This window comes from Streptomyces sp. MNU89 (assembly GCF_020982505.1).
In the GTDB taxonomy this organism is placed as follows: Bacteria; Actinomycetota; Actinomycetes; order Streptomycetales; family Streptomycetaceae; genus Streptomyces; species Streptomyces xinghaiensis.
The window spans coordinates 4,079,968-4,310,029 of the sequence record NZ_JAJKLL010000001.1 but is presented as its reverse complement, the minus strand read 5'-3'; the positions used below and the strand labels follow the sequence as shown (position 1 = coordinate 4,310,029).

General features: G+C 73.9%; 181 protein-coding genes, 1 tRNA gene, 8 pseudogenes and 1 riboswitch (1 of these 191 cut by a window edge). Of the genes and pseudogenes, 87 read left to right on the top strand and 103 right to left on the bottom strand.

Annotation, left to right across the window (positions count from 1 at the left end; genetic code table 11):
* Nucleotides 1-1,100, bottom strand: the 5' portion of a protein-coding gene (locus E4N63_RS18520) for a helix-turn-helix transcriptional regulator (RefSeq protein ID WP_230241204.1). The gene continues 430 nt to the left of window position 1, outside the view; only the first 1,100 of its 1,530 coding nucleotides appear in the window; it begins with the start codon at nt 1,098-1,100; its stop codon lies off the left edge, out of view.
* A gap of 180 nt (nt 1,101-1,280) precedes the next feature.
* Between E4N63_RS18520 and E4N63_RS18515 the strand changes: the two genes are divergently transcribed.
* Complete coding sequence (locus E4N63_RS18515) at nt 1,281-2,039, top strand: DUF4232 domain-containing protein (protein WP_230241203.1); 759 nt, start codon at nt 1,281-1,283, stop codon at nt 2,037-2,039.
* 107 nt (nt 2,040-2,146) lie between these two features.
* Here the strand turns inward: E4N63_RS18515 and E4N63_RS18510 are convergent, their stop codons facing one another.
* The 5 genes and pseudogenes from E4N63_RS18510 to E4N63_RS18490 all read right to left on the bottom strand — a co-directional run bounded on the left by E4N63_RS18510 (nt 2,147) and on the right by E4N63_RS18490 (nt 10,659).
* The gene (locus tag E4N63_RS18510; protein WP_230241202.1) at nt 2,147-3,598 is read right to left on the bottom strand and encodes an extracellular solute-binding protein; all 1,452 of its coding nucleotides are present in this window, start codon (nt 3,596-3,598) and stop codon (nt 2,147-2,149) included.
* A 116-nt stretch (nt 3,599-3,714) separates the two neighbouring features.
* On the bottom strand, nt 3,715-5,781 hold the full coding sequence (locus E4N63_RS18505; protein ID WP_308188712.1) for a substrate-binding domain-containing protein: 2,067 nt from the start codon (nt 5,779-5,781) through the stop codon (nt 3,715-3,717).
* A 373-nt stretch (nt 5,782-6,154) separates the two neighbouring features.
* Nucleotides 6,155-6,817 (bottom strand): annotated as a pseudogene (locus tag E4N63_RS31195) (caspase family protein); the annotation flags it as partial.
* Nucleotides 6,818-6,820: 3 nt separating this feature from the next.
* Nucleotides 6,821-7,210 (bottom strand): hypothetical protein, encoded by a 390-nt coding sequence (locus E4N63_RS18495; protein WP_125625672.1) that lies wholly within the window; start codon nt 7,208-7,210, stop codon nt 6,821-6,823.
* 293 nt (nt 7,211-7,503) lie between these two features.
* Nucleotides 7,504-10,659, bottom strand: a complete 3,156-nt coding sequence (locus E4N63_RS18490; RefSeq protein WP_230241200.1) for a D-alanyl-D-alanine carboxypeptidase — start codon at nt 10,657-10,659, stop codon at nt 7,504-7,506.
* A 282-nt stretch (nt 10,660-10,941) separates the two neighbouring features.
* Between E4N63_RS18490 and E4N63_RS18485 the strand changes: the two genes are divergently transcribed.
* The 3 genes from E4N63_RS18485 to E4N63_RS18475 all read left to right on the top strand — a co-directional run bounded on the left by E4N63_RS18485 (nt 10,942) and on the right by E4N63_RS18475 (nt 13,482).
* Complete coding sequence (locus tag E4N63_RS18485) at nt 10,942-11,670, top strand: GPP34 family phosphoprotein (RefSeq protein ID WP_039824511.1); 729 nt, start codon at nt 10,942-10,944, stop codon at nt 11,668-11,670.
* Between the two features lie 386 nt (nt 11,671-12,056).
* Complete coding sequence (locus tag E4N63_RS18480) at nt 12,057-12,914, top strand: helix-turn-helix transcriptional regulator (protein ID WP_125625670.1); 858 nt, start codon at nt 12,057-12,059, stop codon at nt 12,912-12,914.
* Between the two features lie 334 nt (nt 12,915-13,248).
* A complete protein-coding gene (locus E4N63_RS18475; protein ID WP_125625669.1) occupies nt 13,249-13,482 on the top strand; it encodes a DUF397 domain-containing protein in 234 nt (77 codons plus the stop codon).
* Nucleotides 13,483-13,606: 124 nt separating this feature from the next.
* On the opposite strand, the gene E4N63_RS18470 is transcribed toward E4N63_RS18475, so the two are convergent.
* Both E4N63_RS18470 and E4N63_RS18465 read right to left on the bottom strand, forming a co-directional pair.
* Complete coding sequence (locus tag E4N63_RS18470; protein WP_230241199.1) at nt 13,607-14,722, bottom strand: ADP-ribosylglycohydrolase family protein; 1,116 nt, start codon at nt 14,720-14,722, stop codon at nt 13,607-13,609.
* 313 nt (nt 14,723-15,035) lie between these two features.
* Entirely contained in the window at nt 15,036-17,657 is a 2,622-nt protein-coding gene (locus E4N63_RS18465) for a bifunctional FO biosynthesis protein CofGH (protein ID WP_268271023.1), read from the bottom strand.
* Between the two features lie 710 nt (nt 17,658-18,367).
* On the opposite strand from E4N63_RS18465, the gene E4N63_RS18460 reads away from it, so the two are divergent.
* Together E4N63_RS18460 and E4N63_RS18455 are read left to right on the top strand one after the other, a co-directional pair.
* Nucleotides 18,368-20,032 (top strand): CehA/McbA family metallohydrolase, encoded by a 1,665-nt coding sequence (locus E4N63_RS18460; RefSeq protein ID WP_230241198.1) that lies wholly within the window; start codon nt 18,368-18,370, stop codon nt 20,030-20,032.
* 196 nt (nt 20,033-20,228) lie between these two features.
* Nucleotides 20,229-21,344 carry a DoxX family protein gene (locus E4N63_RS18455; protein ID WP_230241197.1) on the top strand — a complete coding sequence of 372 codons (1,116 nt, stop codon included), beginning with the start codon at nt 20,229-20,231 and terminating at the stop codon, nt 21,342-21,344.
* Nucleotides 21,345-21,477: 133 nt separating this feature from the next.
* Here E4N63_RS18455 and E4N63_RS18450 read toward each other — a convergent pair whose 3' ends face one another.
* Nucleotides 21,478-22,194: a bifunctional 2-polyprenyl-6-hydroxyphenol methylase/3-demethylubiquinol 3-O-methyltransferase UbiG gene (locus tag E4N63_RS18450; protein ID WP_230241196.1), complete on the bottom strand. Its 717-nt coding sequence runs from the start codon at nt 22,192-22,194 to the stop codon at nt 21,478-21,480.
* A 350-nt stretch (nt 22,195-22,544) separates the two neighbouring features.
* Between E4N63_RS18450 and E4N63_RS18445 the strand changes: the two genes are divergently transcribed.
* From E4N63_RS18445 to E4N63_RS18435, 3 genes are all read left to right on the top strand, one after another.
* Nucleotides 22,545-25,478: a BTAD domain-containing putative transcriptional regulator gene (locus E4N63_RS18445; protein WP_125626389.1), complete on the top strand. Its 2,934-nt coding sequence runs from the start codon at nt 22,545-22,547 to the stop codon at nt 25,476-25,478.
* A 218-nt stretch (nt 25,479-25,696) separates the two neighbouring features.
* The gene (locus E4N63_RS18440; protein ID WP_125626388.1) at nt 25,697-25,855 is read left to right on the top strand and encodes a sigma-like protein; all 159 of its coding nucleotides are present in this window, start codon (nt 25,697-25,699) and stop codon (nt 25,853-25,855) included.
* 216 nt (nt 25,856-26,071) lie between these two features.
* The gene (locus tag E4N63_RS18435; RefSeq protein ID WP_185831360.1) at nt 26,072-26,221 is read left to right on the top strand and encodes a hypothetical protein; all 150 of its coding nucleotides are present in this window, start codon (nt 26,072-26,074) and stop codon (nt 26,219-26,221) included.
* Nucleotides 26,222-26,295: 74 nt separating this feature from the next.
* On the opposite strand, the gene E4N63_RS18430 is transcribed toward E4N63_RS18435, so the two are convergent.
* From E4N63_RS18430 to E4N63_RS18420, 3 genes are all read right to left on the bottom strand, one after another.
* On the bottom strand, nt 26,296-26,802 hold the full coding sequence (locus E4N63_RS18430) for a hypothetical protein (RefSeq protein ID WP_230241195.1): 507 nt from the start codon (nt 26,800-26,802) through the stop codon (nt 26,296-26,298).
* 323 nt (nt 26,803-27,125) lie between these two features.
* Nucleotides 27,126-29,744, bottom strand: a complete 2,619-nt coding sequence (locus tag E4N63_RS18425; protein ID WP_230241194.1) for a PQQ-binding-like beta-propeller repeat protein — start codon at nt 29,742-29,744, stop codon at nt 27,126-27,128.
* A 397-nt stretch (nt 29,745-30,141) separates the two neighbouring features.
* Complete coding sequence (locus tag E4N63_RS18420; protein ID WP_125626553.1) at nt 30,142-30,942, bottom strand: VOC family protein; 801 nt, start codon at nt 30,940-30,942, stop codon at nt 30,142-30,144.
* 304 nt (nt 30,943-31,246) lie between these two features.
* On the opposite strand from E4N63_RS18420, the gene E4N63_RS18415 reads away from it, so the two are divergent.
* Nucleotides 31,247-31,897, top strand: a complete 651-nt coding sequence (locus tag E4N63_RS18415; protein WP_125626552.1) for a TetR family transcriptional regulator — start codon at nt 31,247-31,249, stop codon at nt 31,895-31,897.
* 500 nt (nt 31,898-32,397) lie between these two features.
* Nucleotides 32,398-33,543 carry an NAD(P)/FAD-dependent oxidoreductase gene (locus E4N63_RS18410; RefSeq protein ID WP_230241193.1) on the top strand — a complete coding sequence of 382 codons (1,146 nt, stop codon included), beginning with the start codon at nt 32,398-32,400 and terminating at the stop codon, nt 33,541-33,543.
* A gap of 155 nt (nt 33,544-33,698) precedes the next feature.
* Here E4N63_RS18410 and E4N63_RS18405 read toward each other — a convergent pair whose 3' ends face one another.
* The 6 genes and pseudogenes from E4N63_RS18405 to E4N63_RS18385 all read right to left on the bottom strand — a co-directional run bounded on the left by E4N63_RS18405 (nt 33,699) and on the right by E4N63_RS18385 (nt 37,822).
* Nucleotides 33,699-34,436, bottom strand: coding sequence for a hypothetical protein (locus E4N63_RS18405; protein WP_125626550.1), 738 nt, complete (start codon nt 34,434-34,436; stop codon nt 33,699-33,701).
* The gene (locus E4N63_RS18400; RefSeq protein ID WP_228429489.1) at nt 34,433-34,984 is read right to left on the bottom strand and encodes an RNA polymerase sigma factor; all 552 of its coding nucleotides are present in this window, start codon (nt 34,982-34,984) and stop codon (nt 34,433-34,435) included. Before E4N63_RS18400 ends, E4N63_RS18405 begins: the two co-directional genes overlap by 4 nt.
* 535 nt (nt 34,985-35,519) lie before the next feature.
* A pseudogene (locus E4N63_RS31540) lies at nt 35,520-35,766 on the bottom strand (ATP-binding protein); the annotation flags it as partial.
* Nucleotides 35,767-35,976: 210 nt separating this feature from the next.
* Nucleotides 35,977-36,180: pseudogene (locus E4N63_RS31535) on the bottom strand (ATP-binding protein); the annotation flags it as partial.
* A gap of 387 nt (nt 36,181-36,567) precedes the next feature.
* Nucleotides 36,568-37,149: an EF-hand domain-containing protein gene (locus tag E4N63_RS18390; RefSeq protein WP_125626452.1), complete on the bottom strand. Its 582-nt coding sequence runs from the start codon at nt 37,147-37,149 to the stop codon at nt 36,568-36,570.
* A gap of 298 nt (nt 37,150-37,447) precedes the next feature.
* A complete protein-coding gene (locus E4N63_RS18385; protein ID WP_043471690.1) occupies nt 37,448-37,822 on the bottom strand; it encodes an STAS domain-containing protein in 375 nt (124 codons plus the stop codon).
* A gap of 309 nt (nt 37,823-38,131) precedes the next feature.
* On the opposite strand from E4N63_RS18385, the gene E4N63_RS18380 reads away from it, so the two are divergent.
* Both E4N63_RS18380 and E4N63_RS18375 read left to right on the top strand, forming a co-directional pair.
* Nucleotides 38,132-38,722 (top strand): sigma-70 family RNA polymerase sigma factor, encoded by a 591-nt coding sequence (locus E4N63_RS18380; protein WP_125626451.1) that lies wholly within the window; start codon nt 38,132-38,134, stop codon nt 38,720-38,722.
* Nucleotides 38,719-39,948 carry a zf-HC2 domain-containing protein gene (locus E4N63_RS18375; protein ID WP_230241191.1) on the top strand — a complete coding sequence of 410 codons (1,230 nt, stop codon included), beginning with the start codon at nt 38,719-38,721 and terminating at the stop codon, nt 39,946-39,948. Before E4N63_RS18380 ends, E4N63_RS18375 begins: the two co-directional genes overlap by 4 nt.
* 115 nt (nt 39,949-40,063) lie before the next feature.
* Here E4N63_RS18375 and purU read toward each other — a convergent pair whose 3' ends face one another.
* Nucleotides 40,064-41,005, bottom strand: a complete 942-nt coding sequence (gene purU, locus E4N63_RS18370) for a formyltetrahydrofolate deformylase (RefSeq protein ID WP_125626450.1) — start codon at nt 41,003-41,005, stop codon at nt 40,064-40,066.
* A 110-nt stretch (nt 41,006-41,115) separates the two neighbouring features.
* Entirely contained in the window at nt 41,116-41,562 is a 447-nt protein-coding gene (locus E4N63_RS18365; protein WP_019711901.1) for a hypothetical protein, read from the bottom strand.
* A 172-nt stretch (nt 41,563-41,734) separates the two neighbouring features.
* Between E4N63_RS18365 and E4N63_RS18360 the strand changes: the two genes are divergently transcribed.
* Nucleotides 41,735-43,057 carry an ABC transporter substrate-binding protein gene (locus tag E4N63_RS18360; RefSeq protein WP_230241190.1) on the top strand — a complete coding sequence of 441 codons (1,323 nt, stop codon included), beginning with the start codon at nt 41,735-41,737 and terminating at the stop codon, nt 43,055-43,057.
* 109 nt (nt 43,058-43,166) lie between these two features.
* On the opposite strand, the gene E4N63_RS18355 is transcribed toward E4N63_RS18360, so the two are convergent.
* Entirely contained in the window at nt 43,167-43,937 is a 771-nt protein-coding gene (locus E4N63_RS18355) for a hypothetical protein (protein ID WP_230241189.1), read from the bottom strand.
* Between the two features lie 272 nt (nt 43,938-44,209).
* Here E4N63_RS18355 and E4N63_RS18350 point away from each other — a divergent pair, with 272 nt between their 5' ends.
* Nucleotides 44,210-44,542, top strand: a complete 333-nt coding sequence (locus tag E4N63_RS18350) for a hypothetical protein (RefSeq protein WP_230241188.1) — start codon at nt 44,210-44,212, stop codon at nt 44,540-44,542.
* A gap of 465 nt (nt 44,543-45,007) precedes the next feature.
* Here E4N63_RS18350 and E4N63_RS18345 read toward each other — a convergent pair whose 3' ends face one another.
* On the bottom strand, nt 45,008-46,387 hold the full coding sequence (locus E4N63_RS18345; protein WP_230241187.1) for a transcriptional regulator: 1,380 nt from the start codon (nt 46,385-46,387) through the stop codon (nt 45,008-45,010).
* Between the two features lie 748 nt (nt 46,388-47,135).
* Between E4N63_RS18345 and E4N63_RS18340 the strand changes: the two genes are divergently transcribed.
* Nucleotides 47,136-48,059, top strand: a complete 924-nt coding sequence (locus tag E4N63_RS18340) for an ABC transporter ATP-binding protein (RefSeq protein ID WP_308188711.1) — start codon at nt 47,136-47,138, stop codon at nt 48,057-48,059.
* A complete protein-coding gene (locus E4N63_RS18335; protein ID WP_374112796.1) occupies nt 48,056-49,738 on the top strand; it encodes a transporter in 1,683 nt (560 codons plus the stop codon). Before E4N63_RS18340 ends, E4N63_RS18335 begins: the two co-directional genes overlap by 4 nt.
* Nucleotides 49,739-49,813: 75 nt before the next feature.
* On the opposite strand, the gene E4N63_RS18330 is transcribed toward E4N63_RS18335, so the two are convergent.
* Together E4N63_RS18330 and E4N63_RS18325 are read right to left on the bottom strand one after the other, a co-directional pair.
* The gene (locus E4N63_RS18330) at nt 49,814-50,677 is read right to left on the bottom strand and encodes an alpha/beta fold hydrolase (RefSeq protein ID WP_125626503.1); all 864 of its coding nucleotides are present in this window, start codon (nt 50,675-50,677) and stop codon (nt 49,814-49,816) included.
* Nucleotides 50,678-51,859: 1,182 nt separating this feature from the next.
* On the bottom strand, nt 51,860-52,552 hold the full coding sequence (locus E4N63_RS18325; protein ID WP_019711208.1) for a metal-dependent transcriptional regulator: 693 nt from the start codon (nt 52,550-52,552) through the stop codon (nt 51,860-51,862).
* Nucleotides 52,553-52,873: 321 nt separating this feature from the next.
* On the opposite strand from E4N63_RS18325, the gene E4N63_RS18320 reads away from it, so the two are divergent.
* Nucleotides 52,874-53,695 carry an SIS domain-containing protein gene (locus E4N63_RS18320; RefSeq protein ID WP_125624720.1) on the top strand — a complete coding sequence of 274 codons (822 nt, stop codon included), beginning with the start codon at nt 52,874-52,876 and terminating at the stop codon, nt 53,693-53,695.
* A 34-nt stretch (nt 53,696-53,729) separates the two neighbouring features.
* Here E4N63_RS18320 and E4N63_RS18315 read toward each other — a convergent pair whose 3' ends face one another.
* Together E4N63_RS18315 and pdxH are read right to left on the bottom strand one after the other, a co-directional pair.
* Nucleotides 53,730-55,193, bottom strand: a complete 1,464-nt coding sequence (locus E4N63_RS18315) for a PAS domain-containing protein (RefSeq protein WP_228429487.1) — start codon at nt 55,191-55,193, stop codon at nt 53,730-53,732.
* A 620-nt stretch (nt 55,194-55,813) separates the two neighbouring features.
* A complete protein-coding gene (gene pdxH, locus E4N63_RS18310) occupies nt 55,814-56,443 on the bottom strand; it encodes a pyridoxamine 5'-phosphate oxidase (protein WP_125624723.1) in 630 nt (209 codons plus the stop codon).
* A gap of 504 nt (nt 56,444-56,947) precedes the next feature.
* On the opposite strand from pdxH, the gene E4N63_RS18305 reads away from it, so the two are divergent.
* The gene (locus tag E4N63_RS18305) at nt 56,948-58,048 is read left to right on the top strand and encodes a citrate synthase 2 (RefSeq protein ID WP_125624718.1); all 1,101 of its coding nucleotides are present in this window, start codon (nt 56,948-56,950) and stop codon (nt 58,046-58,048) included.
* Nucleotides 58,049-58,145: 97 nt separating this feature from the next.
* Here E4N63_RS18305 and E4N63_RS18300 read toward each other — a convergent pair whose 3' ends face one another.
* The 8 genes from E4N63_RS18300 to E4N63_RS18265 form a co-directional block, all read right to left on the bottom strand.
* Complete coding sequence (locus E4N63_RS18300) at nt 58,146-58,808, bottom strand: TetR/AcrR family transcriptional regulator (RefSeq protein ID WP_125624717.1); 663 nt, start codon at nt 58,806-58,808, stop codon at nt 58,146-58,148.
* Entirely contained in the window at nt 58,796-59,596 is an 801-nt protein-coding gene (locus E4N63_RS18295; protein ID WP_230241186.1) for an enoyl-CoA hydratase family protein, read from the bottom strand. The genes E4N63_RS18300 and E4N63_RS18295 overlap by 13 nt, the downstream gene beginning before the upstream one ends.
* A complete protein-coding gene (locus E4N63_RS18290) occupies nt 59,593-61,194 on the bottom strand; it encodes a 4-coumarate--CoA ligase family protein (RefSeq protein ID WP_230241185.1) in 1,602 nt (533 codons plus the stop codon). Before E4N63_RS18290 ends, E4N63_RS18295 begins: the two co-directional genes overlap by 4 nt.
* Before the next feature lie 242 nt (nt 61,195-61,436).
* Nucleotides 61,437-62,654 (bottom strand): acyl-CoA dehydrogenase family protein, encoded by a 1,218-nt coding sequence (locus E4N63_RS18285; protein WP_230242548.1) that lies wholly within the window; start codon nt 62,652-62,654, stop codon nt 61,437-61,439.
* A 341-nt stretch (nt 62,655-62,995) separates the two neighbouring features.
* Nucleotides 62,996-64,960 carry a biotin carboxylase N-terminal domain-containing protein gene (locus tag E4N63_RS18280; RefSeq protein WP_230242547.1) on the bottom strand — a complete coding sequence of 655 codons (1,965 nt, stop codon included), beginning with the start codon at nt 64,958-64,960 and terminating at the stop codon, nt 62,996-62,998.
* A 199-nt stretch (nt 64,961-65,159) separates the two neighbouring features.
* Nucleotides 65,160-66,755, bottom strand: coding sequence for an acyl-CoA carboxylase subunit beta (locus E4N63_RS18275; protein ID WP_125624713.1), 1,596 nt, complete (start codon nt 66,753-66,755; stop codon nt 65,160-65,162).
* Nucleotides 66,756-66,828: 73 nt separating this feature from the next.
* Entirely contained in the window at nt 66,829-68,535 is a 1,707-nt protein-coding gene (locus E4N63_RS18270; RefSeq protein ID WP_308188784.1) for an acyclic terpene utilization AtuA family protein, read from the bottom strand.
* 228 nt (nt 68,536-68,763) lie between these two features.
* Nucleotides 68,764-69,654: a TIGR03084 family metal-binding protein gene (locus E4N63_RS18265; RefSeq protein WP_230241183.1), complete on the bottom strand. Its 891-nt coding sequence runs from the start codon at nt 69,652-69,654 to the stop codon at nt 68,764-68,766.
* Nucleotides 69,655-70,370: 716 nt separating this feature from the next.
* Between E4N63_RS18265 and E4N63_RS18260 the strand changes: the two genes are divergently transcribed.
* The gene (locus E4N63_RS18260) at nt 70,371-71,612 is read left to right on the top strand and encodes a PP2C family protein-serine/threonine phosphatase (RefSeq protein WP_230241182.1); all 1,242 of its coding nucleotides are present in this window, start codon (nt 70,371-70,373) and stop codon (nt 71,610-71,612) included.
* Nucleotides 71,613-71,770: 158 nt separating this feature from the next.
* Here the strand turns inward: E4N63_RS18260 and E4N63_RS18255 are convergent, their stop codons facing one another.
* From E4N63_RS18255 to E4N63_RS18245, 3 genes are all read right to left on the bottom strand, one after another.
* Entirely contained in the window at nt 71,771-72,259 is a 489-nt protein-coding gene (locus E4N63_RS18255) for an N-acetyltransferase (RefSeq protein ID WP_125624710.1), read from the bottom strand.
* Nucleotides 72,260-73,103: 844 nt separating this feature from the next.
* Nucleotides 73,104-74,441 carry an HNH endonuclease signature motif containing protein gene (locus tag E4N63_RS18250; protein ID WP_230241181.1) on the bottom strand — a complete coding sequence of 446 codons (1,338 nt, stop codon included), beginning with the start codon at nt 74,439-74,441 and terminating at the stop codon, nt 73,104-73,106.
* A gap of 789 nt (nt 74,442-75,230) precedes the next feature.
* Nucleotides 75,231-75,971 (bottom strand): ATP-binding protein, encoded by a 741-nt coding sequence (locus E4N63_RS18245; protein WP_230241180.1) that lies wholly within the window; start codon nt 75,969-75,971, stop codon nt 75,231-75,233.
* Nucleotides 75,972-76,134: 163 nt separating this feature from the next.
* On the opposite strand from E4N63_RS18245, the gene E4N63_RS18240 reads away from it, so the two are divergent.
* On the top strand, nt 76,135-76,923 hold the full coding sequence (locus tag E4N63_RS18240; RefSeq protein WP_230242545.1) for a helix-turn-helix transcriptional regulator: 789 nt from the start codon (nt 76,135-76,137) through the stop codon (nt 76,921-76,923).
* Complete coding sequence (locus tag E4N63_RS18235) at nt 76,920-77,171, top strand: DUF397 domain-containing protein (protein ID WP_230241179.1); 252 nt, start codon at nt 76,920-76,922, stop codon at nt 77,169-77,171. Before E4N63_RS18240 ends, E4N63_RS18235 begins: the two co-directional genes overlap by 4 nt.
* 62 nt (nt 77,172-77,233) lie before the next feature.
* Here the strand turns inward: E4N63_RS18235 and E4N63_RS18230 are convergent, their stop codons facing one another.
* The gene (locus E4N63_RS18230) at nt 77,234-80,626 is read right to left on the bottom strand and encodes an FAD-binding and (Fe-S)-binding domain-containing protein (protein ID WP_374112795.1); all 3,393 of its coding nucleotides are present in this window, start codon (nt 80,624-80,626) and stop codon (nt 77,234-77,236) included.
* 447 nt (nt 80,627-81,073) lie between these two features.
* Between E4N63_RS18230 and serC the strand changes: the two genes are divergently transcribed.
* Entirely contained in the window at nt 81,074-82,192 is a 1,119-nt protein-coding gene (gene serC / locus E4N63_RS18225; protein WP_230241178.1) for a phosphoserine transaminase, read from the top strand.
* A gap of 102 nt (nt 82,193-82,294) precedes the next feature.
* Here the strand turns inward: serC and E4N63_RS18220 are convergent, their stop codons facing one another.
* Together E4N63_RS18220 and E4N63_RS18215 are read right to left on the bottom strand one after the other, a co-directional pair.
* Entirely contained in the window at nt 82,295-83,233 is a 939-nt protein-coding gene (locus tag E4N63_RS18220; RefSeq protein WP_230241177.1) for an ABC transporter permease, read from the bottom strand.
* 107 nt (nt 83,234-83,340) lie between these two features.
* Entirely contained in the window at nt 83,341-84,348 is a 1,008-nt protein-coding gene (locus E4N63_RS18215; protein WP_125625530.1) for an ATP-binding cassette domain-containing protein, read from the bottom strand.
* A 300-nt stretch (nt 84,349-84,648) separates the two neighbouring features.
* Here E4N63_RS18215 and E4N63_RS18210 point away from each other — a divergent pair, with 300 nt between their 5' ends.
* A complete protein-coding gene (locus E4N63_RS18210) occupies nt 84,649-85,497 on the top strand; it encodes a TetR/AcrR family transcriptional regulator (RefSeq protein WP_230241176.1) in 849 nt (282 codons plus the stop codon).
* A gap of 91 nt (nt 85,498-85,588) precedes the next feature.
* Here E4N63_RS18210 and E4N63_RS18205 read toward each other — a convergent pair whose 3' ends face one another.
* A complete protein-coding gene (locus tag E4N63_RS18205; protein ID WP_228429482.1) occupies nt 85,589-86,620 on the bottom strand; it encodes a hypothetical protein in 1,032 nt (343 codons plus the stop codon).
* Between the two features lie 217 nt (nt 86,621-86,837).
* On the opposite strand from E4N63_RS18205, the gene E4N63_RS18200 reads away from it, so the two are divergent.
* The 3 genes from E4N63_RS18200 (at nt 86,838) to E4N63_RS30665 (ending at nt 88,806) form a co-directional block, all read left to right on the top strand.
* Nucleotides 86,838-87,533, top strand: coding sequence for an SGNH/GDSL hydrolase family protein (locus tag E4N63_RS18200; protein WP_125625524.1), 696 nt, complete (start codon nt 86,838-86,840; stop codon nt 87,531-87,533).
* Between the two features lie 114 nt (nt 87,534-87,647).
* The gene (locus tag E4N63_RS18195) at nt 87,648-88,643 is read left to right on the top strand and encodes an aldo/keto reductase (protein WP_125625523.1); all 996 of its coding nucleotides are present in this window, start codon (nt 87,648-87,650) and stop codon (nt 88,641-88,643) included.
* Between the two features lie 37 nt (nt 88,644-88,680).
* A complete protein-coding gene (locus tag E4N63_RS30665) occupies nt 88,681-88,806 on the top strand; it encodes a hypothetical protein (protein ID WP_268271021.1) in 126 nt (41 codons plus the stop codon).
* Here E4N63_RS30665 and thpR read toward each other — a convergent pair.
* The 4 genes from thpR to E4N63_RS18175 form a co-directional block, all read right to left on the bottom strand.
* Nucleotides 88,803-89,564, bottom strand: coding sequence for an RNA 2',3'-cyclic phosphodiesterase (thpR, locus tag E4N63_RS18190; protein ID WP_374112794.1), 762 nt, complete (start codon nt 89,562-89,564; stop codon nt 88,803-88,805). The genes E4N63_RS30665 and thpR overlap by 4 nt on opposite strands.
* 70 nt (nt 89,565-89,634) lie before the next feature.
* Nucleotides 89,635-91,089, bottom strand: coding sequence for an MFS transporter (locus tag E4N63_RS18185; RefSeq protein ID WP_230242541.1), 1,455 nt, complete (start codon nt 91,087-91,089; stop codon nt 89,635-89,637).
* 145 nt (nt 91,090-91,234) lie between these two features.
* Complete coding sequence (locus E4N63_RS18180) at nt 91,235-91,672, bottom strand: MarR family winged helix-turn-helix transcriptional regulator (protein WP_125627005.1); 438 nt, start codon at nt 91,670-91,672, stop codon at nt 91,235-91,237.
* Between the two features lie 229 nt (nt 91,673-91,901).
* Entirely contained in the window at nt 91,902-93,362 is a 1,461-nt protein-coding gene (locus E4N63_RS18175) for an NCS2 family permease (protein WP_125627004.1), read from the bottom strand.
* 373 nt (nt 93,363-93,735) lie between these two features.
* Between E4N63_RS18175 and E4N63_RS30660 the strand changes: the two are divergent.
* Nucleotides 93,736-93,957 (top strand): annotated as a pseudogene (locus tag E4N63_RS30660) (DUF2530 domain-containing protein); the annotation flags it as partial.
* 510 nt (nt 93,958-94,467) lie between these two features.
* Nucleotides 94,468-96,816 carry a cation-translocating P-type ATPase gene (locus tag E4N63_RS18165; RefSeq protein ID WP_230242539.1) on the top strand — a complete coding sequence of 783 codons (2,349 nt, stop codon included), beginning with the start codon at nt 94,468-94,470 and terminating at the stop codon, nt 96,814-96,816.
* Between the two features lie 110 nt (nt 96,817-96,926).
* Here E4N63_RS18165 and E4N63_RS18160 read toward each other — a convergent pair whose 3' ends face one another.
* The 3 genes from E4N63_RS18160 to E4N63_RS18150 form a co-directional block, all read right to left on the bottom strand.
* Nucleotides 96,927-97,400 carry a GNAT family N-acetyltransferase gene (locus E4N63_RS18160; RefSeq protein WP_125626851.1) on the bottom strand — a complete coding sequence of 158 codons (474 nt, stop codon included), beginning with the start codon at nt 97,398-97,400 and terminating at the stop codon, nt 96,927-96,929.
* 1,553 nt (nt 97,401-98,953) lie between these two features.
* Entirely contained in the window at nt 98,954-101,092 is a 2,139-nt protein-coding gene (locus tag E4N63_RS31530; RefSeq protein ID WP_374112877.1) for a sacsin N-terminal ATP-binding-like domain-containing protein, read from the bottom strand.
* A 671-nt stretch (nt 101,093-101,763) separates the two neighbouring features.
* Nucleotides 101,764-102,708 (bottom strand): DUF3027 domain-containing protein, encoded by a 945-nt coding sequence (locus tag E4N63_RS18150; protein ID WP_230241175.1) that lies wholly within the window; start codon nt 102,706-102,708, stop codon nt 101,764-101,766.
* 481 nt (nt 102,709-103,189) lie between these two features.
* Between E4N63_RS18150 and E4N63_RS18145 the strand changes: the two genes are divergently transcribed.
* The 4 genes and pseudogenes from E4N63_RS18145 to E4N63_RS18130 all read left to right on the top strand — a co-directional run bounded on the left by E4N63_RS18145 (nt 103,190) and on the right by E4N63_RS18130 (nt 107,626).
* Nucleotides 103,190-104,977, top strand: coding sequence for a hypothetical protein (locus E4N63_RS18145; protein WP_230241174.1), 1,788 nt, complete (start codon nt 103,190-103,192; stop codon nt 104,975-104,977).
* Nucleotides 104,978-105,003: 26 nt separating this feature from the next.
* Nucleotides 105,004-105,522, top strand: coding sequence for a hypothetical protein (locus E4N63_RS18140; protein WP_228429480.1), 519 nt, complete (start codon nt 105,004-105,006; stop codon nt 105,520-105,522).
* Nucleotides 105,523-105,592: 70 nt separating this feature from the next.
* Nucleotides 105,593-106,366 (top strand): annotated as a pseudogene (locus tag E4N63_RS18135) (futalosine hydrolase); the annotation flags it as partial.
* Nucleotides 106,367-106,687: 321 nt separating this feature from the next.
* Nucleotides 106,688-107,626, top strand: a complete 939-nt coding sequence (locus E4N63_RS18130; protein ID WP_230242537.1) for a 1,4-dihydroxy-6-naphthoate synthase — start codon at nt 106,688-106,690, stop codon at nt 107,624-107,626.
* A gap of 66 nt (nt 107,627-107,692) precedes the next feature.
* On the opposite strand, the gene E4N63_RS31190 is transcribed toward E4N63_RS18130, so the two are convergent.
* The gene (locus tag E4N63_RS31190) at nt 107,693-108,076 is read right to left on the bottom strand and encodes a cold-shock protein (RefSeq protein ID WP_019711245.1); all 384 of its coding nucleotides are present in this window, start codon (nt 108,074-108,076) and stop codon (nt 107,693-107,695) included.
* Between the two features lie 214 nt (nt 108,077-108,290).
* On the opposite strand from E4N63_RS31190, the gene E4N63_RS18120 reads away from it, so the two are divergent.
* Nucleotides 108,291-108,545 (top strand): hypothetical protein, encoded by a 255-nt coding sequence (locus E4N63_RS18120; protein WP_043462936.1) that lies wholly within the window; start codon nt 108,291-108,293, stop codon nt 108,543-108,545.
* On the opposite strand, the gene E4N63_RS18115 is transcribed toward E4N63_RS18120, so the two are convergent.
* Both E4N63_RS18115 and E4N63_RS18110 read right to left on the bottom strand, forming a co-directional pair.
* Nucleotides 108,518-109,207 (bottom strand): HAD family hydrolase, encoded by a 690-nt coding sequence (locus E4N63_RS18115; protein ID WP_230241173.1) that lies wholly within the window; start codon nt 109,205-109,207, stop codon nt 108,518-108,520. The genes E4N63_RS18120 and E4N63_RS18115 overlap by 28 nt on opposite strands.
* A 314-nt stretch (nt 109,208-109,521) precedes the next feature.
* Nucleotides 109,522-110,235 (bottom strand): hypothetical protein, encoded by a 714-nt coding sequence (locus E4N63_RS18110; protein WP_230242729.1) that lies wholly within the window; start codon nt 110,233-110,235, stop codon nt 109,522-109,524.
* Between the two features lie 837 nt (nt 110,236-111,072).
* Here E4N63_RS18110 and E4N63_RS18105 point away from each other — a divergent pair.
* Together E4N63_RS18105 and E4N63_RS18100 are read left to right on the top strand one after the other, a co-directional pair.
* A complete protein-coding gene (locus E4N63_RS18105) occupies nt 111,073-114,024 on the top strand; it encodes a helicase-associated domain-containing protein (RefSeq protein WP_230241172.1) in 2,952 nt (983 codons plus the stop codon).
* A gap of 442 nt (nt 114,025-114,466) precedes the next feature.
* Complete coding sequence (locus tag E4N63_RS18100) at nt 114,467-116,137, top strand: DNA repair helicase XPB (protein WP_125624892.1); 1,671 nt, start codon at nt 114,467-114,469, stop codon at nt 116,135-116,137.
* Here E4N63_RS18100 and E4N63_RS18095 read toward each other — a convergent pair.
* A complete protein-coding gene (locus E4N63_RS18095; RefSeq protein WP_230242535.1) occupies nt 116,089-117,348 on the bottom strand; it encodes a glycosyltransferase 87 family protein in 1,260 nt (419 codons plus the stop codon). The genes E4N63_RS18100 and E4N63_RS18095 overlap by 49 nt on opposite strands.
* Nucleotides 117,349-117,569: 221 nt before the next feature.
* Nucleotides 117,570-117,869 (bottom strand): hypothetical protein, encoded by a 300-nt coding sequence (locus tag E4N63_RS18090; protein WP_230241171.1) that lies wholly within the window; start codon nt 117,867-117,869, stop codon nt 117,570-117,572.
* Nucleotides 117,870-118,310: 441 nt separating this feature from the next.
* On the opposite strand from E4N63_RS18090, the gene E4N63_RS18085 reads away from it, so the two are divergent.
* A complete protein-coding gene (locus E4N63_RS18085) occupies nt 118,311-120,617 on the top strand; it encodes an AAA family ATPase (RefSeq protein WP_374112876.1) in 2,307 nt (768 codons plus the stop codon).
* A 90-nt stretch (nt 120,618-120,707) separates the two neighbouring features.
* Here E4N63_RS18085 and E4N63_RS18080 read toward each other — a convergent pair whose 3' ends face one another.
* The 4 genes and pseudogenes from E4N63_RS18080 to E4N63_RS31185 all read right to left on the bottom strand — a co-directional run.
* Complete coding sequence (locus tag E4N63_RS18080; protein ID WP_230241170.1) at nt 120,708-123,110, bottom strand: xanthine dehydrogenase family protein molybdopterin-binding subunit; 2,403 nt, start codon at nt 123,108-123,110, stop codon at nt 120,708-120,710.
* A gap of 3 nt (nt 123,111-123,113) precedes the next feature.
* Complete coding sequence (locus tag E4N63_RS18075; RefSeq protein WP_230241169.1) at nt 123,114-124,169, bottom strand: xanthine dehydrogenase family protein subunit M; 1,056 nt, start codon at nt 124,167-124,169, stop codon at nt 123,114-123,116.
* Nucleotides 124,166-124,681: a (2Fe-2S)-binding protein gene (locus tag E4N63_RS18070; RefSeq protein ID WP_228429600.1), complete on the bottom strand. Its 516-nt coding sequence runs from the start codon at nt 124,679-124,681 to the stop codon at nt 124,166-124,168. Before E4N63_RS18070 ends, E4N63_RS18075 begins: the two co-directional genes overlap by 4 nt.
* A gap of 63 nt (nt 124,682-124,744) precedes the next feature.
* Nucleotides 124,745-124,804, bottom strand: a pseudogene (locus E4N63_RS31185) (hypothetical protein); the annotation flags it as partial.
* Nucleotides 124,805-125,479: 675 nt separating this feature from the next.
* Between E4N63_RS31185 and E4N63_RS18060 the strand changes: the two are divergent.
* Nucleotides 125,480-126,118, top strand: coding sequence for a hypothetical protein (locus tag E4N63_RS18060; protein WP_230241168.1), 639 nt, complete (start codon nt 125,480-125,482; stop codon nt 126,116-126,118).
* A 283-nt stretch (nt 126,119-126,401) separates the two neighbouring features.
* Nucleotides 126,402-127,607, top strand: coding sequence for a Cmx/CmrA family chloramphenicol efflux MFS transporter (locus E4N63_RS18055; protein WP_125626135.1), 1,206 nt, complete (start codon nt 126,402-126,404; stop codon nt 127,605-127,607).
* Between the two features lie 74 nt (nt 127,608-127,681).
* Here the strand turns inward: E4N63_RS18055 and E4N63_RS18050 are convergent, their stop codons facing one another.
* Together E4N63_RS18050 and E4N63_RS18045 are read right to left on the bottom strand one after the other, a co-directional pair.
* On the bottom strand, nt 127,682-127,987 hold the full coding sequence (locus tag E4N63_RS18050) for a DUF4031 domain-containing protein (protein ID WP_230241167.1): 306 nt from the start codon (nt 127,985-127,987) through the stop codon (nt 127,682-127,684).
* A gap of 252 nt (nt 127,988-128,239) precedes the next feature.
* Complete coding sequence (locus tag E4N63_RS18045; protein ID WP_230241166.1) at nt 128,240-128,602, bottom strand: hypothetical protein; 363 nt, start codon at nt 128,600-128,602, stop codon at nt 128,240-128,242.
* A 359-nt stretch (nt 128,603-128,961) separates the two neighbouring features.
* On the opposite strand from E4N63_RS18045, the gene E4N63_RS18040 reads away from it, so the two are divergent.
* Together E4N63_RS18040 and murQ are read left to right on the top strand one after the other, a co-directional pair.
* Nucleotides 128,962-129,837 (top strand): MurR/RpiR family transcriptional regulator, encoded by an 876-nt coding sequence (locus tag E4N63_RS18040; RefSeq protein ID WP_230242531.1) that lies wholly within the window; start codon nt 128,962-128,964, stop codon nt 129,835-129,837.
* A gap of 186 nt (nt 129,838-130,023) precedes the next feature.
* Nucleotides 130,024-131,070, top strand: coding sequence for an N-acetylmuramic acid 6-phosphate etherase (murQ, locus tag E4N63_RS18035; RefSeq protein ID WP_230241165.1), 1,047 nt, complete (start codon nt 130,024-130,026; stop codon nt 131,068-131,070).
* 144 nt (nt 131,071-131,214) lie between these two features.
* Here murQ and groL read toward each other — a convergent pair whose 3' ends face one another.
* From groL to thrC, 4 genes are all read right to left on the bottom strand, one after another.
* Nucleotides 131,215-132,837 (bottom strand): chaperonin GroEL, encoded by a 1,623-nt coding sequence (gene groL / locus E4N63_RS18030; protein ID WP_019711253.1) that lies wholly within the window; start codon nt 132,835-132,837, stop codon nt 131,215-131,217.
* A gap of 396 nt (nt 132,838-133,233) precedes the next feature.
* A complete protein-coding gene (locus E4N63_RS18025; protein ID WP_003986833.1) occupies nt 133,234-133,437 on the bottom strand; it encodes a cold-shock protein in 204 nt (67 codons plus the stop codon).
* A 469-nt stretch (nt 133,438-133,906) separates the two neighbouring features.
* Nucleotides 133,907-134,182, bottom strand: coding sequence for a MoaD/ThiS family protein (locus tag E4N63_RS18020; RefSeq protein WP_043462920.1), 276 nt, complete (start codon nt 134,180-134,182; stop codon nt 133,907-133,909).
* Nucleotides 134,179-135,525: a threonine synthase gene (gene thrC, locus E4N63_RS18015; RefSeq protein WP_374112793.1), complete on the bottom strand. Its 1,347-nt coding sequence runs from the start codon at nt 135,523-135,525 to the stop codon at nt 134,179-134,181. The genes E4N63_RS18020 and thrC overlap by 4 nt, the downstream gene beginning before the upstream one ends.
* 17 nt (nt 135,526-135,542) lie before the next feature.
* A riboswitch (SAM riboswitch) is annotated at nt 135,543-135,698 on the bottom strand.
* Nucleotides 135,699-135,876: 178 nt separating this feature from the next.
* Here thrC and E4N63_RS18010 point away from each other — a divergent pair.
* Both E4N63_RS18010 and E4N63_RS18005 read left to right on the top strand, forming a co-directional pair.
* A complete protein-coding gene (locus tag E4N63_RS18010; RefSeq protein WP_125626332.1) occupies nt 135,877-136,842 on the top strand; it encodes a glucosyl-3-phosphoglycerate synthase in 966 nt (321 codons plus the stop codon).
* Between the two features lie 478 nt (nt 136,843-137,320).
* Entirely contained in the window at nt 137,321-138,766 is a 1,446-nt protein-coding gene (locus tag E4N63_RS18005; protein ID WP_125626330.1) for a trehalose-6-phosphate synthase, read from the top strand.
* 597 nt (nt 138,767-139,363) lie between these two features.
* Here the strand turns inward: E4N63_RS18005 and otsB are convergent.
* From otsB to E4N63_RS17990, 3 genes are all read right to left on the bottom strand, one after another.
* Nucleotides 139,364-140,230 carry a trehalose-phosphatase gene (gene otsB / locus E4N63_RS18000; RefSeq protein WP_230241164.1) on the bottom strand — a complete coding sequence of 289 codons (867 nt, stop codon included), beginning with the start codon at nt 140,228-140,230 and terminating at the stop codon, nt 139,364-139,366.
* A 344-nt stretch (nt 140,231-140,574) separates the two neighbouring features.
* Entirely contained in the window at nt 140,575-140,859 is a 285-nt protein-coding gene (locus tag E4N63_RS17995; RefSeq protein WP_374112792.1) for a DUF3263 domain-containing protein, read from the bottom strand.
* Between the two features lie 143 nt (nt 140,860-141,002).
* Complete coding sequence (locus tag E4N63_RS17990; protein ID WP_230241163.1) at nt 141,003-142,220, bottom strand: extracellular solute-binding protein; 1,218 nt, start codon at nt 142,218-142,220, stop codon at nt 141,003-141,005.
* Between the two features lie 819 nt (nt 142,221-143,039).
* Between E4N63_RS17990 and nagA the strand changes: the two genes are divergently transcribed.
* Complete coding sequence (nagA, locus tag E4N63_RS17985; protein ID WP_230241162.1) at nt 143,040-144,287, top strand: N-acetylglucosamine-6-phosphate deacetylase; 1,248 nt, start codon at nt 143,040-143,042, stop codon at nt 144,285-144,287.
* 181 nt (nt 144,288-144,468) lie between these two features.
* A complete protein-coding gene (locus E4N63_RS17980) occupies nt 144,469-145,515 on the top strand; it encodes a PfkB family carbohydrate kinase (RefSeq protein WP_230241161.1) in 1,047 nt (348 codons plus the stop codon).
* A 130-nt stretch (nt 145,516-145,645) separates the two neighbouring features.
* Here E4N63_RS17980 and E4N63_RS17975 read toward each other — a convergent pair whose 3' ends face one another.
* Nucleotides 145,646-146,668, bottom strand: coding sequence for a carbohydrate-binding protein (locus tag E4N63_RS17975; protein WP_230241160.1), 1,023 nt, complete (start codon nt 146,666-146,668; stop codon nt 145,646-145,648).
* 392 nt (nt 146,669-147,060) lie between these two features.
* Nucleotides 147,061-148,731, bottom strand: coding sequence for a diguanylate cyclase CdgB (cdgB, locus tag E4N63_RS17970; protein ID WP_125625791.1), 1,671 nt, complete (start codon nt 148,729-148,731; stop codon nt 147,061-147,063).
* Nucleotides 148,732-149,027: 296 nt separating this feature from the next.
* Between cdgB and E4N63_RS17965 the strand changes: the two genes are divergently transcribed.
* Nucleotides 149,028-149,579 carry a flavin reductase family protein gene (locus E4N63_RS17965; RefSeq protein WP_228429477.1) on the top strand — a complete coding sequence of 184 codons (552 nt, stop codon included), beginning with the start codon at nt 149,028-149,030 and terminating at the stop codon, nt 149,577-149,579.
* A gap of 273 nt (nt 149,580-149,852) precedes the next feature.
* Here the strand turns inward: E4N63_RS17965 and E4N63_RS17960 are convergent, their stop codons facing one another.
* Nucleotides 149,853-150,203, bottom strand: a complete 351-nt coding sequence (locus E4N63_RS17960; protein ID WP_230241159.1) for a hypothetical protein — start codon at nt 150,201-150,203, stop codon at nt 149,853-149,855.
* A 403-nt stretch (nt 150,204-150,606) separates the two neighbouring features.
* Complete coding sequence (gene arfB, locus E4N63_RS17955; RefSeq protein WP_230241158.1) at nt 150,607-151,044, bottom strand: alternative ribosome rescue aminoacyl-tRNA hydrolase ArfB; 438 nt, start codon at nt 151,042-151,044, stop codon at nt 150,607-150,609.
* A gap of 197 nt (nt 151,045-151,241) precedes the next feature.
* Here arfB and E4N63_RS17950 point away from each other — a divergent pair, with 197 nt between their 5' ends.
* The 4 genes from E4N63_RS17950 (at nt 151,242) to E4N63_RS17935 (ending at nt 154,525) form a co-directional block, all read left to right on the top strand.
* Nucleotides 151,242-151,817 carry a TerD family protein gene (locus tag E4N63_RS17950; protein ID WP_019711265.1) on the top strand — a complete coding sequence of 192 codons (576 nt, stop codon included), beginning with the start codon at nt 151,242-151,244 and terminating at the stop codon, nt 151,815-151,817.
* A gap of 240 nt (nt 151,818-152,057) precedes the next feature.
* Nucleotides 152,058-153,143 (top strand): S-(hydroxymethyl)mycothiol dehydrogenase, encoded by a 1,086-nt coding sequence (locus E4N63_RS17945; RefSeq protein ID WP_230241157.1) that lies wholly within the window; start codon nt 152,058-152,060, stop codon nt 153,141-153,143.
* Complete coding sequence (locus E4N63_RS17940) at nt 153,143-153,847, top strand: MBL fold metallo-hydrolase (protein ID WP_230241156.1); 705 nt, start codon at nt 153,143-153,145, stop codon at nt 153,845-153,847. Before E4N63_RS17945 ends, E4N63_RS17940 begins: the two co-directional genes overlap by 1 nt.
* A gap of 180 nt (nt 153,848-154,027) precedes the next feature.
* Nucleotides 154,028-154,525 carry a hypothetical protein gene (locus E4N63_RS17935; RefSeq protein WP_230241155.1) on the top strand — a complete coding sequence of 166 codons (498 nt, stop codon included), beginning with the start codon at nt 154,028-154,030 and terminating at the stop codon, nt 154,523-154,525.
* 75 nt (nt 154,526-154,600) lie between these two features.
* On the opposite strand, the gene E4N63_RS17930 is transcribed toward E4N63_RS17935, so the two are convergent.
* Both E4N63_RS17930 and E4N63_RS17925 read right to left on the bottom strand, forming a co-directional pair.
* Nucleotides 154,601-155,422: an intradiol ring-cleavage dioxygenase gene (locus tag E4N63_RS17930; RefSeq protein ID WP_230241154.1), complete on the bottom strand. Its 822-nt coding sequence runs from the start codon at nt 155,420-155,422 to the stop codon at nt 154,601-154,603.
* Between the two features lie 441 nt (nt 155,423-155,863).
* A complete protein-coding gene (locus tag E4N63_RS17925; RefSeq protein ID WP_230241153.1) occupies nt 155,864-157,171 on the bottom strand; it encodes a triphosphoribosyl-dephospho-CoA synthase in 1,308 nt (435 codons plus the stop codon).
* Between the two features lie 280 nt (nt 157,172-157,451).
* Here E4N63_RS17925 and E4N63_RS17920 point away from each other — a divergent pair, with 280 nt between their 5' ends.
* Nucleotides 157,452-158,468 (top strand): zinc-binding dehydrogenase, encoded by a 1,017-nt coding sequence (locus E4N63_RS17920; RefSeq protein ID WP_230241152.1) that lies wholly within the window; start codon nt 157,452-157,454, stop codon nt 158,466-158,468.
* A 563-nt stretch (nt 158,469-159,031) separates the two neighbouring features.
* Here the strand turns inward: E4N63_RS17920 and E4N63_RS17915 are convergent.
* On the bottom strand, nt 159,032-159,559 hold the full coding sequence (locus E4N63_RS17915) for a GNAT family N-acetyltransferase (RefSeq protein WP_230241151.1): 528 nt from the start codon (nt 159,557-159,559) through the stop codon (nt 159,032-159,034).
* Between the two features lie 192 nt (nt 159,560-159,751).
* Here E4N63_RS17915 and E4N63_RS17910 point away from each other — a divergent pair, with 192 nt between their 5' ends.
* Nucleotides 159,752-161,602, top strand: coding sequence for a glycosyltransferase family 39 protein (locus E4N63_RS17910; RefSeq protein WP_230241150.1), 1,851 nt, complete (start codon nt 159,752-159,754; stop codon nt 161,600-161,602).
* Between the two features lie 143 nt (nt 161,603-161,745).
* On the opposite strand, the gene E4N63_RS17905 is transcribed toward E4N63_RS17910, so the two are convergent.
* A complete protein-coding gene (locus E4N63_RS17905) occupies nt 161,746-162,243 on the bottom strand; it encodes a lamin tail domain-containing protein (protein ID WP_230241149.1) in 498 nt (165 codons plus the stop codon).
* A gap of 1,256 nt (nt 162,244-163,499) precedes the next feature.
* Nucleotides 163,500-164,009: a lactococcin 972 family bacteriocin gene (locus E4N63_RS31180; RefSeq protein ID WP_230241148.1), complete on the bottom strand. Its 510-nt coding sequence runs from the start codon at nt 164,007-164,009 to the stop codon at nt 163,500-163,502.
* A gap of 584 nt (nt 164,010-164,593) precedes the next feature.
* Here E4N63_RS31180 and E4N63_RS17895 point away from each other — a divergent pair.
* Together E4N63_RS17895 and E4N63_RS17890 are read left to right on the top strand one after the other, a co-directional pair.
* Nucleotides 164,594-164,986 (top strand): annotated as a pseudogene (locus E4N63_RS17895) (tyrosine-type recombinase/integrase); the annotation flags it as partial.
* A 95-nt stretch (nt 164,987-165,081) separates the two neighbouring features.
* Entirely contained in the window at nt 165,082-165,423 is a 342-nt protein-coding gene (locus E4N63_RS17890; protein WP_230241147.1) for a hypothetical protein, read from the top strand.
* Nucleotides 165,424-165,503: 80 nt separating this feature from the next.
* Here E4N63_RS17890 and E4N63_RS17885 read toward each other — a convergent pair.
* Nucleotides 165,504-165,579 (bottom strand) — tRNA-Thr (locus E4N63_RS17885).
* A 360-nt stretch (nt 165,580-165,939) separates the two neighbouring features.
* Between E4N63_RS17885 and E4N63_RS17880 the strand changes: the two genes are divergently transcribed.
* The 3 genes from E4N63_RS17880 (at nt 165,940) to E4N63_RS17870 (ending at nt 168,742) form a co-directional block, all read left to right on the top strand.
* Nucleotides 165,940-167,076 carry an ABC transporter ATP-binding protein gene (locus tag E4N63_RS17880; RefSeq protein WP_125626028.1) on the top strand — a complete coding sequence of 379 codons (1,137 nt, stop codon included), beginning with the start codon at nt 165,940-165,942 and terminating at the stop codon, nt 167,074-167,076.
* A 281-nt stretch (nt 167,077-167,357) separates the two neighbouring features.
* The gene (locus E4N63_RS17875; RefSeq protein WP_230241146.1) at nt 167,358-167,780 is read left to right on the top strand and encodes a hypothetical protein; all 423 of its coding nucleotides are present in this window, start codon (nt 167,358-167,360) and stop codon (nt 167,778-167,780) included.
* A 218-nt stretch (nt 167,781-167,998) separates the two neighbouring features.
* Nucleotides 167,999-168,742, top strand: coding sequence for a nucleotidyltransferase family protein (locus E4N63_RS17870; protein ID WP_125626030.1), 744 nt, complete (start codon nt 167,999-168,001; stop codon nt 168,740-168,742).
* Between the two features lie 317 nt (nt 168,743-169,059).
* Here E4N63_RS17870 and E4N63_RS17865 read toward each other — a convergent pair whose 3' ends face one another.
* The 7 genes and pseudogenes from E4N63_RS17865 to E4N63_RS17835 form a co-directional block, all read right to left on the bottom strand.
* A complete protein-coding gene (locus E4N63_RS17865) occupies nt 169,060-170,643 on the bottom strand; it encodes a DoxX family membrane protein (protein ID WP_230241145.1) in 1,584 nt (527 codons plus the stop codon).
* A gap of 578 nt (nt 170,644-171,221) precedes the next feature.
* Nucleotides 171,222-172,172, bottom strand: coding sequence for a 23S rRNA (guanosine(2251)-2'-O)-methyltransferase RlmB (gene rlmB / locus E4N63_RS17860; protein WP_230241144.1), 951 nt, complete (start codon nt 172,170-172,172; stop codon nt 171,222-171,224).
* Nucleotides 172,173-172,527: 355 nt separating this feature from the next.
* On the bottom strand, nt 172,528-173,943 hold the full coding sequence (gene cysS, locus E4N63_RS17855; protein WP_230241143.1) for a cysteine--tRNA ligase: 1,416 nt from the start codon (nt 173,941-173,943) through the stop codon (nt 172,528-172,530).
* Nucleotides 173,944-174,099: 156 nt separating this feature from the next.
* Nucleotides 174,100-174,504 carry a PPOX class F420-dependent oxidoreductase gene (locus tag E4N63_RS17850; RefSeq protein ID WP_125626810.1) on the bottom strand — a complete coding sequence of 135 codons (405 nt, stop codon included), beginning with the start codon at nt 174,502-174,504 and terminating at the stop codon, nt 174,100-174,102.
* Between the two features lie 356 nt (nt 174,505-174,860).
* Entirely contained in the window at nt 174,861-175,361 is a 501-nt protein-coding gene (gene ispF, locus E4N63_RS17845) for a 2-C-methyl-D-erythritol 2,4-cyclodiphosphate synthase (protein WP_125626813.1), read from the bottom strand.
* A 61-nt stretch (nt 175,362-175,422) separates the two neighbouring features.
* Nucleotides 175,423-176,129, bottom strand: a pseudogene (gene ispD / locus E4N63_RS17840) (2-C-methyl-D-erythritol 4-phosphate cytidylyltransferase).
* Between the two features lie 532 nt (nt 176,130-176,661).
* Nucleotides 176,662-177,144 carry a CarD family transcriptional regulator gene (locus E4N63_RS17835; RefSeq protein WP_003953493.1) on the bottom strand — a complete coding sequence of 161 codons (483 nt, stop codon included), beginning with the start codon at nt 177,142-177,144 and terminating at the stop codon, nt 176,662-176,664.
* 606 nt (nt 177,145-177,750) lie between these two features.
* Here E4N63_RS17835 and E4N63_RS17830 point away from each other — a divergent pair.
* On the top strand, nt 177,751-178,428 hold the full coding sequence (locus E4N63_RS17830) for a DUF461 domain-containing protein (RefSeq protein ID WP_230241142.1): 678 nt from the start codon (nt 177,751-177,753) through the stop codon (nt 178,426-178,428).
* Nucleotides 178,429-178,690: 262 nt separating this feature from the next.
* Here E4N63_RS17830 and E4N63_RS17825 read toward each other — a convergent pair whose 3' ends face one another.
* Together E4N63_RS17825 and E4N63_RS17820 are read right to left on the bottom strand one after the other, a co-directional pair.
* On the bottom strand, nt 178,691-179,371 hold the full coding sequence (locus tag E4N63_RS17825) for a response regulator transcription factor (RefSeq protein WP_030546079.1): 681 nt from the start codon (nt 179,369-179,371) through the stop codon (nt 178,691-178,693).
* A gap of 205 nt (nt 179,372-179,576) precedes the next feature.
* On the bottom strand, nt 179,577-180,926 hold the full coding sequence (locus E4N63_RS17820) for a cell wall metabolism sensor histidine kinase WalK (RefSeq protein ID WP_125626823.1): 1,350 nt from the start codon (nt 180,924-180,926) through the stop codon (nt 179,577-179,579).
* Between the two features lie 440 nt (nt 180,927-181,366).
* Here E4N63_RS17820 and phoU point away from each other — a divergent pair, with 440 nt between their 5' ends.
* Both phoU and E4N63_RS17810 read left to right on the top strand, forming a co-directional pair.
* Nucleotides 181,367-182,044, top strand: a complete 678-nt coding sequence (gene phoU / locus E4N63_RS17815) for a phosphate signaling complex protein PhoU (RefSeq protein ID WP_019711284.1) — start codon at nt 181,367-181,369, stop codon at nt 182,042-182,044.
* Nucleotides 182,045-182,449: 405 nt separating this feature from the next.
* Nucleotides 182,450-182,611, top strand: a complete 162-nt coding sequence (locus E4N63_RS17810; protein WP_185831369.1) for a hypothetical protein — start codon at nt 182,450-182,452, stop codon at nt 182,609-182,611.
* Nucleotides 182,612-183,195: 584 nt separating this feature from the next.
* Here E4N63_RS17810 and E4N63_RS17805 read toward each other — a convergent pair.
* The 3 genes from E4N63_RS17805 to mshA all read right to left on the bottom strand — a co-directional run bounded on the left by E4N63_RS17805 (nt 183,196) and on the right by mshA (nt 186,013).
* Nucleotides 183,196-183,954: a phosphoglyceromutase gene (locus E4N63_RS17805; protein WP_125626533.1), complete on the bottom strand. Its 759-nt coding sequence runs from the start codon at nt 183,952-183,954 to the stop codon at nt 183,196-183,198.
* Nucleotides 183,955-184,227: 273 nt separating this feature from the next.
* Entirely contained in the window at nt 184,228-184,764 is a 537-nt protein-coding gene (locus E4N63_RS17800; protein WP_125626534.1) for a YbjN domain-containing protein, read from the bottom strand.
* Nucleotides 184,751-186,013, bottom strand: coding sequence for a D-inositol-3-phosphate glycosyltransferase (gene mshA, locus E4N63_RS17795; RefSeq protein ID WP_125626538.1), 1,263 nt, complete (start codon nt 186,011-186,013; stop codon nt 184,751-184,753). The genes E4N63_RS17800 and mshA overlap by 14 nt, the downstream gene beginning before the upstream one ends.
* A gap of 318 nt (nt 186,014-186,331) precedes the next feature.
* Between mshA and E4N63_RS17790 the strand changes: the two genes are divergently transcribed.
* From E4N63_RS17790 to E4N63_RS17765, 6 genes are all read left to right on the top strand, one after another.
* Nucleotides 186,332-187,141: a class I SAM-dependent methyltransferase gene (locus tag E4N63_RS17790; RefSeq protein ID WP_230241141.1), complete on the top strand. Its 810-nt coding sequence runs from the start codon at nt 186,332-186,334 to the stop codon at nt 187,139-187,141.
* Nucleotides 187,142-187,626: 485 nt separating this feature from the next.
* Nucleotides 187,627-188,016, top strand: a complete 390-nt coding sequence (locus E4N63_RS17785; RefSeq protein ID WP_125626536.1) for a DUF6507 family protein — start codon at nt 187,627-187,629, stop codon at nt 188,014-188,016.
* 5 nt (nt 188,017-188,021) lie between these two features.
* On the top strand, nt 188,022-189,887 hold the full coding sequence (locus E4N63_RS17780) for a hypothetical protein (RefSeq protein ID WP_230241140.1): 1,866 nt from the start codon (nt 188,022-188,024) through the stop codon (nt 189,885-189,887).
* Entirely contained in the window at nt 189,848-190,495 is a 648-nt protein-coding gene (locus E4N63_RS17775; protein WP_230241139.1) for a hypothetical protein, read from the top strand. Before E4N63_RS17780 ends, E4N63_RS17775 begins: the two co-directional genes overlap by 40 nt.
* A gap of 8 nt (nt 190,496-190,503) precedes the next feature.
* Nucleotides 190,504-191,148: a hypothetical protein gene (locus tag E4N63_RS17770; RefSeq protein ID WP_230241138.1), complete on the top strand. Its 645-nt coding sequence runs from the start codon at nt 190,504-190,506 to the stop codon at nt 191,146-191,148.
* A gap of 112 nt (nt 191,149-191,260) precedes the next feature.
* A complete protein-coding gene (locus tag E4N63_RS17765; protein ID WP_308188710.1) occupies nt 191,261-192,781 on the top strand; it encodes a DUF6177 family protein in 1,521 nt (506 codons plus the stop codon).
* A gap of 77 nt (nt 192,782-192,858) precedes the next feature.
* On the opposite strand, the gene E4N63_RS17760 is transcribed toward E4N63_RS17765, so the two are convergent.
* The 4 genes from E4N63_RS17760 to mshD form a co-directional block, all read right to left on the bottom strand.
* Nucleotides 192,859-193,257: an NUDIX hydrolase gene (locus tag E4N63_RS17760; protein ID WP_228429598.1), complete on the bottom strand. Its 399-nt coding sequence runs from the start codon at nt 193,255-193,257 to the stop codon at nt 192,859-192,861.
* Between the two features lie 161 nt (nt 193,258-193,418).
* Nucleotides 193,419-194,912: a CHAD domain-containing protein gene (locus tag E4N63_RS17755; protein WP_230241137.1), complete on the bottom strand. Its 1,494-nt coding sequence runs from the start codon at nt 194,910-194,912 to the stop codon at nt 193,419-193,421.
* An 82-nt stretch (nt 194,913-194,994) separates the two neighbouring features.
* Nucleotides 194,995-197,289, bottom strand: a complete 2,295-nt coding sequence (locus E4N63_RS17750) for an RNA degradosome polyphosphate kinase (protein WP_230241136.1) — start codon at nt 197,287-197,289, stop codon at nt 194,995-194,997.
* A gap of 346 nt (nt 197,290-197,635) precedes the next feature.
* The gene (mshD, locus tag E4N63_RS17745; RefSeq protein WP_019711301.1) at nt 197,636-198,565 is read right to left on the bottom strand and encodes a mycothiol synthase; all 930 of its coding nucleotides are present in this window, start codon (nt 198,563-198,565) and stop codon (nt 197,636-197,638) included.
* Nucleotides 198,566-198,794: 229 nt separating this feature from the next.
* On the opposite strand from mshD, the gene E4N63_RS17740 reads away from it, so the two are divergent.
* Nucleotides 198,795-200,603 (top strand): bifunctional UDP-sugar hydrolase/5'-nucleotidase, encoded by a 1,809-nt coding sequence (locus tag E4N63_RS17740; protein WP_230241135.1) that lies wholly within the window; start codon nt 198,795-198,797, stop codon nt 200,601-200,603.
* A 126-nt stretch (nt 200,604-200,729) separates the two neighbouring features.
* Here the strand turns inward: E4N63_RS17740 and E4N63_RS17735 are convergent, their stop codons facing one another.
* The 5 genes from E4N63_RS17735 to E4N63_RS17715 all read right to left on the bottom strand — a co-directional run bounded on the left by E4N63_RS17735 (nt 200,730) and on the right by E4N63_RS17715 (nt 206,309).
* Nucleotides 200,730-202,079 carry an ATP-binding protein gene (locus E4N63_RS17735; RefSeq protein ID WP_374112791.1) on the bottom strand — a complete coding sequence of 450 codons (1,350 nt, stop codon included), beginning with the start codon at nt 202,077-202,079 and terminating at the stop codon, nt 200,730-200,732.
* A 223-nt stretch (nt 202,080-202,302) separates the two neighbouring features.
* Complete coding sequence (locus E4N63_RS17730; protein WP_230241134.1) at nt 202,303-203,034, bottom strand: response regulator transcription factor; 732 nt, start codon at nt 203,032-203,034, stop codon at nt 202,303-202,305.
* Between the two features lie 150 nt (nt 203,035-203,184).
* Nucleotides 203,185-204,318 (bottom strand): S1C family serine protease, encoded by a 1,134-nt coding sequence (locus tag E4N63_RS17725; RefSeq protein ID WP_230241133.1) that lies wholly within the window; start codon nt 204,316-204,318, stop codon nt 203,185-203,187.
* Nucleotides 204,319-204,446: 128 nt separating this feature from the next.
* Nucleotides 204,447-205,472, bottom strand: a complete 1,026-nt coding sequence (locus E4N63_RS17720; RefSeq protein WP_230241132.1) for a LacI family DNA-binding transcriptional regulator — start codon at nt 205,470-205,472, stop codon at nt 204,447-204,449.
* Between the two features lie 24 nt (nt 205,473-205,496).
* Nucleotides 205,497-206,309 carry a response regulator transcription factor gene (locus E4N63_RS17715; protein ID WP_125626682.1) on the bottom strand — a complete coding sequence of 271 codons (813 nt, stop codon included), beginning with the start codon at nt 206,307-206,309 and terminating at the stop codon, nt 205,497-205,499.
* Between the two features lie 388 nt (nt 206,310-206,697).
* Between E4N63_RS17715 and E4N63_RS17710 the strand changes: the two genes are divergently transcribed.
* From E4N63_RS17710 to E4N63_RS17680, 8 genes are all read left to right on the top strand, one after another.
* Entirely contained in the window at nt 206,698-207,801 is a 1,104-nt protein-coding gene (locus E4N63_RS17710) for an alpha/beta hydrolase (protein WP_308188709.1), read from the top strand.
* A 168-nt stretch (nt 207,802-207,969) separates the two neighbouring features.
* The gene (locus E4N63_RS17705) at nt 207,970-208,233 is read left to right on the top strand and encodes a MoaD/ThiS family protein (protein ID WP_043462777.1); all 264 of its coding nucleotides are present in this window, start codon (nt 207,970-207,972) and stop codon (nt 208,231-208,233) included.
* A gap of 801 nt (nt 208,234-209,034) precedes the next feature.
* Nucleotides 209,035-209,607 (top strand): hypothetical protein, encoded by a 573-nt coding sequence (locus E4N63_RS17700; protein WP_230241131.1) that lies wholly within the window; start codon nt 209,035-209,037, stop codon nt 209,605-209,607.
* Between the two features lie 63 nt (nt 209,608-209,670).
* Nucleotides 209,671-210,378, top strand: coding sequence for a DUF2993 domain-containing protein (locus tag E4N63_RS17695; RefSeq protein WP_125626780.1), 708 nt, complete (start codon nt 209,671-209,673; stop codon nt 210,376-210,378).
* Nucleotides 210,379-210,657: 279 nt separating this feature from the next.
* The gene (locus tag E4N63_RS31525) at nt 210,658-210,738 is read left to right on the top strand and encodes a putative leader peptide (RefSeq protein ID WP_362475060.1); all 81 of its coding nucleotides are present in this window, start codon (nt 210,658-210,660) and stop codon (nt 210,736-210,738) included.
* Nucleotides 210,739-210,973: 235 nt separating this feature from the next.
* Nucleotides 210,974-211,813 (top strand): sulfurtransferase, encoded by an 840-nt coding sequence (locus E4N63_RS17690; RefSeq protein ID WP_019707087.1) that lies wholly within the window; start codon nt 210,974-210,976, stop codon nt 211,811-211,813.
* Between the two features lie 63 nt (nt 211,814-211,876).
* Nucleotides 211,877-212,164 carry a DUF1416 domain-containing protein gene (locus E4N63_RS17685; protein WP_125626779.1) on the top strand — a complete coding sequence of 96 codons (288 nt, stop codon included), beginning with the start codon at nt 211,877-211,879 and terminating at the stop codon, nt 212,162-212,164.
* Between the two features lie 222 nt (nt 212,165-212,386).
* On the top strand, nt 212,387-212,641 hold the full coding sequence (locus E4N63_RS17680; RefSeq protein ID WP_043466493.1) for a DUF3099 domain-containing protein: 255 nt from the start codon (nt 212,387-212,389) through the stop codon (nt 212,639-212,641).
* 49 nt (nt 212,642-212,690) lie between these two features.
* Here E4N63_RS17680 and E4N63_RS17675 read toward each other — a convergent pair whose 3' ends face one another.
* Nucleotides 212,691-213,053, bottom strand: coding sequence for a DsrE family protein (locus E4N63_RS17675; RefSeq protein ID WP_230241130.1), 363 nt, complete (start codon nt 213,051-213,053; stop codon nt 212,691-212,693).
* 345 nt (nt 213,054-213,398) lie between these two features.
* Here E4N63_RS17675 and E4N63_RS17670 point away from each other — a divergent pair, with 345 nt between their 5' ends.
* The 4 genes from E4N63_RS17670 (at nt 213,399) to E4N63_RS17655 (ending at nt 216,879) form a co-directional block, all read left to right on the top strand.
* Entirely contained in the window at nt 213,399-214,070 is a 672-nt protein-coding gene (locus tag E4N63_RS17670; protein ID WP_230241129.1) for a hypothetical protein, read from the top strand.
* Nucleotides 214,071-214,260: 190 nt separating this feature from the next.
* Nucleotides 214,261-214,956 (top strand): hypothetical protein, encoded by a 696-nt coding sequence (locus E4N63_RS17665; protein ID WP_230241128.1) that lies wholly within the window; start codon nt 214,261-214,263, stop codon nt 214,954-214,956.
* Complete coding sequence (locus tag E4N63_RS17660) at nt 214,953-215,996, top strand: procyclic acidic repetitive family protein (protein WP_230241127.1); 1,044 nt, start codon at nt 214,953-214,955, stop codon at nt 215,994-215,996. The genes E4N63_RS17665 and E4N63_RS17660 overlap by 4 nt, the downstream gene beginning before the upstream one ends.
* Before the next feature lie 319 nt (nt 215,997-216,315).
* Nucleotides 216,316-216,879: an FABP family protein gene (locus E4N63_RS17655; protein ID WP_019707093.1), complete on the top strand. Its 564-nt coding sequence runs from the start codon at nt 216,316-216,318 to the stop codon at nt 216,877-216,879.
* 41 nt (nt 216,880-216,920) lie between these two features.
* Here the strand turns inward: E4N63_RS17655 and E4N63_RS17650 are convergent, their stop codons facing one another.
* Nucleotides 216,921-217,358 (bottom strand): ATP-binding protein, encoded by a 438-nt coding sequence (locus E4N63_RS17650; RefSeq protein ID WP_125626303.1) that lies wholly within the window; start codon nt 217,356-217,358, stop codon nt 216,921-216,923.
* Nucleotides 217,359-217,707: 349 nt separating this feature from the next.
* Here E4N63_RS17650 and E4N63_RS17645 point away from each other — a divergent pair, with 349 nt between their 5' ends.
* The 3 genes from E4N63_RS17645 (at nt 217,708) to E4N63_RS17635 (ending at nt 221,557) form a co-directional block, all read left to right on the top strand.
* On the top strand, nt 217,708-218,262 hold the full coding sequence (locus E4N63_RS17645) for a Fur family transcriptional regulator (protein WP_230241126.1): 555 nt from the start codon (nt 217,708-217,710) through the stop codon (nt 218,260-218,262).
* 9 nt (nt 218,263-218,271) lie between these two features.
* Nucleotides 218,272-219,255: a folate-binding protein YgfZ gene (locus E4N63_RS17640; protein ID WP_125626304.1), complete on the top strand. Its 984-nt coding sequence runs from the start codon at nt 218,272-218,274 to the stop codon at nt 219,253-219,255.
* A gap of 178 nt (nt 219,256-219,433) precedes the next feature.
* On the top strand, nt 219,434-221,557 hold the full coding sequence (locus E4N63_RS17635; RefSeq protein WP_230241125.1) for a SpoIIE family protein phosphatase: 2,124 nt from the start codon (nt 219,434-219,436) through the stop codon (nt 221,555-221,557).
* 69 nt (nt 221,558-221,626) lie between these two features.
* Here E4N63_RS17635 and dtd read toward each other — a convergent pair whose 3' ends face one another.
* Nucleotides 221,627-222,109: a D-aminoacyl-tRNA deacylase gene (dtd, locus tag E4N63_RS17630; RefSeq protein WP_125626306.1), complete on the bottom strand. Its 483-nt coding sequence runs from the start codon at nt 222,107-222,109 to the stop codon at nt 221,627-221,629.
* 141 nt (nt 222,110-222,250) lie between these two features.
* Between dtd and E4N63_RS17625 the strand changes: the two genes are divergently transcribed.
* From E4N63_RS17625 to E4N63_RS17615, 3 genes are all read left to right on the top strand, one after another.
* Complete coding sequence (locus tag E4N63_RS17625) at nt 222,251-222,952, top strand: hypothetical protein (protein WP_125626307.1); 702 nt, start codon at nt 222,251-222,253, stop codon at nt 222,950-222,952.
* A 562-nt stretch (nt 222,953-223,514) separates the two neighbouring features.
* Nucleotides 223,515-224,444 (top strand): asparaginase, encoded by a 930-nt coding sequence (locus E4N63_RS17620; protein WP_125625908.1) that lies wholly within the window; start codon nt 223,515-223,517, stop codon nt 224,442-224,444.
* Nucleotides 224,445-224,467: 23 nt separating this feature from the next.
* The gene (locus E4N63_RS17615; protein ID WP_230241124.1) at nt 224,468-225,730 is read left to right on the top strand and encodes a GNAT family N-acetyltransferase; all 1,263 of its coding nucleotides are present in this window, start codon (nt 224,468-224,470) and stop codon (nt 225,728-225,730) included.
* A gap of 63 nt (nt 225,731-225,793) precedes the next feature.
* Here the strand turns inward: E4N63_RS17615 and E4N63_RS17610 are convergent, their stop codons facing one another.
* Nucleotides 225,794-225,973: a hypothetical protein gene (locus E4N63_RS17610; protein WP_125625897.1), complete on the bottom strand. Its 180-nt coding sequence runs from the start codon at nt 225,971-225,973 to the stop codon at nt 225,794-225,796.
* A 232-nt stretch (nt 225,974-226,205) separates the two neighbouring features.
* On the opposite strand from E4N63_RS17610, the gene E4N63_RS17605 reads away from it, so the two are divergent.
* Together E4N63_RS17605 and E4N63_RS17600 are read left to right on the top strand one after the other, a co-directional pair.
* Nucleotides 226,206-227,105, top strand: a complete 900-nt coding sequence (locus tag E4N63_RS17605; RefSeq protein ID WP_230241123.1) for a GntR family transcriptional regulator — start codon at nt 226,206-226,208, stop codon at nt 227,103-227,105.
* Between the two features lie 232 nt (nt 227,106-227,337).
* On the top strand, nt 227,338-228,222 hold the full coding sequence (locus E4N63_RS17600; RefSeq protein ID WP_230241122.1) for an HAD family hydrolase: 885 nt from the start codon (nt 227,338-227,340) through the stop codon (nt 228,220-228,222).
* Nucleotides 228,223-228,309: 87 nt separating this feature from the next.
* On the opposite strand, the gene E4N63_RS17595 is transcribed toward E4N63_RS17600, so the two are convergent.
* Nucleotides 228,310-228,843 (bottom strand): TetR/AcrR family transcriptional regulator, encoded by a 534-nt coding sequence (locus tag E4N63_RS17595; RefSeq protein WP_125625909.1) that lies wholly within the window; start codon nt 228,841-228,843, stop codon nt 228,310-228,312.
* A gap of 22 nt (nt 228,844-228,865) precedes the next feature.
* Nucleotides 228,866-229,702, bottom strand: a complete 837-nt coding sequence (locus E4N63_RS17590) for an alpha/beta fold hydrolase (RefSeq protein WP_230241121.1) — start codon at nt 229,700-229,702, stop codon at nt 228,866-228,868.
* Between the last annotated feature and the right edge of the window lie 360 nt (nt 229,703-230,062).

Genomic DNA, 230,062 nt, shown 5'->3' with positions numbered 1-230,062 from the left:
TCGACCCGGTGTTCGTCCGCCGCGACAGCCCCCAGCGCGTTCACCCAGCCCGGGGCTTCCTGCACCGCGGGCGGCGGCGAGACCTTCTCCGGCGGGCGATTGATCAAGTACCTCGCGGAACAGGGGTGTTCCCAGGCATGCGCACGGGCGGTCACCGCGAGCGGGGCGGCGCCCGTCTGCCCACGCGCCGCGTTCCGGCCGGGGTTTCCGCCCGGAGAGGGGTCCCCGGATTCATCGGGCTTCGGCCTTCCGCGAGCGGGGGCCGACGGGCTCGCGCCACCGTCGGAGGAGGAGACAGAAGGCGAAGGGGAGGGCGACGTGCCGTTCTTGTCCTCCGCCGCGGTCCCGCCGGCGGCGCTGTCGGCGGCGGATGCCGAGCCCGACCGCCGCTCGCCCCACTGTCCGTCAGGCACCAGGCTCACCAGCGCGGCCGTCGCGGCGAGAGCCAGGGCGGCGGCGGAAGCACCGAGCACGGCCTTGCGCCCGAAGCGCCGGGTGCGGCTGCGGGCACGGGAAGCGGGATGGGGACGGGGACGGAGAGGGCCGGCCGAGTCCGGGTCCGCGGTGCCGCATTCGTCGGTGGGCGCGGCGTCGTCACCGGGTGCGGTAGGTGAGGTGGCCCCACCAGACCCCGCGTCCTGAGCGGTTCCGGCGTCCCGGGCGGATCCCGCAGGCGCCGCAGACCCCGTGGCTCCGGCGGCTCCCGCCCGGGCCCCGGGGCGGGGCAGACCGTCGGCGGGGGCGTTCGGCGTCTCGCGGCCCGGTGCGGCCGTGCCGTCGGACTGGGCCGTACCCGCCGCCGCTGCCGCCGCCCTGCGTTCGCGGTCGCGGGCGGCGCCCGCCACCACCCACCGGCGGTGCACCTCGACCAGCTCGTCCGGCGTGGCCTTGCACAGCCGTGCGAGGCGTTCCACCGGTGCGTAATCCGCCGGCACGGCGTCGCCGTTGCAGTAGCGGTGCAGTGTCGACGCGCTCATGTGCAGACGCTTCGCCAGCGTGCCGTAGCTGAGCCCCGAGCGGTCCTTCAGCCCCCGTAACAGCTCGGCGAACCCGGCCTTCTCCTCCGCCGTCCCCACTTGGTCTCCATCCCATTCACGCATTCGAGGGGAGGGTCATTTCCCCTGGTCAGCACCGCTCCGAACGTTCCAGCCCTCCAGAACCCCCGTCATGACTACCGGCTGGAACGGATCGCGGCACAAGCTGAGGACATCCAAGCACGGGGCTCCCGCCCGCCGGTCGAGCCCGTGCTCCGCACCGCGTGTCCTGTTAGGGGAATCACCATGTCCGCAGTCATCCACCGCTCCCGCACACGCCTCGTCTCCACGGCGGCCTCCGCGGCTCTCGCTGCGCTCTCGCTGACCGCCTGTGCCGACGGCGGGGGCGTGCAGAGCGAGGGCCCGGCCTCGTCGAGTGCGGCCGGGGAGCAGGGCGGCGGTACGCCGCAGGAGCCGGCGGGGAAGGGCAAGTCCGGCTCCGGGAACGGCAACGAGGACGGAAACGGGGTCGGGGACGGCAACGGGGACGGCATCAACGCGGTACCCGCCGGATCCGCCGCCGACAAGGACAGCGCGAAGGGGGCCGCCGCCTCCGGGTCCCGGTCCGGCAAGGCGGGCCGGAAGCCGGTGACCTGCTCCGCCGCCAACACCGAGGTCACCGTCAGCGAGGTGTCGCGCCCCATCAACCACCTGCTGCTGACCGCCACCAACACCGGTACCGCACCCTGCTTCGCGTACAGCGCCCCGCTCCTGCGGTTCGACGAGAGCGCGCAGTCGGCCCTCGCGATCGTGGAGGACAGCAAGCCGCAGGCCGTCGTCACCCTCGCACCGGGCGAGTCCGCCTACGCGGGCATCCTCACCTGGGTGCCGGACGGCGGGGAGGACCTCCGGTCCCGGCGGCTGGACGTCCTGTTCGCCGCCCGGAACGGTGGTTCGACGGGTTCCATGGTGAAGCTGCCGCTCCCGGGCGAGGGCGTCACCGTCAACGACGGGGCCGCCGTCACGTACTGGCAGACGGATGCGGCAACCGCGCTGACCTGGTGACCCGGCCCGGGCGCCGGCCGCCCGGCCACGTCCCGGCCGGGTACCGCCCGGTGCCACGATCCCGATCCCGGCACCGGGGGCCGCGGTCGCCGTCGCGGCCCCCGGTGTCAGCCGCCCTTCATGACCTGCCGGAGTTCCTTGTCGAGCCGTTCCGAGGCGACCGTGCCCTCGTCCGGGTTCTGCCGCAGGGACGGGTGGACCTCCGTCTGGATCAGCTCCGTGAACGCCGCGTAGTACGGGGTGACGGGGCGCGGGCGGGCGGTTCCCAGGGCCTCCTTGAGGGCGCGGGTGTACGGCGGGAGGCCGTCGGGGCCGGGGCCGGGCCCCGAGTCCGGCTCCGCGGCCTCCTCCCCCGGCTCTCCCGGCTCTCCGGGCTTCCCCGCTTCTCCCGACTTCCCCGCCTCCGCCGTCCGGTCCGTCTCACCGCCTTCGCCGTCCGCACCGCCGCCCGGTGCCGCGCTGCCCGTGAGGGAGCACTTCGGGCCCTCCGGCTCGTAGGACGCCTTCAGGACCGGCGCGAATCCCCCGTCCAGCAGGCAGCGTTGCTGCTCGGGCGCGGCCAGGTGGTCGAGCAGTTCCCGGGCCGGGCCGGCGTTCTCGCTGCCCGCCGTGATCGCGAGGTTCTGGCCGCCGAGCACGGAGGCGCCGCGCCCCTTCGGCCCGGGCAGCGGGACGACGCCGAACTTGCCCGCCATCTTCGCGTCCAGCACGTTGTAGACGTAGGGCCAGTTGCGCATGAAGGCCACCTCGCCCCGCTCGAACATGCGCAGGGTGTCGAGCTCCGTGGCGCGCCGGACCTCCGGGGGCATGATCCGCCGGTAGCGGTCGGCGAGGTTCCGCAGCCCGGCCTCGGTCCGCGGGGTGGCGGCGCGGACCTCGTACGCCGTCGCCGACCCGTCCTTCTTCACGACGAGTTCACCGCCGCTCGCCCAGACCGACTCCAGGGTGTTGACCGTCAGCCCCTCGTACTCGCCGAGCTGGGTGGCGTAGCCGTGCTCGAAGACCTCGGTGACCTGGGCCCCGTCCGTGGCCGCGGCCGCGGCCCGTTCGAGATCGCGCCACGTCCGCGGGGGCTTCCAGTCCCGGTCCCGCCAGACGTCCGTGCGGTAGTAGAGCAGCGCGGCGTCGGTGTTGAACGGGACGGCCCAGATGTCCTCGCCGTACCGGGCGGTGCTGGCGACCTGCTCCCACATGCCCTGCAGCGGGTCCCCGTCGAGGGGCCGGATCAGCTCGCCGGCCGCGAACTCGGCGGTCCAGGTCACGTCCATGTTGACGAGGTCGTAGGCGGCCTTGTCGCCCTGCAGGGTGGCGACGAGCTGGCTGCGGGCGTCGTCGGTGGCGGTGGGCAGATGGACGAACTCCACCTCCACGTCCGGCCGGGCGGCGTCCCACGCCCTGATGAGGTTCTGCCGCACCGGCTCCTGGGAGACGTCCGAGGCCGTGGCCAGCCGGAGTACCCGCTTCGCTCCGGACGGCTCCGGGCCGGGCCGGTCGTCCCCGCCGCTGCCGCAACCGGTCAGGGCGGCCAGCGCTGCCAGAGTGGCCAGGGCTGCCGTCAAGGCCACGGACGGTGCGCGTGGCGCCGGAGCCGCCGGCCCCGCGCCGCGCCGCACGCCCCTGCCGTCCGTCACTCCCCCGCACCGTGCCCGGCCGTTCCGCACCGGCCCCCGCTTCCTCACCGCGCCGCCCTGCCCCGCACCGCGCCGGCCACCTGCTCGGCCAGCTTCTTCGCGGCGTCCTCCCCGGCGAAGCACTCGGCGCGGTCCTGGGGGTTCTTGAACCCCTGGATCTCGGCGGTGCAGCCCTCCAGCCGGGTGGAGAGCACCAGCACGTCGGCGCTGCCCTCCCTGGTCCGTTCCTCCTCCATGGCCTTGAAGGCCACCGCGTCGGAGTCGTGCCGGGGCCGGTCGTCCCCGTCCGTGATGAGGACGATCAGCGGCCGGTCGTCGCCCCGGGTGTCGCGCAGGGCGCGCGTCAGGACCTCGTAGACCGCCGCCCCCTCCGGGACCACCCGCTGCCCGGGCAGGTCCCTGGCCCAGTTCTGGGCCCGCGCCTGGTCGTCGCCCGGGGTGTTCCGCCCGACGACCTCCTCCGCCTGGGCCGGTTCCGCCGCCGACTTCGGGTACGACCGGATGCCATAGCTGTCCTGGGGGCCGAGCCTGCGCAGCGCGCGCCGCAGCGCGTCGGCCGCCAGTTCCCGCTTGCCGCCCCCGGCCATGGAACCGGAGACGTCCACCAGGAAGAGCACCTGGCCGGGGTCGCGGGTGCGGGTGTAGTCCGCGACCACGGCGTCGGCGACGAGATGGCCGGGGACCTCGCGCACGAAGGGGACGTCCGGCAGCACGCCGCTCTCCCCGGGGTCCTTCCACGCCTCGCCGGACGGCGGCAACGGGAGGCCGCCGGAGTCGGAACCGCGGACCAGGCCGCCCAGCAGCCGCCCGCTGCCCTCCCCCGCGAGCCAGCGCTGGAACGCCCCGACCGCCGCCGACCGCCGCTCCGCGTCGCCCGCACCCTGCCACGCGACCTCGGCCACCTGGAAGTCCATCCAGGGCACCCCCTCCGGGTAGTACGCCAGCAACCGCGCCTCGTCGTCCGCGGGCCGGCTGTTGCCGCAGGACGAGTCGGCGCCGGGACGGTCCCCGAGGTTGAAGTCCGCGACGTGCTTCTCCGCGACGAGCGCCGCCGCGTGGCCGAGACCCGGGCCGTCGCGGTCCGCCGCCTCCCGGGTGAGGTCGCAGAGCAGGGTGTCCGCGTCGGCCGCCGGGACGGAGCGGCCGCCGAGCCGCTTCTCCATCTGCTCGGCGTCCCGGTTCGCGCCGCCCGCGAACCGGCCGTCGGGCGCCTCGTACAGGCCGACGGTGTGCTGGAGCCCGGTGCCGGAGGAGTCGGGGTCGGGACGGAGGAGCGGCAGGCCGGGTTCCACCTCCTCCAGGGCTGCGAGGAGTTCGTCCCAGCTGCTGCCGGTGCGGTGGGCCCCGGCCTCCCGCAGCCGCGGCTCCAGGGCGGCGGGGACGGCGAGGACCAGCGGCGAATGGCCCACCGTCCGGTAGGACTTGACGGCCGCGGGGCCCGGGGCCCGGCGCAGGCTGCCCTCGATCCGGCCGAGTTCCGTGCTGGAGCCGGCGAGGATGACGTCCGGCTGCGGGCCCACGTCGCGCAGCGGGTCGGGGCAGGCGGCGTCCATGTCCTCGCCGGTGCCGGCCTTCCGGCCCTCCGGGTCCTCCGCGGCCCGGCCGTCCTTCTTCCGGCCGTCCTTCTTCGGGCCGCCCTCGGCCTGCTCGTCCCCGTCCGCGCCGTCCGCCCCGGCCGGAGACGAGTTCCGTACGGAGGGCCGGCACGCTCCGGCGGGGATGCCGCCCGTGCCGGTGCCGGAACCCCGGTGGTCGGCGCCCTTGGCGCTGTCGTAGCCCTCCCAGAGGACGGAGGCCGCGAACGCCTCCGCCGTCTCGCCCGGCCCCGCCTCGTAGACGGTGAGGTTCACCCGGCGGCAGTGCGCCGGCTCCCCGTCGTCCGGGCCGAGCGGCTTGCGGTTGGCGTCACTGCGCATGTAGGCGTTGGCGGCCCGGGTCACGGCCGTCCGGGTCTCGGCGCCGGTCATGACGCGCAGTTCCGTCGGCGGGGCGCAGCCGGGACCGTCCGGCTCGTCCGTGCCCGCGTACGCGTACAGCGCGGCCGGCAGCAGCAGGGCGCCCAGCACCAGGGCCGCCGGTTTCCACCGCCGGGAGACGGCGCGGACGCTCACGACCGCGACGCCCCTGGCTCCACCCGCCTCCCTCAGCCGGCGTAACAGCCGGGCCGGCAGGGAGGGTTGCGGGTCCGGAAGCGGCGGGGGTACGACCGGCGGGCGGTGGGGCGGGCGGTCCCGGGCGGACGGCGCGCGAGATCAGCACCCCGGGTCCGTCGCCGCTGCTGCCGCTCCTGGGACCCCAGCCGTCCTCCAGCCCTTTGGGCCAGCGGCGGGTCTCCCGGCGGAGCCACTGGTAGAGGTCCTGCATGCTCAGTCCCGGGGATCCCGGTTCGCCGCCCTCCGCCATGGCGGTGATGACGGCGTGGGTGAAGCGGCTGCGCGGCGGTGTGCCGGCCACTCCGTCGACGGGCTGGGTCCTGGTCGGCTGCGAGGAGGCCAGCACGTAGTACCCCTCGCCCGTCAGCAGCGTGCCGCTGGTCGCCGCCGTGCCCGAGTAGCAGCAGTCGAGGACGAGGACGGCGTGCCGGAAGCTGCCGGGCGCGAGCCGTTCGAGCACGTCCGGCCAGAGAACCGCCGTGGCCGGCAGATCCCCGCGGACGTCCGAGTTCTCCGTCAGCAGATGGAGCACCTGCCTGCCGTGCGGGGCGCGGTAGCCGTGGCCCACGAAGTAGAAGAACAGCAGGTCCGTGGCGTCCCGGCCCGCCCGTTCGAGCGCGGCCAGCCACTCGGCGCGGCGCGGGGAGTGCAGCACCTCGACGCGGTCCGGACGGAGGATGCCGTGCGGCTCCTCGGAGAGCGCGGCCTTGAGGTCCTCCAGATCGCGCTTCACATAGCGCAGCGTCTCGAAGCCCGGCGCGGACGGCGCCCCGACGAGAAGGGCCCGGGAGCGGGCCGGGTCGGGGTAGGGGCGTCCGGGGCTGTGGCCGTGGCTGTGTCGGTGGCCATGGCTGTGGCCGGAGCTCTGGCCGGGGCCGGGACTGGGTTTCCGGTCATCGCCGTGTCCGGGTGTGTGGTCACGATCGTGGGCGTGCGGCTGTCCGGATGTGCCCGGGGAGGAGGGTGGAGGCGGGTCGGGCCGGAACCGGGTCATGGCCTAGGCCTCACCGGCCGTGCCGGCCTCCAGCTCCGCCCGGACGCGGTCGACGATTTCGGGGACGCCCAGTTCGTCCAGCTCGGCCGCCGTGAAACGCAGCGGGTCCCGGCCCTCCAGTTCGACCCGGACGACAATGTCGTCGCCGCCGGATCCGAGCCGTCGGCGGCTCCGCAGCCAGCCCGCCAACCCGCCGAAGAGGGCGTTCAGTTGTTCGTGCAGCGTGGCGGCCGCGATGTTCGAGACGACGGTGACCACGATGGCTTCCACCAGGCCGGCCCGGCCCGGTGCCGGCTCCTCCGTGAACCGCCAGTGGTCGGTGAAGGCCGTGTCGTCCCCGAGCCAGCCGGCGATGCCGTGCAGTTCTCTGCCGGTGTCCGCGACCCCGTCCACACCGATCCGGATTCTCACTGCCGCCAGCCCCCGCTCGGTCGACCTGTGCCCGGTGAACACGATACGTCTGTGTCCTGTGACACACAGCCAATCGGACTGACTTGGGTGTCAGTTGGCCGGATCCTGACCGGCGGGGCCGCGGATGGGGTAAGGGAGGGCAGGGCGCAGCCCCCGACCGCGGTCGCCTCCTCGTCCGCGAAGGCGACCGCCCGGACCGAGAGGCCGGTCCGGGCGGGCGGGCGGTCGGGCGGTCGGGCGTTCTGTCGTCCCGGCGTTCCGGGCCTCCGTGTCGCTCAGAGAATCCTGGTCAGCTTGCTGCCGAAGCCCGGTTCCTCCTTGGCCTTCCCCAGCGCCACCGGGACCTTCACCTGGCCCGGCCCGCTGCCGACCGTCAGGAGGCCGACCTCGGTGCCCGCCTCCGCCTCGTGCGGAACGGTCTTCCCGCCGTCGCTGAGGGCGAGTTCCACCGTGAGCCCCGGCCAGCCGACCGCCGTGACGTCCTCGGTGGCGACCACCGGCACCGTGCCGCCCAGACCGTCGTCGACATGGCCGACGACCTGGCCCTTCTCCACCACCTTGGCGTCCGTGAGCACCGCCTGCGCGGACTCGATCAGCTGCTTGCTGACCTCCGTCACCGAGTCGATGGCCGGCACCTTGTACTGGCCCAGCGCCGCGCCGACGATCAGCTGCTTCGTCCCGGCGATCTCCTGCTCCGCGGCGAAGAGCAGATTGCCGCCCGCGGCGGTGCTGGTGCCGGTCTTGATGCCGATGCCGGTGTAGGGGATCAGGCGGTTGTAGTTGAGCTGCTTGTCGTCATTGCTGTCGATGTAGAACGGCTTCGCGGAGATCTCCTTGAAGACCGGGATCGCCATCGCGGCCTTGCCCAGCTTCACCAGGTCCTTGGCCGTGCTCACCGTCGTCTTCTCCAGACCGCTGGGGTCGGTGAAGGTGGTGTTCTTCATGCCGAGGTCCTTGGCGGCGTCGTTCATCGCGGCGACGAAGTCCTCGCCGTTCTCCTTCTCGTACCAACGGGCCATCAGCCGGGCCACGTTGTTGGCGGAGGGGAGCATCAGCGCTTCCAGCGCCTCGTACTCCGAGAGCGTCTGGCCCTCCGTCAGCCGCACCACGGACTCGCTGTCAGCCTTGCCCGTCTCGTAGTCCTCCACGGCCTGGGCGTCGACCTTCATCTTCACGCCCTCGTCGCCCTTCTTCACCGGGTGCTCGCGCAGGAAGACATACGCGGTCATCACCTTGGCGACGCTGGCGATCGGGACGGGCTTCTCCTCGCCCGAGGAGCCGAGGCTGCCGAGGCCGTCGATCTCCACATACGCCTGGCCCTCGTCCGGCCAGGGCAGGGACGGCTTCTGGCCCTTGAAGGCGTACTCCGAGGCCGCCGTCAGCCGCAGCTCGGGCTCCGGCAGCGGACGGATGGACTGTGCGATCGCGAACACGATCAGGAGGAGCAGGACCAGCGGTGTCCAGATCTTGACCCGGCGCACCAGCGTGCGCAGCGGAGTCTCCGGCGGCGGCGGGGTGTTGGTGAGCTTGGCCAGCAGGTCGAGCGGGGGCAGCGGCTGCTGCTTGGTCCGCTCGACCTCGGACTCCCCGGCGGGGGCGGCTTCGGGGGCGGCGGTGGCCGCGGCCCCGGCCCCGGCCCCGGCCTCGGCCCGTGCGCCGGACGCGCCGCTGCCGCTCGCGGAGTCCGCCGGAGCCGCGTCCGGGCGCGCCGCCCAGGACGGCCCGGAGGACGGGGTCTTGGACGGCGCGGGCGTACGGGGCGCGCTGTCGGCGGACTGCAACGGCACGAACGTGCTGGTCCGCCCGACGGCCGGCTCGGCGGCCCCCGACTTGGCGGGCTCGGGCTTGCCGGGCTCGGGCTTGCCGTCGTCGGGTTTGCCGGATTCGGGCTTTCCGGGTTCTGACTTGGCGGTCTCCGGAGTCGCCGCCTCCGGCTTTGCGCTTCCGGACTTGTCGTCGCCGGACTTGCCGTCGCCGGACTTCCCGGATTCCGGCCGTCCGCCGACCGCCTTGTCCGCGACCGGCTTCGCGACTGCTCCAGCCGTACCCTTCCGGTCCCCATCACCGGCGGTGGGCTCGGTGTCACCGTCCCCGGGCCCGTCGGCGCCGGGCTCCGCGGTTCCGCCGGCCGGTCCGGAACCGTCCGGCTCGCCCGGCTTCCGCACGCGGAAGACCGCTGTCGGCTGGTCCACGGGCTTGCCCCCGGAGCCGCCACCGCCCGTCGCGGCTCCTGCCGCACCTCCGCCCGCGTCGGCGCTGCCGTGGTCCGGAGTGCCCTCGCTGCTCTCGGTCTTCTCGGCCGTCTCGGTCTTCTCCGTGCTCGGTGCGCTCCCGGCGCTCTCAGGCTTCTTCGGGCTCTCCGTGCCCGGGCTCTCCGTGCCCAGCGACGCGGCCGTGCCGCTCTCCCCGGGGCGGGCCTTGTCCGCGTCCTCCGAGGGCTTCCCGTCCTGCGCCGAGCCGGCGGGTGCCTCCTCGTCTCCGCCCTCCGGCGCGGCTGGCGTCGCCGCCGCCTTCGCCTTCGCCTTCGCCTTCGCAAGCGGTTCGGACCCGTCCCGGTCCTCGGTGGTTCCGTCCGGGTCCGGCCTCTCCTCGGCGTCCACCGTGCCCGCGTCGTCCGCGGTCTCCCCGGTGGAGGGGCCGGACGGGCCGGTGGCTTCGCGCTCCTCGTCGTCCGGGAGCGGCCTGCCGAAGACCATCGTCCCCCGGTCCCCGCCGCCTTCGGCCGAAGCCCCGGCGCCGGAGGGTCCGCCGCGGTCCGAGGACTCGGCGCGGGCGGCGCGGAGGCCGCCGAAGGCTGCCGTCACCAGGTCCGCGCGCCCTGCCGCGTCCTCCTCGACCGTGTCGGCGGCCGGTCCGGCGGGTGCGCCCGCCTTCCCCTCCGGGGCGGTGTCCCCTGCGGTGTCCTGTGCGGTGTCCTCCGCGGGCCGCTCGCCGTCGCTCGTGGCGACCCAGGCCGCGACCGCCTCCCGCAGCCGTTCGTCCCCCTGCTCCGCCGTCTCCCGCGCGTTCCCGGCCGTGCCGGTCCCGGCGCCGTCACTCTCCGTGCCGGCCTTCGGGGAGGCGGCTTCGTCCGCGTCGCCGTCCGCAGCCTCGCCGTCCGGCGTCTCGCCGTCCGCAGCCTCATCCCCCGGGGCTTCGTCCTCCGCGGCCGTGTCCTCCGGGGCGGCGCCGCCCTGCGAGGGGACCGCCTTCGCCGCGGCACCCCCCGTCGCCGGGACTTCCGCGCCGTCTCCGCCGTCTTTGCCGCCGGCGCCCTCGGGACTGTCCGCGCCGTCCGCGCCGTCCGCGCCGTCCCGGCCGTCCGCGCCCGCCTCCGCGCCGCCCGGCCGGGTTCCGAATACGGCGAGGCGCGGGTCTCGCCCGGCTTCCGCTTCCGCCGTCGCCCCCGATGACTTCCGCTGCTCCGACCTACCGGGGGACTCGCCCGCCACCGTGCCTCCTCCATACGTACTGCTGTCCAACGTGCCGCGGGGACCCCGTATGATCCGACGGCACCGCGCGCCACTGCTGATCCGCACCACCAGTGTCCAGCCCGGAGCCCTCCGCTCCGGTCATCGGACCGCCGCGATCCGGTTTCCGCCCCCCAGAGGCACCCGCCCGGTGGCTAGACGAGGACGACATACCTAACGGTTCCCTCACAAAGTCCCCAGGCACTCTCGACAGACCATTGTGAGAGGGGTCACCCTGTCAGACATCCACGCGGGGAGGCATGGATGGGCAGGAGCCGCAGAACAATTCCGGAGGAGCTTCTGCTGCTGGCCTTGGACCCGGCCACGGGAACCACGGCGCAGCCGCAGTCGCTCGACCTCGGTCTTGCCGGGGCACAGCTAGTGGAGCTGGCTCTGGCAGGACGGATAGCCCCTGACGGGGATCGTATCGCCGTGGTGCTGCCACGGCCGACAGGAGATCCGACACTGGACTCCGCGCTCGAACTGCTGCGCCGTCGCGGCAGCCCGGTGCGCGCCGTCCACTGGATCGGCGGGCCCCGGCTGGGGCTGCGCCAGACGTATCTCACGCATCTGGAGCGGTGCGGCATGGTGCATGCCGTGGCCGGACAGATGTGCGGGGTACTGCCGACGACTCGCTACCAGGCGACGGAGACGGCCATCAGCCGGGACATCAGGAACCGGCTCGACAACGCGATCCGCACCGGTGTACCGCCGGACCCGCGGACCGCGGCGCTGGCCGCGCTCGCCCACGCGGTGGGGCTCGGCAAGCACCTCTACCCGGGCAACGAGGGCAGGTCCTGCCGATCCAGGCTGCGGGATCTGATCCGGCACGACCCGATGGGCGGGCTCGTGGCACACGCCGTGATGGACGTGCAGAACGGTGTGGCCGTGCAGCCGCGGCGACCGGCGTCGGCCCGGGGAGGACCGGGCGACCCGGCGGGCGTACCGCCACAGGCCCGGCGCGGGAGCATGGCGCGCGCCGCGGCCCGTTAGTCCGGGCCCGTTCCGGCCACAGCGGGCTCGGAGCACCCCCGGCACCGGTGCGCCGGGGCGGCATCCGCACCCCGGTCCGTACCCGACACCCCAACCATCATCGAATCGGACAGCACCACCCACCCACCCACCCACCGACCGGACCGCCGTCTCCACGAGCCGGTCCGGGAGCCGCCGGAACGCGCGGGCGGTGGGCCGGAAGCCAGGAGAGGCGCCCGGTCCGCCGTCCGCGCGCGGCGTATCCGGGTATGTCCGCACTCGCGGCGGTGCGGCCATCGCCCGAGGTGTCCGGAGGGCGACCCTCTGTCGCCGTTTCCCAGCGCCGCCGCGGTCGGCAGTGGCAGGCTGCTGGAAAAACAGCGGTTTCGAGTCGGAGGTGCGGCCTCGTGGCGTCCCATGTCAATCCCACGGTCAGGCGTCGCCGGTTGGGCCAGGAGCTGCGCCGGCTCCGCGAGCTCAAGGGCATGACGGCGGAGGCCGTCGCGGAGCGGCTGCTGGTCTCCCAGTCCAAGATCAGCAGGCTGGAGAACGGCCGCCGCAGCATCAGCCAGCGCGATGTGCGGGACCTCTGCGGGGTCTACGAGGTCGAGGACCAGCGCGTCGTCGACTCCCTGATGCAGATGGCCAAGGAATCGCGGCAGCAGGGCTGGTGGCACGCCTTCGGCGACATCCCCTACAGCGTCTACATCGGCCTGGAGACGGACGCCGCGTCCGTCCGCAACTACGAGTCGCTGCTCGTCCCCGGGCTGCTCCAGACCCGCGAGTACGCCGAGGCCGTGATCGAGCGCATCGAGCCGGAGGCCGCCCCGGCCGACAAGGCGAAGCGGGTCGAGGTCCGGATGAAGCGCCAGGAGCGCATCCACGACCCCGTCTCGCCGCTGCGCTTCTGGGCGGTGGTGGACGAGTCGGCGCTGCACAGGGTCGTCGGCAGCCCGCGGATCATGCGGGAACAGCTGGAGCAGTTGATCGAGCTGAGCCACCGCCCGCATGTGACGGTGCAGGTGCTCCCGTACTCGGTGGGCGCGCACCCGGGCATGGTGGGCACCTTCTCGCTGCTGGAGTTCTCGGACGCGGCGGATTCCAGCGTGGTCTACCTGGAGGGCGTCACCAGCGACCTCTACCTGGAGAAGCACGCGGAGGTGCAGCACTACAGCGTGATGTACGAGCATCTGCGGGCGCAGGCCCACCACCCGGAGCGCACCCGGCAGTTCATGATCGAGCTGGCCAAGGAGTACGCCAGTTGAGCGGCGCGGCGCAGCGCGGCCCGTCCGACGTGGCGGGGAGGCCGGCCGGGAAAGGGCCGCGGGAGCGGCGTCTCCAGCTGTATCGGGCCCGGGTGTCGGCACGGTGACGTCCCGTCAACCACCGGACGTCCAAGGGGTGGCGGCGCCGGGGTAGGGTACACGCCCCTGTCCGGAGGGCGGCAGAGATAACCGCATATGCCATTCGATCGGGTGATGGGACTTCCGGTGGGGGTGGGGTGAGCCCGTAGCGTCGCTCACGCCCCGACTCCCGGATGCCGACTGCGGCCCGGGCGCCGCGGGCGTCACATCAACCCGCGAAGCCATCGGAGCAATCATGGCTGTACCACCCGTCACCTCCGCAACCCCCCGCGCACAGGGCCTCAGCGGCGCCTGGACGAAGTCGTCCTACTCCGGCAACGGCAACTGCGTCGAGGTCGCCGCCCGTGTCCCCAAAGCCGTCGCGGTCCGGGACTCCAAGGACCTCACCCGCCCGTCCCTGAGCTTCTCCGGAAGTTCCTGGCAGACCTTCCTCGCCGACCTCGGCCACCGGACCACCGGCCTGGGCTGACCACCCACCGCGGTGACCGCGCCGCGCTGAGCCCTCTCGACTGCGTCCGCCGTCCCGGCCGAGGGGCTCGGCCACCCTTCCCGCGCACCCGCGTTCCGCGTCCCGCCCCCTCCCGCGCCCGGTGCTACGCCCGCGGGTAGCGGGCCAGCCAGCCCGGGGAGGAGTTGGCCGGTCCGTGCAGGGCCGGGCCCTGCGTCATCTCCATCGCGAAGTCGTCCGCCAGTTCCAGGATCGTCTGCCGCCCCTCCACCTCGGCCAGCCAGCCCGGCGGCAGGGCCGTCTCGCCGTGCAGCACCCCGAGGAGGTTGCCGCAGACGGAGCCGGTGGCGTCGGAATCGCCGCCGTGGTTGACGGCGAGCAGCAGCCCGTTGCGCACGTCCTCGGCGACCAGCGCACAGTAGAGGCCGATCGCCAGCGCCTCCTCCGCCGTGCGGCCCTCGCCCAGCGACTCGACCCGCGCGGCCGACGGCAAACCCTGCCGTACGGCGCCGAGGGCCTGCCGGAGCGCGGCCGTCGTCTCCTCGTGGCCCGGCCGGGAGGCGATTTGCACCATGGACTGCTGCACGGCCTGGTCGAGGTTGTCGCCGCGCCCCAGCCCGTGCACGACGACCGCGAAGGCCCCGGCGGCCAGATAACCCGTCGGGTGGCCGTGCGTCTGCGCCGCGCACTCGACCGCGAGCTGGAAGACGAGCTGCGGATCCCAGCCGACCAGCAGGCCGAACGGCGCCGAGCGGGCCAGCGCCCCGCAGCCCTTCTCCTCGGGGTTCTTCGGCCGGTCGAGGGTGCCCATCCGGTCGTCGGCGAGTCCGAGGAGGCTGGCGCGGTCCGGGTCGCGACGCGTGTAGAGCCACTCCTCGCGGGCCAGCCAGCCGTCCTCCGTCCGCCGCTCGTCCGGACCCCACTCGTGCTGGGTGGCCGCCCAGCGGCGGTAGGCCCGGTGCAGATCGGTTGGCGGGTGCCAGGCCCCGGTGTCCCGGCGCACCTGGGCGCGTATCAGCCCGTCGACGGTGAACAGCGTCATCTGGGTCTCGTCGGTGACCGCGCCGCGCCGCCCGTACACCGGGACGAGGTCCGTCAGCCCCTGCTGGCCGTGCGCGGTGCGGATGTCCGGGAGCGAGTCGCCGGCGACCCCGGCGCCGAGCGCGTCGCCGATGGCGCCCCCGAGCAGGCAGCCGCGCACCCGGCTGCGGAAGTCCTGCTGTTCGGCGCGGCCCCAGACGGCCGTGCGCACTGCGGTCACTGCGTTCCCTCCCGACGATGTACGCGCCCCCCAGCGCGCTGTCCCCCCGCCATCTATCTCTTCGGCGCGCAGCACTGTAGTGGACTGGTCCACGCCTCCGGCCGGGCCGGACGCCGTTCCGCGGCACGGCCGCGGGGCAGTCGCGCGCCGGCTCGCCTCAGCTGCCGCCGGGTGCCCCGGAGACCACTTCAGCCCCACCGGAGCCGCCGCCGGGACCCTCGCCGGAGCCGTCGGACGGGGCCGAACCGGGCTGGACGGGCCGGACGGTCCCCGCGCCGCCCGCCCGTCCGCCCGGCCCGCCCGTCCGCCCCGCTCAGTCGCCGAGGACCGGCAGCAGCTCCGGCAGATGCCCGTCGGAGGCGGCCGCCGCGGCCTGCCGCTCCGCGGGCACCTCGCCGTAGGTCGTGGTGCGGGGACGGGCCGGGCGGCCGGCGGCCCCGGCGATGGCCGTCAGATCGCGCACCGAGCGGTACGAGCCGTAGGAGGAGCCCGCCATGCGGGAGATGGTCTCCTCCATCAGCGTGCCGCCGAGATCGTTGGCGCCGGAGCGGAGCATCTCGGCGGCGCCCTCCGCGCCGAGCTTCACCCAGCTCGTCTGGATGTTGGTGATGTACGGGTGGAGCAGCAGCCGGGCCATGGCGGTGACGGCCCGGTTGTCGCGCACGGTCGGGCCGGGGCGGGCGATGCCCGCGAGATAGACCGGGGCGTTGGTGTGGATGAACGGCAGGGTCACGAACTCGGTGAAGCCCTCGACGCCCTTCTCCAGCGCCTGCCGCTGCATCCCGGCGAGCAGCCGCAGATGGCCGAGCCAGTGGCGGGGCTGGTCCACGTGCCCGTACATCATCGTGGAGGAGGAGCGGATGCCCAGTTCGTGCGCGGTCCCGATCACCTCGACCCAGGTGGCGGCGGGCAGTTTGCCCTTGGTGAGCACCCAGCGGACCTCGTCGTCGAGGATCTCGGCCGCGGTGCCGGGAACGGAGTCGAGCCCGGCCTCCTTCGCGGCCGTCAGCCACTCGCGCACCGGCATTCCGGTGCGGGAGGCGCCGTTGACGACCTCCATCGGCGAGAAGGCGTGGACGTGCATACCGGGCACGCGCTCCTTCACGGCGCGGGCGATGTCGAAGTAGGCGGTGCCGGGCAGGTCCGGGTGGATGCCGCCCTGCATGCACACCTCGACGGCGCCCACGTCCCACGCCTGCGCGGCCCGGTCGGCGACCTGCTCCAGGGAGAGGGTGTAGGCGTCGGAGTCGGTGCGGCGCTGCGCGAAGGCGCAGAAGCGGCAGCCGGTGTAGCAAACGTTGGTGAAGTTGATGTTGCGGGTGACGATGTACGTCACCTCGTCGCCGACGACCGAGCGGCGCAGGTCGTCCGCGACGGAGCACAGGGCGTCCAGGGCGGGGCCGTCGGCGTGGAGGAGGGCCAGCGCCTCGGCGTCGGTGAGCCGGGTCGGGTCGTCGGCGGCGGTGGCCAGCGCGGAGCGCACGTCGGCGTCGATCCGGGACGGGGCCATGCCGGGGGCGGCCGCCTCGCGCAGCGCCTCCCAGTCGCCGTAGACCGCGTCGAAGTCCTCGCGGCGGTCGGTGGTGCGGCCCTCGGTGTCGATGGTGCGGTGCAGATCGGTGCGGCCGGTGGCGGTGAACTGCTCGTCCGGCTCCTGCCAGGGGAGGCCGGAGGGCCTGGTGTTCTCGCGGGCGAGGCCGGTCTCCGGATCGGCGAGGGCGGTGACGTGCGGCAGCAGGCGCGGGTCGAGCCAGGGTTCGCCGCGGCGGATGAACTCCGGGTAGACCGTGAGGCGTTCGCGGAGTACGAAGCCGGCGTCGGCGGTGCGCGCGGCCAGCTCGTCGATCTGCGGCCAGGGGCGCTCGGGGTTGACGTGGTCGGGGGTGAGCGGGGAGACGCCGCCCCAGTCGTCGATGCCCGCGCCGATCAGCAGGGCGTACTCGGCGTCGGCGAGGTTCGGCGGGGCCTGGATGCGAGCCGAGGGGCCGAGGATGTGCCGGGCCACGGCGACGGCGGCGGCCAGCTCCTCCAGCTCCGCGTCGGGCATGGCGCGCATCGCCGTGTCCGGCTTCGCGCGGAAGTTCTGGACGATGACCTCCTGGATGCCCTGGTAGGCGCGGGCGGTGCGGCGCAGCGCGAACAGCGACTCGGCGCGCTCCTCGTACGTCTCGCCGATGCCGATGAGGACGCCGGTGGTGAACGGCACGTTGGAGCGGCCCGCGTCCTCCAGCACCCGGAGCCGCACGGCCGGTTCCTTGTCGGGCGAGCCGTGGTGCGGGCCGCCGGGCTCGGACCAGAGGCGGGTGGCCGTCGTCTCCAGCATCATGCCCATGGAGGGGGCGACGGGCTTCAGCCGCTGGAGGTCCGTCCAGGACAGGACGCCGGGGTTGAGGTGCGGGAGGAGGCCGGTCTCCTCCAGGACGCGGATCGCCATGGCGCGGACGTAGGCGAGCGTGTCGTCGTAGCCGTGCGCCTCCAGCCACGCGCGGGCCTCGGGCCAGCGGTCCTCGGGGCGGTCGCCGAGCGTGAACAGCGCCTCCTTGCAGCCCAGTTCGGCGCCCCGGCGGGCGATGTCCAGCACCTCGTCCGGCGAGAGGAACATGCCCTCGCCCGCGCGGCGCAGCTTGCCGGGGACCGTGACGAAGGTGCAGTAGTGGCACGTGTCACGGCAGAGGCGGGTGAGGGGGATGAAGACCTTGCGGGAGTACGTGATGGTGCCGGGGCGGCCGGCCGCTTCCAGCCCGGCGTCCCGGACCCGGGCGGCCGAGGCGGCCAGACCTGCCAGGTCGGCGCCGCGGGCCCGGAGCAGGACGGCGGCCTCGGCGGTGTCCAGGGCCACGCCGTCGCGGGCCCGCCTGAGGGCTCGCCGCATGGCGTTGGCGGTGGGAGCGGCCTCCGCTCCGGGCGTCTCGGTGCCTTGCTCGCTCGTGGTCATCACCCGAGCGTATGCGGACCGCGGGCGGCCGCGGAGGGGCGGGGCGGCTCCGCCCGGGCAGACAGGGGCTGCCCCGGGCGGGCGCGGGGCACCGGTGGCGATGGTTCCGCAGGTATCGGCCCGGTGGGAGCGGGAGACGGGGCGCCGGGGCGCGGGCATCGAGGCCACCGGGGTCCCGGCCGGGACCCATCGGGACTCCACCGGGAGCCCACCCGGGGCCCACCGGGGCCTCGTCGGGACGTCATAGGAACCTCATCGGGACCTCACCGGAGGGAAACCGGCCACCGGCCTTCCGTTCGGCGGTTGTTCACGGCTCACCGCCAGGGTCGGGGATCGTGCCCCGGGGGTTCGCGGCCCCCGGGACCGGGGATCCCAGGTCCGTGGCGGGGGCCGGACGTCCGGGGGTGCCGGAACCTTCCCCGGGGCGGTCGGCCGGTCCCGGCCGGAAGCGCACACCGCCCGGCAGTTCACGGCACCACGCACCACAGGACGTCACGCCGCACCACCGCTCACCGTACGGCCACACGCCGCACCGCCTTTCGGCCCGCAGCCGCTCAACAGCTCCGCCGCTCGACCGTCCACCACCGGCCGGCCGCACCAGGCGCCACCCGCTCGTTCACCGCACCGCACAAGGCACACAGGCACACAGGCACACAGGCACACAGGCCGCACCGCACCACCCGACACCGCCGACTCCCCGGGAGCATCCGATGAAGGACCGGAACGTGCACAGCGACGGCGACGCCGAGGCCCTGGGGCGGCGCGGGCTGCTGCGGGCCTCCGCCGCGACGGGCGCCGCGGCCGCTCTGACCGCGACGGGCGCAGCACCCCCCGCCTCGGCGGCCGGCGGCGCGGGCGCCGGTGCGGCCGCCGAATCCGGGGACACCGGGCGGGACGGCGCGGAGACGAGAACCGTCCGGGGCCGGCTGGAGCCCGGGGCGCCCGACTACGTCTACGTCCCGGTGGAGGTCCCCGAGGGCATCCGCGAGCTCGCCGTCTCGTACCGCTACGACAAGCCGTCCGTGCCCGCCGGGACCCCCGGCAACGCCCTCGACATCGGCATCTTCGACGAGCGCGGCACCGCACCCGGCGGCCGCGGTTTCCGGGGCTGGTCGGGCGGTTTCCGCACGGAGTTCGCGATCAGCGCGGAGCGGGCCACCCCGGGCTATCTGCCGGGCCCGGTGCGCTCGGGCACCTGGCAGGTGGTGCTCGCCCCGTACACCGTCGCGCCGCAGGGCCTTGAGTACGAGGTCACCGTCACGCTGCGGCCGGGCCCGCGGGGCGAGACGCCTCGGCCGGTGTATCCCCCGGGGCGGGCGAAGGGCCGCGGGCGGGCCTGGTACCGGGGCGACTGCCATCTGCACACCGTGTACTCGGACGGCCGGCGCACCCCGGCGGAGGTGGCCGCCGCCGCGCGGGCCGCCGGGCTGGACTTCATCACGACCACCGAGCACAACACCCACTCCGGCCACGCCGCCTGGGAGGGGCTGTGGGGCGACGATCTGCTGATCATGACCGGGGAGGAGGTCACCACCCGCAACGGTCACGTCCTGGCCCTCGGCACCGATCCGGGGACCTTCGTCGACTGGCGCTACCGTGCCCGCGACAACGTCTTCGGCCGGTACGCCGCGCGGATCAGGCGGGCCGGCGGTCTGGTGGTGCCCGCTCATCCGCACGCCACCTGCATCGGCTGCAACTGGAAGTTCGGCCTCGGCGAGGCGGACGCGCTGGAGATCTGGAACGGCCCGTTCACCCCGGACGACGAGGTGACGATCGCCGAGTGGGACAACACCCTCGCCGCCGCGGCACACGCCCCCGTCCCGCACGCGGGTTCGCGCACGGACTCCGGCCCCGGCTCGCGTCCGGGCTCACGCCCCCGGCCGGCCGGTCCCGGCTGGCTCCCCGCGATCGGCAACAGCGACGCGCACCGCGAGGGCCAGGACGTCGGCCTGCCGCAGACCGTGGTGCTCGCCGAAGACCTGTCGCGGGAGGCGGTCCTGGACGGAATCCGGGCGGGCCGCTGCTGGATCGCGGAGTCCTCGGAGGTCGGGCTGTCCTTCTCGGTGACCGACGGCCGGGGCCGGCGCGCGGGCATCGGGGAGCGGCTGCGCGCCGCCCCGGACGCGGAGGTGACCGCCGCGCTGAAGGTCTCGGGCGCCCCGGGCTGCTCGGTGCGGTTCATCACCGATCAGGGGCAGCTGTACGCGGCGGAGCTGCCGGCCTCCGGCGCCGGAACCGCCGAGTGGCGGACCACTCCCCGGTACGCCGCCTATGTACGGGCCGAGGTGCGGCACCCGGCGGCGGACGGCGGCGCCTCCGGGCTGCCGGGCCCGATGGCGGCCATGACGAACCCGGTGTTCCTCGGCCGGGACTGACCGCAGGGGACGCACACGGGTTGGAGCCGGGACGGGCCGGGGCGGTCGGGAGGGCCGCCCCGACCCGCCCGTGATCCCGACCCGTCCGTGATCCCGCTCCGTCCGCGTTGCGCCGCGTTGCACCACCTTGCGTCGTGTTCGTCCAAGTGGAGCATTAATGTGCATGACGTGGCCGGGGACGGGCACCGGGTAGCGCATGAGTGCTCTGCGATGGATTGCCCGCCCCCTGTTGGCCTCTTTCTTCGTCTACAGCGGCGTCAACACGATCCGCAATGCCGAAGCCGTGGCCCCCGCCGCCGAGAACGTGGTCGGCCCGATCACCGAACGTCTCAACCTTCCCCTGGAGAACACCGAGCAGGCCGTACGGCTCAACAGCGCCGTCCACATCGCGGCCGGGACGCTGCTGGGGCTCGGGAAGTTCCCCCGGCTGTCCGCGCTGGCCCTCGCCGGCAGCCTGGTCCCGACGACGCTGGCAGGACACCGGTTCTGGGAGGCCGAGGACCCCGAGGAGAGGTCCCGGCAGCAGATGCAGTTCCTGAAGAACGTGTCGCTGCTCGGCGGGCTGCTGGCCGCCGCGGCCGACATCGGCGACCGCCCCTCGCTGAACTGGCGTGCGCACCACGCCGCCCACACCGCCCGCCGCGAGATGAACCTGGTGCGCCGCACCGCCACGGCCACCGGGAAGCGGCCGCGCGTCAAGCGGGTGGTCCCGGCGCTGCCGGTGAAGACCCGGGACAAGGGCACTTCCAAGGGCGCCGCCAAGGCCGCCGCGAAGACCCTTCGCGCCACCACCGCGCCGGTGAAGACCGGGGCCACGGCCACGTCCGCCGCGGCCTCCAAGGCGGTGCGCGGCACGACCGCCACGGTGAAGCCGCAGGTGAAGGCCGCATCGAAGGCCGCGTCCGCGACCGCCTCCCGTACCGCGTCGGCCGCGTCCGGCACGGCATCCCGCACCGCCTCCGCCGCGTCCAAGGCGCTGAGCGGCGCGGCCACCGGCGTGAAGGGCCGGCTCGCGCCGGGCGGCGCCCGCCGCACCGGAACGCTGCGCGGCCTGCGCGGACGCGGGCCGCTCGCGTCGCGGACCTCCCGCACCTCCCGGACCTCCCCGTTCTCCCGGTCCTCCCGCTCGTCCCGGGCGGGGCTGCCGTCCCTGCCGTCGCTGCCGTCGCTGTCCTCGCGCTCCTCCCGCCCGTTCAAGCCGTCCGCGCCGTCGCGGAACGGCCACGGCGGCCGCGACGGGATCGCGCGGATGGACCCGCAGGCGCTGCGGAAGCTCGTCGGCACCGGCACCGGCACCGGCACCGGCCACTGACCCGGGCCCGGATCGCCGTGCCCGACCCGGCGGTTCGGGCACGGCCCCGGGGTCCGAGCCGGCAGCGCGGCTCCGGTCCGGCACCGGCTGTCCGGCACCGGCTCCGGCTCCGGCACCGGTGCGGCTCCACCCGTCAGGCGCCCCCGGACCCGCGGACCGGCACCGCCCGGACCCAGGTGCCGTCCTCGGTGGCGTACGACTCCACCGCCAGTCCCGCCCCGGCGAGTGCCTCCTCGAACTGCCGCGGGGTCAGCGGGCGGGACAGGAACGTCTGGGTCCAGCGTGCGCCGGGGAAGTCGTACTCGCAGACGATCGCGTCCACGCCGGGGCCGGCCGGCTCGGCCGAGACGACGCGGACGACGCCCCCGCCGGCGACCCGCCGCTCCCGGGGCACCCGCGTGTGCGCGTCCGCCGGCTCCCGCTGGATCAGCACCACCCCGTCCTCCGCGACATGGCGCCGGCAGGTGCGCAGCAGCCCCTGCCGCACCGCCGGATCCCCCGCGTGGACCAGGAACGAGGCCAGCATCACCACGCCGAACCGGCTCCCGAGGTCCAGTGTTTCGATCGGGGAGCACACCGTGTGCGCCCCCCGCACCCGCTCCAGCATCTCGGGCGACTCGTCCACGGCGGTGACGGTGAACCCGCGGTCCAGCAGGGCGTGCGTCACCCGGCCCGCGCCGCAGCCCAGTTCGAGGATGTGGGCCCCGGCGGGCACCAGCCGCTCGACGACGTCCGGCTCGTCCCCGGCCGGCAGCCGCTCGTAGAGCTCCACCGCGCAGCCGTCCGGGGTGATCGCCCCGGGGCCCGTCCCGTCGTATCCCGCGCGCCTGCGCCGTCCGGTCTCCGTCATGGCGCCATCCCACCGCAGCCACCGCCGGTTGTCGATGCGTCCGCCCGTACCGGTGAGGGGTCCGCGGGCTCGCCCGGTGGCCGGATTCGCACGGTGGCGCCCGGTCGTTCCCTTCCCCCAGAGTGTGGTCAACCGGAAGTTAACGTACCGCTGTTCGCACACCCCGTCATCTCACCCCGGGCCACGAACCGGCCACGACTCGTGACAGGCTGGCCCGACCATCCGTCAGGTGTACGAACTCCCGGTGCCTGTACGAGCCTTGTGGAGACCTGACGCCCCTACTGACGCCGGAGTCACGAGCAAGGCAAACTGACCTGTGCGCGGGACAACTCTGACAGCAGGGGGAAGCGATGGACGGTGACAGCGGAACGGGCACCCTGCGCTTCACGGTGCTCGGTCCCGTACGGGCGTGGCGCGGGGAGGAGCAGTTGTCCACCGGCTCTCCCCAGCAACGCGCCCTGCTCGCCGCCCTGTTGCTGCGCCGCGGCCGCACCGCCACCGCATCCGAGCTGGTCGACGCCCTGTGGGGCGAGGAGCCACCGGACGCGGCGCTCGCCGCACTCCGCACCTACGCCTCCCGGCTGCGCAAGTCGTTCGGACAGGAGGCCGGAACCACCCTCGTGACCGAGTCCGGCGGTTACGCGATCCGGGTCGGCCCCGGCGGGCTCGACGTGACCCTCGCCGAGGAGTACGCCCGGAAGGCCGACAAGGCCCGGCACAACGGCGACCGCCGCTCGGCCCGCGACCTGCTGGCCGCCGCGCTCGACCTGTGGGACGGCGAGCCGCTGGCCGGGCTCCCCGGCCCGTACGCCGACAGCCAGCGGAACCGGCTCGCCGAGTGGCGGCTCCAGCTCCTGGAGTACCGCATCGACCTCGATCTGGAGGCCGGGCACCACACCGAGGTGATCTCCGAGCTGACCGCCCTCACCGCCGACCACCCGCTGCGCGAACGCCTGCGCGCCCAGCTCATGCTGGCGCTCTACCGCAGCGGCCGGCAGGCGGAGGCCCTCGCCGTCTACGCCGACACCCGGCGGCTGCTCGCCGAGGAGCTGGGCGTCGACCCGTCCGGCGAGCTCCGGGACCTCCACCAGGGCATCCTGGAGGCCGACGCCGGGCTGGCCGCCCCCGCCGACGGCGACGGCCTGCCGGGCGAGGCGGCGCCCTCCGTGGTCCGCCCCGCCCAACTGCCCGCGTCCGTACCTGACTTCACCGGCCGCACCGCTTTCGTCGGCGAGCTGAGCGAGCAACTGGCCACCGCCGAGGGCCGGATCATGGCGGTGTCGGCGGTCGCGGGCATCGGCGGCGTCGGCAAGACCACCCTCGCCGTCCACGTCGCCCACGCCGCCCGCGAACGGTTCCCCGACGGCCAGCTCTACATCGACCTGCAGGGCGCCGGCCCGCGCCCGGCCGAGCCCGACGCCGTCCTCGGCTCCTTCCTGCGCGCCCTGGGCTGCACGGACTCCGCCATCCCGGACTCCCTGGACGAGCGCTCCGCGCTGTACCGCTCGGTGCTGGACGGCCGCCGGGTGCTCGTCCTGCTGGACAACGCCCGCGACGCCGCCCAGGTCCGGCCGCTGCTGCCGGGCACGGAGGGCTGCGCCGCGCTGATCACCAGCCGGATGCGGATGGTGGACCTGGCGGGGGCGCACCTGGTGGACCTGGACGTGATGAGCCCGGAGGAGGCCCTCCAGCTCTTCACGAAGATCGTCGGCGTGGAGCGGGTCGCGGCCGAGCGGAAGGCCGCCCTCGACGTGGTCGCCGCCTGCGGCTTCCTGCCCCTCGCCATCCGCATCGCCGCGTCCCGCCTCGCCTCCCGCCGCACCTGGACGGTCTCCGTCCTCGCCGAGAAGCTGGGCGACGAGCGGCGCCGGCTGGACGAACTCCAGGCCGGGGACCTGGCCGTCAAGGCCACCTTCGAACTCGGCTACAGCCAGCTCGAACCCCAGCAGGCCCGCGCCTTCCGCCTGCTCGGCCTGGCCGACGGCCCGGACATCTCCCTGGCGGCGTCCGCCGCGATGCTCGACCTCGACCCGTACGAGACGGAAGAGCTGCTGGAGTCCCTGGTCGACACCTCGCTGCTCGAATCCGCCGCCCCGGGCCGCTACCGCTTCCACGACCTCGTCCGCCTCTACGCGCGTGCGTGCGCCGAACGGGACGAACACCCGCCGACGGAGCGCAAGGCGGCACTGTCGCGGCTGCTGGACTTCTACCTGGCGACAGCCGTCGAGATGTACGCGCTGGAACGGCCGGGCGACCGCATCCTCGCCCATGTGGCGCCCACTGCTCACCGCGGCCTGACGTTCGCCGACCGCGACGCGGCTCTCGAATGGCTCTTCTCCGAGGCCCGCTGCCTGCTCGCGTGCGCTCACCAGTCCACGGGCGAGGCCGCACTGCGGCGCGCCGTGGACCTCCTGATGATGGCCAAGGACCTCGCCGAGTCGGGTGCCGACTCCCGGGCCTACGAGCAGGCGACCGTGGCGCTGCGCGACGCGGCGCAGGCTGCCGGTGACCACCAGGCGGAGGCACGGGCCAGTACCGCACTGACCAATATGTACAGCCTGGCGGGCCGCTTCGCCGAGGCCGAGGAACAGGCCAGGAACGCCATGGAGGCCGGTGCCCGGGTGGGTGACCCGGTGTCCGCCGGCTACGCGCCCAACGACCGCGCGATCATCGCCATTTACGAGAACCGCCACGAGGACGCGGAGGCGTACCTGCAGCAGGCGCTCGACGCGTTCCTCGCCGACGGCAACCAGACGTCGGCGGCCAGCGCGCTCAGCAACCTGTCCCGGACCCACCTCAACACGGGCCGGGTCGACAGCGCCGTCGCCCTGGCCGAACAGGCCGTCTCCATCTATCACGAGCAGGGCGTGGCCATGCGGCTGGCCAATGGCAAGTACGCCCTCGGGCTCGCCCTGACCCGGGCCGACCGGTTCGAGCAGGCCCACCGGGAGCTGACCGAGGCGCTGGTCATCTTCCGCACCAGCCGCCAGCGTCTCTGGGAGGGCATGACCCATTTCCGGCTGGCCGAACTCCAGTTGGCGGCCGGGAAGCCGGGGCAGGCGGCCAGTCTCGCCGAACAGGCGCTCGCGGTGCTCCGCGGCGTCGGTGGCGAATGGCGGAGGGCCAACGCCCTGACGCTGCTCGGGCACGCCCTCAACGGCATCGGGCAGCTCGACCGCGCGCGGGTCTGCTGGCAGGAGGCCCTGGCGGTGTACGACCAGCTCGGGTCGCCCGAAGCCGCCGATGTGAAGGCGCTTCTCCAGCCGCTCGCCCCGGCCGCGTAGCCACGAGGCGAACGGCTGCAGCGAACGTTTATCGATCGTTCATCGGCTTCAGCGATGCTTGAGTCATGCCGGATCGCCGCAACGGGGGGCAGGTGGTCCGGCCAGGTAGCCCCACCCCGACAGGGGTGAGCGGCCCTGAGGACCCGTCCGGCAACCGTCGGGGGAGTTGCCGGGCGGGCCAATTCGGCCCCTGGCTACGGACGAACGGAGTACCTGCCATGACCGTCGAGAAGACGCCGAAGAAGAAGACGGGCGACCTGAAGCCGCTGGACAACCACGCCACGGGCGGTGGTGAGGCCACCCCGCAGGACAATCACGCGACGGGCGGCGAGCTCACCACCCAGGACAACCACGCGACGGGTGACGAGACCGACTAGTCAACAGGACGGCAACGACAGGGGGAACGGGGGAACGGCCGCGGCGGCGCGGAGGGGGAGCCGCCGCGGCCGGCGCGTTCTCCGCTACTTTTCGAAGGCGACCGCATCTTTGGCCATACTTCGGCAGAATTTAGCCAAGATCGGAGCATTTCCATCAAGTCGCTTACCGAAGAGGGCAAGAACGCGTTGCCACCCCTTGATGAAGGAGTTCGCATCATGACACGCACCAAGAGGCTGCTCACGGCCTGCGCCGCGGCGGCGGCCCTGGCTCTCGCAGTGGCGGCACCGGCAGCCGCCGACAACCACTCGACGGGTGGCACGGCAACCCCGCAGGACAACCACACCACGGTGTTCCCCACCCGGTAGTCCGGGGTCCGTGAGCGTACCGAGGGCCGAGCCACGACGGCTCGGCCCTCTCCGGCGTCCAGGGGCAGCCCCGCTCAGACGCTGCTGCGGCTCGCCCGGCGGACCTCGCACTTGGTGACCTCGGAGCCGTCGCCGGTGCCGGTGTACGGGGTGGTGGCCTCCGTGGTGCCGGTCCGGCCGGAGGTGACGGGGAAGTCGTCGACCCGGGCGGTGCCCGCCGTGACGCCGCTCGTCTCCTTGAAGACGACCGTGATGTCGTACTCGTAGTCCAGCGAACCGGTGGTGTTGTCGACGCGCAGCGTGGCGGTCATGTTCTTGCCGGAGGCGTCGAAGCCGCACGTGTCGATGGTGACGTCCCGCAGGGCGGAGTTGCGGCTGCCGCTGCCGCCGCTGGTGACGCCGCTGCCGCTGCTGCCGCCCGAGGACGAGGAACCGCTGTCCCCGTAGGAACCGCCGCTGCTGCTGTGCGAACTGCTGCTGTTGTCGTCGCAGCCGCCACCGCTCCTGGAGCCGCGCGCTCCGGTCAGCGTGACGAGCACGAGCGCGCAGACGGCGACGGTCCGGACATGACGAAGCTTCACGCTTCAAACCCCCGTTTGACGGGCACGCCGTGGTGGGCATGCCGTGGTGAACATGGCCGAAACCCGGCCGAGTTGATGAGTGCACGCCACGCTAGCAAGGGACTCACGGGGCGGGAGAACGATCCTGTCCGCAGGCCGTCACAGCCTTGTCACAGGGGCGAAGAGCGCTCAACCCGGCGCTGGAACAGGAGGGTTGACGCCTCCGCCCACGGCCGGGACGGGCCCGCGCCGGACCCGGACCGGGCCCGGACCGGCGGCCGGATCACGTCGGTCCACCGCGAATCACCGCGGGCCAGGTCCACCGCAGTCCACCGCGGCGCCGCTCAGCGCTGCGGCGGCCTCGCCAGCCCCGTCCCCTTGAGCGCGTCAAGCGCGTACACGCAGCGGTCCTTGCTGCAGGCGTAGACGACGCCGTTCGCCGCCACCGGCGCCCCGGTGATCTCCCCGCCGGTCGCCAGCTTCCAGCGCAGCGCGCCGCCTCCCGCGTCCAGCGTGTACAGGCAGTGGTCCGCCGAGCCGAAGTGCACCCGGCCGTCGGCCACCACCGGCGCCCCGATGACCTCGCCCTGGGCCGCGAACCGCCACTTGGGGGCGCCGGTGACCGCGTCGAGCGTGTAGAGCGCGCTGCCGCTGCCCACATGGAGCGCGCCGCCCGCGGCCAGCACCGGGGCGGTGGACTGCCGGGCCTCGGTGGCGATCCGCCACCGGTCGCGCCCGTCCGCCGCGTCGAGGGCGTAGACCGTGCCGAGATAGTCCGCGACGTACACCCCGCCGCCGGTGATCGCCGGACCCGGCGCGAAGGCGGGCGGGGCCAGGAAGGCCGCGGGGGCCTCGAAGCGCCACCGCACCTCGCCCCGCGCGATGTCGACCGCCAGCACGCGCGTACCGGCGCAGATGTAGACGACACCGTCGGGCGCGGGCAGCAGCCGCACCGGCACCCCGCCACAGGAGGCCGCGTCACCGACCGGGTAGGACCACCGTTCGACGCCGGTACGTGCCTCCAGTGCGCGCAGCCGCGCGTCGGACCACACGTAGACCACGCCGCCGTGGATGACCGGTCCGGCCTCCGGGGTCTCGAAGTCGCTCTGCGCGCCGGTCAGTTCCCACAGCCGCTCGCCGCTCGCGGCCTCCCACGCCTGGACACCGCCGCCGCGCGTGGCGGTGACGACGGTGCCGTGGTCCGTCTTGAGCGTGTACGCCCAGCCGTCGGTGGGGGCGCGCCACAGCTCGGTGCCGTTCTTGGCGTCGAGGGCGTAGAGGGTCGGCCCGTCGGAGGCGTGGATGCGGCCGTCGGCCACGTCCATCGACCAGGCGACCTCGCGGGTCTTGAACTGGCGGCGCCCGGTGGCCACATCGAGGGCGTGCACCTCGAAGGAGGTGACGTACAGCAGGTCGTCCACGACGACCGGCGTGCCCCAGACGTCGTTCGACATCCGGAACCGCCAGGGGCGCCAGTGCCCGTCGGCCGCGGCCTGCTCCGGGCCGCCCGGCCCCTGCTGCGGCGGTACGCCGGCGGGCGCGGCGGGCGGCGGGCCCGGCGGGGGCGCGGCGGCGGGCGGGCGGGAATGCCGTTCGGCGGCCGCACCCAGCCGGTGGCGGGGCGGCGTCGGCCCGCGCCTGCGGGTCGCGCGCGTCCGCGCGGGGCCCGGCCCGATCGGCACCGGCGAACCGGCGAGCCGTACGGCGCCGTCACCGCCGCCACCGCCGTACGCGGCGGCGTGCCGTCCGGAGCCGCCCGGGTGCGCGCCGCCGGGCGGGGCGTGGAGGGCGGGGAGGCGCGCCGTCCGGCCGCGCACCGCGCGGGTCGCCGGAGGCCCGGCCGACGGCGGCGGGCCCGCCCGGCCGACGGGGATGCCGCCGAGCCGTGCGGGCGCGGCCTGCGCTCCCGGTCCGCCGCGCGGGTCGTCCGCGGCACCGTCCCGCCGGCCGCCGCCGGGCTGCTGCCCGGGGAGCCGCGAGGGCCGGTCCTGCGCGGGTCCCGCGCCGCGGCCGGCGCCCCGGCCGTGGTTCCCGGCGCCGCTGCCGGCGTTCCCGGCGGCCGGGGTCCGTCCGCCGCGCCGCTGCTCAATCAGGGAGACGGCCTGCGCGGGCAGCCAGGCCGAGGCCGTGCCGCTGTCGTCGCTGCCGGAGGCGAAGAGGTGCGGGGCGAGCTGCGACTGGAGGTCGGCCGGGCTGGGCCGCCGGTCGATCTCGGTCTGCATGCAGGACTCGATGAGCGGCCGCAGGTCGTCCGGCAGCCCCTCCAGGTCGGGCTCCTCGCGGAGCAGCATGAAGACGGTCTCGACGGGGTTGGCCCCGTGGTACGGCGCGTGGCCGGTGGCGGCGAAGACGAGCATGGAGCCCAGGGAGAAGATGTCGCTCGCGCCGGTGACGCTGCGGGAGTCCCGGGCCTGCTCCGGCGACATGTAGGCGGGGGTGCCGACGGCCACGTTGGTCATCGTCAGCCGGGTGTTGGAGGCCCCGGAGGCGATACCGAAGTCGATGACCCGCGGGCCGTCCTCGACGACCAGCACGTTCGACGGCTTCAGATCGCGGTGCACGAGCCCGGCCCCGTGGATGGACTGCAGGGCCTCCGCGACCCCGGCGGCCAGCCAGCGCACGGCCTGCGTCGGCAGTGGGCCGCACTCCCCCACGATCTCCTCCAGGGAGGGCGCCGGCACATAAGCGGTGGCGAGCCAGGGCACGGCCGCGTGCGGGTCGGCGTCCACGACCGCCGCCGTGTAGAAGCCGCTGACCGCGCGCGCCGCCTCCACCTCACGGGTGAACCGCACCCGGAACAGCTGGTCCTCGGCGAGCTCCGTGCGCACCGTCTTGATCGCGACGCGCCGGCCGGACGCCGAACGGGCGAGATAGACCAGCCCCATGCCGCCGGCGCCGAGCCGCCCGAGAACCTCGAACGGGCCGATCCGTCTCGGATCGTGCTGCGTCAGCTGCTCCGCCACTTGCCTGCCACCTCCCCGTCAGGGCTCGAAGTCGTCCGGCCCCGTGCAGCGTCTCACCGGGAACGGACCCGGGGTACGCACCCTGATTCTTCCTGCCGGACGCGGAGGTTGCGAACCCGGGGCCGAATCGGGGTGTCACACCGCGAATCACTGCGTTCCGCCGCGCCGTTGCCGGTACGGCGCAGCCGTGACGGTGGCCGGTGAGAGGCCGTCGGGCCGCCCGGAACGACACTGTACGCACAGGTCAGCGGGTGACCGGCGGAACGCCCGGGGTTACCGGTGGAAGGCCCGGGGCTCCCGCACGGCTTCCGTCCCAACCGCCGTACCCGGGCCCCGTACCGGGCTCCGGCCGGACGCCGCCGTGGTGTCCGTCACGCAGCCCTCGTCATGACCTCTCTTACGCTTCCGGGCCCGCTTCCGGCTCAGTGAGGGCGATGACGGCGAAACTCGCGCCCTGGTCGTCGACGACCGTGGCGATCCGGCCGTACGGGGTGTCCATCGGCCCGAACACGCACCGGCCGCCGAGACGGGAGACGGTCCGCACCGCCTCGTCGCAGTCCCCGACGGCGAAGTACACCAGGAAGTAGGGCGGCATCTCCGCGGGGAAACGGCTGTCCATGACGCACCGTCCGCCGACCGCCGTCTCCTCGTTCGCCGGCTTCCCGGCCGGTGACCAGATGGCGAACTCGAGGTCGTCCCCGGTGTCGATGTCCTCGATGCCGTAGCCGAACACCCGCTCGTAGAAGGGGTCCACGGCCTCCTTGTCCCGGGTGTACATCTCCATCCAGGCGTAGGAGCCCGGCCGGCCCTGGTGGGCGAACCCGGCGTGCTCGCCGGCCTGCCAGAAGCCGAAGACGGCGCCGCCCGGATCGGCCGCCTGCCCCATCACGCCGTAGTCGCCGACGGTCATCGGCCCGGTGATCACCTGTCCGCCGGCTTCGCGTACCTTGCCGGCGAGGGCGGCCGCGTCGGCGGTGGCGAGATAGATCCCCCAGGCGGTGGGCATCCGGCCGTCCGTCTTCGGGACGAGGGCGGCGACGGCCCCGCCGTCGAGACGGGCCTCGGTGTAACGGCCGAAGCGCTCCTCGGAGGGGCCGAAGGTCCAGCCGAAGAGTTCCCCGTAGAAACGCTTCCCGGCCTCCAGATCGGGCAGCATCGCGTCCGCCCAGCAGGGCACGCCCTCCGCGAATGGCGCCATGATGCCGATACCTCCCGTATCCGGTGATCCGCTGCGATACCGCCCGGTCCAGGCTATCCGCGGCCCGCCCGTCACGCCCGGCGAGGCGGGCGGGCCGGGCGGTGCGAAGAAGGGCCCGGATCGCCGTCCACAGGCTGTGGACAACGCGCCACCCGCGCGTCTCCCACGCGCCTCTCACCGGTACGGAGCAACCGCCGCCGACCGGTGAAACCCCCGGACAGAGCGGGTGCGGGCCGCTCCGGGGCCGCCCCCCGTTTGCCCGCGGCCAAATCGCGTTCCGATCACCCGTCGGTAAGCTGACGACATGACAGGACAAGTTCGCACCGTCGACGGGCGGGTGGCCGGACGCCGTGGACAGGCGACGCGCCAGAAGCTCCTCGACTGTCTCAGCGAGATGCTCAAGTCGTCTCCGTACCGGGACGTCAAGGTCATCGACGTCGCCCGGAAGGCGGGTACCTCGCCCGCGACCTTCTACCAGTACTTCCCCGATGTCGAGGGCGCCGTGCTGGAGCTCGCCGAGGAAGTGGCCCAGGAGGGCACCGGCAGCCTGACCGGGCTGGTGGCGGGCCGGTCGTGGGCCGGGAAATCCGGCCGCCAGACGGCTGAACAGCTCGTCGACGGCTTCCTCACCTTCTGGCGAAGAAACGACGCCATCCTCCGCGTCATCGATCTGGGGGCGGCCGAGGGCGACAAGCGGTTCAACAAGATCCGCATGAAGATCCTCAACTCGGTCACCGGCTCCCTGACGGAGACCGTCAAGGACCTCCAGGCCAAGGGCCGGATCGACCAGGACATCAGCGCGGCCGCCATGGCCGGTTCGGTGGTCATGATGCTGGCCGCGGTCGCATCGCACCAGAAGGGCTTCTCCGGCTGGGGCGTCAAGCAGAACGAGTTGAAGCCGAATCTGACGGTCCTGGTGCACCTGGGCATCACGGGCAAGAAGCCCGCGAAATAGCACCCCGTACGGCGCACCGCACCGGAGCCGGCCACGCCGGCGCGTCTCCCCGGGCGGCACTTCTCCCGCCGCCGGGCCTTGCCCCGGATCCCACACCGGGCTCTTCGCCTCGGTCCCCGCCACAGGGCCCCTCTCCCTCTCCCTCTCCCGCAGCGCACCACCGGACTCGTCCGGCGGTCATCCGGCCCTGCCGCCTCTCCCTCTCCCGCAGGCCCCGCGGCCGCACCCGCAGCCGTACCGGCGCCCGGCCCGTACCGCCTGCCCGCCCACCGGCGCGGCGCACCCGCGCACCGTCCGGCGCGTGCGGTGCCGGTCCGCCCGTACCGCGCCCCGGTCCGCCGCATAACCCTCGCCACCGGAATCACCCCGGGCCGCACCGCCACGACCGGCCTCCGGTGCCCTTCCGGTGCTGTCCCCGTGACCGATCCGCAACCGGATGGTGAAAACGGAACCGGGCCCTGTTGACCGACACCCGTCAATGCACCGCTACGCTCACGGTCATGCCGGAAAACACCACTTCCCCCGTGTACGTCATAGGCGGCGGCCCCGGCGGGCTCGCCACGGCCGCGGCGCTGGCCGACCGCGGCATACGGGCCGTGGTGCTGGAGAAGGCGGACGCGGTCGCCGCCTCCTGGCGCGGGCACTACGACAGCCTGCGCCTGCACACCACACGGCGGCTCTCCGCCCTGCCCGGCCTGGCCATCCCCCGCGCGTACGGACGCTGGCTCGCCCGGGACGCCGTGATCTGCTATCTCAAGGAGTACGCGCGCCACCACCGGCTGGACGTCGTCACCGGCGTGGAGGTGTCCCGGGTCGAGCGGACGGACTCCGGCTGGCTTCTGCACGCCACCGGCGGCCGCCGGCTGGCCGCGCGAGACGTCGTGATCGCCACGGGCTTCAACCACACCCCTTACCTCCCGGACTGGGAGGGCCGCGACGGCTACACCGGCGAACTGCTGCACGCCTGCGCGTACCGCAACGCCGAGCCGTACGCGGACCGGGACGTGCTGGTCGTCGGCAGCGGCAACACCGGCGCCGACATCGCCGTCGACCTGGCCGGGGGCGGCGCCTCCCGGGTCCGGCTCGCCGTCCGCACCCCGCCGCACATCGTGCGCCGCACCACGGCCGGCTGGCCCGCGCAGCGCACGGGCATCGTCTGCCGCCGCCTGCCGGTCGGCGCGGTGGACCGGGCGGCCCGCGGCCTGGCCCGGCTGTCGCTGCCGGACCTGGCCGAGTACGGGCTGCCGCGCCCGGACACCGGGCTGTACTCGCGCGCCGTGGAGGGGGCGATCCCGGTGCAGGACGCCGGGCTGATCGACGCGGTGCGCTCGCGGGCCGTGGAGCCGGTGGCCGCCGTGGCCTCGTTCGACCACGACAAGGTGGTCCTGGCCGACGGGTCGCGCATCTCCCCGGACGCGGTGATCGCGGCCACCGGTTACCGCCGCGGACTGGAAACGCTGGTCGGCCATCTCGACGTCCTGGACGGCCGCGGCCGTCCGGTGGTCCACGGACCGAGCACGGCGGCCGGGGCGTCCGGGCTCTACTTCACCGGCTACACCAACCCGATCAGCGGCATGCTCCGCGAACTGTCCCTCGACGCCCGCCGGATCGCCCGGCGGATAGCCAGGACCGCGGACCGGGGCTGACGGGCCGGGGACCAGGGCTGACGGGCCGGGGACCAGGGCTGACGGGCCGGGGACCAGGGCTGACGGGCCGGGAGGACCGGCGGGCCGGACGGGGCGCAGGCGAAACACGGCCCGGGCCGACCGTTGCGGGGGCACGGCGGCCGTGGCCCCGCGCCTCAGCTCCGTCGCCCCGCGGCCGTTTCCGCCGCCGAGCACTCCCGCACCTCCGTGGTGTTGCGGGTGCGCACGCCCGGCAGCCAGCCGTCGACGGGGACGACGGCGCCGCCGCCCGACACGAGATACCAGCGCCGTGACGTGATCCCGGCCTCGTCCCGGACCAGCCGGCCGTCGGCCACCACGCAGACCGCGGACACCCGGTCGCCGTGCCACACGCGGCCCGCGCGGTTGTCCGGGGAGCCGTAGCGCCGGTAGGGGTCCTTGGCGATGCCGAGGGCGCACTCCAGCGTGCGCAGCGGCCGGCAGGCCTCCTCGGCGTTGTGGACGGTGAGGGTCACCGCGGGCGGCCCCGCCGGGTGCCCGTCCCGGCCGTCGCCGCCGCTGCCGTCCGTGGCGCCCGGCGGGCCGGCCAGCCACCAGGCGCCGAGGAGGACCAGGCTCACGACCACCGCGGCGGTCACGCCCGCCAGGAGACGCGGCACCCGGCGCGGCGCGGCGGACGGCAGGCGGCGCGAGGCGCCACGCGACCGGCCACCCGGCAGCCGCCCCGGCAGCCGGCGCGTGAGCCCGCGGGCCCGCCGGGGGACGGTGGGTTCGGCGCGCGGCGCGGGCACGGCGGGCGGGCCCGAGCGGACCCGCTCCCAGAGGCCGGGCGGTGTTCCGAGGGCCTCGTCCACGGCCCGCAGCCGCTCGCGCAGCAGCAGGACGGTCTCCTCGTCCGGTTCGCGGCTCCTCACGGCGCCCCCTCCCTCTCCGATCCGGCCCGTTGGGGCGCGCGAACGAGCGTGCGCAGCTTGCCCAGCGCCCGTTCCCGGTGGCGGGCGGCGGTGCCCCGGTGGACGCGCAGGATCTCGGCGGCCTGGTCGATGGTGTAGCCGTCGAGGTCGACCAGGACGACCACGGCTGCCTGACGTGGCGTCAGGCCGCGGAGCAGCCGTACCGTTTCGAGCCGCGCCTGGCGGTCGCCGACCCCGCCGTCCCACTCCTCCGCGCCGGTGGCCCCGGCCTCCCGGTCCACGTCCCCCACCGGCACCTGCCGCCGGTCCCGCCGGTAGGTGTCGCGGGCGACGCTGACCAGAGCGCTGAACGCGTAGGCGTACGGCTCGGGGTGGGCCAGGAACCGCTGCGGGCGGGCCGCCAGTTTGAGGTAGGCCTCGTGCACGATGTCCTCCGCCGACTGCCGGCCGCCCGCGATGAGGACGGCTCTCCGGTAGAGCCTGGGCAGCAGGGCGCAGAAGACGTCGTCGATCGGAGATCCCGCCGACGCGCCGGGCGTGTGGCTCACTGGCACCTACCTTCCCGGGTTGCCGGACCAGGCGGGTAACTACCCGGGCACGCACGGTGGCTATCGCCACGGACGAGTGGTCCGCGGCCGCGGGGATTGACGCCTCGGAGGACCGGCTCCCCCGCCGAGCGCCCTCCACGGGCACGGCCCGGACCGCGAAGGTGCAGAGGGCCCGGGACGGCCCGGAGTCGCGGAAGAGGCCGGAGAAGCGGGGCCGGAAAAGGGAGAGCGGGGAACGGGTGGGACCGGCACAAGGGCGGAGTGGGGCGGGAGCACCGGCGGCGGGCACCCCGGCGCGGGTCCCCGCGGACCGGCCGGCCGACGGTGCGCTGACCGCGCACCCCGGGCCGGTACGGCGGGGACCACCACCCGGCTCCGGCACCCGGAGTTCGTACCGTCGCGCCGGACGACGACCCGTACTCGTCGAGGCCACACCCGTCTCCGGGCTCCTCGGCGTCCCCTCACAACGAATCGTTGAATCCTAGAGTGATCAACCAGTGTCGGGACGTCAACACCTGGGCACAACTATGTCCCGTTATGCCAGTTTTGACATGGCGCATTGGGGTTTCTGTGCGGCCACCGGAACGGAGACCGGCGCTTCCGGCACCTCCACCGGCTCGGCGGCCTTCTCCCCGCACACCGGCTCCCCCCGGTCCACTTCGCACCAGATGGCCTTCCCGCCCCTCCGCCCGCCATCCCCAGCGGTCGGCCAGCCCGTCCACCAACTCCAGTCCGCGTCCGCTGGTCTCCTCGCCCTCGGCATGACGCCGGGAGGGCGGACGGGGCTGCGGTCGGCGACCTCCACCCGCACCGTCTCCGGAGCGCCCCGTGACGGCGGCGGCCCCGCGCCGACGCCGCCCGCACCGCCCGAGCCGGGCGAACCGGGCGGACCGGGCGGACCGGGCGGACCGGGCGGACCGGGCGGACCGGGCGGACCACCCGCCCCTCCGAGCCGTTGACGCCGCCCGGGGCGCCCGCACCCCGGGCGCAGGCAGCAGTATGCGCAGCACGGCCGGACGGCCGGTGTGCACCACCGCGTTGGTCACGAGCTCGGAGACCAGCAGCAGCAGCGTCTCCGCCAGCGAATCGTCGCCCTCCACCCCCGACCCGGCGAGACGCGAACGCGCCCATCTCCGGGCCCGCCCCACCTCCGCGGGATCGGGCCGAACCTCCAGCTGAACCTGAAGCACCTGCACCGCTCACACCACCCGAACCGGCGGACCCATCGCCGCGCGTCTCCCAATGATCACGGAAAGTGACCCCGACGGAGAACAGCATGGTTGACGTACAGTCACCCGAACAAGCGCTTCGGGCATATTCCGGCGCAAAGGAGTACGCGTACTGCATACTGTGCGACCCGCGGTGCCGCCAGTCGAACACCGGGCGCCCCAAGGTCTCCACCGCGTTCCAGCGGGGCGCGCGCTCCTCCGCCGGGGGCGCGGGGGCGGACGGGAACCGGCGCCGGCGCCGCACGACGCGCCGGCCCCCGGGAACGCTTCCCGGGGGCCGCTCGGTTCACTGGGTGTGACCGGCCGCGATCGGCGTCCGCCGCCGCGGGCACGGTCCGTGAGGGTCCGCCGCCGTCACTCCGGCTCGGGGGTGGTGTAGTACGCGGCGAAGGCGGTCACCGCGTCCTTCTCCGTGATCCGGCCGTCGCCGTCCTTGTCCAGCGCCGCCGCGACCGTACCGCGCAGGTCCTCGGGCACGCCCAGGGCGAGCAGCACCCGCTCGGCCTGATCGACCGTCACCGTACCGGCGTTGCCGGACTCCCGGCCCGTGCCGCCGCCGCCCGTACCGCGCGTCCCGCCCTTTCCGCCGGAGCAGACGCCGGCGGCGACCGCCATCACCGCGCGGAGGAAGGGCCGGGCGATCTCGGCGAAGCTCTGCGGGTTGTCGCGCAGCCGCTTCACCGCGCCGTGCGTGAACTCCTCACGGGATATGCGCTGGTCGCCGTCCCGGTCGGCCATGCCGGCCATGCCCTGCCAGAACCCCTCGGCACCGTGGTACAGCGCCTGCCCGCAGTCCGACCTGGCCGCCGTTCCGAACTCCCTCAGCACGGCCGCCGCGGCGGTGTGGAAGTCCTCGCGGGAGATATGGCCGTTGCCGTCCTGGTCGAAGGAGGCGAAACGAGAAGCGATCTTGCGCTCGTACTCAGAGCTGTCCACGGTGACCTCGGTTGCGTCGTGACGGGGCTGACCTCAGATGATGGTACGTACGTTCGGTGTTCAGGCGAAGTTCACGGAAGGGAGCGGACAGCGCGCACCGATGGGCGCCCGGCGCACGGCGTGCGACGCCGGGAGAACGGGGGAGGGCGCCGGAGAACCCGCGGCGGAACCACACGCCCGGGGAGAGCACGGCGCGTGCGCGGCGCACGGAAGGACGGCAGGCGGGCGCGGACGGCGCCGGGCAGGCCCGCGCGACCGCTGGACCGGCCGGGTCCGGGCGCGGAAGGGGGCGCGGGACTCAGGCCGAGAGGGGCGGGGCCGTCTCGTCCAGCGCGGAGGTCACGTCCGGGTAGACCTCGAAGAGCCGCCGGACGCCCAGCGCGGCGAGCACCCGGTTGACGTGGGAGCCGTCCTCCGCACCACGGGCCGGGAGGATCAGCCGCAGCCGCCCCTGGCAGGAGCGCATCAGCCGCCGCGCGGCGATCAGGACGCCCACACCGCTGGAGTCGCAGAACCGGACCCCGGAGAGGTCGAGCACCAGGCTGCGGCGGCCGTCGGCCACCGCGTCGTGCACGTGCTGACGTACCGCGGGCGAGGTCACCAGGTCCATTTCCCCACTGACTCGGAGAATGGCCCAGGTGCCCTGCTCGTCTTCCATCACCTTCAAGGTCACGCGCGCGAAGTCCCTTCGTCTCCCGGATCCGGAAGCAGTTGTTCCCGTTTCCGCCGTCCGGCCACTCTCCCCCGAAACACCTTTCGTCATGCGGCTCTTCCGTCGACTCTAGGCACAGCCTTGCCCCCCGTGGACCGTGACAGCGGGCAAAGTGACGAGATCTATACCCTTCGCCCTGCCCGGAAGGGGCCCGCTGCCGCAAAAGAGCGTGCGCCGCGGGACCCGCCCACTACATTCGTCGTGCGGAGTGCGGAATGATCCCGACCACAGCGGGCGGCCGAACGACGACACGGCACGAATGGGGGCCGTATGGCGAACGACGCACCACCCCGGTGGGACCGGAAGATGCAGCAGCGCCTGGCGCGCGGCGAGGCCGCCGCACTCGGTGAACTGTACGACCGGTTCGCCTCTCTTGTTCACAGCCTGGCGTACCGGGTGCTCGGTGACGAGGAGGCCGCGGACCGGGTCACCCGCGACGTCTTCGCCCACATCTGGGAACATCCGGACGCCTACGACCCCGGACAGGGCCCGATGCGCTCCTGGATCGCCTCCCTCGCCCAGCGGCAGTCCGTGCACCGGCTGCGGGCCGCCGAGGCCGAACTGATGCGCGCCGGCGACGCCCGGACCGCGGAGGAGGTCGAGGAGAAGGTGCGCGCCGCCTCCCGCGCCGCCCGCGCCGACTACATCGTCACCTCCATGCCGGCGCCGCTGCGGGACGCGCTGGAGCTGGCCTACTTCAAACGCCGCGACTACCGCCAGGCCGCCGCCGACCTCGGCGTCACCGAGGACGAGGCCCGGCGGCGGCTCCGGCTCGGCCTGCAGCTGCTCTCGTCCGCGAACAACCGCGCCGGTGACGGTGACCGCACCGGCTCGTCGCCCGGTTACGGGAGACACCCGTGAACGGCCCCTCCGGCCCCGGACCCGGACCCTCCCTGCCCTCCGGACCACCCGGCGCCGCCACCGGCCACGTGCTCGGCGACGGCACGTCCCTCGCCGCGGGACCGCCGCCCACCGACCACAGGGTGCTCAAGTCCCTGCTGGGCGCCTGGGCCCTCGCCGCCTGCTCCGCCCAGGAGACCGCGGCCGTCGAGGCCCATCTCACCGATTGCGCGCCATGCGCCGACGAGGCCCTGCGGCTGCGCGACGCGGTCGCTCTGCTGCACCCCGAGGACAACCTCGACCTCGACCCGCAGCTGCGCTCCCGGGTGCTGGCCGGCTGCCTCGGGCGCCGCCCGGCCCGTATCCCCGTACCGGAGTGGGCGGCACCGTACGACGCCGAGACCGCCCGGCTCGACACCCTGCTGCACGACATGGGCGAGTCCGAGTGGCGGGCGCCGGTGCCGCTCAAGTGGTTCGACGGGCAGCGGGAACGGAGCCGGGTCGCCACCGTCGCCGGGGCGCTCGGGCAGCTGACGGCGGTGGACGGCCTGATCGCCGCCGTTCTGGGGCTGGACGACCCGCTGGAGGATGCGCTGTCCCCCGGCGCGCCGCCGCCGGACGGCCACGCCTCCCCGGCGGACCGGGTGGAGGTCTACTGGAGACGGAGGCCCGTCCCCTCGCCGGGCGCGGTGCGGGACGCCTGGCGGGACCAGACGCACGCCCTGGTCCGCGCGGCCTCCCTGCGCGACACCCATGGGCTGACCGTGCCCTACGGCGAGTTGACCCTGCCGCTGAGCGACTCGTTCCTCGAACGCGCCTTCGCCTGCTGGGTGCGCGCCGGTGACATCGCGGAAGCCGTCGACTACCCGTACCGGCCACCGCTGTCGCCGCATCTGCACCGCATGATCGACCTGACCGCGCGGCTGCTGCCGGGCGCCCTCGCGCGGCGCCGCCGGGACGGTCTCGCCGGACCGCCGCGCAGCCTGGTCACGGCGGGCTCGCCCGGCCGGACTCTGCACCTGGAGGTGGAGGGCAGCGGCGGCGGGCACTGGTACATCGCCCTGGACTCACCGGCCGCGGCGCCGTCGGCGGAGAAGACCGTGGCCCATGTCGCCCTGGACGGGACCGAGTTCTGCCGGCTCGCCGCGGGGCACGTACCGCCGGAGGAGGCGGCGGCCGGCCAGGAGGGGGACCGGGAGGCGATCCACGACGTCCTGGCGGCCGCGGCCTCACTGTCGTGGCTGTGACTGTCGTGACTGTGAGGTTTTGGCTGTGAACCGGGCCCGGGCCGTGAACCGGACGGGGCCGTGAACCCGGCCCGGCCGCCGGACCGGGCGCCGTTACGTCCGCGGGCGGGGCGCCTCAGGTGAAGACCACGGTCCGGTGGCCGTTGAGCAGGACCCGGTGCTCACTGTGCCACTTCACCGCGCGCGCCAGCGCCTGGCACTCCACGTCCCGGCCGACGGCGACGAGCTGCTCGGGACTGACCTCGTGCCCGACGCGCTCGACCTCCTGCTCGATGATCGGGCCCTCGTCGAGATCGGCCGTCACGTAGTGCGCCGTGGCGCCGATCAGCTTCACACCCCGGGCGTGCGCCTGGTGGTACGGCTTGGCGCCCTTGAAACTCGGCAGGAAGGAGTGGTGGATGTTGATGATCCGGCCGGACAGCTGCTTGCACAGATCGTCGGAGAGCACCTGCATGTAGCGGGCCAGCACGACGAGTTCGACGCGCTCCGTGCGCACCAGCTCCAGCAGCCGCGCCTCGGCCTCCGGCTTGTTCTCCCTGGTCACCGGGATGTGGTGGAAGGGGATGTCGTAGGACTCGACGAGCTCGCGGAAGTCCGTGTGGTTGGACACCACGGCCGCGATCTCGACCGGCAGCGCCCCGATCCGGGTGCGGAACAGCAGGTCGTTCAGGCAGTGCCCGAACTTGCTGACCATGAGCACCACGCGCATCTTCTCGTCGGCCCGGTGCAGCTGCCAGTCCATGCGGAACGAGTCGCCGATGGCGGCGAAGCTGGCGCGCAGCTTCTCCAGCGTGACGGGCTCCTGGGCGTGGCCGTCCTCGCCCGGGGGGCGGCCGCCGTAGCGGCCCTGGCCGGCGGTGCCGCCGCTGAAGTGCACCCGCATGAAGAACAGTCCGGTGTCGTGGTCGCCGAACTGCTGGCTGTCCTCGATGTTGCAGCCGGTCATGAAGAGGTAACTGGACACGGCGTGGACGATGCCCTGCCGGTCGGGACACGACAGGGTGAGGATGTACTGCTCGGGGGCCTGCCCGGAGGCGGCGGGCTGCGACTCGCTCATGACCCCATAGGCTCCCACATCCGCCCGGTCCCCAGCGGCCCGGTCCATATCCGCCCGGTCACCCCGGGCCCGGCCGTCCGGCCCTGCGGCCCGGCGCTCCGCCCGGCCCGTCAGACCGCCCGGGCCATCAGCGCGAGCGCGTCCAGGGAGCGCGGCGGGGCGTCCGGGTCCTCGCCGTCGTTCTGCGCCAGCCGTACGTGTGCGTCCCGGGCGGCCCGTACAGCCTCCGGCCAGCCGTGGTGTTCGAGGTAGACGGCGACGGGGGCGTCCGGGCCGACCTGGTGCATGATGCGCAGCACGCGCAGCACGGCGACGTCGACGAGCGCGGCCTCCTGGGAGTCGCGGAAGATCGTCCCGACGTACTTCTCCGCCGACCAGTTGTCGAGCCAGGTGTCCTCGACCAGCCGGTAGACGGCGTCGGTGACGTCCCCGTACCCCTCCCGTCCGGCCAGCCAGCACTCCTGCTGGAACACGGGGTCCGAGAGCATGTGGAGCGCGGAACGCACATGGGCGCGCCAGCGCCACCAGGGCATGTCATTGAGCGGCATACCGCCCATACTGAGTGAGCGGTGGCCGCGACGGGAAGACCTCTCCGAACCCTGCACAGGATGGAATGGTACGTTCCGCTCGGCGGCGGCCTTTCCGCACCCCCGCTGTTCACACTCCCGTCACCCCGTGTTGACCTTTCATCACGGCGGAGTTACCGGCCGGGCGGAATCGTCCCTACCCATGACTGGACGGCTACGCCCCACCCCCCCATTTCCGCGCAGGGCAGTCACCGTCGCGGCCGCGACGGCGGTCTGCGCCTCGCTTCTCGCCGGCTGCGGCAGCCTCACCGGCACCTCGGGCGCCTCCAAGGACCCGGTGACCGTGATGACCTGGGCCCCCGAGGGCACCTCGGCGACGAACATGCCCGGGATGCCCGCCATGGCCAGGGCCTACGCCCGCTGGGTCAACGAGAACGGCGGCATCAACGGCCACGAACTCGAGGTCATCACCTGCAACGAGCACAACGACACCGTCAGCGCCGGACGCTGCGCACGCCGCGCCGTGGCCGAGGAGGTCGCCGCGGTGGTCGGCTCCTACAGCCAGCACGGACGCGCCTTCATGTCGCCCCTCGAATCCGAGGGCATCCCGTACATCGGCGGATACGGGGTCACCGACGAGGAGTTCACCAGCCCGCTGTCCTATCCCGTCAACGGCGGGCACGCCACCCTGATCGCCGGCAGCGGCCGGCAGCTCGCGGCGCAGTGCGAGCGCGTCACCCTGGTCCGTCCCGACACCATCAACGGCGACCAGATGCCCTCCCTGATCAGCGCCGGCCTGGCCGAGGGCGACCGGGAGGAGGCCAGCGACGTCCGCGCCCCCGAGGACGCCTCCGAGTACAAGCGGCAGAGCGAGCTGGCCCTGGAACTCCTGGAGATCGAGGACCGGGGCACGGAGGGCGCGTGCGTCACCGCCGCCCTCGGCGACCGCACCGACACCTTCTTCGACTCCTTCCGCCGGCTGCGCAAGAACAGCGAGCCGATCCGGCTGGCCTCCGTCCTCGGCAGCGTCCAGCAGTCGCTCGTGGACCGCACCGGCGGCTCCGGCAGCCCCTTCGAGGGCGCCTCCATCACCAGCTGGTACCCGGCGGCGGACGACCCGGCCTGGGACACGATGCGCGCGGTCGTCCGCGAACACGCCTTCAGCGACAACCGCGTCGACGTCTCCGACCCGGGCGTCCAGACCACCTGGATCGCCTACACGGTGCTGCACCGGCTGATCGAGTCGATCCACGACGGTCCCGTCACCGGCCGGTCGCTGCGCCAGGCGCTCGACAGCGGCATCGGCGCCGACGGCATCGACACCGGCGGGCTGACCCCCAAGCTGAGCTGGAACTACCAGGACGTGCTGGGCGCGAGCGACTATCCGCGGATCGCCAACACGATGGTGTCCTTCCAGGAGGTGCGGGACGGCCGGCTGGTGGCGTCGCGCGACGGCTTCGTCAATGTGGCCAAGACCCTGGAGCGCCGCTACACCTATGCGCAGAGCAGGGCCGCCGAGGAGTGACGCGGGGCACGGCGCGGCCGGATCCGGGTGCGCTGCGGCCGCCGGGCGCACGGCGGGCACGGCACCGGCGCCCCGGCGGTGAACCGGGGGCCGGCCGCCGCCGTTCGGATCAGAGCTGCAGGTACTGGCGTTCGGTGAGGCCGTGCTTCTTGGCGATCGGGTTCCAGAGCGCGGCGGCCTTCTTCTTCGCCTCGGTGGCCCGTCCGCTGGCCGTGTTGCCCTTGGCCGTCTGGCCGGTCACCTTCGCCTTGCCGCCCTTGCAGCCGCCCTTGCCGGAGGCCACCTGGTCGGCCCAGGCCGCGTAGTGGTTGTCGGCGGCGGCCGACGCCTTCCAGGCGCTGGTCAGCGAGGTGGTGAGCGAGGCGTGCCCGGGCAGCCGGTCGACGGAGATCTCGCCGAGCCGGGTGACCAGCTCGTTCCGCTGCTTCGCCGCGTCCCGCAGATCCGAGGCGGCCTTCGACAGGTTCTTGCAGGCGCCGATGTTCTGCACGGCCTTGATCACCGTCTCCCGGCTGTTGTTGCTGTCCGCGAGCAGCGCGTCCAGCGCCTCGGCCTGCTCCTTCACCGGGTCCGCCGCCGATGACGGCTCCGTGCCCGCCGACTGGCTCGCGGCGACCGGCTTCTTGTCGTCCGCCCCGGACCCGTCGTCGCCGCCGCTGAGCGCGGCTCCCGCCGCCAGGCCGGCCACAACGCAGCCGCCGATGACGATGCCGGCCAGCGCGGCCGGGGAGAGCGGCCGCTTGCGCTCGGCGTTGCGGCGGGCGGCGCGGCCCTGCGGGGCCTGCGCCTCGTGCGGCGCGGGCGGCTGCTGGAACTGCTGCTGCCCGTACTGCTGCCGCGACGGCGGCGGGGGCGGGGACTGCGGGTCGAAGCGGGGCATCTGCTGCGTGGCGTCCGGCCCGTCGGCGGCGCGGGAGTCCCGGAACAGGCCGTCGAACTCCGCGGGCGGCTGCCGGTCGCCGGGCGAGCCGGGCCTGACGCCGTAGGGCTCGTGTGCGGGGGCGGCGGTGCCGCGGCGGGCGGCGGACCGGAGGGGGCGGCCGGGGCCGGGCCGTCGCCCGGTACGGGGCGATGTACTGGGTGGCCTGCTCGTCCGCGTTCTCCGGCGGCCACGGCGCGGGGCCGCCATCGGGGCGGCGGCCGAGGAAGGTGGTGGACTCGGAAGGTCTCTCCGGCGGCAGCGGACCCCCGGCCACCGGCGCCATGAGCTGGGTCGCCTCTGCGTCGGACGAGGGCGGTGCCGGAGGGGCGGGGCTCTGCGGGGGCAGCACCTGGGTCTCCTCCGCGGGCAGCGGCATCGGTCCCGGCGCGGACGGCAGGGGCTCACGGTGCCGCTGCGGCTCGTACGGCGACTGCTGGGGCTCGTACTGCGGCTGGGGCGGCGGCTGCCCGTACTGCTGGTCCTGCAGCCCGTGCCGCTGGTCCTGCAGCCCGTGCCGCTGGTCCTGCTGCCCGTACTGCTGGTCCTGCTGCCCGTACTGCTGATCCTGCTGCCCGTACTGCTGATCCTGCGGCTCGTACTGCGACCGCCCTCCCCCGGACCGCTGCCGCTCCTCCTGCTGCTCCGGGCCCCAGGGCTGCCCCCATGGCCGCCCGGCGGCGGGCGCCGTGTGCCGCTCGGGCACGATCGGCTCGCCGCCACCGGCAGGCAGCACGATGCCCTCGTACGCATGACGTTGCGGCTCGTTGCCCTGTCCGCTCTGCGACACCAGGACTCCTTGGCTCTGCGGGGACCACTACGGAAGCTCCCTGCACGCTACCCGTTGTCCGCGCGCCTCTGCCACGCGCCTGGTCACAGCCGCCCTCCGGCGCCCGGAGGGCGGCTCGGGGCCAAGGCCCCACAGGTGTACCGCAGTTGTCGCCCCGGTGTCCTGCCGGTGCCGCGCGGGTGCCGTACCGGCGGCGCCGGGGGCCGGACCGGGGGACCCGGCCCGGCCGTCCGCCCCGCCGCTACGCCGCCACCGGTTCCGCCGCCCGCTCGCCGAACTCCCGTACCGCGCGTTCGGCCGCGAAGGGCTTCAGCCGCTGCTGGAAGTCCTCCAGGTACTCCATGCCCCGGTTCGAACGGAGGCCGCCCAGGAGCTCCAGCGCCCGTGTCCCGGTGTCGCACGCCTGCTCGATCTCGCGTTGCTGGGTCTGGGCCGCCGCCAGGAGCAGCAGCCCGATCGCCCGGCGCCGCACCCGCCCCTCCGGATGACCGGCGAGAGCCTCCTCGGCGCGGCGGCGGGCCGGTCCGGCGTCGCCCAGGTCGCGGTGGCAGTGCGCCAGTTCGTCGGCGAGATAGGCCTCGTCGAAGTGACCGATCCAGGCGGGGTCGTCGCCGTTCCCGGTCCGGTCCATCGCCGACACCGCGCGCGCCGCCACGGTCGTGAAGGCCGCGCCGTCGCCCATCAGCGCGTGTCCCCGCGCCTCCGCCGCCAGGAACATCGCCTCGGCCCGCGGAGTGACGTGGCCGCGCGCCCCTTCCTGCGCCGCCCGGGCCAGCTGCGCGATCTCGCGCGGATTGCCGAGGGAGGCCGCCAGGTGGCTCATGCCGGCCGCGAGGACGTACCCGCCGTAGCCGCGGTCCCCGGCGGCCTGGGCGAGCCGCAGGGCCTGGATGTAGTAACGCTGGGCCAGCCCGGGCTGGCCGGTGTCGACGGCCATGTAGCCGGCCAGTTCGGTCAGGCGGGAGACGGCCGCGAACAGGGCGCGTCCCACCGGCTCCTTGTACGAGCCGCCGAGCAGCCCGGAGACCACGCTGTTGAGGTAGTGCACGACGACCGGGCGCACATGCCCGCTGCCGTAGCGGTGGTCCAGCTCGGTCAGCGCCGCGGTCATGGCCCGTACGGCCTCGACGTCGGTCATACCGACCCGCGCACCGCCGGCCCGCGCCACCTGCGGATCGGTTCCGGTGATGAGCCAGTCGCGGCTGGGCTCGACCAGCGCGGACGAGGCGACGGTGGACCCGGACAGGAAATCGCGGCGGCCCACATCGCTCCGCCACAGCTCGCAGACCTGTTCGATCGCACCGGGAACGGTGGGCGAGAACTGCAGCCCCACCCCGGAGGCGAGGTTCTTGCCCTCGGCCATGCCGATCTCGTCGATCGTGACCGTGCGCCCCAGCTTGCGGCCCAGGGCCTCCGCGATGACGGCCGGGGCGCGGCCGCGCGGCTGCTGGCCGCGGAGCCAGCGGGCCACCGACGTCTTGTCGTAGCGCAGGTCGAGACCGTGCTCCGCGCCGCAGAGGTTCACCCTGCGGGCGAGCCCGGCGTTGGAGCAGCCCGCTTCCTGTATCAGCGCCCCGAGCCTTTCGTTGGGCCGGCGTGCGACGAGCGGCCTGGCTGCCATGCCTCTACCCCCTTGATCGCGAGCGTGGTCGGCAGGCGGTGCCCCGGCTCCGTCTCCGCTCCCCACGGGGACGTACCGGTCGGTTCCTGCCATGTCGTCTGATCGGTGCCTACGAGATCGTTCGGCGGGTTACTCATGCGCAAGATGCCGCACTACGGACTACCCGCCCACACGGCACCTGTCGCCCACGCGCCCCCGCCGGTGCATCCGTGCGCCCCGGACGGGGGCGGGGTGCGCCGGGTCGCACCACCGCGGAGCCGTACCCCGGGGCGGACACGGCGAGCGGTGACCGGCGGGGGCGGAGCGCGCGGCCCCCGCACGGCGGGCCGGATTCCGGTACCGCGCGGACAGCCGCCGGCGGAAGCCGCGCCGTGGCGGGCGCGGCGGGGGCGCCGGGCGGTGCCGCCCGGCCGTCACCTGGCCGCGTCCGGGCCCGGCGGCGCGGCCGCCGGAACGGAAGCGCCCGGAAAGCGGAGGAGGCCGGGCGGGCACCGGTCCCGGCTCCGGAACCCGCCGCTCCCGTGGGGGACGGGCCGCCGTGCGCCGGGGGCGCATCCGGAAGCGCGGCGCGGGAGCAACGGGTGGCGGGTGGCGTGGCCGGGCCCCTCGGCGCCCACGGAGAAGGCGCCACAGGTCCTCCTGCGGTCGGACGTGCGTCCGGCTCCCCACCCCGTAGGGTGCCTTGCCGGGGGGCCGGAACGGGAGGCTCCCCCGGGGGGACACACGGGGACGATGAAGGGCGCGGGACGTGGCAGAGAAGCGGACGGCGGAGAGGCCCGACCACACCGGCAACACCGGCAACACCGACCGGACCGGCCCGGCAGCCGGCACTGCGGCGGAAGCGGGAACGGAAGCGGCGGGAGCGGAAGCCGGGGCGGCGCCCCCGGCGGACACGGCCGGATTCCCCGTCGCCGTCCGGGTCCGCGGGCTGTGGAAACGGTTCGGCGAGCAGGCGGCCGTCGCGGGGGTCGATCTGGAGCTGCCCGCCGGGCGGTTCATCGGCCTCGTCGGGCCGAACGGCGCGGGCAAGACGACGACCCTGTCCATGGTCACCGGGCTGCTGCGCCCCGACGCGGGCCAGGTGCTGATCGGCGGCCACGACGTCTGGGCCGACCCGGTCGCCGTGAAATCCCGGATCGGGGTCCTCCCCGAGGGCCTGCGGCTCTTCGAACGTCTCTCCGGCCGCGAACTGCTCTCGTACCTGGGCCGGCTGCGCGGACTGCCCGGCGAGGAGGTGGACCAGCGGACGACGCAGCTGCTCGACGTGCTCGGCCTGGCCGGCGCCCAGCACAAGCTGGTCATCGACTACTCGACCGGTATGCGGAAGAAGATCGGCCTCGCCGCCGCGCTGCTCCACAACCCCGAAGTGCTGTTCCTCGACGAGCCCTTCGAAGGGGTCGACCCGGTCTCCGCACAGACGATCCGCGGCGTGCTGGAGCGCTACACCGCCTCCGGCGCGACCGTCGTCTTCTCCAGCCACGTCATGGAACTGGTCGAGAGCCTGTGCGACTGGGTGGCGGTGATGGCCGCCGGCCGCATCCGCGCCCGCGGTCCGCTCGCCGAGGTGCGCGGCGACGCGCCGACGCTGCAGGACGCCTTCCTCGAACTGGTCGGCGCGGGAGGCCACGACGCCGGGCAGAGCCTGGACTGGCTGGGCGGCGGCGCCCGGTGAGCACCGCACCCACGACACCGACCGCCCCCGCCGTTCCCGCGCTCGGCGCCGCCGGCCGCCCGGACGCGCCCCCGTCCGCCGGAGGAGCCGCCGTCACGGCCGTCTTCGTCCGGCTGAAGCTGTCCCTGCTCCGCAACGGCCTGCGCCAGTCGGCCGGCCGCAAGGCCGCCTACATCGCCTCGCTCGTGTTCACCCTGCTGTTCGCGGCACTGCAACTGCTGGGCCTGATCGCCCTCCGCGGCAACGAGCACGCGCCCGCCCTCGTCCTGACGATCACCGCCGTCCTCACGCTGGGCTGGGCCGTGATGCCGCTGTTCTTCTCCGCGGGCGACGAGACGCTGGACCCGACGCGGCTGGTGATGCTGCCGCTGCGCCCCGCCCCGCTGGCGCTCTCCCTGCTGGTGGCCTCGCTCATCGGCATCGGCTCGCTGTTCACCCTGACCCTGGCCGCCGGCTCGGTGGTGGCGGTGGCCCACGGCACGGCGGCCGTCGTGACGGGCGTGGTGGCCGCGCCGCTCGTGCTGCTGGTGTGCGTGGCGCTGTCCCGCGCGGTGGCCGCCGCCAACGTCCGGCTGCTGACCAGCCGCAGAGGCCGTGATCTGGCCCTGCTCAGCGGTCTGTTCATCGCGGTCGGCGCCCAGCTCGTCAACCTCGGGGTGCAGAAGCTGTCCGAGCCCGGCGGACTGCGGGTCCTGGAGCCGGCGGCGGACGTGCTGCGCTGGGTGCCCCCGGCCTCCGCCCTGGACGCCGTACGCGCCGCGGGCGCGGGCTCGTACGCCACCGCGGCCGCGCAGCTCGCGCTGACCGGCGCCGCGCTGGCGCTGCTGGTCTGGTGGTGGCAGCGGAGCCTCACCCGGCTGATGACCGCCCCCGACGGCTCGACCCTGCAGGCCGCCACCACCCCCGAGAAGAAGCCCTCCGGCGACGGCACCGGCCTCACCCGGCTGCTGCCGCCCGGCCGCACCGGCACCGTCATGGAACGCACCCTGCGCTACGCCTGGCGCGACCCCAAGGCCAAGACCGGCTGGGTCTCGGCGCTGGGCATCGGCCTTCTGCTGCCGGTGGTGTACGCGGTGCAGGGCAACGGCAGCCCGTACGCGGCGTGCTGGGCGGCCGGGCTGCTGGGCATGCAGATGTACAACCAGTTCGGGCAGGACACCTCCGCCTTCTGGATCGTGGCGCAGACGATCTCCTCGCCGCGCGACGCCCATCTCGAACTCCGCGGGCGGGCGATGGCCCTGGCGGTCGTGGCGGTGCCGTATGTGACGCTCGTGGTGATCATCTCCTCGGTCCTGCTGGGGGACTGGAGCGCGTTCCCGGAGGCCCTGGGCGTCTCCCTGGCCCTGCTGGGCGCCATGCTCGCGACGGGCGCGCTGGCCTCCGCACTCTTCCCGTACTCGATCCCGCAGGACAGCGGCTTCAAGAACGTCGCACCGGGGCAGGCCGGGCTGGCGTGGCTGAGCATTCTGGGCGGCATGCTGGCGGCGGCGCTGCTGTGCGCGCCGCTCCTGGCACTCGTCATCTGGATGCATGTCGCGGGCGCCCACGCCTGGCTGTGGCTGATCCTGCCGGCCGGCGCCCTCTACGCCTGGGGGATCACCCGCCTCGGCCTGCGGCTGGCGGCCCCGCGCACCGCCGCCCGGCTGCCGGAGATCCTGGCGGCGGTCAGCAGGGCCTGACCGCCGCCCCGGGTGGGCGGCGGCAGTCCGCGCCCGGCTCCGCCCACCCGGGCGGCGGATCACCCGGCTCGCCGCTCAGGCCGGCGTCACGTTCTCCAGGAACGGCTCGACGACCGACCGCCAGCCCTCGGGCCGGTCGTAGTGGACCAGATGCCCCGCGTCCGGCACCTCGGCGTACTCGCCCCGGGGCAGCACCCGGACCATCTCCTGGGCCTCGGCACGGCCCAGTTCGCCGTCGAGGCCCCGCACGACGAGGGTGGGGCACCGCACTTGCGCCAGTTCGTCCCAGTGGGCGTCGTGCACCCAGGACTCCCGCGCCCGCAGCATCGCCCGGCGGGAGAAGACCGGGCGCCAGCCGTCGGCGCGCTCGGCCATCACCTCGGCGAAGAAGTCGCCGCGGGACGGCCGGGGGCGCTCCAGGCCCGGATCGTCCTCGCCGAACCACGTGCGGACGTCCGCGAGGGTCGCGAAGGGCAGCGGCCAGGACGCGAACCACTCCTCCCACTCGCGCTGCGAACGGGCGCCGAGCGCCGAGGCGCGCATGTCGCAGATGACGAGCGCCCGGACGAGGTCGGGGCGGCGGGCGGCGAGCTGCCATGCCGTCAGGGCGCCCATGGCGTGGCCGATCAGCACGGCCGGGCCGAGTTCCAGCCGCTCCAGAACGGCCTCGGCGTCGGCGACGTAGGCCTCCCGGGTGTACGGGCCGCCCGCGGGCTTCTCGCTGCGCCCGTGGCCCCGTTGGTCGAGGGCGACGGCATGGTGGCGCGCGGAGAGCCAGCGGGCCGTCTCCGCCCAGTGGGACGCGCGCCCCATCAGCCCGTGCAGGAGCAGGACCCCCGGGGCCGCCTCGCCCTCCCGCACGCCCTTGGGCGGGTCGGCGAACTCCCAGGCGGCCAGCCGGACTCCGTCGGCTCCGGTCGTGTTGATGCGCCGAACCATGTGATCTGGCACCCCCATTCCTTCCGGCTGCCGTTTCGGTGTGCTGCCCCGCGGCCGGCCGCAGCGCGTCTGTCTCGGGTCCGTCGGGTCCGTCGTGTCTCTCGTGCCGCTCGCTCTGTGCCGTGCCTGGCGTGGCGTGCGGTTCGTGTGGTGCGCGGGGGTCGTGCCGTGCGGGGTGGAACACGGATACAGTATCGAACTCTTATTCGAACATGGGGTGATGGAGCCGCATCGCCGTACAAGAACCCTCGTACGGGTGACAGCCCTCAAGGATTGGCCGCCGCGGCCGAGGGGATGGAAAGAACGAGGTGAGAACGTCGGCACCGACCCTGAGAGCTCGGGGCTCCGGGTCGACCGGCGCGACACGGGGAGGCGAGGCCCCGGCTACGCCACGGCGAGCCGGGGCCTTCGAACGTCCGGGACGGACGCCGGAAGACAGCCGGATCGGCGGGCTCGGCAGGATCGGCGGGCCGGCCTGCGGGGCTGATGCGCTGCCGCCCCGGGCCTGCACGGCCTTCCGTCCGGCCGGGGCCGCGCCCGACCCCGCCGGATCGGCGTACTGTTCGATTCGGGCGGCGTCCCGCCAAGCAGCGGCGGCCGTCCCGGGGGCCTCGGTGGCATCCCGCCGGGACCGTCCGGGGTTCCGCCCGGCACGCGATCCGGCTCGTACGGTTTTCAGCCCGCTCCGACCGCTCCGACCGCTTCGTCCGCCCGCCCGGACCGGCCCTCTCCCGGCGCTTGCGGCCGGGGTATCGGCACCGATCCGGTTCCCTCGGCCCATCCCGCACACCTCCCGGTCGGCGGACAGAACGCGGCGCCCCGCGAATGCCCCGGCGCCATATGCCTCAGCGACAGGGTGACATGCCCGGCCGTCCGTGCGCTGCCCCTACGCCCTTAATCCAGCCCCTGTGTGCCCCTCGCGCCCGCGCTTCCGACGGGCCGTCCGCACCTCGGACACCTCGCCGCGCGCCCCTCCCGCGCCGCCGCGCCCCCCGGCACCGCCCGTCCCCGGTGTGGTGCCCGAACGGACCACGGGTGGTGTACGGCGGGACACCTTCGCCCGGCGCCGCTCCGCCGGAAACCGTGCCCCGCAGGCACCGCGCCGTACCGGGCAGGCCGCACCCGCGCCCGCCCGCCCGGTACGGCACCGGTGCGAGCCCGGGCGCCGGCCCGCTCCGCGCGCTAACGCTTCGCCACGAACACGTGGGAGGCGACGTCCGCGTCCAGCTCCGCGGCCTCTCCGCCGCTGCCGATCAGCACGCCGCCCGCCGACTCCCGGACGCTCACCACCGAGCCCGGCTGCACCCCGGCCCGCCGCAGCGTGTACATCAGCTGGGCGTCCGTCTGGATCGGCTCGCCGATCCGCCGGACGACCACCGTCTTGCTCTCCGCGCCCGGGCGCAGATCGACCAGGCTGACCACGCCCTCGCCGAGGAACGGGTCGGACCGGCCGGACTCGCCCAGCTCCTCCAGGCCCGGGATCGGGTTGCCGTACGGGGACTCCGTGGGGTGCTGCAGCAGCTCCAGCACGCGCCGCTCGACGGCCTCGCTCATGACGTGCTCCCAGCGGCACGCCTCGGCGTGGACCTGCTCCCACTCCAGCCCGATGACGTCGACCAGCAGGCACTCGGCCAGCCGGTGCTTGCGCATGACGCGGGTGGCCAGCCGGCGGCCCTCCTCGGTCAGCTCCAGGTGGCGGTCACCGGCCACGCTCAGGAGTCCGTCGCGCTCCATCCGCGCCACCGTCTGGCTGACCGTCGGACCGCTCTGGTCGAGCCGTTCCGCGATCCGCGCGCGCATGGGCACCACACCTTCCTCCTCAAGCTCCAGGATGGTGCGGAGATACATCTCCGTGGTGTCGATGAGTCCGGACATGCGTGCCCCTCGTAGATGGTGCGGTGGCCCCGGCCCCCAATTCTTGCGCATGCCGGGGACAACCGGCCCCTGTCGTGCGGCGGCCCGGCGCGGTATTGACAGGGCAGTGGTGTAGACCGCACCGTGATCGCCGCGGGGCGGGCCCGGCCGGGGCCCCACCGCGGCGGACCTCCCGCGGCGATCCCGCGGAGCCCCCCTCGGACTCCGGCGGCTTCCGGGCCTCCCGCGAATCCTCCGGCCAGCCTCCCCCGATCCTCCCCCGATCTCTGCCGGACGTCCGGCGGAAACCCCAACGGACCCCACGGAAAGGGCCCCTCGGCGATGAGCGACAGCACGCTTCCCGGGAACCGTCCCGCACGGCTCACGGCGCAGCTCACCACCCCCCGGCCCGGCGAGGACCTTCCCGGGCGGTTCCTCGACGCCGCCGCCGACCTGCTGCGGCGCGTCCGCGACGAGGAGACCGACGGCATCCTCCGGGCCGGGTCCCTGATCGCCGACACCGTCACCGCGGACGGACGGCTCTTCGCGTTCGGCGCCGGGCACTCCTCGCTGCCCGCCCAGGACGTCGTCTACCGCGCGGGCGGTCTGGCCCTGATGAACCTGCTCGCCGTACCGGGCGTGACCGGAGTCGACGTCATGCCCGCCACCCTCGGCAGCGCACTCGAAAGGGTGGACGGGCTGGCGGAGGCCGTCCTCGGCACGGCCCCGGTGCGGTCCGGCGATCTGCTCGTGATCATCTCGCTCTCCGGGCGCAACGCGCTGCCGGTGGAGATGGCCCGGGGCGCCCGGGCGCGCGGGCTGACGGTGATCGGGGTCACCTCCGTCGCCTACGCCGCCGCCACCAAGCCGCAGAACCCCAGCGGCACCTTCCTCAAGGACCACTGCGACGTGGTCCTCGACAGCAAGATCTCCGTGGGGGACGCGGAACTGACCGCCGACGGCATCGACGCACCCTTCGCCCCCGCCTCGACCGTCGTGACCAGCGCGCTGATGCAGGCCGTCATGGCCTCCGCCGCCGGCGAGCTCGCAGCGCGCGGGATGACTCCGCCGCTGCTGCGCTCCGGCAACGTCGACGGCGGCCACGACTGGAACCGCGAGGTCCTGGACGAGTACCGCGACCGGATCTTCCACCGGCACACCTGAGCCCCGGCGGACCGGGTGCGGGAGTGCCCCCGGCTCACCGTCCGGGGCGCGTCACCCCGGCCAGGTCCAGCAGGACGGCCGTGCGGACCGCCACGTCCTCCGCGTACACCGCGTCCTGGCGTTCGAACGGCCGGCGGCTCGCGCCCCGGAGGAACGTCAGCACGCCCAGGGTCCGGCCGCGGCTGCGCAGGACGACGCAGAGCGCGTGCACCGAGTCCTCCGGCCACTGCCGGGCCCGCGCCCAGTCGCGCGGGTTCGCCGCGCCCCCGGTGATCGCGGAGGAGCGTACGGAACCGGTGCGCTCCACGGCCCGCGGCGCCGGGTGGCCCTCCGGGTAGCCCACGGGGATGCCGCCCGGTTCGATCGCCGAGCACGGGCCCCCCGCACCGGTCGGCGTGGCCGCGGCCCGTACCAGCCGGCCGGCGGCCGGTCCGTCCGGGGACAGCAGGTCGAGCAGCGCGTGGTCCGCGAACCCGGCCAGGGCGAAGTCGACATGGACGGTCGCCGCCTCGGCCGGGTCCTCGCACTCGGCCGCCGAGAGGCCCGCGCGGTGCAGCTGGTTGCCGCGGAAGCGCAGCAGCGAGCCCTCCCGTTCCAGCAGTTTCGTCTCCGTGACGTCCTGGAAGAACCAGGCGACGCCCAGCGGCACCGGCTCCTCCGCGAGCGGTGACGCCAGCCGGACGAAGCCGCTGCGCCAGCAGCGGCGCCCGCCGCCGTCGCGCTCGGCCCCGGCCGCGTCCGGGGAGCCGCCCGTGCCGCCCGTGCCGTCGCCCCGGGCGGGGCGCAGGGTCACCCACAGGTCGCTGGGGGCGGGGGGCGTGCCCTCCGCCAGCACGTGCTGGAGCGAGCTCTCCAGTTCCTCCGCGCCCTGCGACAGCAGATCTCCCAGCGGGCGTCCCAGCAGTTCGGCCCGTTCCCGGCCGAGGGTGCGCGCCGCGTGACCGCCCACCACGGCCGGGCGCAGATCGGCGTCCACCAGGACCACGCCCCAGGCGGCGTCCTCGAACAGGGCGTCGCTCAGCGCCAGGGACCGTTCCAGGTCGATCTGGGCGTGCACCTCGCTGAACGCGCAGTAGACGCCCGCGGGCTCCCCCTTCGTGCCCCGTACGGCGGCCGACTGGGTGCGGACGAGGACCCGTCCGCCGTCCTTGGTGAGCAGCGCGAACTCGTGCACCTGGCGGCCCGGGGAGTCCATCGCCGCCATCAGCCGGCCCTGCACCTCGTCGGCGTCGGCCGTGCGGACCGCCCAGCCGGCGAAGCCGTGCCGGCCGACCGCCTCCTCCGCCGACCAGCCGAGGATGCGTTCGGCCTCGCGGTTCCAGTGGGTGACGACACCGTCGGCGTCGAAGGCGCAGAGGGCGGCGTCCATGCCGTCCAGCAGTGCGGCCAGCAGGTCGGAGTCCTCGCAGTCCGGCGGGGGACAAGGAGTCTCCCGGCCGGGGCCGGCGGAACGCGCCGACGGGACGGGGCCTGAGCCGGAAGGCCGTTGAGCAGTCACCTGGCACCTCCAGACGACGTGGCTGCGTAGCGCTGTACGTACTCCGTACTCCGGTTTCATTGAACTCGAACGTGATGGAGCCCACACCGTGTTCCCGGAAATCGGTGGCCCGGGGCGACGACCGGGGCCGGGAGCGGTCCGCAACGGCCCCGTACCGGCAGGCAGTTGGGAGGGGAGGCGCACCCGGACGGCGGGTGGGAGGAAGCGGCCGCCCGCCCTGTCCGGAGAAGTCCCCCGAAAAAGCGTTGAGTCCCGGCGGCTTGTCCGCCTACCCTCGCAGCACACGAGAAGGGAGGTGGTTCGGCAGATGTCAGAAATCCGGACGCGTGAGGTGACTGCGGGCTAGCAGTCCGTCGTCGCGCTCTGCGCACCGCCGGACCCGCACGTGAGAGATGCGTGCAGCCGGCCCAATTCCCAGCAGTCACCCGACCCGCGAGCCGCCGGTACGTCCGACCGGCCCCCTTGCCGCCGAGCCGTTGGCCCGGCCCGGGGGAAGAGGCTCGCGGGTCGTCTGCGTTCCCGGCCCGCGCCGTCCAGGGGTACGGGCCCGGCACCGGCGCTCCCGTGGGGGCCGCCGCGGGCACCCGCGGCTGCCCCCGCCGCCCGGCGGCGCCGTGGCCCTACGGGCACACCCGCTGGATCGTCCAGCCCCTCGCCGTCGCGGAGCGGATGTAGCGCAGGCGGTCGTGGAGGCGGTTCTCGCGGCCCTGCCAGAACTCGACCGCCTCCGGGAAGACCCGGTACCCGCCCCACTCCGGCGGCACCGGCACCTGCTCGCCCGGCGGGTAGCGGTCCGCCAGCTCCCCGTAGGAACGATCGAGTTCCTCCCGGGAGACCACCAGCTCCGACTGGCGGCTCGCCCAGGCGCCGAGCTGCGAGCCGTGCGGGCGGGTGCGGAAGTACGCCACCGTCTCGTCCCGGCCGACCCGTTCGGCCACCCCTTCCACCAGCACCTGGCGGGCGATGGGATGCCAGGGGAACAGCAGCGCCACATACGGGTTGGTGTCGATCTCCCGGCCCTTGCGGGAGGTGTAGTTCGTGAAGAAGACGAACCCGCGTTCGTCGAAGCCCTTCAGCAGGACCGTCCGCGAGCTGGGCCGGCCGCTGGCGTCGACCGTGGAGACCACCATGGCGTTCGGCTCGTAGAGGCCGCTCTCCGACGCCTGCCGGAACCACCGGGCGAACTGCTCCATCGGCGCCCCGGCGAGGTCCCCCTCGTCCAGACCTCCCGAGCGGTAGTGCTCGCGCATGGCGGCGGGATCGTAGTCGGGCGCCACCGGCTGATCGGCGTCGACGTGCGGCACGGACTCCACGGACTCCAGAGAATCATCAGGCACGGACTCATCTTGCAGCATCATCCGAAGAGCCGAAGACACTGACGGAGCGTTGACGGACCCTACGGGGCGTAACTTCTTCCCCGAAAGATGGCACAGTGTGCCGCTTCTCACGCTTCCCCGCATCGGCCGAACCGGCCAAAATCATCGGCTGGGCCCCTATAGCCCCCGGATGACGCGAGATATCGTGTCCCGCCTGTAGAGACCCTCAGTGCCTCTCCGGTGTGCGCCCGAACGGATAACCATCTCCCGGGCCGGGCATCACCGGGGTAACCGTTACGGAGCGTGAGCCGCGTCGGCGTCGCAGAGCCGCGGAGCGGGGCGGCCGCGCATCCGGACCGGCACCGCACACCGCAAAGCTTGACATTCTGGTCACAAGCCATGTGTGTCGACCACATCACGCCACAGAGGAGCCGCCTGATGTCCGACTTCGTACCCGGACTCGAAGGAGTCGTCGCGTTCGAGACGGAGATCGCCGAACCGGACAAGGAAGGCGGCGCCCTCCGCTACCGCGGCGTCGACATCGAGGACCTCGTCGGCCACGTCTCCTTCGGCAACGTCTGGGGTCTCCTCGTCGACGGCGCCTTCAACCCCGGCCTGCCGCCCGCCGAGCCGTTCCCCATCCCCGTCCACTCCGGTGACATCCGCGTCGACGTCCAGTCCGCGCTCGCCATGCTCGCCCCCGTCTGGGGCCTGAAACCGCTCCTCGACATCGACGAGTCCCAGGCCCGCGACGACCTCGCCCGGGCCGCCGTCATGGCACTCTCCTACGTCGCCCAGTCGGCCCGCGGCCAGGGCCTGCCGATGGTCCCGCAGCGGGAGATCGACAAGGCCGACACCGTCGTCGAGCGCTTCATGAAGCGCTGGCGCGGCGAGCCCGACCCCAAGCACGTCAAGGCCGTCGACGCCTACTGGACCTCCGCCGCCGAGCACGGCATGAACGCCTCCACCTTCACCGCCCGCGTCATCGCCTCCACCGGCGCCGACGTCGCCGCGGCGCTCTCCGGCGCCGTGGGCGCCATGTCCGGCCCGCTGCACGGCGGCGCGCCGTCCCGGGTGCTCGGCATGATCGAGGAGATCGAGCGCACCGGCGACGCCACCGCCTACGTCAAGAAGTCCCTCGACAAGGGCGAGCGCCTCATGGGCTTCGGCCACCGGGTCTACCGCGCCGAGGACCCGCGGGCCCGCGTGCTGCGCCGCACCGCCAAGGAACTGGCCGCGCCGCGCTTCGAGGTCGCCGAGGCACTGGAGCGCGCCGCCCTGGAGGAGCTGCACAACCGGCGCCCCGACCGGGTGCTGGCCACGAACGTCGAGTTCTGGGCCGCCATCGTGCTCGACTTCGCCGAGGTGCCCGCGCACATGTTCACCTCGATGTTCACCTGCGCCCGCACGGCCGGCTGGTCCGCGCACATCCTGGAGCAGAAGCGCACGGGCCGCCTGGTGCGCCCCTCGGCCCGCTACATCGGCCCGGGCACCCGGAACCCGCGCGAGGTCGAAGGCTTCGCGGACATCGCCGGCTGAGCACCGGCCCGCCGCCCGGGCCGCATCCGCCGGGCTCCCGCCGGCCCCACCGCCCCCGCACCCCGGTGCGGGGGCGGTGTGCTGCGGGCCGGAGGACTCAGGCGCCCCCGTGCTCCCCGGTGCCGCCGGGCCCCCGGCCGAGCGTGTCGTCCAGGATGCGGGCCCACTGGGCCACCACCCGGTCGCGGCGGGCCGCGTCGTCCGTGAGGAGCGTGGCCAGGCCGAGGCCCCGGGCCATGTCCAGCAGGCCCTGCACCGTCTCGCGGACCCCCGGCACCGATTCGTCGGCGCCGAGCAGTCCGACCGCCATCCGGTGGCTCTCCCGGCCGATACGGGCCTCCAGCGCGGTGACGCGCGGCTTGAGCTGCTCCTCGTTCGAGGCGGCCACCCAGAGGTGCAGCGCGGCCCGGAACAGCGGCCCCGTGTAGAGGGCGACGATCGCCTCCACGACGGCCCGGGTGCGGCTGCCCGGCGCGGGGTCCCCGCCCCGCACGGCCCGCTCGCCGCTGAGCATCGCGCGCAGCGCCGCCGAGCGTTCTTCCGCCACGTGTTCGACCGCCGCCGTGAACAGGTCCTCCCGGGTGGGGAAGTGGTGCTGCGCCGCGCCGCGGGACACCCCGGCGCGCTCGGCGACGACCGTGACCGTGCTGCCGCTCCAGCCGTGTTCGGCCAGGCAGGCGACCGCCGCCTCCAGCAGCCGCTGCCGGGTGGCGCGGCTGCGGTCCTGCTTGGGGCCGCGGACCGTCGTCACCGCGCCCATACCGGGTCCCGGCGTTCCAGGAAGGCCGTCATGCCCTCGCGGGCCTCTGCGGAGGCGAAGAGGCGGGCCGACTGCTCGGCCAGCTCCCCGGTGTCCCGGTCGAACCGGCGCAGGACGTCGGCGGTGACCAGCTTCTTCGACTCCGCCAGCCCTTGCGGGGACGCCCGCCGCAGTCCGTCCAGGATCGGGGCGAGCGCCTCGTCCGGGTCCTCGGCCGAGACGGTGACGAGGCCGATCCGGCTCGCCTCGTCCGCGTCGAACCGCTCGCCCGTGAGGTAGTAGCGCGCGGCGGCGCGGGGGTCGAGGCGCGGCAGCAGCGGCAGGGAGATCACCGCCGGCGCCAGGCCGAGCCGGGCCTCGGTGAACGCGAAGCTCGTGCCCGGTCCCGCCACCGAGATGTCGCAGCATCCCAGCAGGCCGAGCCCGCCCGCCCGCACATGGCCGGTCACCCGCGCCACCACGGGCTTCGGCAGCTCCGTGACCGTACGGAGCAGCCGGGCCAGGCCGAGCGGGGCGGAGGCGGCGTCCGCCGAGCCGGCCTCGGTCAGGTCCGCGCCGGCGCAGAACGTGCTGCCGGTGTGGGTGAGCAGGACGGCGCGGACGTCCGCGTCGGCCGCGGCCTCCGCCAGGGCCTCGTGCAGTTCGGTGACGAGACGGGTGGAGAGCGCGTTGCGGTTGTGCGGCGAGTCGAGGGTGAGCGTGGTGACACCGTGTTCGGTCGCGCGGCGCACCAGGGGCCGCGCGGAGGGCTGTTCCGGCTGCTGTGCCGGGGCCTGTGCGTCGGTCATGGCGTGGTGGACGTCCTTTCCCGGGTCCGGAGTTCGCGCCGGAGGATCTTGCCGCTGACGGCGCGGGGCACCGCGTCCAGGAACTCGACCCGGCGGATCTTCTTGTAGGGGGCGACCCGTTCCGCAACGTACGTCATGACCTGCTCGGCCGTGGTCCCGGCCCCCGGCCTGCGCACGACGTACGCCTTGGGGATCTCGTTGCCGTCCTCGTCCGTGACACCGATGACCGCCGCGTCGGCGATCTCCGGGTGGGTCAGCAGACAGGCCTCCAGCTCGGCGGGCGCCACCTGGTAGCCCTTGTACTTGATGAGTTCCTTGACCCGGTCGACGACGAAGAGCCAGCCGTCGGCGTCCACCCGGCCGACGTCCCCGGTGTGCAGCCAGCCGTCCTCGTCGATCATCGCGGCGGTCGCGTCGGGGCGGCCGAGGTAGCCCTTCATCACCTGGGGGCCGCGGATCAGGACCTCGCCCGGCTCGCCCGGGTCCAGGTCCTGCGCGGGGTCGTCGAGGGAGACGATCCGCATCTCGGTGCCGGGCACCAGGGTGCCGACGGTGCCCGGCGGCGGGTTCTCCGCGTCGAGCGGCACGGCGTGCGTGCCGGGCGACAGCTCCGTCATCCCGTACGCCTGCAGCACGGGCGGTACGCCGAGCCGGCGGGAGCAGGCCGCGGCCAGCTCGGCGTCCAGGGGCGCCGCGGCGCTCAGGACGTACCGCACGGAGGACAGGTCGTGCTCCGTGACCGCCGGGTGCTTGGCGAGGGCCAGCACGATCGGCGGGGCGACGTAGAGGGCCGTGACCCGGTGGCGTTCGATGGCCGCCAGGTACTGCTCCAGGTCGAAGCGGGGCAGTACGACGACGGTGGCGCCCCGGCGGAGCGGGGCGTTCATGAGGGCGGTCAGGCCGTAGATGTGGAAGAAGGGGAGGACGGCGAGGATGCGTTCGTCCGTCTCGTTCGGAAGCAGCGGATCGAGCTGGGCGAGGTTGGTGGCGATGCTGCGGTGGGTGAGCATCACGCCCTTGGGGGCGCCGGTGGTGCCCGAGGAGTACGGCAGCACCGCCACGTCCTCGGCGGGGTCGATCTCCACCACCGGCTCCGGGGCCGTCGAGGCGAGCATGTCGTGCAGGACGGAGCGGTGGCCCTCCGCCCGGTCGCAGACGAAGATCTCCGCGACCGGCTCGCCCCCGGCCGCCTCCGCCGCGGCGGCCGCCGCCTTGGCCGTCTCCAGGAGCAGGGACACCGTGACGATCCAGCGCGCCCCGGAGTCGCGCAGTTGTTTGGCGAGCTCCTCGGCGGTGGCGAGCGGGTGGACGGTGGTGACGGAGGCACCGGCCATCGTCGCGGCGTAGAAGACGGCCGGGTAGGCGATGGTGTTCGGGCTGTGCAGGGCCAGGACGTCGCCCTTGCGGACCCCCGCCTCGGCGAGCGCCGCGGCGATCCGGCGGGTGAAGACGTCGAGCTGGGCGTAGCTGACCGTGGTGCCGTCCACGCCGTCGATCAGCGCGGGGGTGTCCCCGAACTCGGCGGCCCGGCCGAGGACGGCTTCGTGGATGGGCTGATCGACGGGCCGGACGTCCGGGTAGGCGCTCCGGTGGATCATGGCGATCCCTCCCTCTCTGGGTCCCTGTGTGCCTGTGTGCCTGGTGCCTGTGTGCCTGCGGGTGTGTGCTGTCCGCGGTGCGCTGTTTGCGGGTGTGCTGCCCCGGTGCCTGCTTGCCCGTGTTCCCGAGCCGCATCGCGCGCCGGGCCGCGACCCGGTCGGCCTCCGGGTGCACGGCACCGCCACGCCCCGGCGTGTGATGCGGCTCACATCCCCGCGGGTGGCTCACAAGGATGGCCGATTCAGTACGACTTGGGGAGCCCCAGGGACTGGTGGGACACATAGTTGAGGATCATTTCCCGGCTCACCGGGGCGATCCGGGCGACCCGGGAGGCGGTGACGAGCTGCGCCAGGCCGTACTCCTTGGTGAGGCCGTTGCCGCCGAGCGTGTGCACCGCCTGGTCCACCGCCCGGACGTTCGCCTCGGCGGCCGCGTACTTGGCCATGTTGGCCGCCTCGCCCGCCCCGATGTCGTCCCCCGCGTCGTACAGGCGGGCCGCCTTCTGCGTCATGAGGCGCGCCAGTTCGAGTTCTATGTGCGCCTGGGCGAGGGGGTGCGCGATCGCCTGGTGCGCGCCGATCGGCGTCTTCCACACCTGCCGGGTACGGGCGTAGTCGACCGCCTTCGTCAGGGCGAAGCGGCCCATCCCGAGGGCGAACGCGGCCGACATGATGCGCTCCGGGTTGAGCCCCGCGAACAGCTGGAGCAGTCCGGCGTCCTCGTCGCCGACGAGCGCCTCGGCGGGCAGCCTGATGTCGTCGAAGCTCAGCTCGAACTGCTTCTCGGCGGCGTGCAGTTCCATGTCGATCTGCCGGTACTCGAACCCGGGGGTGTCCCGGGGGACGATGAACAGGCAGGGCTTGAGCTTGCCGGTGCGGGAGTCCTCGGCACGGCCGACGATCAGTGTGGCGTCCGAGATGTCCACACCGGAGATGAAGACCTTCCGGCCGGTGAGCAGCCAGTCGCCGCTGCCGTCGGGGGCGCGGCGGCCGGTGGTGGTGATCCGGTGCGAGTTCGAACCGGCATCGGGCTCGGTGATGCCGAAGGACATGATGCGGCTGCCGTCGGCGAGGCCCGGCAGCCACTGCCGCTTCTGCTCCTCGGTGCCGAAGCGGGCGATGACCGTGCCGCAGATGGACGGCGAGACGACGAGCATGAGGAGCGGGCAGCCGGCCGCCCCCAGTTCCTCCAGCACGATGGCGAGTTCGGAGATGCCCGCGCCCCCGCCGCCGTACTCCTCGGGGAGGTTGATGCCGAGGTAGCCGAGCTTGGCGGCCTCCTGCCACAGGTCCTGGATGTGGCGGGTCCTGGTGGTGGCCGCGTCGTTCCCGCCGGGGCCGGCGCCGGGGCCGGAGCCGGGGCCGTCCGCGGCGAAGAAGTCGCGGGCGTAGCGGGCCCCGAGGGCGGCGACGGCCTGACGGAGAGCGCGGTGTTCATCGGTTTCGAGGGCTGTGGACACGGTGACTGCGCTGGAGGACGGGGACGCGGGCATGAGGGCCTCCTCGGGAGGGGCTTGCTGGAGAGGGGCGTGCGGTACGGGTGACGGTGTGGACGGGTGCGGACGGGTGCGGGGCTGCGGCTACGGGCGGGACGGGCCGCCGGTGGGGCGGGTGCGGACGGGTGTGCGGACGGTGTGCGGACGCCACCGGGCGCCGGGAACCGAACAGTTGGGGCCGGGCAGTCGGGGCCGGGCAGTCGGGGCCGCACGACCGGGCCGGGCAGATGAGACCGGGCAGCCGCGGCCGGGAAAGCCCCGGAGCCGCCGGCCCCGCTGCGACAGCCCCCGGCCCGGGCCCGTGCTCAGGGCCCGTCCGACACGACGGCCAGCAGGGCGCCCACCTCCACCTGCCGGCCCGGGGCGGCGTGCAGGGCTGTCAGCGTCCCCGGGGTGGGGGCCGTGATGCGGTGCTCCATCTTCATGGCCTCCAGCCACAGGAGCGGCTGCCCCTGCTCCACCCGGTCGCCGACGGCGACGTCCGCCACCCGCACCACCGTGCCCGGCATGGGAGCCAGCAGCGAGCCCGGCTCGGTGCGGGCGGCCGGGTCGGGGAAGCGGGGGACGGCGGTGAACGCACAGGCGCCCAGGGGCGATTCGACGTGAACCCGGGTGCCGTACACGGCCACCTCGAAGCTGCGGCGGACCCCGGCGGTCTCCAGGGTGACGCGCTCCGGGCCCGCCGCGATCAGCCGTACGTCCGGATGGCCGGGGGCGTCCAGGCCGTCCCGGGTGAGGCGGTGGCGGATCTCGTACGCGGTGCCGTCGGGCTCGGCGCGGTAGACGGTGGTCTGGTGGCCGGAGGGCAGATTGCGCCAGCCGCCCAAGCGGGCGGGGAGGCCCGCCGCGGAACCGGTGCGGGCGGCGGTGGCGGCCAGCGCGGCCGCCAGAGCGGAGATGCCCACCGGGCCGCCCGCCGCCGGGCTGCCCGCCGTACTGTCCGCCGTGGGCCCGGCGGAGGCCGGTTCGGTGAGTTCCGGCAGATTGCGGTCGTAGAAGCCGGTGTCGGGCCGGCCCGCCGCGAAGTCCGGGTGTCGGAGGGAGCGGACCAGCAGGTCCCGGTTGGTGACCGGGCCGTGGACACGGGCCCGGGCCAGCGCGTCGGCCAGCCTGCGGACCGCCTCCGCCCGCGTCGGCGCGTGGACGATCGCCTTCGCCAGCATCGGGTCGTAGTGGACGCCGATGGTGTCGCCCCCGGTGAACCCGGTGTCCAGCCGCACGCCGGGGACGTCGAGGCGGTGCAGCGGCCCGGACTGGGGCTGCCAGCCCCGCGACGGGTCCTCCGCGTACAGCCGGGCCTCGACGGCGTGCCCGGTGGGCGCGGGCGGCTCGGCGGGCAGCTCGGCGCCCTCGGCGACACGGAGCTGCCAGGCGACGAGGTCGAGACCGTAGACCTCCTCCGTCACCGGGTGCTCCACCTGCAGACGGGTGTTCATCTCCAGGAAGTACGCCCGGTGTCCGGCGGAGACGAGGAACTCGACCGTCCCCGCGCCGGTGTAGCCGATGGCGCGGGCCGCCTCGGCCGCGGCCGTGTGGAGGGTGTCGCGCAGCGCCTGCGGCAGGCCGGGGGCGGGGGCCTCCTCGATGACCTTCTGGTGCCGGCGCTGCAGTGAGCAGTCGCGGGTGCCGAGCGCCCAGACGGTGCCGTGGGTGTCGGCCAGGATCTGCACCTCGACGTGGCGGCCGTTCTCCACGTACGGCTCCGCGAACACCTCGCCGTCGCCGAAGGCCGAGGCGGCCTCCGCGGAGGCGGCGGCCAGTTCGGCGGGGAGGTCGGCCAGGTCGCGGACCAGCCGCATGCCGCGTCCGCCGCCACCGGCCGCCGCCTTGACCAGGAGGGGGAGGTCCGAGCCGGTGGCACGGCCCGGGTCCACGGGGCGCAGCAGCGGCACCCCCGCCTCGGCCATGAGTTCCTTGGCGTGGGTCTTGGAGGCCATCGCGTCGATCGCCTCGGGGGGCGGGCCGATCCACACCAGTCCGGCGTCCAGGACCTGCCGGGCGAAGCCGGCGTTCTCGGAGAGGAATCCGTAGCCCGGGTGGACCGCGTCGGCGCCGGCGGTGAGGGCCGCCTTCACGATCAGGTCACCGCGGAGGTAGGTGTCCGCGGGGCTGTCGCCCGGGAGGCGCACGGCGGCGTCGGCGGTCCGCACGTGCAGGGCCTCCGCGTCGGCGTCGGAGTGCACGGCGACCGTGGCGAGGCCCAGCTCGCGGCAGGTGCGGAAGATGCGGCAGGCGATCTCGCCGCGGTTGGCGACCAGGACGGTGCGCAGGGGCGGGCGGGGGCGGTGGCGGCCGTCGTGCCGCTGCCGGCGGGACCGGCGGCCGTCCCGGGGCCCGGCTCTCCGTTCGGCTCTGCGTTCGGCCTTGCGTTCGTCGCTGCGTCCGGCCTCGTGTTCGGCTCTGCGTTCGGCCTTGCGTCCGGCCTTGCGTTCGGCTCTGGGTTCGACTCGGTGTTCGGCATGGGTCCCCTCACATCCGGAAGACGCCGAAGCCGCGGGCGCCTTCCACGGGTGCGGTGTGGATCGCGGACAGGCACAGACCGAGCACGGTGCGGGTGTCGCGCGGGTCGATGACGCCGTCGTCGTAGAGGCGTCCGGAGAGGAAGAACGGCAGCGACTCGGATTCGATCTGCTGCTCGACCATGGCGCGCAGCGCGGCGTCCGCGTCGTCGTCGTACGGCTGTCCCTTGGCGGCGGCGGAGGCCCGGGCGACGATCGACAGGACGCCCGCGAGCTGCTGCGGTCCCATCACCGCCGACTTCGCACTGGGCCAGGCGAAGAGGAAGCGCGGGTCGTACGCCCGTCCGCACATGCCGTAGTGGCCGGCGCCGTAGGAGGCGCCCATGAGGACGGAGAGATGCGGGACCCGGGAGTTGGACACCGCGTTGATCATCTGGGCACCGTGCTTGATGATGCCGCCCTGCTCGTACTCCTTGCCGACCATGTAGCCGGTGGTGTTGTGCAGGAAGACCAGCGGGATGTCGCGCTGGTTGGCGAGCTGGATGAACTGCGCCGCCTTCTGCGACTCCTCGCTGAACAACACCCCCTGGGCATTGGCCAAAATGCCGACGGGATAGCCGTGCAGGGACGCCCAGCCGGTGGCGAGGCTGCTGCCGTAGAGCGGCTTGAACTCGTCGAAGTCCGAGCCGTCGACGATCCGGGCGATGACCTCGCGCGGGTCGAACGGAGTCCTCAGGTCACCGGGGACGATGCCGAGGAGCTCGTCCTCGTCGTACTTCGGCGGCCCGGCGGGGCCCGGATCGGGGTGCGCCTTGCGGTGGTTGAGGCGGGCGACGACGCGGCGCGCCTGCCGGAGCGCGTCGGGCTCGTCGACGGCGAAGTGGTCGGCGAGGCCGGAGGTCCGGGCGTGCATCTCGGCGCCGCCCAGCGACTCGTCGTCGCTCTCCTCGCCCGTGGCCATCTTGACCAGCGGCGGCCCGCCGAGGAAGACCTTCGCCCGCTCCTTCACCATGATCGTGTGGTCGGACATCCCGGGGATGTACGCGCCGCCGGCCGTGGAGTTGCCGAAGACCACGGCGATGGTGGGGATCCCGGCCGCCGACAGCCGGGTGAGGTCCCGGAAGAGCGCCCCGCCCGGGATGAAGATCTCCTTCTGGCTGGGCAGGTCCGCGCCGCCCGACTCGACGAGGCTGACCACCGGAAGGCGGTTGGCGAAGGCGATCTCGTTGGCGCGCAGGGCCTTCTTGAGCGTCCAGGGGTTGCTGGCACCGCCGCGCACGGTCGGGTCGTTGGCGGTGATCAGGCATTCCACGCCCTCGATCACCCCGATGCCGGTGACAAGGGACGCGCCCACGGTGTAGTCGCTGCCCCAGGCGGCGAGCGGGGAGAGTTCCAGGAAGGGCGTGTCCGGATCGAGGAGCAGTTCGATCCGCTCGCGGGCGAGCAGCTTGCCCCGCTTCCGGTGCCGGGCCACGTACTTCTCGCCGCCGCCCGCCAGGGCCCTGGTGTGCTCGGCGTCGAGATCGGCAAGCTTGGCGAGCATCGCGGCGCGGTTGGCCGCGTAGTCGGCGCCGGCGGTGTCGAGCGCGGAGGGGAGCACGGTCATCGGGTGACCTCCCGCATCTCCCGCGTCTCTCGCGGTTTCCGACGGCGCTCCGGGTGCCGGTTCGGCGGACGCGTCACAGCAGTACCTCCGGTATGTCCAGGTGGCGGGCGCGCAGCCACTCGCCCAGGGCCTTCGCCTGCGGGTCGAAGCGGGCCTGGGAGGCGACGCCCTCGCCCAGCAGGCCGTCCACGGTGAAGTTCAGGGCGCGCAGCCCCGGCAGTACATGGCGGGTGACGGGCAACGTCCGCACCTCGGGCAGGAGTTCACGCAGCCGGTCCACCGTCAGCTCATGGGCCAGCCAGCGCCAGGCGTGGTCCGTCTCCGCCCAGAGACCGACGTTCGCGCTGCCGCCCTTGTCCCCGCTGCGCGCCCCCGCGACCTGCCCGAGCGGTGCGCGGCGGGTCGGCAGACCGGGCGGAAGCGGCTCGGGGAGGGTCGGCTCGGGGACCTCCTCCAGCGGCTGCGTCGTCGGCGGCGGCTCCACGGCGACACGCTCCCCGTCCGGCAGCACGGCCGTGTGCGGCACCCCGGCCGCGTCCACGAACACCGCCTCGAACACCCCGTACGGGGATCCCGGGCCGGGCGGGGCCGTGAGGTGGAAACCGGGGTAACTGGCCAGCCCGAGCTCCACGGCCGCCCCGCTGACCCGGCGGCCGACCGCCTCCGGGTCCGGATCGCGGACCACCAGCCGCAGCAGCGCGCTCGACTCCTCCTCCACGGGCGCGTCGGCGCGGTCCGTGCGGGCCAGGGTCCAGCGCACCTCAGTGGGGCGGCGGGACGCCAGCGCGGCCTCCATCTGGTCGCGCACCAGCCGGGCCTTGGCCTCGATGTCCAGCCCGGTCAGCACGAAGACGACCTCGTTGCGCCAGCCGCCGATCCGGGTCAGCCCGGCCTTGAGCGCCGGCGGCGGCGCCTCGCCCCGTACACCGCTGATCCGCACCCGGTCCGCGCCGTCCGTCGCGAGGCGTACGGAGTCCAGACGGGCGGTGACGTCCGGTCCGGCGTAGCGGGCGGCGGCCGTCTCGTAGAGGAGCTGCGCGGTGACCGTGCCGGTGGTGACCACGCCGCCGGTGCCCGGGTGCTTGGTGATGACGGAGCTGCCGTCCGCGTGCAGCTCGGCGACCGGGAAGCCGGGGTGGCGCAGGGACCGGAGGTCGTGCCGGGTGAAGAAGGCGTAGTTGCCGCCGGTCGCCTGGGCGCCGCATTCGAGGACGTGCCCGGCGACGACCGCTCCGGCGAGGGCGTCCCAGTCGTCGGACGCCCAGCCGAAGTGCGCGGCGGCCGGGCCGGTGACGAGCGCGGCGTCCGTGACCCGGCCGGTGACCACCACGTCGGCCCCCGCACGCAGGCAGGCTGCGATGCCCGCGCCGCCGAGGTAGGCGTTGGCGGTGAGAACGCCCTCGCCCCAGCCCTCGCCTTCCGCATCGTGCCGGCCGGCACGGTGCAGGAGGTCGTCGCCCTCGACGTGCGCGACCCGCATGGGGACGCCGACGCGCTCGGAGAGGGCACGGACCGCGTCGGCGAGCCCGGCGGGGTTCAGGCCCCCGGCGTTGGTGACGATCTTCACGCCCCGTTCGGCGGCGAGACCGAGGCCCTCCTCCAGCTGGCGCAGGAAGGTCTTGGCGTAGCCGCGGGAGGGATCCTTGAGGCGGTCGCGGCCCAGGATGAGCATGGTCAGCTCGGCCAGATAGTCACCTGTGAGGACGTCCAGCGGGCCGCCGGTCAGCATCTCGCGGACGGCGTCGAAGCGGTCGCCGTAGAAGCCGGAGGCGTTGCCGATGCGGAGGGGCGCCGGGGCGGCGCCGGGGGCGGGTTCCGGCTCGGGGCTCGAGGTCGGTCCTGGGGCGGGGCGGCGGCTCTCAGGTCGGTTCCGTTCACGGGGCGGCCCTGTGGTCCGGCACGGGTGCGGCCCTGTGGTCCGGTGAACCGCTGGACGGTGAGGAACCGGCCGACGAAGAACGGCCCGGTGGGGCTCCATCTCCCGGCGGTGTTCCGTTTCCGGCCCCGGTCACCGGACTCCTCCCGCAGTGCCCGTGGCGCCCTCTCCCGTGACCGCCGCTGAGCCGGCCCGCGCCGCACCGCCGGCGCTCCCCGAACTCATGCCCCCTTCCCCGCCTGCCGGTTCACGCCCCTTGCCGGGCGGCCCGGCGAACGCTTGAGCGATGTCCAGCCAGTGCGCGGCGTCCGGGCCCTCGGCGTGCAGGGCCAGATCGGAGCGGTGCGCCCGCTGGGTTGCCAGCAGACAGAAGTCGAGGGCGGCACCGGTGACGCGCTGCACGGCGTCCTCGGGCCCGTACGCCCACACGTCCCCGTCCGGGGCCGTCAGTTCCACCCGGAACTCCTCGGCGGGCGGTACGAGCCCGTGCACCATGTACGCGTAGTCGCGGGCCCGCACCCCGATCCGTACGACATGGCGCAGCCGGGCCGTCGGCTCACGGCGGACCCCGAGCGCGTCAGCCACGTCCTGTCCGTGGGCCCAGGTCTCCATCAGGCGGGCCGTCGCCATCGAGGCCACGCTCATCGGCGGCCCGTACCAGGGAAGCCGGGCCCCCGGCGGTCGGCCGGCGAGGGCGCGGTGAAGTGCGGCGCGACCGGTGCGCCAGCAGTCGAGGAGGGAGGCGGGCGGGAGTTCGTCGACCAGCCGCTGAGCACCGTCGTCCACGAAGGTCTCGGGCGAGGTGAGCGCCTGGGCCGCGTCCTCGGCGAAGGCGCCGGGGTCGGTGGCGGAGAGCAGAGCGCGCTCGTCGGTCCAGGCGAGGTGGGCTATCTGGTGCGCGACGGTCCAGCCGGGGGCGGGGGTCGGCATGCTCCAGCCCTCGGCGGCGAGCGGCGCGACAAGCTGCTCCAACTCCTCACCCTCGGCACGGAGATCGCTGAGCACGGCTGCTGGATCGGCCACGGGGTGCTCCCTTGTACGGACGGCGGAGACGGCGGTCTACGGAGGTGTACGGAGGTGCGTGGTGAAGTTGCGGGCTGCAGGCGCCGCGCGTGGGCACGGGAGGCGGGACAAGGACTGCTGTTGAGCGTGCGCCGTTGCCCGGACGGCTTGATACGGCCGGGCAGGCCGGGTGGGCGGTACTCGGCCGACCGTTCCGCCGACCGGTTGGCTGCCGGGGCGGCGCAACGGCGTGGCGTGGACCGACTGTGGCAGCAGAACAAGAAACAAGCAAGCGTGCTTGCATTATTTTCTCCACTCCCTCGCACACCCGCACACCCGCACACCCGCACACCCGCGGACGATCTCCTCATCACCGGCCGGGTCGAGGTTCTCCGTGCCACCACGCCCCCTCCCCATACCGGTATGACATGCCGGTAAGACATGCCGCATCCGGCGTAATGGCTCGCTGAGCCGCTCAACCGCGTCACGCTGAGCCACAGTGGCCACGACCCTGCCGGGAGCCCGTGTGCGCAGATCAGGTGAACGGACCTCCGAGTGGATCCGCTGCGAACACCGGATGGAACACAAGGTGCCGGAGCGCGCGGCCTGTGCCGGGCACGGGAAACGGAAAACTGCCGCCCCGGCCCCGGTGCTGCGTTCGGAGGCCGGGACGGCAGCCGCACCGGTCTGCGAACCACTCCCCGCACGCAGACCACACAGCGAAAGGGCGACCGGTCATGGCAGTGGATGAGAACCGGCCCGGCGAGGACGCCACGAACCGGTCGGAGGGGTTCGGTGAGCGGCTGCTCGGGCTGCTGCTGGACCGGGCCCACGAGATGCCGCCCCAGCTCATCGCCCCACTGATCGCGGAAGAGGTCGCCAAGGTCGGTGGCCGCGACGTCTCGATCCTCCTGCAGGACTATGCGCAGCAAATGCTGGTGCCGCTACCGGGCCGACGGCTGGTCGTAGGCGAACCCGAGCCGATCGGTGACTCCCCCGCCGGCGCGTCCTTCCTGCACGGCACTGTCATCGAGGTTCCTCAGGCTGACGGTGTCCGCATGTACCTGCCCTTGCTGGACGGCAGCGACCAGGTGGGGGTGATGGCCCTCACCCTGTCCGTCGTTGATGACGACGACAGGAGGCTCCTCCGCAGACTCGCCGGCCTGGTCGCCGACATGCTGGTGACCAAGCACAGCTACACCGACCAGTTCTTCCAGGCCCGGCGGCTCGAACCGATGAGCGTGACCGCGGAGATCCAATGGTCGCTGCTGCCCCCGCTGGCCATGGCCGTTCCCCAGGTCGCCGTCGCGGGGATCCTCGAGCCCGCCTACGACGTCGCCGGTGACAGCTTCGACTACGCCCTCAACGACGACATCCTGCACCTGGCCGTGATCGACGCGATGGGCCACGGTCTCCACGCCGCCACCATGGCAACCGTCGCCATCGGCGTCTATCGGCACGCCAGGCGCGCCCATGTGGGACTGGCCGGGATCTACTCCTTCATGGACCAGGCCATTGCAGAGCAGTTCGGGACCGAACACTTCGTCACAGCGCAGATGATGCGTCTGGACATCACCACGGGTCACCTGCAATGGGTCAACGCGGGCCACCCGGCACCCCTGCTGATCCGCAACCACCAGGTCGTCGGGCGACTGCACAGCCCGACCACCCTGCCGGTGGGTTTCGGCGGCGAGACGCCCTCGGTCAGCGAGCAGGTCCTCCAGCAGGGCGACCGGGTTCTGTGCTTCACCGACGGCGTGATCGAGGAGCACCGAGCGGGCGAAGAGCAGTTCGGCGAGGAACAGCTCATCGCCTGGGTCAACCGGATCGAGCACACGGAGGAAGGGGTGCGGGCCATGGTGCGTTCTCTCTCCCACACACTGAAACGAGAACGGGGCGGAAGCACCACCGATGACGCGACGCTCTTCCTGATCGAGTGGCGCGGGGGCGCAGCGGACCATCTCGCCACCGTGGATTGACCGGCAACCCCGCCAGTCCGCCGGTCCGGCAGTCCGGCAGTCCGGCAGTCCGGCAGTCTCACGCAACGCCCTCCGGATCCGAGCCGCCGTCGCCACGTCGGCCGGATGACCGGCTTCTCGGCGTAGCACAGATACCCGTCCGGCTGCCCCTCCGGCATCTACTGTCGAGCGGGGCCCGGCAGTTCCCTTCGCATGAGAACGCACACCGTCTCGTGTCGGCTGATCAGCCCGTTGGGCCCTTCCTGATCCCAGGCATCGGGCCTGCGGCCGTACGCGACGTAGCCCAGACGCTCGTACAGGGCGCGAGCCCGGGGGTTGCTCTCCTCCACGGCGAGTTCGGCCCTGCACAGGCCGCGGTCCCTGATCCTCTGTTCGGCGGCCCGGATCAGCATGGTTCCCAGTCCGCAGGACCGGAGAGCCGGGAGCACGACGAGTTGCCACAAGGTCCCGGCGTCCTCGGCCACCTGGTAGTCGATGCCGCCGATCGCCACCGGCAGATCCACCGGAGTGGTCACGGCCAAGTAGTCGACCTCGCCGACCGCAGCACGCGCCAGCTCTCGCTCCACCTGGCGCTGGTGAGTTGCCGAGCCCGACCAGGCACATGCAGGGAGGTCCCGGGGCAGTAAGTCACGCACGCTGACTGGCATGACGACGGTGGCATCGGCCGGTCCGTGTTCCGTGATCACGCTCGTGAGCGTGCCGACCGGTGCAATGACCCGTCAACACGTTTCTCCAGCCTGGGAGCACACGCCGGCCCGGCCCGCGGAGGCGCAGTCCCCACTGTCGTTTCCGGTTGGTGGTGGCGACGGTCGCGAGGACGTGAGGTGCAGCGCTGGGCGGACTGGGCTGGGTGGGAGCGGACGTGCGGGGCAACCGCCCTGTGGCGTGCTGTTTGGGGTTACGGCGCCGGGTGGGCGGGGCGGGAGTGGTGGCGGCTGTGTCGCGGGCTGTCCGATGCCGGGCTGTTTGGGGTTACGGCGCCGGGTGGGCGGCGCGGTGGTGGTGGCGGGTGCGTCGCGGGCGGCGGGTGATTCTCGGGTGGGGGTTACGGCATCCGTGCTGGGGTGGGCCGGTGGTCGGTCGTCTATCCGGCACCGTGCGCACCCGGGGTCGTTCGGAAAAGCGATGGCGAGGCTGGTGCCGGTGGGTGGTTGCGGGGGCACACGCGCACCTGGGCTTCTCGGCTTTCCCGCCGTCGTGGCGGGCTGTCGGTGGTGACGGTCGTGGCGGGTGGTGGCGTGGCGGGCTCGGTTCTCTCCTCTCGACGGCTGCCGGTCGGTGGATTCTGAACACGGAGCATGCAACGTTGACGCCGAGGTGTGTGCCGTCGTCGGCGCCGAGGCGCGCAGGTGGCCCCTGTCAGGTGTTGCCCACTCGGTGGCGCGGAGGGCTCTCGGTGTTGGGCATGGGTGTGGGCCCCTCCGCGCGGTGGCGGAGGGGCTGGTGCCGGTGGCTGCGGCCTGCTCGGCGGCGGCCGGGGCCGGGGTGGTGCTAGGTGGTGTGGGTGTGGGGTGGGTTGGTGTAGGTGTGGCCGGTCGGTGCCGTCCAGCGGACCTCGCCGGTGTCGGGGTCGCGCTGCACCTGCCATCGGGTGCGGTGTTTCAGGAGGTGGTGGCGTCGGCACAGCGGCATCAGATTGTCCGGCTCGGTCACCCCGCCCGCTGTCGGGTCTTGGTGGTTGAACGGTTCGATGTGGTCCAAGTCGCAGCGGTGGGCGGGCATCTGGCAGGAGGGGAAGGTGCAGGTCATGTCGCGGGCGATGACGTGGCGCTGGGTTTCGGCGGTGGGGTGGTAGGTGGTGGGGTCGGTCTTGATCAGCAGGCCGGTCTTCGGGTGGGTGATCAGACGCCGCCAGATCGTGCCGGGGGCGAAGGCCACCTCCCGTGCCGCGGTGGCACTGACCGGCCCGTACCCCTTGAGGTGTGCGGGCTCCTCATCCGCCCCGATCAACGTGTCGAGAGCGACCGTCACCTGCACCACCGCCGCCGAGCGGCCGCCGGGGGTTGCGTCTCCGGCGGGGCGGTTGACGACCAGGTCGAACAGGGCGTCCACGCGCTTCTGATTGAGGGTGCGCCCGTCGTCGGTGAAGGTGGCGGCGTGGGCGTCGACGGCAGCGTCGAGCTGCGCGGCTTGTGGAGTGGGGAGGAAGGCGGTCCAGGTGGCCATGCCGTCCTCGGCGGCCCGGTGCCAGATCGTACGGTCCTCCCTGCGCCTGCGGTGGCGCTGCTCGACCCCCTGCGGATCCGCCTTCAGCACCGCCCAGTTCAAGGAGCGCCGGGTCTGGCCGACGGACTGGCCCGGCATCTTCGCCACGACCAGGGCCTCCACCACACCCGCGGCCTCGGGGTCGAGGGTGCCGGTGACCTCCGCCACCGCCTTCGCCTGCAGATAGCAGATCTCCCCCCGCTCCAACAGCCCCACCGTGGTGGGGAAACGCCCCTCCAGGGCCGTGGCGACCGCCAGACGGTCCGCGGCCGTGTTCCCCGACAGCTTCAACGCACAGGCCACATCCTCACAGGCGAAGTTCCAGTCATAGTCCACCCACCCGACCTCATTCGGCGTCGCATCCAAAGCATCCGCCTCGATATCCGCCAGCAGACCAACCTGCTGCGCCTGGATCCACGCCACATGCCGCTCCCAGGCCTTCAAAGCATCGATCCGCCCAGATGTGGAGAGCTGCTCGCGCTCCAGCAGAGCAAGCATCGCCGCCGTCTGCGGACCCGGGGTGGCCGACGCCAGATGCGCGGCCCACTCATCCGCCGTCACCGGCTGTCCCGGCGCGCCGGTGGTTTCGGTCTCGTCGTGGTCGAGCAGCGTGGCCTGCATCATGTCCCCCCGTCCGGATTCGCACGTGTGAACTCCCGCCCTCACGGAGCGAGTTCGTACCCCCTATTTTCCGTCACGGACGGTGATGAATCCAGGTCCAGAGCGTGGAACCACCCGAACGAGTGATCGAAAGCGGACCCCGGAACTCCACCCATGGCCCACACCGAACACCAACAACGCCACCCGACCACGACCACTGCCACCAACAGCCCGCCACCACGCAGCAGAGGGCCGGAGACCCGAGCCCACAACGCTTCCGCGAAGCCCTAAACCAAGCGGCAGCCGACACTCCCGCAGCAGCCACGACAGCCGGACACCACCGCCACCACCGACAGCCCGCCACGACGAACGGGAAAGCCGAAGAACTCAGGCGCGCGTGTGCTTCCGCGCACCCCCACCGGCACCAGCCACGCCATCGCTTTTCGAACCGACCCCGGGCGCGCACGGCACCGGATAGACGACCGACCACCGGCCCACCCCCAGCACGGATGCCGTAACACCCGCCAAGACGACAACGGGAATACCGCGACGCACCCGCCACCACCACCGCGCCGCCCACCCGGCGCCGTAAGCCTCACCACCCACCACCCGTACGCGTCCACCGGCAGCACACCGACGCGGCCCCGCGTGCCCGCGCCGTCACGGTCACTCGGAGGCGTCGATCCCGTCCAGCAGTGCGGCGCGACCACCCGAGGTGAGCCAGCCTGCGACCCAGGGGAGCCCCGGTACGGGCCTCTTCGTCTCGTCGCACCCGAGTCCGTCGTCCGCAGACCGGGAGGCCGGCCTGGCCGCTCAGCCATGTGCCGCTGCACGGCCAACGGGACCGGCAGCGCCGTCATCTGCAGTTCGGTCGTCGCTCCGACCTTCCAGCCGTCCCCTGATCTGCCTGCTGTGCGTCCGCCCCGCCCACCCGCTGACCCCGTCCGCTCCGCCCGCTCCGTCTGCCGCCCACACCCTTTCCTCCGCCGCCTCCGCCGCCTCCGCCGCCTCCGCCGCCCGCACCTCTCGCATCTCTTGTGCGTTCTGCACCTCTTGCGTCCCGTCGGCGTCCGGTCCGTCGGTTGTGGGCAAGCCGAGTTCGAACCACACCGTCTTGCCGATACCGCACGGCCGGCGGTGAGCGCCCCACCAGTCGGCGAGCGCATTCACCAGAGCCAGTCCACGGCCCGACTCGTCGGCTTCAGTCGCCAATCGGAGACGCGGCATCTCATCGCCCGCGTCCGACACCTCGACGCGCAGGGCGGGCCCGTCCGCCACGCAGCGGATGCTGATCTGGCGGCCGGGGGACGTCCGTGCGTGTCGGTAGGCGTTGGTCACCAGTTCGCTGAGCAGGAGGGCCGCCGTCTCCACGGTCTCGTCCGGGAGTTGCCAGGAGCGTGCCTGCTCGCGCAGCAGCGTCCGGGCGCGGCTCACGCTGCGCGCGTGGCGCGGCAGGCGCCATTCGATGTCGCGGGGCAGCTTGCCAGGGTTGAGGTCCACAGGCGTGCCGACCGGTCGGGAATCGCCCGTGAGGGGAGTATTTGCGCTGTTCACGCTGCCAGCGTGCTGATGCGCTCCTAGCCTCGCCAAGGAGCGGAACGGGTACGGAGCGTAGCCGTACCCCGCGAGCACCGGGCTCCAGGAGCGCTGACCGGGGACCGGGAACCGAGCACTGAGGAGGCGGGGCGCAGTGACCACGGAGAACCCGCAGCCGCCGATGGCATGGCGGTACTGCGGCAACCAGATCAAGCTATGGCGGACCCAAGCGGGCGTCAGCCGTGAGCAGTTAGGCAAGGAGGCGTGCTACGAGTACGACTCGGTCAAGTCGATGGAGCAGGGCCGCCGGAAGCCCACCCTCCGGCTGCTCCAGGTCGCTGACGAGATGTGCGGGGCGCACGGGCTGTTGCTCGCGGCGCAGGACTATCTCAAGCCGGAGAAGTACCCGGCTCGCACTCAGGACTTCATGGCGGCCGAGGAGGCGGCCGTCGCGCTGCACTCGTACGCGCCCCTGCTCATCCCCGGTCTGTTGCAGACCGAGGCATACGTCCGGGCGCTGATCGGCAGTCACTGCCCGCCGCTGGACGACGAGACGGTCGATGAGCGGGTGGCCGCCCGCCTTCAGCGCCAGGAGAAGCTGACACGCAAGCCGCCTGTGCTCTTCAGCTTTGTGATCTACGAGGCGGCGCTGCGGAGCATGGTCGGCGGACCGGAGGTCATGAGGCCGCAGCTCCGCCACCTGGTGACGACCGGCGAGTTGCGCAACGTCTCCGTCCAGGTACTCCGTGCCGGGCCCGGCTCCGTCACCGGGCTCAGCGGTCCGTACGTCCTTCTGGAGACCTCGGAGCACGAGCAGTACGCCTATGTGGAGGGACAGGAGACGGGGGCTCTGTACACCGATCCCGGCAAGCTCAGCGCACTCGTCCAGCGCCATGGAATGATCCGGATGCAGGCCCTCGGCACGGAGGAGTCGGCTCGGTTCATCGAGAAGGTGGCGGAGGAACTATGAGTGCGCGGCTCGCGTGGTTCAAGTCCAGCTACAGCGACAGCGAAGGCGGCGACTGCGTCGAAGTGGCCCTCTCCTGGCGGAAGTCGAGCCACAGCGATTCCGGAGGCGGCGCCTGCGTCGAGATAGCCGACTGCCCCGGCGCCGTCCACGTCCGTGACTCCAAGGACCGGTCCGGTCCGCAGCTCGTCCTCGCGCCCGCCGCGTGGGCGGCCTTCGTCGCCCACGCGGCGCGGCAGCCCGTGGCGTAGCGGCCGGTCGGCCCTCCTCTTCCGGGCCTGGCCGCCGTCCCGACGGCCCTCCGAACGGTCCCTCAGCCGTCCGCCGGAGCGGCCTTCGGCTCCGGCCCGTTCTCCAGCCCTTCCGCCAGCACCTCCGCCAAGTGGCGCGCCCGGCGGCCCGTGAGTTGGTCGAGCTGGGTGCGGCAGGAAAAGCCGTCGGCGAGGACTTCGGCGTCCGGGGCGGCGTCGCGTACGGAGGGCAGGAGCTGTTCCTCCGCGCAGGCGACCGAGACGTCGTAATGCCCGCGTTCGAAGCCGAAGTTGCCGGCGAGGCCGCAGCAGCCGCCGGACAGGTCGCCCGTCAGCCCGGCCCGCTCCCGCAGTTTGCGCTCGGCGGCGTCGCCCAGGACGGCGTGCTGGTGGCAGTGGGTCTGGCCGACGGCAGGGCGGTCCAGGCGCGGGGGCTGCCAGTCGGGGGCGTACTGGTCGAGTGCCTGGGCGAAGGTGGTCACCGCCTCCGCCAGCTGCGCCGCACGCGGGTCGTCGGACAGCAGTTCGGGCAGGTCGGTCTGGAGCGCGGCGGTACAACTCGGTTCCAGACCGACCACTGGCAGGCCCGCCTCCAGGGCGGGCGCCATGACGTCCAGGGTGCGCCGCATGACCTTGCGTGCGCCGTCCAGTTGCCCGGTGGACACCCATGTCAGCCCGCAGCACACCCGCTTGGGCGGGACGACGACCCGCAGGCCCGCAGCCTCCAGTACGGCCACCGCCGAGCGGCCGACGGAGGGCGAGAGGTGGTTGGTGAAGGTGTCCGGCCAGAGCACGACCGTGCGGCGGCGGTCGGGGTCCGTACCGGCACGGCCGGAGCCGGTGGGGCGGGGCGGTCCGGCGGAAGCTGGGCTCACCTCCGTCTCGGCTCCGGTCTCGACTCCGGTCTCCGCTCCAGTCTCGGCTCCGGTCTCCGCTCCAGTCTCGGCTCCGGTCTCGACTCCGGTCTCCGCTCCAGTCTCGGCTCCGGTCTCGACTCCGGTCTCCGCTCCAGTCTCGGCTCCGGTCTCGACTCCGGTCTCCGCTCCGGTCGCCGTCGCCTTCTCCCTCTTTCCCTCCGTCTCCGATGCCGCCCCCGCGTCCGCGTCCGCATCCGCCGCCCGGCGGCGCCACCAGCGCCGGAACGTCTCCCGGGCCAGCTGCGGCAGTTCCCGTTCCGGCGCGATGCCGCCCAGCCGCTTCACCGCCGACGCCAGCGGTGCCACCCGCGCCAGCCGGTTGGCCAGGGGCGCCAGCACCGGTGCCACCGGCGCCGTCGCGCGCAGCCAGAGCGGCAGCCGCCCCATCGCGTAATGGGCGGCCGGCCGCAGACGGCCCGCGTAGTGGTGGTGGAGGAACTCGGCCTTGTACGTGGCCATGTCGACGTTGACCGGGCAGTCGCTGCGGCAGCCCTTGCAGGACAGGCACAGGTCCAGCGCCTCCCGCACCTCCTCCGAGCGCCAGCCGTCCGTGACGATGCCGCCCGGCCCGTCCGCCGCCCCCGCCAGCATCTCGTGGAGCAGCCGGGCCCGGCCGCGGGTCGAGTGCTGCTCCTCGCCGGTGGCGCGGAAGGACGGGCACATGACGGCGGCCCCGGAGGCCGCCGTGTTCCGGCACTTGGCGACGCCCACGCATCGGCGCACGGCCGCCGTGAAGTCCCCGCCGTCGTGCGGGTAGCCGAAGGCCACGTCCACGGGTTTCCCGGGGAGCACGGCGAAGCGGAGGTTCTCGTCGAGGCGGTGGGGGCGGACGAGCATGCCCGGGTTGAGACCGCTCGCCGGGTCCCACAGGTCCTTGAACTCCGCGAAGGCGGAAACCAGTTCGTCTCCGTACATCCGCGGCAGCAGTTCGGCCCGCGCCTGCCCGTCGCCGTGTTCGCCGGAGAGGGAGCCGCCGTGCTCGACGACCAGGTCGGCGAGGTCGGTGGAGAAGCTCCGGAAGCGGGTGATGCCGGGGCCGGTGAGCAGATCGAAGTCGATCCGGACGTGGATGCAGCCGTCGCCGAAGTGCCCGTACGGGGTGCCGCGCAGGCCGTGTTCGGTCAGGAGAGCGCGAAAGTCGCGCAGGTAGGGGCCGAGGCGCGCGGGCGGTACGGCGCAGTCCTCCCACCCGGGCCAGGCCTCGCTGCCGTCGGGCATCCGGGTGGCGGTGCCGGAGGCGTCCTCGCGGATCCGCCACAGGGCTCGCCGGTGGGAGGGGTCGGTGACGACGACGCTGTCCGTGGTGCCGTCGGCCGCGGCTCGGCACAGCCGCTCCGCGCGGGCCCGCGCCTCCTGCGGCCCGGAGCCACCCGTCTCGACGAAGAGCCAGGCCGCGCCCCGGGGCAGGGAGGCGGCGGCCGGGGCGGGTACGAGGTCGGAGGCCATGCCCTCGACGGTCAGCGGCCCGTACGGGAGGAGGGTGTGGGCTGCCTCGGCGGCGGCGCTCTCATCCGCGTAGCCGAGTACGGCCAGCGCGCGGGCGGCGGGGGCCTCGACGAGCCGTACGGCGGCCCGGGTGAGGACGCCGAGGGTGCCCTCGCTGCCGGTGAAGGCACGGGCCCAGTCGGTGCCGTTCTCGGGGAGCAGGGCGTCCAGCGCGTAGCCGGAGATGCGCCGGGGCAGGCCGGCGGGGAATCCGGTGCGCAGCAGGGCGCGGCGGCGTGCGACGAGGTCTTCGGCTCCCTCACGCAGGGCGGTCGGGAGCGCTGTTCCGCCGGGGCGGGCGGCGCCGTCCGGTCCGAAGCCCGGAACCGGGCGGGGGGCGCCGTCGCCGCCCCGGGTGCCGTCGCCGCCTCTGCGCTCTCTGCCGCCTCTGCCGCCTCCGCCATCCCCGTAGCCGGCGGAATCTCCGTCCCCGGCCGCCAGGTGGGCATGCTCGCCGCCGTACGTCAGGACGTCCAGGGCGCGGACGTTGTCGGCGGTGGTGCCCCAGGCGACGGAGTGCGCGCCGCAGGAGTTGTTGCCGATCATGCCGCCGATGGTGCAGCGGCTGTGCGTGGACGGATCGGGGCCGAAGGTCAGCCCGTGGGCAGCGGCCGCCGTGCGGAGGCTGTCGCAGATGGCTCCGGGCTCGACGACTGCCGTGCGGGTCTCCGGGTCGAGGGAGACGATCCGGTTCAGGTGGCGGGTGAAGTCGAGGACGACGCCGGTGCCCGTGGCCTGGCCCGCGATCGACGTGCCGCCGCCCCGGGGTACGACCGGCACTCCGTGGTCGCGGCAGACGGCGAGCACCGCGGCCACGTCGTCGGCGTCGCGCGGGGCGACGACGCCGAGGGGCACGCGCCGGTAGTTGGAGGCGTCCATGGTCACCAGGGCCCGGCTCGCGGTGTCGAACTCCACGTCTCCGCCGACGGCCCGGCGCAGGTCCCGCGCGAGCCCGGACACATCCGGGCGCGCCGCCCCGGGCCGGGCCGGGCGGGATCGGGACGCGGGGACGGGGTGCGCGGGGCCGGGCCGTGCCGGGTCGTGATCAGCCATGAGTCCAGACTGCCCGCCGACGGGCTCCGGGCACACCAGGCGGCGGCACGCGGCCGGTCGGCGCGGCCTGATGCGGTGCAGTGCAGTGCGCGGTGCGGTGCGGTGCGGCACGGCGCGGTGGCGGAGACGTGCCCCCGGTGCTGACGGAACGCCGGGCCGCCGACCGCCGACCGCCGGCTGCCGGCTGCCGGCTGCCGGCTGCCGGGCCGCCGACGCGAGCTGCCGGCCCGTGGGTTGCCGAACGGCCGGGCCCGGCGTTCGTGCCCAGCACTCGTGCCCCCGGGCCCCCGAGCCCGCCGGGCCTGCCGCGCCCGCCTGTCGACCCTGCCGCCTCGACGGCGACGCTCCCCCCGGGCGGCCCGCCCAGTCCCACGTCGGGACGAGATCGCTGTCTCATCCGGTGGACGAATGCCCCCCGCCTGCACATCCAAGGATTAGGCTGCGGCCGTGGCTGATATCCAGATCCCCGCTGACATCAAGCCCGCCGACGGTCGATTCGGCTCGGGCCCCTCCAAGGTGCGTACGGAGGCGCTCAGCGCGCTGGCCGCCACCGGCAGCTCCCTGCTCGGCACCTCCCATCGCCAGCCCCCGGTGAAGAACCTGGTCGGCAGGGTGCGCGACGGCGTCCGCACACTGTTCTCGCTGCCCGAGGGGTACGAGGTCGTCCTCGGCAACGGCGGCACCACCGCCTTCTGGGACATCGCGACCCACGGCCTCATCGACCGCAAGTCCCAGCACCTCTCCTTCGGTGAGTTCTCCTCGAAGTTCGCCAAGGCAGCGAAGCTCGCGCCCTGGCTGGAGGAGCCCACCGTCATCACCGCCGACCCCGGTTCCCACCCGGAGCCCACCGCCGAGGCCGGTGTCGACGTCTACGCGTTCACGCACAACGAGACCTCCACCGGTGTCGCCACGCCCATCCACCGGGTGCAGGGTGCCGACGAGGGCTCGCTGGTGCTGGTGGACGCGACCTCCGGCGCGGGCGGTCTTCCCGTCACCATCACCGAGACGGACGTCTACTACTTCGCCCCGCAGAAGTGCTTCGCGGCGGACGGCGGTCTGTGGATCGCCGCGTTCTCCCCGGCCGCCCTGGAGCGTGCCGCCCGGGTGCACGCCTCCGGCCGGCACGTCCCGGAGTTCTTCTCGCTGCCGACCGCGATCGACAACTCGCTGAAGAACCAGACGTACAACACCCCGGCGCTCGCCACCCTCTTCCTCCTCGCCGACCAGCTCGACTGGATCAACGGCCAGGGCGGTCTGGAGTGGGCCGTGCGGCGGACCGCGGACTCCTCCTCCCGGCTGTACGGCTGGGCGGAGAAGGCGGAGTACGCCACCCCGTTCGTCACCGACCCCGCCAAGCGGTCCCAGGTCGTCGGCACGATCGACTTCAACGAGAGCATCGACGCGGCCGCGGTCGCCAAGGTGCTGCGCGCCAACGGCATCGTGGACACCGAGCCGTACCGCAAGCTGGGCCGCAACCAGCTGCGGGTGGCGATGTTCCCGGCCGTGGAGCCGGCGGATGTCGAGGCGCTGACGCAGTGCGTGGACTACGTCATCGAGCGGCTCTGACGGAGCCGCGGAGTTGAGTTGAGATGGTCCGGTCGTGATCACGTCGACCGGCGAGAGCGGGCCCCGGCTGCGACAGCCGGGGCCCGCTCCGTTCAGCGGCTGTCAGCGGCTGAGCCGCTGGTAGCGGCGTACCGCCAGGGGCAGGAAGACGGCCGTGACGATCAGCGGCCACACCACGGCCATGAGCAGCGCGTGCTGTTCGATCCAACTGCCGCCTGAGGGCACCGGATTGCCGAACAGCTCCCGGATGGCGTTGGCCGTGGACGAGACCGGGTTCCACATCGCGACGGCGCCGAGCCAGTCCGGCATCATCGACGGCGGGGTGAAGACGCTGGAGATCATCCCGAAGGGGAAGGCCAGCGCGAAAAGGTTGCCCGCCGCCTCCTGGTTGGGGACGAGCAGTCCGAGGAACACCCCGATCCAGATCAGCGCGAAGCGCAGCAGGATCAGCAGCCCGAAGGCGGCGAGGGTGGCCGGGAGGCTGCCGTCGGAGCGCCAGCCGACGGCGAGGGCGATCAGCGCCAGCACCACGAGGTCCAGGCAGGCGCCGATGACGTCGGAGACGCCGCGCCCGCTGACCACCGCCGAGGGGGCCATGGGCATGGACCGGAAGCGGTCCATGACGCCCTTTTCCTTGTTGATGGCGACCATCATCGCGGTGTTCATGAAGCCGAAGGCCATGGTCATGGCGAACATGCCGGGGAGTGCGTAGTCCTTGTAGTCGTCCGCGCCGACGTCCATGGCGCTGCCGAAGACATAGACGAAGAGCAGGACGGAGACGATCGGGAAGCCCAGCTGCCAGGCGATGTTGGCGGGTTGGCGCGCCAGGTGGGTGAGTTCGTTGCGGACGATGACGAGGCAGTCGGCGACCGCCCAGTGGATCCTGCGCTCGGGGACTGCGAGGTCCGCCGCGAAGCCCGCCGCGGGGGGCGGCGCGGACGGACCGGTGGCGGTCGTACTCGTGCCTGTACTCGTGCCTGTACTCGTGCCCGCAGTCGTGCCTGCGCTCGTGCCCGTGGTTGTACCCGTGGTCGTGGCCATGCCCGTCCGCCCTCCGGCTTCCGTTCCGCCCGTGTCCGGGCTCCCGCCCGTGCTGCCCGTGCTGCCCGTGCTGCCCGTGCTGCCCGAACTCCTGTCGGTGTGTGCGTTCATGCGGCCCGGCCTGCTTCCCGGGTCCGCCCGGCCGGTCCGGCGTCCCCGGAGCCGTCCTCCGCCCGCCGTCCCGTGATGCGCAGGAAGACCTCGTCCAGGGTCGGCCGCCGGAGCCCGATGTCCTCGACCGGGATCTTCTCGTCCTGGAGGGTCCGCACGACCTCGGTGAGGGCGGCCACGCGGTCGGTCACCGGCGCCGCGACCCGCCGGGCCTCGGGATCGCTGTCCGGCTCGGCGCCCGTGACCCGGGCGACGACCCGGAGCGCGGCCGGGAGGTCCGCGGCCTCCTGGACGACCACCTCGATCCGGTCGCCGCCGATCTGCTGTTTGAGAGCGGCGGGGGTGTCGTCGGCGATAGTGCGCCCCCGTTCGATGACGGCGATGCGGTCGGCGAGCTTGTCGGCCTCGTCCAGGTACTGGGTGGTGAGCAGCACGGTGGTACCGCCCGCGACCAGGGAACGCACCGCTTCCCACACCTCGTTGCGGCCGCGCGGGTCGAGGCCGGTGGTGGGCTCGTCGAGGAACAGCACCTGCGGGGCGAGGATCATGCTCGTCGCCAGGTCGAGCCGGCGGCGCATACCGCCGCTGAACTCCTTGACGCCCTTGTCGGCGGCGTCGGTCAGGGCGAACTGCTCCAGCAGTTCCGCGGCCCGGCGCTCCGCCGCCTTCTTGCCGAGGTGGAAGAGGCGGCCGAACATCACCAGGTTCTGACGGGCGGTGGTGATCTCGTCCACCGCCGCGTACTGGCCGGTGAGGCCGATCCGGCGGCGGACCTCGCGGGGGCGGCCCGCCACGTCGATCCCGGCGACCTCGGCCCGCCCGCCGTCGAGGCGCACCAGCGTGGAGAGGATGCGGACGACGGTGGTCTTGCCGGCGCCGTTGGGCCCGAGGAGGCCGTGGACGGTGCCGCGCGCGACCGTGAGGTCGAATCCGTCCAGGGCGCGCTTCTCGCCGTAGCGCTTCTCCAGCCCCTCGGCGAGGACGGCGTGCGGCCCGGGGCTCACAGGCGGGTGCGCGGACGGGTTCACGGATGGCGTCACGGACGGGGTCGCGGATGGGATCTCGGACGGCCTTGCGGCCGGGCCCGCGGTCGGGCTCGCCGACGGATCTCCTGCCGGGTTCACGGATGGTTTCACGGACGGTTTCACGGGCGAACTCCCCCTTGGCGAAGCCGGATTCACGCCGGAAGCGAACAGAACTGGGTACGGTGTATGCATATCAGGGTACACCGTACTCAGTAGCGCGTACAGCGCATGCGAAGGCCACGGACCGGGCCACGGCACGGCGGCTACGATGGCGGGGAGATGACGACCGAACACAGCGGTAGCGGAGACCTCAGCCGCAGCCTGGAGCTGCTCTGGGGACGCGAAGAGCGCCGGACCCGCGGACCGAAGCCCGCCCTGACCCTGGACCGGATCGTCACGGCCGCCGTCGCCGTCGCGGACGCAGAAGGGCTGGCCGCGGTCTCCATGCGGCGGATCGCGGGCGAACTGGGCGTCGGTGCCATGTCCCTCTACCGCTACGTCCCGGGCAAGGCCGAGCTGCTGGACCTGATGCTCGACAAGGTCAACGGCTTCGACCGCGAGGAGGCGGAGGACCCGGCCCTGCTCGGCTGGCGGGGCACCCTCGAACGGGTGGCCCGCGGCATCTGGGAGCTCTACGGCCGTCACCCCTGGCTGGTCCACGTCGACCAGGCGCGCCCCCTGCTCGGCCCGGGGGCGCTCGCCGGTCTGGAGTACGCCCTGGAGGGCCTCGACGGGCTGCCGCTGGCCGACCCGGAGCGGATCAGTCTGCTCGTCGTCGTCGACGGCTACGTCACGGGCACCGCGCGCAGCCGGGTCAACGCCGACCTGGCCGAACAGCGCACCGGCATCAGCGACGAGGAGTTCTGGACGGCGCAGGCGCCCATCCTGGAACGGGTGATGGCGACCGGTGCCTATCCGAAGCTGGCCGCGCTCGGCATGGACGCGTTCAGCACGCCGTGGGAAGAGGTGTTCGAGTTCGGGCTGCGGCAACTCCTGGACGGCATGGAGACGTTCATCGAACGCCGGCGGCGGGAGCGGGAAGGCGCCGGAGGCGGCGCCGGGAGCGGGAGCGAGCAGCCCGGCGGCAGCGGTGACGACAGCCGCGCGGACGGCGGCGGGCCTCGGTAACGGCAGCACCGGCCGGCTGCCGGGCGGGATGCGCCCCGGTGGCAGCTGCGCCGGTCAGGGGGCCGCGGCACCCGGCAGCCGACACTCGCGGTCAGCCGCGGCGGAACGCCTTCCGTGCGCCCGTCAGCAGCACGGCGACGGCCGCGAGAGCCAGTCCACCGATGACCAGGTTGCGGTCCACCCCGGACCCGGACTCCCCGTCCGCGCCCTTCCCGTCGCCGTCCGCGGTTCCCTGGCCGTCGGGCTTCCCGCCGTCCGAATCCGCGTCGGCGTCCGCCTTCGCCACCGATTCGGGCAGCAGTTCGCCCTTCAGCTCCACCTTGGTGACGGAGCTCCGCAGGCCCTCCGAGCCGAACATCAGGGCCCGGCCGTCCGGAGTGAACGTCACCGACTCCCCCTGCCGCTGCACCGGCACGCCGGGGCTCATGGAGAGCTTGACGGGCTTGCCGTCCTGCCAGCGGTACGCGCTCCCGCCGAAGTAGCCGCGCACCACCAGCCGGGTCCCGTCCGGGGAGAAGGCCGCGTCGGTGGCCCACTCACCGATGTCGGCGATCCGCCGGAAGGTGTTGACGCCGGACGCGGACGGCTCGGCCGGCCCCTCGTACAGCCCGCCGCCCTCCTTGTGCTTGCTGACGAGGTACATGCGGCCGGTCCTGGGATGCACCATCAGCGACTCGGCGTCCCGGGGGCCGCCGTCGTAACGGACGGTGAAGCGGGTCGGGGTGACGGTGGTGTCCCGCAGCTTCTCCGGCTCCTTGAAACGGTAGACCCACACCTCGGGCCAGCTGCCGCCCATGTTGTCGCCGATGTCGCCGACGTGGACCGTGCCGCCCGGGCCGATGGAGATGCCCTCCAGGTCGCGGGGCTCGATCCCGGCGAGCGTGACGGTGGCCACCGTGCGCCCGGTCGCGCTGTCGACGGCGTAGACGTAGGGGCCGTCCTCGCTGTCGTTGTGCGTCCAGTAGACGCCCGGGTGGGCGCGGCTCGCGGCCAGGCCGCTGGACTCCGTGATCCGCTCGTCCTCGATGCGGAAGGAGTCCGGGGCGCCGGCCCGCGCCGTGCCGGGAGCCGCCAGGGGTGCCGCCGCCACCGGTACGGCTCCGAGCCCGGCGAGAGCGGTCACGGCGAGGCCCGCGACGGCGCGTGCGCGTCGGAGCCCGACACGGACGGTCCCGGGGCCGGGACGGACGGGCCCGGGACGGCGGGAGAGCCGTGCGGCCCGGGCGGCCGTCCGGAGGAGCGGCTGAGGCGAACGACGAGGCATGGGGCCAGCCTGCCATCCCCCGCGGGTGGGCAGCGTCACGTCGCGGGGCAATGGCCGGTTCCGCGATGATGTCCGGATGCGCATTCTTTTCGTCGGCGATTCCATGACCATCGGGAGCGCCGGCGAGCACACCTGGCGCTACCACATGTGGCAGCACCTCAACCGGAGTTTCGGCGGCCCGTACCGCATCGTCGGACCGCGCACCGCGCTCTACGACCAGCGGGCCGGGGCGCCCGTCTCCCAGGACTACGCCGACCCGGGCTTCCCTGAGCACGCCCGCGCCCACCTCGCCGGCTGGGGCGAGGGCTGGCTGCAGATGGCGCCGCTGATCCGGGAGACGGTGGCCGCGCACCGGGCGGGCGTACTGCTGGTCTCCCTCGGCCTGATCGACCTCGGCTTCTACACCAACGCGGAGCAGACCGCCGGGAACGTCCGGCGGTTCGTCGCGGAGGCGCGGGCGGCCAACCCGTCCGTACGGATGCTGGTCATGCCCGTGCTGCCCAACGTGCGGGCGGCGGACGACCCCGCGTTCGGCGCCGAGGTACGGCGCTTCAACGCCCTCCTCGCCGAGGCGGTGGCCGAGCTCGACAGCCCCGGTTCCCCGATCGTCCTCGCCGAGCCGCCCGCCGACTGGGATCTGCACCGGGACACCTACGACGGCACCCACCCCAGCGCCCGCGGCGAGCACCGCATGGCGGCGGCCTTCGCGGACGCGCTGTACGAGGAGTGGGGCCTCGGCGCCCCGTACGAGGCGCGGCTCGCGGCGCACTGAGCCCGGGCGGGCGCGGGCCCTGGCCCGGACCGGGCGCGGCGGGGCACGGACGGGGTGCGGCGGGCCGAGTGCCGTCCTTGCTTCGAGCGCACTCCAAGGCGTTGGCTGGTGGTCATGGAGTACACGCAACTCGGACGCACCGGACTCAAGGTCAGCCGCCTGGTTCTCGGCACGATGAACTTCGGCCCCACCACCGACGAGGCCGAGAGCCACGCGATCATGGACGCCGCTCTCGACGCGGGCATCAACTTCTTCGACACGGCCAACGTCTACGGCTGGGGCGAGAACAAGGGCCGCACCGAGGAGATCCTCGGCAGCTGGTTCGCCAAGGGCGGCGACCGCCGCGACAAGGTCGTCCTCGCCACCAAGGTCTACGGCAACATGGGGCTCGACGGTCCCGCCTGGCCGAACCACGACAAGCTCTCGGCCCTCAACATCCGCCGGTCCGTGGACGCCAGCCTCAAGCGGCTCGGCACCGACCACATCGACCTCTACCAGTTCCACCACGTCGACCGGGACACCCCGTGGGACGAGATCTGGCAGGCGATGGACGTCCTCGTCCGGCAGGGCAAGATCCTCTACGTGGGGTCGAGCAACTTCGCGGGCTGGAACATCGCCCAGGCCAACGAGACCGCCGCGCGCCAGGGCCGCCTCGGGCTGGTCAGCGAGCAGTGCCTGTACAACCTCTGCGAGCGCCGCGCCGAGATGGAGGTCGTCCCGGCCGCCCGGGAGTACGGCCTCGGGGTCATCGCCTGGTCGCCGCTCCACGGCGGGCTGCTCGGCGGCGCGATCCGCAAGGAGCAGGAGGGCGGCAACCGCCGCGCCGCCTCCGGCCGGGCCGCCGACGCGCTCAAGGACCCGCGGCAGCGCGAACAGATCCAGCGGTACGAGGACCTGCTCGACAAGCACGGCCTGGAGCCGGGCGAGGTGGCGCTGGCCTGGCTGCTCACCCGCCCCGGCGTGACCGGCCCGATCGTCGGCCCGCGCACGGCCGACCAGCTGGCCTCGGCGGTGCGGGCCGCGGAACTGACGCTCACCGACGAGGTGCTCGCCTCACTGGACGAGATCTTCCCGGGCCCGGGCCCGTCGCCGGAGGCGTTCGCCTGGTGACGTCTCCGGACCGCGCCGGAACCAGCCGGTGGCGGCCGTGACGTCCGTGGCGGCCGTGCCCGCTCAGCGCAGCACGGCCGCCACGGCGACGACGACGAGCATCAGCACCAGCGTGCCGCTGACGATCAGGGTTCTGGTCCTGGGGTCCATTCCCCGAGGTTAGCCCTGCTCTTCCGGGGCGCCGGGGGCGGGCTCCGGTACCGCGCCGGGGCCGGCGGCGGGTCCCCCGGGTGCGGTCTCCCGGTCCGGCCGCGGCCCGGCCTCCGCCCGGCCCAGCGGCCAGAGGGCCACCGTCTCGTAGTGCGGCTGGGCGCCCGGCATGCCGGGGGCGGGCGGATGGCTGCGGATCAGCGCCAGTTCGGAGACGGTCCAGGGGCTGCTCACGAACCCCGTCAGCGCCTCGACGTACGGGCGCAGGTCCACGTCCCGGCCGCCGCCGGCATCGCGGTCGTCGCCGCGGTGGCCGCCGTCGTCGCCGTCGCCGCCCCGGCCGCCACGCCCGCTACGGCGGCCACGGGCGTTGCCGCGGGCCAGCGTCAGGTGCGGGGTGAAGCCCGGGTGCTCGTCCTTCATGGGGATGCCCGCCCGGCGGCCGGCGGCGACGGCCGTGGCGGCGAGCCGCGCCATCGCCCGGACGTCCCCGGTGGCCCCGGCCCACAGGGTCCGGTGCCCGAAGCGGCCGCCTCCGGCCAGGCTCAGTTCGTGGGCGCTGTGCCGGTGGGCGGCGCGGGCGAGCCGCTGGTGCAGATCCGGCAGCGGTTCCTCGGCCACCTCGCCGTAGAAGGCGAGGGTGAAATGCCAGCCGTGCCGCCGGGTCCAGCGCAGCCGGTCGGCACCCGGCAGTTCCCGGAGCCCGGCCACGACCTCGGCGAGCTCACCGGCCACCGGCATCGGCGGGACCACGGCGGCGAAGAGTCTCATGGGACCAGTGTCGCCCCGGGGCCCGGGGGGACCGCCGGCCGCCGGCCTCCGGCCCCGGCCGGCGCGCCGTTCACACCGTCGCGGCCAGTTGCTTCTGCTTCTTCCGCGGGGCGCGTTCGACGAAGGCCACCCGGGGCCGTCCCCGGCGCAGATCGATCTTGAGCCGCAGTCCGCCGATCCGGGCCAGCATCAGCCCGACGGCGAGCGCCGCGCCGGCGGAGATCAGGCCGCCCGCGAGGAAGCCGGTCCGCGCCCCGTGGGCGTCGGTGATCCAGCCGACGAGCGGGGCCCCCAGGGGCGTGCCGCCCATGAAGACCATCATGTACAGGCTCATCACCCGGCCCCGCATGGCGGGGTCGGCCGCGAGCTGCACGGTGGAGTTGGCGGTGACGTTGATCGTCATGCCGAACATGCCGATCGGCACCAGCAGCAGCGCGAAGAGCCAGAAGACGGGGGCCGCGGCCGCGGTGATCTCCAGCAGGCCGAAGAGGAGCGCCGCGCCGACCAGCAGCCGCAGCCGCGAGGTGCCGCGGCGGGCGGCGAGCAGGGCGCCGGCCAGGGAGCCGGCGGCCATCAGGGTGTTGAGCAGGCCGTAGGTTCCGGCGTCGCCGTGGAAGACCTCGTCGACGAAGGCGGTCAGCCAGATCGGGAAGTTGAAGCCGAAGGTGCCGATGAAGCCGACGAGGACGATCGGCCAGAGGAGTTCGGGGCGCCCGGCGACATGGCGCAGCCCGTCCCGGAGCTGGCCCTTGCCGCGCGGGGCGGGCTCGACCTCGTGGAGGTCGTCCCGGCGCATGAGCAGCAGCGCGGCTATGGGCGCGAGGAAGGACAGTCCGTTGGCCAGGAAGGCCCAGCCGCTGCCCACGGCGCTGATCAGCACACCGGCGACGGCGGGGCCGACGAGCCGGGCGGACTGGAAGTTGGCCGAGTTGAGGCTGACGGCGTTGCGGAGGTCGCGCGGACCGACCATCTCGGCGACGAAGGCCTGCCGGGCCGGGTTGTCGACGACGGTGGCCAGCCCGAGCAGCAGCGCCATGAGATAGACGTGCCACACCTGGACGTGCCCGGAGAGGGTCAGGACGGCGAGGGCCAGGCCGGTGAGGCCCATGGCGCTCTGGGTCACCAGGAGCAGCCGCCGCTTGGGAAGCCGGTCGGCGATCACACCGCCGTAGAGGCCCAGCAGCAGCATGGGCAGGAACTGCAGGGCGGTGGTGATGCCGACGGCCGCGGAGGAGCCGGTGAGGGTGAGGACCAGCCAGTCCTGGGCAATGCGCTGCATCCAGGTGCCGGTGTTGGACACCATCTGGCCGCCGGCGAAGAGCCGGTAGTTGCGGATGCGCAGCGAGCTGAACATGCCCCGCCGTTCGGCGGTTCCGGGAGACTCGGGGGTGCCCGCGGTCCCGGGCCCCGGCGGTCCCGGGGTGGAGTCGGGGCCAGGGGTGGGCTCGGGGTGGGGTCGGGGTCGGGAACGGGTGCGGAGTGTGCTCCGGGTCCCGTACTCAAACTGCGTCGCCTCCTCAGCGATCTTCAGCGATCTTCGGCAATCCGGAGGAGTCCTCGGCGGTCTTCGGCGGTCCTCCGGATCCTCGGCGGTGTCCGGCGGATCCCGGCGGTCTCCGCCGCTCGCGCCGCTCTCCGGTGCTCGGCGAGGGCTGCGAGGACCGTTCGTCCTACGTCTCGGCGAGCTTCTCCAGGACGGGCGCGGCCGCGCGGAGTGTGGCCCATTCCTCGTCGCTCAGGCCCTCGCAGAGCTCGGCCAGCCAGGCGTTGCGCTTGCGGCGGCTCTCCTCCAGCATCGACTCGGCCCGTTCGGTCCGGGTGACCACCTTCTGGCGGCGGTCGTCCGGATGGGGCTCCAGCCGGACGAGTCCCTTGGCTTCGAGCAGTGCCACGATGCGGGTCATCGACGGCGGCTGTACGTGCTCCTTGCGGGCCAGTTCGCCGGGGGTGGCGCTGCCGCAGCGGGCGAGCGTGCCGAGGACGGACATCTCGGTGGGGCTGAGCGACTCGTCTACCCGCTGGTGCTTGAGTCTGCGGGAGAGGCGCATCACGGCGGAGCGCAGGGAGTTCACGGCGACCGCGTCGTCGCCGAGGGACAGATCCGACATGTTTGTTAGCGTAACTCATTACCCTAGCTAAATACAATCGGGGTGAGGAAGCCAACAGATGCTCCTCCGAATGGCTGACGGCAGCGCGCCGTGCACCCTTCCCCGGGAACGCCGCAGCGCCCGGAACTCGTGATTCCGGGCGCTGGGGAGCCGGGGCGCGGGCCGCGCCGGGCCGGGAGGCCGGCTGCCGGAGCGGCGGGGTCGCGGACCGGCCCGGTCGGCCGGGGTGTCAGCCGAGGCCGAGGGCCTGCTCGATGGGGCTGAGCAGGAAGTAGACGAGGAAGCAGAGGCCGACGACGTTGAGCAGCCACGGCACGGTGCGGAACTTGCCGGTGGCCGCCCGCAGCAGGATGAACGCCAGCACGCCGAGGCCGATGCCGTTGGTGATGCTGTAGGTGAACGGCATCGCGATCATCGTCAGGAAGGCGGGGGCCGCGATGGTGGGGTCGTCCCACTCGATGGAGCGGATGTTGGCCATCATGATCAGGAAGCCGACGACGACCAGCGCCGGAGTGGCCGCCTGGGACGGCACGATCAGCGCGAGCGGGGTGAAGACCAGGGCCAGCAGGAAGAGGCCGCCGGTCACGATGTTGGCGAGCCCCGTGCGGGCGCCCTCGCCGACGCCCGCGGTGGACTCCACGAAGCAGGTGTTGGCCGAGGCGGAGCCGAAGCCGCCCGCCGCGACGGCCGCGCCGTCCACCATCAGGATCCGTCCCATCCGCGGGACCTGGCCGTCCTTGCTGGTGAGCTTCGCCTCCTCGGAGACGCCGATGATGGTGCCCATCGCGTCGAAGAAGCCGGACAGCAGCACGGTGAAGACGAAGAGCGAGCCGGTGAGCACGCCGACCTGCGAGAAGCCGCCGAAGAGGCTCACCTCGCCGATCAGCCCGAAGTCGGGGGTGCTCACGACGGAGTCGGGCAGCTCGGGCGCGGTGAGGCCCCAAGCGCCCTTCGGTATGTCGGCGACGGCGTTGATGATCAGGGCGAGGACCGTCATCGCGGCGATGCTCAGCAGGATCGCGCCCTTGGTGCGGCGGATGACCAGGACGAACGTCAGCGCGAGGCCGAGCACGAAGACCAGTACCGGCCAGCCCTCCAGCCGTCCGCCGACACCGAGGCCGAGCGGCACGGTGGTGTGGGCGTCGTCCGGGTTGCGGGTGACGAAGCCGGCATCGACCAGACCGATGAGGGTGATGAACAGGCCGATGCCGATCGCGATCGACCGGCGCAGACCGTTCGGGATGGCGTCCAGGACCCGCTGCCGCAGACCGGAGGCGACGAGGATCATCAGCACCAGACCCGCGAGAACCACCATGCCCATCGCGTCCGGCCAGCTCATGACGGGTGCGAGCTGGAGGGAGACCACCGCGTTGATGCCCAGGCCGGCGGCGAGGGCGATCGGGACGTTGCCGATGAGGCCCATCAGGATCGTGGTCAGGCCGGCGATCAGCGCGGTGGCGGTGACGAGCTGCCCGGCATCCAGCTGATGCCCGAACTTGTCCGTGCCGGACCCGAGGATGATCGGGTTCAGTACGACGATGTAGGCCATGGCGAAGAAGGTCGCCAGGCCGCCCCGGATCTCGCGGGAGACACCGGTTCCGCGCTCGGAGAGCTTGAAGAAGCGGTCGAGGCCGTTCGCGGGTCGCGCGGGCGGCTGCTGGTCGACCGGGGTGGTGGCCGGGGAAGACATGACAGGACCTCAGGGGGAGGACGGGGTCTGTGGCGGCGTGGTCGGCCGGCCGGGCAGGACCGTTGACGAGCGGGACGGGACGGAAGGCGCGGAGCGGAACGAAGGCGGGGCGCATCGGCGCCCCAGTTCACCCACCGGACCGGGTTGGACGAAGCTACGAAAGAAACGAGTCAACTCCGGACCGATTCAGTATGAATACATAAGCTTCGGATAGCCAATCTTCGCGCGTAGAACGCCCGGGGCAGCCATCCCGGAACCGCCGTCGTCGGCCGCATAGACTGACCGGCGCCGCACCACCGGCGGCGGAAGCGCAGGGGCTCGTCGGCAGCCGGCAGGACAACGAGACCGCAGCAGTCAGCAGGAACGGGGAACGATGGGCAAGTGGACTCCCACGCGGGAGGCACCGGAGCCGCTGGAGGGGAACGTCGTCGCCGTCGTGACCGGCGGCACCGTCCTGTGGTTCGTGATGTTCCTGGTCCAGATCCCCTTCTACCGCTGGTTCGAGGGGCAGGGGCTGCTGTGGTGGCTGTGGACCTGCCTCGCCGGGGCCGGGCTCGGCCTCTACGGCATCCACTACGTACGCCGCCGCGAGGCCGCCCTCCGGCGCACGGCGGAGGAGCCCCCCGGCGCCCCGGGCCGAGCCGCCCCGACCCGACGGGCCCGCCCGCGGAGCCCGGCTCCGGCGGCGGTCCGGAGTCCGGCAGCGGCGCGGGCTGAGTACGGCGGGCCCGGCACCGGCGGCCGAGGACCCGGCAGGTCACACCCGGCTCGCCGGGACGGCGCCAACGCCCCCGGCCCCGTACGGGTTCCGCCCGCTCCGCCGGGGCGAACCGCCGGAAACGGGACGGAAGACCGCCGCAACCCGCCCGGCCCCCGGAAGCACCCCCGTTTCCCGGTGACCCGGCGGCGCGGGAGCCGTTCGTCCCCGTACCGTCTTCCGCATGACGCATCGCTCCCCACCGACATCGGAGAGCCGGAGCCGGGGACCGCCGACCCCGCCGCCCCGGCTTCTCCCGCCGGAACCGCGGCGCGCACCGCGCAGGTGCCCGCACCCGCACCCACCGCGTCCCCTCCCGCCGCGCCCGCCGCCCCGGCCGCACCCGCCGTGCCCGCCGGGCTGCCCGGGCTGACCCCCGCCGAGGTGGCGGCGCGGATCGCGGCGGGCGAGGTCAACGACGTTCCCGTGCGGTCCTCGCGCTCGACCGCCGACATCGTCCGGGCCAACGTCTTCACACGCTTCAACGCGATCATCGGCGTGCTCTTCCTGATCATTCTGATCGTCGGCCCGATCCAGGACGGCCTGTTCGGCTTCGTCATCATCGCCAACACCGCCATCGGCATCGTCCAGGAGCTGCGCGCCAAGAAGACCCTGGACAACCTCGCCGTGATCAGCGAGGCCCGGCCGGTCGTCCGGCGCGACGGCCACTCCGCCGAGGTGCGGACGGGCGACATCGTCCTCGGCGATCTGGTCGAGATCGGCCCCGGCGACAAGTGCCCCGTCGACGGGGAGGTCGCCGAGGCGGACGGGCTGGAGATCGACGAGTCACTGCTCACCGGCGAGGCCGACCCCGTCCTCAAGCGCCCCGGCGACCCGGTGATGTCCGGCAGTTTCGTGGTCGCGGGCACCGGCGCCTTCACCGCCACCAGGGTCGGCCGGGAGGCGTACGCGGCCCAACTGGCCGAGGAGGCGTCGCGGTTCACCCTCGTCCACTCCGAGCTGCGGAGCGGCATCAGCCAGATCCTCAAATACATCACGTACATGCTGATCCCGGCGGCGATCGGTCTCGTCGTCAGCCAGCTCTTCGTGCAGGACCACGACTGGCGGGAGGCGGTCCGCCGCATGGTCGGCGGCATCGTGCCGATGGTCCCCGAGGGCCTGGTGCTGCTGACCTCGGTGGCCTTCGCGATCGGTGTCATACGGCTGGGCCGCAAGCAGTGCCTGGTGCAGGAGCTGCCGGCCATCGAGGGGCTGGCCCGGGTGGACGTCGTCTGCCTGGACAAGACCGGCACCCTCACCGAGGGCGGCATGGACGTCACCGGCATCCGCGTCCTGGACGGCAGCGGCGAGGAGCGGGTGCGGCACGTCCTCGGCACGCTCGGCGCCTGCGACCCGCGGCCCAACGCCAGCCTGCAGGCCGTCGTCCAGCACTGCCCCGCCCCCGACGGCTGGCGGCACACCGAGACGCTGCCGTTCTCCTCCGCCCGCAAGTACTGCGGCGCGTCGCTCACCGACACCGACGGCGCCACCACCACCTGGCTGCTGGGCGCGCCGGACGTGCTGCTGCCCGCCGGTGATCCGGCGCTGGCCTCGGTGGACGAACTCAACACGCAGGGGCTGCGCGTGCTGCTGCTCGCCCGCACCGGGCAGCCGCTGCTCGACCCGGAGGCGGGCCGCGGCGCGCACCCCGTCGCCCTGGTCGTCCTCGAACAGCGGCTGCGTCCCGACGCCGGGGACACCCTGCGGTACTTCGCGGAGCAGGACGTCGCCGCCAAGGTGATCTCCGGCGACAACGCCGTGTCGGTGGGCGCGGTCGCGGGCAAGCTCGGCCTCCCGGGCGCGGAGACCACGGTCGACGCCCGCCGCCTGCCGGAGGACCGGGAGGCCATGGCGGAGGCGCTGGAGAAGGGCGCGGTCTTCGGGCGGGTCACGCCGCAGCAGAAGCGGGACATGGTGGGCGCCCTGCAGTCCCGCGGCCACACCGTGGCCATGACGGGCGACGGCGTGAACGACGTCCTGGCCCTGAAGGACGCCGACATCGGCGTCTCCATGGGCTCCGGCTCGGAGGCCACCCGGGCCGTCGCCCAGATCGTCCTGCTCAACAACAGCTTCGCCACCCTGCCGTCGGTCGTCGCCGAGGGGCGGCGGGTGATCGGCAACATCACGCGCGTGGCGACCCTCTTCCTGACGAAGACGGTCTACTCCGTGCTGCTCGCGATCCTGGTGGTGAGCTCCCAGGTGCCGTACCCGTTCCTGCCCCGGCATCTGACGCTGATCTCGTCGCTCACCATCGGCATCCCGGCCTTCTTCCTGGCCCTCGCCCCCAACAGGGAGCGGGCGCAACCGCACTTCGTCCGGCGGGTGATGCGGTACGCCGTCCCGGCCGGCCTCATCGCGGGGACCGCGACGTTCACCTCGTACCTGCTGGCCCGGCACCACTACACGGGGCCGGGGGCGCTGGCCGCCGAGACGAGCGCGGCGACGCTGACGCTGTTCCTGATCGCGATGTCGGTGCTCGCGATCGTGGCCCGCCCGTACACGTGGTGGCGGATCGGGCTGGTCGCCACCATGGCGTCCGCCTTCCTGGTCGTGATCGTCACACCGATGCTGCAGCACTTCTTCGCGCTGCGGCTGGTGGGGACGGTGATGCCGTGGACGGCGGTGGGCATCGCGGCGGCCGCGGCGGTACTGATGGAGCTGAGCTGGCGGTGGGTCGGCCGACGCTTCCCGGCCTGAGCGGACGCGCCCGGGTGGGGTGGTGGGGCGGGGCAGGGTGGTTCAGCTCGGCCCCCGTCCGGTCGGGCCGAGGCGAGCGGGACGCGGCAGGTCGGTCAAGCGGGGCCGGGTCAGGTCAGGTCGAGTTCGCCGACGATCTGGTGGCCGCTCATCTCACCCGTCCGCCGGAAGCCGAGCTTCTGGTAGAACGCCTCAGGGCTGCCCTCGCCGGGTGTCCAGGTGACCGTCACCCGGCTCCCGCCCCGCCTGCGGATCTCCTCGCACACGGACTCCACCGCGAACCGGCCGTATCCACGCCCTTGTTCGGCGGCGTCGACAGCCAGCCGCCACAGTCCCGAGCGGGGCCGGTCGCCGGGGTCCTCCGGGTGGAGGCGGACGTCGAAGAAGGCCATCACGAACCCCACCAACCGGTCGCCGTCACAGACCAGCCGGGGCCAGGCGATGTCCGGTTGTGCGTAGGCCTCGGCCAGTGAGCGGGCGACCGGGGCGACGAAACGCTCCTGGTCCGGGCGGACCGCCAGGCGGCACGCGGCCAGAACGTTGTCGGCTGTGACCTTCTCCAGGCGGAGGGGAGACGCAGTCATGCCGCGCACCGTACCGGCGCCGCCCGGGTGGCCGTCCACCCCGTACCGGCGTCCGGCGCGGGCTGGACACCGGGCACGGCTCGGGCAGCGGGCACGGCTCGGGCACGGGCTCGGACTGGCGGACCGCCGCTGGTCCTCCGCCGCGCCCGGTCACCCCGGCACCCCGGCCGCCCCTCCGCTCGGAGGGCCCGAACTCCACGGCGCCCGTGCTCCTGGCACCGGCACCGGCACCGGCACCGGCTCAGTCGAACCAGCGGTCCCGGGCCAGTTCCTCGGTGCGGGACAGGTCCTCCAGCAGGGCCGCTACCTCGAAGCGGCGGGGCCACTGGCCCGCCGCCCAGGCCAGGCCCGCGGCCACGCCCTCCACGGTCGCGGCGTGCACCACGCCGTCGGGGGTGCGGCGCCAGTCGACCTCCACCAGCGGGGCGGCGGACCCCGCCGCGTCCTTCCCGCCGGAGCCGCTCCCGCCCGCGCCGTCCGCGCCGGCTGCTCCTGCGCGGACGAACAGTTCCTCGTACTCGGTGTACGCCTCGGGGGTGCCCGGGCCCAGCAGGACGCGGACCGCCTCCGGGACCTCGCGGATCTCGCCCGCGTCCGGGTCCGCGACCGGGGCCGGGTACGCCTCGCTCAGCCGCCGCACCTGAAGCAGCTCCGCCAGGTCCGCCGCCCGCGCCGGGCTCACCGGGACCAGTGGGCGGTCCTCGGCCAGGGGCAGCAGATCGGGGGCGTCGGCGATCAGGGCGTCGGCGGCGTCCACGACCCGTACGTCGCCCGCCGCGCCGACGACCGCCCGGAGTTCGTCGGGCAGGGTCACCTGTTCGGGGTCGAGGGCGGCCAGGGCGTTGTAGAGGCCGTGCAACTGGCGGGCCCGGACGGGGCGTTCGGGGTCGGCCAGCCGGTTCAGCAGTTCGGCGGCGCCGCCGGGCTCGTCCAGGAGCGCGGCCACGGAGGTCCGGACGCCCAGGGCGCGCAGCACCTGCTCGTCCTCGAAGCCGGTCGCGTCGGCGGCCTCGTAGAGCCCGGCCAGCAGCGGGTCACCGCCCGCCGCGCGCAGTCCGGCGGGACGGCGGCCGTCGAGCACCGGGTGCCCGCGCAGCCACCAGGCGGTGTACGGGCGGACGGTCTCGGTGGTGCCGTCCGGGAGAAGGACGCGCACGGGCTGGGTCAGCGCGTCGCGCAGCGGCGGCCGGGCGAGCAGGGCGAGGGCCCGGGGCCAGGCGTCGTCGTCGACGAGGTCCAGGTCGCGCACGGCCGTGATCTCGGTGGCGACGGGCGGCACGGGGCTGTCGGGGAGCTGGTCGAGGACGTCCTCGCACCAGACGTCGACGGAGTCGAGGAGCCCCGTGTCGTCGGGCTCGGCGTAGTCGCTGTCGCGCGGTTCGAGCTCGTCCGGGTCGAGGACCACGTCGGTCGCGCGGACGAGGGCGAAGGTCGACTGCACGCCGACGGCCGCCAGGGTCTCGGGGCCCCAGCGCCCGGCGAGGCCGGCGTCGCAGGCGGCGAGTTCGCCCTCGCGGATGACCTGCTCGAAGTCGCTTCCGGGGAAGACGAGTTCACCGGCCGGGGCGAGTTCGCCCTCCTCGTCGGGGAGGGCGAGGGCGCCGAGCCAGGGCTCGTCGTCGGGAGCGAGGCCCGCCTCGCGGACGAGACCGAGTACGGCCTCCGCCAGTTCCTCGGCGTCGAGGGTGTCCTCGTCCCAGACGTCCTCGCTGTCGAGGGACGCGGCGACGGCCGCCCGCACCTGCGGGGTCGTCAGGACGGCGCGGGGCGAGGCGGGGAGGGCGCCCAGCTTCTCCAGCAGCGGGTGGGCGGCATCGGGGTGGGCGACCTTGAGGCCGAGGCGGGCGAGGGTGGCGGCGCTGGGGCCGCGGCCCGGTCCCGCCGCTCCCCGGCGGCTCCGTCCGTGCCGGCTCCGCCCGCGCCCGCTCCGTCCGCGCCGTGCTCCTCGCCCGGCAGCGGCAGCAGGACCTGGCGCGGGCCGATGGTGGTCCGGCCGTCGGCGAGCGGTACGGGGAGGCCGCTGAGCCGCTCCGGATCGGTGCCGGCCAGGCTGTCGTAGAGCCGCCGCCACCAGGACGGGGAGCGCTCGACGCCCGCGAGCCGGTCGACGGCCTCGCCGAGCGGCACCCGCACCACGCCCAGGCTGCGCAGCTCGGGGCGGCGCTCCAGGCCGGCGGGGAGCAGGCCGGGGAACAGTTCGGCGAGCACCCGCACGGTCTCGGCCCCGGCGCCCTCGACGATCTCGGCGTCGACGGGACGGAGCCGCACGGGACGCGGGCCCCGGCCGCTTCGGCGCCGGTGCCGGTCCCGGCGGTGCCCGCTCCCCGCCCGCTCCCCGCCGCTCCGGCGGACGTGCGCGCTCCCGTGCCGGCACCGCCGCCGAAGCCCGGGAACGTCTCCAACTCCCCGTCCGCGGCCGGCTCTTCCGGCCCCTCGGCCGCCGTGCCCGCGCCCGCCAGGAACGGCACCCGCGGCAGCAGCCGCAGCACCTCCGCGCGCAGCCGTCCGTCCAGCCCGCCCTTGCCGAGCGGGCCGGGTACCAGGTCGATCGTGCCGGTGGAGAGCGGCTGCCAGGCGCGGAGCAGCTCCGCGTACGTCTCGGCGGCGCGGGCCGTCAGGAAGTCGGTGAGCGGGCCGGGCGCGGTGTGCCGGCGGGTGGGCTCCAGCGGGAAGGAGCCGACGAGCAGCGCGGGCAGGCCCAGCGGTTCCTCGGTCGGGGTCGGCGCGTGCACCACGGACGCCGTGGCGGGCCGGGCCGGGGCGCCCTCCGCGTCGACCGGGACGGCCCAGGTGACCGACCAGAAGGGGCGCAGCCGCTCCTCCACCGGACGGTCGGCGAGCAGTCCGGGCTCCAGCCGGCCCCCGGAGGAGGCGGTGCGCCAGCGGGTGGTGCCGCGCGCGCTGTCCTCGACGACGGTGTACGGGCCGTCCTGGCGGCGCGTCAGCGTCCGCGCTTCCTCCTCGGGGATCTCGATGACGATCTCGTCGAGGCCGGGGAGCGTCAGCAGCAGCGCGTCGTCGACTCCGGCGAGGAGGCGCTCCGCCAGGTCCTCGGCCGCGCCGTCGCGCAGGGGCAGCACGACGGCCGTGTCGTAGCCGACGGGCGCGGAGCCCTCGGCGGGCAGCGGCAGGCGCAGCAGCGGGACGTGGCCGTCGCGCCGGCGCAGCTCGTCGGCCAGGCCGGGGCTCGCGCCGGCCGCCTCGGCCGCCAGGTCGCGCGCCTCGGCGAGGGACCACCGGACGCTTCCGCTGCGGCTGATCACGGCGGGCTCGTCGCTCACGGCCAGGACGGCGGCGAAGCCGACGCCGAAGCGGCCGACGGACGGCGTGCCCTCCCCCTCCCGCCACTCGTCGCGCTTGGCGGAGGCACGCAGGGTGGCCAGCGACTCGACGCCGTCGGCGTCGAGCGGGGCCCCGGTGTTGGCGGCGGCCAGGACGGCGGGGCTGTCGCCCTCGGCCGGGTGCACGGTGAGGCGGAGCCGGCCGGGGACGCCGGTGCGGGCGGCCGCGTCGGCCGCGTTCTGGGCGAGTTCGACAACGAGCCGGTCGCGGTAGCCGCCGAGCGCCAGGTCCTCCTCGGCGTTGGCATCCTCGCGGAACCGCGCGGGCGAGGCGGCCCAGGCGTCCAGCACACCGCGTCGCAGCCGCGCCGTTCCGTACGGGTCGTGCCCGCCGGCCGCCGCTCGCACCATCGCCGTGCCGCTCACGTGTCGCTCCTTCTCCCGGGTGCCGTCGCGCGTCTGTGCTTCTGCCCATCGGCGCATGCGTTGTGTCCGTGCATCCGTGCATCCGTGCAGTGGCTGCCAGCGCCGAACGTACCGCCTCCGGCCCGCCGGCGGCTCCGCAGCCCCCTTCGGCGGGCCCGGGGCCGGCGGTGCGCCGGCGCCGGCCGGGGGAGGCGGAGAGGCGGCGGAACGGAGGGATGCCGGGCCGGGAGCCCGGGGCTGTGGCCCGCACGGCCCCGGGCTCGACCGGCGGCCGGCCGGGCGCGAGAGATCCGGACGGTCGCGGTCCGGCGTGGATTCCGGCTTCCGGGTCCGGGTCCGGATCCGGGCAGTGGCCGGCCCGGCTCCGGCTCGGGCTCGGGCTCCTGCTGACGGTGGGAGGACCGCCTTCGCCCGCAGCACGGCCCTTCCGCAACCGGAACGCGGGCAGAGCACTTCGGCAACGGCACCCGGCCGCTCCGACCCCGGCGGCCGGGCACCACCGCGCGGGGCACGGGCATGGAACGGGCCGGGCACGCACCGGGCCCGGGCACACCCCGGCCACGGGCCCGCCGACGGGCCCGCGTGTACCGGGCGCATCCCCGGCCACGCCCCGAGCGGGCCCCGGGCAGCCGCCCGGGCCGCCTGGCGGGGCCGCGTCAGGAGCGGCCGTGGTCCTCCGCCGGGGCGGTGTCCTGTGCCGGATCGGCGTCCTCCGCCGTGCCGTCACCCGGCCGGTCGGGCCGCAGTGGCATCGGGTCCACCTTGGTCTCGTCGATCACGGGCGGCGCCGGACGCGGCGGTTTCGGCATGACGGCCGCCTCGGAGTGGCCCCCGCAGCCGTACGTCAGGGAGACGACGTGGCCGTCCGCCGGGCTGAACTCGTTGGCGCACACACCGAAGGCCTGCCGGAGCGAACCGGTCAGCGGTACCAGGAAGCCGCAGGTCATGCAGGCGGCGGGGGCCGCCTGGGCCATGGCGGTGCCCGACCCGTACGACTCGTCCCAGCGGTCGGCGGCGGTGTGCAGCCCATAGCGGGAGAGCACCCGGGCCCGGCCCATGCCGAGCTCCGTGGCGACGGCCGCGAGGGTGCCGGACGCGCGGGCCGGGGACGGCTGGGCGGCGGGCGGGCCCGCGCTGACGTCGGCGTCCTCGGCCGCGATGCGCTCCTCCATCTCCTCCGAGAGGGGGGAGTCGGGCGGCGGCAGGTCCTCGCCGGTGTAGCCGGGTTCCAGGCGGAGGTCGTCGGCCTCGGTGGGGAGCAGGTCGCCGGGGCCCAGGTCGCCGGGGCGGAGCCGTTCGCTCCAGGGCACCCACTCGGGGGCCAGCAGGGCGTCGTCCCCGGGGAGCAGGACCGTCTCGTCGATCGTGACATTCTTGGCGCGTGCGGCCCGGGCGACGGTGACCGCCCAGCGCCAGCCGCGGTACGCCGGCTCCAGGCAGGCGAAGGAGTGGGTCACGACCCGGTCGCCGTCCGCGACCGCCCCCAGGTGCTCGCCGACGGCCGCCTCACCCGCGGCCGCCACCGCCTCGGCGCGGGCCATGTCGACCGCCTCGGCGCACAGACGGTCCGGGGTACGGCTTCGCATCGTCGCAGCACTCACAATGAATCGATTCTCTCCTACGCCGTCTCACGGGTGCGCCGGCCGACCGTGCCGAAACGGCGGGCTGGGGGGAGGCGCGGGCGGAGCGGACCGTGGGGCCGCGTCGACGTCCGCACCCGACCGGACCCGGGCGCACCTCCTGCGAACCATTCTGCGGGATCGTGGACAGGCACGCGGCCGGGAACGACAGCCGGTGGCGCATTATGTGCACGCTACCCCCATGACCGGCACTCGGCCCACCCTGCCCTCCTCTTCCGCCCGGCTCGGGCCCGCCGCACCGGTTCGTCCGCCCCGGCGGCGCGGGTCCGTCACGCCTCCTCCCCCCTCGTCCCTCCTCCCTCCGCCGTCCGGTGACAGAGCCGGGACGCGTCGAGCGAAACGGCCATGCGGTGACGGAGTTGGGGCAGGATGGCGGAGTGGCAACCGACCGGCCGTGCGATGCGAACGGCCCGCTCCCCAGCCGAGCGGGCCGGAGGCCGGTATGTCCCGGCTGAGGGGTTTCGTGTCGGGACTCGGCCGCTTCGGCCGCGCGCTGCGCTTTCCGTTCGCGGCGAGCGGCCGGCACATCCGGCGCGCGACGCACGCGCAGGGCGCGGGTGAGTCCGGCCTCGGCAAGCTGATCGAACTGCACGCCGTGAACTCGGCCGGCGACATGATGATCACCATCGCGCTCGCCTCCACGGTCTTCTTCTCCGTGCCGACGGACGAGGCCCGCGGCCGGGTGGCGCTCTATCTGGCGATCACGATGGCGCCGTTCACGCTGCTCGCCCCGGTCATCGGCCCGGTTCTGGACCGGCTGCCGCACGGGCGGCGCGCGGCGATGGCCGCCGCCATGCTGGTCCGGGCGCTGCTGGCCCTGGCCCTGTCGGGCGCGGTGGCGACGGGCGGCCTGGAGCTGTATCCGGCGGCGCTCGGGGTACTCGTCGCCTCGAAGGCGTACGGGGTGGTGCGGTCGGCCGTCGTGCCCAGGCTGCTGCCGTCACAGATCGCCCTGGTGAAGGCCAACTCCCGGGTGACGCTCGCCGGTCTGCTCGCCACGGGCGTGGCCGCGCCCATCGGGGCGGGGCTGCAGGTGGTCGGGCTCGCCTGGCCGCTCTACGGGGCGTTCGCGGTGTTCATCGCCGGCACCTTCCTGTCCTTCTCGCTGCCGCCCAAGGTGGACTCGGCGAAGGGCGAGACGGCGGCCCCGTTCTTCGAACACGGAAGCCCGCACGGCTGGGCGACCGGCGCGCCGGCCCGGGCGCTGACCGCGGACCCGGGTCCGGGTTCGGTTCCGGACGTGACGGATACGGCGAAGGCGGAGACCGGGGGCGCGGCAGAGGCGGCGGGCGGGCCGGGCGCACGGCCCGCACGCGTCCACCCGGCGGGGCTGCACGCCCGGGCCGACGGCGGGTACGGCACGGAGACCGGCGGTGAGTACCACGCCGGCGGGGCGGGTGGCGACGGCCCCGCGCGGGACGGGGACACGGCCGCGCTCCCCGTCACCGGCGCCGTGCCGCACGGCGCGGCCCCGGGGCCCCGCGGCGGCGGGCCGGACCCCGGCCTCGGTGATGCCCCCTCCGACGGCCCGGGGGGCACCCCGCACGCCGGCTCCGGTGGCGCCCCGTCCGACAGCCCGGGTGACGCCCCGTCCGCCGGCTCCGGCTCCACCTCCGGCGACCGGGCGAAGCGGCCCGGGCTGCGCTCCGTCGGCCCGTCCGTCCTGCACGGACTGCAGGCCAACACCGCGCTCCGCGCGCTCTCCGGGTTCCTGATCTTCTTCCTCGCGTTCCTGCTCCGCGAGGAGCCGCTGGACGGGCAGAGCGCCGCCGTCTCCCTCGGCATCGTCGGCGTCGCGGCCGGGACGGGCAACGCCCTCGGCACCGCCATCGGCGCCTGGCTGAAGGACCGGGGGCCCGAGGCGATCATCGCCACGGTGCTGGCGCTCGCCCTCGCCGTGACGATCATGTCCGCCGTGCTGTTCAGCACCGTGGCCCTGGCCCTCGTCGCGGCGGTGGCCGGGCTGTCGCAGGCGCTGGCCAAGCTGTCGCTGGACGCGATGATCCAGCGGGACGTCCCCGAGCGGGGGCGGACCTCCGCCTTCGCCCGCTCGGAGACGCTGCTCCAGATGTCCTGGGTGGTGGGCGGCGCGATCGGCATCGCCCTGCCGCTCCACGGCGTCCTCGGCATGGCGGTGGCGGCGGCGCTGGTGGCCACGGGCGCGGCCGCGACCGTACGGGGGCTGCTGGCGGCCACGCGGCGTGGCACGCCGCACCCCCGCGTGGCGTGAGCAGGGCGGAACGATAGCCTTCGGGCATGACCGTTGCCACGCGGCCGAGCCGCAATCCGATGCCGTCACGGGGACGCGGGCGTCGTGCCGCCGGCGCCCTCGCAGCCGTGTCCCTCGGGCTCGCCGCCCTGGTCGCCTGCGAGAAGCCGACGCCGATGGCGACGGTCACCGCGGGCTCGGACTCGGTGTCCAGTGAGGCCGCCTGCTACAACGACGGCAAGAAGCTCGCCCAGAAGGAGCTCAACGACTGCCTGGGCCGGGGCGGCGAGGAGCTGACCGTCAGCGACGCCGAGCGCGTCCGCATCGGCGTCGACCCGGAGATCGCCGAGTCCGGCTGGGCCATGGTCGTCAACGGCCAGGGCGTCATGCCCGAGGCCTCCGAGGACACGTACCGCTCCTTCGACCACGACGAGATCTTCGCGCCGCGCCAGGGCCAGTCGGGCGGCGCCGAGGTGCCGAAGACGGCGAAGGTCACGATCGTCGAGGTCGACAAGAAGGGCGAGGCCAGGGGCACTTGGTCGTTCACCCTGAAGCGGGAGTCCTGACGGACCGCCGCTCTCCCCACCGCCCGGAGCCCGGTGCGGCGGTCCGCCGCACCTGCGGGAGTGACCGCTGATGCGCGTACTCGTCGTGACGGCCGTACCGGCCGAGGCCGATGCGGTGCTGGCGGGACTGGACCGAGGGCACGGCGCGGGAACCCCCGTCCGCGAACTGCCGCTCCCCGGGTACCTCCTGCGCCGCCACGGGAGCGGGACGGCGGAGGAGTGTGTACCGGCGGAAGACGGCGTGCCCCCCGCTGCCGGTCCGGCTCCCGCGGCCGGAGCGCCCCACGCGGTCGATGTCCTGTCCGCCGGGGTCGGGCCCGCGGCCGCGGCGGCCGGGACCGCCTCGGCGCTCACCGCCGCCGCGCTGACCGGGCAGCCGTACGGCCTCGTCGTGTCGGCCGGGATAGGCGGTGGTTTCCCCGGTACCGCCCCGCTCGGCTCCGTCGTGGTGGCGGACGCGATCGTCGCCGCGGATCTGGGGGCGCGGACCCCGGACGGCTTCCTGCCCGTCGACCGGCTCGGCTTCGGCCGGTCCGTCCATCCGCCACCGCCGGACACCGCCCGCCGGACCGCTGAAACCCTGGCCACAGCGGGCCTGACCGTGGCGCTGGCCCCCGTCCTCACCGTCTCCACCGTGACCGGCGACGAGACCCGCGCCGCCGAGCTGGCGGCCCGTCATCCCGGGGCCGGGGCGGAGGCCATGGAAGGCTTCGGAGTGGCCGAGGCGGCGACCGCCCACGGGCTGCCGGTGCTGGAGATCCGGACGGTCTCCAACCCCGTCGGCCCGCGCGACCGCGCCGCCTGGCGCATCCCCGAGGCCCTGACCGCTCTCACGGACACCTTCGCCGTCCTGACGCGGCCGGGGCCGGCGACGGCCTTCCGGGCCGGGCCCTCCTCGGGCCCCGGCGACGGCGGCCACCGGGGCACATCCGGGAACGCGCCCGCGGCAGGCACGGCGGAGACGGCGGTCACGGCGGATCGATCAGGCGCAGCAGGGAAGGAACAGCCCATGAACGGCACCGAGCCCACGGCGCGGACATCGCGGGACGGGCGTACGGACGGCGCGGCGGAGACGGCGGAGGCGACCCCCGGGGCCCGACGGCCCACCGCCGCCGCTGCCCCCACTGCCGCCGCCTCCGAGCACGGGACGCCGGGCGGGCGGCCGCTGCGGATCGCCTACTCGCCGTGCCCGAACGACACCTTCGTCTTCCACGCCTGGTCGCACGGGCTGGTGCCCGGCGCCCCCGCCGTGGACGTGACCTTCGCGGACATCGACATCACCAACGGCCTCGCCGAATTCACCGCGGCCGGGAGCCGGGAAGCCGGGGAGCGGGACGGCGCGGGCAAGGGCACGGACACGGGCTCCGGCACCGACCCGCGCCTCGGCCCCCTGCTCGACCACGACATCCTGAAGGTCTCCTACGCCGTCCTGCCGTGGATCCTCGACGCGTACGCCCTGCTGCCCTGCGGCGGTGCGCTGGGCCGGGGCTGCGGGCCGCTGGTGCTGACGGCCGCACCCGGCCGGGCCGCCGATCTGCGCGGCAAGCGGGTCGCGGTGCCCAGCGAGCGCTCGACGGCGTATCTGCTGTTCCGGCTCTGGGCGGCGGCCGAAGTGCCGGATGGCGTCGGGGAGATCGTCGTGCTGCCGTTCCACGAGATCATGCCCGCCGTGCGGGACGGCGCCGTCGACGCGGGACTCGTCATCCACGAGGCCCGCTTCACCTACCGGGACTACGGCCTGCACTGCCTCGCCGACATGGGCGAGCACTGGGAGAACACCACCGGCCTGCCGATCCCGCTGGGCGCCATCGTCGCGAAACGCTCGCTCGGCGACCGGCGGCTGCGGGAGCTGGCGGACGCCGTGCGCACCTCGGTGAGGATGGCCTGGGACGACCCGGAGGCGTCACGGCCGTATGTGCTGGAGCACGCCCAGGAGATGGACCCGGCCGTGGCCGACCAGCACATCGGCCTCTACGTCAACGAGTTCACCGCGGACCTCGGCGAGGCCGGATACGCGGCGGTGCGCGGGCTGCTCACCCGCGCGGCGGCCGAAGGGCTGGTGCCGCCCCTCGGGCCGCACGCCCTGGCGTTCCCCGGCGCCTGAGACCACAGGGCCGGCGCCCCACGAGCGGCTGAAACCTCCCGCCGCGGGGCCCGGCCCCGGACTGCCTCAGACGTCCAGTTGGTCGGCGACGGCGCGGAGCATGCCCGCGATCTTCTGGCCGTGCACCCGGTCCGGGTAGCGGCCGCGTTCGAGCTGGGCGCCGACGTTCTCCAGGAGGGTCGTCAAGTCCTGGACGATGGAGGCGAGTTCGTCGGGCCTGCGGCGCTGCGCCGCGGCGACGGAGGGCGCCGGGTCGAGGATGGTCACCGAGAGCGCCTGGTCTCCCCGGTTGCCCGCGACCACGCCGAACTCGACCCGCTGCCCGGGTTTCAGCGCGTCGACTCCGGCCGGGAGCACCGAGGAGTGCACGAAGACGTCGCCGCCGTCGTCGCGGGAGAGAAAGCCGAAGCCCTTCTCACTGTTGAACCACTTGACCTTGCCGGTAGGCACGTCTGTCCTCGTCCTCGTACTCGTCGGGGATGGCAAACACACAAACAGCAGCTCAAAGAGCGGTGGAGCGGCCTTGCGGCCCTTGGGTCTCAGGCTAATGGTCCCGCGCCCGGTGACAAGAAGTCGCCGGGTGGTTCCTCAGCGTTCAGGGAGAACGGAGAGCGGGGCGGAGGCCCCCGGTCCCGGGCCGCCGCTCCCGATCTACCCTTGTGGGGTGAGCAGTGAAACCCCAGCAGACGGCGCCGGTCCCGGCGACCGGCTCGTACGTGTCGGCGGCGTCATCTTCCTGATCGGCGCCGTGGCCACCGTGGTGACGGTGGCGCCCCTCTTCCTCGGCAGGCCGCCGTTCCCGACGGCCGCCTATCTGATCTCGATGCTGATGGGTCTCGGCTTCGCCGTGGCCGGGGCCGGAGTGCTGCGCACCATCGCGGCGCAGCGGCGTCAGGCCAGGGGCGCGGGGGACGTCTGAGGGGCCTGCGGCTCCCGGGGCTCCCCGGACTCGCCGGACACCCGCGCCAGCCGGGAGGCGAGCCAGCCGGGGAACGCCGTCAGGTCGTCCAGGACCACGTCGGCGCCGGCGGAGCGCAGTTCCTCCGCGTCACACGGCCCGGTCGGCACTGCTATCGACAGCGCACCGGCCGTACGCGCGCCCCGTACATCACCGGTGTGATCTCCGACGTAGTAGGCGGCGCCGTGCGTGCGCAGCGCCTCCGCCTTGGCCTCCGCCCAGAGTGAACCGACGACGGCGTCGGGCTCGATGCCCAGATGTTCGAGGTGGAGCACGGCGTTGGGCTCGTACTTGGCGGTGACGACGACGGTCCGGCCCCCCGCCTCCCGTACGGCCTCGACGGCTTCGCGGGCGCCGGGCATGGGGAGGGCCGGCCCGATGGCGTGCCGGGGGTAGATGTCCCGGTAGAGGTCGGCGACGGCGTCGACGCGGTCGGCCGGGAACCAGTGGGCGAGCTCGTGTTCGAGCGGCGGCCCGAGCCGGGTGACGACGAGATCGGTGTCGATGTACGTCCCGGTGAGGTCGGCGAGCACGACGAAGGCGGCCTTGATCCCGGGCCGGGAGTCGATCAGCGTCATGTCGAGGTCGAAGCCGACCGTCGGGGGCTGGGGATTCGATGCCATACGGCCATTGTGCCCGGGGCGCGAGAGGTGCCCCCGGGGCGCCCGGCCGGCCGCCCCGGCCCCCGGCGAGGCGTTCCGGAGGAACCGCCGGGATGGACGGCCGGATGGGCGGGCGCCGGCGCTCAGGACCGGGACCGGGACCAGGAGCAGGACCGGGACCGCTCGGGATCAGGGCCGACCGGGAGATCTCTTCACGCCGCTGAGCCTGCCCGCCACGCCGCTGTGCCTGCCCGCCTCGCCGCGGTCCGGGGCCGGGCGCGCGCCCCGGGGCCAGGCGCACACCGCACAGTCGGGCGGGCCGTTCGCGGCAGGGGTCAGCCGCGCGGCCGCCGCCTCGCGCGCCAGACCAGGAACACGGCCGAGGCGACGGCCGCCGCGCGCAGGGCGACCGGCCAGGTCTCGGTGAGCGCGGTGCTCATCTCGCCGTCCCGGATCGGCTGGCCCCAGCGCCCTTCCATCCGGCCCCACAACCACACCAGCGCTCCCCCGGCGACCAGCCCCGGCAGGGCCAGCACGGCCCACTTGGCCTCCGTACGGCTGAGGCGGGGGCCGGCGTACGCGATGAGCCAGCCCGCGGCCAGGGCGAGCAGCGAACCGAACACCGCCCCGCCGGCCAGCAGCGCCGCGGCGAGCAGCAGCAGCGGGCTGGGGGTGCCGACGCGCCCCGACGCGCCTCCCCCGGAGCGGCGGAACAGGCCGCCGCGGGCGGGGAGTTCCTCCGTCCCGTCCGGGTCCGCACCGGCCACCTCCGCGCCGCCGGAAGCCCCGGCCGCCGCCGACGGGTCGGACTCGAACGGCTTCTGCGGCGGCGGCTTCAGTATCTCGGGGATCTCGATGCCGCCGGTGAAGCCCGGTACGGAGTCGCCGGCGCCGAAGTGCCCGGCGGCGAACCCGGACCCGCCGGGCCGCGCGGTGCCGAACGGGCCCGGTTCGACGCGCCACCACTCCGTGCCGTCGGCGCCGCGCAGTTCGTCCTCGCCCGCCAGGTGCGGCGGCATGGGCCCGGTCAGCGGGATGACGGGGACCACGGGCGGTTCCGCGGGTGGTTTCCCCGCACCGTCGCGGGGCGCCGGGACCTCGGTGCCGCCGATGAGACCCGCGCGCCTTGCGAGGGCGCCGAGCCGTCCCAGGGTGGAGCGGCCGTCCGGGTCTTCCCCGGCGGCCGCCCCGGCCCGGCGGCGCGGCTTCCGCCGCCTCCCGCCCCTGCTCCCGTTCCGCCTCCGGGACCGGTCCCGTCCCCGGCCGACGGCCCGGCGCCGCGCCCGGGTCTCCGTCCGCCGCCCCTTCCGCCGGCCCTGCCGGCCCGGCCGGGCTTCCGCCCCGCGCCGGGTCCGTCCTCCCGGCCGGCCTCCGTCACCGGCCGGTGCACCGGCCGTTCCGGCGCGTCAGCTCCGCGCCCCGCGCTCCCTCCGCCCGTCTCGCCGGGGGCCCGGCCGCCCGCCTCGCGGACCACGTCCTCAGGGGACCCGATCCGGCCCAGGATGCGTTTCACCGCGCCCGGGCTGTCGGCGGCCTTGGTGCGCTGTTGTTCGATCTCCTGGCGCAACTGTGACACCAGGCGCATCCGGTCCCCGGACGACAGCTGCCGTTGCTGGGCCAGATCCCCGACCCGGCTCAGATAGTCCAGAACGAGCTGATCGCTTTCGATCCCCACGAAATCCCCTGCGGGTGTGCACTGTTGGTGACCGCCTCACCCGACGGTACCCGCTTCCGCCGCGCCGGAAGCGGGCACGCGCCGCAGCTCCGGCGGTGTGCCGCCCGCCGACGCCGCCGGCGCCGCGCCGCGGCTCGCGCCGGAGTGCGCCCCGCCCGTCCGGGGGTGCGCGCGGGGCCCGACCCCCGGCGCGAACGCTACTGTGAGTCGGATGACGACCGAGCGGAACGGGGAGGCGCGCGTGCCCGCAGAGACCGGCCCGGCCGGACGAGCCGGCGCCGCCGGCGGCAGCACCGGCACCGGTGCGGGCGCCGGCGCCGGGCCGCGCACGCTCGCCGAGGAGCTGCGCAGCCGCGGTGACCGCGAACTCGCCGAGCTGCTGCGGGCCCGCCCCGACCTGCTCTCCCCGGTGCCCGGCGACCTCACCCAGCTCGCCACCCGCGCCGTGAACCGCGCCTCCGTCGCCCGGGCCCTGGAGCAGCTCGACCGGTTCGCCGTGCAGACCGCCGAGGCCCTCGCGGTCGCCCCGGACCCCTGTGCGTACGACACCCTGCTGACCCTGATGGCCGGGGAGGACCGCGAGGAGACCGTCACGGCCGAACTGCCGCGCGCCGTGACCACGCTGCGCACCCGGGCGCTGCTGTGGGGCGGCAGCGGCCGGCTCCACCTCGTCCGCACCGCCCGCGAACTCCTCGCCCCCGCCACGACCGGCCCGGCCGCGCCCTCCACCGGGCTCGGCCCGACCGTCTCCGAGGCCACGGCCGGGATGTCACCCGGCCGGCTCCAGCAGATCCTCGCCACCGCCGGACTGCCCACCACCCACGACTCGGTGACCGCCGTCGAAGCGCTGACCGCGCTCTTCACCGACCGGGAACGGATGGCCGGCCTGCTCGGGGAGGCGCCCCCGGAGGCCCTGCGAGTGCTGGACCGGCTGGTGTGGGGGCCGCCCTACGGCCAGGTGCCGGCCGATCCGGGACCCGCCGTGCGCTGGCTCGTCGCCCGCGGGCTGCTGCTGCCGACCGCGCCCGGCACGGTCGTCCTGCCCCGCGAGGTGGCGCTGCACCTGCGCGGCGGGCGGGCGCACCGGATCCCGGAGCCGCTGCCACCGCCCGTGGAGACCGCGGCCCAGTACAGTCCGCGCTCGGTGGACTCGGCGGGCGCCGGACAGGCGTGCACGGCCATCGGGACGGTCGACGACCTGCTGCACGCGTGGGAGACGGCGGGACCGGCGGTGCTGCGCGCGGGCGGCGTGAGCATCCGCGATCTGAAGCGGACGGCCGCGGCGCTCGACACGGACGAGTCCACGGCCGTCTTCTGGATCGAACTGGCCTACGCCGCCGGGCTGCTGGCCTCCGACGGCACGACCGACGAACGCTTCGTGCCGACCCCGGAGTACGACGACTGGCGGGCCCGGCCCGCCCAGGAGCGCTGGGCCGCCCTGGTCGCGGCCTGGCTGCCGGCCACCCGCACCGCCGGGGTCGTCGGGGGCCACGACGCCAAGGGGCGCGCCCTGACGGTGCTCGGCCCCGGACTGGACCGCTCCCAGGCGCCCGAGATGCGCCACCGCACGCTGGAACTGCTCGCCACCCTGCCGCCGGGCGCCGCGCCCCGTCCGGAGAGCGTGCTGGCCCGGCTCCGCTGGGAGCGCGGTATCTCCTCCGAATCCGGCGGCGGCGCGGGAGCGGGGACGGTCACGGGCGGATTCGCCCCGGGGACGGGAACAGGGACGGGCGCCGGCGCGGGATACGGCGGCGGAACGGGCCCGGGGTACGGGGACGGCTCCCGCGACCGGGCCGCCCACGGGGCGCCGTCCGGCCGTGCCGCCACCGCCGGAGCCCGCAGGGGCGGCGCACCGGACGGCTGGCGCACGGCGGGTACGGCGCCCGTGTCGGCGCGCGGGCTGTCCTCCGCCGAGGAGCTGCGGACACGGCTCACCGAGTGGACCCTGCGCGAGGCCGAACTCCTCGGCGTGACGGGCCGCGGCGCCCTCTCCGCGCACGGCCGGGTCCTGCTCGGCCTGCCCGCCGCCACGGACGGCGGGGACGGCACGGACACCGGCGGCGGGGACGGCCCGGGCCCCGGCGCCGCGGCCCCGCCCCACGGCTTCCGGTGCCACCGCTTCCGGTGCCGCCCCGGCTCCCCGGCCGCGTCCGCCGGTCCGCGTCCCGCCGGGGCCTTCGCCCCGCGGTCCGCCACCGAGATCGCCGCCTCCGCCGCCCGCGCCGCCGAGGTGCTGGCACCGCTGCTGCCCGAGCCGCTGGACCACGTCCTTCTGCAGGCCGATCTGACCGCCGTGGCGCCGGGCCCGCTGGAGCGCCCGCTCGCGGAGACCCTCGACGTGCTCGCCGAGATCGAGTCCAAGGGCGGCGCGACGGTCTACCGCTTCACCCCGGACTCCGTGCGCCGCGCGCTGGACTCCGGGCGCATCGCCGAAGACCTGCACGCCTTCCTCGCGGAGCACTCGCGCACCCCCGTGCCGCAGCCACTGAGCTATCTCATCGACGACGTGGCCCGGCGCCACGGTCATCTGCGGGTCGGCGCCGCGTCCGCGTACGTCCGCTGCGAGGACGACGGGCTGCTCGCCGAGATCCTGGCCGACAAGCGCTCCGAGGGGCTGCGGCTGCGCCGGCTGGCGCCGACCGTGCTGGCCGCGGAGCTGGACCCGGCCACACTGCTCACCAAGCTGCGCGAGATGGGGTACGCGCCGGCCGCCGAGTCGGCCGAGGGCGATGTGCTGATCACCCGCCCCGGAGTGCACCGCACGCCGCCGCGCACCCCGCCCGCCCCGGTCGCGGAGGGCCTGCCGGTGCCGGACGACACCCTGCTCACCGCGACCGTACGGGCCGTACGGGCCGGGGACCGCGCGGCGTCCGGCGAACCGGGCCCGGCCGGCGGTGCGGGCGCCCCGCCCCGGGCCCCGGGCGGGCTGCCGCGGAGCACGCCCGGCGACACCCTGGCCGCGCTCCAGGCCGCGGCGCTCACCGGCAGCCCGGTGTGGATCGGCTGCATCACCGCGGAGGGCGCGGCCGACCGGCGGCTCATCGCCCCGGTCCGCGTGGAGAGCGGCGTCGTCACGGCGTACGACCACACCGCCGAGGAGGTCCGCACATATCCGCTGCACCGGATCACGGGCGTCGCCGAGCCCTCCGGCGGCGAGATCTGAGCACCGGCGGAGGCGGCCGCGGGCGGGGCGGCCCGCACCGTGACGGAATACCCGGCCGCATGCGGGGGTTCCACCTCCGACGGGGGCCGGGCCCGACCGGCTCACGGTCCCGCGCCCGGAAACCCCGGGACGCGGACCGCCCGTACGGCGTTCGCGCCCGGTGTGGCGGCGCCCGGCAGGCGCTCGGACGGATGCTCGGCCCGGACGGGCGTTCGCAAAGGTGCCGGGCCGGCCAGGTGCCCGGCAGGCGACCGGCAAAGCACGCGGCAAGGCGTTCGGTCCGGCGACCGGCAGGAACCGTCCCGTCCGGCCGGCGCGATGGGCGACCATGGAGAGCGGCGCGCGCCCCCGGCACCCGGCCGGTCCTCCCTCTCCGGCACGTCCGGGGGGCACGGCCGAGCGGCGGCAGAGATGCCGTCCGTGCCGTCCGTCACGCCGACTGATGATTCGAACCGCGGAGGTACGCGTGTCCTGCCTGATCGTCCAGAGCGACAAAACGCTCCTGCTCGAAGTGGACCACGAGCAGGCGGACGCGTGCCGCCGCGCCATCGCGCCCTTCGCCGAGCTGGAACGCGCCCCCGAGCACATCCACACCTACCGGCTGACCCCGCTCGGCCTGTGGAACGCGCGCGCCGCCGGGCACGACGCCGAGCAGGTCGTCGACGCGCTGGTCGAGTACTCCCGTTACCCCGTGCCGCACGCCCTCCTGGTCGACGTCGCCGAGACGATGGCCCGCTACGGGCGGCTGCGGCTGCTGAAGCACCCGGTGCACGGGCTGGTCCTGGAGTCCTCCGACCGCCCCGTCCTGGAGGAGATCCTGCGGTCGAAGCGGATCCAGCCGCTGGTGGGCGCCCGGATCGACCCGGACACCGTGGCCGTGCACCCGTCCGAACGCGGGCAGATCAAGCAGACGCTGCTCAAGCTGGGCTGGCCCGCCGAGGACCTCGCCGGTTACGTCGACGGCGAGGCGCACCCGATGGAGCTGGAGGAGAACGGCTGGCAGCTCCGCCCGTACCAGCGGCAGGCCGTGGAGAACTTCTGGCACGGCGGCTCCGGTGTCGTCGTCCTGCCGTGCGGCGCGGGCAAGACGCTCGTCGGGGCGGGAGCGATGGCCACGGCCAAGTCGACGACGCTGATCCTCGTCACCAACACCGTCTCGGCCCGGCAGTGGAAGCACGAGCTGGTGAAGCGCACCTCGCTCACCGAGGACGAGATCGGCGAGTACAGCGGCACCCGCAAGGAGGTCCGCCCGGTCACCATCGCCACGTACCAGGTGCTGACGACGCGGCGGAAGGGCGTCTACCCGCACCTGGAGCTGTTCGACTCGCGCGACTGGGGCCTGATCCTCTACGACGAGGTGCATCTGCTGCCCGCGCCGGTCTTCAAGTTCACCGCCGACCTCCAGGCGCGCCGCCGGCTCGGGCTGACGGCGACCCTGGTGCGCGAGGACGGCCGGGAGTCGGACGTCTTCTCGCTGATCGGCCCGAAGCGGTTCGACGCGCCGTGGAAGGAGATCGAGGCGCAGGGCTACATCGCGCCGGCGGACTGCGTGGAGGTGCGGGTCGATCTGACGGACGCGGAGCGGCTGGCGTACGCCACCGCCGAGCCGGAGGAGAAGTACCGTTACTGCGCCACGACGGTCACCAAGCAGCGGGTGATCGAGGAGCTGGTGCGCAAGCACGCGGGGCAGCAGACGCTGGTCATCGGCCAGTACATCGACCAGCTCGACGAACTCGGCGAGCACCTGGACGCCCCCGTCATCAAGGGCGAGACGAGCAACGCGCAGCGCGAGAAGCTGTTCGACGCCTTCCGGCAGGGCGAGCTGTCCGTCCTCGTCGTCTCCAAGGTCGCGAACTTCTCGATCGACCTGCCCGAGGCGACCGTCGCCATCCAGGTCTCCGGCACCTTCGGCTCCCGCCAGGAGGAGGCGCAGCGGCTGGGCCGGGTGCTGCGGCCCAAGGCGGACGGCCACGAGGCGCGGTTCTACTCGGTCGTCGCCCGCGACACCATCGACCAGGACTTCGCGGCGCACCGCCAGCGCTTCCTGGCCGAGCAGGGCTACTCCTACCGCATCGTCGACGCGTCCGAGCTGGCGGCGGGCGACGAGGTCTGACGCGGCCCGGGCAGGCCCGGGACCCGTGCGGTGCCGGGCGTCCCGGTGCCGGCGGAGGCCCCGGCGGGCCCGGACGGCGGCCCCTGCGGGGTGCCGCGCAGCCGCCAGGCGGCGAACAGCAGCAGGCCGATGCCCAGCACCGGATACGGGGAGCCGGCCGCCTGGAGCCACCAGGGCAGCCGCAGGTCGAGGACTCCGTCGTGCGGCACCAGCCAGTGGCTGCGGGCGGAGAAGAGGACCAGGGCGGCGACGGCGAGCACCGGCCGCGGCCGCGCCCCGGCCTCGACGGCGAGCAGCACCAGCAGCGGCACGCACCACACCCAGTGGTGCGACCAGCTGATGGGGGAGACCAGCACCGCGGTCAGCGCCGTGCAGAGCACGCCCCACGCCTCGTGGCCGTGCGCCCGCACCGCGTGCCGGGCGAGCAGCAGCCCGGCGACGGCCGTCACCAGAGCGGCCACCCGCCAGACGGTGCCGGGGTCGGTGGTGTGCAGCAGCCGTGCGAACAGGCCCTGCAGGGACTGGTTGTCGACGATCCACACCCTGCCGACACGGCGGGTCTCGAGCATCCGCCGGGTCCAGAACTCGAGGCTGGCCCCGGGCAGGACGGCGACACCGGCGAGCACCGTGCCCGCGAAGCCCGCGAAGGACCACAGCGCGGCGCGCACCCGGCCGGTCAGCAGCAGGTAGACGGCGAAGATCGCGGGCGTGAGCTTGATCCCGGCCGCGACGCCGATGGCGAGGCCCTTGCCCCGGGCGCCGTCGGGCCGGGTCAGATCCCACAGCACCAGGCAGGCCAGGGCGAGGTTGATCTGCCCGAAGAGCATCGTCTGGAAGACGGGTTCGAGCCACAGCCCGAGCGCGGTCGCACCGATGACGAGGGCTCCGCGCGGCCAGGTGGCCAGCCGGGTCCCGGAGGCGGGGGCCGCCAGCCTCAGTGAGAGATGGACGAGCAGGGCCAGCAGCAGCACATTCGTCGCGGCGAAGGCGGCCTTCAGCGGCAGCAGGGGCAGCAGCGCGGCGGGGACGAACAGCATCGCCGCGAACGGCGGGTACGTGGCGGGCAGGTTCCACTCGGTGACCCGGAACCCGTAGAGGTCGGTGCCGTCGAGGACGGCGCGGCCCTCGGCGCGGTAGACGAGCAGGTCGGCCATGGGCGTCGGCCGGAGCAGGCAGAGCGCCGCGAAAGCGGTGAGGGAGAGCAGGAGCAGAAGCAGCGCGGCGGCCGTCGGCCGGGTGAGGCGCCGTCTGCCGGAGCCGGTCGCAGCAGCAGCCACCTGTTCGTCCTCCGGTCCGCCGTCCCGTCAGTACCAAACGGCGGTAACCCTACTCGAACGGGTCAGTGGGCGGCAGCGCTGTTTCCGGCGCGTCCGTTCCTGTGTTCGGTTTCTTCTCCGGGCGGGCCGCGCCTGCGGCCGGAGGCCCGGCGGGGTTACCGGTCGGACCGCTCCGGGCCGTGACCGGGCTCCCGGGTCGGACCGTGCTGGGGCTCCCGGGAGGCATCGTGGCCGGGCTCCCGGGAGGCGGCGCGGCCGCCGCGGTCGTCCTCGTCGTCCTTGTCCCCGGTGTCGCCGAGGACGACGACGCTGAGCGCCGCCCCCGCGAAGACCCGGATCGCGTGCAGGGCGTCACCGAGGACATGCCGGCGGTGACCGGGCTCCGCGCCGGAGGCGACGGCCCCCGGCGACGGCCGCCTGGGCGGCGGGATGGGTGGTGTCGTCATGGTGCTCATGTGCTCCATGATGCGATTCATCCGGTTGCCGCACATCGGTCCAGGGATGTAACCCTGCGGAGACCCGGGTACTCCGCCGGACCGAGCCACCCCGCCGGGCGCCAACCCGGCGGATGACCTGGGAGGAGACCGTCCCGTAGGGGACGGGGCGGCGGAGGCGGTGGACGGTCCCGGGGCCCGGCGGGGCGGGGCGGGGCCGTACGGGAAAAGCGTTCGCCCGTCCGGCCGCCGCTGGCTACAATCGCCCGTCTGCCCGCCTCCCGCAGCGCGTCGCCGCAGCGTCCCGCCGGACCGGTTCCGCCGCGCCGGGAGAGCCGCCGCCCGGACGGAAACCGGCCGGTTCCCCATCTTCGTTCACCCGCAGCGCCGCGCGCTGCGCGCCATGTTCCGTCACGCCCTGTGGCACATCACGCCGTGTCACGTCACTCCGGAGGCTTCGCCGTGCCCGCGCATCCGTCCTCGGCCGATCTCGACGACCCCGCGGAACCCGGGGGTCCCCCGGCTCCGGCCTCCTCCGCGGGTCTCCCGGGCACCACGGCGCCCGGGGGAGGCGGAACGCCCGACGGAGCGGGGGAGCCGGGAGACCCCGCCGGCCCGCTCCGCCGCGAACAGGCCCATCTCGCCGCCTCCCGGGCCGCGCTGCGCGCCATGCGCGCGGACGCCGAGGCCCTCGACATCACCGACGTCACCGCGAACTGGGTCAACGCCGCCGTCCTCCGGTCCCAGATCGACGGCCGGATCAAGGCCCTCGCCGACCACGCCGGCACCCCGCTCTTCTTCGGCCGGCTGGACTACCTCCACCCACCCGAGGGGCGGACGGGAGACGCGGAAGACGCGCGAGACGCGGAAGAGTCGGAAGACGTGGGACAAGCCGGAGGGACGGCGGCGGCCGGCGGCGCGGCGCGCTACTACATCGGCCGCCGCCATGTGCACGACGCCGACGGGGACCCCATGGTCGTCGACTGGCGGGCCCCCGTCTCCCAGCCCTTCTACCGGGCCTCCCCGAAGGAGCCGATGGATGTCGCGCTCCGCCGCCGCTTCGGCTACACCGGCGGGGAGCTGACCGCCTATGAGGACGAGCGGCTCTCCGATCCCGCCGCCGCCGAGACCGTCAGCCGGCTGCTCCAGACGGAGATCGAACGGCCGCGCGTCGGCCCGATGCGCGACATCGTGGCGACGATCCAGCCCGAGCAGGACGAGATCGTCCGCGCCGGTCTGGGCGGCACCCTCTGTGTGCAGGGCGCGCCCGGCACCGGCAAGACGGCCGTCGGCCTGCACCGGGTCGCGTACCTCCTCTACGCCCACCGGGAGCGGCTCTCCCGCGCCGGCACGCTCGTCATCGGCCCCAACCGCTCCTTCCTCCACTACATCGAGCAGGTGCTGCCGGCTCTCGGTGAGCTGGAGGTCGCGCAGGCCACCGTCGACGACCTGGTGGCGCACGTCCCGGTCACCGGTACGGACACCCCCGAGGCGGCCCGGCTCAAGGGCGACGCCCGGATGGCGGAGGTGCTGCGCCGAGCCGTCCGCTCCGGGGTGCGGCCGCCCGGCGAGGGGCTGGTCGTCGTCCGCGGCTCCCGGCGCTGGCGGGTGCCCGCCGGGGAACTGCGGCAGATCGTGGACGAGTTGCTCGGCCGGGGCATCCGCTACGGCGCCGCCCGCGAAGCCCTGCCGCAGCGGATCGCGCACGCCGTGCTGGTGCGGATGGAGGCCGCGGGCGAGGCACCGGACGACCGGACGCAGAACGCGGTGGCCCGCGACCGGGCGGTGAAGGCGGCGGTCAAGGCGATCTGGCCGCCGGTCGATCCGGCGAAGCTGGTCCTGCGGCTGCTCTCCGACGCGGCGTTCCTCGCCGAGCAGGCCGAGGGTGTGCTGAGCGCCGGGGAGCAGGCGCTGCTGCTCCGGCCGAAGCCGCCGCGGAGCGTGCGGTCGGCGGCGTGGTCGGCGGCCGACGCCGTGCTGATCGACGAGGTGCGGGACCTCGTCGAACGCACCCCGTCCCTCGGCCATGTCGTCCTGGACGAGGCGCAGGACCTCTCCCCCATGCAGTACCGGGCGGTGGGCCGCCGCTGCACCACCGGCTCCGCGACGATCCTCGGCGACCTCGCCCAGGGCACCACCCCGTGGTCCACCGCCGCCTGGTCCGAGGCCCTGTCCCATCTCGGCAAGCCGGACGGGCGGATCGAGGAGCTGACGGAGGGCTTCCGGGTGCCGCGCGACGTCATCGCGTACGCCTCGCGGCTGCTGCCCGCCATCGCGCCCGGGCTGAAGGAGGCCACCTCGGTGCGGGAGGCGGCGGGCGCCCTGGAGATCCGCCGGGTGGACGCGGCCGGGGCCGGGAGCGGGCGCGAAGCCGGTGACGGGGACGGCTCCGAGGGGGCCGGCCCGCCGCCCGGCCTCGGCGCGGCCGTCGCGGAGGCGTGCCGTGAGGCGCTGGAGCACGAGGGCTCCGTGGGCCTGATCGCGGCCGACGCGCGCGTCCCGGCGCTGGCCGGGGCGCTGGCGGCGGCCGGGCTGCCGTATCTGTCACCCGGCGAGGAGACGACGGCGGACGCCCGGCTCACGCTCGTCCCGGCCTCGCTCGCCAAGGGCCTGGAGTACGACTACGTGGTGCTGGACGAGCCGGCCGCGGTCGTCGCCGCCGAGCCCGACCGGCGCACCGGGCTGCGCCGGCTGTACGTGGCCCTCACCCGGGCGGTGTCGGGCCTGACGGTGCTCCACGCGGAGGACCTGCCGCCGGAACTGGGGTGAACCCCGGCCCCGGCCCTCCGCCCGCTCCCCCGACGAGGCGGAGAAGGCAGGGCCGGGGTCTGGGGCCCGGGGCCCGGGCGCGCCGGTCCGTCACTCCAGCAGCCGGTCCAGGGTGATCGGCAGGTCCCGGATCCGCTTGCCGGTGGCGTGGTGGACGGCGTTGGCGACGGCCGCCGCCGTGCCGACGACGCCGATCTCGCCGACGCCGCGGGCGCCGAGCCGGTTGTGCAGGGTGTCCGGGTGGCCGAGGAACACCACCTCGACCTCCGGGACGTCCGCGTTCACGGGGAGGAGGTAGTCGGCGAGGTTGGCTCCCGCGTAGCGGCCGCGGTCGTCGGGGTGCAGGCCCTCGTGAAGCGCCGCCGACAGGCCCCACACCATGCCGCCCATGATCTGGCTGCGGGCCGTCTTGGCGTTGACGACCGTGCCCGTGTCCATGACGGCGAGCATGCGGAAGACCCGGATCTCCGCGGTCCGCCGGTGCACACGGACCTCGCAGAACTGGGCGCCGAAGGACGCGAAGGCGTGGCGCCGCGTCTCCTCGCCCGGGGCCGAGGAGCCCTCCGCCTCCACGCCCGTGCGGCCGGTGGCGGCGATGAGCGAGCCGAAGTCCTCGTCGGGGCCGCCGGGCGCGGTGAGCCGTCCGCGCTCGTACCGGACGTCCTCCGGGTCCCGGCCGCGGAAGGGGGAGCGGGGGTGTCGCACCGCCAGGTCGGTCAGCGCCTTCTTCGCCGCACCGGCCGCCTCCAGCAGGGCCGCTCCGACGCTGGAGGTTCCGGCGGAGGCGCCGACGAAGCCGGCCGGGCTGAGCCCGGAGTCGCCCAGGTCGGGCTTGATCCGGTGGGCGGGGATGCCCAGCGCCTCGGCGCCGACGACGGACAGCACCGTCCACATGCCCGTGCCCAGATCGGCGGTGGACCCGGAGACCTCGGCGGTGCCGTCCGCCCGGAACCGCACCTTCATCGACGCCGGGAAGCGCAGGGCGGGGAAGACGGCCGTGGCCATGCCGGTGCCGACGTACCAGTCGCCGTCGGTACCGGACCGGGGGCGGGCGTCGCGCCGGTGCCAGCCGAAGCGCCGCGCGCCGGTGCGGTAGCACTCGACGAGGTGCTTGCTCGACCAGGGGCGGCCGGTGCCCGGCTCGGTCGCCGCGTGGTTGCGGATGCGCAGTTCGACGGGGTCGATACGGAGCCGGACCGCCAGTTCGTCGAGGGCGCTCTCCAGGGCGAAGGAGCCGGGCGCCTCCCCGGGGGCCCGCATGATGGTGGCCTCGGCGATGTGCAGCGGCACATAACGGGCGGCCGCTTCGCTGTTCGGGCAGGCGTACCAGGTGCGGGTCTTGTGGGCCCCGGCCTCGACGGTCTCGGAGCCGACCGGGGCGCCCGAGGTGCAGTGGTGGCGCAGCGCCGTCAGGGTGCCGTCCGTGCGGGCGCCGAGGGCGACGGTCTGCAGCGTGCCGGGGCGGGTGGCCGTCGCGGTGAACACCTGTTCCCGGGTCAGCACCGCCTTCACCGGGCGGCCGAGGTCGCGCGCCGCCGCGGCGGCCAGCGTGGTCTGCGCGTAGGCGGCGAACTTCCCGCCGAAGGCCCCGCCGACGTAGCGGCTGACGATCCGGACATCGGCCGGATCGGCGTCCAGGGCCGTGGCGAGGTCGGCCGCCAGCATCGCGACGCCCTGGGTGGAGCTGTGGACGGTGAATTTCCCGTCCTCCCACTCGGCCACCGCCGAGTGGGGCTCCATCGGCGCGTGCTGCTGCGGCGCGGTGGTGTACGCGGCCTCGATCCGCACCTCGCTGTCGCGCAGCGCCTCGCCGACGGAGGCCACGCCGTCCGCGAGGACGGTGACGACGGCCGGTTCCCCGCCGACGTGCGCGGGTTCCCTCGCGCCGGGCAGCCCGTCCTCCAGGGAGACGGCGGCGGGCCGCTCGTCGTAGCGGACGCGGATCAGCGCCGCCGCGTCCCGGGCCTGTTCGAAGGTCTCCGCGACGACGAAGCCGATCGGCTGGCCGTGGTGGACGACCTCCTTGTCCTGCAGCGGCGCCCGCATCGGGCCGAGGACCCCGGCCCGGTTGATCTTCAGCGGGTCGAACGGGGTGTAGACGGCCAGCACCCCGGGGGAGTGGCGGGCGGCCCGGGTGTCCATGGACCGGATCGTGGCGTGGGCGACGGTGCTCACCACGACATGGCCGTGGGCGAGGCGGGCGGCGGTGTGGTCGGCGCCGTAGCGGGCCGCGCCGGTGACCTTGAGGCGGCCGTCCACCCGGTCGACGGGCCGGCCGAGACCGCTGCCGCCCTTTCCGGCCGGCGGGCGGCTCGCGGTGGTGTGCGGGGTGGCGGCGGTGTGCTGGGCTGCGGCGGTGCGCCGTCCCGTGGCGGCGCCCGGGCCCTCTCCGCCGCTCCCGCCGGGTGTGCTGCTGCGGCCGTGTGTACTGCTGCGGCTCTGTGTGCTGTCCCGGGTCTGCCCGTCCGGGGCGGTGCCGGTCGCGTCGGTCATGCGTCAGTCCCCCAGGCTCATCAGGGCGCGCACGACGGCGCGTTGGACCAGCGTCACCTTGAAACGGTTCTGCCGCAGCGGGCGGGCCCCCTCGGCGGCGTGCCCGGCGGCCTTCTCGTAGACGGATTCCGTCGCCGGACGGCCGGTCAGGGCCGCCTCCACGGCGGGCAGCCGCCAGGGTTTCGTCCCGACGCCGCCCACCGCGACCCGGGCTCCGGTGATGGTGTTCCCGCGCAGGCTCAGCGCCACGGCGGCGGAGCAGAGGGCGAACTCGTACGACTGCCGGTCGCGGATCTTGAGGTAGCCGGATCGGGTGCCGCGCGGCAGCGGCGGGACGGTGATCTCGGTGATCAGCTCTCCCGGGCGCAGGGAGGTCTCGATGTGCGGGGTGTCACCGGGGAGCCGGTGGAGGTCCGCCAGCAGTACGGTGCGCGAGCCGCTCCCCCGGCCCCGGTCCCCGTCCCGGTTCTTGTCCCCGTCCCGGCCCGGCCCGAGGACGCGGACGGAGGCGTCGAGCGCCACGAGGGCGACGGCGAGATCGCTGGGGTGCGCGGCGATACAGGCGTCGCTGGTACCCAGGACGGCGTGGTTGCGGTGGTGACCGGTGACGGCCGGGCAGCCGCTGCCGGGGTCGCGCCTGTTGCAGGGCGCTCCGGGGTCGCGGAAGTAGGGGCAGCGGGTGCGCTGGAGGAGGTTGCCGCCCATGCTGGCCATGTTCCGGATCTGCTGGGAGGCACTGGCGAGCAGCGCCTCCGCGAGGACCGGGTACCGCTCCCGTACGCGCACGTCGGCGGCGACGTCGCCCATGCGTTCCAGCGCGCCGATCCGCAGGCCGTGCTCGTCGGCGCGAATGCCGTGCAGCGGGAGCCCGTTGATGTCGATCACGCGGCTCGGGGCCAGCACGCCGAGCTTCATCAGGTCGACGAGGGTGGTGCCGCCGGCGAGGTACGCCGCGCCGCCGTCCCGGCCGGAGCCCCGGCCGCCGCTGCCGGTTCCGTGGTGCGCCTCGGCGAGGGCGCGGTCCGTGGACTCGGGTGTGGTGAAGGTGAATTCCCTCATCGCCGCGCTCCGTCCACGGCACCGGCCGCGCTGCTGCTGCGGCTACCGCCGCCGCTGCCCGTGCTCTGCTTCCGCGCCCGGCGGATCGCGTCGACGATGTTGGGGTACGCACCGCAGCGGCACAGATTGCCGGACATGTACTCCCGGATCTCGTCGTCACCGGCAGGGCGGCCACTGTCGACCAGCGCGGCGGCGGACATGATCTGGCCGGGTGTGCAGAAGCCGCACTGGAAGCCGTCGCGGTCGATGAACGCCTCCTGGACGGGGTGGAGCTCGTCGCCCCGGGCCAGCCCTTCGACGGTGGTGATCTCCTTGCCGCGCACCGTGGCGGCCAGGGTCAGGCAGGCGAGCACGGGGCGGCCGTCCTGGTGGACGGTGCAGGCGCCGCACTGGCCGCGGTCACAGCCCTTCTTGGGGCCGGTGACGCGTAACCGCTCACGGAGCGCGTCGAGCAGGGTGACCCGGGGATCGATCCGCAGCCTCCGCCGCTCGCCGTTGAGGGTGAAGGCCACCTCGACCGCGTGCCGCCCGGCCGCGTCGGCGGCACCCTCCCGGTCCGGCGCCGCGACGGCGGGCGGTGCGCCGCGGAGCAGCGCGCCCGCGGCGATGCCGGCCGCGGCCGAACCCGTGAGGAAGCCGCGCCTGGACCCGCCCGGGCGGTGATCCCGGCCGGCGGCGCGGGGCGGGCGCCGGGATCGGGGTCGGCGCCGCTTCCGGGCCGCTGTTCACACCGGTGTCCGCGCCGGTGTGGGGCCGGTGTGGGGCCGGTGTGGGGGCCGGTGTGGGGGCCGGTGTGGGGGCCGGTGTGGGGCCGGTGGTGGTGCGGGCGCCCGTGCCGGGATTCGCGCCGCTGCCGGCACCGGTGAGTGCGCCCGTACCGCTGCCGGTGCCTGGGCCGGTACCGGTGGCAGGCTCGGCGCCGCTGCCTTTCTCGCTCTCGCCGCCGCTGCCGCTGCCGTCGCCGTCCGCTGTGCGCCGTGTGGGAGGTGACATGAGGTGCTCCTTGGGGACGGGGCACCCGGAGGCGCCTGTGATGCCTGCCACAGGGAGTGGGTAGCACGGCGCGCCGCACAGCGCCACGGTGCCCGGCGGCCCTCGGCACGGAGCTACCCGTTCGGCCAAGCCCCTTGCCCCAGGCCGTCGTTGGTGCACCGCTCGGTACGAGGCAGCCGTGTGGCCGGGTGCGCGGCCGGTCCGGCGCGGCCGGCGTTCCGGGGGGCTCCCCATGGGCGCCCCGTGCCGCACCGCGGGTTGCGGCCGGGCTTGCCGTACGCCCGGCGGCGCCGGTCGCCGTATCGCACAATGGGCCCATGCCCGTCCCTCTTCTCGACCGCTGGTCCGGACTGCTGCGCCGCTGCCAGGAGGGCCCCGGCCCGTTTCCGGACCCGCGTCCGTACGGCGAGAACCTGCTCGCCCGCTGGGCCGAGCCGCAGCGGCACTACCACACCACCGGCCATCTGGCGGCCGTCCTCGACCGGATCGACGAGCTGGCCGGCCACTGCGCGGACCCGGACGCGGTGCGGCTGGCCGCCTGGTTCCACGACGCCGTCTACCGCCCGGACCGCTCCGAGAACGAGGAGCGCAGCGCCCGGCTCGCCGAACTCGCCCTGCCCGAGGCCGGTGTCTCCCCGGACCGTACGGCGGAGACGGCCCGGCTCGTCCGCCTCACCGTCACCCACGATCCGGCACCCGGCGACACCAACGGCGAGGTGCTGTGCGACGCGGACCTGGCCGTCCTGGCGGGCCCGCCCGAGGAGTACGCGGCCTATGCGGCGGCCGTCCGCGAGGAGTACGCGTTCGTGCCGGACGAGGAGTTCCGCGAGGGGCGCGCCGAGGTGCTGCGGTCGCTGCTCGGGCTGCCGCGGCTGTTCCGCACCCCCGACGGCGAGCGGTGGGAGCCGACCGCCCGGCACAACATGGCCACGGAGCTGAGCCTGCTCACGGGGTGACGGCCGCGGGCGGACGCGGCCGGGCCTTCCGGTTGGCCTTCCTTCCGGCCGGGCCTCCGGACGGTCGGCCCGCTCCCGTGCGGGTGCCGGTGTCCCGTTCCGCGGCTCCTCACCTCCCCGGAGCCGGTGGGACGAGCGTGTGCCGCCCGGAGCGGAGAGGGCCGGGGAAGCCCTGCTCACGGGCCGGGGACAGCCTGCCGGGGAGACCTACGGCACCCGCTGCCGGGGAATGGCATGACCGCGACCGTTGTTGCTCCGAGTCATGCCAACCGATCGCTCCCGCATGCCCCTCGCCGTGTACGTCCTGGGTCTGTCGGTCTTCGCCCTGGGGACGTCCGAGTTCATGCTCACGGGGCTGCTGCCGCCGATCGCGGAGGACATGGACGTCAGCATTCCGAGGGCCGGGCTGCTGATCTCGGCGTTCGCGTTCGGCATGGTCGTCGGCGCCCCGCTGCTGGCCATGGCGACGCTCCGGCTCCCGCGCCGCGCCACGCTCATCGCCCTGATCACCGTCTTCGGCCTGGGGCAGGTCGCGGGAGCGCTGGCCCCCTCGTACGGATGGCTGTTCGCGTCCCGGGTCGTGAGCGCCCTCGCGTGCGCGGGCTTCTGGGCGCTGGGCGCGGCGGTGGCCGTCGCCACGGTCCCGGTGACGGAGCGGGCCCGTGCCATGGCCGTCATGCTCGGCGGGCTGAGCATCGCCAATGTCCTCGGCGTACCGGCCGGGGCGTTCCTCGGCGAACACTTCGGCTGGCGCTCGGCGTTCTGGGCGGTCGGCGCGGCCTCCGCGGTGGCCCTCGCCGGGATCATCGCGCTGATTCCCCGTATCCCGCGCCCGGCCGAGCTGCCGAGGCTCCGCAAGGAGCTGCGTGTCTACCGGGACGGGCAGGTGTGGCTGGCGGTCGTCGCCACCGCGCTCGTCGGCGGCGGTGTCTTCTGCTTCTTCAGCTATCTGGCGCCGCTGCTCACGGATGTCGCCGGGCTCGACGACGGCTGGGTGCCCACGGTGCTCATGCTGTTCGGCTTCGGTGCCCTGCTGGGGACGGCGCTGGGCGGCCGGTTCGCGGACGCCCACCTCTTCGGGGTGCTGCTCAGCGGCGCGGTGGCGTCGCTGGTGCTGCTGGTCGCCGTGGCGCTCACGGCGAGTGTTCCGTTCGCCGTGGTGACGCTCTCGTTCCTGCTGGGCATCTCGGCCTTCTACACGGCTCCCGCCCTCAACGCCCGGATGTTCGACGTGGCGGGGGCGGCGCCGACGCTGGCCGGTGCCACCGTCACGGCCGCCTTCAACCTCGGCAACACGGGCGGCCCCTGGCTCGGCGGAGCGGTCATCGACGCGGGCTTCGGCTTCGCCTCGACGGCCTGGGCGGGCGCGGCACTGACTCTGCTGGCGATCCCGGCGGTCGTCCTGTCGGCCCGCGCACGACGCCGCGGGCCGAGCGCGGTGGTCGCCGGCTCCAGCCGGACCCCGGAACAGGTACGGCCGACGGGATGACCGGACGGTGTGGCGGCCGGGAGGGTGTCAGTGCCTCGGACGGCGCGATGGCCAGGAGGATGCGACGCGGAACCTCAGGGGCCCGGGAAGGCTCCGGGGCCGCGGGGCGGATCCGGGGGCGGCCGCCCCTTGGGACGGCGCAGCCCGGCGGCCGTGAGCCGCCGCACCAGCTCCTTGGAGCCGATCTCCACGGCCCCGAGCGCCACCGCCTCCGGGTAGCGCTCGCTCGGTACGTCGTAGTGGTCGCGGTCGAAAGCCCGGCGCGGCGCGCCCAGCCGCTCGGCGAAGGCGTGCAGTTCCTCGTACGAGACGTCGCTCACCAGGTGCGACCACATCCGCCCGTGCCCCGGCCACACCGGCGGATCGATGTAAACGGTCACCCGGCCCCCCGGGCCGCGCCCCGTGCCGCCGTCATCCCCCGTGCCACCGGACGCTCCACTCCTTGTGCCGCCGCCCGCGCCACGCCCTGTACCGCCGGCCGCTCCGCGCACTGAGCCCTCACCCGCACCGCGCTCCGTGCCACCGGCCCGGCCGCCACCGCCACCGCCACCGCCACCGCCACCGGCTCCACGCCCGTATCGCCATGCGTTCCACCGCCACGCGCCCCGCCCGCTCCGTCGCCGGCACCGGTCTCATCTCCCCAGCACCGTGCCGAGCTTGCCGACCGCGGACACCGAGACCGCCGTCTTGGGGCAGACCCAGTGCGGGTCCGTGCCGAGTTCCGGCTCGACGTCGAGGGCGTGCGGGTCTCCGCTCTCCGTGCAGACGGGGCAGAGCGGCCACCGTCCGTACCGCTCCAGCAGCGAGTCCTGGACGTCCTGGGCCACCAGTCCGATGACGAACCCGGCGCCCTCCGGCCACTGTTCCACCCACCAGCGCCGGTGCGTCACCGCGTCCTCGACCAGGGAGACGACATCGGCGTCGGCGACCTCGGCGGATGCCAGATCGGCGATCACCAGGGCCCGAGCGGCGTGCAGTGCGTATTCGAGGTCCATGCCCGCCATTCTCCCGCCTCCGGCCACGCGCGCACCGCAGCGGCCCACACCGCCCTGCCCCACCACGCCGCCGCCGCCCTGACCCGCGCGCCACACCCGCGGAACAGGTATGCGGCAATGGGCGGGTGGGGGCGGCACCCGCGCGCCGCGCGGGAAAAGAACTCCGCACCCACACCCCGGCGCGCCCCGTGCCGTCGGGCATCCCCGCCCCCGCCCGGGGTTGACGGCCCGGAAGCACTGAAAATACCTTTCAGTGGTGAGCAACAGCGTGAAGGAAACTTTCACCGCCCCGGAACCCCGCCCGGAGCCACCCCACACCACGCCGCCGCCCGGCCCGCGCACCGGCGGCCACAGCGCTCCTGCCCGCCCCGGCGGCCCTCGCCGCGAAGGTCAGAATGCTCGGGCCGACGATGACCCGTTCCATGCAGCGGGTGGCGGAGGCCGTCGCCGGGGACCCGGCCGGCTGCGCCGCGCTCACCGTCACCGGCCTGGCCGAGCGCACCGGCACGAGCGAGGCCACGGTCGTCCGCACGGCCCGCACCCTCGGCTACCCCGGCTACCGCGATCTGCGGCTGGCCCTCGCGGGCCTCGCCGCCCAGCAGGAGTCCGGTGCCGCCCCGGCCGTGACGGCCGACATCGCGGTGGACGACCCGCTGCCGGACGTCATCGCCAAACTGGCCCGCGAGGAGCAGCAGTGCCTCGCCGACACCGCGGCCGGCCTCGACGCCACGCAGCTCGACGCGGCCGTCACCGCGCTGGCCGGCGCCCGCCGGATCGATGTCTACGGCATCGGAGCGTCCAACCTCGTCGCCCAGGACCTGGCCCAGAAGCTGCTCCGCATCGGCCTGTCGGCGCACGCGCACGCCGATCCGCACCTGGCCATGACGGGCGCGGTCCAGCTGCGCGCCGGGGACGCCGCCGTCGCCATCAGCCACTCCGGCCGCACGGTCGACGTGATCGAACCGCTCCGCACCGCCTTCGACCGCGGGGCGACGACCGTCGCCGTCACCGGCCGCCCGGACGGCGAGATCACCCAGTACGCCGACCACGTACTGACGACCTCCCCCGCTCGGGAGAGCGAGCTGCGGCCGGCGGCGATGTCCAGCCGCACCAGCCAACTACTGGTCGTGGACTGCCTGTTCATAGGGGTGGCGCAGCGGACCCATGACACCGCGGCGCCCGCCCTCGCCGCCTCGTACGAGGCCCTGGCCCACCGCCACAACCCCCGCGGCTGACCGGCGGCCCGGCTCCGCGGGCGTCATCGGACCCGCGGCACCCACGCCCTCACCGCACCCGTCGCGCCCGCTGCATCGGCCACGTCGCCGTACCCGACCGCGGACCGGACCCGCACACCGGTCGCGCGCAACCGGCCGGCGCAACCGGCCGCACTCACCGCATCGTCCTCACCGAGAGCGGCAGCCATGCCCCCACCCCGCGCCCGAGCCCTTCCCCGCACCCGACCGGGCCCCACCGGCCCGCCCCACGCGTCCGGCCCGCCCTCCACGTCCGGCTCGTCCCACCAGCTCGGCGGACCCCGCGCACCGGCCCCCGAAGACCTCCGCGCCCAGCTCGACACCCTGGCCACCGAGGCGTTCCGCGGCGAACTGGCCGAGATCGACCGGCTGTCCACGCGGGAGATCGCCGAGATCATGAACCGGGAGGACGCCGGCGTCCCCGCCGCCGTGGCCGCGCAGCTGCCGCGGATCGCCGCGGCCGTCGACGGCATCGCCGCGCGGATGGCCCGGGGCGGCCGGCTGATCTACGCGGGCGCGGGCACCGCCGGGCGTCTCGGCGTGCTGGACGCCAGTGAGTGCCCGCCGACGTTCAACACCCCGCCCGGTCAGGTCGTCGGGCTGATCGCGGGCGGCCCGTCCGCCGTGGTGCACTCCGCCGAGGGCGCCGAGGACGACGGGGAGCAGGCGGCCGCGGACCTCGACGCCCTCGCCCTGGCCCCGGAGGACACGGTGGTCGGCGTCTCCGCCTCCGGCCGCACCCCGTACGCCGTCGGCGCCGTCGAGCACGCCCGCTCCCGGGGCGCGCTGACCGTCGGGCTGTCCTGCAACCCGGGCTCGGCCCTGGCGGCGGCCGCCGAGCACGGCATCGAGGTGGTCACCGGCCCGGAGCTGCTGACCGGTTCGACGCGGCTCAAGGCCGGCACCGCGCAGAAGCTGGTCCTCAACATGCTGTCGACGATCACCATGATCCGGCTGGGCAAGACCTACGGGAATCTGATGGTCGACGTCCGGGCCTCGAACGAGAAGCTGCGCGCCCGCTCCCGGCGGATCGTTGCGCTCGCCACCGGCGCCGGGGAGGAGGAGATCGAGGCCGCGCTGGCCGCCACGGGCGGTGAGGTGAAGAACGCCGTCCTGGTGCTGCTCGGCGGCGTGGACGCCCCCACGGCAACCCGTCTGCTGGACGGGGCGGACGGGCGTCTCCGCACCGCCCTGGAAGCGGCCGCGGAACTCTGAGCCGGCAACCCGGCAGCCCGGCAACCCCGGCAATCCATCGATCCGGCTCCGGTACGCGATGTGGTCCGTGGAACGCCGGAGGGCGGCACCCCGTGAGGAGTGCCGCCCTCCGAAACGAGGATCGACGTGACCGGCCGGGGCCGATCAGAAGTCCATGTCACCGCCGGGCATACCACCCGGAGCGGCCGCGGCGGCCTTCTCCGGCTTGTCGGCGATGACGGCCTCGGTGGTGAGGAACAGCGCGGCGATCGACGCGGCGTTCTGCAGCGCGGAGCGCGTCACCTTCGCCGGGTCGATGACGCCCTCGGCCATCAGGTCGGTGTACTCGCCGGTCGCGGCGTTGAGGCCGTGACCCGGAGTCAGGTTCCGCACCTTCTCGACCACGACGCCGCCCTCGAGACCGGCGTTGACCGCGATCTGCTTGAGCGGGGCCTCCAGCGCGAGCTTGACGGCCTGCGCGCCGGTGGCCTCGTCACCCGAGAGGTCCAGCTTCTCGAAGACGGAGACGGTCTGCAGCAGGGCCACGCCACCACCGGCGACGATGCCTTCCTCGACGGCGGCCTTGGCGTTGCGCACCGCGTCCTCGATGCGGTGCTTGCGCTCCTTCAGCTCGACCTCGGTGGCGGCACCGGCCTTGATGACGGCCACGCCGCCGGCCAGCTTCGCCAGGCGCTCCTGGAGCTTCTCGCGGTCGTAGTCCGAGTCGGAGTTCTCGATCTCGGCCCGGATCTGGTTGACGCGGCCCTGGACCTGCTCGCTGTCGCCGGCGCCGTCGACGATCGTCGTCTCGTCCTTGGTGATGACGACCTTGCGGGCGCGGCCCAGCAGCTCCAGACCGGCGTTCTCCAGCTTGAGGCCGACCTCCTCGGAGATGACGGTGCCACCGGTGAGGATGGCGATGTCGCCGAGCATGGCCTTGCGGCGGTCACCAAAGCCGGGCGCCTTGACCGCGACGGACTTGAAGGTGCCGCGGATCTTGTTGACGACCAGGGTCGAGAGCGCCTCGCCCTCGACGTCCTCGGCGATGATCAGCAGCGGCTTGCCGGACTGCATGACCTTCTCCAGCAGCGGGAGGAGGTCCTTGACCGCGCTGACCTTGGAGTTGACGATCAGGATGTACGGGTCGTCGAGCGACGCCTCCATCCGCTCCATGTCGGTGGCGAAGTAGGCGGAGATGTAGCCCTTGTCGAAGCGCATGCCCTCGGTGAGCTCCAGCTCCAGCCCGAAGGTCTGCGACTCCTCGACGGTGATGACGCCTTCCTTGCCGACCTTGTCCATGGCCTCGGCGATGAGCTCGCCGATCTGGGGGTCGCCGGCGGAGATGGAGGCCGTGGAGGCGATCTGCTCCTTGGTCTCGACGTCCTTCGCCTGCTCCAGCAGGGCGGCGGAGACGGCCTCGACGGCCTTCTCGATACCGCGCTTCAGAGCCATCGGGTTGGCGCCCGCGGCTACGTTGCGGAGGCCCTCGCGGACCAGCGCCTGGGCCAGGACGGTCGCGGTCGTCGTGCCGTCACCGGCGACGTCGTCGGTCTTCTTCGCGACTTCCTTGACCAGCTCGGCGCCGATCTTCTCGTACGGGTCCTCGAGCTCGATCTCCTTGGCGATGGAGACACCATCGTTGGTGATCGTGGGCGCGCCCCACTTCTTCTCGAGGACGACGTTCCGGCCCTTGGGGCCGAGAGTGACCTTGACGGCGTCGGCGAGCTGGTTCATTCCGCGCTCGAGGCCGCGCCGCGCCTCCTCGTCGAACGCGATGGTCTTGGCCATGTGAAGTGGTCCTCCCAGGACTTCGGGGTCCCCCCGGCCTGCGGCTGGGGGAGGATTTCTCCGGACCGCGCTGGCGCCCGCGACGGACGGCCTGCCGGCCTCGCGGTTCCTTGCCCCGCTTGGCCTGCGGGCCTCACCGACCCGGTCCTTCTGTCACTCTCCGGGGGAGAGTGCTAACGCCAATGATTAGCACTCTCCCCCTTCGAGTGCAAGCGCCCACCGGAGCCTCCGGGCGCGTACGGCCCTCACGGCGCGCGGACGGCGGCGCGGGCGAAGGGCGGGCGGAGGGCGGGCGGAAAGCGGTACGGACGGCGGGGGACGGACGCGGGCACGGCGAAGGGCCCGCACCCCCTGCGCCGGGGATGCGGACCCTTCAGAGGTGTGGCCGGTCGGCGCTCAGCCGGCGACGCGGACCATGTCCGCCTGCGGCCCCTTCTGGCCCTGCGAGATCTCGAACTCCACCCGCTGGCCTTCTTCGAGGGTGCGGTAGCCGTCCATCTGGATCGCGCTGTAGTGCACGAAGACGTCCGCACCACCGTCGACCGCGATGAAGCCGTATCCCTTCTCCGCGTTGAACCACTTGACGGTGCCCTGAGCCATTCCTAACTCCCCTATTACTGGCCCTTGCGCAGGACCGCACTCCGCGGACCCGGGTCAGACCTCACGACCCAGCGGTCCCTTGGCCGTCGGCATGGGGGGACCACCGGGAAGTGTGCGCCGGAACGCGTCGACCGCGGCCGAATGTATCTGCCCAACTGCCCTCTGCAACAGGTCAATCGGACGAGAATTCAGCCGCGGCCGGAAAGGAGTTTCCGGGGGATTCACGGAAAATCCGGGGCAACCCGGACCGGGCATGACGGACCTTCGCGACAAATCGCCCTCGCCCTTCGGACACAGGTTGTCGCGTTCTCGTCTGCGGTCGGCGGATGCCGGAAGGGGATCGGACCAACTGTACCGCGCTCAACGACGCGGAATTACCCCCTCCGTTTGTTTGACGGAGGGGGCAATCGCGGTGACGCAGGGTGGGTTCCACCGGTGATCCGCTTCCGGACCGCCCCGGTGCGGCGGCTCAGCCGCCGGCGACCGCCGGGATGATCGAGACGCCCGCGCCGTCCGGCGTGGCCGTCTCCAGACCCTCGGCGAAGCGGACGTCGTCGTCGTTGACGTAGACGTTGACGAAGCGGCGCAGCTTGCCGGCGTCGTCCAGCACGCGGGCGCCGATGCCCTGGTGGTTCTTCTCCAGGTCCGCGAGCACCTCGGCGAGCGTCGCGCCCTCGGCCTCCACCTCGGCCTTGCCTCCGGTGTAGGTCCGCAGGATGGTCGGAATTCGGACGGTGACGCTCATGCGAGGCCTGCCTCTCGGAAGGATGCGAGGGTGGGACGGATGGTGGCGGAGGGACCGGTGGTGGGGGCCACCGCGTCCAGGGTCTTGAGGCCGTCACCGGTGTTGAGCACGACGGTCTCACCGGCCGGGTCGAGCTGCCCGGTCTCGATGAGCTTCTTCAGCACGCCGACGGTGACACCGCCCGCGGTCTCCGCGAAGACGCCCTCGGTGCGGGCCAGCAGCTTGATGGCGTCGACGATCTGCTCGTCGTTCACGTCCTCGACGGCGCCGCCCGTGCGGCGGGCGATGTCCAGGACGTACGGGCCGTCGGCCGGGTTGCCGATCGCCAGCGACTTGGCGATGGTGTCCGGCTTCACGGGGCGCACCACGTCGTGCCCGTCCTTGAAGGCGCGGGACACCGGGGAGCAGCCCTCGGCCTGCGCGCCGAAGATCTTGTACGGCTTCTCCTCGACCAGTCCGAGCGCGATCAGCTCCTTCAGACCCTTGTCGATCTTCGTGAGCTGGGAGCCGGAGGCGATGGGGACGACGAGGTTGTCCGGCAGCCGCCAGCCGAGCTGCTCGCAGATCTCGTAGGCCAGGGTCTTGGAGCCCTCGCCGTAGTACGGCCGGAGGTTGACGTTGACGAAGCCCCAGCCCTCGCCGATCGGGTCGCCGATCAGCTCCGAGCAGAAGCGGTTCACGTCGTCGTAGGTGCCCTCGATGCCGACCAGGTCGCCGCCGTAGACCGCGGCCATGACGACCTTGCCGGCCTCCAGGTCGTGCGGGATGAAGACGCAGGAGCGGAAGCCGGAGCGGGCCGCCGCGGCGCCCACCGCGCCGGCCAGGTTGCCGGTGGAGGAGCAGGAGAGGGTGGTGAAGCCGAAGGCGCGCGCGGCCTCGACGGCGATGGCCACCACCCGGTCCTTGAAGGAGTGGGTGGGGTTGCCGGAGTCGTCCTTGACGTGCAGCCCGCCGGTGACGCCCAGCTCGCGGGCGAGCCGGTCGGCCTTGATCAGCTTGGTGAAGCCGGGGTTCAGATTGGGCTTCTCCGCGACGTCCGCCGGGACGGGCAGCAGCGGAGCGTAACGCCAGATGTTGTCGGGTCCCGCCGCGATCCGCTCGCGCAGCGCCTCCGGGTCACCGGCGGGCAGCTCGTAAGCGACCTCCAGCGGGCCGAAACACTCGGCACAGGCGAAGACGGGGCCGAGCGGTGTGCGGTGGCCGCATTCGCGGCAGGAGAGGGCGGCGGCGGGGCCCAGATCGACCCGTCCGGGCTGCTGGGGGTGTCCGGGGTTCCCGGCGGCGGAGCCGGTGTTCTCGGTGGTTTCGGTGGTGTCCGTTGTTCCAACGGTGTGCACAGCCATGCAGGCGAGGCCCTTTCTCCTCATCTTCCTCACGGCGTACCTCGCCGTGAGCCGGAATTGGCACCTTCCCCACCGGGAGCCTCGCTCCGGACGCTGTGCGTCGGAGGACCGAGACCGGCGGGAGGGTTGCCGGGGCTTCAACGGGCCGTTCCCTCTGCCCCTCTGGATGAGCGGTATGGCGCCGGGCGGGGCCCGGGCATTTGTCGGCGCCGACCACCCCCGAGATGCGGTGGTCACGCGTGTTGTTCAAGACTGTAACCGAAGGCTCGGACTGTGGAGGCAGGCGTCCGAACCGCGAGATGCGGCCGCTGCTGGGCGGCGGCATCCCCGAACAGGCAGGGAGACGATCACGTGCTGGAAGAGGTGGAGCTCTGGCTGGACCGGCACTCCTGGTCCGCCTCCGAACGTCCGCTCGATGCTCTGCGCGCCGCGAAACGGGCGGCCGGAGCCTCCGGAACGGTCAGCGTCGTTCTCCCCGCCCTCAACGAGGAGGCCACGGTCGGGGCGATCGTGGAGGCGATACGCGGCGAACTGATGTCCGGGGAGACCCCGCTCGTCGACGAACTCGTCGTGATGGACTCCGGGTCCTCCGACGGCACCTCCCGGATCGCCGCGGAGGCCGGGGCCCGGGTCGTGCACCGTGATTCCGTCCTGCCCCGGATACCGGTCGCGGCCGGCAAGGGCGAGGTGCTGTGGCGGTCACTGCTGGTGACCGAGGGGGAGATCGTCTGCTTCGTCGACGCGGACCTGCGCGAGTTCGACTGCCGGTTCGTCTCCGGCATCGTCGGGCCACTGCTGACCGATCCCGGCCTGCACCTGGTCAAGGCCATGTACGACCGCCCGATGAGCGGCGGCGGCGAACGCGGCGGCCGGGTCACCGAGCTGGTGGCCCGCCCGCTGCTCAATCTGCACTGGCCGCAGCTCGCCGGGTTCGTCCAGCCCCTGGGCGGCGAGTACGCGGCCCGCAGAACACTGCTGGAGCGGCTGCCGTTCCCCGTCGGCTACGGCGTCGAGCTGGGCATGCTCGTCGACACGCTGGAACTCGCCGGGCTGGATGCGCTCGCCCAGGTGGACGTGGGCGTCCGGCACCACCGCAACCAGGACGGACAGGCGCTCGGGCGGATGGCCGCCACGATCTACAGCACCGCCCAGCGGCGGCTGGAGCGCGGCCACCTCGTGCGCCCCGTGCTGACCCAGTTCGACCGCGGCTCGGACCGGCTCTTCAGCCCCACCGTGCACGAGGTGACCACGGAGGAGCGGCCCCCGATGTGCACCGTCCCGGAGTACACGGCCCGGCAGCGCCGGAGGGCGGCGTGAGGCCGGCGCGGAGCCGTCCGCCGGGCGGGCGCAGGGGCGTCCTCAGGCGGCGCTGTGCGCGGGGCTCCGGCATGACCCGCGCCGCCGGTGTGACCACGGTGGCCGCCGCCCCGGCCGGCCGTCCCGGCGGACCGCTCCCGGCGGGCGGGGCCCGGCGGTGCCGGCGGGAGGCGGCGGGCACGGGTCCCGGTATGCCGGGGGCGGCAGGATCCGGCCGGTGCCGGTCCGGGTGCGGCGGGCTGTGCCGGTGGCGCCGGTGCGGGTGCCCGTGCCCGTGCCGCCGGTCCCGGTGCCGGTACGGCCCGTGCCGGTTCCCGTACCCGTGCCGCCGCCCGCCCCGGTGCGGCCCGTGCCCGTGCCACCGGTGCCCCGGCCCCGGTGCGGCCCGCCCGTCCCCGGGGCGGCGGCTTCCGGCCGGACTCGGCCGGGGTGTGGAAACGCACGTTTGAGCGGATCACGGTCGGGCTAGGCTCGCGTCATGGTCGCTGAGCAGGCAGCCCGCATACTCGTCGCGTCCAACCGCGGCCCCGTCTCGTACAGCCTCGCCGGGCAGGAACCACCGGGTCACGGCGGTGACGGCGGGCCCGGGGCGGAGAACGCCCCCGCTCTCGTCGCCAAACGCGGCGGCGGCGGGCTCGTCTCCGGACTCTCGGCGGTCGAGGGCGACGCGGTCTGGGTCTGCGCGGCCCTCGGCGACGGCGACCGCGAGGCCGTGCGCCGCACCGGCGGGCATCTCGACCCCGCCGACACCGGCGGCCAGACGGTACGGATGCTGGACATCGACCCGGACGTCTTCGCCACGGCCTACAACGGCGTGGCCAACTCGGTGCTGTGGTTCGTGCACCACATGCTGTACCAGACGCCCTTCGAGCCGGTGTTCGACGCCGAGTTCCGCCGCCAGTGGGCCGCCTACGAGGCGTACAACGCGGCCTTCGCCGACGCGCTGGCCGAGGAGGCCGCCGAGGGCGCCGCCGTCCTCGTGCAGGACTACCACCTCTGCCTCGTGCCCGGAATGCTCCGCGAGCGCCGTCCCGACCTGCGGATCGGCCACTTCTCGCACACCCCCTGGGCCCCGCCCGAGTACTTCCGGCTGCTCCCCGACGACATCGGGCGGCAGCTGCTGCGCGGCATCCTCGGCGCCGACCGCGCGGCCTTCCTCACCCAACGCTGGGCCGACGCCTTCACCGCCTGCTGCACCGACCTCCTCGGCGAACCGCCGGCCACCCGCGTCGGAGTGCACGGCCTGGGCGCGGACGCCGACTTCCTGCGCGAGCGCTCGCGGCGGCCGGACGTCGACGAGCGGCTCGCCATCCTGCGCGAGCAGATCGGCCCCGGCCGGAAGGTGATCGTCCGGGTCGACCGCACCGAGCTGTCGAAGAACATCGTCCGCGGCCTGCTCGCCTACCGCGAGCTGCTGACGGACCGCCCCGAGTGGCGCGGGCGCGTCGTGCACGTCGCGTTCGCCTACCCGTCCCGGCAGGACCTGGCCGTCTACCGCGACTACACCGCCGAGGTCGCCCGGGTCGCCGAGGAGATCAACGAGACCTTCGGCACGGACGGCTGGCGGCCGGTGATCCTCCACGTCGAGGACGACTTCGCCCGCTCCCTGGCCGCGTACCGGCTCGCCGACGTGGCCCTGGTCAACCCGATCCGGGACGGCATGAACCTCGTCGCCAAGGAGATCCCGCTCGTCTCCGACGAGGGCTGTGCGCTGGTGCTCTCGCGGGAGGCCGGGGCGTACGAGGAACTCGGCGAGGACGCGGTGACGGTCAACCCGTACGACGTGTCGGGCACGGCCCGGGCCCTGGACACCGCCCTGGGCATGGGGACCGCTGAACGGGCCGAACGCACCAAGCGGCTGGCCGCCGCGGCGTCCTCGCTCCCGCCCCAGCGGTGGTTCCTGGACCAGCTGAACGCGCTGTAGTGGCGCGGGGTGCGGGGGTTCCGCACGGGTGCGGGGTTCCGCACGGGTGGGGGTTCCGCACAGGTGCGGGGGCGCCGGGTTCCGCGCGGGATGGCCGGTTCGCTCCGGGCGCGGGGCGGGTTCGCGCAGAGGCGCGGGGCTTGCTTCGTTGCGCCGGGTTCGGGCCGGGGTTCCCGCCGGCCCGGGGTGCGCCGGTCCGGGGTGCGAGGCCGGTGGTCGGGCGTCCGCGGCGCCGTTTTCCCCGCGCTGCGCGGGGTGCGGCCTCCCGCCCGCCCATCGCTGCTCATCGTCCTGCGGGCGAAAGGGCAGGGGCAGAGGGCTTCCCGCGGGCAGCGGTTGCGGCATGGCGGGTGCCTGCCCGGGCCGCGCCCCTCCGGCGGCCATGGCGCCGAAGCCGCCGGGCGGGGGCGCCGGGCGAGAGCACCCGGTGGGGGCTCCGGGCAGGGACAGCGGGCGAGGCCACCGGGGGCGGGGTGCCGGGGCAGAGCAGCTGGGCGAGGCCCCGGGCAGGGGCACCGGGCGAGGCGCCAGGCAGGCGGAGCCGCCGGGCAGAGCCGTCGGGCAGAGCCGCCGGACCTCCGGCCGGGCCGGCCGGTTTCAGCCCTGTCGCACGGCCACCGCGGTGGCCAGGGCGTCGAGGAGGTTCACGACCCCCTGCGGGCCATCGACCACCACATCGGCCCGTTCCGCCAGTTCCTCGGCCCCCTCACCGGCGGCGGCCGCGCTGCACACCAGCAGCCCGGGCACGCCGTCCGACCTCAGCTCGTCCACCGCGGCGTAGGCCGCGAGGTCTCCGAGGTCGTCACCGGCGTACAGCACCGCACCGGCCCCGCTCCCCCGTACGTACCCGGTCAGCGCCACGCCCTTGTCGATGCCCGGCGGGCGCAGTTCCAGCACCATCCGGCCGGGTTCGACGATCAGTCCGTGCCGCTCGGCCAGGGCCGTGAGAGGTTCCCGCAGTTGCTCGAAGGCGGCCTGGGGGTCGGTGGCCCGGCGGGTGTGCACCGCCACGGCGCGGCCCTTGTCCTCGACCCAGGTTCCCTTCCGGGCCCCGTTGTGGTCGAGGACCCCGGGCAGTTCCGCGCGGACGGCGGCGACGCCCGGGTGCGGGTCGGGGGCGGTCACGGCGGCGCTGACGGCGTCCCAGCGCTCGGCGCCGTAGTGGCCGAGAACCACGAGGTGTTCCAGCCCGGGAACCCCGCTGAAACCGCCGTTCCGCACCGCGACGTCGGCGGGGCGGCCGGTGATCACGGCGATCGAACGGAGGAGCGGCGCGAGGCGGGCGAGCGCCGGTACGGCACCGGGGTGGGCGCGGGCCTGTTCGGGGTCGGACACGATCGGTGCGAGGGTGCCGTCGAAGTCGAGGGCCACGACAGCCCGTTCGGGCCGTTCCAGAAGTGCGGCGAGGCCGTCGCGCCCGGCGTCGGTGACAGGGGTCGGCAGGGGATGCGGATGACTGCCCATGCGGCCGAGCCTACCGGGACCGGCGGCGCCCCCGACGCCCCGCCTTTCCGGCCGTCCCGGCCTTCCTCCGACTGCCGCACGGACCGGGTCCGAGGGTCGCCCGGCTCTTCGCCCGAAGGACGGACGAGCAGTAACGGGCAGGCGGGAGGGCCGCACCCGCGCGCAGCGCGGGAACAGAACTGCCCACCCGCACCGGGAAACGCCTCCCCGGCTCCCCGCCACATGAACCCGGGCCGTCCCCGGCCCCCTGCCCGCAGAACGGATGAGCGGCAAGGGGCGGGCGGGAGGTGGCATCCCGCGCGCAGCGCGGGAGAAGAACTCCGCGCCCGGAAGGCACCCCGGCCTCAGCGGCGAGCGCGCCGTTCCTCGCGCACCCGGCGGAGACGGTTGACCGTGACCGGATCGTGGGCCAGCGCCCGCGGATCGTCGAGCAGGGCGTTGAGGAGCTGGTAGTAGCGGGTCGGGGAGAGCCCGAGCTGCTCCCGGATCGCCCGTTCCTTGGCTCCGGGCCCCGGCCAGGAACGCCGCTCGACGGAGAGGACGGCCCGGTCGCGGTCGGTCAGCCCCTGGGCACTGCCCCGGTCACCGCCGCCCTCGGGCACCGTCTCGTCGTCTCCGTTCTCGTTCACACCGTCCAACATAACGGCCCCCGCCGACGCCCCGGCCGGCCCGTACCGGAGGGGACCCGAACCGGAAGGGGCCCGGGCCCCAACCGAACGGGCCCGGCCCCGAGAGACCCGTACCGCGGCCCCGGCCGCAGAAGGCGGAGCCCTCAGCGGGCGGCGTTCTCCGTGGCGAAGGCGTCGCGCTGGATCCGCGAGAGCACCCCGCTCGGATCGCCGTCGCGCGCCACCGCCGAACCGATCTCCTGTTTCACCGTCTTGCTGACGTACGCCCACGTCGTCTTGTTCGACGGATAGTGCACGGCCTCCGGGAGCTGGTCGAGGAATTCCCGCATCGGCTCGTGCTTCTCGTCGGCGCGCATCGCCTCCGAGGCGGAGCGTGTGACGGGCAGCATGTCGTACCGGTCGGCGAACTCCAGCGCGTTCGGCTCGCTGTAGACGTAGTCGAGGAAGTCGCCGATCTGCTTCCGGTTGCCGTTCTTCTTGAAGGCCATCAGCCAGTCGTTGACGCCCATCGTCGCCTCGGCCACGCCGGTCCTGCCGGGGAGCGGCGCCGTCCCGAACTCGACGCCCTCCTTCTCCGCCTGCCGCATCAGCGTCGGGTGGCCGTTGAGCATGCCGACCTCGCCGCGGGTGAAGGCGTCGAACGCGTCCTGGCGGTTGAGGGCGGCCGGGTCGCCGGGACCGGTGAGGCCCTTGCCGACGAGTTCGTCGCGGAGCCACTCGAGCGCCCGTATGTTCTCGGGCGAGTCCAGCGTGTACGAGCCGACGCTGTCGACGAAGCCGCCGCCCCCGCTGAGCGACCACAGCATGGTCTCGGCCTGCGCCTCCTCCGGGCCGAGCGGCAGCGCGTACGGGGTCTCCACCCCGGCGTCCTTCAACGCCTCGGCGGCGTCCTGGAGTTCGGCCCAGCTCTGCGGCGGCTCCTTCATGCCCGCCTCGGCGAAGAGGGCCTTGTTGTAGAAGAACAGCCTGGTGCTGGCGGCGAACGGCAGTCCGTACTGCACCCGGCGGAACTCTCCGGCCTCCGCGAGCTTGGGGAGGAAGTCCGCCTGAGTGGGGATGGAGAGGACTTCGTCGGCGCGGTAGAGCTTGTTCCGGTCGGCGTAGTCGGCGTAGGAACCGATCTGCGCGATGTCCGGTTCCTCACCGCGCTTGACCATGTCGGCGACCTTCTTGTCGACCTCCGCCCAGCTGTAGACGCTGATGTCGATCGAGACGCCGGGGTGGCTGGACTCGTAGTCCGCCGCGAGCTGGTCCCAGTACTTCCGGGAGGTGTTGGCCTCGCTGTCACCGTAGTCGGCGGCGACCAGGCGGAGGGTGACCTCGCCGCCGGAGCCTCCGCATCCGGAGAGCGTGAGGGTCATGGCCGTCGCGACAGCCGCCGCGAGGATTCCCGAGTACCGCCGTCGCACTACCGATACCGCCTTCTGTCTTGCTTCTCGTTCATAGCTTTTCGTCCGGTTTCCGCCCGGTTGATGTCCGGCCGCCGTGCGGCTGCCCGCCGACTGCCGTCCGGCCGCTTCCGGTTCCCGGCCGGTCCTCGACCGGTGTCCACCGGCCCCGCCCGGCGCCGCGCCGTGCCTTCCGCTCCGGCCGCCCTCCCGGCCCCGCTCCCGGTTCCGGCCGGGGCCGGCGGGCTTCGCCCGCGCCGCCCGGGTCTGACGGTTCCTCTCCCCCACCATCCGCCCCGCCCGCACCGTTCGCACCGTCCGCGGCTTTCCCCGCACCCTGCCGGTGTCCTGCCGGTCCTGCCAGATCTCTTTCCGGTGTCTACTCGGTCTCTTCTCACTGTCTTCATGCCGTGCCGATCCGGTGCCCCCGGCCCTTCGGGCCGCTGCGGCTGCCGCGCCGGCTCCGCGCCGACGGACGGAATCGCGCATAAGGCATCGGACCGGACGCCGCCGTCCGTTATACGAACGCTTTACTCTACGAGGGTAAGTGGACTAGACCTGTCGGTGCCATCCGGGCGAGACTGTTTCCGTGAGACATGCCATCGCCCCCGCTCCGCCCGGCACCGGGACGGAAGCCGCTCCTCCCCAAGCCCGAGGCACGGCCCGCACCCGGGGCCGGGCCGGCCGGCGACCGCTCCCCCACCTCGTCCCGGCGGCCCCGGGGAACGCCGCGGGCCGCCCGGACGCGGGCCCGCCGGCCCGCATCCCCCTCTCCGCGGAGGTAGCCACCTGATGGCGACTCAACACGTGTTCACCGGCGCCCGCGTGGTGCTGCCGTCCGGCGTCGTCGAGAACGGGCGGCTGGTCGTGGAGGGCACCGTCATCGCGGACGCCGCGGCCGAGGACCCCACGCGCCCGGCGCTCCTCCCCGGCGGCAGCCCGGCCGGAGCGGCCGGACCGGACGGCCCCACCGGTCCCGCCGGTCCCGCCCGCGGCACCGCCGCCGACGCCACCACCCTGGACCTCACCGGGTACTGGATCGTCCCCGGCTTCGTCGACATGCACGTCCACGGCGGCGGCGGGTCCTCCTTCTCCGCCGGCACCGCCGAGGAGGCGCTGGCCGTGGCCGCCACCCACCGGCGGCACGGCACCACCACCATGGCCGCCTCCACCGTCACCGACCGCCTCGACGACCTCGCCCGGCAGGCGGCCGTCCTCTCCGAGCTCGTCGAGCAGGGCGAGCTGGCGGGGATTCACTTCGAGGGCCCGTTCATCGCCCCGTGCCGCCGCGGCGCCCACGACCCGGGGCTGCTCCGCGACCCCGAGCCGGGAGACGTCAAACGGCTGATCGACGCGGCCCGCGGCACCGCCCGGATGATGACCCTCGCGCCCGAACTGCCCGGCGGCCTGGACTCCGTACGGCTCCTCGCCGACCTGGGCGTGATCGCGGCCGTCGGCCACACCGACGCCGGATACGAGGCCACCGCCGAGGCCGTCGACGCGGGCGCCACCGTGGCCACCCACCTCTTCAACGCCATGCCCGGCCTGCACCACCGCAACCCCGGCCCCGTCGCCGCCCTCCTGGAGGACGAGCGGGTCACCGTCGAGCTGATCAACGACGGCGTGCATCTCCACCCGGCCGTGGTCGGCCTCGCCTTCAGCCGCGCGGGCGCCGGCCGCGTCGCCTTCATCACCGACGCCATGGCGGCGGCGGGCAAGGGCGACGGCCGCTACCCGCTCGGCGGACTGGAGGTCGAGGTGCGGGACGGCGTGGCACGGCTGGTCGAGGGCGGCGCCATCGCCGGCTCCACGCTCACCCTGGACACCGCCTTCCGGCGGGCCGTCACCCTCGGCGGTCTCCCCGTCGGGCAGGTCGTCCGCGCCCTGTCGGAGAATCCGGCCCGGCTGCTGGGCGTGGCGGACCGCGTCGGCTCGCTCGAAGCGGGCAAGGACGCCGATCTGGTGATCCTGGACGCCGAGTTCGCGGTCGCCGGCGTCATGCGCCGCGGGGAATGGGTGGTTGAGCCGGAAGTGGGCTGATTCCCCGCGCCGTTGACTCTCCGGCACCCGTCGTCCAGGCTGCGGCGAGCGGTTCGGCACACTGGGCCGGCCGCCGCTGTTTTGGCATGATCACCCCCGCACGAGTGAGCGACCGGCTCGACTCGGCCGACCGGGCCCGTCATCCCAGCGCGCCGGACCCGGAGGAGAGAAGGGGGACCAGGTGATCATCACCGTCACGCTCAACGCCGCCCTGGACATCACCTACCGCGTCCCCCGCTTCGCCCCGCGCACCGCTCACCGGGTCACCGAGACCATCGAACGCCCGGGCGGCACGGGCGTCACCGTGGCCCGGCTGCTGGCGGCGCTCGGCCACCGCACCGTCGTGACGGGCTTCGCGGGCGGCCCCACCGGCGAGGTGCTGCGCCGGCTGCTCGCCGAGGAGTACGGAACGGAGCGGTATGGAACAACGGAGCGGTACGGAGAGAAGGACGGGGAGGGCGACGGGGACACGGACGGGGGCGGCCGCCGCCCGGACCGCGCGGACACCCCCGGGGCCCCCGGTGCCGGCCGGGTCGAGGAGGCGCTTACCCCGGTCTCCGGCTCCACCCGCCGCACGATCGGCGTCGTCGACACCGCCACCGGCGAGGTCACCCGCCTCAAGGAGGCCGGCCCGGTCGTCACCCGCGCCGAATGGGACGCCTTCCACGCGGCCTTCACCGGGCTCCTCCCGGGCGCGGACGCCGTCGCCCTCTGCGGCAGCCTGCCCCCGGGCCTCCCGGTCGGCAGCTACGCAACCCTGGTGCGGGCCGCGCAGGCCGCGGGCGTCCCGGTCCTGCTCGACACCCACGGCGAACCGCTGCGCCGGGGCATCGCCGCCCGCCCCGACGTCGTCGCGACGACCGCCGGGGAGCTGACCGCGCTCACCGGCTTCGCCGAACCCGTGCGCGCCGCGCACGAGGCCCGGCGGCGGGGCGCCCGCGCCGTGGCCGCCTCGCTGGGCGGTGACGGCGTGCTCGTCGCCACGGCGGACGGCAGCCGCCGGGCGGCCCCGTCCCGGCCGCCCGGCGGCGACCCCACCCGGGCCTGCGAGGCGGCCGTGTCCGGGCTGCTCTCCGCCCTCGCCGAGGGCCTGCCCTGGCCGGAGCGGCTGAGCCGCGCGGTCGCCCTCTCGGCGGCGACCGCGACCGCCCCGGGGCCCGGCGAGTTCGACCATGCCGCGTACACGCGCCTGCTGCCGGACATCGAGGCCACCGAACATCCCCTGTGACGCCCGGGAAACGCACCGGCCGCCCCGGGGAACGGATCCCGGGACGGCCGGTGCGAGGAGAAGTCCTGCGGACGAGAAGCCCTGGGGCAGGGCCGCGCGGGGCGAGCGGGGCACGCGGGGCGGCCGGGGCTCAGTCCTTGATGTGGCCCTCCTTGAGCTGCACCCAGTCGAGGTTGAACTCGCAGCCCTGGCCCTCGCCGCAGGTGAGGTCAAGGGTGTTGGTGCCCTTGGTGAGGTTCACGTAGGAGTAGGTGGTGGTCCAGCCCTTGTCCCACTCGCCTTCCTTGGCGTTCGCCCAGTTCTTCAGCTCCTGCTCGCGGTCCTTGCCGTTGACGAGGAGCGTGGCCTTGGTGTCCTTGCCGGGCACGCCGTAGCCGATGTAGAAGGTGTACTTGCCCGCCTTGGGCACGTCGATCCGCCAGGTGGCCGTCGCCCCGGGCTGGTTCATGCCCGCGATGTAGGCCCCGCTCTTGGACCGGGCGCCCTCCACGTCGTTGGCGACGGTCGCACCGCCGGCGGTCTTCATCCCGACCGCGTCGAACTTGTCGGAGGAGAAGGGCTTGGTCTTCTTCTCCCCCTCGTCCTTGCCCTCGTCCGCGGGCTGGTCATTCCCGCCACCGTCGGCGGGGAGCGACTCCGAACTGCCGGCCTCCTTCTTGCCCTCGTCTCCGTCGCCGTTGGTCAGCATGGCGATGACGATGCCGATGACCACCACGGCGACCACGGCGATCGCCCCGATCAGCAGCCCCTGGCTGTTGGGCCCGCGGCCGCCGCCACCGCGGACGCCGCGGCTTCCGTGGCCGGCGGGAGCGGCGCGGCGCGGCGGGGCGCCGCCGGGCAGGGTCTCGGGGGCGGCGTAGGAGGTGTGGGGGCTCTGCGCGTAGGCGGCGGTCGGCTGGTCCGCCGGTGCGGCGCCGGGTCCGTAGCCGGGCCGCTGAGCGGCCTGCTGGCCGCCGTACTGGCGTTCCCCGACCCGGTGCACCTGGTTGTACGAGGTGCGGGGGACCCCGGGCTGCGCCGCGGGCCGGCCGTACTGAGCGGTTCCGCCGTCCGCCGCGCCGTTTCCGCCCCCGTCACCGCCCTCCGAGCGGTAGAGGTAGGCGAACGGGTCGTCGTTCTCGGGCGTGCCCGCGCCGTTGTTGCCGGCCGTCATCCCCTGTCACTCCCCAACTGGTTTCCGGACCACCGGCGCCGCGTCCACAGCGCCTGGACAGCTCCTATCAGCGGCGGGGCGGCCCGGATAAGGCCTGTGCTGTCCGGATGGTCAATGTTCACGATCGCGTTACCTCGGCCCGCGGCCGATCGATCGAGCCTACCCGCTCACCGCGGCCGCTGTTCCCGGTCCGTCGCCGCTCGCCGGGGCGCCGCGGAGGCGGCCCCGCAAAAGCCCCGCTCGCGGGCGTGCGGCGCTGTCCGGATGTGTCCAGTACCACCCGGACCGACCGCATCCGTACCGGCGGGGGACGGCACCGGCGCGGGGCTCGGGGCGAGGCCCGGGGGCGGTGACGGGATCGGTGCCGGGTTGCTCCGGGACCGGCCCCGGGGTCACCCCGCGCGGCGGTGGGCGCGCCCCGCCCGGGAGCGCTTCTCCACGTACATCCGCTGGTCGGCGGATTGCAGGACCTCCTCGGCGGACATCCCGCAGCCGGCCCAGCCGATGCCGAAGCTCGCCCCCACCCGCACCGCGCGCCCGTCCACCCGGATCGGCGGGATGATCGCGTTGCGCAGCCGGACGGCCAGGTCCTGGGCGTCCGCGCGGCCGAGGCCGTCGGCGAGGACGACGAACTCGTCGCCGCCGAGGCGGGCGACCGTGTCGCCGTCCCGTACGCCGTTGGTCAGCCGCCGTGCGACCTCGATGAGGACCGCGTCACCGGTGTGGTGCCCGAACCGGTCGTTGATCGATTTGAAGCCGTCGAGGTCGCAGAAGAGCACCGCGAGCCCCTTGGTGCCGTCGTCCGGCTGGTCCTCGGCCGGGGCGACGGTGTGGACGTGGCTGTCGAAGGCGCTGCCCGGCGGGCCGAAGGGGGCGTCGAAGCCGTCGGTCCGGAAGCCGTTCTCGTCGGTCTCGACGCCCGCGGCCGGTCCGTAGGCGTTGCCGGCCGCCCCGTCCAGCGCGTAAGTGTCGCCGTCCCGGGTGGGCGGGCGGTCGCAGAGCCGGGCGGAGAGCCGAGTGCGCAGCTCGGCGCTGTTGGGGAGGCCGGTGAGGGAGTCGTGGCTGGCGCGGTGGGCGAGCTGCAGTTCGTGCCGCTTGCGCTCCTCGATGTCCTCGACGTGGGTGAGCAGGAACCGCGGCCCGTCGGCCGCGTCGGCGACGACGGAGTTGCGCAGCGAGACCCAGACGTAGCTGCCGTCGCGCCGGGCCAGCCGCAGCTCGGCCCGGCCGCCCTCGGCGGAGGTGCGGAGCAGCAGCCCGATGTCGTCGGGGTGGACGAGGTCGGAGAAGGAGTAGCGGCGCATCGCGGAGGCGGGGCGGCCCAGCAGCCGGCAGAGGGCGTCGTTGGCGCGGAGCAGCCGGCCGTGCTGGTCGCCGCCCATCTCGGCGATGGCCATGCCGCTGGGCGCGTACTCGAACGCCTGGCGGAAGCTCTCCTCACTGGCGCGCAGGGCCTGCTGCTCGCGTTCCAGCCGGACGAGGGCACGCTGCATGTTGGCGCGCAGCCGGGCGTTGCTGATGGCGATGGCGGCCTGGAAGGCGTACATCTGCAGGGCCTCGCGGCCCCAGGGGCCGGGCCGGCGGCCGTTGCGGGGCCGGTCGACGGCGATGACGCCGAGCAGGTCGTCGCTGGAGGAGTACATCGGGGCGAGCAGCCGGTCGTTGGGGTGCCACTCGTCGGCGAAGCGCGGCTGGGGACCGCCGCTGTGCCACTGCGGTACGTCGTCGTCGTCGAGGATCCAGCCCTCGGTGTGCGGTATGAAGCGCAGCTCGCCCCAGCGGGTGCCCATGGAGAGGCGGCGCTCCCAGGCGGTGCGCGAGCCGACGCGGCCGGCGAGCAGCGCCTCGGCGCCGGCGCTGCCCGACACGGCGGCGACGACGAGGTCACCGTCGGGCTGGACGAGGTTGACGGCGGCCAGCTCGTAGCCGAGGCCGGTGATGACTCCGTCGGCGACGGCCTGCAGGGTGTCGGCCAGGCTGCGGGCGGTGTTCAGGTCCGCGACGACACGGTGGAGCTGCCGCAGGGTCGCAAGACGGACGTACGGTTCCGACTCGGCCTCCATCGATTGCACTCCCCGAGACCTCGACAGCAACTCCAGGATCTTGTCGTCTGATTGCCACGGCCACTGAATCACAGCGAGCTGCCCACCCGGTACACAGGGTCAACAATTCCCGGCTGCTGTGACTCATGTCACATGATCTTTCGGTGTATTGACGCTTGCGCCGGTGACGGGCCGTCTGCCCTGCCGATTCCTTCCTGAACGCAAATCCCCCCGGCGGGCATCCGCCGGGGGACCTAGGTCCCGGACGGTCCCCGCGCCCGATGTGGGCGCCTCGGGCGTCCGGATAGCGTGCGCACGTGCAGCAGACTCCTTCATCCCCCGCAGCGATCATCCCTCATTCTGAAGGGGTGAGTGACGACGAGTTCCGTGCGGCCATGGCCCGCCTGACGGCCGGCGTGGTGCTGGTGACGGCCCGCGACCCGGAGGAGGGCCCACACGGGGAGGACGTGGGCATGACAGCGACGGCCTTTATGTCGGTGTCACTTGACCCACCGCTCGCGATGGTGAGCGTTCGCAACGACTCCCGGATGGAGGAGTTGCTGGAACGGCAGCCGCTCTGGGCCGCCTCCGTACTCTCCGAAAGCCAGCGGCAGACAGCCGGGCGATTCGCGATGAAAGGGCGCATCAGCGACAAACTTCTCTTCCGGGATGCGCCGCACACCCGCGGCGAGGCATCCGGGGCGCTGCTCGTCGACGGCGCCCTGGCCGCCGTGGAATGCCGTACGGAGCAGCGCGTGCGGGCCGGGGACCACACCCTGGTGATCGGCCGGGTGATCGGCACCCGGCTGGGGCCCGACGGCGCCGGGCCGCTCACCTATTTCCGGGGACGCTACCGGCGGCTGGGCTGAGCGGAGCGGGCCGCCGGCCGGGACCGGGTCCGAGGTGCGCATTCCGGCGCGGGACGCGCACTGCACCGGAATGGGCAGCCGCCGGAACGGGCGGCCCTGCGGTCATTCCCCGATGGCGCGGGCGGGGCCACAGCGGCATTCACCGGTTCAAGCGGCCGGCCGTGCTCTCCCGTCCGGCCCCGCCGGACCCGGAATTACCGATAACGCATTCCGGCGTGGAGACCAGGTACTGGTCTCCACGCCGGAATGACATTGTTGCGAGTCGCTTCTTTGTCAGACCGCGGGCACTGCCACCGGGGTGAGGAGCCCGATCAGCGCGAGCAGAACCTCGTCACTGGCACCAGTGGTGAAGGTCTCGGTCTCGGTCTCGGGGGCGTAGTTGACGGCGATGTTCTCCTCGCCGATCTGGCAGATGGTCTGGTTCTGGCCGGCCGTCTGCTCGAAGTCCCCGGGCGGGAACGGCGCCAGCTGCGCGGTGTTGCCGCAGTTCTGCGCGAGGGCCACCACGTCCTTGATCTTGTAACCACCGTCGTAGCCGTCGTTGGCGGCGGCAGACGTCGCGGAGCCCGCGATCATGGCAGCCGCGGCAAGCGACAGGAACGACAGCTTGGCTGTTGTACGCATATTGTTCTCCACTTTCCGCCTTCCCCGTTGGAAGGGCCGATCGAGTTCTATCACTGCCTCAGCAGCTCTTCCGCTTAACCGACACAGGGAAATTCGACATCGATCGTGGACTTCATACGGATGGCCGAACATCTGCCCGGAGAGGGCTCTTCCACCTACTTCACCCTTATCAACCGAGGGTAATTAAGCCCCCCAACAACCCGCTCTCAACGTGGAATTCAGGGCAGGACGGAAGTCCGCCGATCCGCTGATTCCATCGACCGATCGGCGGAATACGGCAATTCTCGGAGTGCGGGTCCAGCGGCGCCGTGCGAGCGTGGGTCCCCACGGCTGCCCGGGCGGGAACGGCCGGTCCGGCCGGAGAGGCCGGCGGGGCCGCGGCCCGGTGTGGTCGGTGGTGAGGTCAGTCCCAACCGCGGCCGCTGCGGCCGCGTTTCGTGTCGCCGCGCTGCTTCTTGGCCCGCAGCCGTCGTTCGTTGACGCCGCGCGGGATCTTCGTCTTCCGGCGCGGGCGGGGCGGGGGCGCGGTGGCCTCCGCGAGGAGGGAGGCCATCCGGACGGCCGCGGTCTCCCGGTTGCGCCACTGCGAGCGGTGCTCGGAGGCCCGTACGGTGAGCACGCCGTCCGTCAGCCGGTCGGCGAGGCGCTCCAGGGCCCGCTCCTTCCACACCGGCGGCAGCGCTTCCGTCGCCGCCAGGTCGAAGCGGAGCTCCACCTGGCTGTCGCTGGTGTTCACATGCTGGCCGCCAGGTCCCGAGGAGCGGGAGAAACGCCACTTGAGCTCAGCCTCCGGGAGGGAGACCGAACCGCGGATGACATGGGGACCGGACATATGTGCCATGATCCCCCGCCCGGCGGCGGCCGTCACCTCCATTTCCCGCCCCGGCCCACCGGCGCTTTCCCTCCGCCGGCCGGGGCGCGGAACCGTAACGAAGCGGAAGCGGCTGGAACCCGGCGGGGCCGTCCCCGCGTTGTGGAGGATGACGGTGGCTTCACCTCCGGGCGAAGCCCGACACACTTCGATGAAAGGGACATCCCATGGCTGTAAGCCTGTCCAAGGGCGGCAACGTATCGCTCACCAAGGAGGCACCGGGCCTGACCGCCGTCACGGTCGGCCTCGGCTGGGACGTCCGCACCACGACCGGCACCGACTTCGACCTCGACGCGAGCGCCATCGCGGTCAACGCGGCGGGCAGGGTCGTCTCCGACGGCCACTTCGTGTTCTTCAACAACAAGGCCACGCCGGACCAGACCATCGTCCACACCGGTGACAACCGCACCGGCGCGGGCGAGGGCGACGACGAGCAGATCAACGTCAACCTCGCCGGGCTTCCGGCCGAGGTCGAGAAGATCGTGTTCCCGGTGTCGGTCTACGACGCCGAGGCCCGCAGCCAGAACTTCGGCCAGGTGCGCAACGCCTACATCCGCGTGCTCAACCAGGCCGGCGGCTCCGAGATCGCCCGCTACGACCTGAGCGAGGACGCCGCGACCGAGACCGCCATGGTCTTCGGCGAGCTGTACCGCAACGGCGCCGAGTGGAAGTTCCGCGCCGTCGGCCAGGGGTACGCCTCCGGTCTCACCGGCATCGCGCAGGACTTCGGGGTCAACGTCTGACCCGCGGCCTCCGCCTCGCACCGCGCCTCGGTCGGCCCCGGTAGCGGGCCCGGCACGGACGCGGAGAACGGCAGCGGCCCCCGGCCGGGTCACCGGCCCCGGGGGCCGCTTCGCGTGCCCCGCTCGCTCACCCCCCGTACGGCCGACCGGCCGGACACCGTCCGCCGGGCCGTTGGACGCCCCTCCCGCCGGGTACGAGTGAAGCGCGGGGCGGCCGAACGGTGAGAGAGAGGCGGTTATATGGCTCAGGAAGTGCGAGGCGTCGTGGCCCGTGCCAAGGGGGAACCCGTCGGGGTCGAGACGATCCTGGTGCCGGACCCCGGGCCCGGCGAGGCGGTGGTGCGGGTGCAGGCCTGCGGGGTCTGCCACACCGATCTCCACTACCGCGACGGCGGAATCAACGACGAGTTCCCGTTCCTCCTCGGACACGAGGCGGCCGGGATCGTGGAAACGGTGGGCGAGGGCGTCACGGACGTGGCCCCGGGCGACTTCGTGATCCTCAACTGGCGTGCGGTGTGCGGTACCTGCCGGTCCTGCAAGCGCGGCCGCCCCTGGTACTGCTTCAACACCCACACCGCCACGCAGCCGATGACGCTCGCCGACGGCACCGTGCTCACGGCCGCGCTGGGCATCGGCTCGTTCGCCGAGAAGACCCTCGTCGCGGCCGGCCAGTGCACCAAGGTCGATCCCTCGGCCTCCCCCGCCGCCGCCGGGCTGCTCGGCTGCGGTGTGATGGCGGGGCTCGGCGCCGCCCTCAACACCGGGCAGGTGGAGCGGGGCGACACGGTCGCCGTCATCGGCTGCGGCGGGGTCGGCAGCGCAGCCGTCGCGGGCGCCCGGCTGGCCGGCGCCTCGCGGATCATCGCGGTGGACCTGGACGAGCGGAAGCTGGAGTGGGCGACCGGCCTCGGCGCCACCCACACGGTGCACGCCGGCACGGCCGATGTCGTCAAGAGCGTCCAGGAGCTGACCGGCGGCTTCGGCGCGGATGTCGTCATCGACGCGGTGGGCCGCCCGGAGACGTACCACCAGGCCTTCTACGCCCGCGATCTGGCCGGGACCGTCGTCCTGGTGGGTGTTCCCACACCGGAGATGGTGCTGCAACTGCCGCTGCTCGACGTCTTCGGACGCGGCGGGTCCCTCAAGTCGTCCTGGTACGGGGACTGCCTGCCGGAGCGGGACTTCCCCGTGCTCATCGACCTCTATCTGCAGGGGAGGCTCAACCTGGACGCGTTCGTCAGCGAGACCATCGGACTGGACGACGTCGAGGCCGCGTTCGACAAGATGCACCGCGGTGACGTGCTGCGCTCGGTGGTGGTGCTCTGATGACCGCTTCTTCCCCCGGTTCCTCCGGTTCCTCCGGTTTCTCCGGTGCCCCCGGCGATGGCGCGCCCACGCCCGGCAGGGCGCGGATCGACCATCTCGTCACCTCCGGCACCTTCTCGCTGGACGGCTCCACCTGGGAGGTGGACAACAACGTCTGGCTGATCGGCGACGAGCGCGAGGTGTACGTCATCGACGCGGCGCACGACGCGGAGGCCGTCATCGCCGCGGTCGGCGGCCGCCGCCTGCTCGGGGTGGTCTGCACGCACGGCCACGACGACCACATCGACGCGGCGCCCGAGGTGGCCGACCGCACCGGCGCCCCGATCCTGCTGCATCCCGACGACAGGGTGCTGTGGGAGATGAGGCACCCGGACCGCCGGCCCGACGGCCCCCTCGCCGACGGGGACACCCTGACCGTCGCCGGCACGGAACTGCGTGTGCTGCACACCCCCGGGCACAGCCCCGGGGCGGTCTGCCTGTACGCGCCCGGGCTGGGCACCGTCTTCTCCGGCGACACGCTCTTCCGGGGCGGGCCGGGCGCCACCGGGCGCTCGTACTCCTCGTTCCCGACGATCATCGAGTCGATCCGGGACCGGCTGCTGACCCTGCCGCCGGAGACGGTGGTCCGCACCGGGCACGGCGACCCGACCACGGTGGGGGACGAGGCACCGCAGCTGGAGGAGTGGATCGCGCGCGGACACTGAGGCGCACGGCGGCGGGGTGGCGGGAGCGGGCGGGAGCGGGCCGGACGAGCACGCGGCGGGCTCTGGAGGGCTTCGCGCGGGTCTGTGATCCGGGCCGCGGGCGGTGGCGCGCGTCCTGGTCGGTTCCGGCCGGGGCTGAGCCGGGCCGGGGCGGGTCCCCGCCGTGGGACCATCGACCATGTGATCGACCTCGGCTACTCCCTCTCCCGCCGCTTCCCGGACCCACCGCAGACGGACTACCGCACCGCCGATGTGCGGACCCTGCGGCACGATCTGTTCTGCGGCGACGTCTACATCGCCGACACCAAGGCGGACCAGGAGCTGTCCACAGCCTGGGGATGGGTGCCCGTGCTGGACTTCGCCTGGGCGCTCTGCGACATCGTCGAGCAGCTCGACCGCGATCCGCGCGGCAGCCGTTCGCACCGCCGGCAACATGCCGAGCTGGACTTCACCGAGTCCGCGGACCGGCTGCTCTTCGAGCGGCGGTTCGGCTGGGTCGACATCGGCGCCGACTGGCAGCCGGCCGGCGAACCGCCGCTGACCTTCGGCCACTCGGCGCTGCGCCGGGAGACCCGGGACTTCCTCCAGGACGTCGTCGCGGACCTCACGGATCTGCACGAAGGGCTCGCGGACAACCCCGTCGTCTGGGATCTCCTGGCCCGCTTCCCGCGCGTCTGAGCAGGCCCGCACGGCCCGTGGCACGTGTGGCCGGCGGCCCTCCGGCCCGTCCCCGGCACCGACCGCCGACCGCCGTTATGCGTTGACGCCGATCGTCAGCGTCGCCGCGTAGCCCTCGGCCGGCGAACCGCCGAGCGGGGTGAGCGTGAGGAGGCCGGAGGCCGAGCCGCCGCCGTCGTAGACGCCGTCGTCGTACAGATGCGTCTCGGGAGTGGTGTTCTCCCGGTACGGGCCGGCCGACTGGACGCGGTCGTTGGTGTCCGGGTCGAAGTAGAGCTGGCCGGTGTGGACGATCTCACCACCGGTGTACGAGCCGCCGGCGGGCGTGATGTCCGTGTGCACCCGCAGATGGGCGTGGACGGCGCGGGCGGTGTAGTGGCCGGGCCAGATGGAGACCAGCTCGACCTGGCCGTTCTCGTCGGTCACCGCCCCGCCGCGGCAGAAGGTGCCGTTGTCCTCGCCGGGGTGGCCGTTGCGGCCGACGAAGCCGGAGTACTCCCCGAGGTGGTCGGCGTGCCAGAGCTCGACCAGCGCGTCCGGGAGCGGGGCGCAGCCGGCCGACTGGTCGACGACGGTGAGCAGATAGTGCACCGGGAAGCCCGGCCGGTCCTCGCTGATCTCGTTGCGGATCAGCGCGCCGGGCAGCGCGTAGGGGCCCTCGGTGACCTCGGCGGTGAGCGAGCAGACGCCCAGCCCGGAGGCATCGCCGGCGGAGCCTGCCGCGCCGGCGCCCCCGGAGGACCCGCCCGCCGAGGCCATACCGGCCAGGCCGAGACCTGTGGCGGCCGCGGCGGCGGAACCGCCGATGATGACCCGGCGGCGGCTGACCGGGCTCTTGCGCCGGTGTTTGCCTGTGTTCGCCCGCCGGGGGAACGGGAGTTGAGGGTTGTCTGTCATGGGCACGAAAGTAGAGCACACCGTTGAGCGGCCTTCATCGTCCCCCCGACTTGCGGACAACGGCACTGGTGGACGCCTGCCTCCGCGGGCTCCGCTCCACGGCACCGGCATCGGCACCTGCTCTTGCTCTTGCTCTTGCTCTTGCACGGGCTCCGGCTCCGGCTCGGCCCAGCCGGCCGTCCGGGGCGGGGTGCGGGGCGGGGCGACCGTCCGCCCCGGGTGTTCGGGGTGGCGGCCTTCACCGCACGGGCGGCCGGGGTCACGCCGGAGGCGGGCACCCGGCGCCGACGGCCGACGGGCCTCCGCGAAGGGCGGCGCCCGGGATCTCAGCGGTCACCGGCGACCGGGACGGCGGCGGGCGCGCAGGGGCCGGTACAGGAGGTCGGGGGCGGCGCGAGGCGGTGCTGGGCGGAGTGAGGGTGTTCACCGGCGTCACCCGCATCACCGGCGGCCCCGGACCCGGGCCGCAGACCCCCCGCCCGGCGCTGCGGTGCCGGGCGCGGCGGTGCCCGCCTGCTCGGCGTAGAGGGCGCCGGCCAGCAGCGGCACGCCTCCCGCGGGGCTCAGCGCATGGGCGCGGAGGTCGGCGTCGAAGGCGGCCAGCGCCTCCCGTCCCGTCCGCGTCGCCGTACCGCCCGCGTCGAGGACGGCGCGGGCACCGGACTGGACCCGGCGCAGGCCGTGCGGGCCCGCCTCGTACAGCACGCGGGTGTCCTGCAGGGTGGTCATGACGGTGAGCAGGGCGTCGAGCCGGGCGCAGGACTCGTCCGCGCCGGTGTCCCGGGCGACGCGGAGCGCGTCGAGCGCCCGGCGCACGTGCGGCAGCCCCGCCCGTGCCTCCTCGCGCGCCCGCCGCCCCGTAGCGCACCGAGACCGCCGAACCCGGGGAAGGGCGGAGGGGCGCCCGGTCGCGGTGCGCCGCGAGGCGTTTGACCACGGCGCCGAGTTCGCCGGGCGCGGCCCCGGTTCCAGCGCCGACGCCGCCACCAGCAGGCCGAGCACCCAGATCGCCCCGTGGTGCGCCCTGGTGCCGCAGGCGGCGCGCCGCACGGTCCACTCCGTGGAACGGCCGATGGCGCCCAGTTCGGCGCGGAGTTCCGGGGTGGGTTCACCGGTGCGGCGCGCGGCGGCGGCCATGGCCGTGAGCCCGGGGGCGAGGGCCCGGGCGGCCCAGCGGAGCGTGCCCGGATCCGGGGCGGCGGGGCGACGGGTGCCGCGGGCGCGGACGCCGGGGTCCTCCCCGGTCTCCCCGGTGTCGCGGGCCGGGGCGTCGGACCGCCGGGTCGTCCCGGCATCACGCGCCTCGCCGGCCCGTGTCCCGGGGCTTTGGCCACCGTGCGCCCGTACCTCGGGGCTCCGGGCGTCGTGCGCCCGTACCCCGGGGCTCCGGCCGTCGTGCGCCCGTACCCCGGGGTGCCGGGCATCTCCGGTGGGGGCGTCGGGCGCCCCCGTGCCGGGAGCTCGTCCGTCGCGGACCCGCGCCCCGGGGTCCCGGCGGCCGACGGCGCCCGTGTCCGGGCTCGCCGCACAGGCGGTGCGGGGCTCCCGGTCCCGTACGTCGGCGGCCCGGGTACCGGGGTGCCGCGTGTCCGGGTCCCGGGTGTCGGTGAGTCCGGGTTTCGGGGTGAGTTCCACCACCGCCACGATCGCCCGGACCGCCGTCTCCGCGAGCCGTGTGTCCCGGGCATCCGTGAAGCGGCCGCGCCGCCCGCCGCCTCCGTCCGCCCCACCGGCCACCGACAGTGTCATCGCCCCTCCCGCCCGTCCTGCCCGGCCACCCCGGCCGCCCCGGCCGCCCAGCCGCCCGTCCACCCGGTCGCCCGGCCGCCCATCCGCCCGGCTCGGCGGATGTCCGCCGGTGACGCGATCTTGGAGGCCGGCGGGCGTCCGGGCAACTCCCGGACCGGAGAACTCACCCGGGGCCGCTTGACCTCACCCTTGGTTGAGGTCGAAGAGTGGGCCCACGGGGCGGGAGGCGGCGCAGTCTCCGCCCCGCCACCGACCGTTCACCCAGCACCCGGGAGTGCCCATGCTCGCGATCCGTCAATACGCCTTCGGGCCCGCCGGGAACCTGCTGCCCGAACAGGTCCCGGACCCCGTCCCCGGCTCCGGAGAGGTCCGTATCGCCGTGGAGGCCGCCGGAGTGCATCTGATCGACACCGCGATCCGCTCCGGCGCACAGGGCGGGCCCTTCCCGCTGCCCCGACTGCCCATGACACCGGGGCGCGAGGTGGCGGGCACCGTCGACGCCCTGGGCGAGGGGACGGACCCGGACCTGCTCGGCCGCCGGGTCGTCGCCCATCTCGGGCAGGCGTCGGGCGGTTACGCCGAGCTGGCCGTCGCCCCCGCCACGACGCTGCACACGGTCCCGGACGGGCTGACCGCCGAACGGGCCGTCGCCATGATCGGTACGGGGCGTACCGCCATGGGCGTGCTGGAGACGGCCGCGCCGACGGCCGCCGACACCGTGCTGATCACCGGCGCCGCGGGCGGCCTCGGCACCCTGCTGGTCCAGGCGGCACACCGGCGGGGCGCCACCGTGGCCGGTGTCGCGGGCGGCGCCGCCAAGGCCGACGCGGTGCTCACCAACGGCGCCGACGCTGCCGCCGACCACACCGTCCCCGGCTGGCCGGAGCGGCTGCGGAAAGAACTCGGCGGCCGCGAGGTGACGCTCGTCCTCGCGGGCACCGGTGGCGAAGTGGCCCGCGCCGCCTTCGAGTTGCTGGCACGCGGCGGCCGGCAGTTCGTGTACGGCTGGATGCCGGACGACCCGCTGTACCCCACGCCCGGGGAACTGGCCGAGCGCGGCGTCACCTCCGAGGCCGCCGTCGGGCCGCGGCTGCTGAACCGGCCCGGCGGGCTGCGCCCGCTGGAGACCGCCGCCCTGGAGGCGGCCGCGGCCGGGCATCTCGTCCCGGCCGTCCAGCCCTTCCCGCTCGCCGAGGCCGCCGCCGCCCACCGGGCGCTGGAGAACCGGGCCACGCTGGGGAAGGTCGTCCTGGTCCCGGACACCGGACGGGCAGGCCGCCGCCCCCGCACCGACTGACGGACGCGGGGCACGGGCACCGGACGGGACACGCCCACGGAGCCGGAACGGGCCGGGGACGCCGGGCGTGCGGGGAGGTCGGCGGCCGTGGTGCGGGCGGGCGATCGGTGGGGCGGTGAGGGGCGCGGGCACACTGGGGAGGCGTCGAGTCGCTGCCGGGGCCTTCGGCGTCGACGCGCTGTTCGCCCGGGAACCGACCGGGCCGAGGGCGCCCGCCGAGCCGGGCAGCCGCGGTGCGCGCCCGAACCGGGCACGAGCGGGCGCAGCGCGCACCGGACCGGGGAAGGCCCACGCGCCGGGCCGGGTTGGCCGAGCCGGGACGGGCTGAGCCGGAAGGCAGGCGTGGCCCGGCGTCGAGGTGGCCGCAGCCGAGGCGTCGAGGGAGCAACGCGGTTCGTCCGTGCGCGCTGCGGCGGACGGCCGGGGCGGGGAGGGGCAGGGACCGACCGGGCCTCCGCTCTCCGCCGCAGGGCAGGGCCCATCGCCGGGATCGCCGGGATCGCCGAACCCCGGACCGCCGGACTACCGGACTACCGGACCACCGGACCGCCCGGCGCCCCCGTCTACCCGACCGCTTCGGCCGCCCCGGCCGGCCCCGCCGCCTGCGATACCTGCACCGCCTGCGCCACGGCCAGACGGCCCAAGGCGTCGCCGGTCAGGCGGTAGCCCGTCCACTCGCGCATCGGCACCGCGCCCAGCGCCTCGTAGAAGTCGATCGACGGCGTGTTCCAGTTGAGTACGGACCACTCCAGGCGGCCGTAACCGCGCTCGGCGCAGATCCGGGCGAGTTCGGCGAGCAGGGCCTTGCCGTGGCCCCGGCCGCGCGCCTCCGGGCGGACGTACAGGTCTTCGAGGTGGATGCCGTGCACCCCCTGCCAGGTGGAGAAGTTGAGGAACCAGAGCGCGAAGCCCTCCACCACGTCGTCCGTCTCCGCGATGTGCGCGTAGGCGGCGGGGCGGTCGCCGAAGAGCGCGCGGTGTATGTGCTCCTCGGTGGCCCGCACCTCGTGCTCCGCCTTCTCGTAGACGGCCAGCTCACGGATCATGGCGACGATGGCCGGGACGTCGCCGGCCGTGGCGGTACGAATCATGGGACCAACTTACGGGGCGCGCCCGGCGGGTCACCGGGCCGTCACCGTTCGTCGCCATAGGCGGCCCTCCTCGGCCCTCGCGGCTCTCCGCAGCCCTCCCGCAGGTCGTACATCCGGGGGCGGAGCGCGGCCCGGGGGAAAGGTCCGGCCGCCGGAATGAACCCACGAGCCGTTCCACCGCGTCCCCTCTCCGTGACTTCTCCCCGGGAGGACGCCGTCAGCCGGCGAACCGACGCGAGCAACGCGCAGCCCGAGACGGCCGGAACGGCCGGTGCGGCGGGCTCCGGTCGGGTCCTGCCGGAGCAGCGCTCGGCACCGGCTGCGTTACCGCAACCGCCCGCCCCGGGGCCCGGGTCGCCGTCGGGTCCCGCGTCACCCTTCTCGCCCGGCAGCAGCACCACTGGCACCGCCGCCACCACCACCGCCACCGCCGCGGCCACCGCCACCGCGCCCCACGGCCCGGCCCGCAGCCTCCGCGTCCGCTCGGCGGCCGTTCTGGCGCCCGCCGCCGTGGCCCTGCTGCTCGGCCTCTGGGGCGTCCGCCGGGAGAACAGCATGTGGCGGGACGAGTCGGTGACGTACCAGGTCGCCCACCGCGAACTCCCGCACATCTGGCACCTGTTGGGCGAGGTGGACGCCGTCCACGGCCTGTACTACCTGCTGATGAAGGCCGTGTTCACCGTCTGGGACGGCGGGCTCGTCGCGCTGCGCCTGCCGTCCGTGCTGGCGACGGCCCTCGCCGCCGCCGGTGTCGCCGCGATCGCCCTCCGGCTCGCCGGGGCACGGGCCGCCGTGTTCTCGGGGACCGTCTTCGCCGTCGTCCCGATGGTGCAGCACTACGCGCAGGAGGGCCGCTCCTACGCTCTGGTCTGCGCCGCCGTCACCTGGGCCTGCTATCTGCTGCTCCAGGGTGTGGAGGGTGGCGGTGCCCGGATCTGGGCGGGCTACGCGGGGGTGTTGCTCGTGGCCTGCTGGCTGCACGAGTTCGCGATCCTGGTCCTGGCCGCCCACGGTGTGACGCTGCTCCGTTCCGCCGCGGCCCCCGCCGCGCGCCGGGCGTGGCTGATCGCCTCCGGATGCGTCGGCGCGGGGGTTCTGCCGCTGGCCCTGGTGAGCGCCGGGCAGGCGGAGCGGCAACTCGGCTGGCTCGGCCGGCCGGGACTCGGCACGTGGCTGCTCTTCTTCGTCGTGTCCGCGGCAGGCTGGGCCTGCGCGCGGGCGCTGCCGTTGCTGCCCGAGGGGCGGCAGGGGCAGCCGGGACAACGGGAAGGGGGACAGGAATGGGAACGGGGACGGGAACAGCCAGAGCAGCCGGAGCGACCGGAGCTTCCGGAACAGATATCCCAGCCCCCGGGGTCCGCCGTCGGCGCGACCGCCCTGGCGCTGCCGCTCCTCGTCGTCCCGGCTGGACTGCTGATGACGGTCTCCCTGGTCAAGCCCTGGTACGTCGACCGCTACGTCCTCTATGGCATGACAGGTCTCGCCCTCCTCCTGGGCATCTGCCTGGCCCGCGTCACGGAGCCGATGGTCCTGGGGCGGCTTCTGCCCCGGCGCCCGGCCCGGATCGCGGCCGTGTGCGGCTGCGCGGCGGGGCTGCTCGCCGTCCTGCTCCCGTGGTCGCTCCTCGTCCGTTCCCCGGAGAGCCGCAAGGACGACGTGGTGGCGGTGGCGGACGCCGTACGGGAAGTGGCGGGCCCGGGCGACGCCGTGCTGTTCATGCCCTCCCGCCGCCGGGAATGGCTGCTCTCCTTCCCCGAGGTGCGTGCCGGTGTGGAGGACCTGGCGCTCCGGCAGGGCCCGGCTGCCTCCGCGACCCTCCAGGGCACGGAACTCCCGGCGGACGAGATCCGCCGCCGCATCCTTGCCGCGGACCGCATCATCGCCATCACCGACCCGGAGGGACAACCGCTCGACGTGTTCCGGGGCGAGGCCGTGAAGCGCGAGACGCTGGACGCCCACTTCCGCCGCTGCGAGCCGGTCCGGGTGCACGGCGCGCAGGTCGTCGTCCACGTCCGCTCGGGCAGCTGCGGCGCACCGGACTGACCCGGACCGACCCGCACCGACCCGCGCGGACCGTGGCCGGGCGAGGGGACGGAACGAGGCGGGTGCCGCCGACGAGGACTCGGCGGCGCAGGGTCGCCTGCCGGCTGGAGAAGGACCACCGGCCCTGACGGGAACCGTATGTATCAGTGGAACCGTATGTAGCCGTTGCGGTCGGGATCCGAGCCGCTCCTGGTGTACGCGTGGACGTCCGACCGGCTGCCGGAGGGCTTGTAGAGGTAGATCGTGTCGCGGTCGTTGTTCCAGAGGAAGTTGCAGTTGTCGCGGTAGACCACGTTGTACTTGTCGGAGTCGGTGCCGTTGCCGCCGCGGAGCTTCACGTAGTCGCCGGGCTGCAGGTAGTGGTTGGCGGTGAAGGCGAAGCGGTGACCGGCCGCGTCCTTGACCACGTAGTTCCTGAGATTGATGGTCGCCCGGGACGAGTAGTTCTTGATCGTCAGGTACTCGTCACGGGTGTTGCCGGAAGTGCAGCTGTTGGAGTCCCGGCCGGGTGCGTCGTACTGGACTCCGCGGATCTTCAGGGCCGAGCTGTACTCGGCGGCCTGGGCCTGAGCCGGTATCAGTACGACGACAGCGCACGCCGCGGCGGCAGCAGCGACGGCGGTGCGGACACGCTTGTTCAAGGAGGTCCCCCCTCATGGGACAGAACCGCGCCTCCCCTGGCGCGGCGGGGGCCCAGGATTGCCCACGAAGCACCCGGCTCCCGGGCCGATCCGCCATCTGTTGCGAAATCCAGACATCAACGGCCGGAACCACATGCCGGGGCCCCGGCCCTCCCCGATCCCCACCCGGCACCCCGTGGACGCCAAACGCCCCGGACTGTGAATCGTCCGGGGCGTTCTCGCTGTTCAGGGCTGGAGCCGACTGTCGGGTTCGAACCGACGACCTTCGCTTTACAAGGTCGGGCAATCAACCGGGGCACCTGCGTGGAGGGCTCGCGCCGCGGGAAGGCACGTCCGTAAGAGCGCGCATGTGACCGCCCCTGTACGGGCACGTTGCCGTCAACTACCACCGTCACCCACAGATCCACGGGTGGACACAAGTGCGTGCGGCGCCGGAATTGCCGAAAAGTGCGGCTAGAGTACTGGACTCCAGAAGGTCACACAGAGGTCATGTCCCCTCTGGCGCGGAGTTCGTCCGACCCCGAGGAACGAGTACGCCGAGCGTGCCACCAACTCCAGATTGTGTGACCCACTAGAGCCAATGCAACAATGCCTGCGACGAACCGAATCAAATTCCAAGTAATGACGATAGCCGGATCTTGCCCATGCGCCTCTACGGTCAGCCGCATGGAGGTCTCGTAAAAGGCTACAAGCGGAACGACCAGTCGAAATAGGAGGCCACCAAGACCCGGCACTCGCGCCAGGTTACCCAAGAGTCCCATAGGCCCCCCAAGCGCGAAAGCGGCCACTCCCCACACAAGAATCCTGGAGAGAAGCCCCTCACTGGAGGCGCCAGATTCCATTCCAACCGGGGCCAGAGGGCTCATATCCTTAAATAGATAGTATGTGACCACGCCAATAGCCAACCCCGAAGATGACAGCAACGCTGACTCTAGTTTGGATCGGCGAAAATACCCCACCAAGAATGCAAAACTGGCCCACGACCACCCACCGGAAAAAACGACATGTAGGGCGACACAAATGGGGTTGTCCCATTTTCCGGCAACGGGACCCACTATACCAAGTAGCAACCCCGCCCCGAGAGACGCTGCAAGCGGAGCAACGCGAGTGCGCGGAAAATGCACGATTTCTCTTCCCCGTTCCGGGATTAGTTTAGAGCTGGAAGGGGTGCGCCACTCAGAGGGCTGTGCCCCCCGAGTGGCGCACCAACCTACCCCACCCATCAAGGAGTCACCGCTTGATGCGGCGGTGAGAACCTACTTTATGCTGTAGTAGGTTTTGCAGGTATAGGCTAGACCAGCCGTGCGGTTAGCATTGGCAGTCCTGCCGGCTCTCACCCAACCACTGGAATCATCACCGCCGCCGATCTCCACTGAGGACGCATGCGTCTTCGTGTTGTGGTAGTAGTTCGAGTAGCAGTACTTACCGTCGCCCGCGGACCAGTACCAGCCGTAACACCATTGCCCGCCACCGACATTTTTGCAGACCTCCGACATCGGCTTAACGGAGTCCGCCGAAGCGTCCATCTCGATCTCCACCACACCCCATTCAGAGGGGTTACCCAGGCTTGCCGGCGGCTCCGTGCCGTCACCGCGCTTGTGGATGGTGACCTGACCGACCTCGGAACCATCCACGGCGACGACAGTGCCGTCCGCGGCAACGGTCGCAGCCTGAGGGCCGCCTGCGGCAGCCGGCGTAGCGAGGCCACCTACTGCGAGTACCACGCTCGCAAAGCCGAGAGCTAACGACTTACTGGATATCCTCACGAGATTCCCCTCCTCAACCCCCCGCACGGGAGTCCCGCAAAGATCTTCAGCGAGTGAATGGCAGCAGTCAACAGCCTCGACAATGAGTGCCCGAAAAGCATCCCCCGCCTAGTTCATGGACCTAATGGCCAAAAATCACATCCCACCGTGAACTTTGGCCCACACCGCCCCATTTTGCCGCCCGGCCATGGTGGCCTCAATGTGACCAACTCCTTTGCACAAGCACCGTCCTGATGGCTTAATCCTCCCTTTCCGCAGAGCTCGCACCCACAGAGTCCAGGCATGTAAGTGCTTCATGGGCGAGAAGACTGGCCTTGCCTCTTCACGCCCTTCCCGCATACCGGTTCGGCTGATTAGGCATTATCGCCTAACCGCGCAACTATTGGCGGCTACAACAGAAGACCCTGCAATAAGATCGGCGCGAAGCGTAAACAGTGGATTTTCACCACAGAAAGGAAAATTAGCTGCACCCATCGAGGCGATGACCCCATGCAAGATTATTCAAATATCCCCCCTTCCAGGAAAGCCGACAACCACGGGTGGGCCTGTCCCGGTCACGAGGCCCGATGCCCGCTGATAAAGAGCCGCTGCCGCTGATCTGCCTGGCCGCCCTCCGCTGGCGCCGGCTCCGCCAGGCCGACGCGGCACGGAAGCGGGGCGCCGAGCTGGACCCGGCCGGGCTCGTCTTCACCACCCGCACCGGCCAGCCGATCGAGCCGCACAGCCTGAACCGGTCCTTCTCCCGGCTCACCACCTCGGCCGGCCTCCGCCCGATCCGGCTGCACGACGCCCGGCACGGCTGCGCCACGCTGCTCACGGCCGCCGGGGTCGCTCCCCGGGTGCTGATGGAGATCCTCGGCCACAGCCAGATCAGCATGACCATGGACGTGTACACGCACGTCGCCCAGGACACCCAACGGGAAGCGATCAGCCACATGGACCGGCTGCTCAAGCGCAGGGTGGTCCGGGGGCTCTGACCGGCCCCACGGACGCCCCGAGGTGAATGACCGCCTCGGGGCGTCTTCCATCGCAGATTGGCCGAACGGCGCGTTAACAACGTCATCATGTGGGCATGGCTGACGACGCTGAGATTCCTGGGGCCCTGCCGGAACCGTGGTGGGTGCCTTCTGACATCACGCTGCGCGGCCTTGAACGACAGCTCGCAACCGAGCTCGGGCCTGATCACACGCTGCACGGCTGCGACGTGAACGCCGTTGCCAAGCGTCAGGACTGTGACGACGTGCTCTTCAGCGTCTCGGGGCAGCCCTTCCGCTGGGCCGTCGTTCACCTGACCTGGAGAGACCGACCGGATACGGCACCGTGGCCCATGACAACGGCGTACGTCAGCTTCTCCGAGTTCCTCGAAGGCCAGAGCGACCTGAGCGATGGGGCCCGGGCCTCGGAGGACGACTGACCAGGGCCTCTCCGACCCGGTTGATGTCACCCGTGGATGTCAAAAGCCCCGGACGATCAACCGTCCGGGGCGTTCAGGGCTGGAGCCGACTGTCGGGTTCGAACCGACGACCTTCGCTTTACAAGAGCGGTGCTCTACCAGCTGAGCTAAGTCGGCGTCGCGCGTCGCCGCGCGAAAGCGGCTCCACTGTACACAGAGCGCCGCTTCACCGGCCACGCCATTGGGGCGCGGCGGGCGGGGCGGTCCGGGTCCGCGCCGCACGACCCCGCCTCCCCTCGGCCCGCCGGCCGGGAGCGGCGGTCGGGAACGCCGCCCGAGCCCGTTCGCCTCCCCGCCGGGTCCCGCCCGGCCGGGCGGCGGCCTCTCCACGGGTCCGGGAACTTCGCAACCCAATCGATACTGACAAAGGCTGGTCATACGGATAACGTCAGGCCAACGGTCCGCGATCTCGCGGATCCGACATCACCTTTACTCGGATCGTCCGGCACGTTCCTGCCGGTGAAGGGACACATCACCATGGCTACGGTCACGTTCGACAACGCCACGCGCATCTATCCGGGCTCGGAGAAGGCGGCGGTCGACAAGCTCAACATCGACATCCAGGACGGCGAATTCCTCGTCCTCGTCGGCCCCTCCGGCTGCGGAAAGTCGACCTCCCTGCGGATGCTGGCCGGCCTGGAGGACGTCAACAGCGGCGCCATCCGCATCGGTGAGCGCGACGTCACGCACCTCCCCCCGAAGGACCGGGACATCGCCATGGTGTTCCAGAACTACGCGCTGTACCCGCACATGACCGTCGCCGACAACATGGGCTTCGCGCTCAAGATCGCCGGTGTGAACAAGGCGGAGATCCGCAAGAAGGTCGAGGACGCCGCCAAGATCCTCGACCTCACCGAGTACCTGGGACGCAAGCCGAAGGCCCTCTCCGGCGGTCAGCGGCAGCGTGTGGCGATGGGCCGTGCCATCGTGCGTGAGCCGCAGGTGTTCCTCATGGACGAGCCACTGTCGAACCTCGACGCCAAGCTCCGCGTCTCCACCCGCACCCAGATCGCCGGCCTGCAGCGCCGCCTCGGCATCACCACGGTGTACGTCACGCACGACCAGGTCGAGGCCATGACCATGGGCGACCGGGTCGCGGTCCTCAAGGACGGTCTGCTCCAGCAGGTCGACGCCCCGCGCAACATGTACGACCGCCCGGCCAACCTCTTCGTCGCCGGCTTCATCGGCTCCCCCGCGATGAACCTCATCGAGGTGCCCATCACCGACGGCGGCGTCAAGTTCGGCAACAGCGTCGTGCCAGTCTCCCGTGAGGCCCTGAGCACCGCCTCCGCCCGGGGCGACCGCACGGTGACCGTCGGTGTGCGCCCCGAGCACTTCGAAGTCGTCGAGCAGAACGGCGGCGCTGCCCAGTCGCTCTCCAAGGAGTCGGATGCCGCCCCGGCCGGGCTGGCCGTCGACGTCAACGTCATCGAGGAGACCGGCGCCGACGGTTACATCTACGGCTCCGTGGACGTCGGTGGCGAGTCCAAGGACCTCGTCGTCCGGGTCAGCAGCCGTGCGGTCCCGGAGAAGGGCTCCACGGTCCACGTGGTGCCGCGTCCGGGCGAGATCCACGTCTTCGCGACCTCCACCGGCGAGCGCCTCGCCGACTGAGTCCCGCAGCCCGGTTGTCCGATGGCGGCGGTTCCGTGCCCCCGACGGGGCGCGGTACCGCCGCCATTCGCCTTTCGCCGTACGGGGGCCGGGCGCACGGGAGTTGGCCCGGCGCCCGGCCGGCGGGACGGCGGGAACGGCGGCCCGGGGGCAATCCGAAGCGGCCCGAAGCGGCCGAGGCGGCACGCGCGTCAACCACGAGCGAGTGGACTCGCCGGGATCCGTCACTCACCGGAGTGACCGATTGTCGCCCCGCAATCACACCCGGCTACCATCGCGGCGTGAACACCGTAGCCAGCCGTATCGGCCGTAGTCTCGCCCTCGTTCTGCCCGTCGTGCTCGTCCTCTCCGGGACGCTCGCCGTCACGCGCGTCGCCTGGTCGACCCCCGGATCCGAGTCCGTGCTCGCCGCCTCCTCGGCGCGGGCGTCCAGCGCCGCCGTGCCGCGTCCCGCCCACGAACTGCTGCGCGACCGGCTCGTCGCCGAACTCCGGGAGAAGGACCCGGGCGTGGCACTCACCCACCTCCAGGAGGAGGTCAACCGGCGCCCGTCGCTGGCCGCGCACTGCGTCTCCCTCGCCCGGACGCTCGGGCGCGCTGCCGTCGCCAAGTACGGGCCCCGGGACGCGCAGAAGTTCGCCCGGCCGGTGTGCGACACGGCGTTCGCCGCCGGCGTGGCCCAGCAGGCGCAGCGGGGGCGCTGACCCGGAGCACCGCGCTCCCCACCCCATCCCGGCCGCGGCCACCGGCCCCGGCCCCCGGTCCTGACTCCGGCTCCGGCCGGCCGGCCGCGGGGATCGTCAGCTGCGTCCCGAGGCCGTCACCGGGCATCGTCCCGGGGCCTCCCCAGCTCTCCTCCCCGCACCCGGTGTCCCTCGGGGCGCGGCCGTGTACCATCCGTACCTCGCATATCGTGCGGCTCATGACCTTCCCCACCCAAGCCGTGGTCCTGGCCGGCGGCCAGGGGACGCGACTGCGCCCGTACACCGACGACCGGCCCAAGCCCATGGTCGAGATCCCCGGCACCGGGACGCCGATCATCGGCCACCAGCTGGCCTGGCTCGCCGACGAGGGCGTCACGGACGTGGTCGTCTCCTGCGGCCATCTCGCCGAGGTCCTCCAGGACTGGCTGACCGCCTCCGCCGACCGGCTTCCGCTGCGCATCACCACCGTCGTCGAGAAGGAACCGCTCGGCCGCGGCGGCGGGCTCAAGTACGCCGCCGCCTCGCTCCCCCACCCCGACCGGCCCTGGTACGCCGCCAACGCGGACATCTGGACCCGCTTTCCACTCCGCGACATGGCAGCCTTCCACCAGGAACGCGAGGCCGAGGCCACCCTCGCGCTGGCCCGGCCGCGCATCCCGTGGGGTGTGGTGGAGACCGACGCCTTCGGGCACGTCCTCGACTTCATCGAGGCTCCGCCGTCGCCCTACCCCGTCAACGCCGGGGTCTACGTCTTCTCGCCCTCCTTCGCCGCCCTGCTGCCGGACCGGGGCGACCACGAACGCACCACCTTCCCGCGGCTCGCACGGCAGCGGCGGCTGGCCGGCTATCCGCTGCCGCAAGGGGTGTACTGGCGCGCCATCGACACGGCGAAGGACCTGGAGAAGGCCGCGGAGGAACTGGCCGCCGTACCCGGGACCGCCACCGGCGAGGGCTCGGGGTAGCGCCCGGGCGGGAACCGCGCTCCGCCTCCGGCGCGGGGCTCCTCCGGTTCCGGTACGGGGCTTTTCCGGTTCCGGTACGGAGAGCCCCGCGCCGGGGCCCGGCGCCCTGTCGTCGCGTGTGGCGCCCGAGGCCGCCTGCGTCCACGTCCACGTCCTCGTCCACGACCGCCGACAGGGTGCCTCGCACCGCGCGGGTGCCCGCAGCGCTTGCCCGCACCCAGTGGAGGAACGGGCCCGGCGCCGCGCAGGCCGTACAACTGAGCCTTGCGCAGCCCCCGTCGGCCTGCCGGCGTCAGCCCGGCAGACCGCCGTCGCCGTCAGCCCAGCAGGCCGCCCAGCGCCCCGCGGCCGCCGCCCGAGGACCCGCCGTCGGACCCGCCGCCTCCCGTCGAGCCGCCACCCGCACCGCCGCCGGAGCCGCCCGTCGACTCACCGCCGGTCGAACCGCTGTACGGCGCGCCTCCGTCGGCGCCCGTCGAAGACGGACCGGTCGTCCCGGCCGCCGGGGGTTCCGGCGCGAACGTGGGCTCGGGCGGCGCCTGTTGGCCGCCCTCCGCTGTGCCCTGCGTCGGCTGCGCCTCGTCGCTCCCGCTCTCGGCCACGTCCGCCGATTCCGGTGCCGACGGCGACGTGGCCGGGTCCGTCGAACGGTCGCCCTCGCGCGCGCCCGGGCCCTCGGCCGCCCCGTCCCCGGCCGGGCTCTCCTCGTCGGAGCGGTCCGGCAGCGGTGACCCGGGCAGATGGTTGCGCGGGGTCTCTCCGGGGCGGCTGGGCACGGTCGTCAGATCCGTGGACCGCACCGCGCCGCCCAGCACCGCACCGGTGATCAGCGAGCCGCCCACGACGACGGCCGCCATCACCGCACCGCGCCGCAGCACCCGCCTGCGCAGCTCCCGGACGTCCACCCGCGGCCCCAGCCGCCGCCAGGCCTCGCTCGCCAGCCGCCCGTCCAGGGAGTAGACCGGGGCGCCCGCGATGATCAGCGGGCTCCAGGCGGCGAGATAGAGCATGTCCGGCGCCTCGTACCCGACCGCGCCGCGCCAGCTGACGGTCAGCAGCAGGGCGGCCGACAGCAGGGCGCCGACGGACGCGGCGAACCGCTGCCACAGTCCGCAGACGGTGAGCACCCCCACCACGATCTGCAGGAACGCCACCGTCAGCCCGGAGCCGACCGGATGCGCCAGCGCGAAGTCGTGCAGCGGGGCGGCGATCCCCGAAGGCTCCAGTTTGCGGAGCCAGTTGACGAGGGAGCCGCGCTCACTGCCGTCGAAGTACACGGGGTCGCAGAGCTTGCCCATCCCCGCGTAGACGGAGATGAAGCCGAGGAGGAGGCGCAGCGGGAGCAGGACGACGCCCAGGTTCATCCGGCGGCCGGGGTAGTACGCGTGCCGCACCGTGTCGGCGCCCGGCCGGTTCCCGTCGCGCTGCTCCTCCTCGCCGGGTGCGCCGTCCTCGTACGGTCCGGCCGTACCGTACGGGTCGGTGTCCTCGCCGTACGGGTCGGTGCCGTACGGGTCGGTGCTCTCGTAGGTGAGGGTGTCCCTGCCCCCGGGGTCGTACGGGCCGCCCTGGTCGTACGGCTCGTCCGCACCCCGCTGCGGACGGTGGCCGTACGGCAGGTACGGCGGCGGGGGTGGCTGTGGCGCGGTGTCGAAGGCGCCGCGGACCGGCTCGGCGCCGCCGAGGAGTCCGCCCGGTGGGCGGGGGCACGCGGCTCGTGGACGGCCGGCTGGGGCTGGGTGTCCTCCTCGGGGCGGGCCCTGGGGACGAGCTGGGTGGTGTCGTCGGGGCCGCTCCGGCCGCCGGGGCCGCGGCGGGCGCCCGGGCCCCGCGGCCGGTCTCCCGGACCCCGCGGTCGCCAGGGGCGTACCCGGCGGTGTCGAGGAGACGTGTGGGGGCACCGCCCGCGTGGTCACCCGCGAAACCCGGGCCGCCGAGGCCGGCCGCGGGGACGACCGGCCCGGGGAGGCAGCGCCCGGGATGCTCCACCGGCTCGGTGGTGCGGCCGCTCCACACTGCCGGAACCCGGTGCCCCGTCGCGGGGACGGGACCGGCCGCGGGACGGGGCCGCCGCGGGCGGGGTCACCCGCGTGAAGCGGGCCGGGACCGGCACGCGCAGGCGGGTCGGCGGCGCGGCGAGCTGCACCCGGAAGCTGGCCTGGTTGACGACGACCTGGGCCGGGTCGGACGGCACCTTCGCCGTGCTCCACGGCGGCTCTTCGTCGAACCCTTGCGCGCGTCCCCCGGGAGGACGGTGTGTTCTGGTCTCCACACTCATCTAACCGAGTGACGGCCGGTTAAGACACTGCCGCCGCCGTGCCGATCTGTCCGAGGCCCGTCAAGGCCCGTCCGGGCAAGTCAGGGCGGGTCAGGGCGGGTCAGGGCGGGTCGAGACCGTTCCGCGTCCGTGCGGCGCCCGGCCCCGCGGCGCCCGGCCCCGCGGCAGCCGCCTCCGCTCCGGCCCGCCGGCCCGCCCCGGTCAGGCCCGGCGGCTCGCCGCCTCGTACAGGACCACACCCGCCGCCACACCGGCGTTGAGGGACTCCGCGCCGCCCGGCATCGGGATGCGCACCAGCTGGTCGCAGGTCTCCGCGACCAGCCGGGACAGGCCCTTCCCCTCGCTGCCGATCACGATCACGACCGGGCCGTCGAGCACCTCGGTCCCGCCGAGTTCCGTGTCACCGTCGCCCGCCAGGCCGACGACCATGAGCCCGGCCTTCTGGTACGACTCCAGCACCCGCGTCATGTTCGCGGCGCGTGCCACGGGCGTACGGGCCGCGGTCCCCGCCGACGTCTTCCAGGCACCGGCGGTCATCCCGGCCGCGCGCCGCTCCGGCACGACGACGCCGTGGCCGCCGAACGCGGAGACCGAGCGGACGATGGCGCCCAGATTGCGCGGGTCGGTGATGCCGTCGAGGACGACGATCAGCGGGTCCTCGCCGGCGTCCTGGGCCGCGGCGAGCAGGTCGTCCGGGTGCGCGTAGTCGTACGGCGGGACCTGGAGGACGAGACCCTGGTGGTTGAGGCCGTTCGTCATCCGGTCGAGCTCGGGGCGCGGCGCCTCCATGAGGTTCATGCCGCTCTCGGTGGCGAGCTGGATCGCCTCGCGGACGCGCTCGTCGCTGTCGATGTACTGCTGGACGTAGAGGGTGTTGGCGGGGACGCCCTCGCGCAGCGCCTCGGCGACCGAGTTGCGGCCGACGACCAGCTCGTTGGTGCCCTTGGGGCCGCCGCGCCGGGGCGCGGGCCGGCGGGCGGACTGCTTGGCCTTGGCGTTGGCGATGCGGTTCTTCACATGCCCCTTACGGGCGGACGCGGGCGGGGTCGGGCCCCTGCCCTCCAGCCCCTTGCGGCGCTGGCCGCCGCTGCCGACCTGCTGGCCCTTCTTGTTGCTGGTACGACGGTTCCTGCGCTGGCTGTTGCCGGCCATGGTTCACCTGGTCTTTCCTCGGCCGTCCTGGCGACTGCCTGCTCGGATACGTGTGTACGGGAGTATGCGGGTGTGGTGCGTGGTGCCTGTGGGTGGTGCCTGGTGTCTCATACGTGGTGCGTGGTGCGTGGGTGGTGCGCTGCGTAGGGGCGTTCGGGCGGGCGCACGCGTGTGCGTCTCCGACCAGCATGCCAAGAGCCGCGCGAAGCGCCCCCGCCGGACCGGGACCGGACCGGGACCGGACCGGATCGGACCGCCGCGGACGGACGGGCCCGGCGGCAGCCCGCGCGGTCCGCGCCACCGCCCGGCCCGCGTCCGGCCCGCGAACGCCGCCCAGTCCGTCCGTCCGCCGCCCTCAGCGGGAGCCGAGGCTCCAGCGGGGGCCCGACGGGGTGTCCTCGATGCCGAGGCCGGCCTCCTGGAGCCGGTCCCGGATGGCGTCGGCGGTCGCGTAGTCCTTGCGGGACCGCGCGGCCTGCCGCTGTTCGAGCACCAGGTGGACCAGGGAGTCCACCACGCCGTGCAGATCGGCGGCCGATTCCGCCGTACCGCCCGCGCCCGCCCCGGCCCACCGGGAGTCCAGCGGGTCGAGGCCCAGGACACCGAGCATCGCACGGAGCTCGGCGAGCCGGGCGGCCACCGCCTCCTTGTCGCCGTCGGCCAGCGCGGTGTTGCCGTTGCGGACGGTGGTGTGGACGATGGCGAGGGCCTGCGGCACGCCCAGGTCGTCGTCCATCGCCTCGGCGAAGCCCTGCGGCACCTCGGCGGCCGGCTCGACCGGGCCGCCGGCCAGCTCCACCGCCCGCTGCACGAAGCCCTCGATCCGCCCGAAGGCGGCCTCGGCCTCCTGCAGCGCCTCCTCGGCGTACTCGATGGTGGAGCGGTAGTGCGGGGTGCCGAGGTAGTAGCGGAGCACGATGGGGCGCCACCGCTTGACCATCTCGGAGACCAGCACCGAGTTGCCCAGCGACTTGGACATCTTCTCGCCGCTCATCGTCACCCAGGCGTTGTGCGCCCAGTACCCGGCGAAGTCGTCGCCGTACGCCTTGGCCTGGGCGATCTCGTTCTCGTGGTGCGGAAAGACGAGGTCGACGCCGCCGCCGTGGATGTCGAAGGCCGTACCGAGGTACTTGTGGGCCATGGCCGAGCACTCCAGGTGCCAGCCGGGCCTGCCGGGGCCCCACGGGGTCTCCCAGCTCGGCTCGCCGGGCTTGACGGCCTTCCACATGGCGAAGTCGCGGGGGTCGCGCTTGCCGGTCTCGCCCTCGCCGGAGGGCTGGAGGAGGTTGTCCAACTGCTGGTTGGAGAGGGCGAGATAGCCGTCGAAGCTGCGAACGTCGAAGTAGACGTTGCCGTCGGCGGCATAGGCGTGGCCCCGGTCGATGAGGCCGCGCATCATCTCGATCATCTCGGGGATGTGGCCGGTGGCGCGGGGCTCGTAGGTCGGGCGGAGGCAGCCGAGAGCGTCGTACGCGGCGTTGAAGGCGCACTCGTTGCGGTAGCCGATCGCCCACCAGGGCTCGCCGGACTCGGCCGCCTTGGTGATGATCTTGTCGTCGATGTCGGTGACGTTGCGGATGAACGTCACCTCGTAGCCGCGGTACTCCAGCCAGCGGCGCATGATGTCGAAGTTGAGCCCCGAGCGGATGTGCCCGATGTGCGGGGGCGCCTGTACGGTCGCGCCGCACAGGTAGATCGAGACCCGGCCCGGACTGAGCGGGGTGAAGTCACGGATCCGCCGGGCGCCGGTGTCGTACAGCCGAATAGTCACCCGCCCAGGGTACTGAGTTTTGCGGGCCGTTCCGGCCAGGTTTCCGCGGCCGCGGGACGGTTCCGCGGCCCGCCGCGGGTCCCGGCGCGCGGTGCGGGCGCGAGGCGCGCACGGCCGGCGCGATACGCCCACACCGGACGGCGTCCGCCGGGCGGCTCAGAGCCGGCCGACGACCTTGCGGGGTGTGACGCGGACGACGACCCGGGGGGCGTCCTCGCCGGACCGGGGGTTGAACTCGGCGTACGCCTTGCCGGTGTACTTGAGCGCCAGTTCGTCGATCAGTTCCTGGCCGCCCTCCTCCGTGACGGACGCCTCGCCGCGGATCTCGCCGTAGCGGTACGGGTCCTCGGGGTCGGTGACGACCACGCTGATCCGCGGATCGCGGCGGAGGTTCTTCTCCTTACGGCGGCCGACGGTTGTCGAGATCAGCACGTCGTCGCCGTCACGCTTCACCCAGACCACGGAGACCTGCGGGCTGCCGTCGGGCTGGATCGTGGCCACGGACGCGAAGACGGGGGCGTCGAGGACCTTCTTGAGTTCATCGGAGAGTGCGGTCGGCACCGGATGTCCTTCCCTCGGGGCGTACGGATGTACGGATGTACGGGTGTGCGCCCGTGGCCGCGGAGACCGTACGGGACGCGTACGGGCTTGCCGGTCCACGGCCTCGCGGTTGCACAGGTGCACAGGCATGGGCGGCGGGGCCGCCGCTGCCGTTGATCCCTTTCCCGCTGATCCCTTCCCGCGCGCGTCTCCGGGACACATGACGGCCCACGAGAGGCATCCGTCCGGCGGCGCACTCCGGTGCGGCGGGCCGTGCCGACGCGGTCCAGGCGGCCCCGCGGGAACGGAAAGACAGACGGGGACGGGGACGGGGGCGGGAGGCGGCCGGGCGGTCGACAGCCCGGCCGCGTCCCGTCTCAGCCCGCTTCCGTGTCCGCGTCCGCTTCCGGATCCGGGAACACCAGGGCCGTCGCCACGGCGGCGAGCCCTTCGGCGCGGCCCGTCAGCCCGAGGCCGTCCGTCGTCGTACCGGAGACGGAGACCGGCGCGCCGACCGCCGCGGAGAGCACCTTCCGGGCCTCCTCGCGCCGCTTGCCGATCTTCGGCCGTACGCCGATGACCTGGATCGCCACATTGCCGATGCCGAAGCCGGCCTCCCGGACGATCCGGGCCGCCTCGCCCAGCAGCGTCAGACCGGAGGCACCGGACCACTCGGGCCGGCCGGTGCCGAAGTGGGCGCCCAGATCGCCGAGCCCTGCCGCGGAGAAGAGGGCGTCGCAGGCAGCGTGGGCGGCGACGTCACCGTCGGAGTGCCCGGCGAGGCCGTCTCCGGCGTCCTCCCAGAGCAGGCCGGCGCACCACAGCTCGCGGCCGGCCTCGAAGGCGTGCACATCGGTGCCCACACCGACGAGCGGCATCCGGAAGCCGGGGGTTCCCGGGACCACGGGGCCGGCGGCCCCGGGACCGGAAACGACGGGTTCAGAAGCCATCGGTGGCCCTCCTGCGGGCGAGTACGGCCTCGGCGAGGACGAGGTCCAGCGGGCGGGTCACCTTGAACGCCTCCTCGTGGCCCGGTACGACCACGACCGGCAGCCCGAGCCGTTCGACCAGCCCGGCGTCGTCCGTCGCGCCCTCCCCCTCGGCCACGGTCTTCTCGTGGGCGCGGGCGAGCGTCTCGCGGTCGAAGCCCTGCGGGGTCTGCACGGCACGCAGCCGGGCGCGCTCGGGCGTGCCGAGCACGGTCTCCGGGCCCCCGTCGGTGCGGGGATCGACCTCCTTGACGGTGTCGGCCAGCGGCAGCGCCGGTACGACGGCAGGGGCACCGCCCCGTACGGCGGCCGCGACGGCGTCGACGGTCTCCACGGGCACGAGCGGGCGCGCCGCGTCGTGGACGAGGACGTCGGTGATGTCGGCGGGCAGCGCGGCGAGGCCGAGGCTCACGGATTCCTGGCGGGTCGAGCCGCCGGGGACGACCGCGACCTCGGTGGTGCTCGGCAGCGCGTGGTCGTCGAGGAGGGTGCGGACCTCGGCGGCGCCGTCGGGCGGTGCCACCACCACGACCAGCGAGACGGCACGCGAGCGGGCCATGGCGCGGACGGCGTGGACGAGCATCGGGGTGCCGTTGAGGGTGCGCAGCGCCTTGGGGGCGCCCGGCCCGAGGCGTACGCCGCGGCGGCCGCGGGGATGACCGCGGCGGTGCGGGGCGGGGCGGCGGGGCCCGGTTTCCGGGTGCGGGCCGGGGCCCGGCTGGAATGGGCTGCTGGGAGGAGTCGTTGAAGAGGACATCGGATTAGCGTTCAGGTTTGCTTCCTCGGCCGACATGGGTATGGCCACAGCGTGCCAGGCTCGATGCCTCGATCGGTCCCTTCCGTGACAACCGATCGAGGAAACTGCCCGGGCCCGGCACGCCTTGAGCGGTCCGGGGCACGACAGCACCGGGCGATCGGGCCGGCGACGCGGCGGGGATTTCTTTTCGGGCTGTTCGGGCTGCGTGCTGTGGGGCCTTCGGGCGCTTTCCGCGGGCCATCGGCCCGTGCGTGCGCGGTGCCGACCACCCGAGCCCCCCACACGAACCCCCGGGGGCGGGCATGCCGCAGCGCCCGGCGACGGACGGACGTCACTCGGGCACCACGGCATTGTTGCTGTTCCGCCATTGCCGGAGGGACGCGCATCACCGGCTGATGCGCCTCCGTACCGGCGGGGGCGGCCCCGTTTTCCTCAGGACGCGAGGACCTCGTCGAGCAGAGCCTCGGCCTTGTCCTCGTTCGTGTTCTCCGCGAGAGCGAGCTCGCTCACCAGGATCTGGCGGGCCTTGGCGAGCATCCTCTTCTCACCGGCGGAGAGTCCACGCTCACGCTCACGGCGCCAGAGGTCGCGAACGACCTCGGCGACCTTGATCACATCGCCGGACGCGAGCTTCTCGAGATTTGCCTTGTAGCGTCGGGACCAGTTGGTCGGTTCTTCCGCGTAGGGTGCGCGCAGCACCTCGAAGACCCGGTCCAGCCCGTCCTGGCCGACCACGTCGCGTACACCGACGAACTCCGCGTTGTCCGCCGGAACGCGAACCGTCAGATCGCCCTGGGCGACCTTCAGCACCAAGTAGGTCTTGTCCACGCCTTTGATCTGGCGAGTTTCGATGGCCTCGATCAGCGCGGCCCCGTGATGGGGATAGACCACGGTGTCGCCAACCTTGAACGTCATGTGACAGGTACCCCTTCCGTGGCTATCCAGAGTAACACGGGAACGAGGTGTTCTGAATGGCGTTTTCGCAGGTCAGGGCGCATCTCGGGGCTTGACAACACCGGCCGGGACGTGCTGCGGAGGGGCCGGATAAGCGGGTATTCGCAGGTCGGGGCGGCTCTTCGGGCGGCGCGAAACCCACCGGCCGCACGCCCCCGAACTTCTTCAGACTCGGCACAACGTCCCGAAATGTCGGAATCCTGGCGGAGGATTTCCGCTACTCCGTTCAGCTCTGGGCGCCTGCTCCCGGCCGGTTCCGGAATTTGATCAACGAAGCGCGCCGGGCGGTCGCGGCGCACCGGGGCCGGCCGGAATTCCGGACCGCCGCGCATTCCCCGCCGATAACACCGGCGACGGACGCCGGAACGCTATTCCGCAGCACCGCAGGTGACCCCGGGTTCCGTGCCGAGCGGCCGCGGGAGCGGGTCGGGTGCGGAAGCGAAGGGGCGGATCGGTAACCTGACCCCGCTGACACACCCCGGGCGGCCCTCGGCCGCCCCCGCCGTCCATCCGCGTCCGGGCGAAGCCGTTCGGCCGCCGTAGCTCGTCCTAGGAGAAGCCGCCGCCGTGAGCCGCAGCCTTCGACGCGGCATCCTCGCCGCCACCGCCGTCGCGTTCTCGCTCTTCACCGTCTCCGCGTGCGGGGCGGGCAACGAGGCCGACACGAACCAAGTCAGGCCCGACAACGCCGGCACGTCCGTCGGCAAGATCAAGATCCAGAACGTCAATGTGATCACGCAGGCGGAGGGCTCCGAGGGCCCTGCCGTCGTCTCGGCCAAGATCTTCAACACCGGCGGCACGGCCCAGACCCTGGAGTCCGTGACGGTCTCCCCGCAGGGCGTCAAGGCCGAGCTGTCCCCCGCCAAGGGCTCCGGCCCGGTGACCATCCCGGCCAACGGCTCGGTGATCCTCGGCGGCAAGGGCAACGCCGCCGCGACGCTGGACAGCCCCGAGGTCGAGGAGGGCGGCGTCACCCCCGTCGTCTTCACCCTCAGCGGCACCGGCGAGGTGGAAGTCGGCGCCCTGGTCATGCCCGCTGACGGCTACTACGAGCGCTTCGGCCCCAGCTCGCAGCCGACGCAGTCGCCCACGGCCTCGCCGGGCGAGACGCCGGAGGGCACGGAGAGCCCGTCCGGCTCCGAGACCGCCCCGGAGTCCCCAGCCGGCGACGAGGAGGCCGGGGCGGGCGCCCAGGAGGACGTGGCCAACGGCGACGAGGAGCCGGAGGGCACCCCGGGCGACTGATCCCGTCCGGCCGGATTTCCGGCAGGCCGTCCGGCCGTCCCTGCGGGCCCCCGTACAGCCTCTGTACGGCCTCCGTACGGCAGTCATGCGGGAACCGCACACGCCCGGGCATCGCCGCGCACAGCACCGCCGCGGGGCCCCGCCATCCGAAGACTGATCGGTGGCGGGGCCCCGCGGCGGTTGTGCTGGTGCGTGGTGCCGCGCGCTTCTCCCGGACGGTTCTCCGGTGCTGCTGCCGTGGCCGTCTGTCCGTTCGGCCGGCCTACGGCTCGAACTTGTAGCCGAGGCCTCTCACGGTCACCAGATAGCGCGGGGCCCCCGGGTCCGGCTCGATCTTGGCGCGCAGCCGCTTGACGTGGACGTCGAGGGTCTTGGTGTCCCCCACGTAGTCCGCGCCCCAGACGCGGTCGATCAGCTGCATGCGGGTGAGGACGCGGCCGGCGTTCCGCAGCAGCATCTCCAGCAGGTCGAACTCCTTGAGGGGGAGGTCGACCTTGGCACCGGAGACCGTGACCACGTGCCGGTCGACGTCCATCCGTACCGGCCCGGCCTCCAGGGCCGCCGGTACGACCTCCTCCGGCTCGCCACGGCGGCGCAGCACGGCCCGGATGCGGGCGACCAGTTCGCGGGAGGAGAAGGGCTTCGTGACGTAGTCGTCGGCTCCTATCTCCAGACCGACGACCTTGTCGATCTCGCTGTCCTTGGCGGTCACCATGATGACCGGGACGTTGGAACGGCCGCGCAGCTGGCGGCAGACCTCGGTGCCGGGGAGCCCGGGGAGCATCAGGTCGAGCAGCACCAGGTCGGCGCCGTTGCGCTCGAACTCGTCCAACCCGTCGGGCCCGGTGGCCGCGACGGCGACCTCGAAGCCCTCTTTGCGGAGCATGTAGGACAACGCGTCGCTGAACGATTCCTCGTCCTCGACAACGAGCACTCGGGTCACGAAGGGACCTCCGGTCTGTTCTGCGAGCGGCGCTGCTCGGCGCCACTCCGGTTTCGGTCGGCACCCCCGCGTCGTACGGGGGTACGGGGGGTTGGCGCGGCCCCGGTGCACACGGTCCCGGGAGCAGCTGTGGTGTCGGTGTCGGTGTCGGTGGTGTCAGGGGTCGGTGTGGGCTGCGGTGCCGGGCGGGGAAGGACGGCCGGGGTCACGGGAGCGTCTCCGGGGCGGAGAGCGAGGCCCGGGTGAAGGGCTGGAAGGAGGCGTCGTCCTCGTCGAGGTCGTCGTCCGGCTCGGTGAAGGGCCGGTCCGGGGCGTGGAGGTCGTCGTGCGCGTCGGGTCCGCTCCCGCCGGGGCTGTGCGTGCCGGGTCCGTGGTCGTCGTGCCCGGCCGCGCTCCGGTCCCTGCCGTGCCCGGCCTCGGGGAGCCGGAGGGTGAAGGTGGAGCCCTGTCCCTCGGCGCTCCACACGGTCACCTCCCCGCCGTGGGAGGCGGCGACGTGCTTGACGATGGCGAGGCCGAGGCCCGTACCACCGGTGGCGCGCGAACGTGCGGGATCGACGCGGTAGAAGCGCTCGAAAATGCGTTCCCGATCCCTCTCGGAGATGCCGATGCCCTGGTCGGTGACGGCTATCTCGATCATGTCCCCGCCGGTTCCGGCGATGCGCCGGGCGGCGACGCCGACCCGGGTCTGGGCGGGGCTGTAGTTGACGGCGTTCTCCACGAGGTTGCCGAGGGCCGCGGCGAGCTGGCCGCGGTTGCCCCAGATGGCCAGGTGCGCGGTGCCGCCGGAGGCGATGGTGATCTGCTTGGCGCCGGCCTGGTGGCGGCAGCGGTCGATGGCCTCGGCGACCAGCTCGTCCACCCGTACCGGCTCGGCGTCCTCCAGCGGGTTGTCGTTCTGCACCCGGGAGAGGTCGATCAGCTCCTGGACGAGGTTGGTGAGGCGGGTGGCCTCCTTCTGCATCCGCCCGGCGAAGCGGACGACCGCCTCCGGGTCGTCGGAGGCGTCCATGACGGCCTCCGACAGCAGGGAGAGGGCCCCGACCGGGGTCTTGAGCTCATGGCTGACGTTGGCCACGAAGTCGCGGCGGACGGCCTCTATCCGGCGCGCCTCGGTGAGGTCCTCCACGAGCAGCAGCACCAGCCGGGAGCCGAGGGGGGCCACTCTGGCGGAGACGGCGAGGGCCTCGCCGCGGCCGGTGCCGCGGCGCGGCAGATCCAGCTCGACCTGGCGTATCTCACCGTCCCGGCGGGTGTCCCGGGCCATCTTCAGCATGGGTTCCACGGCGAGCTTCCCTCCCCGGACGAGCCCGAGGGCGTAGGCCGCGGAGCTGGCCTTGACCACGCTGTCGGCCTCGTCGAGCACGACGGCCGAGGAGCGGAGCACCGACAGGACGGTGTCCACGCCCGGTGGCAGCACGGCCTCGGTGTGGAGGGAGCTGCGGGTGGGTTTGGCCTGCTCCCGCTCGCTCCAGCGGAACGCGAGCATGGCGATGACACCGGTACAGACCCCGGCGATCGCTGCCGTGGCGGCCACCGCCGCGTTCACGTCCATGAGTCCAGATTAAGCGGGTGCGGAGACACCTCCACAGCCGTCCGGGGACCGTCTCGGACACTGGTTGCCGAGAGTTCACCGGCAGGTCGGCGCTGGTTCATTCCCGCGGACCCGTCTGCGGCGCGGGAAGTGAGCCAGGAGGCGCACGGAAATCCGTACGCGCCGTAGTCGCTTCCGTACGCTGCTCCGCGGCCGGCGCTCCGGGGCCGGCACGGGAACGATCCGTTGCCGAGAGTTCACTCCGGCGTCCACACCGGTTCACCCGGGATGCCGGAAGCCGACGCCGAGGCCCACCAGCGTGGCACCGTGGGGGCCGGCAGCCTTCGCCGGCAGCGTTCCGGCCACCGGCCGGAACCGGACCGGCGGCGGCCCGACGCGGGATTGACACAGGAATCGCAGCATTTGCAGGATTCGCAGGATTTCGATGGAAGGAAAGCGCGATGCGGGACGCATACCACGAGGAACTGGACTCGATCGGTGACGACCTGGTGGAGATGGCCCGGCTCGTCGGCTCCGCGATCGGCCGGGCCACGACGGCCATCCTCGACGCCGACCTCAAGCTCGCTGAGAACGTGATCGCCGGGGACGAGAAGGTCGACACCCTCCAGCACGAGCTGGAGGCGAAGGCGATCACCCTGCTCGCGCGCCAGCAGCCGGTCGCCACCGATCTGCGGATCGTCGTCACCAGTCTGCGGATGAGCGCGGACCTGGAGCGCTCCGGCGACCTGGCGCAGCACGTGGCCAAGCTGGCCCGGCTGCGGTTCCCGGACACCGCCGTGCCGCGGGACCTGCACTCCACCATTCTGGAGATGGGGCAGCTGGCGCAGCGGCTGATGGCCAAGGCCGCCGAGGTCATCATCACCAAGGACGTGGACCTGGCGCTCCAGCTGGAGCAGGACGACGACGCGATGGACCTCTACCACCGCAGCCTCTTCCAGCACCTGATGGACGACCGCTGGAAGCACGGCATCGAGACGGCCGTCGACGTGACCCTGCTCGGCCGCTACTACGAGCGGTTCGCCGACCACGCGGTGTCGGTCGCGAAGCGCGTCGTCTACCTGGTCACCGGGGAGCACGCGGACGAGCTCGCGGCGGAGTCCTCGGACGAGGGTGCGTGAGCGCGGGGTCGCCGGGCGGGACGTGAACAAGCCGGCCGGGACGGATGGTGGAGGCCCCGGCCGGATGTGAGCGGCGGGGGCGGCCCGGGGCCGGAGGGAGACGGCAGGGCGGCGCCGGCGGCCCGGGCAGGAACGGTGGAAACACCGGCCTGCCCGGGCCTCAGCCGTCACGTCGGACGTGGCAGGGCCAGAGGCCGGAGGCCGCGGAGCCACGGGGGCGTGGGGGGCGGACGCGGACGGCGCGAGCGCACCGCGCGGGGCGCCCGTTCGCCGCGGACGGAGCGAGTGCTCTCACGCGCCGTTGCTGCGCCCGCCGCGGCAGGTGTCCAGTGGTCGGCAGGACCGCCGCGGGTCCGCCGCGGACCCGCTGTGGGGTAGGTCCAGCACAGTCGAGGAAGGGTACTCATGGCCGATTTCCCGACCACACCGTCACCGACACCGACCGTCCGCGAGCCACGCGTCACCGAGATCCCGGTGCCACTGCTGGGGGCCTGCGGCTGCGGCTCCGGATGCAGCTGCGGCTGCCAGAGCGGCGGCTCCTGCCAGTGCGGCGGCAGCTGCGGCTGAGCGCCACGGACGCCCGGCCGCAAACCCCTGACCCCCGCGCGCCGGGGCCGCCCGCCGACCGCAGCGATGGGTCGCGCGCGGTCGCACGGAGCAACGGCCACGACGCGCGGGCCCCGGCCGGGCCCACTGACGTACGGGCCCGTCTCAGGGGCCGGGCCCGTACGGCCCCGGCTCCGGCGACCACGGGGCCGTGGGCAAGGCACCGGCACGGAAAGACACGGGGTGGCCCCGGCCGAAGGAGGAACCGGCCGGGGCCCGCGCCTGGTCACCGGACGGAACGGGCGGTCTGGCTCCGGGACCCGGCGCGAGGCATTCAGCGGCGATGGTTTCCCGTCCTCGAAGAGGTCCAGGTCGAAGACCCCTTCTCCGCCGCCCCCCGCAGGCGAGTGAGCGCCGGAGCACGCCGCCGAATCTCCACACCTCGCGCAGCGCGGCGTTCACCGTCTCCTCCTTGGTGCCGGTATTTCGACCTGTGCTGTGGAGAAGCCAGGAGGACATCCGACGCCCGGAAAAGACCCCAGCACGGCGACAGGTCCCCTACCCGCGAAGGAACCACGGGCAGGGGACCTGTACGCGTCCGGCTGCTACTTCTTGCCCTGGTTCTTGACTGCCTCGATGGCCGCCTTCGCGGCGTCCGGGTCGAGGTAGGTGCCGCCCGGGTTGAGGGGGCGGAAGTCGGCGTCCAGTTCGTAGGAGAGCGGGATGCCGGTCGGGATGTTGAGGCCGGCGATGTCGGCGTCCGAGATGCCGTCGAGGTGCTTGACCAGGGCCCGCAGGCTGTTGCCGTGGGCGGCGACGAGGACCGTGCGGCCGGTCAGGAGGTCCGGGACGATGCCGTCGTACCAGTACGGCAGCATGCGGAGGACGACGTCCTTGAGGCACTCGGTGCGGGGGCGGATCTCGCTGGGGATCATCGCGTAGCGCGGGTCGTCGCTCTGCGACCACTCGGCGCCGTCCTCCAGGGCCGGCGGCGGGGTGTCGTAGGAGCGGCGCCAGAGCATGAACTGCTCCTCGCCGAACTCCGCGCGGACCTGGGCCTTGTCCTTGCCCTGCAGGGCGCCGTAGTGGCGCTCGTTGAGCCGCCAGGAGCGCTTGACCGGGATCCAGAGGCGGTCGGCGGCCTCCAGGGAGATCTGCGCGGTGCGGATGGCGCGCTTCTGCACGGAGGTGTGCACGATGTCGGGGAGCAGGCCGGCGGCAGTCATCAGCTCGCCGCCGCGCTGCGCCTCCTTCTCGCCCTTCTCGGTGAGGTCGACGTCAACCCAGCCGGTGAAGAGGTTCTTCGCGTTCCATTCACTCTCGCCGTGGCGGAGCAGGATCAGCTTGTACGGTGCGGTGGCCATGGCTCCGAGCCTAATCGACCCCTGTGATGCCACGAACCCCGTTCCCCGGCCGTCTCGGACCCCGGACAGCCGGGGGTCCGCCGGCGGGGCCGAGGCGGGATTCGGCAGGCCGTGACGGCGAGTGTGGCGGGGCTGATCCGGGCGTTCCGGTGGCTGCGGGCCTCCGCCCTCCCGGCGTCCTCCCCGCCCCGGAGAACGGACGCTCCGGAGGACGGGCTCCCCTCCGCGGTCCTCCGGCCGTCTCGGCGGGTTCCTGCTGCACCGCGCGGTGCGTCAGCCGGCCGTGCCGCCGGGCGCTTCGCCCGTCCCGCCCCCGGTCGGTGCGGTCAGGTGGGCGAAGGCTTCGAGGTTCCGGGTGGACTCGCCGCGCGCGACGCGCCACTCGTACTCCTTGCGGATCGCGGTGGAGAAGCCCATCTCCAGCAGGGTGTTGAAGCTGCCGTCCGCGTTCTCCAGCACGGTGCCGAGCAGCCGGTCCAGTTCCTCCGGGGTGACGGCGGCCAGCGGCAGCTTGCCGGCGAGGTAGATGTCCCCGTGCCGGTCGATGGCGTAACTCATGCCGTAGAGCTTGGTGTTGCGCTCCAGCAGCCAGCGGTGGACGGCCGCCTCGTTCTCGTCCGGGTGCCGGACGACGAAGGCGTTCACGGACAGGGAGTGCCTGCCGACGACCAGCGAGCAGGTCGTGGAGAGCTTCCGGACACCGGGGAGCGTGACGACGTAGTGGCCGTCGGACGGGCTGTCCCATGCGAGGCCCGCCTCGTCCAGTGTTCGTTCGACGGTCTCGATCGCATGCGGGTCAAGGTCGGCCATGCAGTGATCGTAGGCGACGCCTCTGGTGCATCCGGTGCATGGCTGCCGCGTAGACATCGGCCGTGGCCGCGGCGGTGGCGTCCCAGCCGAACGACTGTGCGTGGCGGGCCGCCGCGGCGCCCATCCGGTCGGTGAGCTCCGGCCCGTCCAGGAAGCGGCGGAGCACCCGGGCGTAGTCGGCCGGGTCGTGTCCCCCGACGAGGAAGCCGCTCTCCCCGTCGCGCACCGCCACCGGCAGGCCGCCGACCGAGGCCGCGACGACCGGCGTGCCGCACGCCTGCGCCTCCACCGCGACCAGCCCGAACGACTCGCTGTACGAGGGCATGACCAGGACGGAGGCCGCCCGGTACCAGTCGGCCAGCCGGTCCTGGTCCACCGGCGGGTGGAACCGTACGACATCGCAGATGCCCAGCCTGGCCGCCAGTTTCTGCAGCCCTTCCGGCTTGGCGAGACCGCTGCCGCTGGGGCCGCCGACCACCGGAACCGTGATCCGCTCGCGCAGCTCCGGCCGCTCGTCCAGCAGCACGGCCACGGCGCGCAGCAGGATGTCGGGGGCCTTCAGCGGCTGTATGCGGCCGGCGAAGAGAGGGATCAGCGCGTCCTGCGGGAGGCCGAGGCGGGCGCGGGCGGCGGCGCGCCCGTCGGCGGGGCGGAAGCGGCGGAGATCGACACCGGGGTGGACGATCTCGACCTCGCCGGGGTCGGCGTCGTAGTGCTCGACGAGCTCACCGGCCTCACCCGCGGTGTTGGCGACGAGGCGGTCGGCGGCGTGCACGATCTGCGTCTCACCGATGACCCGGGCGGCGGGCTCGGGGGTGTCACCGGCCGCCAGGGAGGCGTTCTTGACCTTCGCCATGGTGTGCATGGCGTGCACGAGCGGTACGCCCCAGCGCTCGGCGGCCAGCCAGCCGACATGGCCGGAGAGCCAGTAGTGCGAGTGCACGAGGTCGTAGTGGCCGTGCCGCTGCTCGGCCCACGCCTGCATCACGCCGTGGGTGAATGCGCACAGCTGTGCGGGCAGCTCCTCCTTCGCCAGGCCCTCGTACGGGCCCGCGTCCACATGCCGTACGAGCACGCCGGGCGCCAGTTCGACGGCGGGCGGGAGGGAGGCGGTGGTGGCGCGGGTGAAGATCTCCACCTCGATGTCGATGGCGGCCAGCTGCTTGGCCAGCTCGACGATGTAGACGTTCATGCCGCCCGCGTCGCCGGTGCCGGGCTGGTGCAGCGGGGAGGTGTGCACGCTGAGCATGGCGACCCGGCGCGGCCGCCGGGTGCCGCCGAGGCCGCCGAAGCGCAGGTGCGGGCGGCCGCGCCGGTCGTTCCTCGGGTGCTGGGCGCTCCGCTGCTCGGGCAGGGCCGATCCCAGCCAGGGCACGTGATGGCTCACCGCGCGAGACCTCCTTGACCGGGGCCTGGGCCGCCCCTCCTCCGAGGTGCAACCGGTGGGGGAAACGCTTCATTCCGCGCGGGCGGCGGAAGGGGTCGGGGAACGGTGTGCCGCCCCGGCCGGGGCGTTCCGGGGCGTTCCGGGGCATCCGGGGCCTCCGGGGCCACATAGGCTCGGGGCATGGCAGGCCGCGTCCCCCCTAGCTCCCGGCCCGTCGGGACGGCGACCCGCGGGACCACCAACCCCAACCGGCTGCGGCGCATGGACCGCTGGATCACCGCCGTCCACGCCCCCGCGCTGCTGCGGGCCGCCGAACCCCCCGTCGCCGTGGACCTCGGCCACGGGGCCGCCCCGTGGACCGCCGTCGAACTGCTGGCACGCCTGCGGCGGGTCCGCTCCGACAGCCGTGTGGTGGGCGTCGAGATCGACCCGGCCCGGGTCGAGGCCGCACGCCCGTACGAGCGGGACGGGCTGAGCTTCCGGCACGGCGGCTTCGAGGTGCCGCTGCCCGGCGGGGCGCGCCCGCTGCTGATCCGGGCGGCGAATGTGCTGCGCCAGTACGAGGAGGACGAGGTGCGGGCCGTCTGGGAACGGCTGTGCGAGCGGCTGGCGGTGCCGGACGGGCTGCTGGTCGAAGGCACGTGCGATGAGATCGGCCGGCGCCACGTCTGGGTCGCGCTCGGACCGGAAGGGCCGCGCACCGTGACCTTCGCCACCCGGCTCGGCTCGCTCTCCGCCCCGTCCGATCTGGCGGAGCGGCTGCCGAAGGCCCTGATCCACCGCAATGTGCCGGGGGAACCGGTGCACGCCTTCCTCCGCGACTTCGACCGCGCCTGGGCCGCCGCCGCCCCGTACGCCTCGCTGGGCGCGCGGCAGCGCTGGATCCACGCCGTCCGCTCGCTGAGCACGGACTGGCCGGTCACGGACGGGCCGCGACGCTGGCGGCAGGGCGAGGTCACGGTGCGCTGGGAGGCCCTGGCGCCCCGCTGAGGGAACCGCCGCCGAGGGAACCGCGGGCGGCGCGGGGCGCGTGGTACTCCCGGGACGGTGACCGGCTGAGCGCGGAGAGCCACTGCGCTCCCTGGTTGCCCGGGTGCCGCGCCGCTTCCGGCTCGATCCGTTCGCTCGGGCCGGATGTCCGTTGCGGGCGCCGGGGAGGGTTGGTACGGATGGTGGGCCCGGTGGGCGGAGGTGCGGGGTACAGGCATCCGGGGCACGGGGATCCGGGGTACGGAGTACGGGAGTACGGCCTCGGGTGTACGGCCGCCGGGGCACCGGTTGCCGGAGGCACGGGGGAGGATGACGGCCATGGGGGCAGAGCCGTCGGGACGCCGGTACGGGCTCAGCGGGGAGGGGCGCGGGTGCGGACCGTGAACTCCCCCGGCAGCGGGCACCGTTGACACGACCGGGCCGCGTGGCGGGAACACGGCAGGTGGCGGCAGAGGGACAGGGACGACTGACGGGGGTTGGTTGGCATGACGGGCTGGGACATCACGCCCAGCGGGGTGGAGTCGGTGCTGTCGCAGGTGCGCACGGCGGCCGGCGAACTGAGCGAGGACATCTCGGCCTACGGCAAGAGCGTGCAGAGCGCGGCGGCGTCGGCGGGCACGATCAGCGGCCCGTACTGCGGTGACGCGCCCGCCGGACCGGTGGGTGCCGCGGTGGTGAACTTCGTCAACGACACCCAGTCGCAGATCGTCTTCATGGCGGCCCGGACCGGGAAGACGATGGACGGCACGGTCAAGGCCGTCACCGAGTACCTGGAGGGCGACCTGGAGATGGCCGCCCGCGCACAGCGCGAGGCGGCCAAGGCGCCCACCCCGGCCGAACTCCGCGCCGTCACGGCGAAGAACGGCCAGGAGTAGCCGCCGTGATCGAACCGGGGATGATCCCGCAGTACACCGGCGACTGGGCGCAGTTGGAGAAGGACATCGCCGCACTGCGCAAGAAGGCCGGCGGCATCCGCGGGGCGGGCGGCGACGTCCACTCCCGCTTCCAGGGCGTGTCCGCCCACTACCAGGCGCCCGAGGCGGGGCAGTTGCTCTCCTCCACGCTGCCGGTCAAGACCACCGCCGACGAGTTCGCCGACGACATCGAGGCGCTCGCCAAGGCCCTGGAGACGTTCGTCTCCGAGGCGAAGCCGCACGCCGACCGGCTCAAGCGGCTCAAGCAGAAGGCGTTCGCCTTCGTCGACAGCGTCGAGGGCGACGACGACTGGACCGACGACCAGGAGAAGGTCGACGCCCACCAGGCGCTGATGGACGGAGTGGCGGCGGCCCGCGAGGGCTTCCAGGACGCCGAGCGCAAAGCCGCCAACACGATCAACGCGATCAGCCCGGCGATGTGCCGCCCGAAGTGGGTCGAGGACGACGGCAGCCACAAGCCCGGCATGTACGGCCAGAGCGCCGAGATGCTGAAGGGCGTGGAGGACCTCCCCTGGGGCAGCCCGGAAGGGCGCACCTACGAGCGCTGGAGCCTGGAGTGGTGGGGCCACGGCGCCAAGAGCTGGGTGTGGGACGGCATCGTCGTCGACAGCATCTGGGGCGGTGTCGGCATCGGCACGCTGCTCGGCTACGACGGCGCGGAGGCCGCCGGGCAGGCCTGGGACGGCCTGCGGCGCACCTTCGTCGGCGCGTACGCGTACGGCATGGACTGGGCGGGGCAGGAGGAGCACCTCTCCGACTGGCAGCAGGAGAGCAAGGGGTACGCGAAGGAGTTCGGCAAGGCGTTCATCGCGTACGACATGTGGGAGGAAGACCCGGCCCGGGCCCACGCCACGGTCTTCTTCAACATCATCACGCTGGGCGCGGGACCGCTCGGCGCGGCGGCGAAGCTGGGCAAGGGCGGCACGTTCGCGAAGGCGGCCGGCACGATGGCGAGGGTCGGCGACGCCCTCGATCCGCTGTCGGGCGGGCTCCGGGCGGCCAAGGCGCTCTCGGACCTGCCGAGGGTGTCGCAGGTTCTGGCCAACGTCAGCAACAACCTCAACCTTCCGAAGACGGACTTCCCGGACGGCGCCCTCGACGGCCTCGACAACCGCTACCGGGTCGACCAGGACGGCAACTTCATCCCCCTCGACCGGGACGGCACGCCCAACACGGATCCGGCCCCGCGGGAGGCCGCCGCGGCCGACCGGGTACCGGATGGGCCTCCCGTCCGGCCGGACCGGCCGGACGGAGCGGACGGACCGGGCCGGCCGGGCGAGCGGGAGCTGGTCGGCGCGGGCGCCCGCCCGGGCGAGAGCACGGCCCGCGCGGGCGACGGCGTGCCCCCACCACGGGCGGGCCACGAGCCGGGCGGGCCGGGGGCGGCCGGAGCGGTCCGGAGGGCCCGAGTGACGGTCGGGGCAACGTATCGGGCGGGGGCGGAGGCGGCGCCGGTCACTCGGGCCCGGGTGGCTATGGCCCGGACAGCGGCACGGGCGGCCGTGGGCCCGGGAACGGCCCGGGCAGCGGAGGCGGTGACCCCGGCTACGGCAGGTCACCGTCCGGAGGCGGCTCGCCGGAAGCCCCGCACGGGGACACCCCGGGCGACGTCAGCGGACCGGCTCCGGAAAGCGGGGCGACCCCGTCGGATGGCAGCACTCCGACAGACAGGACCGGCCCGGGCGAGGGCACCTCGGACGGAACGACACCACCAGGAGACGCCGACCGCCCCGATGTCCCGCAAGACATCGACCCCAGCCGTTACAGCAGGGTGGACAACCACTTCGCCCAGGAATTTTCGGGTCCGCTGAGGCCGGACCAGGAAGCGGGTCTTCTCGCCGAACTCGGCCGCGCGAAGGTTCCCGCCGCGGACCAGCAGAAAGTCCTCCACACCCTGCGGAAGGATCCTTATGGGGCAGCTGTTGCCGAGCTCATCGGCAGAGGGCACCTCCGAGAACTGGACAAGTACGGCAAAATCCTCGACATGTGCAAGCAGGGAGCATCGAGGAGAAACCCGGACAACAGCATGGCGCCGGCCGCCTACATGGCACTGAGTCATGCCACCGAACTCCAGAATCGTGGCCTTACCCGCTTGGGTTTCGAACTCGACACCGACGCATTCGACCTCGACGTCTACACACGCAACCCCGATGGAACAGTCGGCTACGGATATCAACTCAAAGACGTGAACACCATCAAGGGAATCAAGAACGCAGCCAAGAAAGCAGCGGACCAACTCAAGGGTGGCGACACAAGTCACCGCGTCGCAATACTTGATGTACATCAGCCCATGTCGACACTCAGCCCCAAAGCATTCGCGGATGCCGAGTACGCTGCCCGTCGATCCGAGAGCACCTTCCTGCTTCGCTTCGAAGACGGAGCCATCACAATCCCCCCAAACGGCTCAATCTTCCCGTAAGGAAAAGCATGTCAACCCTGATGCGCGCGCCGAAGGAATGCGGTTCATGGTTCTGGGACCTCGAAGAAACCGCCCCGCCCGGGCTGGAATCAGCACTGAAGACGGCACAGACCATGGCAGGAGTACTCAAAAAGCTGGGCCTACTCTTCCCTTTCAGGCTTGAATATGACTGGTATGTTCTCGACTCTGGTTACACAGGAGTAGGGAGCACACTGTCCGTCTCGAGTGCGCTGGACGCCCCGGAGACTCTCGCGAGAGTACGCGGCAGTCGGCCCGTCGCGTTCCCCGACGCACAGCTCGACGACGTACATGTCGTGGGGTCCGGCACATGGGTCGATGCAGCAGGAAATACCCACAGGGAACCCAGGCTGATTGAACTGTCCGTATCCCCGCAGCCCATCGGACTGTCGGCCACACTTGCCGTATACCATGACATCTGGAAGTGGTACGACTTCTTCGGGCGTCCACACCCCGAGGTGTACAACCGGAACGCCCCCCGACTTGCGCAGGCACTGCGGGAACTCAACTCCGTTCTCGGCGTCGAACCGGAATTGGGAGAGCCGACCATCTTCGGAGCCGCAGCGGAACTTGGCATCGATACGCCGGATCCTTATGACGACGGTTCCGGACCCGACGTCTCGGACAGTCTGTGATCGCCGCTGAGCCCATTGAGGACGGTTCCGGAGGATCGCTCCGGGCAGCAAGGGCCTGGTCAGGTAGCCTCCGGCGGTCCGCCCTCCTGTCCCCTCCCCCAGGAAGCACCCGATGACTCAGGACGTCATTGCCCTCACCCCCCGGATGCCGGACGTCAAGACGCTGCTCGCCGGGCTGTACGCCGGTGGGCCCGATCTGCGCGTGGACCGGGCGGCGGGTGGATCCGTCGTGCAGTTGTGCTCGGACGACGGTCAGGTGCTGGTGTCGCTGGAGGCGCCTCGCTACGTGCAAGTGCCGGGTGAGACCGGGAGGTTGCTCGGAGTCGACGCGTCCGCCGACGGTTCCGTGTGGTGGACGGAGGTGCGGGCGGTCAGCACGTCCGGGGAGGCCGGGCGGCTGGCCGGGTCCGTGGCCGGGCGGCTGACCGCCGTGCTCGGTGGTACGACCTGGCCACGGGAGGCCGCGCACACCGGGGTCGTGGCCGTGCCCGTCCAGCCCTCCGCCCCGACCGCATCCTCCGTTGCCGGGGGTTCGGCGGACGAGGGCGCAGCGGGCGGGTCCAGCGACGCCTCGGGGATCGACGTGCTCACCGCGCGGGCCGCCGTCGTCATCCAGGACCGGCCCGTCGTGGCCGCGACCACTTGGCTCACCGATGTCCTGGGCACGGCCGCGCGGGCCGAGCGCGAGGTGCAGATCCTCACCCCGCCCGGCACCCGGCTGACCCTGGCCGCCCGCACCCTGCTGGCCCGTATGCCCGCGCGCTGGGTCGTGCGGGACGAGGAGTGCGGCTACTACGACGGGCTCTCCGGGACCGTGCTGAGCTGGCGGGACGGCGGAGAGGATCAGGGCGGCCACTTCCGTCCGGTGACGTCAGGTCCGGATGACCGCCCCCGTATCGCTGGCGCCTTCGCGGCCCCCGTCCGGGCCGGTTCGGCCTCGGCGGACGCCTCCGTTGACAAGGGTGACGGTGCGGGAGCCAGCGGCGGTGAACGGCAGTTGCTGCTGTCCCTCCGGACCGTCCACCCCGCCACCGGGGAACTGCTCCTCGGCGGCGCGCTGGAGACGGCCTGGCAGGTGCTGACCGAGGCGCCGCCCGCCGGATGGTCCACCGCCGAGCCGGTCAATCTGCCGTGGTCGCGGCGGCAGTTGACGGAACTGGCACGCGGGCGGGCCCGGGACGGGCTGCCCAGCTGGATCACAACGGTGGGCCATCCGGACCGCCCGGCCCTGGCCACCGTGCGCGTCAGCCGCTCTCCCCTCGGCGTCGAGGAGCACATCACGCTCGCCCTGGGCTACGCCGCCGGAGAGGCCCCGCCCGTGGAAGCCCTGGGCGAGTTGGCGAAGGCCCTCGCCGCCCGGCACCACCTCGCCACGATGCTCGTCCAGCTCCGTGCGGCCCGCGCCGATCTGACCACCCCGTCGCACTTCGAGCCGGCACCCGTGCCGGTGTCGTTCACGCTCGGCGCGGACGCCGTTCACGAACTGGGGCTCGACCGCGCCCTCCGCGCACCCGCCCCGGTGCCGCCCGCCCGGCTCGGGCCCCGGTCCGCCCGGCGCTGCACTACGCGCTCGGGGACGGCGGCGATCCCGCGGCCGCCGGCGAGGCGCTGCAGCGGCTGTACCGGCACCTGAAGACCGCTTGAGCCGCTCCGCCTCGCACACGGCGGCGGGCCGGTCGGAGCCGGGACGGAGCCGAGCGGCCGCCGCCCTCAGACCAGGTCGAGCGTGGTCAGCAGGGCGTCGACCAGGGCGCGGTCGTGTTCGTGGGTGAGGCGGCTCCGGGCCGGGCCGGGTGGGAGCCAGAGGAGGCGGTCCACCTCCGGGTTCGGGACGAAACGTTCGCCCGGTCCCACCTCCGCCGCCCAGTAGCGGACCTCCTTGGGGCGGCCGCTGACCGTGTAGCGCACGGTGGGCAGCGCGGGGCCGGGCTCGCAGCGCATGCCCGTCTCCTCGGCGACCTCGCGCAGCGCGGCGGTCAGGGCCGATTCGCCCGGGTCCAGCTTGCCCTTGGCGTGCGACCAGTCGTCGTACTTGGGGCGGTGGACCAGGGCGATCTCGATGCCGCCCTCCGGGGCGCGCCGCCACAGCACGCAGCCCGCGGCTCGGATGGTGCCACCGGGTCGTTTGGACTGCGGCTCGGTGGCGGGGCCGTGCTCCGGCTCGGGTTCGTGTGCGGGTTCGGCTGCCCGGGTGTGCTCCTGCCCGCGCGGGTGTTCGCCCGGCTGCCCGTCCGCCCGCCGGGGCGTGCCGCCATGGTTCTCGTTGCCGTTCATAACGCGCCCGTCGCCAGTCGCTGCCAGATACGGCCGAAGACTAGACGAGCCGCTTCCACCTCGTGCCGCTGGTCCGCGTGGAGCACCCCGAGCGCGTAGGCGGTGGCCGGGGCGATCCGCGGGGTGCGGGCCGCGGCGGCGGCAGCGGCAGCGGCCTCGGCGGCGTCCCGGTGCTGCTCCAGCGCCTGACCCGCGCTCAGCAGGGTGGCCGCCACGGGGTGCTCGCCGGAGTGCGGCGGCACCTCGTACGCCCCTGCCCGGTCGAGCACTTCCTGCGCGTACCGGCAGAGCCGCACCAGCAGCCGTACCTGGTGCCACCGGGCGTCCTGCCGTTCGGCGGCGGGCGGTGCGTCGGCCGAGCCGGTGGCGGCCAGCGCGTGGGTGAGCGCCTCCGCGTTGTACGGGTGGGAAGCGCGGCTCAGCGGCAGTGACTCGACGGCCTCGCCGAGCCGCCGGTACGCCGCCTCCGCCAGGGGCGGCAGCACCTCGTGGGCCGGCCGCCCGGCGGTGTCCGGGGCGAGCGGTACCTCGGAGGCCAGCAGCGCTATGGCGTCGGCGACCGCGTGGAAGCGGGAGGAGCCGAGGGCCTGGAGCGCGGCGGAGTGCGCGCGGGTCCGGGCGAGCGTCAACTGCCGTTCCAGCAGCGCCCCGGCGCGGGCGGCGCCCATGGTGAGCGTGCCCCTGGCGGAGGTGCCGGCGGATGCGGTGCCGCCACCGGTGCCACCACCGTTGCCGCTTCCGCGCTGCGGTCCGACGAGGGGCGCGGCCGGGTCGTTCCGGCCGGTCGTTCCGGTGCCCGGCGGCGCCGCTTCCGCCCCGGTGCCCGGTCCGCTGCCGTCGACGGGCCCGCTTCCGTACGCGCTCCCGGTCCCCGCGCCGTCGCCATAGGCCGCGACGGAGATCCGGCCGGTCCCGCGCGGCCCGGCGGTCTCGGCGCCCGCAGCCTCGGCGCCCGCGTCCTCCGCACCGGTGGCGTCCGCCCCCGCGGCGCCCGTACGACCGCCCGCCCGGGCCGGGCCGCCCGCCGCTCCGGCACCCGCGCCCGGATCCGGCCCCGGGACCGGGACCGGGCCCCGGCCGGTACGGCGCCGTCCCCGCCCCGTCCCCGCGCCGCCGGACAGCCGCTGCAGGGCGCCGCGCAGCCGCTCCAGCCGCTCGGCGTAGCCGTGTTCGCGGGCCAGCGTCGTCGACAGCCAGGTCAGTTCGGCGGAGAGCGGGTCGGCCCATCCGGTGTCGGTGAGGGCCCGGTAGGTGTGCAGTGCCCCGCCGATGCGCCGTGCGGAGCGGCGCATCTGGAGCAGGGCCTCGACGGCCTCCTCCGCGTCGGAGCCGCTCTCCCGGTGCAGCCGCAGGCTGCGCAGGAACTCCGCGGCCTGCGCGTGCAGATACGCCGCCAGCACCTCGCCGGCCGTGCGGTCGGTGAGTCCGTGGCCGGTGAGTCCGTGGCCGGGGAGCCCGCCACCCGCCGGCCCGCGGCCCGTCGTGATCACGGCGGGTCCTCCCGGCGCGGGGAGGCCGGCCGCGGAGGGCGGCCCGGCCGGGCCGTGGGCGCGGGTGGTGCCACCCGTGGGGTCATGTCGCTGGGCCACGCCGGCGCCTCCGGGCGTCGATGAGCATCTCCTGTACGTTCCGCAGCGGCTGTCCCTCCGTGTCCACCGCGTGCCGGGTCCAGTTGCCGTCCGGGCCGAGGTGCCAGGAGGCGGTGTCGTCGGACATGCCGGTCTCCAGCAGCCGGCTGAGCGACTCGCGGTGCCCCGGGTCGGTCACGCGCACCAGGGCCTCGATCCGCCGGTCCAGGTTGCGGTGCATCATGTCGGCGCTGCCGATCCAGACCTCGGGGTCGCCGCCGTTGCCGAAGACGAAGACCCGGGAGTGTTCGAGGAAGCGGCCGAGGACGCTGCGCACCCGGATGTTCTCGGACAGGCCGGCGACGCCCGGCCGCACCGCGCAGATGCCACGCACCCAGACGTCGACCGGCACGCCCGCCCGGGCGGCCCGGTAGAGGGAGTCGATGAGGACCTCGTCGACGATCGAGTTGACCTTGAACCGGACGGAGGCGGGCCGTCCCGCCCGGTGGTGCGCGATCTCCCGGTTGACGCGCTGCACCAGGCCGTCGCGGAGCGAGGTGGGCGCGACGAGCAGCCGGCGGTAGCTCGCGCGGCGGGAGTAGCCGGAGAGCCGGTTGAAGAGGTCCGAGAGGTCGGCGCCGACGTCCGGGTCGGCGGTGAGCAGCCCGAGGTCCTCGTAGAGCCGGGCGGTCTTGGGGTGGTAGTTGCCGGTGCCGACGTGCGAGTAGCGGCGCAGGGTGTCGCCCTCCTGGCGGACCACCAGGGAGAGCTTGCAGTGCGTCTTCAGCCCGACGAGGCCGTAGACGACGTGGCAGCCGGCCTCCTCCAGCTTCCGCGCCCACTTGATGTTGGCCTGCTCGTCGAAGCGTGCCTTGATCTCGACGAGGACGAGCACCTGCTTGCCGGCCTCGGCGGCGTCCGCGAGGGCGTTGACGATCGGCGAGTCGCCCGAGGTCCGGTAGAGCGTCTGCTTGATCGCGAGGACGTCCGGGTCCTCGGCCGCCTGTTCGAGGAAGGCCTGCACGGAGGTGGAGAAGGAGTCGTACGGGTGGTGCAGCAGGACGTCCCGCTCGCGCAGCGCCCCGAAGATGTCGGGCGCGGACGCCGACTCGACCTCGGCGAGGTCCCGGTGGGTGCCCGCCACGAACTTGGGGTACTTCAGCTCCGGCTTGTCCAGGGCGGCTATCCCGAAGAGCCCCGTGAGGTCCAGCGGGCCGGGCAGCGGGTGCACCTCCGCCTCGGTGATCTTCAGCTCGCGGATCAGCCGGTCGAGCACGTCGGGAGCCATCGACTCCTCGACCTCCAGCCGCACCGGCGGGCCGAAGCGGCGGCGCATGAGCTCCTTCTCCAGCGCCTTCAGGAGGTTCTCGGCGTCGTCCTCCTCCACCTCCAGGTCCTCGTTGCGGGTCACCCGGAACATGTGGTGGGAGAGCACCTCCATGCCCGGGAAGAGCTCCTCCAGATGGGCCGCGATCACGTCCTCCAGCGGCACGTACCGCTGCGGCGAGACCTCCTGGAAGCGGGAGAGCAGCGGCGGCACCTTGACCCGCGCGAAGTGCTCGTGGCCGCTGACCGGGTTCCGCACGACGACGGCCAGGTTGAGGGAGAGGCCGGAGATGTACGGGAAGGGGTGCGCCGGGTCGACCGCGAGCGGGGTCAGCACCGGGAAGATCTGCTGCCGGAAGAGGGTGAGCAGCCGGGCCTGCTCCGCCTCGGTCAGCTCGCGCCAGCGGATGAGGTGGATGCCCTCGTCGGCGAGGGCGGGCAGCACGTCCTGCTGGAAGCAGGCGGCGTGCCGGGCCATGAGCTCGCGGGAGCGGGTCCAGATGAGGTCCAGCACCTCGCGGGGCTGGAGGCCGGAGGCGGAGCGGGTGGCGACGCCGGTGGCGATACGGCGCTTGAGGCCGGCGACCCGCACCATGAAGAACTCGTCCAGGTTGCTGGCGAAGATCGCGAGGAAGTTCGCCCGTTCGAGCAGCGGGGTGGCCGGGTCCTCGGCGAGCTCCAGCACCCGCTCGTTGAAGGCGAGCCAGCTGCGCTCGCGGTCCAGGAAGCGGCCCTGCGGGAGTTCGGCGGCCGCCTCGTCCTCCTCCCAGGTGTCCGGGTCGCCGTCGAGGTCCGGGTCGAGGTCGGAGGCCGCGGCGGGGACGACGGCGGTGGGGCGGTGCGCGGCGATGGAGCCCACGGACGGCTGCGGGCGCGCCTGGGATTCGGCGGCGGGCCCTGGGTCGTCGGTGGCGGCCGGGGCGGTGGTGGCCGGGGCGGTCCGGGCCGATTCCTGGGCGCTGGAGTCGTTCATGTCCCCATTGTTCCGCGACGCGGTGGGGACCGGCTCGCCGGAAGGCGGTCGGGCGGCGCGGGAGGGCCGCCGGTGGGGGGCCGTCGGAACAGCGGGCTGCATTCGGCGATGCTCGCAAGCGAGTTTGAATCACCGGTAACGGCCACATGGCGGACAGGCAAGCGCGGGACCTCACGGAGGTGGCCGCGGCCCTGCCTGCCGGCGGGCCACGGCCGTGCGGGGCTCCGTGACGGATCTCCGGACGGGATCTCCGGACCGGATCAGCGCCCCGGTCCCGCACCGGCATCCCGTACCGTCCCCGCGCCGCTCTCCCGCGGGCTTCCGGCCCCGGCGCGGGCGGGGCCCGTCAGGTCTCCGTCCGGTACATCAGGTCCGTCTCGTGGACGGTGAACCCAAGGCCCTCGTAGACGCCGACGGCCGCCGTGTTGTCGGCGTCGACGTAGAGGAGGACGGCCGGCAGCCCGCGGGCCGCCAGGTACCGCAGGCCGGTCAGGGTGAGGGCCTTGCCGAGGCCGCCGCCCTGCGCGTCCGGGGCGACGCCCACGACGTACACCTCGCCGAGTTCCTCCGCGCGGTGGATCTTCGTCCAGTGGAAGCCGACGAGGCGGCCGTCGCGCTCGGCGAGGAAGAAGCCCTCCGGGTCGAACCAGTCCTCGCTCTTGCGGTCGTCGAGGTCCCGCTGGGTGAGCGAGCCCTGCTCGGGGTGGTGGGCGAAGGCGGCCGCGTTGACGGCCAGCCAGGCCGCGTCGTCCTCGCCCGGCCGGAAGGTGCGGACGGTCACGCCTTCCGGCAGCCGGGGCTCGGGGAGTGCGTCGCCGGTCAACGGGCGCCGCATCTGCCGGAGTTCGCGGAAGAGGGTCAGGCCCAGCGCCTTCGCGAGATGGCGGGCGGCGGGATGGCCGCCGTGCGCCCAGACGCGGAGGCGCTGCCCGGTGGCCGTCAGCAGCGCCCGGCCCAGCGCCCGGCCGTGGCCCTGCAGCCGGTGGGCCGGGTGGATCACCATTTCGGCGGCGGGCGCCTCCACGGGGTCGGTGCCGTCCAGTTGGGCGTAGCCCGCGAGCGTGCCGCCGTCCGTCTCGCGGAGCAGGAAGTGCCGGACGCCCTCGCGCGGGCCCCCGCGCAGATTGAGCCGCCCCTGTTCGGACACCGCCTGGCGGCCGTCCTCCAGCGCCGCCCCGTCGATCAGTTCCCGTACCTCGGTGAGCAGTCCGGGCGGCACCTCGTCGACCATGTCGATCGTGCGGCCCGCGCCCACACCGTTCATCACGTCGCTCATGGCGCCGAGCCTACGACGCGGCGCTCCGGCCCGCCGCAGGGCCGCACACCGCGGCGGCCGCGCCCCGGGCCCGACGCACCGCCACCACGGCCGCCCCCCACCGGCGCCACACCACCGCAGCACCCGGCCGCAACCCGCTCGTTACCCGACCGGCCCTGACACGCTACGCGCGTTGACCGTAGGCTGCGACGCACCGCTTCGGTCTTCCACAGCCTGTGAAGGGGAACTCATGCCAGCCTCATCCCAACGGCGCCGCCGTGTGCGCCGGTTGACCGCAGGGACGGCCGTCCTGGCCGCCACGGCCGGGGTGCTGTCCGCCGCCGTGCCGGCCGGCGCCCACAGTGGTGACCGCGGCCGGCCCGGCCACAGCCGGACCGTCGACGTCCAGCTGCTCTCGTTCAACGACTTCCACGGCAACCTGCAGCCGCCGGCCGGCTCCTCCGGGCAGGTCACGCACGTGCACGAGGACGGCACGACGGAGAAGATCGACGCGGGCGGTGTCGAGTACCTGGCGACCTCGCTGCGCGAGGCCCGCAAGGGCAACCGCTACAGCGTGACCGCCGCCGCCGGCGACATGGTGGGCGCCAGCCCGCTGCTGTCCGGCCTGTTCCACGACGAGCCGACCATCGAGGCGATGAACAAGGTCGGCCTGGACGTCGCCGGTGTCGGCAACCACGAGTTCGACGAGGGCCGCGCCGAGCTGGCCCGGCTCCAGAACGGCGGCTGCCACCCGCAGGAGGGCTGCTTCGAGGACGGCAAGGTGTTCGAGGGCGCCGACTTCCCGTACCTCGCGGCGAACGTGACGGACGAGAAGACCGGCAAGCCGGTGCTCAAGCCGTACACGATCTGGAAGCGCGGGGACGTCCGCATCGGCTTCATCGGCGTGACCCTGGAGGGCACCCCGGACATCGTGTCGGCGGAGGGCGTCAAGGGCCTGAAGTTCCACGACGAGGCCGAGACCGTCAACAAGTACGCCCGGGTGCTGGAGCGCAAGGGCGTCAAGTCGGTCGTCGCGCTGATCCACGAGGGCGGCTCCCCGGCGAGCCCGGCGTACAACTACGACTGCGACAGCCCCGGTCCTGGCGACGGCATCTCCGGGCCCATCGCGGAGATCGCCGGGAAGATCACCTCGCGGGTGGACGCACTGGTCACCGGCCACACCCACCAGGCGTACGCCTGTACGATCCCCGACCCGTCCGGCACGCCGCGCACGGTCACCTCGGCCGCCTCGTTCGGCAAGCTCTACACCGACACGACGCTGACCTACGACCGGCGCACCCGCGACATCGTGCGCACCGGCGTGAGCTCCGCCAACCACGTCGTCCGGCGCGACCAGCCCAAGGCCGCCGACATGACCGCGCTCATCGAGCGCTGGAACACGATCGCCGCCCCGGTCGCGAACCGGCCCGTCGGCCACATCGCCACCGACATCCCCGGCCGCGGCGCCGGCACACCCGAACTGCCGCTCGGCGACCTGATCGCGGACGCCCAGCTGGAGGCCATGGCGCCCGCGGACAAGGGCGGCGCGGAACTCGCCCTGATGAACCCGGGCGGCATCCGCTCCGACCTGGCGTACGCCGCCTCGGGGAGCGAGGGCGACGGCGTGGTGACCTACGGCGAGGCCTTCACGGTGCAGCCGTTCACCAACATGCTCACGGCCGTCGGCCTGACCGGCGAGCAGCTCCTGACCGCGCTGCGGCAGCAGGTCAGCGGCTCCAACGAGGCGTCCCCCAAGATCCTCCAGATCTCGGAGGGCCTCACCTACACCCTCGACCTGACGCAGTCGGGCGCCGACCGGATCGTCACGGACTCGGTGCGGCTGAACGGCGAGCCGATCGACCCGCAGCGCACCTACCGGGTCGCGATGAACGAGTTCCTGGCCGGGGGCGGCGACGGCTTCGCGGTCTTCAAGGAGGCCACCGACAAGTACGTCGGCAACTCCGACCTCGACGCCTTCACGGCGTACCTGGGAGCGCACTCCTCGGCGGAGGCGCCCCTCGCGCCGCCGAAGGCGGACCGGATCACGGTCGTGCAGTAGCACGGGGCGGTGCGCGGCGGTGCCGCAGGCCGCGCGCGGCCGGTCCGGAGGGCCGGGCGGGGAGCTTCCCCGCCCGGCCCTCCGTGTTCCCCCGCGCCCCGCGGGGCCGGCGGGGAACGCGCCCGGCTACTCCGCCGTCCCCGGCGGCGGATGCGGGGCGCCCGGCAGCCGTACGGCCGCCACCGTGCCGCCGCCGGGCGCGGGACGCAGCGCCACCTCGCCGCCGGACTGCCGGACGGAGCGGTCGACGATGGACAGCCCGAGCCCCGATCCGGGCAGCCCGCGCGCCGAGGGCGAGCGCCAGAACCGTTCGAAGACGTGCGGCAGTTCCTCGGCCGGCACCCCCGGGCCGTGGTCGCGCACCGTCAGCTCGCCGCCGGACAGCGCCACTTCCACCTCGCCGCCCGGCGGGCTGAACTTCACCGCGTTGTCGAGCAGGTTGACCACCGCGCGCTCCAGCGCGGCCGGCTCGGCCCGTACGTACCAGGGCGCCAGGTCCGTCACGATCGCGATGCCGGAGCCGCGCAGCCGGGCCCGTTCCACCGCCCGCGCGGCGATCTCGTGCAGCCCGACCACCTCCGGCGGCCCGCTGCCCGCCACGGCGTCCGGCCGGGCCAGCTCCTGGAGATCGCCGATGAGCGCCCCCAGCTCCGTCATCTGGGCGCGGACGGAGGCCAGCAGCGCGCGGCGGTCCTCCGCGGGGATCGCCCGGCCGGTCTCCTCGCTCCGGACGAGCAGGTCGACATTGGTCCGCAGGGAGGTCAGCGGGGTGCGCAGCTCGTGTCCGGCGTCGGCGACGAGCTGCTGCTGCCGGTCGCGGGAGGAGGCGAGGGCCGCCGTCATCGCGTTGAAGGAGCGGGACAGCCGGGCGATCTCGTCCCCGCCCTCGACCGGGATGCGGACCGCCAAGTCCTCCGTCCTGGCCACGTGTTCGACCGCGCCGGTGAGCCGGTCCACCGGTTTGAGGCCGGTGCGCGCGATCCACAGACCGGCCGTGGCCGCGCCCAGCACGCCGATCCCGGCCACGGCGGTGAGCAGCAGCGCCAGCGTGTCCAGCGGCTCCTCGATCTCGCTCAGCGGCCGGGACACGGAGACCGCGTAGCCGGTGACGCCCTCCCCCGGGCCGGGCCGCTCGGTCAGCACCCGTACGGGCTCACCGCTCTCGGTCACGCCGTCCCGCAGGACCGTGTCCCGGGTTCCGGCGGCGACCTCGGTGTCCTCGGGCTCCACCCGCACGGGGCGGGAGTTGAAGCCCACGCAGCGGCGGCCGTCGTCCGTGACGACCTGGCCGTAGGCGATGCCGGGGAGCGTGCGTTCGTTCGTCGGGGGGTCGGTGGACTCGCAGTCGCGGACGGTCTGGGCGATGTAGGTCGGCGGGACGTTGACGTTGCGCAGGGAGGCGTCGAGCTGGGAGCGGAGCTGGTCCCGGGTGAGGAACCAGCAGGCGAAGGCGGACACGGCGACGGCGACGGCCACCGCGACCGCCGTCAGCAGCGTCAGCCGGGTGCGCAGGGGAGGCGGCGGACCGTACGTCCCGGACGCCGGCCGGGCGGCGGGGCGGGCGGTGCGACGGGCGGCGGGGTGGGCGGCGGAGCAGCGGGCACGGGCGGGAGCGGCGGCGCCGGGGCGGGCCGGGCGGCGGGCTCCGGGGCGCTTGGGCGGTCAGGGCCGGAGGTGCTGTCGGGGCGGTCCGGGGTGTTCATGACGCTCCGTTGTCGCCGCGGAGGACGTAGCCGACGCCCCGCACGGTGTGGACGAGCCGCGGCTCACCGGCCGCCTCCGTCTTGCGCCGCAGGTACATCACGTACACGTCCAGGGAGTTGGACCCGGGTTCGAAGTCGAACCCCCAGACGGCCCTGAGGATCTGCTCCCGGGTGAGGACCTGCCGGGGGTGCGCGAGGAACATCTCCAGCAGGGTGAACTCCGTGCGCGTCAGTTCGACCCGCCGCCCGCCCCGGGTCACCTCGCGCGTGCCGAGGTCCATCCGGAGGTCGCCGAAGGTGAGGACGTCGGACGGCTCCTCCCCCGCCCCGGTCATCGCGGCCGCGTACGAGCTGCGCCGCAGCAGGGCCCGTACGCGGGCCAGTAGTTCGTCCAGCTCGAACGGTTTGACGAGGTAGTCGTCGGCGCCCGCGTCCAGACCGGTCACGCGGTCGCCCACGGTGTCCCGGGCCGTCAGCATGAGGATCGGCACCGTGCTGCCCGAGGCCCGGAGGCGGCGGGCGGCGGTGAGGCCGTCCATGCGCGGCATGAGCACGTCGAGCAGCACCAGGTCCGGCTCGTACTCCCCGGCCTTGGCGAGGGCGTCGAGGCCGTCGACGGCGGTCTCCGTGCCGTACCCCTCGAAGGCGAGGCTGCGGCGGAGCGCGTCGCGCACGGCGGGCTCGTCGTCGACGATCAGGATGCGGTGGTCGCCTTCGGCGGGGCTCATCGACGCGCTACCTCACGGGGTGTACGGCAGGGGATGGACGGCACGGGGGTGTCCGGCGCCGGGGCGGCCGGCGCCGGCGTGCGCGGCACGGGTCTCAGACTCGCACGGCCGCCGCCCTCCGGCGGGCCGCGCCGGCTCCCGCGGCGGCCGTCAGCCGCCGGATCCGGACCTCAGCTCGTCCATGATCTCCTGCACCTCGTTGATCGGGATGGCGAAGCCCAGGCCCACACTGCCCGCGCTCGCCGAGCTGCCGGCGGCCGTGCTGGGCGCGTACATGGCCGAGTTGATGCCGATGATCCGGCCGTTCATGTCGATCAGCGCCCCGCCGGAGTTGCCCGGGTTGAGCGAGGCGTCCGTCTGCAGCGCCTTGTACGTCGTGGTGTCGGAGCCGACCTCGCCGTTGTACTCGCCGCCGCCGAACTCGAACGGCCACCGCTCGCCCCCGCCGTACGGCTGCTGCTGCCCGCCGTCGTCGCGCCGCACGGTGACGTCGCGGTCCAGGGCCGAGACGATGCCGCTGGTGACCGTGCCGGTGAGTCCCTCCGGGGAGCCGATGGCGACGACCTGGTCGCCGACCTTCACCCCGTCGGAGTCGCCCAGCCGGGCGGCCTGCAGCCCGCTGACGTCCCGCACCTTCAGCAGCGCCATGTCCAGGTCCGGCTCGGTGCCGACGACCTCGGCGGACGCCGTCTTCCCGTCGCTGAACACCACCTCGACGGAGGAGGCGCCGGAGATCACGTGGTTGTTGGTCAGGATCTCGCCGTCGGAGGTCGTGACGACCCCGGAGCCGGTGGACTCCCCGGAGGGTGAGGTGGCGCGGATCTCGACGACGCTCGGCCGGACGGCTTCGGCCACCGAGGCGACGGTGCCGTCCAGGGCCTTGGAGGCGTTGGTCCCGGCGACGGCCGTGGTGGCGGTGTTCCCGCCGCCGTCCGTCAGCTCGCCGGCCACCCATCCCGTGCCGCCGCCGATCACGCCGGCCACGACGGCGACGGCGGCGAAGAGCCCGACGGGCCCGCGGGCACGGCGCCGGCGGTGCCCGGCACGGGTCACGGGCTCCGGCGGTCCGGCCGGGTCGGCCGCGGCGGGCGGGGCCGCCGACGCGGGCGGCGGAGGCGGAGCCCCCGGGTCTCCGTGACCGCTGCCACTGGCGGACGCGGCGCCGGAGGGCCATACGGTGGCACCGTCCGGGGTGACGAAGGGCGCGTGCGCGGGCCGCTCCGGAACGGGCGCCCCGGGGGGCGTGGACTGCGGCTGCTGCGGGTGGGTGCGGTTCTCATCCATGCCTCCGACGGTGCGGCGCGAAGATGAGAATGCGATGAATACGTCCTGAGAAGCCCGGCAGAAGCGCGTATGCCCGACATAAGGACCCGGGCCACCGGGCGGGATCCCCGGCCCTGCGGCGGCCGGTCCTACCCCTCGCAGCCGCAGGAGCGCCGGACGACCAGCCGGGACGGGAACTGCCGCAGCCGCTCCCGCCGCGAGCCCGCGACGCGGAGCCCGTCGTCCAGGACCAGATCGACCGCCGCCCGCGCCATCGCCGGGCGGTCCGAGGCGACCGTCGTCAGCGGCGGGTCGGTGAGCCCGGCTTCCTTCACGTCGTCGAAGCCCGCGACCGCCAGTTCGCCCGGCACGTCGATCCGCAGCTCGCGGGCGGCCCGCAGCACACCGATCGCCTGGTCGTCGACGGCGCAGATGATGGCGGGCGGCCGGTCCGGGCCGGCCAGCAGCTCCAGGGCCACCCTGTAGGCGTCGTAGCGGTTGTACGGGGCCTGGAAGAGCCGGCCCTCGGTGGAGCGGCCGGCCTCGGCCATGGCCCGCCGCCAGCCCTCGACGTGGTCGGTGACCGGGTCGCCGACCACCGGCGTCGTCTCGACCCCGCCGAGGCAGGCGACGTACGGATGGCCGTGCTCCAGCAGGTGCCGGGTGGCGAGCTGCGCGCCGCCCACGTCGTCGGTGACCACGGCCACGTCGTCGATGGCGTCCGGCCGGCGGTGCAGCAGCACCACCCGGGCGTCCCAGGCGTCGATCTCGGTGGCCGCGTGCTCGCTGGGGCCCTGGCTGATGAGGATCAGCCCGGAGACCCGCATCCCGAGGAAGGCGCGGAGGTAGTGCACCTCGCGCTCGTCCAGGTAGTCGGAGTTGCCGACCAGGACCATCTTTCCGCGCTCGGCGGCCGCCTGTTCCACCGCGTGTGCCATCTCCGCGAAGAACGGCTGCCGGGCGTCGGGCACGATGAGCCCTATGAGGTCGGTACGGCGGCTGGCCATCGCCTGGGCGACGCGGTCCGGCCGGTAGCCGAGCTCCTTGATGGCGGCGAGAACCCGCTCGCGCGTGGCCGGGGCGACCGGCCTCGGTCCGTTGTTGATGACGTAGCTGACCACCGCGGTCGAGGTCCCCGCCAGTCTTGCCACATCGTCACGCGTCACCTTGGCCACGCGCGGCAGTCTACGCGGGCCAACTCAACCCTTGGCCGCCCCGGCGGAACGCGGGCCCGCGGCCTCGGCGGCGCCCGCACCGGCGGACCCCCCGGTCTCCGTGCCCTGCCCCGCGCCCTTCCTGCCTTCCGCCTTCGCCTTGGCCTCCTCCGCGGCCCGTTCGACCTTCTCCGGGACGACGAAGCGGTAGCCGACGTTCCGGACGGTGCCGATCAGCGACTCGTGCTCCGGGCCGAGCTTGGCGCGCAGCCGCCGTACGTGCACGTCGACGGTGCGGGTGCCGCCGAAGTAGTCGTAACCCCAGACCTCCTGCAGGAGCTGGGCGCGGGTGAAGACCCGCCCCGGGTGCTGGGCGAGGTACTTCAGCAGCTCGAACTCCTTGAAGGTGAGGTCGAGCACCCGGCCCTTGAGCTTGGCGCTGTACGTCGCCTCGTCGACGGAGAGGTCGCCGTTGCGGATCTCCATCGGGCTGTCGTCGCCGGTGAGCTGCTGGCGGCCGGTGGCCAGCCGCAGCCGGGCCTCCACCTCGGCGGGGCCGGCGGTGTCGAGCAGGACGTCGTCGACGCCCCACTCGGCCGTGACGGCGGCGAGCCCGCCCTCCGTGACCACGAGGATCAGCGGGCAGCCGGGGCCGGTGGAGCGGAGAAGCTGGCAGAGGGAGCGGACCTGGGGAAGATCGCGCCGCCCGTCGACGAGGATCACGTCGGCGCCGGGGGTGTCCACCAGGGCGGGCCCCTCGGCGGGGGCCACGCGGACGTGGTGCAGCAGCAGGCCGAGGGCGGGGAGCACCTCCGCGGACGGCTGGAGCGCGTTGGTCAGCAGCAGGAGAGAACTCATCGCCGGCCCCCTTCGAGCGGGGTGGTCATTGCTGTCGTCGTGGCCCGATCGGCCTCGGTGGCCGGAACGGCCGGGGTGTCGGTGGCCGGAACGGCCTGGATATGGTGCCCGGCCGAGCGGGCTTTCCGGTTCCGCGATGTGCGCTTGCCCATGACGTCGGTTCCTCCTCGGTCCCTGCGAGGACGTGAGCGGCACTGCTCTGTACTGCTACGTACTGCCGGATACTCGTATCGCACCGTGCCGCTCGCCGCGGCAACGCTCCGTACGCCCCGTCTCCCGTCTCCTCCCGGGCACGGATCGGGGAGCTCCGTGCCGCACGTGCCCGAATGCACGAAAGGACCCGGGGGCGTCGCTGCCCGGATCCTTCATGCCCAGCAGAATAGCCCACATGACGGCGGAACCGGAGGCCCAGTTCGTACGGATCGGTGTTTCCCCGATCACCTCGCGTGGCGGGCAGGGCCCTGTTCAGGGGCTTCGCCGGGCCACGCTGCTGACCGGCGACGGGATACCGATCGAGGCCGCGTACCGGCCCGCCCGGCGGTCCGCGCACCGGCCGCCCGGAAGCACGGGCGGGCCCGGGAGCAGGGGCGGGGAGGAGCGGGGAGCCGCTTCCGGGGACGGGGACGGGGCCGCGGGCGTGCCCGGGCAGCGGCCCGCGGACGGACCGGTGATCGTCGTCGCGCACGGCTTCACCGGCTCCCTCGACCGCCCCGCCGTCCGGCGGGTGGCGGAGGTCTTCGCCGAGCACGCGGCCGTGGTCACCTTCTCCTTCCGGGGGCACGGCCGCTCCGGCGGACGCACCACCGTAGGGGACCGCGAGGTGCTGGACCTCGCCGCCGCGGTGCGCTGGGCCCGCTCGCTCGGCCACCGCCGGGTGGCGACGGTCGGCTTCTCGATGGGCGGCTCGGTCGTCATCCGGCACGCCGCGCTGTACGGGCCGAACGCGCCGGCGGACGGACCGGTGCCGGGCCTCCCGGGTCCGCCCACTCCGCCCGCTCTCCCCGGTCCGCCGGGAGCCGCGGGCACGGAGCGCGACCGGCCCACGGAGCACGACCGGCGCACGGAGGCGCGCACGGACGCGGTCGTCGCCGTGAGCGCCCCCGCACGCTGGTACTACCGGGGCACCGCGCCCATGCGCCGCGTCCACTGGGTGGTGACCCGCCCGGCGGGCCGCCTCGTCGGCCGCTACGGGCTGCGCACCCGGATCGACACCCGGGACTGGGACCCGGTGCCGCTGTCCCCCGTCGGTTCCGTACCGCTCATCGCGCCGGTGCCGCTGCTCGTCGTGCACGGGGACCGCGACGCGTACTTCCCGGTGGACCACCCGTACTCCCTGCTGGCGGCGGCCCCCTCCCCGGACGCGGTGGAACTCTGGCTCGAACGCGGCATGGGCCACGCGGAGAACGCGGTCGCGCCTCCCCTGCTGCACCGCATCGCCGGCTGGCTCGACGGCCGCCGACCGGGCGCCGACCGGGCGGGAGCCGGGCGGTGAGCCCGGCGGCGAGCGGTGAGCCGGGCGCAGGGGCGGCGGAGCGCGAAGGACGGGGCGTCCGCCCGAGGGGTGCGCCGGGCCGGTACCGGGGCTCCCTCGCTTAGATTTGACGGGTGGCGCCGGGCCGGGCGCCGCCCGCGGGACAGCGACAGGACAGAGGGAGCCGTCATGGCCGCAGCAGGGACGATCCGCTACTGGGCGGCGGCCAAGTCCGCCGCGGGTACCGCCGAGGAGCCGTACGAGGCGGCCACCCTCGCGGAAGCCCTGGAGGCGGCACGGCAACGGCACAGCACACGGCCGGAGTTCGCACGGGTACTGCTCAGCTGCTCGTTCCTGGTGGACGGCAACCCGGTTGGCCTCCGCGGCCACGACACGGTCACACTGACCACGGGCGGCACGGTCGAGGTGCTCCCCCCGTTCGCAGGAGGGTGAACACCACAGCATGACCGACCAGCCCCAGAGGCCGTACGACCCGTACGACCCGTACACAGCCCGCGGTCCGCGCCCCTCCCCGGACCACCGCCCCGCGCCCGGACCGTACGGCGACCCCGGCGCGCAGGGCGCCCCGCCGTCCCCGTACCACCCGGAGGCGCGGCCCCCGGCCACGTCCAGGGCCACGGAGCACACCTCGGCCCGGGCAGCGAGCCCGGCCCGGGCCGGGCAGAGGGGCAGGGCAGGCCCCGAAAGGCAGGGCTGGAGCGGGCCGGGCCCGCTGCCGCCCGAGCAGCCCGCCCCGTACGGAACCACCCGCCGCCGGCGGCTACGGCCCTCCGGCCGACGGGTACGGCACCGCCGCGGGTAACCACGGCCCTCCCGCGAACGAGTACGGCGCCCCTGCGGGCGGCTGCGGCTCCGCCGCGGGCGGGTACGGCGGCCCGTACGCATCCGGCCCGTACAGCGCCGGCCCGTACGCCCCCGGAGCGGGCACCGGCGCGCCCCCGGGTCCCGGCAGGGCCCGGCCCCGCTGCCCCGTCGGCTCCCCTGCCGGCTCCCCGCCGCGCCGCATCCGGGCAGCCGCCCGCCGGCCGTCCCGAGCCGGCGCTCACGCCCGCTCAGCGCGCCCGCGCCGAGGGCCGGTCGCCGATCATCGCGCCCGGTCTGCAGCCCGCTCTGATCACCGCCGCGCTCGCCGCGCTCATCGCGCTGGCCGCGTCCGTCGCCCGGCCGGCCCTGGCCGTCCCCGTCGTCCTGCTCCAGGCCGTCACGGCGGCGGGCTGGTACCGCCTGAACGGCATGTGGCCGGCCCGCCAGGGCATCGCCCTCGCGTTCGCGGGCGGCCTGACCGCCGACGCGGCGCTGCTCGCCACGGACCGCGGTGACGCCGCGACCGCGGCCCTCGGCACGCTCGGTGTCTGGTTCCTCTTGGTCCTCGTGCTCCAGCTCCGCAACCACAGTGCGCCGGACGAGCGGCTGTACGCGCTGACCGCCGGGGTGGCGTCCAGCGCGCTCGCCGTTCTCGCGGGCGGTTATCTGGCCGCGGCCGCGTACTCCGGTGACGCCGTCGTCATCGGGGCGGCGGCGGTGGCCGCCGCGGCGGTCGTCCGCGCGCTGCCGCTGCCCTCCCCGCTGCGGCCCGCCGCCGCGCTGGCCGCGGCCGCCGCGGCGGGCTTCGGCGCGGGCCAGTGGGCGGGCGACGGGACGGCCGGTGCGCTGCTCGGCGCCGTCGCCGGTCTCTGCGCGCTGATCGGGCTGAGGGTGGCGAGTTACGACTATCCGTCCCGGTTCGTTCACATGACCGCCGGGGTCGCGCTGCCGCTCGCCGCGGCGGCTCCCGCCGTGTATGTGCTGAGCCGGACGCTCGGTTGACCGTCCCGCCCCTCACGTTAGGCTCGCGCGGAACGGGTGGATCTCTCTCTGGGGTGGAAACGGATGCGCGCACTGCGAATACTGCTGATTCTCACGGTGGTTCTCGGCGGGCTCTTCGTGGCCGCCGACCGGCTCGCGGTCAATCTCGCCGAGTCGGAGGCCGCCTCGAAGATCAAGAGCAGCCAGGGCCTCACCGGGGAACCCCAGGTCTCGATCGAGGGGTTCCCCTTCCTGACGCAGGTCGTGGGCAAGGAGCTCGACGCGGTCCAGGTCACCATGGACGGCATGACGGCCGAGGCGAACGGCCAGTCGGTGCGGCTCACCACCATGACCGCGCACCTGCGCGACGTGGCCCTGGAGAACAACTTCTCCTCCGCCACGGCCGCCACCGCCTCCGGCGCCGCGTCGATCGAGTACGCGGATCTCTCCAAGCTGGCCGAGGAGGGCATCACCATCGGCTACGGCGGCAAGGACGACGCCGGCAAGCCGCAGGTGAAGGTCACGGCGAGCCTCGAACTGCCCACCGGGCAGTCCTTCGAGCGCAGTGTGGTGAGCACGGTCTCCGTCGCCGGCGGAGACACCATCAAGCTGCGCGCCGAGGAGATCGCGACCGACGGGCTGCCCGGTGTGGAGCAGCTGGTGCGCAGCAGGATCGACATGGAGCGGAAGATCTCCGGCCTGCCGCAGGGCCTGGAGCTGGAGTCCGTCGAGCCGACCGAGCAGGGCATCGACATCACGTTCAAGGGCAGCCAGGTGGCGCTGGCGGGCTGATGCCCGCCACGCCCCGCACCACCGAGGCGGCGGGCACGGCCGTCGCGGCCACTCGCCCCCCACCCGGCGATCCGGACCGGCCACAGTCGCACGCACGTTCACCAACCGTCCCGAAAGCCGAGACGGCGGTGTCCGCGCCCCGGAAACCCCGCCCCACCCGGCCGCGCCGCACTTCACCGGGTCTCCCCCGGGTACCGGCATCCCACATCGCGGATTTTTCCATCTCGCCATATGACACGCCGGTGACACGACCGGCCACGGCTCCCTACGATCGGGCCCATGAAGCGACAGGCGGATCTCACGAAGCGGCGGGCAGTCGACCTGTGCCGTGTCGCCGCCATGCTGTGTCGCTCTCTCTGAGCGGGTGACCACTCCCGTTTCCCCGGCCTCGCAGGCCCTCCCCGCCCCTTGAGGCGCAGGACCGCGTGCCGTCCGGCCGCCGGCCGCCCCCGCGTGAGCGCCGGTCCCGCACCTCCGCACCCAGCGAACGAGCGAACCAGCGCCACCCGGATTCCCACAACCGCCCCGGAGCTCCCCGGCTCCCGGGCCGCGTACCGCCCCGAACCGCCCCGAACTGCCCCGGAGGAGAAGACACATGAGCCGCAACGACGTTCTGGTGGACGCCGATTGGGTCGAGGCCCACCTCGACGACCCCGAGGTCGTCATCGTCGAGGTCGACGAGGACACCTCGGCGTACGAGAAGAACCACATCCGGAACGCCATTCGGATCGACTGGCAGAAGGACCTCCAGGACCCGGTCCGCCGCGACTTCGTCGACCAGGCCGGCTTCGAGAAGCTGCTCTCCGCCAAGGGCATCGCCAACGACCACACCGTCGTCCTCTACGGCGGCAACAACAACTGGTTCGCGTCCTACGCCTACTGGTACTTCAAGCTCTACGGGCACCAGGACGTCCGTCTGCTCGACGGCGGCCGCAAGAAGTGGGAGCTGGACTCCCGCGACCTGGTCACCGCGGTCCCGGAGCGTCCCGCCACCGAGTACAAGGCCAAGCCGCAGGACAGCTCGATCCGCGCCTTCCGCGACGACGTCGTCGCCGCGATCGGCGCCAAGAACCTGGTCGACGTCCGCTCCCCCGACGAGTTCAGCGGCAAGCTGCTCGCCCCGGCGCACCTGCCGCAGGAGCAGTCGCAGCGCCCCGGCCACGTGCCGAGCGCCCGCAACATCCCGTGGTCGAAGAACGCCAACGACGACGGCACCTTCAAGTCGGACGAGGAGCTGAAGGCCCTCTACGAGGCGGAGGACGTGGACCTCTCCCAGGACACCATCGCCTACTGCCGCATCGGTGAGCGCTCCGCCCTCACCTGGTTCGTGCTGCACGAGCTGCTGGGCCAGGAGAACGTCAAGAACTACGACGGCTCCTGGACCGAGTACGGCTCGCTCGTCGGCGTGCCGATCGAGCTCGGCCCCGCCAAGTAACCATCGGGCCCCGCCCGTTCGGCACCCGAGGGTGCCGTACCCCATCGACCGGAGGAACAGCACATGTGTGGAGCACAGCCCGGCGGCCCGGATGCCTCGGCCGTCAAGCCCGGTGAGACGACGATCCAGGGCCAGGTGACCCGCGACGGCGAGCCGGTGACCGGCTACGTACGGCTCCTGGACAGCACCGGTGAGTTCACCGCCGAGGTCCCCACCTCGGCCACCGGACAGTTCCGCTTCTACGCGGCCGAGGGCACGTGGACGCTGCGCGCCCTCGTCCCCGGCGGCACGGCCGACCGCAAGGTCGTCGCCCAGAAGGGCGGCCTCGCCGAGGTCTCCATCACCGTCTGACGGCAGCACGGGCCGGCACCGACCGGGCACGGACCGGTACGGGCCGGCACCGACCGGCACGGCGTGACACGGCGCGGCTCACAGCAGGGCCGCCACGGAGGGCCGCTCCCCGCTCACCCCGGGGCGCGGCCCTCCGTGCCGTGTACCACGAACACCCCCGCGCGCCCCGGGACTCCGCCCCGGACGGGAGCCGTACGGCCCTTCCGGTCGTACGCTGGAGAGATGTACGCGCGACGCCGGCGCAGCTATTTCATCCTCATGGGCGCGTGCCTGACCCTCTTCGTCACGGCCTGGGCCGTGGTGCGCCTGTGGTCGGTGGCGGCCGCGATCGCCATGTGCGTGGTCGCCGCGGCCATCCCGCCCGTCGCCGCGATCGTCGCCAACCGGCGCGGCCCCGAGGACCGCTGGTGGGACGAGTCCGGTGACCCGGAGTCGGACCGCTGGTGGCGCGAGCTGGACCGCCACGACCGCGGCTGACACCCACGGCCCGGTGAGCGTCCGGGCGGTCTCCGGCCGTCTCCGGTCGTCAGTAGACGAGCGCCTGCGTGTCGTCCGCCACGGCCTCGCTGACGAACACCTGTGCGCCCGCGATCCGCACGCCCTCCAGGGTGTCCTTCTCCTCGATGCCGCGGCGGACCGCGCACTGGGTGCACAGCGTGACCCGGCCGCCCGCGAGCAGCGCGTCGAGCAGGTCCGGCAGCGGAGCGGCGTGCGGCAGTTCGAACTCGGCCGCCTTCCCCGGCAGCGCGAACCAGGCCGACTCCCCGGTCAGCCAGAGGGAGACCTCCACCCCGCTGGCCACGGCGACCGCGGCCACCGTGAACGCCTGCGAGCACCGCTCGGGCGCGTCCGCCCCGGCCGTCACCTTGATCACGAGCTTCTTCGCCATGGGTTCACTCTAGGACCCCGTGCCGTACAACCGTTTGCCGCGGTCGCTTGTCAGGGCCCGTACAACAGATCAAGAGGGGTGGACCCCTCGGACCGGGTCCGTGCGCGCTGCTCCACCCCCGTATGCGAGGGGCTCGTGCCACCTATTCCACCCACCGGACCACCCACCGGACCGTCCGCCGGTCCCCCCACGGAACCCCCGGCCGCGCCTCCCGCGCCACCGGCGGAGCGGGAGGGATCGCCCGCGGAGCCGCTGCCGGAGGCCGCCGACCCCGCCCGCTCTCCCCGGCCGCCCCGGCCACGGGGCCGTACCGCGGCACTGATCGCCGGAACGGCGGCGCTCGGCGTGCTCACCGGCGTCGTCATCGGCTACACCGTCCAGTACGACCGGCCGCCGACCCCGCTCCCGCCGCTCTCCCAGGCCGTCCGGAGCGCACCGGAACCCGCGGCCGGCGGCAAGGACGGTCCCGAGCCGCTGTCGGCACGCGAGGACCGGATCGTGCGCACCGGCGGCGACCTGCGCAAGCTGCTGCTCAAGAAGCCGAAGGGCGCGCAGATCCCGTCCGGCGCACCGGACGGGGACTGGATGACGCCGGCCCGCTACGCGGAAGGCTACGAGCACCCCGCGGGCATGTTCGAAGGACTCACCCAGGACACGTTCCGCCGCGCCGCGGCCATCGACTGGGAACGGAGCGACGGTGCCTTCGTCTCGATCCGGCTCATCCAGTTCCGGGACACCCAGAACGCGTACTCCGCGGACTTCCTCGAGGGCCAGCAGGCGTACATGAGCGACGACAAGTTCGCCGGCAATGACGGCGACCCGATTCCGGGGACGGGTTCGGGCCGCGTCTACGTCTACGACCGGCCGCACGCCGAGGCCGGTTACCTGCCGATGTACACGGCACGGGCCCTCGCCCGCCGCGGCGACATCGTGATGGAGATCTTCGTCAACAGCCCGAAGGCCGTCAGCCGCGGCACGATCATGTCCCTCGCCGAGCGGCAACTGGAGCGACTGTGACCGACGCCGTGACCCCGCCCGGCCCCATGCCCCCGCCGCGGAACCGGTACCGGCCGCCGCCCCGCCGCCCGCCGACGTCCCGCCTTCCGCTCCGCCGGGCCGCTCGCGCCGTCCCGGCCGCCGGGCCCTCACCACCGGCCTGGCCGTCCTCCTGTGCCTCGGCGCGGTGGGGAGCGGCACGGTCTACGCCGTGCAGAAGCTCGACGCGGCCGACCGGACCGCGCCCACCGTGGTGTGGGCCGACTCCGACGAGCCCGACGAGCCCGACGAGCCCGGGCGGAACGGAGCGGAAAGGAGGAACGAGAAGGGGGAGGCCGGTGCCGGCAAGCCCGGCGACGCCCCGGCCCTCGCCGGCCGGCTGCTGCCGATGCCGCCGGACCACGCCCCGGGACCCGACATCGGTGAGTTCGGCAACGACTACGTCCTCACCGGCCAGGACGCCCGCGCGGTGCTCAAGGAGAGCGGGCGCGACCTCCCCGCGAAGCAGCGGCGCGAGCGCGAGCGGTCGCTGGAGAAGCTGCGCATCGAGGGCCTGGCCGGCCGCACCTACCACTCCGAGGAGCACGGCACCGTCACCCAGATCCAGATCATGCGGATGAAGAACCGCGCGGGCGCCCGCGAGCTGCACCAGTCCTATGTGCAGCTGTACGAACTGCTGGGCATCTTCCGCGACGGGCCGCGGGTCAAGGGCCACAAGAACGCGACCTGCCTCCTGGCTCCCAAGCCCGGGAAGAACGGCCTGACCGGCATGAACTGCACGGCCCAGGTGGACGACCTCCTGGTGACCCTGCTCGTCAACGGAGCCGAGCCGCTCCCGGCGAAGGACCTGGCCGGGCTGATGAAGGACCAGCTCGACCACATCACCGCCCCCGGGGAGTACGTGTGACCGAGACACAACGGACCGAGACCCGCGGGACCGAGGCGGAGGAGACCGGGACGCCCGGCTCCGAGGCCGTCCGGCAGCCGGAGGGCACCGCCCCGCCCGGGACCCCGGAGACCGCACCCGCTCCCCGGCCGCAGCCGGAGACGGAGCCGCGGCCGCTTCCGGAAGCACAAACGGCGGAGCCGGAGCCCGGCCCGGGCCCGGACCGGGAACCCGGCTCCGCACCCGGTCCCGCCCCGCGGGCAGCGGCCCTCACCGCCGCCGCCCCGGCTCCCCGTCCCGAGCGCCGCACCCTCCGCGCCGTTCTGCGCTGGACGGCCGCCGCCCTCGTCTTCGCCGGCCTCGCCGGAGGCGTCGGCTACGGCCTGGCGCGGGCCGAGCGCACCGATCTGCCCGGACTGGCCACCGAGCACGACGGCCGCTGGGACTACGGGACGGTGGAACGGCCGGCCCTGCCCGCCGGCGTCCCCGGCCCGTACGACGAGGACAACGCCGCCGCGGTGCACCACGCCGATCCGCGGGACCTCCTCCTCCCGCTCCCCGCCGGGGCGAAGCCGGACCGGACGCTGCCCGCCGAGGACGGATGGCTGCCGGTGGAGGACTTCCTCCGGCAGTACGACGAGGACTACCGGCAGTCGGTCCGCGAGGAGCTCACCGACAACTCCTGCCGCCACATCGCCGCCCGCGGCTGGACCATGCCGGACGGCACCCGGACCCGGGTCCATCTGCTCCAGTTCAATACGGAGGGTCTCGCCGACACCGTCCACAGCAAGGTGTTCGCGTCCTCCGGTCTCTTCGCGGGGGCCGATCTGGTGGGGGCACCGCAGTCCGCTCTCAACAGCGACTGGTCGTCGAGCATCCGGGAGGGGGAGAGCAGCCAGTACGTCTACGACGAGAGCGAGCCCTACGGCAAGCGCCAGGTCCGGCACGCGTACATCACCGCGGGCGACACCATCGCCCTGGTGGTCCAGTCGAGCCCCGGGGAGACCCCGGAGGTGCCGTTCCAGCAGACGGTGGTCCTCCAGACCCGGCTGCTCGGCTGAGCGGGAGCGCGGGAACGGGCGCGTTCCCCGGGCGGGGGGGAACGGGCGCATTCCCCCCGCCCGCCCGGCGGAGGCGCCCGGTCCCGGGGCGGTGGACCTCACACCGCCGCCCCGGACCGCGCCGACTAGACTCGGGAGAGGTCCGTCGTTCCCCCGTTCCGAGAGGCGCGCTCCCGTGCTTGAGGCATTCTTCACCGTACTGCTGGCCCTGGTCGTCGTCGGCGTGCTCGCGTTCGCCGGTCTGACCTGGAAGAAGCTGTACCAGGGTCAGCGCTGACCGACCTCTTTCGCACCCCACAGATCGCCAGGGCCTGAACTCATGATCGAAATCCCGTCCGACCTGCACCCCGACCTCGTCCCCCTCGCCTTCCTCCTCGGCGACTGGGAGGGCGCGGGCGTCCACGACTTCCCGGGCGCGGAGAAGTGCAACTTCGGCCAGGAGGTGACCTTCGCCCACGACGGCCGGGACTTCCTGGAGTACACCTCGCACACCTGGGAGCTCGACGCGGAGGGGAAGAAGGTCCGCCCGCTGGAGTCCGAGAAGGGCTTCTGGCGGATCGACAAGGAGCGCAAGGTCGAGGTCGTCATGGTCCGGCAGGACGGTGTCGTCGAGGTCTGGTACGGCGAACTGGCGGACCAGAAGCCGCAGATCGACCTGGCCACCGACGCCGTGGCCCGCACCGCCGCCTCCGGCCCGTACTCCGGCGGCAAGCGGCTCTACGGCTACGTCAAGAGCGATCTGATGTGGGTCGGCGAGAAGGCCACCCCGGAGGTCGAGCTGCGCCCGTACATGTCGGCGCATCTGAAGAAGGTCGTCGACCCGAGCACATGGGCGAAGGACCTGGGGGACCTCCCGGACGACGGCATCGCCTTCTTCAAGTAGCCCGCCCGGCCGCCCGGAGCGGGCCGGTGCCGCCCCTGGCGTCACGCCCCGGGAGCGGCCTCCGGGTCCAGGAGCACGACCCAGACCTCCTTGCCGGTCGGTGTCCGCTCGGAGCCCCAGCGGTCGGCGGTGCGGCTGAGCAGGAACAGGCCGCGCCCGCGCTCCGCGTGCCAGTCCGGCTCCTCCTCCGCGACGGGCAGGGCGGGCGAGCGGTCGCTGACGGAGATCCGCACCCCCTCGGGCAGCGCCTGCAGCATCAGACCGCACTCGTGCGAGCTCACATGCCGGTGAACGTTGGCCAGCAGTTCGGTGACGCACATGGCGGCGGAGTCGACCAGGCCGTCGTAGCCCCAGAGCCGGAGCTGCGCCCCGACGGACCTGCGGGCCAGCGCGAAGCGCTGCGGCACCGCGACCAGCCTCGTCCGGTACGTCCGCAGCTCCGCGCCACCCGTCACGTCCAGTGACGAAGCCTGCCTCATGGGGCCCACCTCCCGGGCCGGGGAGACCCCCCGGCCAGACCTACAGCTCTACAGAACGGATGCGCTCAGTGACGGCTGAGCACGGCCGGTGGGGGAAGGTCGGCACAGACCGAAAGACAAAGCATCCGTAACCCTCCAGATGTTCGACTCCCGGGTCAACCCCCCGGGAAGGCACGGTTCCGGATGCCCCGGTGAACGGCCGGGCCGGACGTGCCGCCCCGGGGCCGCGCCAGCGCCCCGTCCGCGCGGTCCTCCGGTCCGTCCCGCGTTCCGTCCCCAGCCCCCGTTTCCGCGCCCCCGTTCCGCTGTGGCGCCACCCCCGTCCCGGCCGGGCTCCTACACTGGCCGTGTGGTGACCACCGACTGGCAGAGCGATCTACGGAAGCGCGGCTACCGGCTGACCCCGCAGCGCCAGCTCGTGCTGGAGGCCGTGGACCAGCTGGAGCACGCGACCCCGGACGAGATCCTCACCGAGGTGCGCCGCACCGCCGGGGGCGTCAACATCTCCACCGTCTACCGCACGCTGGAGCTCCTGGAGGAGTTGGGCCTGGTCAGCCACGCGCACCTGGGGCACGGTGCGCCGACATACCACCTCGCCGACCGGCACCACCATCTGCACCTGGTCTGCCGGGACTGCTCGGAGGTGATCGAGGCCGATCTCTCCGTCGCGGACGCCTTCACGGCGCGGCTGCGGGAAACCTTCGGCTTCGAGACCGATATGAAGCACTTCGCCATCTTCGGCCGGTGCGCGGCTTGTTCGGCGGGGACGTCCGGCGCGGACGGGGACACGGCCGCCGGCACGTCCGGGCCCGCCGCCGCCACCGCCGCCCCGGACGCCCCCGGCGGGGCCACCGCACGGGCCTCCCGCCACCGCGGGGCGGACGGTCCGGAGGCCGGGCCGTAGGGTGGTCCCATGGAGCAGCCACACCACCGAGCCAGCCCTCTGCTGTCGCTGCCCGGCGCCGTCGCCGCCGAGGCCCCCGACGAGGGGGTCGCAGCGCACTACGGCGATCTGTTCCGGGAGCAGCGCGCGCTCGCCGACGGCACCGGCTTCGTCGACCTGTCGCACCGCGGAGTCGTCACGGTCACCGGTGACGACCGGCTGAGCTGGCTGCATCTGCTGCTCACCCAGCACGTCAGCGAGCTGCCGCCGGGCCGGGCCACCGAGGCCCTGATCCTCTCGACCCACGGCCACATCGAACACGCGCTCCAGCTCGTGGACGACGGTGTGACCACCTGGGCCCATGTGGAGCCCGGTACCGAGGGCGCGCTGATCGCCTATCTGGAGAGCATGAAGTTCTTCTACCGGGTGGAGGTCGCCGACGCGACGGACGACTACGCGGTCGTCCACCTCCCGGCCGGCTCGATCGCCGAGACCCCCGAGGGCGTCGTCGTCCGGGAGACCCCGTACGGCCGCGACCTCTTCCTGCCGCGCGCCGGCCTGGAGGAGTTCGCCCGGTCCCACGGCCCGGCCGCGGGCACGCTCGCGCTGGAGGCGCTGCGCGTCGAGGCGCACCGGCCGCGCTTCGGGATGGAGACCGACCACCGCACCATCCCGCACGAGCTGGGCTGGCTGGACACGGCGGTGCACCTGCAGAAGGGCTGCTACCGCGGCCAGGAGACGGTGGCCCGCGTCCACAACCTGGGGCGCCCGCCGCGCCGGCTGGTCTTCCTGCACCTGGACGGCAGCGAGGTGAAGCTGCCGGGGCACGGCGCTCCGGTGCGGCTGGCGTCGGACGGCCCGGACGGGCGGCAGCTCGGTTTCGTCACCACCTCCGCCCGCCACCACGAGCTCGGGCCGATCGCCCTCGCCCTGATCAAGCGGAACGTCCCGGTGGACGCCACTCTTCTGGCCGACGGCACGGCCGCCGCCCAGGAGGTCGTGGTCGAGCCGTAGAACAGCCCGGGACGGGCCCGGACGGGGCCGGTCCGGGACCGGACGGCGCAGCGGATCCGTGTGCGGCGTGAAAGCGCCCCGGATTAATGGGATATTTGCCGCATACGGCCGCAGACCGATAGCCGGGCGTCTCAGCGGAGGCAGGCCGAGCCGCCGGGCACGTCCTCCGGGGATGGCGATGACAGGTTCCGACAGCACGGTGCCCGCGGCCCCGGCGCTGAACCTGCTCGACAAGGCGCCGGTCGCGGTGGCCCTCTTCATCGGCCCGCGCCTGCTGCTCGCCTACACCAACGCCGAGTACAAGGAGCTCTTCGGGGACCGGCCGCTGGGCGTACCGGCCCGGGAGGCGCTGCGCGATCTGGAGCAGGTGGTCGCCTTCGACTGGGCGGAGCGGGTCCTGGAGACCGGCGAGGCCTTCCGCGTCACCTCGGAATCCCCGGTCCGGCTCAGGGACAAGTACGGCGAAGTGCGGGACAGGTACTTCACCATCAGCATGTCCCGGGCCACCCCGCGGGACGGCGGCGGCCCGGAGGAACAGGGCGTCCTCTTCGTCGCTCTGGAGATCACCGCGGAGATCACCGCGCGGGAGCAGATCCGGACGCTCGCCGAGACCCGCCGCCGTGCCCTCCAGCGCTACGAGAGCCTGGTCACGGCCGGCACCCAGATGGTGTGGGTGGCCGATCCGGCGGGTCTGGTCACCGAGAGCAGTCCGGCCTGGGAGGAGGCCACCGGCCTCAGCGCGCCGGAGCTGCGCGGAAACGGCTGGCTGAACAGCGCCCATCGGGAGGACCGGCAGGAACTGACCGGGGCCTGGGCACGGGCGGTCGAGGAGGTCCCGCAGCTGTTCCGCCACACCTGCCGACTGCGGCACGCGGACGGCTCGTACCGCCACTTCGAGCTGCGCGCGGTGCCCGTCCGGGAGAGCGGCAGGGTCGTGGAGTGGGTGGGTGCCTGCGCCGACGTCGAGGACCGCTGGCAGGTGGACCGCCGGAAGGATCTGCTGGCCCGGGTCTCCTCGGCGGTCACCGAGTCCACCCGCGTGGAGGAGGCCCTGGCCTCGCTGGGGGAGGCGATCGTGCCCGAATTGGCCGACGGGTGCGGCCTCTACCTGTTCGCCGAGCCCACGGAGCCCCTCACCGACGAGCCGTTCCTCGTCAACCGGGTCGCCGTCTCCGTCCGCGACGGGCTGGTGACGGGGGCCATGGACCCGGCACCGCCGCGCCCGGAGCGGGTGACCCGCGACTCGGCCTTCGATCTGGCGGTCCGCGAACGGCGGCCGGTCCACCGGCATCCGCGGCCCGGCGCCGCCGAGCCCGATGACGTACCGCCCGGCACTCTCACCTGGGCGAACTCGGCGGGCGTCCACGACATCGTGATGGTCCCGATCACGGTCGGCGATGTCGTGGTGTCCGTCCTCACGGCCTATGCCTGCGGTGACCGGCCACCGCTCGGCTCGACCGAGCTGACGCTGATCCGGGATCTGATCGACCAGTCGAAACCCTCGCTCGGCCACATCCTCGAATACCGCCGGACCCAGCGGATCGCCCTGGCCCTGCAGCAGAGCCTGCTCACCGAGCCGCCCCGGCTGGACGACCTGGAGATCGTCGCCCGCTACGAGCCGAGCACGATGGCCGACGAGGTCGGCGGCGACTGGTACGACTCGTTCATCCTGCCCGACGGCGCCGTCACGCTGATCATCGGCGATGTCGCCGGCCACGACCTCGCGGCGGCCGTCACCATGGGCAAGATGCGCAACATGCTGCGCGGCCTCGTCGTGGACCGGCAGGAGCCGCCGGGGGACATCCTGCGCCGGCTGGACCTCGGCACCCAGATCCTCAACCCGGAGGAGACGACGACCACGTGCGTGCTGGCCCGGGTCGAGCACGCGCCCGGCGGACGGCGGCAACTGCACTACAGCGTCGCCGGGCATCCTCCGCCGCTCCTGGTCGGGCCCGAGGGCACCGCGCGCTTCCTCGACCAGGGCCAGGACATGCTGCTCGGCGGGCTCGCCACCGACCTGGTGCGCAACAGCTCCGTCGAACCGCTGCCGCCGGGCTGCACCGTCTTCCTCTACACCGACGGACTCATCGAACGCCCGGGGCAGGACATCGACGACGGACTGGCGTGGCTGCGCAGGAAGGCCGCCGGGCTCGCGACCGTGCCGCTGGCCGACTTCTGCCGGGAGCTGATCGAGGGGGTCGCGGAGCAGAGCAACGACGACATCGCCGTGGTCGCCGTGCGCGTGCCGGACGACGACGGCACGATCCCCGGCGCGATCCCGGGTGCGGCGTCCGGCGGGTGACGGCGGCCGCCCGGCCGTCTCCGGGGCCACCGCGCACCGCGCGCGGGCCGGGCAGCCGGCCGCCCGCGCTCAGACTTCGAGCAGCACCGTGAACGGCCCGTCGTTGGTGAGCGAGACCTTCATGTCCGCGCCGAACCGCCCGGTCTCCACCCGCGCGCCCAACGACCGCAGTTGCGCCACCACCTCGTCCACCAGCGGCTCGGCGAGCTCCCCCGGGGCGGCCGCGTTCCAGGTCGGTCGGCGGCCCTTGCGCGCGTCACCGTAGAGAGTGAACTGGGAGATCACCATCAGCGGGGCGCCGAGGTCGGAACAGGACTTCTCCGACCCGGGGCCCGCCGCGCCGCCTTCCCCACCGCCTTCTTCGCCGCCGTCGCCGTCGCCGTCGAAGAGACGTACGGTCCACAGCTTCCGCGCCAGCCGCTCCGCCTTCTCCTTCGTGTCGTCGTGCGTGACCCCGACCAGCACGCACAGACCGCGCCCCCGGATCTCGCCGACCGTCTCGCCGTCCACGACGACGCTCGCACCGCTCACTCTCTGTACCACCGCACGCATACGGACCATCATGCACTGCGGCCAACCGGGTTCGATCGGGTGCGCTGGCCATGCACGTGCAGCACTCACAGTGGCACGATGCAGACACACGGTACGTCTCCCGCCGCCGATACGGGGCCGTACCGAACGGAGGGGACACAGATGAGCACAACCAGCGCCGGCCAGACACCCGGGCACGGACCGGCCGGCCCGCCGGATCCCGGCGCCCGCCCCGCGGCCGCCACCGCAGCCGCCACCGCAGCACCTCGCTTCGATCCGTCTCGTACCGAGGATGGGCCCATGCTCCACCAGGCCGACGCCCTTCAGCCGCGCCCGCCGCTCCAGCGCACGGCGTCACCCCCGGGGTCCGCCCTGCACGAACTCGGCCTGCTGACCCTGCCGGAGCTGCGCTCGCTGCGGCAGCGGGCCCGGCGCGAGGAGGCCGACCTCAGCTATGTGCGCCGGCTGCTCCAGGGCCGCATCGACATCCTCCGCGCCGAGCTGGCCCGCCGCGCGACACCCGACTCGGGGGACGCGAACCGGCTCGACCTGCGGCGGCTGTCACGGATCCTGGCGGACGAGCCGTCGCCGGTCCGCTCCTCGGCCCGTCATGTGACGCTCAGCACCCCGCACTGCGAGGAGTACCGGCGGCTCGCGGAGGACATGCTGTCCGAGATCGGCCTCTCCGATCTCCACGCCCGTACGGACACCGAACTGCGTTCCGGCATCGGCCGGTTGGTGCGCTGCGAGCAGCAGGTGTCGGTCCGGCGGCGGGTGACGCAGCGGACGGCCGACGACTGCAGCGCCGAAATCGCCCGCCGCTACCGGGAGGGCGAGGCGCAGGTGGACGATCTGCTCGCCTGAGCGGCCGCCGCGGGGCGGACCCCCGCGTTCCCCCCGGGAGACCGCCGCATGACCCGTACGGACCCGACCTCCGGCGCCGAGAACACCGGACGCCCCGCCGGACGCACCCCCGGATCCACCGGCTCGGCGGCCGCCGCCCCCGGCGCCCGCGGATCCACCGGTCCGGACGGCGTCGCCGGTGGATCCGGCTCCGCGGCGGCGGACGGCCCGGTCCGCACCTCCCGGTCCGCCCGCCCCGGACCGCGCGGGTCGGCCGGCGCACCCGGTTCGGCCGGCACCGCCGGGCCGGCCGGCACGTCCTCCGGCCCGCCGCTCCGGTCACCCGCGGCCGGTGCGACGGCGGCCCCGCCTCCCCGCCTCCCCGCGGCGGCCGCGGCGGCCGGGACGGCCGGGACGGCCACCGGCGCGGCCGGGCGTCCGGCCGGACGGCCCTCGCCCCGGCGCCCGCGACCGGTCGGCCTGAGCCCGCGTCGGCGTCCCGCACCCCGTCCGCTCCGGCCCCGCCGCCGCTCCGGGCGCCCCGCCCCGTACCGCCGCCGAGCCCGGGCCGCCCGCCCCGCCGGTGCTCGCGGAGGTGGTCCGGTCCGGCTTCACCGAGAGCCGCCACCGCGGCTCCCTGGTGCTGCTGGCGGCCGACGGCAGCGAGCTGCTGGCGCTCGGCGAGGTGACCGCGCCCGTCTACCCCCGCTCCGCCGCCAAGCCGATGCAGGCGGCGGCGATGCTCCGCGCGGGCGCCCGGCTCTCCGGGGAGCGGCTGGCCCTGGCTGCGGGGAGCCACTCCGGCGAGCCGTTCCACCTCGAACTGGTGGCCGCCATGCTCGCGGACGCCGGACTGTCCGAGGCCGATCTGTGCACCCCGCCCGCGCTGCCGCTCGACCCGGCCGAGGCCGAAACGCTGCTGGCCTCCGGCGGCCGCCCGAGCCGGATGGCGATGGACTGCTCCGGCAAGCACGCCGGGATGCTCACCGCCTGCGTCACCGCGGGCTGGCCCACGGACGGCTATCTCTCCCCCGACCACCCGCTGCAGCGGCTCGTGCGCGACGAGATCGAGACCGCGACCGGCGAACGCGTGGCGCACACCGGCACCGACGGATGCGGTGCCCCGCTGATGGCCGTCTCGCTCACCGGCCTGGCCCGCGCCTACCGCCGTTACGCCCTCGCCGGGCCGGGCTCACCGGAGCGGCAGGTGGCGGACGCGATGCGCGCCCACCCCGAGTACGTGGCGGGCACCCGCCGGCACGACACCTGGCTGATGCGGGAGGTGCCGGGCGCCCTGGCCAAGGTGGGCGCCGAGGCGGTGCAGGCCGTCGCACTGTCCGACGGCCGCGCGCTGGCCCTCAAGGTGGAGGACGGCGGCGGGCGGGCCGTCGGCCCGGTGCTGCGGCGCGCCCTGCGGCTGCTCGGCGTGGACGGCTCGCTTCCGGAGCGGCTGGGTGACGCCCCAATGCTGGGCGGCGGGCTCCGGGTGGGAGAAATTCGCGCGAGCTTCTGAGGGACGGCGGCTAGCGTGACCGCATGAGCCCAGAGGTCCGTACGATCACCGACGCCGAACTCCCGGACTGGATCCGTACCCTGCACACCGGATTCCTCCGGCCGCCGGAGACGTCCGAGCAGGAGATCGAGGGCCGCCGGAGCTCCTGGGACATGAGCCGGGTGCGCGGCGCCTTCGACGGCGGGCGCTGCGTGGGCACCCTCCGCAGCTTCGCGCAGGAACTGACGGTGCCCGGCGGCGCCACGGTGGCAGCCGATGCGATCAGCAACGCCACCGTCGCCGCCACGCACCGGCGGCGCGGGCTGCTCAGCCGGATGATCGCCGGGGATCTGGCGGAGGCCCGGGAGCGCGGCGACGTCGTCGCCACGCTGATCGCCGCCGAGTACCCGATCTACGCCCGCTACGGCTTCGGCCCCGCCACCTGGACCACCGAGTGGCGGATCGACGTCCCCCGGGCCGGTCTGGACCCGCGGTGGTCCGGCCCGGAGTGCGGCGGCCGGATCGACTACACGGACGGCGCCGGCATACGGAAGCTGGGCCCGGAGCTGCACGAGCGGCTCCGGGCCCGCCGGCCCGGCTTCGTCAGCCGCGGCGAGCACGTCTGGCGCCTGGCCACGGGCGATCTGCACTATCCGTCCCTCGGCCCGTGGACGGAGCCGTTCCACGCCGTGTACCGCTCCCCGAAGGGTGAGGTCGAGGGCCTGCTCACGTACACGGCGACCGACGTGTGGGAGGCCAAGCAGCCGCAGGACAGGGCGACGGTCCGGGAACTGCTCGCCCTCACCCCCGCCGCCGAGCGGGCCCTGTGGCACTTCCTGTGCTCGGTGGACTGGGTGATGAGCGTCGACTCCGGGCTCCGCGCACCCGACGACCTGCTCCCCCTGCTTCTGCCCGACCCCCGCGCCGCCCGCGTCACCACGCACGCGGACCTGCTGTGGATCCGGCTGCTGGACATCCCGCGCGCCCTGGAGGCCCGCACCTACGCGGACTCCGGGACGCTCGTCCTCGACGTGCGCGACGAGACGCCGATCGCGGCGGAGACCGGTCTCGCCGGCGGGCGCTTCCGGCTGGACGCCACTCCGGACGGCGCGTCCTGCGCCCCGACCACGGCGGAGCCGGACCTGGCCCTCTCGGTGGCGGACCTGGCCACGCTCTATCTCGGCGACGAGTCGGCGGTGCGGCTGACGGCCCTGGGCCGGGCGGAGGAGACGCGGGAGGGCGCCGCGGCCCTGGCGGACCGCCTGCTGCGCACCTCCCGCAGGCCCTGGTGCCCGGACATCTTCTGACGCGCCTTCCGGTGCGTCCGCCGGGGCGGTGCGCCCCGGCCGTTCAGTGCGTGAACCGGCTGTTCACTGGGTGAGCAGCAGGGCCAGCATCACGGCCCCGACACAGCTGCAGGTGATGTTGCGGGCCTTGATCCCGATCGACAGCAGCAACATGCCGGCGACCCCGACCGCTCCGAAGCGCGACTCGACGAGCTGCTCGGAACAGACCACGACGACCGCGATGAATAACGCGAACACAGGCATGGAGTCCTCCCCCGTTGGATGACGCGGACCTTCGCGCGCCCGCCCCGCCCGTACCGCGCTGCGTGGCGTGGCGTGGCGTGGCGTGGCGCCGGAATCATGACCAACTTCGGCTTACCCCGTCGTAGTTGCCGAGTTGGTAACCAATTCAAGAATGTTGTCCCCAAGTTGGAACATCACTAAAACTACTTCGCACCAACTCCCGCTTGGCCCCGCCAAGTTGTACGGTGGCCTCGTGAAAGCCGAAAGCCCGGCGACGGCGGCCAAGAAGCGGTCCCATCTGCAGATCGCCGACGAGCTGCGCCAGCAGATCCACTCGGGCGCCCTGGCCCCCGGGGAGCGGATGCCGACCCAGGCCGAGCTGGCGGACCGCTTCGACGTCCCCCGGGGCACGATCCGGCAGGCGCTGCGCATCCTCCAGGACGAGGCGCTGCTCACCAACACCGGGAAGGGCAGCCCCGCCAGGGTCGCGGACCCCCGTTCCGTCCGCGACGTTCCCGAAGGGCTCGAACGGGGCGTCGTCGCCCTCGCGCCCCGCGTGGCCGCCGCCTTCACCGCCCCCCGGGTCCGTATCGACGCCCTCTGCCTCACCGCCGAGACGCTCACCCTGGCCGTCGCCGAGTCCATCCACCTCGTCCACGCGGGCACCGCGCGGCCGGAGCGGATCGAGCTGCGCCTGCTGATGCCCGGCCGCAACATCAACCTCGCCTTCCCCACCGCCACGGAGGGCACGGACGACGACCGGGTGCACCAGCGCTGGCTGCGGCAGCGCAACGCCCAGGGGATGGCCCTCACCACGTTCCTCGGCTCGCTCCGCAAGCCGCCCTACTCCGTGGACGTCTCCGTGCGCTTCCGGGCGCTGCCGTTCACCCCGTCGGTGAAGCTGTACCTGCTCAACGGCGAGGAGGCGCTGTTCGGCTACTACCTCGTCAGGCGGCGGGAGGCGGAAATCGAGAACGAGTCCGTGGAGCTGATCGACACCCTGGGGATGCAGTCGATGCTCTTCCCCTTCCTCACCGGGGCCGAGAACCGCCGGAACCGGGTCTTCGTGGAGCAGTCGCAGCTCTGGTTCGACTCCCTCTGGGAGACGGTCTCCTCTGAGCTGGAGCTCGGCGCCGGGTTCTCGGACCTCTGAGACGAGCCCATGACACGGATGCCGTTCTTCCCCGCCGGTGCGACCGGTGTGACGGGTGTGACGGGTGTGACCCCTGTGCATGGTGCGACGGGTGTCGCCGATCGCGCCGATACGCCACGTTCCGCCCGCCCTGCGGGTATTTCCGCCGCGACCGCAGTAGCGTCCCCTGCCGTGAACTCCTCGCTCTTCCGCACCTGCCGCCTCCCCGGCACCTCCCGCGCGCGGACCCGCCTTGGCTGAGGCGCGGCCCGGCACCGGCCGTCCGGACCCGGCCGCCCTCGGCGCGCTCCTCGCCTCCGTCAAGTGCGTGCTGTTCGACTTCGACGGTCCGGTCTGCGATCTCTTCGCCCGGCACCCCGCCCCGGACGTGGCGGACACGATGCGGGCCCGGCTGCGGCGGCTGCGCCCGGCCGCCCGGCCGACACCCGTGACCGCGACCGCTGCGGGCGCCTCCGGCAGTCCCGGCGGCAGTCCCGGCGCGGCTCACGGGACCCGCGGGCCCGGCCTGCCCGGTGTGCCGGACGTGCCAGCCACCCGCGACCCGCACGCCCTGCTCCACGCCCTGGCCTTCGGCGCCGGTCAGCCCGGCGACCCGTACGCCCCGGACAGCCCGGACGGCCCCGCCGCCCGCTCCGGCATCGTCGCCGAGCTGGAACGGCTGCTCGCCGCCGAGGAGGTCCGCGCGGCCGCCTCGGCGGAGCCGACGCCGTACGCCGACGAGCTCGTCCAGCGGCTGCACGCCACCGGCCACGCTCTCGCCGTCACCACCAACAACACGGCCGGGGCCGCCGAGGCGTACCTGGAACGGCGCGGGCTGGCGGAGCTGTTCCGGCCGCACGTCCACGGCCGCGTCACCGAGCCCTGGCTCCTCAAGCCCGATCCGGACTGCCTGCACCGGGCCCTGCGGTCCACCGGGCACGACGCCGAGATGTCGGTGATGATCGGCGACAGCACCGCCGATCTGCTCGCCGCCCGAGCGGCGGGTGTCCGCTTCCTCGGCTATGCCCGTGACGAGACCCGCCGGCGGCGGCTGCGGGACGCGGGCGCCGAGTCCGTCGTCACCTCGCTCGGGGACGTGCTCGCAGCGCTCCCGGAGCGGCGGCAGCCGGCCGGCTGACCGCGGGCCGGACGGAGCGAAGGCGTACGCCGGCCCCGTGGAGCGGGGCCACTCGGGCGCGACGCGGCGGTCGACGGCGGCGGACGCTCACACAGCGCGCAGGCCGCGGTCGGCGAAGGTGATCAGCCACTCGAAGCTCTCGTCGATGTCGGCGCTCCACTGGAAGCCGTTGGCCGCCTGCAGGGTGGCGAATCCGTGGAAGAGGCTGCGGAGCAGGCGCAGGGCGTGGTCCACGTCCGGCTCCCGTATCTCGTAGCCGCGCAGGACCGCGGTGAACGCGCCGTGCAGCCGCCGGCCCGCGGCGGCCACCGGATCGTCCGGGCCGGACGGTTCCACGCCGATCGTCGCGGCGTACCGGCCGGGGTGCTCCAGGACGAAGGCGCGGAAAGCGCGCGCGGCGGCCGCCAGGGCGTCGCGCCCCGCGTACCCCTGGACCGCGCCGCCGACGGCGTCGGCGGCCTCGCTCAACGCCAGGGCCGCGATGCGCCGGACGAGGTCTTCCTGGCCGCCCACGTGCTTGTACAGGGAGGGGGTGCGCACACCCACCCGCTCGGCGAGCAGCCCCATCGTCAGCTTGGCGAACCCCACCTCGTCGGCGAGGGCGGCGCCGGCCGCGACCACGGCGGCCGGGTCGAGGCCGGCCCTAGGCACGGGCGGCGTCCGGCCGGAGGAAGGCGAGTACGAGCGAGACCACCCGGTCGGGGAACTGATCGTGCGGATAGTGTCCGGCGCCCTCGATCATCTCCAGACGGCCGAGGCCGGACGGCAGGGCGTCGACGACCGCCGAACCCTCGGCGCGCGGGTCGGCCCAGTCGGGGTCGAGCGTCCCCATCACGACCAGGACCGGGCAGCGGACGTTGCCGAGCTGCGCGCCGGCGTCGGCCGGGGCGCTGCGGCCCATGCTCTGCAGGGCCTTCATCCGGCCCGGCTCGCGCAGCAGGGAGTCGATGCGGCCGAGCCGCTCGGCCCAGTGGGCCGGCTTCACGCCGGGGTAGGCCACGTCGAGGTACGAGCGCCAGAGCGGCAGGCTGCCGAACACGCCCGCGCCGAGCAGCCGCAGCATGCCGCGCCGGAAGCGCTTGACCCGGAGATCGCCGAGGCGGATCGACTGCTTGCGGGTGAACGGTGCCAACTCGACGACCGCAGTGATCAGTGAGGGCTCCCGCGCCGCGGCGATGGTGGCGGCCCCGCCGGAGAACGAATGGCCGACGAGCACGGCCGGGCCGCCCAGGTGGCGGATCACGGCGAGCAGGTCACCGGCGACGGCGGTGCGGCTCCAGTCCGACCAGTCGGTGCCGGACTCGCCGCAGCCGCGCAGATCGACCGCGGCGACCCGATGCCCCGCCGCCACCAGTCGCGGGATCACGGCGCGGTAAGCGGCGCGGCTGTCGCCCATACCGTGCGCGAGAACGATCAGCGGGCCGGTCCCCGTCACCTCGTAAGCGATCGTGCCGCCGTCGACGGCAAGGTACTCGGTCATGGCACCTCCGATTTGGCTAACCCAATTAGCCAAAACCTAATTCCATTAGCCAACTTTGTCAACAAGGGAGCCCCCGGCACGGACAGAAGACACGACGGAGCACCGCGGAGGGGCCCGGGCCCCGACCGGGACACGGGGGGTGCGGCCGCCCGGCACGGCGGCGGGCCGGTGGTGCCCGCAAGCCGCCCGGCGGCGGGCCCCCGGGGACCCGCGGCCCGGAACTCGCGGTCCGGGAGGTCACCGACCACCTGGCGGGCAGGGGGACCACCGCCGAACGGGCCCTGCCGGCGGCCCTGGACGGCTTCGACACCGCCGCCCACCTCCGCTCGGGCGGCCTGGCCCCGGACGACGTGGCAGCTC

Excerpts from the sequence above, each read along its gene's own strand:
- E4N63_RS18515 (WP_230241203.1), top strand. The coding sequence starts at position 1,281 with ATGTCCGCAGTCATCCACCGCTCCCGCACACGCCTCGTCTCCACGGCG.
- E4N63_RS18485 (WP_039824511.1), top strand. The coding sequence starts at position 10,942 with ATGGGCAGGAGCCGCAGAACAATTCCGGAGGAGCTTCTGCTGCTGGCC.
- E4N63_RS18475 (WP_125625669.1), top strand. The coding sequence starts at position 13,249 with ATGGCTGTACCACCCGTCACCTCCGCAACCCCCCGCGCACAGGGCCTC.
- E4N63_RS18465 (WP_268271023.1), bottom strand. The coding sequence starts at position 17,657 with ATGACCACGAGCGAGCAAGGCACCGAGACGCCCGGAGCGGAGGCCGCT.
- E4N63_RS18460 (WP_230241198.1), top strand. The coding sequence starts at position 18,368 with ATGAAGGACCGGAACGTGCACAGCGACGGCGACGCCGAGGCCCTGGGG.
- E4N63_RS18455 (WP_230241197.1), top strand. The coding sequence starts at position 20,229 with ATGAGTGCTCTGCGATGGATTGCCCGCCCCCTGTTGGCCTCTTTCTTC.
- E4N63_RS18450 (WP_230241196.1), bottom strand. The coding sequence starts at position 22,194 with ATGACGGAGACCGGACGGCGCAGGCGCGCGGGATACGACGGGACGGGC.
- E4N63_RS18445 (WP_125626389.1), top strand. The coding sequence starts at position 22,545 with ATGGACGGTGACAGCGGAACGGGCACCCTGCGCTTCACGGTGCTCGGT.
- E4N63_RS18440 (WP_125626388.1), top strand. The coding sequence starts at position 25,697 with ATGACCGTCGAGAAGACGCCGAAGAAGAAGACGGGCGACCTGAAGCCG.
- E4N63_RS18435 (WP_185831360.1), top strand. The coding sequence starts at position 26,072 with ATGACACGCACCAAGAGGCTGCTCACGGCCTGCGCCGCGGCGGCGGCC.
- E4N63_RS18420 (WP_125626553.1), bottom strand. The coding sequence starts at position 30,942 with ATGGCGCCATTCGCGGAGGGCGTGCCCTGCTGGGCGGACGCGATGCTG.
- E4N63_RS18415 (WP_125626552.1), top strand. The coding sequence starts at position 31,247 with ATGACAGGACAAGTTCGCACCGTCGACGGGCGGGTGGCCGGACGCCGT.
- E4N63_RS18410 (WP_230241193.1), top strand. The coding sequence starts at position 32,398 with ATGCCGGAAAACACCACTTCCCCCGTGTACGTCATAGGCGGCGGCCCC.
- E4N63_RS18380 (WP_125626451.1), top strand. The coding sequence starts at position 38,132 with ATGGCGAACGACGCACCACCCCGGTGGGACCGGAAGATGCAGCAGCGC.
- purU (WP_125626450.1), bottom strand. The coding sequence starts at position 41,005 with ATGAGCGAGTCGCAGCCCGCCGCCTCCGGGCAGGCCCCCGAGCAGTAC.
- E4N63_RS18365 (WP_019711901.1), bottom strand. The coding sequence starts at position 41,562 with ATGGGCGGTATGCCGCTCAATGACATGCCCTGGTGGCGCTGGCGCGCC.
- E4N63_RS18360 (WP_230241190.1), top strand. The coding sequence starts at position 41,735 with ATGACTGGACGGCTACGCCCCACCCCCCCATTTCCGCGCAGGGCAGTC.
- E4N63_RS18355 (WP_230241189.1), bottom strand. The coding sequence starts at position 43,937 with ATGCCCCGCTTCGACCCGCAGTCCCCGCCCCCGCCGCCGTCGCGGCAG.
- E4N63_RS18345 (WP_230241187.1), bottom strand. The coding sequence starts at position 46,387 with ATGGCAGCCAGGCCGCTCGTCGCACGCCGGCCCAACGAAAGGCTCGGG.
- E4N63_RS18330 (WP_125626503.1), bottom strand. The coding sequence starts at position 50,677 with ATGGTTCGGCGCATCAACACGACCGGAGCCGACGGAGTCCGGCTGGCC.
- E4N63_RS18325 (WP_019711208.1), bottom strand. The coding sequence starts at position 52,552 with ATGTCCGGACTCATCGACACCACGGAGATGTATCTCCGCACCATCCTG.
- E4N63_RS18320 (WP_125624720.1), top strand. The coding sequence starts at position 52,874 with ATGAGCGACAGCACGCTTCCCGGGAACCGTCCCGCACGGCTCACGGCG.
- pdxH (WP_125624723.1), bottom strand. The coding sequence starts at position 56,443 with ATGCGCGAGCACTACCGCTCGGGAGGTCTGGACGAGGGGGACCTCGCC.
- E4N63_RS18305 (WP_125624718.1), top strand. The coding sequence starts at position 56,948 with ATGTCCGACTTCGTACCCGGACTCGAAGGAGTCGTCGCGTTCGAGACG.
- E4N63_RS18300 (WP_125624717.1), bottom strand. The coding sequence starts at position 58,808 with ATGGGCGCGGTGACGACGGTCCGCGGCCCCAAGCAGGACCGCAGCCGC.
- E4N63_RS18295 (WP_230241186.1), bottom strand. The coding sequence starts at position 59,596 with ATGACCGACGCACAGGCCCCGGCACAGCAGCCGGAACAGCCCTCCGCG.
- E4N63_RS18290 (WP_230241185.1), bottom strand. The coding sequence starts at position 61,194 with ATGATCCACCGGAGCGCCTACCCGGACGTCCGGCCCGTCGATCAGCCC.
- E4N63_RS18275 (WP_125624713.1), bottom strand. The coding sequence starts at position 66,755 with ATGACCGTGCTCCCCTCCGCGCTCGACACCGCCGGCGCCGACTACGCG.
- E4N63_RS18260 (WP_230241182.1), top strand. The coding sequence starts at position 70,371 with ATGGCAGTGGATGAGAACCGGCCCGGCGAGGACGCCACGAACCGGTCG.
- E4N63_RS18255 (WP_125624710.1), bottom strand. The coding sequence starts at position 72,259 with ATGCCAGTCAGCGTGCGTGACTTACTGCCCCGGGACCTCCCTGCATGT.
- E4N63_RS18250 (WP_230241181.1), bottom strand. The coding sequence starts at position 74,441 with ATGATGCAGGCCACGCTGCTCGACCACGACGAGACCGAAACCACCGGC.
- E4N63_RS18240 (WP_230242545.1), top strand. The coding sequence starts at position 76,135 with ATGGCATGGCGGTACTGCGGCAACCAGATCAAGCTATGGCGGACCCAA.
- E4N63_RS18235 (WP_230241179.1), top strand. The coding sequence starts at position 76,920 with ATGAGTGCGCGGCTCGCGTGGTTCAAGTCCAGCTACAGCGACAGCGAA.
- E4N63_RS18230 (WP_374112795.1), bottom strand. The coding sequence starts at position 80,626 with ATGGCTGATCACGACCCGGCACGGCCCGGCCCCGCGCACCCCGTCCCC.
- E4N63_RS18220 (WP_230241177.1), bottom strand. The coding sequence starts at position 83,233 with ATGGCCACGACCACGGGTACAACCACGGGCACGAGCGCAGGCACGACT.
- E4N63_RS18210 (WP_230241176.1), top strand. The coding sequence starts at position 84,649 with ATGACGACCGAACACAGCGGTAGCGGAGACCTCAGCCGCAGCCTGGAG.
- E4N63_RS18200 (WP_125625524.1), top strand. The coding sequence starts at position 86,838 with ATGCGCATTCTTTTCGTCGGCGATTCCATGACCATCGGGAGCGCCGGC.
- E4N63_RS18195 (WP_125625523.1), top strand. The coding sequence starts at position 87,648 with ATGGAGTACACGCAACTCGGACGCACCGGACTCAAGGTCAGCCGCCTG.
- thpR (WP_374112794.1), bottom strand. The coding sequence starts at position 89,564 with ATGAGACTCTTCGCCGCCGTGGTCCCGCCGATGCCGGTGGCCGGTGAG.
- E4N63_RS18180 (WP_125627005.1), bottom strand. The coding sequence starts at position 91,672 with ATGTCGGATCTGTCCCTCGGCGACGACGCGGTCGCCGTGAACTCCCTG.
- E4N63_RS18175 (WP_125627004.1), bottom strand. The coding sequence starts at position 93,362 with ATGTCTTCCCCGGCCACCACCCCGGTCGACCAGCAGCCGCCCGCGCGA.
- E4N63_RS18160 (WP_125626851.1), bottom strand. The coding sequence starts at position 97,400 with ATGACTGCGTCTCCCCTCCGCCTGGAGAAGGTCACAGCCGACAACGTT.
- E4N63_RS31530 (WP_374112877.1), bottom strand. The coding sequence starts at position 101,092 with ATGGTGCGAGCGGCGGCCGGCGGGCACGACCCGTACGGAACGGCGCGG.
- E4N63_RS18145 (WP_230241174.1), top strand. The coding sequence starts at position 103,190 with ATGTCCCGGCTGAGGGGTTTCGTGTCGGGACTCGGCCGCTTCGGCCGC.
- E4N63_RS18140 (WP_228429480.1), top strand. The coding sequence starts at position 105,004 with ATGACCGTTGCCACGCGGCCGAGCCGCAATCCGATGCCGTCACGGGGA.
- E4N63_RS18115 (WP_230241173.1), bottom strand. The coding sequence starts at position 109,207 with ATGGCATCGAATCCCCAGCCCCCGACGGTCGGCTTCGACCTCGACATG.
- E4N63_RS18105 (WP_230241172.1), top strand. The coding sequence starts at position 111,073 with ATGACGACCGAGCGGAACGGGGAGGCGCGCGTGCCCGCAGAGACCGGC.
- E4N63_RS18100 (WP_125624892.1), top strand. The coding sequence starts at position 114,467 with ATGATTCGAACCGCGGAGGTACGCGTGTCCTGCCTGATCGTCCAGAGC.
- E4N63_RS18090 (WP_230241171.1), bottom strand. The coding sequence starts at position 117,869 with ATGAGCACCATGACGACACCACCCATCCCGCCGCCCAGGCGGCCGTCG.
- E4N63_RS18080 (WP_230241170.1), bottom strand. The coding sequence starts at position 123,110 with ATGACCGACGCGACCGGCACCGCCCCGGACGGGCAGACCCGGGACAGC.
- E4N63_RS18075 (WP_230241169.1), bottom strand. The coding sequence starts at position 124,169 with ATGAGGGAATTCACCTTCACCACACCCGAGTCCACGGACCGCGCCCTC.
- E4N63_RS18060 (WP_230241168.1), top strand. The coding sequence starts at position 125,480 with ATGCCCGTCCCTCTTCTCGACCGCTGGTCCGGACTGCTGCGCCGCTGC.
- E4N63_RS18055 (WP_125626135.1), top strand. The coding sequence starts at position 126,402 with ATGCCCCTCGCCGTGTACGTCCTGGGTCTGTCGGTCTTCGCCCTGGGG.
- E4N63_RS18045 (WP_230241166.1), bottom strand. The coding sequence starts at position 128,602 with ATGGACCTCGAATACGCACTGCACGCCGCTCGGGCCCTGGTGATCGCC.
- murQ (WP_230241165.1), top strand. The coding sequence starts at position 130,024 with ATGCCCCCACCCCGCGCCCGAGCCCTTCCCCGCACCCGACCGGGCCCC.
- groL (WP_019711253.1), bottom strand. The coding sequence starts at position 132,837 with ATGGCCAAGACCATCGCGTTCGACGAGGAGGCGCGGCGCGGCCTCGAG.
- E4N63_RS18025 (WP_003986833.1), bottom strand. The coding sequence starts at position 133,437 with ATGGCTCAGGGCACCGTCAAGTGGTTCAACGCGGAGAAGGGATACGGC.
- E4N63_RS18020 (WP_043462920.1), bottom strand. The coding sequence starts at position 134,182 with ATGAGCGTCACCGTCCGAATTCCGACCATCCTGCGGACCTACACCGGA.
- thrC (WP_374112793.1), bottom strand. The coding sequence starts at position 135,525 with ATGGCTGTGCACACCGTTGGAACAACGGACACCACCGAAACCACCGAG.
- E4N63_RS18005 (WP_125626330.1), top strand. The coding sequence starts at position 137,321 with ATGGTCGCTGAGCAGGCAGCCCGCATACTCGTCGCGTCCAACCGCGGC.
- otsB (WP_230241164.1), bottom strand. The coding sequence starts at position 140,230 with ATGGGCAGTCATCCGCATCCCCTGCCGACCCCTGTCACCGACGCCGGG.
- E4N63_RS17990 (WP_230241163.1), bottom strand. The coding sequence starts at position 142,220 with ATGACCCTCACGCTCTCCGGATGCGGAGGCTCCGGCGGCGAGGTCACC.
- nagA (WP_230241162.1), top strand. The coding sequence starts at position 143,040 with ATGGCGACTCAACACGTGTTCACCGGCGCCCGCGTGGTGCTGCCGTCC.
- E4N63_RS17975 (WP_230241160.1), bottom strand. The coding sequence starts at position 146,668 with ATGACGGCCGGCAACAACGGCGCGGGCACGCCCGAGAACGACGACCCG.
- cdgB (WP_125625791.1), bottom strand. The coding sequence starts at position 148,731 with ATGGAGGCCGAGTCGGAACCGTACGTCCGTCTTGCGACCCTGCGGCAG.
- E4N63_RS17960 (WP_230241159.1), bottom strand. The coding sequence starts at position 150,203 with ATGCGTACAACAGCCAAGCTGTCGTTCCTGTCGCTTGCCGCGGCTGCC.
- arfB (WP_230241158.1), bottom strand. The coding sequence starts at position 151,044 with ATGGCACATATGTCCGGTCCCCATGTCATCCGCGGTTCGGTCTCCCTC.
- E4N63_RS17950 (WP_019711265.1), top strand. The coding sequence starts at position 151,242 with ATGGCTGTAAGCCTGTCCAAGGGCGGCAACGTATCGCTCACCAAGGAG.
- E4N63_RS17945 (WP_230241157.1), top strand. The coding sequence starts at position 152,058 with ATGGCTCAGGAAGTGCGAGGCGTCGTGGCCCGTGCCAAGGGGGAACCC.
- E4N63_RS17940 (WP_230241156.1), top strand. The coding sequence starts at position 153,143 with ATGACCGCTTCTTCCCCCGGTTCCTCCGGTTCCTCCGGTTTCTCCGGT.
- E4N63_RS17930 (WP_230241154.1), bottom strand. The coding sequence starts at position 155,422 with ATGACAGACAACCCTCAACTCCCGTTCCCCCGGCGGGCGAACACAGGC.
- E4N63_RS17925 (WP_230241153.1), bottom strand. The coding sequence starts at position 157,171 with ATGACACTGTCGGTGGCCGGTGGGGCGGACGGAGGCGGCGGGCGGCGC.
- E4N63_RS17920 (WP_230241152.1), top strand. The coding sequence starts at position 157,452 with ATGCTCGCGATCCGTCAATACGCCTTCGGGCCCGCCGGGAACCTGCTG.
- E4N63_RS17915 (WP_230241151.1), bottom strand. The coding sequence starts at position 159,559 with ATGATTCGTACCGCCACGGCCGGCGACGTCCCGGCCATCGTCGCCATG.
- E4N63_RS17890 (WP_230241147.1), top strand. The coding sequence starts at position 165,082 with ATGGCTGACGACGCTGAGATTCCTGGGGCCCTGCCGGAACCGTGGTGG.
- E4N63_RS17880 (WP_125626028.1), top strand. The coding sequence starts at position 165,940 with ATGGCTACGGTCACGTTCGACAACGCCACGCGCATCTATCCGGGCTCG.
- E4N63_RS17870 (WP_125626030.1), top strand. The coding sequence starts at position 167,999 with ATGACCTTCCCCACCCAAGCCGTGGTCCTGGCCGGCGGCCAGGGGACG.
- rlmB (WP_230241144.1), bottom strand. The coding sequence starts at position 172,172 with ATGGCCGGCAACAGCCAGCGCAGGAACCGTCGTACCAGCAACAAGAAG.
- ispF (WP_125626813.1), bottom strand. The coding sequence starts at position 175,361 with ATGCCGCTCGTCGGTGTGGGCACCGATGTGCACGCCTTCGAGGCCGGC.
- E4N63_RS17835 (WP_003953493.1), bottom strand. The coding sequence starts at position 177,144 with ATGACGTTCAAGGTTGGCGACACCGTGGTCTATCCCCATCACGGGGCC.
- E4N63_RS17820 (WP_125626823.1), bottom strand. The coding sequence starts at position 180,926 with ATGGACGTGAACGCGGCGGTGGCCGCCACGGCAGCGATCGCCGGGGTC.
- phoU (WP_019711284.1), top strand. The coding sequence starts at position 181,367 with ATGCGGGACGCATACCACGAGGAACTGGACTCGATCGGTGACGACCTG.
- E4N63_RS17810 (WP_185831369.1), top strand. The coding sequence starts at position 182,450 with ATGGCCGATTTCCCGACCACACCGTCACCGACACCGACCGTCCGCGAG.
- E4N63_RS17805 (WP_125626533.1), bottom strand. The coding sequence starts at position 183,954 with ATGGCCACCGCACCGTACAAGCTGATCCTGCTCCGCCACGGCGAGAGT.
- E4N63_RS17800 (WP_125626534.1), bottom strand. The coding sequence starts at position 184,764 with ATGGCCGACCTTGACCCGCATGCGATCGAGACCGTCGAACGAACACTG.
- mshA (WP_125626538.1), bottom strand. The coding sequence starts at position 186,013 with ATGCTCAGCGTGCACACCTCCCCGCTGCACCAGCCCGGCACCGGCGAC.
- E4N63_RS17790 (WP_230241141.1), top strand. The coding sequence starts at position 186,332 with ATGGCAGGCCGCGTCCCCCCTAGCTCCCGGCCCGTCGGGACGGCGACC.
- E4N63_RS17785 (WP_125626536.1), top strand. The coding sequence starts at position 187,627 with ATGACGGGCTGGGACATCACGCCCAGCGGGGTGGAGTCGGTGCTGTCG.
- E4N63_RS17770 (WP_230241138.1), top strand. The coding sequence starts at position 190,504 with ATGTCAACCCTGATGCGCGCGCCGAAGGAATGCGGTTCATGGTTCTGG.
- E4N63_RS17765 (WP_308188710.1), top strand. The coding sequence starts at position 191,261 with ATGACTCAGGACGTCATTGCCCTCACCCCCCGGATGCCGGACGTCAAG.
- E4N63_RS17750 (WP_230241136.1), bottom strand. The coding sequence starts at position 197,289 with ATGAACGACTCCAGCGCCCAGGAATCGGCCCGGACCGCCCCGGCCACC.
- mshD (WP_019711301.1), bottom strand. The coding sequence starts at position 198,565 with ATGAGCGACGTGATGAACGGTGTGGGCGCGGGCCGCACGATCGACATG.
- E4N63_RS17740 (WP_230241135.1), top strand. The coding sequence starts at position 198,795 with ATGCCAGCCTCATCCCAACGGCGCCGCCGTGTGCGCCGGTTGACCGCA.
- E4N63_RS17730 (WP_230241134.1), bottom strand. The coding sequence starts at position 203,034 with ATGAGCCCCGCCGAAGGCGACCACCGCATCCTGATCGTCGACGACGAG.
- E4N63_RS17725 (WP_230241133.1), bottom strand. The coding sequence starts at position 204,318 with ATGGATGAGAACCGCACCCACCCGCAGCAGCCGCAGTCCACGCCCCCC.
- E4N63_RS17715 (WP_125626682.1), bottom strand. The coding sequence starts at position 206,309 with ATGAGTTCTCTCCTGCTGCTGACCAACGCGCTCCAGCCGTCCGCGGAG.
- E4N63_RS17710 (WP_308188709.1), top strand. The coding sequence starts at position 206,698 with ATGACGGCGGAACCGGAGGCCCAGTTCGTACGGATCGGTGTTTCCCCG.
- E4N63_RS17705 (WP_043462777.1), top strand. The coding sequence starts at position 207,970 with ATGGCCGCAGCAGGGACGATCCGCTACTGGGCGGCGGCCAAGTCCGCC.
- E4N63_RS17700 (WP_230241131.1), top strand. The coding sequence starts at position 209,035 with ATGTGGCCGGCCCGCCAGGGCATCGCCCTCGCGTTCGCGGGCGGCCTG.
- E4N63_RS17695 (WP_125626780.1), top strand. The coding sequence starts at position 209,671 with ATGCGCGCACTGCGAATACTGCTGATTCTCACGGTGGTTCTCGGCGGG.
- E4N63_RS31525 (WP_362475060.1), top strand. The coding sequence starts at position 210,658 with ATGAAGCGACAGGCGGATCTCACGAAGCGGCGGGCAGTCGACCTGTGC.
- E4N63_RS17690 (WP_019707087.1), top strand. The coding sequence starts at position 210,974 with ATGAGCCGCAACGACGTTCTGGTGGACGCCGATTGGGTCGAGGCCCAC.
- E4N63_RS17685 (WP_125626779.1), top strand. The coding sequence starts at position 211,877 with ATGTGTGGAGCACAGCCCGGCGGCCCGGATGCCTCGGCCGTCAAGCCC.
- E4N63_RS17680 (WP_043466493.1), top strand. The coding sequence starts at position 212,387 with ATGTACGCGCGACGCCGGCGCAGCTATTTCATCCTCATGGGCGCGTGC.
- E4N63_RS17675 (WP_230241130.1), bottom strand. The coding sequence starts at position 213,053 with ATGGCGAAGAAGCTCGTGATCAAGGTGACGGCCGGGGCGGACGCGCCC.
- E4N63_RS17655 (WP_019707093.1), top strand. The coding sequence starts at position 216,316 with ATGATCGAAATCCCGTCCGACCTGCACCCCGACCTCGTCCCCCTCGCC.
- E4N63_RS17650 (WP_125626303.1), bottom strand. The coding sequence starts at position 217,358 with ATGAGGCAGGCTTCGTCACTGGACGTGACGGGTGGCGCGGAGCTGCGG.
- E4N63_RS17640 (WP_125626304.1), top strand. The coding sequence starts at position 218,272 with ATGGAGCAGCCACACCACCGAGCCAGCCCTCTGCTGTCGCTGCCCGGC.
- E4N63_RS17635 (WP_230241125.1), top strand. The coding sequence starts at position 219,434 with ATGACAGGTTCCGACAGCACGGTGCCCGCGGCCCCGGCGCTGAACCTG.
- dtd (WP_125626306.1), bottom strand. The coding sequence starts at position 222,109 with ATGCGTGCGGTGGTACAGAGAGTGAGCGGTGCGAGCGTCGTCGTGGAC.
- E4N63_RS17625 (WP_125626307.1), top strand. The coding sequence starts at position 222,251 with ATGAGCACAACCAGCGCCGGCCAGACACCCGGGCACGGACCGGCCGGC.
- E4N63_RS17615 (WP_230241124.1), top strand. The coding sequence starts at position 224,468 with ATGAGCCCAGAGGTCCGTACGATCACCGACGCCGAACTCCCGGACTGG.
- E4N63_RS17610 (WP_125625897.1), bottom strand. The coding sequence starts at position 225,973 with ATGCCTGTGTTCGCGTTATTCATCGCGGTCGTCGTGGTCTGTTCCGAG.
- E4N63_RS17590 (WP_230241121.1), bottom strand. The coding sequence starts at position 229,702 with ATGACCGAGTACCTTGCCGTCGACGGCGGCACGATCGCTTACGAGGTG.